We start from the raw sequence: 173,589 nt of genomic DNA on the forward strand, positions 1-173,589 counted from the left end.
ATACGTCCACACAAGGCCGGCATGACGGAGGTGGGCGTGCAACGGCACAGGAAACCGTTGCGTCGTGTACTGTGGAACCCTTCGTCACGGGAAATGCTCTAGGCCGAGGCCGCCGGTCGGTCCTGCATGGCCGTTTCCGCCGCCTCGTCCGGCGCTTTCGGTAACAGGCGGGCAAAACGCCTGACGACGCTGTCTATATAGGACAGGATGGTCGGCACCACGATCAGGGTCAGCAGCGTGGAACTGATGAGACCGCCAACCACCGCATGGGCCATCGGCGCACGCTGCGCGCCGCCTCCGCCGACGGCCAGACCGAGCGGGATCATGCCGAAGATCATCGCAAGCGTCGTCATGATGATCGGGCGGAAGCGGATGACGCCGGCATTTTCCAGCGCCTCGTTCAGCGAAAGCCCACGCCGCCGTTCGCGATTGGCGAAATCGACCAGCAGGATGCCGTTTTTGGTCACGAGGCCCATCAGCATGATGAAGCCGATCAGCGAGAACATGTTGATCGTGCTGCCGGCCACCATCAGCCCGATGAGGACGCCGACAAGCGAAAGCGGCAGGGACGCCATGATGGCGAGCGGTTGCATGAAACTGCCGAATTGCGAGGCGAGCACGATGTAGATGAAGATGACGGCCATGGTAAGCGCCGTGACCATGTGGCCGATGGTCTCCTGCATGGTTTCGGCGTCACCGCCGAAGCGGATGCGATAGCCGTTCGGCAGGTCATGGCCGGCGGTCAGGCCCTGCAACATCTCCGTCACCTCGCCAAGCGTGCGGCCGGCGATATTGGCCGAAACCAGTATCTCGCGGCGATTGTCGATACGGCGGATTTCGGCGGGGGCCGGCATGATGCCGATATCGGCGACCTGAGCGAGACGCACCATCAACGGCGCGCCGTTCGCGGCCGTGCGGCCGGTCGCGATCATCAATTCACCGAGGCTTGCGGCGTCGGACCGCCGCTCGACGGGCAGGCGGATGACGATATCGTAGCTGTTGCCGTCCGCATCCGTCCATTTCGACACATCCTCGCCGCCGATGAGGGGGGAAAGCGCTGCGGCAAGATCGGAGCGGGCAATGCCGAGATCGCTCGCCGCCGCAGGCTTCAGGCGGACCGAAAGAATGGAGGTCACATCTTTGGCGCTGGAGGTCACATCCACGAGGCCGGGGATTTTTCTCATGTCTTCGACCAGACCGGTGGCGATTTTTTCGAGGACCGCCCGGTCGTCGCCGAGAATGCTGAGCTGCACCGGGCTTTCGCCGCCGCCAAGGCCATTCTGCAGGATCGTGACCTCTATGCCGGGTATGGCTGACAGGCGTTTGCGAACCGGTTCGGCAAGGGAGAGCGGGGTTCGGCTCCGCATATCGAGCGGCACCAGCCCCACCAATATGGCGGCGCGATGCTTGCCGGCGGCGCCGCCGGTATTGACGGTGGAATAAAGCGTCTCGACTTCCGGAAATTCCTTCAGCGCCTTCTCGACCTGCCGCACTTTCGTTGTCGTATAGTCCAGCGAGGAGCCGACCGGCGCGGTAATATTGACCTGGAAGCGGCCCTCATCGGCATTCGGAACGAATTCCGTGCCGACCAGCGGCACCATGAACAGGCTGCCGATAAAGATGCCCGACGTGACAAGCAGGGTGACGAGCCGGTGCCGCAGGGTCCAGCCGATGGCACGGCGATATTGCCCGGCCATGCATTCGAAGCCGCGGTCGAAACGGGCGATCAGGTGGCCTACCGGCCCGCGCTTCGCATCGGGCTGGGCGTCCGGATCGTACCAGACGCTCGACAGCATCGGGTCGAGCGTGAAGGCGACGAAGAGCGAGATCAGGACGGCGGCCGAAACGGTGACGCCGAATTCATAGAAAAACCGGCCGACAATGCCGTCCATGAAGGCGACCGGCAGGAAGACTGCCACGATTGTCGCCGTTGTTGCGATTACCGCAAGCCCGATTTCATTGGTGCCGTCGAGTGCCGCGCGCAGATGCGATTTACCCATGTGAAGATGGCGGGTGATGTTTTCGCGCACCACGATGGCGTCATCCACCAGAATGCCGATGGAAAGCGTCAGCGCCAGCAGGCTGAGCGTATTCAGCGTGAAGCCGAGGAAATGGATCACCGCGAGCGTGCCGATGATTGCTATCGGCAATGTCAGCCCGGTAATCACCGTGCTGCGCCAGGAATTTAGAAACAGGAAGACGATGGCGACGGCGAGTGCCGCACCTTCGATCAGTGTCGTCTGTACCTGGTTGACGGATTCGCGGATCGGTATCGACGAATCCGTAACGATGCGCAATTGCACGTTCTGCGGGGCAAGCTCGGCATTGAGCGCATCGAGGCGCTTCCTCACATCCGTCGCGACCTGAACCGTATTGGCGTCCTGAACCTTGACGATGTCGATCGCCAGCGCCGTCTGGCCATTATAAAGGGCGCGGTTTTCGGCATCGGCCGCTCCTTCGGAAAGCGTGGCGACATCGCGAAGCGCAATGGCCGCGCCGCCGCGCCTTGCCACGACCATATCCAGCAGCGCCTGCGGTTCCTCGATACGCCCCTGCACCTGGATCGTGCGTTCGGAGACGGGATCGACGACGCTTCCGGCCGGGCTGTTGCTGTTGCCGGTGCGCAGCGCATTCACCACATCGTTGATGCCGATCCCGAGGGCGCGCATGCGCGTCTCGTCGATTGTCACATCGATCTGCCGTTTGCGCGCGCCGACCAGCGTTGCCTGGCCGACGCCGGCAACGGTCGTCAACTGCCGCACCACCTTCTGGTCGGCAAGGCTGGTGAGGGCGGGCACATCGAGCGATGGCGAACTGATCGCCACCGACAGGACCGGCTCGGCGGCGGGGTCGAACCTCGATATGACGGGCTTTTTGGCGTCTTCCGGAAAATTCGCCTCGATGGCGGCGATCTTGTCGCGCACCTCCTGCGCGGCGGCTGAACTGTGCACCTCGAGCTTGAATTTCGCGACGACGACGGAGCGCCCCTCATAGGAGGTGGAGGTGACCTCATCGAGACCCCCAATGGCGTTCAGCGCATCCTCGACCGGGCGTGTCACCTCGGTTTCCACCGTCTCCGGCGTCGCACCGGGATAAGAGGTGACGACCACCACCACGGGAACGTCGACATTGGGATATTGGTCCAGGCCAAGCCGTTGCAGGGAGAAGGCACCCATGACCAGAAGCGCGACCATCATCATGGTGGCGAAAACGGGATGGGTAACGGATATGCGGGTCAAAAACATTTCAGCCTGCCTTGTCGACGGTGACGGCCATATCGGGCCGCAATTGCGGAAGCGGCGCGGTCAGGATGGTCTCGCCATCCTTCAGCCCGGCGGCAATCTCGATCAGGTTGCCGCCGTTCCAGCGCGCTCCCACCGTGACCGTCTGGCGGCGAAGATGGCCGTCCTGCACCTTGAGCACATGGTAACCGGTCTCATCCTTGCGCAGCGCGATGGCGGGAACGACGAGCGCATCGTTTTTCTCGCGCAGCAGGATCGATCCGCTGGCGAACATTCCGCCCCACAGCTGACCGTCACGATTGGCAAGGCGCAGATAGACGGCGACGAAGCGGGTGCCGTCTTCGGCAACCGGGCTGATGCGGTCGACCGTGCCTTTGACGATCTGGCCGCCAAGGCCGTCAATCTCCAGTTCCGCCGTCTGGCCGAGGGCGACGCGCGGAACATCGCGCGTGGCGACAAGAACCTTCGCCTCCAGCACGCTGGTATCGACCAGCGTGAGAAGCTCGCCATCCGCGCCGACACGCGATCCCGCTTCGGCCAGCCGCCGGGTGACGGTGCCGCCGAAGGGCGCGCGGATTTCGGCATTGCGAAGGGCGAGACGGGCAATATCCGTCTGCGCCGAAAGGCTCTGGAGCCTAGCCGTCTTCACCGCGACATCGCTTTTCGCCTTGTCGAGCTGTTCAGCCGAAGCGATGTTTTTCAGGGCAAGCTGTTCGGTTCTCGTCAGGGCCTGCATTGCCAGCATCAGCTCGGCCTCGGCCGCGTCCCGGTCGCTCTGCCGCAGCAAAAGCGTCGATTGCAGCTCATCGGTTTCGAAACGCACGAGCGGCTTGCCCGCCTGCACCGTGTCTCCGTCGCGGACATTCATCTCGACGATCTTGCCGGCTTCACGGGCGCGGATCACCACGCGGGTGATCGGCTGAAGCTCGCCGCTGATGCCAAGCCGCTCCACCATCGGGCGCGTGCCGATCTTTGCCGTTTCGGTGGCCGTCAGTTCGAACGGAGTGCCTGCCGGGCTCATCGCGGCAGTCTCGACGAGCCCGTTCACGATGCCTTTGACACGCTCATTCGCATCGACGCTGCCGCGCGCCGGATCGAGAGCGGTGACAACGAGAACGCAACCTGCAAGCGCTATCCCCGCCTTGATGGTTCTCTTCACCCACATGCTGAAATCCTTTCCATACCGGGACCGCAGCTCGGGCGGTCGCATTGCCTCTCTTGAGGCGTATGGCATCTGGATAGGCGTCCATAATTGCAGCAGCATTACCCTTGCGAACGCAGCTGCTTAAACAGCAGGGGCTTATGCTCCATAGCCCTGATTTCATGCCTTTTTCGGAGGGGAAACCGTTATGCGGCGGGTTGGAAATGCTCCGGCGTCTTCTTTGCCGCAATACTGCCGCAACCTTTCTGGCAGACAAGGGAATGCGAAGGGACGGTGACGCATGAGACTTCTGTTGATCGAAGATGAAAAGGCAATGGCGGATGCGCTGACGGCGACGCTCGGCAGGCAGGGTATCGTCATCGACCATACGATGTGGCTCGGCGATGCGATGGAGTTGACGCGCCAGCACGTCTATGACGCCATCCTGCTTGATCGCCGCCTGCCGGACGGGGAGGGACTTGCCTTCATTCCGCAGCTGCGTCACGCTGGCATCGACACGCCGATCATTCTGTTGACGGCATTGAACGAACCGGAAGATCGCATCGCCGGATTGGATGGCGGCGCCGACGACTATCTCGGCAAGCCGTTTCTCGTCGGTGAGCTGCTGGCGCGGGTGCGTGCGGTTCTGAGAAGGCCGGCAAACCTTGCACCCGCCGAGATCACAGCCGGCCGCATCGTCATCGATCCGCTTCATCTCAGCGTCACGATCAATTCCGTTCCCTTCGATCTGCCAAGGCGCGAGCTTGCGGTTCTCGTTGCGCTGGCGAAACGCAAGGGCAAATCCGTGCTGCGTTCCACGCTTGAGGCGGCCGTCTACAATTATGAGGAAGAGATCCAGTCCAATGCGCTCGACGCGCATATATCGCGGCTGCGAAAACGCCTGCTCGATGCCTCCGCAGGCGTTGGCGTCCACAATATTCGCGGCATCGGTTATCTGTTGAAGGAAGAGGCATGAAAGCGCAGGGCACCTCCAACTCGTCCTTGTGGTGGAAACTGAGCTGGCAGCTCAGCGTCGTCGTCTCCGCCATGATTGCCGTGGTCATCATCGGCCTCTGCTTTTACGGCATGACGATGCTTTCGCCCAATATTGCGCTCTGGGACGACCTGTCGGCGACACTCGATGAGTCGCTTTCGCTCGATCCGCAAAAAGGATTGGTCGTTACCGATGGCCCGGCATTGCAGGCCCTGAAGGCGGAGAACTCAACGCTCTGGTTCGTGGCTTCCACGCTGGAGGGGCGGGTGGCGAGCTATGGCGCCGTGCCCGCCGTTTATGAGGAATTGTCGCCGTATCTGCATTTGCTGACGGATGCCGATATTCGCGGAGGAAAGGGCATCTCCGAGGTCGCCCTGGTTGAAAGCATGGAGACGAAGTGGGGTTCCGTCAGGGTCATGTTCGGCGGAACCACGCATATGAGGGGGCAGTTTTTGACGCTCCTTGCCGGAACCTACAAGATTTACGTTCCACTCTTGGCTGTCATCTTGCCCGCCGTGTTCTTCTCGGTTCCCCGCATCGTGCGCGAGGCGCTTGCCGGCCTCAGTTCCGTCGTCAAAAAGGCTCCCGAGATCGACCCGCGCCGGCCGGGCTCGAAGCTTCCGGTCGAGGATGTGCCGCGGGAGGTGGTGCCCCTGATCCTTGCCTTCAACGGCATCCTCGAACGGCTCGAAGAGCAGTTTCGGGCGCGGCAGCGTTTTCTCATCGATGCGGCGCATGAGCTGAGAACGCCGATTGCTATCATGCAGACCCGGATAGAGGGCTTGCCGGGGCCGGAGCAGCAGCGCCTGATGGAGGATGTCGCGCGGCTTGGGGAGACCACCGAACAGCTTCTCGCCTTCGAAAGAAACGATCAGGTGAACGACCGGCGCGAAACGCTGGACCTCGTCGAGACGGCGCGCACTGTCGTTGCCGATCTCGCCCCGCTCGCGCTTGCGGCGGGCTACGATATCTCCTTCGAAACGCAGGTCGCACGATATGAAATACTGGGCAACCCGTTCACCCTGCCGCGCGCCATCAGCAACATCGTGCGCAACGCCATCGACCATGGCGGAAACAGGGGGATGATCCACGTCTCGATTCTCGCCAGTGGCGAGATCGCGGTTTCCGATGAGGGACAGGGGATAGCCGAAGATCAGCGGGAACGGATTTTCGAGCCCTTTTATCGCGTTACGCCGCGCAGCACCGGGGCAGGCCTTGGCCTCAGCCTCGTCAAGCAGATCGTCGCCAACCATAACGGGCGAATCTTTCTGGACAGCAGCGCCTTTGGAAGCACCTTCCGGTTACGTTTCTGATCCCGCGTTGCGCGCGCTTTCAGGGGCGGGCAATTGTAATGTTGCCGCAATTTTCACTGTCGTACCGTGTGGGGCACAGGATCAACCATGCCAACTGGAGTACGTGCAGTGAAACAACAGTGCAGTCTGTTTGCCCGGGCTTCCGGCGACAGGGCTTCCCGCCGTCGCGGCGTCGCCTTCGCCACCTTGCCCTTTGCCATCATCATGTCCGGCTGCACGTCCGTGCCGCTCAAGGAAGGCGGTACGCTGACCTCCTATGCGCAACTCAGCCCGGTCAAGGGCAAGTTCACCAAATCGCGCACCTTCGTGGACGCCAACGGACTGGCCGGGGTCAAGACCGTCGCCATCGTGCCGACCACCTTTTCCTTCGCGGCCTCGTCGCGGGTCACATCGGAAAAGGACCGTGTCCTTGTCTCGAATGCACTGGATCGGGCCATCTGCGTGGCGCTCAGCGATAAATACCGGATTGCCGCGCTGGGCCAGCCGGCGGACATGACGGTGCGCACGGTCATCACCGATCTGGTGCCGACCGACAAGACCATGGCCGGGGTATCGACGGCCGTGACGCTCGGCAGCAACTTCGTCCTGCCGGTCAGCGTGCCGCGTCTTCCATTCGGGCTTGGCGGCCTCGCCGTCGAGGCGGAGGCGGTGGACAGCACCGGCGTGCAGCGCGCCGCAGCCGTCTGGTCCAAGGGAGCGAATTCCATCACGGGCAACGCCCGCGTCTCGGAAATCGGGGATGCCTACGAGCTTGCCGCCGATTTCTCCAACTACTTCTCGCGCATTCTGGTGACAGGCAAGGTCTCCGACGGGCTGAACCTCTCTATCCCCTCCGGCCATCGAATCCTGTCCGCCCTGGGTGGAAAACCGAAATATGTCGAATGCGATGCCTATGGCCGGTCGCGCGGCCTGCGGGGCATGGTGGCCGACAAGTTCGGTGCGCCACCCGAATGGACCGACAGACACGCCAAGGCCGCGGCGCGATAGGGGCAGCCGCGAGATTTGTGGATCGCGCGCGTTGCGGCGCGCGCGATCATCCGACCTAAGTCCCTATGACGCGATGCCAAGTTTCTGGAGACCGCATTCGCGGACGATTTCGGCGATATGGCTGAATTGCGCGGAGAGCGGATTGCTCTTGCGCCACACCATGCCGATTGTGCGCGACGGGCGTGGTTCCGCCAGCCGGAACACCGAGACCGTGGATTGCCGTGTCTCCATATCGACGGCCATCTGCGGAATGAGCGTGACGCCGATGCCGGCACCGACCATCTGCACGAGGGTGGAGAGCGAGGAGCCTTCCATCAGCACGCGCGGCGGCGCATTGGTCGTGCTGCAGAAGGAAAGCGCCTGGTTGCGGAAACAATGGCCTTCTTCAAGCAGCAGCAGGCGCATTTCGCCCAGCTTGTCGGCGCTCGGCACCGGCATGCCCGCATCCTCCATCGGCCGCACCAGAATGAATTCTTCCGAAAACAGCGGAACCTCCTCCAGCGCCGGCTCCGAGACGGGCAGGGCGACGATCGCCATGTCCAGCCGGGCTTCCAGAAGGTCCTCGATGAGTTTCTGCGTCACCGCTTCGCGCGGGCGGGCCTCCAGTCCGGGATAATGCCGCGTGAGTGTCTTGATAATCTGTGGTAAAAGATAGGGTGCGACGGTGGGAATGACGCCGATGCGCAGGCGGCCGCTGAGCGGCCCATGCCGCGCCCGCGCCAGATCCTGCAATTCATCCACCGAACGCAATATCGAGCGGGTGCGTTCGGCGAATTCCTCGCCAAGCGCGGTCAGCCGGATCTGGCGGCTGCTGCGTTCGACGAGCGGCGCGCCGATCAGTTCCTCCAGCTCCCGGATCTGCAGCGACAGCGCCGGCTGGGAAATGGCGCATGCCTCCGCCGCCCGACCGAAATGGCCGATCTTGGCCAGAGCGTCGAAATAACGGAGATGTTTCATGGAGAGCGCAATCATAAGCTCAGCATATCGCAGCCTTTAGAATATACAATTGGAAATTATGGAACCCGGCTGTTAGTCATCTTCATGACAGAAAGAAGCTGTAGCTGTGAGAGGTTACCAGCGTCGCTGCACGGTTTTCCCATGACCTGCCGCTGGCTCTGGTTCTCACGCTGCACATGTCGAATTGATTATTTCGTTTAATTGCTAAACCCATCGGAGGGCGAAATGGACGCAACTTCAAAACCGGCTGGCAAGTGTCCTGTCATGCATGGAGGCAACACGGCCTCGGGTAAATCGGTGACCGAATGGTGGCCGAATGCGCTGAACCTCGACATCCTGCACCAGCACGACACCAAGACCAATCCGCTCGGCACCTCCTTCAACTATCGCGAAGCCCTGAAGACGCTCGATGTCGAGGCGTTGAAGGCCGATCTGCGCGCCCTGATGACCGACAGCCAGGAATGGTGGCCGGCCGATTGGGGCAGCTATGTGGGCATGATGGCGCGCGTTACCTGGCATGCGGCGGGTTCTTACCGTGTGACTGACGGTCGCGGCGGCGCCAACACCGGCAACCAGCGTTTTGCGCCGCTCAATTCCTGGCCGGACAACGTGAACACCGACAAGGGCCGCCGCCTGCTGTGGCCGATCAAGAAGAAATACGGCAACAAGATTTCCTGGGCAGACCTTATCGCGCTCGCCGGCACCATCGCCTATGACGTCGCCGGTCTGAAGACCTTCGGCTTCGCTTTCGGCCGCGAAGACATCTGGGCTCCGGAAAAGGACACCTATTGGGGTGACGAAAAGGAATGGCTGGCGCCGAGCGACGGCCGTTACGGCGACGTGACCAAGCCCGCGACGCTGGAAAACCCGCTTGCCGCCGTGCAGATGGGCCTCATCTACGTCAACCCGGAAGGCGTGAACGGCAAGTCCGATCCGCTGGCGACGGCGGCGCAGATGCGCGAAACCTTTGCCCGCATGGGCATGGATGACGAGGAGACTGTGGCGCTGACCGCCGGCGGCCACACTATCGGCAAGTCGCACGGCAATGGCAGCGCCGCCAATCTCAGCCCCGATCCGGAAGCCGCAGGCCCGGAATATCAGGGTCTTGGCTGGATCAACACCAAGGGCCGCGGCATCGGTCGCGACACGGTAGTATCCGGCATCGAAGGCGCATGGACGAGCGAGCCGACCAAGTGGGACAACGGCTTCTTCAAAATGCTGTTCAAGCATGAGTGGACTTTGACGCATAGCCCCGCGGGTGCATCGCAATGGGCGCCGATCACCATCGCCGAGGAAGACAAGCCTGTCGACGTCGAGGATGCCTCGATCCGCACCATCCCGATGATGACCGATGCCGACATGGCCCTGAAGGTCGACCCGATCTACCGCGAGATTTCGCTGAAGTTCAAGGACGATCAGGACCATTTCTCCGAGGTCTTCGCCCGCGCATGGTTCAAGTTGACGCACCGCGACATGGGTCCGAAGTCCCGTTACATCGGCCCAGACGTTCCGGCTGAAGACCTGATCTGGCAGGATCCCATCCCCGCAGGCTCCACCAGCTACGATGTCGCTGCCGTCAAGGCGAAGATCGCGGCTTCTGGCCTTTCCGTTGCCGATCTGGTCTCGACTGCCTGGGACAGCGCCCGCACCTTCCGCGGTTCGGACAAGCGCGGCGGCGCCAATGGCGCGCGCATCCGCCTCGCACCGCAGAAGGACTGGGAAGGCAACGAGCCCGCCCGTCTTTCCCGCGTGCTCTCGGTTCTGGAACCGATTGCCCGTGAAACCGGCGCGAGCATTGCGGATGTGATCGTTCTGGCCGGCAATTACGGTGTGGAACAGGCGGCGAAAGCGGCCGGCTTCGACATTGCCGTGCCTTTCGCGGCAGGCCGTGGCGATGCTTCCGCCGAACAGACGGATGCCGACAGCTTTGCGCCGCTGGAACCGCTGGCGGATGGTTTCCGCAACTGGGTCAAGAAGGACTATGTCGTCAGCCCCGAAGAACTGCTTCTGGACCGCGCCCAGCTCCTCGGCCTGACCGCGCCGGAACTGACAGTGCTCATCGGCGGCCTGCGCGTCATCGGCGGCAATTATGCCGGTACGGCCCATGGCGTGTTTACCGACAAGCCCGGCGCGCTGACGACGGACTTCTTCACGACGCTGACGGACATGGCCTATTCCTGGGTTCCGACCGGCAACAATCTCTATGAGATTCGTGACCGCAAGACCGGGGCCGCCAAGTACACGGCGACCCGCGTGGACCTCGTCATCGGTTCGAACTCCATCCTGCGCGCCTATGCGGAAGTTTATGCGCAGGACGACAGCAGGGAGAAATTCGTGCGTGATTTCGTCGCCGCCTGGACGAAGGTGATGAACGCCGACCGTTTTGACCTTCTGTAAGAAAAGGCCGACTGTTTAATGATAATGCACCTCCCTGAGCGATCGGGGAGGTGTTTTTTCTATCTGTGGGTTGGCGAGGACGCATCAGCGACCGCTCGATCCGGGATGTTATCGCCGGTCAGAAGCCGCAACCGGTTTGCCCGATGAAGATTTTTCCGCCTTTGCCGAGGGAGCTTTGCCGCTCTTTTCGTTTTCGTGCGCATCCGGCCCGGCCACGATGACGCCACGGCCCTTCTCTTCGCGTTTCTTGTCCGCGAAGTTGCCCGGTTCCTTTTTGCTGTCCATTGATAATCTCCCGTGTTGCGTTTCTGTCAGGAGTTCAACGGGCGTTTCGCTCAGAGGTTCCAGAGCCGTCGCGTCAGCGAATGTTTCTCTTTATAACGATCTTTGCTATTAACATGAATTGATAAGTCATGTTATTGGGGCTGAGGCGCGATGACTGGCGCGGTGCGCGCGTCTTTCCATACGCTCACCCCAGACCCGACAACCGGACGGTACCCGCATTGAGTTTCTGGCATTCCATGACCTGGCACACGGAAGGGATCAGCGTCACTGCGCCGGTGAAGTGGCGCCAGTTCGACGGGCTGGTCAGTGCTTTCTGGGAAGCGGAAAGTCAGATGGGAGCCAAGGGTTATTATCTGGCCGCCGATCCGCGCATCATGATCTTTTTCAACGATGTCTCCTCGCGCATCAGCATGTCCAACCGCAATGGCGAGTTCACCAACCATTCGCGGCCGATGACACGGGCGGTTTATGTGCCGGCCGGCGTGCCGATGTGGACGAGCAGCAGCGCCACGCACCGGTTCTCGCATCTCAACCTGCATATTCACAAGGATCGCCTGTTGCGTTTCCTGTCGCCCTCAGTCGGCAGTTCGGCGGCGATGACGGCGCTGCGCCGTCCGGTCGAGATACAGGATATCGGTTCGGTGGAAACCCTTGCCGGCCTGCTTGTCGATGAGCTGGCTGAACCCTCGAAACATGCCGTCTATGCGGAAAGCCTCGTCGGCAGCATCGTTGCCGGCCTGCTGGATATTCCCGGCCCTTCGCCGGAGCAGGCCAATGGCAGGCTGACGCAGGCGCAGTTGAACAAGCTTCTTGCCCAGGTCGAAAAGCGTGGCGACGACCGTATGACGGTTGCCGAGATGGCCGATATTGTCGGGCTTTCGGAAAGCTGGTTCGCCACCGTATTTCGCCAGACCACCGGCAAGACGCCGCTGCAATGGCAATTGGAGCGGCGCATCAATGCTGCCCAGAAACTTCTGCTGGAAGGCGATCTGACGGTGGCCGATATCGCCGCCCAGCTCGGCTTTTCCGATCAGGCCCATCTGACCAAGGCTTTCCGCCAGTCCGTGGGCAACACGCCCGCCGCCTGGCGACGGCTGCACCGGCTGCTTTGATAGCGGGTCGACCCTGCGCCGCCCATGATCAGCGGTTTGGCGCATTCCTCGAGCCTCTCTCCACGTCATCCTCGGGCTCGTCCCGAGGATCTGCCAACTTCAGACTAGATGAAACGTGGTTAGATCCTCGGGACAAGCCCGAGGATGACGTTGTGTGTTAGGAAAAATATGCAATATATTGAAAAATATTGCTAATATTGATTTTCACCATGTCTTTCGCAAAGTCACGGAAAACGCCCGGCCGGGATTGTAAAAGTCAGCGCCGAACCCGCCATAAGAGACGCGTTTTTCGTTGAAGACGTTGGAAACATTGACGTCCAGCGAGGCGGTTTCCTGAATCTTGTAGCTGAACGCCGCATCCACGGTCACGCTGCTTCCGGTTTCGACCTTGTTGGCGTTGTCGAAATAATAAGCGCCGGTATAGCGGCCGCCGAGACCGAAGGTCATGTCGCCGAAATGGTCGTTGCCCGCAAGCGTGTAGTTGACCCACAATGAAGCCTGATGCTCGGGCACGAATTGCGGCCGGTTGCCAACATTGCCGCCGGTGCCGTTTTCAGTGATTTCCGCGTCGAGATAAGAATAGGCCGCCGTCAGGCTGAGATTGTCGGTCACTTCCGCCTTGGCTTCGAGATCGAGACCGCGCACGCGCACCTCGCCGATGGTCGTGGGCAGGCTGGTGATCGGGCTGGTGACGGTGATGTTGTTCTTCTTCAGATCGTAGATCGACGCGGTGAACAGGGCCGGGAAAGCGTCAGGCCGGTATTTCACGCCGAGTTCGATCTGCTCGCCGCGTTCGGGCTCCACCGTCAGACCGGATGCCGGCACCACCGATTCGGCATAGCTGATATAAGGCGCGATCTCGTTGGTGACCTTGTAGGACACGCCGATGCGCTTGGTTAGTTCGCTGATGTCGCCGCTGGCCGAGGTGCCGCGCAGGCGGTTGGTCTGGTCGGTGTCGATCCAGTCGTTGCGCAGGCCGGCGCTGACGATCAGCCTGTCGAAGAAGGTGAAGTCCTGCTGGAGATAGATCGCCCTGGTCTTCTGGTCCGTCAGGGAGTCGGCATAGAGCGGCACTGAAGCGGGTGCGCCGGTATAGACCGGGTTCATCCAGTTGATGCTCGGCGCGGCGCCGAAGTAGCTTTTGCTGCCAGAGGTGTAGTCGTTATAAAAGACGCCGACGAGGCTGCGGCTTTCGACATTGTCAAACCGCGTATCGTATTGCAGGCGCGTGTCGATCAGGAAGTTCTCAGTCTCGGTGTCGTTGCCGAAATAGGACCGGTCGGCGATTGTCGAACCGTTGGTCGGCGTGGACGAGATATAGGCGTAACCGAAATCGGTATTCGCCTTGCTGTAGCGGGCGTTGGAACTCAGCGTCAGGCCGGAGCCGAAATCGTGGTCGAACATCACGCTCAGCGAATTGCGGTTTGTGCCGCGATAATTGTAGTCCGGTTCGCCGAAGAAACGGCTCCGGTCGAAATGCGAGCCGACGGGATGACCGCCGCCGCCCGGAACGCCATCCTTGTTGAGATGATCGTAAACCACGGTAAGGCTGGTGACGTCCGTGGGGCGCCATGTCAGGCCGCCCATGAAGAATTTCTCGTCGTCACGGGAATAATCATATTCCGCATCGGCATTTCTGAGCTTGCCGGTCAGGCGATAGGACAGCGTATCGTCGCTGGTGATGTTGTCCCCGAAATCGAAGCCGGTTTCGGCGCGGCCATAGGAGCCGCCGGTGACATAGGCTTCACCGAAACGGGTGCGTTTCGGCACCTTTGTGGAATAATTCACCGAGCCGCCGGGATCTGAGACGCCAAAGGTGGTGGAATTGCCGCCCTTCAGCACTTCCACACGCTCATAGGCATAGGTTTCCTCGCGCAGTGCGCCGAAGGGACGGCCAAGCGTCAACCCGTCGCGATAGGTATAGGCGTCGAAACCGCGAATCTTGAAATAGTCGAATCGGTCGTCGGAGCCGTAAAAATCCGTGGTCACACCGGCGGTATATTGCAGCGCTTCTTCCACGCTCTGCACGCCGCGCTGTTGCATTTCCTTGGCGGTGATGACGGAAACGGAGGCCGGTGTGTCGAGAATATCGGTCGCCATCTTGCTGCCGCTCGTCGTGCGGGTGGCGACGATGGATTTCTGGTCATTGTCACCGCTTTCGATGGTGATCCGTTCCAGAATCGTGCTGCTGTTCGTGTTGGCAGCCTCCTGCGCCAGCAAGGCGCCGGGCAGGGTGGCGACAAGCGCCGTGCAGGCAAGCAGCACCGCATCCTGATAACGACGTCGCGCGGTTTTGCGGTGTCTGCCTTCGGTTTCGATATTCATTGGTATGTTCCAGAAGTTGATGCCCCGATCGCCGCTTTCACGGCCCACTCTCGAAGCGCCCAATAACTTGAGAAAGTTTGTCCGGTATTGTAACTTTTTGCGGTTTTGTACAAAACCCCGGAAATTTCACCGCTGTTGCGACGGCATTTCTTGCCTGGGCTTGACGGAGGCAATTGAAGCTGAGAGTTCAAGTCCACTTTTGAATTTCTGAGAGCTCGCCAATGCTTCGCCCGTTCCGCTGCCTCATGCCGGTATTTGTGCTTTTCCTGTCGCTGATCGCGCCGAATATGGCCTCGGCGGAGGAGACGACCGGCTATCCCGTCGTCATCAAACATGCTTTCGGCACGACCACGATTGCGAAGAAACCGCAACGGGTCGCGACTGTCGCCTGGGCGAACCATGAGGTGCCGCTGGCGCTCGGCATCGTGCCTGTCGGTTTTGCGGCGGCCAATTTCGGCGATGATGACGGCGATGGCCTGTTGCCATGGGTGGCGAAGCGGCTTACCGAACTCAATGCGGCAAAGCCGGTGCTGTTCGACGAGGGCGACGGCATCGATTTCGAGGCCGTGGCGGCGACGCAGCCGGATGTCATCCTTGCCGCCTATTCAGGCCTCAGCCAGTCCGACTACGATACGCTGAGCCAGATCGCCCCTGTCGTCGCCTATCCCGTTTCTCCCTGGGCGACGGACTGGCGCGAGATGATCCGGCTGAACAGCGCCGGCCTTGGCATGGTTGCGGAAGGTGAGGCGCTCATCAAACGCATCGAGGGCGAGATCGCGCAGGTCGTTGCCGGCCATCCGCAGCTGAAGGGTAAGTCGGCCATGTTCGTCACCCATCTCGATGCCACCAATCTCAGCGTCGTCAATTTCTATACGGCCAATGACACCAGGGTGAAGTTCTTCGCCGATCTTGGACTTGCCTCGCCGAAAAGCGTCGTGGAAGCCACGAAGCCGGGGCAATTCGCCGCCGGCGTCAGCGCCGAGCGTGTGGATGCCTTCGACGATGTCGATATCGTCGTGACCTATGGCAGTGAGCCGCTGCTGAACGCCATGCGCGCCGATCCGCTTCTCGCCCGCATGCCGGCCGTTGCCAACGATGCCATCGTCATGCTGGGCCGCGACCCGCTCGGCACCGCCTCCAATCCCACGCCGCTGTCGATTTCGTGGGTGTTGAAGGACTATGCCGATCTTCTGGCAAAGGCTGCGGATAAATCCTCCGGGAAATCGCAGTGACGATGTCTGGACCCGGCAAAGCGACGGCCGTGCTGCTCGCCGGCCGCTCCAACCGCGTGCGAACGGCTTGGCTCGGCGCGGTGCTGGCGCTTCTCGCGCTGCTTTGTGCGCTGTCCGTCGCCATCGGCACGCGTGACGTCTCTTTTGCGGATATTGTTGGCGGGCTCAGCGGCCGCGTCGAGACGGTTGCGGAGGCGGCGGTTGCCGTACGCTTGCCGCGCACGCTGCTTGCCCTGCTTTCCGGGGCCGCACTCGGGCTGGCCGGGGCCATCATGCAGGGTGTCACCCGCAATCCGCTTGCCGATCCCGGCATTCTCGGTGTGAACATGGGGGCGTCGCTCGCCGTCGTCATCGGCATCGTCTGGTTCGGCATCGCCTCGGCTCAGGCCTTCATCATGGTCGCAATTGCCGGGGCGGGGGTATCGGCGGTTTTCGTTTATGTTGTCGGCTCGCTAGGCCGAGGCGGGGCGACCCCGCTGAAACTCGCACTTGCGGGTGCTGCCACCTCTGTCGCCTTTTCCTCGCTCGTCATCGCCGTCGTTCTGCCGCGCAGCGATATTGCCGGCGGCATCCGCTCCTGGCAGATCGGCGGCGTCGGCGGGGCGACTTTCGAGCGTATCGAGACCGTGCTGCCCTTTCTGGCCGCCGGCTTCATCATCAGCCTGCTTTCGGCGCGCAAGCTGAATTCTCTGGCGCTCGGAGACGAACTCGCCGCCGGGCTTGGCGAGAATGTTGCGGTGGCCCGAGCCGTGGCCTCCTTCGGTGCCATTCTGCTCTGCGGTGCGGCTACCGCCATTTGCGGGCCGATCGGTTTTGTCGGGCTGGTGGTGCCGCATCTCTGCCGCCTGCTCATCGGGGTGGACAATCGCTGGCTGCTGCCGTTTTCGGCGCTTGGCGGTGCCTGCCTGCTGCTTGCCGCCGATATTGTCGGGCGCATCGTGGCGCGGCCGTCGGAACTCGATGTCGGCATCGTCACCGCCCTTGTCGGCGCGCCTTTCTTCATCTGGATTGTCAGACGCCAGAGGGTGCGTGAATTGTGACCATATACGCTCCCGTCATCGAAAATCTCGTCTTCAATCGCCATGCCCGCCAGCGCCGGCGTCGCCTTGTCATCGCTGCCCTGTCGGTGCTTCTGATTGCCGCTTTCGCAACGACGCTGATGCTCGGGCAATCTTTCACGCCGCCCGGCGATGTCGTTCGCGTTCTGCTGGGGGAGGACATTGCCGGTGTCACCTTCACCGTCGGGCAGTTGCGCCTGCCGCGCGCGCTGCTTTCGATTCTGGCAGGCCTGAGCTTCGGGCTTGGCGGCGTCGCCTTCCAGATCATGCTGCGCAACCCGCTCGCCAGCCCCGATATTATCGGCATCAGTTCCGGGGCGAGCGCTGCGGCCGTTTTCGCCATCGTCGTCCTGCAGATGAGCGGGCCGCTGGTCTCGGTCTTCGCCGTCGCGGCCGGTCTTGGCGTCGCGCTTCTCGTCTATCTCCTGTCCTTCCGCAACGGCGTGGCCGGAACCCGGCTGATTCTCGTCGGCATCGGCGTTTCAGCCATGCTGGAAAGCTTCATCGCCTATATCCTCTCCGTTGCGCCGGCATGGACGTTGCAGGAGGCGATGCGCTGGCTGACCGGCAGCGTCAATGGCGCGAAAATCGCGCAACTGCTGCCGCTCCTCATCGCGCTCATCCTTTTCGGCGGCCTGCTTCTCAGCCGTGCGCGCGATCTGGAAGCGTTGAGACTGGGTGACGACGCCGCAGCAGCGCTTGGTGTGAGGGTGGGGCGAACGCGCATCATCGTCATCATCGCCGCCGTGGGCATGATCGCCTTTGCAACGGCGGTCTCGGGTCCCATCGCTTTTGTCGCTTTCCTCTCCGGGCCGATTGCGGCGCGCATCGTCGGCAGCAACGGCTCGCTGCTCCTTCCTGCGGCGCTGGTTGGGGCGGCGCTGGTGCTGGTTGGGGATTATTGCGGTCAGTTCCTGTTGCGGGGCCGTTACCCGGTCGGCGTCGTTACCGGCGCGCTCGGTGCGCCCTATCTGATTTACCTTATCGTGCGGGTCAACCGCAGCGGAGGCTCGTTATGACCGGCCACTCCCTTTCCGTGAACGGCCTGTCGGCCGGCTACGGCGAAAACCTCATCATCGACGGGCTGGATCTCACCGTTCCGCGCGGGAAGATCACCGTCATCGTCGGCGCCAATGCCTGCGGCAAGTCCACCCTGCTGCGCAGCATGTCGCGGCTCATTGCGCCGCGCGCCGGTCAGGTTCTGCTCGATGGAAAATCGATCCATCGTCTTGCCTCGCGCGACCTCGCACGGCGCATGGGCCTTTTGCCGCAATCGCCGATAGCGCCGGAGGGTATTGTGGTTGCCGATCTCGTCAGCCGTGGCCGGCACCCGCATCATGGCCTGTTCGCCCGCTGGTCGCGACAGGACGATGAAGCCGTTGCCGCAGCCCTTGTCGCCACCGATACGGTGGAACTGGCCGAGCGGCCGGTGGACGAGCTTTCCGGCGGCCAGCGGCAACGCGTCTGGATCGCCATGGCGCTCGCCCAGCAGACAGACATATTGCTGCTGGATGAACCGACCACCTTCCTCGATATCAGCCACCAAGTCGAGGTGCTGGACCTTCTGACCGACCTCAATCACGCCCGGGAGACCACCATCGTCATGGTGCTGCACGACCTCAATCTCGCAGCCCGTTATGCCGATCATCTCGTCGCCATGAGGGACGGGAAGCTGCATGTCTTCGGCACGCCGGAGGAAGTATTGACGGAGGAGAATGTCCGCCACGTTTTCGGCATCGAAAGCCGTGTCATCGAAGATCCGACCTCTGGCAAGCCGATGATGCTGCCGATCGGGCGGCACCGGACGGTGGCGGGGTGGCAATAGGCGTATCTCTTTAAGATACGGTTCTGTTGACTTCCGTGCGTATCTGTTTATGATACCAGCATCACGAGGCCAGCAATGATCCGTTCTTTCAAAAACAAGCTGACCGCATCGATTGACGACGGATCTGTGAAGAAGGGCTTTCCCGCCGATCTGGTACGCCGCGCCCAGCAGCTGCTCACGATCCTGGATGCGGCGACCACGGTAGAAGACCTTCGGTCACCGCCCGGTAACCGTTTGGAAAAGCTGTCCGGCGACCGTGAGGGCCAATATTCGATCCGGATCAACAAGCAGTGGCGCATCTGCTTCGTCTGGACGGAAGCAGGGCCGGAAAGCGTGGAAATAACCGACTATCACTAGTCTGGCATTCTCGTGGAGAGGCTCATGAAAAATAGGCCAAGGAGGGCCAGCGAGCATGACAATCAGTAAATCGCCTCCGATCCATCCGGGCGAAATCCTGCGGGAACTCTATCTTGAGCCGCTGGGGATGTCGGCTTACGCTCTTGCAAGGCACCTCAATATTCCGCGCACCCGCATAGAACGGATTGCGGGAGAGAAACTTGGTATCACCGCCGACACCGCCTTGCGCCTGGCTAAATTTTTCAAGACCACACCGGAATATTGGCTGAACTTGCAGAACGCCTTTGACATTAAGGCGGCGGCTGCGAGGCTGGAAGCGGACCTTGCCAATATCAAGGAACTGGACGCGGCCTAATTCTCAGCCGCCCGTCAGGTCACGGCCAAGCCGCATAAGATGGCGGCGGAACGTTCTGCATTCGCGTTGCCGTTCTCCTGAAACGGCCGGGAGACGCGCCCTCGTTGCGGGTGAAGAAGCGATTGAAATAGCCGGGGTCCTGAAATCCCAATCGGAATGCGATTTCAGCGACTTGCAGCGATGAGTTCAGAAGAAGATCGCGCGCTTCGGACAGCAGTTCGCGATGAATATAGGCCTGCGGCGAAAGCCCTGTCGCTTTGCGTACCGCAAATCCAAGACGTTCGCGGTTGACGTCGAGTTGCCTCGCATAGTCTTCCACGCCCCATTGATCGCGTTTGTGCTGGCTGACGAGCAGCACGAAACGCTCGGTGAGGCTGCCGGGGGTCGAGAGGGCTGCGGCAATATCGGCGATGGCGTGCTGGCAGATGCGGATGAGGGTGACGGAGAGCAGGCTGGCGATGATCGTGTCCGAACCGGTTGTCGCGCGGACATTTTCGCTGGCGATGGTCTCCAGATAACCCGTCAGCTCCTGCCGGTCCTTCTCTGCCGGCGCCTGCGTCAGAACTCGCTGCAATATATTGCGCACGGCGCTTGCGCTCGTGCCGGTGGGCATCGCATGGGCAAGCCCGATTTCCGTCGTCCTCAGCAGCGATCCACGGCTTCCGGCAGTCAGCCGCAGGCGGCCAGAGGGGCCGATGGGCAGCCAGACGAGCCCCGGTGCCGGGACAGGCAGCGTCTTTTCACCCTGTATGATTTCCGCTTCCCCGGCGGAAAGGAGAAGCAGATGGGCACTATCCGATTCCAGCCGGAATTCGGATATGCGCAGCGTCGAGGCGAGGGTGCGCGCCGTGATCTCCACGCGATTGCCGGCAATCTGGCTGTGCAGCGGCATTCGACCTCCAAAAGTACAATAATGCGCTACATTAGTGCATTTTATATGCGGCTGTCATTGCTAAACTTTGATCAGCGCAGGGGAAAGCCTTGAGGAGAACGGCAACCCCGATAAGGCGCTTTGGGAGGAACATCATGAATAATCTGAAGCGCAGAACGCTGTTCTGCCTGCTCTCCGGTGCTGCCCTGTCGGCGGTATCTTTCGGTCACGCCATTGCGCAGGACCGCACCTCGGTGAAGATCGGTTATGCCGTTTCCAAAAGCGGCGCCAATGCCACGGGTGCTGGCATCACCACCATTCCGAACTACAAATTATGGGTCAAGGAGGTCAACGATGCCGGTGGCCTCACCCTGCCGGATGGCAAGCGCCTGCCGGTGGAAGTGGTGGAATATGATGACCGCTCCTCGGCCGAGGATGCGGTGCGGTTCACCGAGCGTCTGGCCAGCCAGGACAAGGTCGATTTCATTCTGCCGCCCTGGGGCACGGGCTTCAATCTGGCCGTTGCGCCGCTTTACGACCGTTTCGGTTATCCGCAGCTTGCGGTTACCGGCGTGACCGACAAGGCGCCGGATTTCGCGGCGCGCTGGAAAAAGAGCTTCTGGATGCTGGGAGGTGGCCATGACTATGCCAATGCACTGGCTGATGTCCTGAAAGCCGCGCGCGGTGCCGGCCAGATAAACGACAAGGTCGCGGTGATTTCCGTGGCTGACGGTTTCGGCATCGACCTCATCAAGGCCGCGCGGCCGGCGCTGAAGGAAGCGGGTTTCACACTTGCCTATGACAAGACCTATCCGGTTGGCACCTCCGATTTCGCCGCGTTGGTCAACGAGGCGGCGGCGAGCGGTGCGGACAGCTTCATCGCCTTTTCCTATCCGCCCGACAGTTTCGCGGTGACGAAACAGGCGCAGACGGCGAAGTTCAACCCGAAGGTGCTTTATGTCGGCGTCGGCGGTGCTTTCCCGATCTTCCCGAAGGTCTCCGATGGCAAGCAGGAGGGCGTGATCAGCATCGGCGGCGTCGATGGCAGCAGCGACAAGATCGAGGATTATTTCAAGCGCCACGAAGCCTTCATCGGCACCAAGCCGGACAGCTGGGCAAGCGCCATCACCTATGCGAGCCTCGAAATGCTGGCCCAGTCCATCCAGCGTGTCGGCCTCGACAAGGCGGCGGTGGCAAATGAACTTTCGACGGGAAGCTTCGAGACCGTCATCGGCCCGGTCAAGCTTGAAGACAACCAGCTTCGCCAGCTCTGGTGGGCGGGGCAATGGCAGGGTGACCGTTTTGTGGCGATTGCGCCCGCGGACCGTGCAGGTGCGGCCAAGCCGGTCGTTCCGAAGCCGCAATGGTGAACCTTTGCCGGCCGGGGCCGTAAACCCCGGCCGGAAGGCTTCGGCCATGTTCCATACTGGAGACATTCCCTTGTTTTTATCCACCCTCATCTTCGGCTTGATGCTGGGAGGGACCTATGCGCTGATCGCGCTTGGACTTTCGCTGCAATATGGCATTGCCCGCATCATGAACCTTGCCTATGGCGAAGTGCTGATTGCGGCTGCCTTCATCACTTTCGTGCTGTTTTCCGCCTATGGCCTGTCGCCGCTCCTGTCGCTGTTCATCATCGTGCCGCTCGGTTACGCCCTGTCTTTCGTGATCTACCGGGTCATGATGCGACCGCTGGTGCGCCGTTCGGGCGGCTCCGGCCGTCTGGAAGTCAATTCCATTCTGGCGACCTTCGGGCTGCTCTTCGTTATCCAGGGCGTCATGCTCGTGGCGTTTGGCGGCAACTACCATTCCTATTCCTATCTCTCCGATGGCGTCGACATCTTCGGCACGACGGTGGCGCTGAACCGGCTCCTGTCCTTCGGCCTGTCGGTCGCAATCGGCGGCGGGCTTTATCTGGCGCTCACCCACAGCCGCTGGGGCCTCAACCTGCGGGCGGTGGCGCTTGCGCCCAAATCCGCGCCGCTGGTTGGCATTGATGTGAACCGCGTGGCCTCGATCGGCTTTGCCCTTGGCGGCGCACTCGCCGTGGCCGGCGGGGTGATGATCTCGATGTACCAGACCTTTTCCGCCTCCTATGGCGTGGTCTTCACCATGAAGGCGCTTGTCGTCGTCATCATGGGCGGTGTGGGCAATCTCCTCGGTGCGCTGGTTGCCGGGCTGCTGCTCGGCCTCGTGGAAACCTTCGTACTCGTTTATGTCGATCCCGGCCTCACGCTTGCCGCCACCTATCTGCTCTTCCTCGTGGTGCTGCTTTGGCGTCCGGAAGGCATTTTCGCAAGGAGGGGCAAATGATCCCGCTTCTCATCGGCCTTGCCGCAGCTGCACTGCTGGCGCTTTCCCCTTTCTTTTTCGATGCCTATGGCGTCGGCGTTATCATCGGCCTTCTCGGTTATGCGACACTCGCCTCTGCCTGGGCGATGTTTTCCGGCCCGACGCGTTATATTTCGCTCGCCACCGTCGCTTTCTTTGGTGTCGGGGCCTATACGGTCGCGGTGCTGAGCGAGGTTCTGCCCTGGCCGCTGGTACTCCTGTGCGCGGCCCTTGTCGGCGCGGCGCTGGCGCTTGTCGTCGGGCTTTCCACGCTGCGCGTCGCGGGCATTTATTTCGTGATCTTCTCCTTTGGCCTTGCCGAACTCATTCGCCAGCTCATCACCTGGTATGAGGTGAATGTGACCGGCACGCTCGGGCGCTACATCTTCCTGCCGCTGGAGCCGCAGCATGTGCTCTGGCAATTGCTGGCGCTGGCTGTCATCACCCTCCTGCTGGCTATCCTGATCGACCGCAGCAAGCTCGGACTGGCGCTGAAGGCAATCGGCGACGACGAGGTTGTGGCCGCCCATGCGGGCATTAATCTCGCCCGCACCAAGCTGATGCTCTTCGTGCTTTCCGCCACGATCATCACGCTTGTCGGCGCCATTCAGGCCCCGCGCTGGGTCTATATCGAGCCGGCCATCGTCTTTAATCCGCAGGTATCGTTCCTCACCGTCATCATGGCACTGCTTGGCGGAGCCACACGCCGCTGGGGACCCATTCTCGGTGCGGTGCCGCTGTTCCTGCTGTTCGAGTGGCTGGGCGCCAACTTCCCCAACCATTTTTCCATCATTCTCGGCGCTCTCTTCATCCTCATCGTCTTTGTGTTGCCGGATGGCGTGCTGGCGGCGCTGGAGAAATTGCGCAAAAAGGAGAAAGCGGCATGAGCGCCGTTCTCGAAATCACCGATATCCGCAAGACCTTCGGCGGGCTGAAGGCGGTGGATGGCCTTGGCCTCACAATCCAGGCCGGCGAGGTCGTCGGGCTGCTCGGGCCGAACGGTTCCGGCAAGACGACGCTGATGAACCTGATCTCCGGGGCGCTGAAGCCCACTGAAGGGTCTATCCGGCTCAAAGGGCAGGAGATTGCGGGCAGGCGGCCGGATGTGATTGCACGCGCCGGCGTGGCGCGCACCTTCCAGCTGGTACGGCTTTTGCCGTCGCTTTCCCTGCTTGAAAACGTTGCCGTATCGGCCATGTTCGGGCCGCAACGCCTGTCCCGTCTCGAGGCGGAGAAGGTCGCGCGGGCCTGCCTCGAAAGAATAGGTCTTGCCGGGCGGGAGACCCTGCCGGCCGGCGATCTCACCTATATCGATCAGAAACGGCTTGAACTGGCGCGTGCGCTGGCGGGCGAACCGAAGCTTCTGCTTCTTGACGAGTGGCTCGCTGGCCTCAACCCCACGGAACTGCAGGAAGGAATAGCGCTGATCCGGCGGCTGGCATCGGAGGGTACGACGATCCTGCTGGTGGAACATATCATGGCTGCCGTGCGCGCACTCTGCCCGCGCTCCGTTGTCATGGCGGCCGGTTGCAAGATCGCCGATGGGCCGACGGCATCGGTGCTTGACGATCCGCAGGTCATTTCCGCCTATCTGGGAGCGGCACATGCTTGAAATAGATGCACTGACAATCCGTTACGGCAAACATCTCGCGGTTGACGGCATATCGCTCAATGTCGCCAAGGGCGAAACGGTGGCGCTGCTCGGCGCCAATGGTGCGGGCAAGTCGTCACTGCTGAAAGCGGTCGGCGGCATGGTGGCTCTGGCCTCTGGAGACGTGCGCGTCAACGGCGTGTCGCTTGCCGCTGTCCCCGCCCATCAGATCGTGGAACGGGGCGTGGCGCTGGTGCCGGAGGGACGCGGAATTTTCGCGGCGCTAACGGTGGAGGACAATCTCCGTCTCGGGGCCAATCCTCGCCATGCCCGTTCAGCGGAAAAGGCGACAAGAGAGCATATTTTCGCACTGTTTCCGCGCCTTGCCGAGCGGCGGCAGCAGCTTGCCGGCACCATGTCCGGCGGCGAACAGCAGATGGTCGCCATCGGGCGGGCGCTGATGTCCGCACCCGATTATCTGCTGCTGGACGAGCCGAGCCTTGGCCTTGCGCCCATCGTTACGCAGGAACTGTTTGCCGCTTTGGCGGAGATCAAGAAGAGCGGCCTTTCCATTCTGCTCGTGGAGCAGAATGTGCGCGAAAGCCTCGCGCTTGCCGATCGCGGATATTTGCTGGAAGCAGGACGGATTGTCGGGGCAGGCACGGCTGAGGCCCTGTCCGCCGATCCCGCCGTGCAACGGGCGTTTCTTGGCGGCACCACCGCCGCCATTGTCTGAATTCAGGAGGGAGACCATGCAGACTGTCAATCTTTTCATCGGCGGCGACCATTGCCCGGCCACAAGCGGCAAGCGTTTCGAACGCAGCAACCCCATCACCGGCGACGTGGCGACGAGTGCTGCGGCTGCAACGGTGGAGGACGCCACCCGTGCGGCCGATGCCGCGGCGGCCGCTTTCCCGGTCTGGTCGGCAACGCCGCCCGGTGAACGCCGCCGCCTGCTTCTGGCTGCCGCGCAGGCGCTTCTCGCCGCCGGGCCTGATATTACCCAGGCGATGAAGGAAGAAATCGGCGCGACAGATGCCTGGGCCGGTTTCAACGTCAAACTGGCAAGCGACATGCTGGTGGAGGCGGCAAGCCTGACCACGCAGATCAAGGGCGAGATCATTCCCTCCAACCGTCCCGGAACCATGGCGATGGCGCTGCGCCAGCCGGCGGGCGTCGTGCTGTCCATCGCACCGTGGAATGCGCCGGTCATTCTCGGCGTGCGCTCCATCGCCACGCCGCTCGCCTGCGGCAATACGGTTGTCATGAAGACTTCGGAACTTTGCCCGCGCACCCATGCGCTGATCATCGAAGCCGTTGCCTCCGCCGGTCTGCCGAAGGGCGTGCTCAACGCCGTCTCCAATGCGCCGGAAGATGCGGCAAAGATCGTCGATACGCTGATCGCACACCCGGCCGTAAGGCGCGTGAATTTCACCGGCTCGACCCGCGTTGGCCGCGTGATTGCCGAAACGGCCGGCCGTTACCTGAAACCCGCTCTGCTGGAGCTTGGCGGCAAGGCGCCGTTCATCGTGCTTGACGATGCCGATATCGATGCGGCTGTCGCGGCTGCCGCTTTCGGCGCATACATGAACCAGGGCCAGATTTGCATGTCGACGGAGCGCATCATCGTGCTCGACAGTGTCGCCGATACATTTGTGGAGGCCTTCGCCAAAAAAGCGTCGAGCCTCACGGCCGGCGATCCGCGCGAGGGCAAAACTCCGCTCGGCTCGCTGGTCAGCGCCGAAGCGACCTCGCGCATCCGGGCGCTGGTGGATGACGCCGTTTCCAAGGGGGCGCGGCTGGTCGCGGGCGGCGGCGGCAACGGCACGATGGTGGATGCGATCGCCGTCGATGGCGTCACGCCCGCCATGCGGCTTTATGCGGAGGAAAGTTTCGGTCCGGTCGTCTCCATCATCAGGGCCGGCAGCATCGATGAGGCAGTGAGCATCGCCAACGAAACCGAGTTCGGTCTTTCCGCCGCGATTTTCGGCAGGGATCAGGCACGGGCGCTTTCGATTGCGGCGCGCATTGAAAGCGGCATATGCCACATCAACGGCCCGACCGTTCACGATGAAGCGCAAATGCCCTTCGGCGGGGTCAAGGCCTCCGGTTACGGCCGCTTCGGCGGCACGGCGGGCATTGCGGAATTCACCGAGCTACGCTGGGTCACGCTGCAGGACGGGCCGCTGCATTATCCCATCTGAACCGGAAACGGTACGGGCTGGCGGGCGGCGTTATCGCCGCTCGTCGATCAGCCAGCCGGTGAGTTTTCTCACCGCGCTGTCGCTGCTTTTCGGCCGCATCAGCCAGTAGCCGCGCCCCGGTGCGTCGAGGCTCGGGCCTGCGGTCACCAGCACGCCGGCCTCGAGCAGCGGATCGACCAGCCCGGCCCAGCCGAGCGCGAAACCCTGTTCGCCAATGGTTGCCTGCACCACCATGGTGTAATTGTTGAAGCTGATGTCGCCGCCATCATGGTCGGCCGTTCTCTGCACGCCGAAATGCTTGAAATAGGAAGGCCAGTCGAACCAGTGCGCCTGCGAGGTATTTTCGAGGTGGATGAGCTTTCGCCGCGAAAAATCCGCAACGGCCGCGGGTGCCGGTGTCCCGGCCAGCAGGGCAGGCGAGCAGACCGGTGTGACCTTTTCCGAGAGCAGCAGCACCGCCCCGTCGCCCGCTTCCTGCCGTGTGCCGAAAATGATCATCACGTCGCTATCGTGTTTGCCCTGGCCGAGCGGATCCTGCGTGGCGACGATCTGGATATTGATATCCGGATTGAGCGCGCGAAAACCATGCATGCGCGGGATGAGCCACAGGGACGAGAAGGCATAGTCCGTGTGCAGACGGATGGTCTGCCGCTCCTCCGTCCGGCGAAGCTGCTGCGCCAGAAGATCGATGGCGTCCACATTGCGCGAGACGATCTCGAACAGCCTCTGACCCTCCGTCGTCAGTTCGATGCCGCGATGTCTGCGCTGCACGAGCGCCACGCCCAGTTCCTCCTCCAGCCGGCGAATCTGATAGCTTACGGCCGGCTGCGTCAGCCGCAGGGATGCAGCCGCCGCCGTCAGGCTGCCGCGGCGGGCAACCTCGGTGAAAATGCGCATCCATCCCAGGTCAAGTGGCCGGTCTGACATTAAAATTCCTTATATCAACTATCGAAAAATACCCGCTTCACAGGCAAAAGCAACGTGGTGTTCAATAAACTGGATTGATAAAAGGGGAGCCGCAATGAAAACCATTTCTCATCTGCATCGCATCGCCGCCGGTCTCATTCTGTCCGTGGCGGCCTTCTCCACCCCGCTTCAGGCGGCCGATGACGCGGCCTGCAAGACGATCCGTCTCAGCGATCCCGGCTGGACCGACATCACCGCCACCAATGGCGTTGCCTCCGTGCTGCTCGATGCCTTGGGCTATGAAGCCGACGTCAAGACGCTGTCGGTGCCGATCGGTTATCAGGCCATGAAAAACGGCGAAATCGACGTTTTCCTCGGCAACTGGATGCCGGCGCAGAAATCCTTCGTGGACGATCTGAATGCCGCCAAGGCGGCCGAGGTGATGACGAAGAACCTCGAAGGCGCAAAGTTCACATTGGCAGTACCGGCCTATATGGCGGAAAAGGGCGTCAAGGATTTTGCCGATCTCGCCAAACATGCCGACGAATTCGAAAGCAAGATTTACGGTATCGAGCCGGGCGCACCTGCCAACCAGAATATCCAGAAGATCATCGACGCCAATGATTTCGGCCTGAAAGGCTGGCAACTCGTCGAATCCGGTGAGCAGGCCATGCTGGCGCAGGTGGAGCGGGCGGGCAGGGACAAGAAGGCGGTGATCTTCCTCGCCTGGGCGCCGCATCCGATGAATGAGAAGATCGATATCGCCTATCTCTCCGGCGGGGACGCCTATTTCGGCCCGAATTTCGGCGGCGCGGAAGTTTATACGCTCGCCCGCACCGGCTGGCCGCAGCAATGCCCGAATGCGGCGACGCTGTTCAAGAACCTGAAATTCGATATCGGCATGGAAAATACCCTGATGGGCTCCATTCTCGGTGGTGAGGATTCGAAGGCGGCGGCAGCGGCCTGGCTGAAGGCCAATCCGCAGGCGCTGGATGGCTGGCTGCAGGGCGTTACCACGCTGGATGGCAAGCCGGGGGCGGACGCCGTCAAGGGCAAGCTTGGCCTCTAAAATCGGAAAGTGGAAATGCCGCGTCCCAATATCCTGATCCTGATGGCCGACCAGTTCAACGGGACGTTTTTTCCCGATGGCCCGGCCGATTTTCTCTACGCACCCCATCTCAAAACACTGGCGAAGCGGTCCGTCCGCTTCGCCAACACCTATACGGCAAGCCCGCTCTGCGCACCGGCCCGCGCCTCCTTCATGTCCGGGCAATTGCCGAGCCGGACACGGGTTTATGACAATGCCGCCGAATTTGCCTCCGATATCCCGACCTATGCCCATCATCTGCGGGCGGCGGGTTATTACACCGGCCTTTCGGGCAAGATGCACTTCGTCGGGCCCGACCAGCTGCATGGCTTCGAGGAGCGCCTGACGACGGATATCTATCCGGCGGATTTCGGCTGGACGCCTGATTACACCAAGCCCGGCGAGCGCATCGACTGGTGGTATCACAATCTCGGTTCGGTCACCGGCGCAGGCGTCGCCGAAATCACCAACCAGATGGAATATGATGATGAGGTGGCCTACCACGCCACCCGCAAGCTTTACGACCTGTCGCGCCGTCTCGACGACCGGCCATGGTGCCTGACGGTCAGCTTCACCCACCCGCATGACCCCTATGTGGCGCGGCGGAAATTCTGGGATATTTACGAGGACTGCCCGGCGCTTGATCCGCAGACACCGCCGATTGCCTTCGACGAGCAGGATCCGCATTCGAAACGGTTGCTGGAAGCTTGCGATCATAAGGCTTTCGATATTTCGGTAGAACAGATACGCCGCGCACGGCGCGGTTATTTCGCCAATATCTCCTATATTGACGAGAAGATCGGCGAAATTCTCGAGGTTCTGAAGGCGACGCGGATGGAGGAGGACACGATCATTCTCTTCCTGTCCGACCATGGCGATATGCTGGGCGAGCGCGGGCTGTGGTTCAAGATGTGCTTCTTTGAGGGTTCCGCCCGCGTGCCGCTGATGATCACCGCGCCGGGCTGGCAGCCGGCTTTGATCGACACGCCAGTCTCCACACTCGATGTCACGCCGACGCTCTGCGGACTGGCGGGGCTCGATATCACCTCGCTCAAACGCTGGACGGATGGCGAAGATCTGGCGGCGCTGGCAGCGGGAACTGGCGAGCGCGGCCCGGTGCCGATGGAATATGCCGCCGAAGGCTCGATAGCACCGCTCGTCACCCTTCGCGACGGCCGCTACAAGCTGTCGGTCTGCGAGGCCGATCCGCCGTTGCTCTATGATGTCGAGGCGGACCCCGAGGAACGCACGAACCTTGCCGGTGATCCTGCTTTCAGCGCCGTCCTCTCATCGCTTTCCGCTGAAATCGGCCGGCGCTGGCAGCTCCCGGTTTTCGACGCGGCGGTGCGGGAAAGTCAGGCGCGGCGTTGGGTGGTCTACAAGGCGCTGCGCAACGGCGCTTATTACCCGTGGGATTACCAGCCTTTGCAGAAAGCCTCCGAGCGCTATATGCGCAACCACATGGACCTCAACGTGCTGGAGGAAAACCAGCGTTATCCGCGCGGGGAATGAGGCGCGTAGGGCGGATCAGGGCGTGCGCACCTTGGGAGCGCCGCCTGCCGCCTGCACGGCAAGGCTTCCGGCTGCAACACCGGCTTCAAGGCACAGCTTTTCTTCCTCTCGCCGCAGCCATGCATCGATGAAGCCGGCATTGAAGGCATCGCCCGCGCCTGTCGTATCGACCACCGGGACTTTTTTCGCCGACGCGTGATGGAAACCCGCTCGCGAGGAGACCCAGGCGCCCTGCGCGCCGCCCTTCAAGGCCACGACGGGAAACGCCCCGGACAAAGCGGTGAGAGCGGCTTCTGGGTCCGCATGGCCCGTGATTGCTTCGGCTTCTTCAAGGTTGGGCAAAAACACGTCGACGCCGGCACAGGCCCTGAGCAGGCCCTTGTCATAGATCAGCGAGGCATCCCAGCTCGGATCGAGCGAGACGGACAGTCCATTATCCTTGGCGCGGGAGATGAGATCGGGGATTTCGTGAAGTGTGGCGAATTCGGCGATATGCAGATGGCCGGCCTTTTCCCAGGCGAAAGCGGCATCGAGGGTGGATGGCCGGGCGGCGCCGGCGCGGCGCGTCAGGAATGCGCGGTCATGACCAACCACCGTCGCAACGGTGACCTGCGGCCCCGCATCCGCTGAATGTTCCAGAAATTGCAGGTCCACACCGCTCTGCTGCATTTTTTCGCCGATGGCGCGTGAGAAGGTGTCGGTGCCGAGCCTTGCCAGCAGCGCGGCCGGGCGGCCGATATGGGCGAAATGGGCGGCGGCGATGAAAGCTCCGCCACCGGCGGCGATTTCCATGTCGCTGGCAAACAGCTCCCGGCCAAGCACCGGCAATTCATCAAGCCCGGTGAAAATGAGGTCGCAATAGATCCGGCCGATGCTGATGACGGCTGATTTTTCTGTTGTCATCATGCGCGGCCCAGAAGCTTTTCCGTTTTGGCGTCGAAAAGGTAAAGCGCGCCCGTTTCCGCCCGGCATTGCAGCCGGCTGCCGACGGCCGGAATGGATTTGCCTCTGGCTGTTGCTATCACGGAGGTCGTGTCCGTATCCAGATGAACCAGCGTTTCCGGACCGAGCGGCTCGACGGCCGTGACCGTTCCCTCGAGAGAAAAGGCGTCCTGGGTCGCCTCGCTTTCCCCAACGAGCAGATCGTGCGGTCGGACGCCGATTAAAAGATCGCCCGTTGCCGAAGGCGCGATGCGGTTCGTCGCTCTGGCGCCGCGCAGCAGGTTCATGGAGGGACTGCCGATGAAGCGCGCGGTGAAAATATCCACCGGCGTCTCGTAAAGTTCAGTCGGCGTGCCGACCTGCAATATATGGCCATCCTTCATCACCACGATCCGGTCCGCCATGGTCATGGCCTCCACCTGATCATGGGTGACGTAGACGGTGGTCGTCTTAAGACGTTGGTGCAAGCGCTTGATTTCAATGCGCATCTGCGATCTCAACTGCGCGTCGAGATTGGAGAGCGGCTCGTCGAAAAGAAAGGCTGCGGGATCGCGCACCATGGCGCGGCCGATGGCGACACGCTGCCGCTGACCACCGGATAAAGCCGCAGGCCGACGGTCCAGCAATGCCTCGAGCCCCAGCACCCGGCCGGCCTCTTCGATACGCCGGTTCTTTTCCGCGCGATCGAGCTTTGATGTATAGAGTCCGAAGCCGATATTCTGGCGAACCGTCATATGCGGGTAGATCGCATAGTTCTGGAAGACCATGGCGATGTTGCGCTGTTTCGGCTCTTTCTCGTTGACGACATTTCCGGCGATTTTCAGTGTGCCGTCGGAAATCTCCTCCAGCCCGGCGATCATGCGCAGCGTGGTGGATTTGCCGCAGCCGGAAGGGCCGACGAAAACGACGAACTCGCCGTCTTTAATGGCAAGATCTATGCCTTTGACCGCCTCGACCTTGCCGTAGCGCTTCACGAGTTGATTGAGTTCGATTGTCGCCATTATCGCGCTCCCGTCAGGGCGGTAAATTTCTCTGTCAGTTCGGTGGCCTTCGCCGCTTCGTGCTCGGCGGATCGCTGCGCTTCCGCTGCCAACTCACCCAGCTTGTCTTGATAGGCCGCAATGGCCTCCCGCATCGGCTCTGGGGCAGGGCCGCCGAAGCTGCTGCGAACCGCGACGAAATGTTCCGGCGAGACGATCTGCCTGAATTTTTCCTCGTCGATGCCGGTGTCGCGCCCTGTCAGCTCATGGAAGGCCTTGAGGAACGGCTGGTAACCGTCATTCGGCAGATCGCCCTTCAGTGCGACGACGCTTCTGGCGACGGTTGCGGCAATTTCATGGGCCTGACGGAAAGACAGGTCCTCAATGCGGACGAGCGAATCCGCCAGTTCCGTGATGGTGATGCAGGAGCGGCGGATATTCTGGTCAACCCGTTTAGGATCGATGCTGATCTGGCCAACGAGGCTGGCGAGGAGATCGAGCACGCGGCCGGCGGATGTGAAGGCCTCGTAACCCATGCCCTGGGTTTCACCCTCGCTGTCATTCATGTCGGTGAAGGGCGTATTGTGCATCACATCGAGCACGGTCCGCGCCCGGCCGAATGTCTGGCTGGCGAGGTGGCGCAGATGTTCGATGGGGACCGGATTTCGCTTCTGCGGCATGATGGAGGAAATCTGCACCAGCGAATTCGGCACATAGATCTGGCCGACCTCAAAACTCGTCCAGAACTGGAAATCTGAATGAGCCTGCCGAGATGCAGGAACATCAGTTCGATCGCGCCATAGGTTGCCGTCGTATAATCGACGGCGGCGATGCAGGAATAGGAATTGCGTAAGGGTGCGGCAAAGCCCAGCAATTCGGCAACACGTGCCCGGTCGATGGGAAAGCCCGAGGTGGTGATGGCGGCAGCGCCCATCGGCGAAAGATCGACGATGCGGCGGGCCTCCGCGAAGCGATCAATATCCCGGATCAACACTTCGATGGCGGCAGAGAGGTAATGGCCGAAGGTGGTGGGCTGGGCCGGCTGCCCATGCGTGTAGGCCACGATCAGCGTGGATTGATTGCGCGCGGCGGCATCGATCAGGGCTTTCAGCAGAATGCGGGCCTTGGCGGTGAGCGTATCGATCTTGTCCTTGAGGCCGATCTTGAACAGCGTGTGGTCGATATCGTTACGCGAACGGGCTGTGTGCAGGCGGCCGGCGACATCGACGCCGATGCGGGCTTTCAGTTCCTTTTCGATCAGGAAGAAGAAATCCTCGACTTCGCCGGTATAGACCAGCTCCGATGGCTCGATGGTCCTGTCGATGTCTTCGAGCGCGCCGGCGATCTTCGCCGCCGTGTCCGCATCGAGAATGCCGGTTTCCCGAAGCATGACCAGATGGGCGCGGTCGATGCGGCGGAAACCGTCCACATGGTGGTTCTTGGCGCCGTCGAAAAGCGGGCGCAGCACGGTTTCCTTGTAGACGGGGTCGGGAAACTTGCTGGTATCCGACTGGCGCGGGTTCATATCGGCCATGATATTATCCTTTCAGACCCGCCAGCATCACACCGCGAACGATGTAACGTTGCAGGACTATGAAGACGATAAGGGTGGGAATGGTCGCAATGGCAGCGCCGGTCATGATCATTTCCCACTGGATCTGCTGCTCCACGGCAAAGCTCGAGAGGCCGACCGGCAGTGTGTAGAGTTCCTTGCTTGTCGTGACGATCAGCGGCCAGAAGAATGCCGTCCAGTTGCCGAGGAAGGTGAAGATCGCCAGTGCGGAAAGCGCCGGCGTCACCAGCGGCAGGGCGACTTTCCACCAGATCTGGAACTCGTTCAGACCGTCGACGCGTGCGGCCTCGATGAAGTCGTTCGGAACCGTCTCGAAGAACTGCTTCATCAGAAAGGTGCCGAAAGCCGTCATCATGCCCGGAAACATGATGCCCCAGTAGCTGTCGAGCCAGCCCAGCTGGCTGGACATCAGATACCAGGGAATGACTAGCATTTCGGTCGGTATCATCAGCGTCGAGAGGATTGCGAGGAAGATGAAGTATCGGCCACGGAACTCGAATTTTGCCAGCGTGTACCCGACCAGACTGTCGAAGAAGCAGTTGGAAACGGTGACGATGACCGCAACCAGCATCGAGTTGAAGAACCAGCGCAGGAAACGGCCGTCTGCCATGACGGTGATGTAGTTCGCGAGCGTCGGTGCAGCGGGAATGAGCCTGAGGTCATAGACCTGGTCCGCCGTCTTGAACGAGGTCGAGAACATGAAGAGCAGCGGCGAGACCATGATCAGGCCGCCGATGAACAATATGGTCCAGGCGATGATACGGCCGGGGCGGATGCGGGCGTGGGAGAGTGGCGGCGCTTCGCTCATTTCTTTTCCCTCAGGACCCAGAGCTGGATCAGCGATACGACGAGAAGAATGGTGAAAAGAACGACCGTCTGCGCGGCGGCATAACCCATCGCATAGGAGTTGAACGCGGTCTGGTAGATCATCAGCACCAGCGGCTTGGTGGAGCCGAGCGGTCCGCCCGGATCATTGGTGGTCATGTTGTAGACCTGGTCGAAAATGCGCAGGAAGCCGATGGAGGAAAAGACGACGAGGAAAACGGTGGTTGGTTTCAAAAGCGGCAGCGTGATCTTGCGCAGGATCGCCCACTCGCCGAGGCCGTCTATGCGCGCTGCCTCATAAAACGTGGTCGGAATGGCGCGCAGGCCGGCCATGAAGATGATGATCTGGAAACCGAGGCCCGCCCAGATGGCGGTTATCATGATTGAATAAAGCGCCTGATCGGTGGAGCGGATGAAAGGCTGCTGCGGAATGCCGAGAAGCCCAAGCACGTCGTTGATGATGCCGATGGGCGGCGGCTGATAAAACCAGCGCCAGACCCAGGCCATGGCCGCTGCCGTGGTCAGATAGGGCAGGAAATAGAGCGCGCGGATGAAGCCGTGCAGGATGCGTACCCGGTCGAGATAAAAGGCGATGACGAAAGCCAGAACGAGGCTGATCGGCGTGCCGATGATGAGATAGGTGAAGGTGTTCCTGAAGACCTTCCAGAATTGCGGGTCCTTGAACAGCTTCACATAATTGGCGATGCCGATGAACTTCGCCGGTCGCAGCAAATCCCAGTTGGTGAAGGACAGCCAGAAGGCCTGCAGCGTCGGGTAAAAACGAATGACGCTGTAAAACAGGATCGGGATCGCCAGAAAGCTCCAGATCCACAAAAGCCGTTTCGTGCGCATGGAAAGGCGATCTCCGAAGGAGCCGCCGGGGCGGCCGGATGCCGCCCCCTGTTGATCGATCGCTGTCATGTCGGACCTGCGGGTTTTAAGGTTTCGCCGCGTCGATGATTTCCTGCTCGGCCTCGGCGGCCTGCTTGACGGAATCCTCGACGGACTGGCCCTCGAGCAAGATCCGGTTCGTCATGTCGATGGCATTCTGCCGCTGGGCGGCTTCGTCCTTGAACAGGGTCGTATGGGCGTATTCGAGGCCCTTCAGGAACGGCGCGTAGACCGGGTCCTTCAGGTTCTCTTCGGTCAGTGCCGCGGCGCGCCGCGCCGGCAGCTCGCCGACAGTCTTCAGCCAGATCGCCATGGCTTCCGGTGAGGAGATGTAAGCAAGGAATTTCTTGGAGGCTTCCAGTTCCTCGCCGCTCGTCTTGGCGCTGATGCCGTTTGCGAAATAGCTGGCATAGTTGGAGCGGATGTTCTTGTCATTGGTGGGAAGCTCGGTCACGCCCCACTCGAAATCCTTGATGGTCCTGAAGGATCCCAGACGGAACGTGCCATCGATGGTCATGCCCGCCTTGCCGGCGCGGAAGGCGGCCTGGCCTTCATCCATGAAGCCCACCTGACCGATCTTCTTCTCAAGCTGCAGGCTCGTATAGAACTTCAGGGCCTGAACGCCCGCTTCGCTGTTATAGGCGACCTTCTGGTCGTTGTCGGTGTAGGGTTCGCCACCGAACTGGCGGATGAGAACCTCACGCCACCATTGATGGTCCTGTCCGCCCATGTCGAGCGTGGAGCCGGCAACGGTGAGGTTTCCGGCGGCATCGTGCTTGGCGATCTTTTCCGCTGCGGCAACAAATTCATCCAGCGTTTTCGGCGGATTGGCGGGATCGAGTCCCGCTTCGGTGAAGAGCTTCTTGTTGTAGAAGAGCGCCAGCGAGCGCACCGCCGTCGGCAGGCCGTAATAATCGTCGCCGCGCTTCATGGCGCTGACGATGGGGAAAAATTCGCTTTCGATCTTGTCATGCGGGAAAGCATCGGCCGGCAACGGCTGCAAGATGCCGCCGGCTGCGAATTTATCCAGCCAGCCGTAGAAGAGCTGCATCACGTCCGGGCCTTTGCCGGAAAGATTGGCGGCGATGACGCGCGTCTGGTAATCGGCGTAAGGGAAGGTCACCTGCTTGACGGTGATATCAGGATTGGCCTTCTGGAATTCCGCGATCAGCTCGTCCATGGCCTTCACGCGTGTATCGAAGACATATTGCCAATATTCGATTTCAACCGCCTGCGCGGCGTTGAATGCGAATGTGCTGAAACCGGCGACCAAGCCGGCGAACAGAGTTGCCCTGCGCATGTAAGCCTCCATTTCCTCCGTCCGGTCTTCCGGATGCGGAGCGATCGTTCCCTTTATCCGCGCTTTCGCGCGCGCTCATCGATTTGCCGGCAGCGGAGTTTCCTCTTCCGCCCCATGCAAGCCTGACCCCCGGTCGCTCTCTACGGTTCTCTGAAGGCGCGCATTTGTCAATAAGATAATTTACTTGAATTATTATATTGCGCTTATCGTCAATTCGACGCTATGAATTTTCCAAGAGACGGGAAGTTGAAGAGATGACGGTGCACACGGTGGACGCTTATCCCGTAGCAATCGGAAAAAATCCTGAGCGGAGCCGCGAACACAACAGGCGAGTCGTGCTCGACATCGTCCGGCGACACGGGTCGCTCGGCCGCGCCCAGATCGCCAAGATCACACATCTGACACCGCAGGCGGTCGCCAATATCGTCGACGAGCTGATGGGTGAGGAATTGCTGAAGGAACTCGGCCGCCGCCGCACCGGCAGGGGCCAGCCGCCGATCCAGTTCGCCGTCAACCCGGATGGCGGGGCGACCATCGGTGTGGAAATCGCCGCCGACCATATGGTCACCGTCGGCCTCGATCTTGCCGGCGTGTTGCGTACCCATCGTGTTACTCCCCTCAAGGACACGACGCCGGACGCCATATTCAAGACCTTTGCCGCTGAACATGCTGCCGTTGCGAAAAATCTCGGCTGCAGGCTGCTCGGCACCGGGGTTGTCATGCCCGGTCCCTTCGAGATCGATGGCATGACTTCCGTCGGACCGACGACGCTTTCCGGCTGGGGCGGCATCGATGCCCGGCAGATGCTGGGGGAAGCCTGCGGCCAGCAGGTCGTGGTGGAAAACGATGCGACGGCCGCAGCAGTCGGGGAACGGCTGTTCGGTGCGGGGCTGGCCATCCCGAATTTCTGCATGATTTACTTCGGCGTCGGTATCGGCCTCGGCATCATGCAGGACGGATCGCCCTATCGCGGCGCGTTCGGAAATGCCGGCGAAATCGGCCACGTGACCGTCTCGCCAAAGGGAAGGCCTTGCCCCTCCTGCGGGCAGAGAGGGTGCCTCGAAGCCTATGCCTCGGTTTATGTGCTGAAGGAAAAACTTGTCTGCGCCGGTGTCGTGGATACGGAGCTTGACGATCTGGAAGCCCTGTTCAAAGCGGGCAATCCGGTGGTGATGGAATGGATCGAGGATGCCGCCGCCCATCTGGCGCCCATGGTTGCCATGCTCGAGAATATTCTCGATCCCCAGACGGTCATTCTCGGCGGTGCGCTGCCTGAAATCGTCATCAGCGAAATCATTGCGCGGATGGGGCCTTTGCCGACCTCGGTCGCAAGCCGGCGGCAGCGGGAACTGCCGCGTGTCATCCACGGCAAGTCCGGCCAATTGACCGCCGCACTCGGCGCCGCCGCCTTGCCGCTGTTCGACATCGTCACGCCAAAACTCGAGACATCCATGGGAGCCGCAGCGCAGGCACCCGGCTGAATATTGGAGGAGACCGCCCATGCTTAACCCCCGGGAGCGCATCGAACGGCAGATGGCCGATCCGTGGCTTGTGCGCCTGCACCGCAAGCTGAGCGCGCTGAAATCCACCGTCACGGTCATGCATACCGGCGCGCACCCGGACGACGAGCAGAACGGACTTCTGGCCTATTTTCGCATGGAACTTGGTATGCGGATCATCATCGCCTGCTCGACGCGTGGCGAGGGCGGGCAGAATGCGCTGGGGCCGGAGCGGCTCGGCGCGCTTGGCGTCATCCGGTCGCGCGAGCTGGAGGAGGCCGCTCGCGTCATCGATGCTGATATCAGCTGGCTCGGCCATGGCCCGGCGGATATCATCCACGACTTCGGTTTTTCCAAGGATGGCGACCAGACCTTTAACCGCTGGGGGCAGCAACGCATCGTCGAGCGGCTGGTGCGCGCCTACCGCAAGGAACGTCCAGATATCGTCATTCCGACCTTTCTCGATGTGCCGGGACAGCACGGACACCACCGCGCCATGACGCGGGCGGCAAAGAGCGCCATCGCGCTCGCGGCCGATCCTGTCGCCTATCCCGAGCATTTCGCCGAGGGGCTGAAACCGTGGAAGGTGGCGAAGTTCTATCTTCCCGCCTGGTCGGGCGGTGGGGACACCTATGATGACGAAGTGCCGCCGCCGGAAACGACGCTGACGATCAATGTTCCGGGCAGGGAGCAGGCCACCGGTGCGCAATATGACCGCATCGGCGAATGGTCGCGTTATTATCACGCCTCGCAGGGAATGGGGCATTGGCCGCAGCGGGCGCAGGAGGTCTGGCCGCTGCATCTCGAGCTCTCGGATGCCGTCGGTGGCGAGGAAAGCTCGATCCTCGAAAGGTTGCCGTCTTCACTCACCGACCTTGCGACTTTTCCGGGGCTGGATGCCGGACTGGCAAAGGCGCTGGTCAAGGCCGAACAGGCAATAACCGAAGCAATCGCGGCATTTCCCGACAGGCAGCGGATCACGGCGTCACTTCTTGCGGCGGCGGCTCTTTTGCAGACGGTCGATGAAGCCGCAGCCACGGATTTCAGGGAGCTGCACGGGCATCGGATCGCACGCAAGCGGGCGCAGGTCGACGCCGCTATCCTGACGGCGCTCGATGTTTTCGAGCGGGCCTATGCCGAGCCGGCGGAGATCGTTCCGGGCGGGACATCGTTTCTTTCCGTGGAGCTTTCAGACAAGGTGGCTGAATTTGATGTCGAGGTCACGCCGGTCCTTCCATCGGGTGTCTCGTCGTCCGTTCAGTCGCGTGGTGAGACGCTGGTTTTTTCGCTCGCCGCCGATCAGGATGCTGCTGTTTCGGGGCTTTACCAGCCCGACTGGAAAGCCTTAGGCGGCAATGGCCATGCCTCTGTGCTACTTTCCGCAACGGTTGGAGGCAGAAAGGTCTCGGCCGCCTTCGATCTGGAAGAGCCGTTTTTCGTGACGCCCGCGCAGTCGCTGATGATAGCGCCCGATGCCCTTCTGGTGCCGCTTGGACAGGAGCAGGACGCCCATGTCTTTCAGGCGCATATAAAGGGTGCCGATGTGCCACTGTCGTTCAGGAATACGGGCGGCTGGAACCTGCGCAAGCGCGGCGGCGACTGGATTGCCGAACGCACTGGGGATGCGAAGGCGGGCCTTGCCCAGATCGAAGCGCTTGTCGGCTCGCAACCCGCTTTCCAGATCACGCCCATCGCTTATCCGCATATCGGCAGGGCAAGGTTTCTGGCGCCTTCCGTTTTGAAAATCCTGTCGCTGGACCTCAAACTGCCCGAGGGCGCGCGCGTCGGTTATGTCGGCGGTGGCGCCGACAGGGTGGGTCTCTGGCTTTCGCGCATGGGCCTCGATGTCACCGAACTCGATGCTCAGGCGCTTGGCGGCGACCTGTCGTCCTTCAGGACGATTCTTATCGGCATCTTTGCTTTCGGCATCCGCAGGGATCTGGCTGCGGCAACGGAAAAGCTTCATCGTTTCGTTGAAGATGGCGGCCATCTCGTCACGCTCTATCATCGGCCGACCGATGGATGGAACCCGGAGACGACGCCTGTGAGGCGGCTTGAGATCGGCAAGCCCTCCTTGCGCTGGCGGGTGACCGACCCGCAGGCGGAGGTGACGGTGCTGACGCCCGAACATCCATTGCTCGTCGGCCCCAACAGAATCGATGCCGCCGACTGGGCGGGTTGGGACAAGGAACGCGGGCTTTATTTCGCCTCGCGCTGGGACGATGTCTACGAGCCGTTGCTTGCGATGCATGATGTCGATGAGCAGCCGCTCAAGGGCGCGCTGGTCTCCGGTATCATAGGCAAGGGCCGTCACACCCATACCAGCCTCGTGCTGCATCACCAGATGGACAAGCTTGTGCCGGGGGCCTTCCGCCTCATGGCCAATCTTGTGCAGCCGGCGTGAATGGCGACGGAAAGAGTGAAAGTCTGGAAAATCCGCGCGACGCCAATGCCCGCGCGGGCATTGGCTGGCTGCTTATGGATATGGCCCTCGTTTCGGGTGGAATGACCGCGCTCGTCAAGGCGCAGGGCGTTACCTATCCAGCTTTCCAGCTCGTCTTCATAAGGGCGATGATCGGTCTGCTCTTCATTCTGCCGCTCATCTGGCGGCACCGAATGGAAATGGTGCGCGTCCGATATCCCTGGCGCAATATTTTCCGGATTTGCTGCAACGCCATTGCGCTTACCAGCAATTTTATCGCCATCACCCTTCTGCCGCTTGCCACCGTCAACGCTGTCGGGTTTTCGCGGCCGTTGGTGACGATGGCGATGGCCGTTGCCATTTTAGGGGAAAGAGTGAGTCGATATCGCTGGGCGGGGGCGTGCCTGGCCTTTGTCGGCGTTTTGATCGTCATCGGGCCGGGCGGCGCGGCATTCAATGCGGGGGTGCTGGTTGTCCTCATCTCGGTGGTGTTCGGCGCTCTTGCAGTCATTCAGACCCGGGCGCTGCGGCAGGAAAACACCACGGTGATGATGGTGTTCTATACGGTCGGCCTTGCCGTCATCACCGCCGTTCCGGCAATCTGGACATGGAAGCCGGTCGCGCCGCTCGACTGGGGGCCGTTGCTCGCCATCGGACTGCTGGCGCAACTGGGGCAATATTGCTTCCTGCGGGCCTATCGCATTGCCGATGCCGGTGTCCTTGCACCCGTTGGCTATCTATCGATCCTGTTCGTGACTGCTGTCGGATATTTCCTGTTTGACGAGGTGCCGGAGGCCCGTGTGGTGGTCGGTATCGTCATTATTCTCATTGCCTTGCAGTCAACTGCCCTTGCGGAATATCTCCTGAAGAGGTTGCGCCGCAAACGGTGACGGGGCGCTCTGCCTCTATTGCGCGAGAAGCCGGAGCCTGACCCAGTTCAGCGCTGCAAGTTTGAAGCGATCGTAAAACGACCGCGCGAAACGCACATAGCGCATGATCCATGCAAGCCAGGGATAGGTGAGGAGCTTTTCCCGGCCGGCGTGATAAATACGCTCGACGATCAGGAATGTCGCGAGATGAGCGAGGACCGTCAGAACCAGCCCCACCTTGACGGCGCCATGGGCAATGAGGACGAGACCGATGATCTTCATCGGTTCGGCGATGGCGAAGGGCACGGCGAGGCAAAGGAGAATGGCAAGACGCGGCAATCGCGCGATCCGGCTTTCCAGTCGCTTGATGAATGTCAGCCCGGATATGGCCCTGATGACGGGCCGGTAGAGCGGGCGGAAAATGCCGTCCAGGATCAGGGCGAAAACGATGATCGCCCGAAGCGGGAAAACGAGGATCGTCCGGATTATGCTCTTCACCTCGGCGGGTCTCCAAAAAGGGCGTAACGCCCATCCTTAATCGCCTGAAACATGTCAAAACGAAGTCGTGTTGTCGTTCAGCCCTGCCGCACGCTCGCATACATGCCGGTGGTGCGGAATTCGCTCGGATTGGTGCCGTAGAGCCTGCGAAAGACCTTGGAGAAATAGTTCGGATCCTCGAAACCGCACAGCACCGACACCTCCTTGATGGGAAGGTTGGCCGCCGAGGTGAGAAGCTTGGCCGCCCGGCGCAGGCGTCGCTGCAGCACGAATTCCGCCGGCGACAGGCCCTCGCTCGCTGCGAAGATGCGGGAAAAATGCGCGCGGCTGAGGCCTGCCACCGCCGCAAGGTCGCTGACCGAAAGCCGTTCGCCGAGATGGCTGTCGATGTAGCTCAGCACCTGCTGCATGGTGCGATATTCGCCGCCGAAAGAAGGATGAGAACCGAAGACATCGTCATAAAGCGTCATCGCCGCTTCATAAGCGACGGCGGAGGCGGCGCCTGGCGTTTCCGCGCCATTGACAAGGCGCGAGCAGCATTCGGCAAGATGATCCACGGTTTCGGACTGAAGCTTGAGGATCGGGCCGGTGACGGAGAGGATATTGCGGTGAATGCGCAGGGCTTCCTCGCCATTCATGGAAATCCAGAAGAACTCCCATTCTTTGCCTTCTTCCAGCCAGTAGCGGTGATTGTGCGGTATGAGCAGCAGCAGGGTTTCGCCCGGTCTCACCACATAATGGCGGTTCTCGTAACGCAGGTTGCCCTGTCCGGCGATGCAATATTGCAGCACGGTAAAAGGCGTCTGGCCGCGTTTGCGCCCGTCCCAGTCGTAATTGCCGCCGCTGCGGATTTCATAACCGCTGCTGGTCGGCATGGTGTGCAGCGTCTGGCGGCCGCGCGGCAGCGAGACTGTTCTCATGCCGGGTCCCTGAGCGATCAAATCTCGCAGCACAAAATTACCCATGAAAGCATAATCCTTCTCTGGTCCTCACCGTTATTATACGCATAATCCCGATCCGAGGAGACAGCCAGCGGGATATTGTTGCTGAAAAATTGGGAGTAAGGCCGGTTTTCCGGGATTCTTACGGGTATTTTTCTGTGGTGCCATATTTACGATCCTTTGGCCCGTTTCACCCGTTCGATTTGCAACAGAGGTGGCGTTATGAGTTTCAAAATCGCTATTATTGGCGCAGGCAGCGTCGGTTTCACGAAAAAACTGTTCACCGATCTCCTGTGTGTGCCGGAGTTTTGCGATATTGAAGTCGCGCTGACTGATATCAGCCAGCACAATCTGGATATGATCAGGGCGATCCTCGAAAAGATCGTCGAGGCCAATGGTTTCCCCGTCAAGGTGACGGCCGATACCGACCGCAGGCGGGCGCTGGAGGGCGCGAAATATATCATCAGCTGCGTGCGGGTCGGCGGGCTGGAAGCCTATGCGGACGATATCCGCATTCCGCTGAAATACGGCATCGACCAGTGCGTGGGCGATACGATCTGCGCCGGCGGCATTCTCTACGGTCAGCGCAACATTCCGGTCATTCTGGATTTCTGCAAGGATATCCGCGAAGTCGCCGCACCGGGTGCGAAATTCCTGAACTATGCCAATCCCATGGCCATGAACACCTGGGCCGCCATCGAATATGGCAAGGTGGATACGGTCGGTCTCTGCCACGGCGTGCAGCACGGCGCGGAACAGATCGCCGAAATCCTCGGTGCGAAAAGCGTGTCCGAGCTGGATTACATCTGCTCCGGTATCAACCACCAGACATGGTTCATCGATCTGAGGCTCAACGGTCGCAAGATCGGCAAGGACGAGCTGGTCGCCGCCTTCGAGGCGCATCCGGTCTTCTCGCAGCAGGAGAAACTGCGCATCGACGTGCTGAAGCGGTTCGGCGTCTATTCGACAGAAAGCAACGGGCACCTCTCCGAATATCTGCCGTGGTATCGCAAGCGGCCGGAAGAGATTGCCCGCTGGATCGACATGTCCGACTGGATCCACGGTGAAACCGGCGGTTATCTCCGCCACTCCACCGAAACGCGCAACTGGTTTGAAACCGAGTTTCCGCAGTTCCTTGCCTCGGCCGCAAAGCCCATCGATCCGGCCAAGCGCTCCAACGAACATGCAAGCCATATTCTGGAGGCACTTGAGACGGGGCGTGTCTATCGCGGTCATTTCAACGTCAAGAACAATGGCGTCATCAGCAATCTGCCTGCCGATGCGATCATCGAATCGCCCGGTTTCGTCGACCGTTTCGGTATCAACATGGTCTCGGGCGTGACGCTGCCGGAAGCCTGCGCCGCCACCTGCATGGCCTCCATCAACGTGCAGCGCATGTCTGTCCATGCGGCGGTCAGCGGCGATATCGATCTTCTGAAACTTGCCGTGCTGCATGATCCGCTGGTCGGCGCCGTCGCCACGCCGGAGGAGGTCTGGCAGATGGTGGATGAGATGGTCGTCGCGCAGGCCCGCTGGCTGCCGCAATATGCCCATGCCGTGCCAACGGCGAAGGAGCGGCTTGCGAAATCCAGCGTCAAGACCCGCGACTGGGCCGGTGCCGCCCGCCGCAATGTGCGCTCCATCGAAGAACTGCGGGCCGAAAAATCGGCGCTGAAAAAGGCTGTTTGAAGGAAAAGACATGGGAACAGGCCGGCGGCGAAAGGGAGTTCGCCGCCCGGTCGCAACGATCACAGAGGGTGGGCGGTCGAAGAGCTGCCATTTGGGAGGAATGACGATGTTACTTCAACGCAGGATCGGTATCATCTCGGCACTGGGTCTCGGTGTTTCGATGATCGCACTCAATGCGAATGCCTTCGAGACCGCCACGCCGCCGGAGCCGCCGCAATTTCCGGCCGAAGGCAAGATCAATTACGTGGCGCGCGACTCGATCCTCGAATTCAAGGCGCTGCCGAGCTACAGCGAGCCTGACTGGGTCAACGAGAAATTCGAAAAGACCGGCAAGCTGCCGCCCTTGAAAGAGCGCCTGCCGGAAGAACCGCTGGTCTACAAAACCGGCAATATGCCCGACGGTATGGGCGTTTACGGCGATACGATGCGCCATGTCGTGGGCGGCAGGCCCGAGGGCTGGAACTATATTGCCGGCCAGAGCCAGGGCTGGGGCGGCATCGATATCGCCCTTTCCGAATGCCTGACGCGCACCGCACCTCTCTTCCAGGTGGATGCCAAGGATACTGAGCCTCTGCCCAATCTCGCCAAAAGCTGGGAATGGTCCGAGGATGGCCACAAGCTGACGATGCATCTCGTCAAGGGCGCCAAGTGGTCGGACGGCGAGCCCTTCAATGCCGATGACGTGATGTTCTATTGGGAAGACGCGGTCGTCGACCCCAATGTTTCACCGCTTGGCGGCGGCGCATCGCCCGAAGCTTTCGGTGAGGGAACGACGCTGAAGAAGATCGATGATTACACCGTCGAATGGACCTTCAAGGCAGCTTTTCCCAAGCAATATCTCTACACCATGGCCTATCCGAGCTTCTGCCCCGGACCGTCGCATATCCTGAAACCGCAGCATCCGAAATATTCCAAGAACACCTATAACCAGTTCAAGAACGCTTTCCCGCCCGAGTATATGAACATGCCTGTCATGGGGGCATGGGTGCCGGTTACGTACCGTCCCGATGACATCATCGTGCTCAGGCGCAATCCCTATTATTGGAAGGTCGATGAGAAGGGCCAGCAGCTGCCTTATCTCAACGAGGTCCATTACAAGCTTTCCACCTGGGCCGACCGCGATGTGCAGGCCGTGGCGGGATCGGGCGATTTCTCCAACCTCGAACAGCCGGAAAATTTCGTCGCCTCGCTGAAACGCGCCGCCGATCCCAATGCGCCGGCCCGCCTTGCCTTCGGGCCGCGCCTCATCGGCTATAATCTGCAGATGAACTTTTCCGCCAATGGCTGGGGCAATCCGGACGAGCGCGGGCAGGCCATTCGCGAGTTGAACCGCAACGAGGTGTTCCGTCAGGCGGTCACATCGGCCATCGACCGCAAGGCAGTCGGCGACTCGCTGGTGAAAGGGCCGTTCACGGCGATCTATCCGGGCGGCATTTCGTCTGGCACCAGCTTTTATGATCGCGCCTCCACGGTCTATTACCCCTTCAATCTCGAGGCCGCCAAGGCCGCACTCGCCTCGATCGGCCTGAAGGATACGGATGGCGATGGTTTCCTGAATTTCCCGAAGGAAACACTTGGCGGTCGCAATGTCGAAATTACCCTTCTCGTCAATAACGGTTACGCAACGGACAAGAGCCTTGCGGAAGGTCTTGTTGGCCAGATGGCGAAACTCGGCCTGCGCGTCGTCATCAACAGTCTCGATTCCAACCAGCGTGATGCCGCCCATTATGGCGGGCAGTTCGACTGGCTGGTGCGGCGCAATTCCACCGAGCTTTCGTCCGTGGTGCAGAACACCGAGCAGCTTGCCCCTGTCGGCCCGCGCACCAGCTGGAACCACCGCTCGCCCGAAGGCAAGGAACTCGATCTGATGCCGTTCGAGAAGGAGATGGCCGACATCGTTCGCCAATTCATCTCCTCGCAGGACAATGCCGAGCGGGCAGAACTGATGAAGCAATATCAGAAGGTCTATACGCAGAACCTCTATACGATCGGTCTCACGGAATATCCCGGCGCGCTGATCGTCAACAAGCGGTTCTCCAACGTGCCGCAGGGCACGCCGATCTTCATGTTCAACTGGGCCGAAGATTCCATCATCCGCGAACGCCTTTGGGTCGCGGCCGACAAGCAGGGCAAATACGAACTCTTCCCGCAGCAGCTTCCCGGCAAGCCGGGTGAGGGCGGGCCGATCAACTAAAGTATTTCCGGTAAAACTGGACCCCGGTTTCCCGTCCGGAAATGCGAATATCTTGAAGTACTCCTCCCGGAGAACACCCGGTACCGGTCGCGCGTGAAGCGCGGCCGGAGGCACCCGGCGGACCGTATCCATCACGGCCCGCCCAAACGGAGGAAAACCGTTCGATGCTGAGATTCCTGACGATACGCATAGGCTCCGCCATTCCGGTGCTGTTGATCCTGAGCGTGGTAACCTTCGCCATCATTCAGGCACCGCCCGGCGATTATGCCGATTACATCCGCTCGCAGCTGATGAACCAGGGCGGCGCGTCCTTCGAACAGGCGGAAGCGCAGGCGCAGGCCTACCGCATCGAACACGGCCTCGATAAGCCGCTCGTCATCCAATATTTCAACTGGATCGGCGGCATCGTCACCCGTGGCGATTTCGGCTACAGCTTCTACTACAACAAGCCGGTCGCCGATGTGGTTGGCGAACGCCTGCCGCGCACCATTGCGCTGGCGCTGGTCTGCCACATCTTTGCGTCCGTTCTCGGCATCGCCTTCGGCATCTGGGCGGCCACACGGCAATATTCCTGGGTCGACAATCTTCTGTCGACCGTTGCCTTCCTTGGCATGACGATCCCGCGTTTCCTGATGGCGTTGATCCTCGTCTATCTCATGGTGTTTCATTTCGATGTGTCGGAGATCGGCAGCTTCTTCTCGCCGCAATATGGCGGTGCGCCGTGGTCGTGGGGCAAATTCGTCGATCTTGTCAGCCATGTCTGGCCGGTGGTTGCCATCGCCGTCTTCGGTGGGCTGGCCTATAATATGCGGGTGATGCGCGGCAATCTGCTCGATACGCTGAACGCGCAATATGTCGAGACGGCGCGCGCCAAGGGTCTTTCGGAAGGCGCCGTCATCATGCGCCATGCGGTTCCGAACGCCGTGCATCCGCTCGTCATGTATCAGGGCGTGGTGTTGCCCTACATGCTGAGCGGCGAGATCGAGACCGCGATCATCTTCGCGCTGCCGACTGTCGGTCCCGCCATCGTCGGCTCCATGGCGGTGGGCGATGTCTATGTCACCGCGACCTTCATGATGGTGCTGGCTGCAACGCTGATTGTCGGCAACATCATCGCCGACATGCTGCTTGCCATGCTCGACCCGCGCGTCCGTGAATTCGGGAGGGCCTGAGATGATGGCGTTTGACGAGATGAAGACCGAAACCGCCGCAGCAAAGCCCGACCGTTCCGCCCATGGCAATGAGAGCTATCTCGCGCTGGTCTGGCGGCGTCTCAGACGCTCCTTCACCGGCATGATCGGGCTGGTGCTGGTGGCGCTGCTGATCCTGATCGCCATCTTTGCGGATTTCTTCGCGCCGATGAACCCGCTCGAAACCCATGGCAGCTTCTCGCCGCCGCAGGTGGTGCGCTTCACCGACAAGGATGGCAATGTCAGTCTTGCGCCGCGCGTCTATGCCATCGCCGAAACGGAAGAGCTTGATCCTGTCACCTTCCAGCCCATCGTCGGGCCGGATTACGACAATCCCGTCTATCTCGGCTTCTTCGTCAAAGGTGCGGAATACAGGCTGCTGGGCCTTATCCCGATGAGCCGTCACTTCTTCGGCTCGACCGATGGTCAGCCGGTGCACTTTCTCGGCACTGACAAGTTCGGACGCGACGTGCTGTCGCGCGCCATCTATGGCTCGCGCATCTCGCTTGCCATTGCCTTGAGCGTCGTCGCCATCGTCACCGTCATCGGCACCAGTGTCGGTCTGATTTCCGGCTATTTCGGCGGGCCGCTTGATGCATGGGTGCAGCGTTTCGTGGAAGTGGTTCTGGCTTTCCCGCAATTGCCGCTTTACCTCGCGCTGACCTCGCTCATTCCGGTAACCGCACCCACTACCGTCTTCCTTGTCTTCGTTGTCGGTGTCATGTCGGCGCTCGGCTGGGCGCAGATGTCACGCGAGGTGCGCGGCAAGACACTGGCGCTGGCGCGCATCGATTATGTGCGGGCGGCGATTGCCGTCGGGGCGACCGACCGGCGCATCATTTTCCAGCATATCCTGCCGAATGTGATGAGCCATGTGATCGTCGCCGTGACACTGCATATTCCGAGCGTCGTGCTGCTCGAATCCTTTCTCGGTTTCCTCGGTTTTGCGGTCAAGCCGCCGCTCATCTCCTGGGGGCTGATGCTGCAGGATACGGCGACCTATTCCGTCATCGGTTCCTATCCCTGGATTCTCGCGCCGGTCGGTTTCGTGCTGGTCACGGTCTTCGCCTTCAACGCGCTGGGCGATGGCCTGCGCGATGCCGTCGATCCCTATTGAGAGGAGCGTAATATGGTTGCTGCTGCACAGAACAACACGTACGCGCCCGCCATCCGCTTCGATGCCGATGACCGAAACGACGCCGCCATCATCGATGCGCGCAACATTGCCGTGACCTTCAGGGTGGAACACGGAACGGTGGAGGCGGTGAAGGATATTTCCTTCCAGCTTTATCGCGGCGAGACGATTGCCATCGTTGGCGAATCCGGTTCGGGAAAATCCGTCACGGCCCGCACCATCATGGGGCTTTTGACGAAGCGGGCTTCCGTTTCGAAATCCGCGATCGTGCGTTTCAACGGCGACGACATTCTGAAGTTTTCGAGCCGCCAGCGGCGGGCGCTGCGCGGCAACCGCATCTCGATGATCTTTCAGGAACCGATGAGTTCGCTGAACCCGATCTATACGATCGGCAGCCAGATCGTCGAGGCAATCCGTGTTCATTCGAAGCTCAGCCGGAAAGAGGCCGAGGCGAGGGCGCTCGATCTTTTGCGACAGGTGCAGATACCCGAACCGGAAGCGCGACTGAAGCAATATCCGCATCAGCTTTCTGGCGGCCAGCGGCAGCGTGTGATGATCGCCATGGCGCTCTCCAACGATCCGGATGTGCTGATTGCCGATGAGCCAACCACCGCGCTCGATGTGACGGTGCAGGCGCAAATCCTCAACCTCATCCGCGATCTTCAGAAGAAGCGCGGTATGGCCGTGGTCCTCATCACCCATGATCTGACCATCGTGAAGCAGTTTTCCGACTACGTCTATGTCATGCAGCATGGCGAGATGCGCGAGCACAACACCACGGAAAAGCTCTTCGAAGCGCCGCAGCACCCCTATACGAAAAAGCTGCTTGCTTCCGAACCGCATGGCACGGCAAAGCCGCTGCCGGAAAATTCCGGCGTGCTGCTGACGGCGAATGGCGTGCGGGTCTCTTTCATGATGCGTTACGGCGGCCTGTTTAAACCGGAGCTGAAGGAGTTGATCGCCGTCGACAGTCTGGGGCTTACCCTCAATCGGCACGAGACGCTGGGTCTTGTCGGTGAATCCGGTTCCGGCAAGACGACCTTCGGCCAATCCCTGCTGCGGCTGAACGAGCCGGTGGCCGGGGAGGTGGTCTTTGACGGGGAGAGGGTCGATGGCCGCTCCCGCGCGCAAATGCGGCCTTTGCGTTCGCGCATGCAGATCGTCTTTCAGGATCCTTTCGCCTCGCTCAATCCGCGTATGACCATCGGCCAGATCATCGAGGAAGGTCTTGTCGTCAACGGGCTGGGCAGAACCAAGGCCGAGAGGCTGGATCGGGTGCGCGACGCGCTGGAGGCGGCGGGCATGCCCGGCAATATCCTCTCGCGTTTTCCGCACGAATTCTCCGGCGGCCAGCGCCAGCGTATCGCCATTGCCCGTGCGGTAGCGCTGGAACCGGAATTCATCCTGCTCGATGAGCCAACCTCGGCGCTCGATCTTTCCGTGCAGGCGCAGATCATCGATCTCCTGCGCAAGCTGCAGGATGAGCGGGGCCTGAGCTACCTGTTCATCTCGCACGACCTGAAAGTGGTGCGTGCGCTCTGCCACCGCGTCATCGTCATGCAGCGCGGGCAGATCGTCGAGCAAGGGCCTGTCGAGGATGTGCTGACCAATCCGAAAACCGAATATACTCAGCGGCTTGTACGGGCCGCCTTCGAAATCGCTTGAATTCCCAATGCTGGAGGTAGATATGGCAAGAGATCCCAAGATCACATTCATCGGCGCAGGCTCCACGGTGTTCATGAAGAACATCATCGGCGACGTACTGCAGCGTCCGGCCCTTTCGGGCGCCACCATCGCACTGATGGACATCAACCGTGAAAGGCTGGAAGAAAGCGCCATCGTCGTCAATAAGCTGATTTCGACGCTTGGCGCAAAGGCGAAGGCCGAGACCTATACGGACCAGAAAAAGGCGCTCGCCGGTGCGGATTTCGTTGTCGTGGCCTTCCAGATCGGCGGCTATGAGCCCTGCACGGTCACCGATTTCGAGGTGCCGCGTAAATACGGCCTGCGCCAGACCATCGCCGATACGCTCGGCGTCGGCGGCATCATGCGCGGCCTTCGCACCGTGCCGCATCTGTGGAAGATCTGCGAGGACATGCTGGCCGTCTGCCCCAACGCCATCATGCTGCAATATGTGAACCCCATGGCGATCAACACCTGGGCGATTGCGGAGAAATATCCGACGATCCGACAGGTCGGCCTTTGCCATTCCGTGCAGGGTACAGCCATGGAACTCGCCCACGATCTCGATATTCCCTATGAGGAAATCCGCTATCGTTCTGCGGGCATCAACCACATGGCGTTTTTCCTGGAGTTCGAGCACCGCCAGCCCGACGGCAGTTACAAGAACCTTTATCCCGACCTCGTGCGCGGTTACCGCGAAGGCCGTGCGCCAAAACCCGGCTGGAACCCGCGCTGCCCCAACAAGGTGCGTTACGAGATGCTGACGCGGCTCGGTTATTTCGTCACCGAAAGCTCCGAACATTTTGCCGAATATACGCCCTATTTCATCAAGGAAGGGCGCGAGGACCTGATCGAGAAATTCGGCATCCCGCTCGATGAATATCCGAAGCGCTGCATCGAGCAGATCGAACGCTGGAAGGGGCAGGCGGCCGCCTATCGTTCGGCCGAGAAGATCGAGGTCAAGCAATCCAAGGAATATGCCTCTTCCATTATCAACTCGGTCTGGACCGGCGAACCTTCGGTTATTTACGGCAACCAGCGCAACAATGGCTGCATCACCTCGCTGCCATCGGATTGCGCGGCGGAGGTGCCCTGCCTTGTCGACCATAACGGCGTGCAGCCCACTTTCATCGGCGAATTGCCGCCGCAGCTCACCGCCCTGATGCGCACCAACATCAATGTGCAGGAACTGACGGTGCGGGCGCTGATGAGCGAAAACCGCGAGCACATCTTCCACGCGGCGATGATGGACCCGCACACGGCGGCGGAACTGGATCTCGACCAGATATGGTCGCTGGTGGACGATCTGCTGCTGGCCCATCGCGACTGGCTGCCGGAATGGACGCAGATGGAGGTGAAGCGGGCGCGAGCGGTGTGAGGCGCGGTTGCTACGACAAAATACGAAGGTGCAGGCCCTCTCCTCCGTCATGCCGGACTAGATCCGGCATCCAGCCACGGCGCGTCTGTGTCGTGAGAAGACTCTTCCGCGACCAAGGACTTGATCGCGCTGGACCCCGGATCAGGTCCGGGGTGACGGGGGGCGGATGATGCGGCTTTGCCAAACGAGGCCGTTTCATAGGGCTTTGCAACCCCTGAGGCCTGCCATCATCAGCCGGTTTAGGCGTCTGTCCGAAACCCTCAAAGCATTTGACTTGTGTCAAGGCTACAAAACACCTTGACGTCTAGACATCACCTGAACCCGATCTATCCCCTCTTAACTAGGAGAAATGTCGGGTGCGAATACTAAACGCAATGGTGGCTGGCTTCTTCGGTTTCATCGTATTAGGGTTGAAATTTGAAGGGTTCATGGGGAAGACGGATGTCTAAAAAAGGCTTGCTCGTTGGTCTGGTGATTCTGGTTATTGCCGGTGTCGCGTATTTCTCCTGGTCAAAGCTGAAGGGTGAGGGACTTCCCGCCGGTTTCGTGGCCAGCAACGGCCGGATCGAGGCCGTCGAGATCGACATTTCCACGAAAACCGCCGGCCGCCTTCAGGACATTATGGTGCGTGAAGGCGATTTCGTGAAGGCCGGGCAGGTGCTTGCCCAGATGGACACGGCGCAACTGGAGGCGAGGAAGCGTCAGGCGGAAGCACAGTTTCGCCGTGCGAAAATAGCGATCGATACGGCCCACAGCCTTGTCGCCCAACGGGAGGCCGAAAAGACCTCGGCGCAGGCGGTGGTGGAACAGCGCAAGGCCCAGCTCGATTCCGCCTCCAAGACCTATGCGCGCTCGAAACAGCTGCTGACCGGCAACGCCGTCTCGCAGCAGATCGTCGATGACAGTGAAGCCGCCGAGCAGTCCGCCCGCGCCACGCTCGCCTCCGCTGAGGCCTCGCTTGCCGCCTCCGATGCCGCAATCAACGCCGCCAAGGCGCAGATCGTCGATGCCGAGGCGGCGGTGGATGCCGCGCAGGCCGATATTGAAAGCATCGAGACTGATATCGCCGATACGACGCTGAAATCGCCCCGCGACGGCCGCGTGCAATATCGGATCGCCCAGCCCGGTGAAGTGCTGTCCGCCGGTGGACGGGTTCTGAACCTCGTCGATCTCGGCGATGTCTATATGACGTTCTTCCTGCCGACGGCCGAGGCCGGTCGCACGTCCATGGGCTCGGACGTTCGCCTGATACTGGACGCGGCGCCGCAATATACCATCCCCGCCAAGGTTTCCTTCGTTGCCGATGTCGCGCAGTTCACGCCGAAAACGGTCGAGACTGAAGAAGAACGCCAGAAGCTGACATTCCGGGTGAGGGCGCAAATCCCGCAGGAGCTGCTGCAGAAATATATCCAATATGTCAAAACCGGGCTGCCTGGCATGGCCTATGTCCGGCTTGATCCGCAGGCCGCCTGGCCGGAAAACCTCGAACGCAATCTCGTCAAGTGACGGTGGCCACCATGGTCGCGTCTCCCGCAACGAATGACAGGCATGCACCGGTCGCGCGATTGGCCGATGTGCGGTTGACCTTTGGAAGCACCATTGCGCTGGCCGACATATCGGTCGAGATTCCCGCCGGGCGGATGATCGGGCTTATCGGGCCGGACGGTGTCGGCAAATCGAGCCTGTTGTCGCTCGTCTCCGGCGTGCGCGCCATCCAGAAAGGCAAGGTGGAGGTTCTGGGCGGCGACATGTCCGATCCGCGCCACCGTGAGGATACCTGCCCGCGTATCGCCTATATGCCGCAGGGTCTTGGCAAAAACCTTTATCCCACCCTGTCCGTCTTCGAAAATATCGATTTTTTCGGGCGGCTGTTCGGGCAGGGCGGCAGGGAGCGGCAGGCGCGCATTGCCGAGCTGCTGAAAAATACCGGCCTCGAGCCCTTCGCCGACCGCCCCGCGATGAAACTTTCCGGCGGCATGAAGCAGAAGCTGGGGCTCTGCTGCGCGCTGATCCACGATCCCGACCTGCTCATTCTCGATGAGCCGACCACGGGCGTCGACCCGCTGTCGCGGCGGCAATTCTGGGAACTGATCGATTCCATCCGCGCCGGGCGTCCGGGCATGAGCGTTATCGTCGCCACGGCCTATATGGAAGAGGCGGCCGGTTTCGATTGGCTGGTCGCCATGGATGGCGGCAAAATACTCGCCACCGGCTCGCCTGCCGAACTTCTCGAGCGCACCTCTGCACCCAATCTCGATGCCGCCTTCATCGCGCTCCTGCCCGAAGAAAAGCGCAAGGGCTACCACGAGGTCCATATCGCGCCGCGCAGGGTGGCGGGTGAGGGCGATTATGCCATCGAGGCGTCGCATCTCAGCATGCGCTTCGGCGATTTTACCGCCGTCGACAATGTCAGCTTCAAGATTCCGCGCGGCGAAATTTTCGGCTTTCTCGGCTCGAACGGCTGCGGAAAATCCACCACCATGAAGATGCTGACGGGGCTTCTGGCCGCCAGCGAAGGCGAGGCCAAGCTTTTCGGGCACAAGGTGGATGCCAGCGACATGGCGATCCGCCACCGTGTCGGCTATATGAGCCAGGCCTTCTCGCTTTATTCCGAACTGACGGTGCGGCAGAACCTCGATCTTCACGCCCGCCTGTTCAAGCTGCCGGAAGAGACCATTCAGCCGCGCATCGCCGAAATGGCCGAGCGTTTCGATCTCGGCGCGGTCATGGAGACGCTGCCGGACGACCTGCCGCTCGGCATCCGGCAGAGGCTGTCGCTGGCGGTGGCGATGATCCATTCGCCTGATATTCTTATCCTCGATGAACCGACTTCCGGCGTCGACCCGGTGGCGCGCGACGGGTTCTGGCAAATCCTTGCCGATCTCTCCCGCAACGACAATGTCACCATCTTCATCTCCACCCATTTCATGAACGAGGCGGAGCGCTGCGACCGGATTTCGCTGATGCATGCCGGCAAGGTGCTGATCAGCGATACGCCTGACGCGATTACCAAAAGCCGCAATGCCGCAACGCTGGAAGAGGCTTTCGTCGCCTATCTCGAGGATGCTTCGGGCGTGAAAAAGGTGGAACCTGCGGCCGCTCCTGTTGCGGCAGCGCAGGTGCCGGTGACGCAACATGCTGCACCCAATCGTAAGAGGTTTTTCGATTTCAGGCGCATGTTCAGCTATACCCGCCGCGAGGCGCTGGAACTGCAGCGGGATCCCATTCGCGGCACGCTGGCGGTGCTCGGCAGCGTCATCCTGATGTTCGTCATCGGTTACGGTATCAATCTCGATGTCGAGGACCTGACCTTCGCGGTGCTGGACCGTGACGATTCCACCATCAGCCGCGATTACGTGCTCGATATTGCCGGCTCCCGTTATTTCATCGAGAAGGAACCGATCCGCGATTATGCCGATATGGACCGGCGGATGCGCGATGGGGAACTCAGCCTCGCCATCGAAATCCCCCCCGGTTTCGGCCGGGATGTCTTGCGCGGCAATACGGTGGAGGTGGGCGCCTGGATCGACGGCGCCATGCCGCAGCGGGCCGAGACCGTTCGCGGATACGTGCAGGGCATGCACCAGACATGGCTGGCGCGCAAGGCGGCCGAGATATATGGCAGCGCCGCCACGCAAAGCAGCTTCAGCATCGAAACGCGCTATCGATACAATCCGGACGTCAAGAGCCTTGTCGCCATGGTGCCGGCGGTCATTCCGCTGCTGCTCATGCTCATTCCGGCCATGCTGGCGGCGCTCAGCGTCGTCAGGGAAAAGGAGCTCGGCTCCATCGTCAATCTTTACGTGACGCCGACCACGCGGCTGGAATTTCTGATCGGCAAGCAGCTTCCTTATGTCGCCCTCGGCATGCTCAATTTCCTGCTTCTGACGGCCTTCGCCATCTTCATCTTCCAGGTGCCCTTCACCGGAAGTTATCTCGCCTATGCGACGGGAGCGCTGCTCTATGTCATCATCGCCACCTCCATCGGCCTTCTCATGTCGTCCTTCATGAAGAGCCAGATCGCGGCGATCTTCGGCACGGCCCTGCTGACGCTCATTCCGGCAACGCAATATTCGGGTATGATCGATCCCGTTTCGTCGCTGCAGGGGGCGGGCGCCTTTATCGGCAACATCTATCCCGCCACCTATTTCATGACCATTTCGCGCGGCACTTTCTCCAAGGGGCTGGATTTCGCCGGGCTCTTCGGCTCGTTCCTGCCGCTTCTCATCGCCATTCCGCTGCTTCTCATTGCCGGCGCCGCACTTTTGAGGAAACAGGCGTCATGAAGCTGTTTTCGTCCAACATCTTCCAGCTCGGCATCAAGGAACTGCGCGGCCTTGCGCGTGACGGCATGTTGCTGCTGCTCATCGTCTACGCCTTCACGCTGCAGATCTACACCGGCTCCAGCGCGTTGCCGGAGACGCTGAACAATGCCGCCATCGCCATTGTCGACGAGGATCAGTCGCCGCTTTCCGGGCGCATCAGCACGGCTTTTTATCCGCCCTATTTCTCTCCGCCGAAGCAGATTTCCATTGCGGAAATGGACAAGCGCATGGATGCCGGCCTCGATACCTTCGCGCTTAACATCCCACCGGATTTCCAGCGCCGGCTGATGGCCGGGCAACAGCCGGCCATCCAGCTCAATATCGACGCCACCCGCATGAGCCAGGCTTTCAGTGGCGGCGGTTATGTGCAGAGCATCGTAACGAGCGAAGTTCAGGAATATATCAACCGTTATCGCGGTGCGACTTCGGTGCCGGTAGACCTGACGCTACGCTCCCGTTTCAACCCGGAACTGGACAAGTCGTGGTTCGGGTCGATCAACAACATCATCACCGCCATCACCATGCTGTCGATCGTGCTGACGGGGGCGGCGCTCATTCGCGAGCGCGAGCATGGCACGGTCGAGCATCTGCTGGTCATGCCGGTCACGCCGCTGGAAATCATGCTCAGCAAGGTTTGGTCCATGGGCCTTGTCGTGCTGGTGGCCTCGGCATTTTCCTTGTTCGTCGTCGTCAGGGGCCTGCTCGCCATTCCAATCGAAGGCTCGCTCTTGCTCTTCCTGCTCGGAACGGCGTTGCAGCTCTTCGCCATGACATCGATGGGCATCTTCCTTGCGACGGTGGCCGGTTCCATGCCGCAATTCGGCATGCTGCTGATCCTGTTCCTGCTGCCGTTGCAGGTTCTCTCCGGCGCCATGACGCCGCGTGAAAGCATGCCTGATATCATCCAGTACATCATGCTTCTCGCACCCAACACCCATTTCGTCATACTGGCGCAATCGGTGCTTTTCAGGGGGGCGGGGCTGGATGTGGTCTGGCCGCAATTGTTGGCGCTGCTGGCCATCGGCTCCGCGCTTTTCGTTTTCGCGCTTCGCCGTTTCAGGCGGTTCCTGCGCTGATTCCGCCTGTTTCCGCGCAAGTTGAATTAATTGTGTTCGGTAACGGTATGTTCGCCTTCCGGGAATATGCCTATGAGGACGGCTGGGTAAGCGGGCTTTGTTCAGGAGTAGCAAAATGAATATTGCAGCACGTCTGTCACTGGCAGCCATGATCGCACTGGCGGCAACGCCATCTCTCGCGTCAGAAGATATGACGTCGGAGACGAGCGAAGCGATATTCGGTTTCGGCGGCGCCCTGACGAAAGAGGACATGCTGAAAAGTGCGGCCCTCTTTCCGGTGGAATATGAGCGCAATGCCATTCTGGGCGGCGGCTATCAGTTCTATCCCTACCATATCGGCAATCTGAAACTCGGTGGCGAAATCGGTGTCGCCGCCAGGTTCGGCAAGGGCTTCACGGGTGAAGTATGGGCGGGTCCGGTTGCGCGTTACGAGCAGATCAGGCTCGGAGAGCGGCTGTTCATCACGCCGAGCTTCACGGCGGGCCTCAGCCTTGTGACGGATGCGCAGCCCGGCCGCGAGCGGGAACAGGAAATCAAGGACAACGGCAATGCAAACGTCCTGTTTTATCTCGGGCCTGAGATCAATGTGTCCTTCAGCGAGGATTCCTCGAGGGAATTCTTCTGGCGGCTTCACCACCGCTCCGGCGGCGGCAAGACGCTGGGCAACATGAAGGGCGCGACGAACGCCAATGTCTTCGGCGTCCGCTACAAGTTCTAGGCCGCTGGAAGGGGGCTGGTTCAGTAGGCTGCCAAAATTTCAGCTGCCTTTCTCATTTTCGCAGGTCGCAGATTGGAACCCGTGCACACAGCGCATGGGTGGATTGCCTTATTCTGCCTGTTAATTCGTCATCGAAAAGCGCATATAGGGGGCATCAAAGGACGCCGGAACGAAAACGTTACTGACGTCACCTAAACCTCAGAAAGGGTAATGTCATGAACGTAGCACGCAGCTTCAATAACTGGCGCAAATATCGTCAGACCATCAACGAACTCGGCCGTATGAGCACCCGTGAACTGCACGATCTCGGTATCGATCGTAGCCAGATCAACAGCGTCGCCCGCGCCGCCGTTGGCAGGTAATCAAGGCGATAACGCCTCTTTTGAATGCCCAAACGCCCGCTCAGCGGGCGTTTTTGTTTTGGGGATATGGGACGCTTCTACCGCGAATATCCGCCAGATAATCCGGCGGCGTGGAAGTCCGAGCCGAAGGGTGGGGTTTTCTCGACGTCAGGCGATAAATATCGCCATGCATTAAATGCATATCTGTGCTGCAAGCTTATGCCTGTCAAATGCGCAGAAAAATGCTATCTTCCAATCATCGAAAGGGATGTACCTCCTCCCACATCCTTTTGGTAAAGCGGGTGATCTTACTCCTCCTCCCAAAGGATTGCCCCGGGGACAGCGGTTTTCCTCCTCCCATATCGCTGTTCATCTTTTCAAAAAGCCTGCCGCACCTCCTCCCGCGGCAGGCTTTTTTGTTTTCAGCGTCTTCCTTTTGTCTTCAGGAAATATCTCAGTCGAAAGCCATCATGCCGATGGGCGTCACGGCGTGGGTGCCTGCACGTTTGGCAAGGGCGTAGGCGAGGCACTGCTCAACGGCGTCCTGCGGCACGGGCTTGGCGATCACGCCGGCGCCGATGCCGAGATTGACGACGACTTCGGGGTTTGCCGTCATGAAGATCACCACCACGCCATGATCTTCGGAAAGCCGCCGACCGATCTCCGGGCCGGTCTGTCCATCGGCAAGGTTGACGTCGACAAAGGCGATATCGGCACGGCTGCCAAGCGCCACGGCGTCTTCCAGCCGGTTGGCGATGCCGATGACATCTGCCTCTTCTTCCGCCTGCAAAATGGAATCCTCTATATCCATGGCGATGAGGAATTCGTCTTCCACGATCAGCACACGCGGCTGTTCCGTGCGGAAACCCGGTTCGTTTTGCAAGACGTCTGCCAACATATGCCTGCCTCCATTCTGTGTTTCAGAGCATCGGATTGAAAACTGTAGTTCGGCTGCGGATCATCCGAGGCTTCAACTAAACCCGCAGCGGCGGGACCGGTTCCGTTTTATTTCCCGCCGCTCCAGCGCGGTCGGCAAGCAAACACTTCTCGGCGCAACTCGTTCCAAAGTGAGATAAACATAGTGAATGGAGTGTAAACGGCGTGCCTTTTCGGCTATCACCTTTCAAGAGCGAAGCAGTTGATTCGGTTCGGTTTTCATCCGGGGAAGGGGTCGGAGAACGTCGCCGTGGAGCATCTTTCGCCCCCTGGAACACCGTTCTTTCGCCATTATGGGGTGAAAGGCCGGCATGAAAATTCAAAGCGTTACAGCCTCTTTCTCCCATCGGGGAGGAAGCGCTGGAACCTTGCCGATCATTCGCGTGTCGCGGCCAAAAAACGGCGCGGGACCCGATGAGTTTAGAAAGAGAATAAGACGATGACCCAGTCTCCGCGCGCCACCATTGCCCGCAACACGCCCAATATCGCCGTCGTTGGCGTCGGTGGCGGTGGCGGCAACGCGATCAACAACATGATTGCCGAGGGCATCGGCGGCGTCGATTTCATTGCCGCCAATACGGATGCGCAGGCGCTTAAGAAGACCAATGCGCCGCGGCTCGTGCAACTCAGCTCCGAGCTGACCGGCGGGCTTGGCGCGGGCGCCGATCCCGAGGTCGGCCGGCAGGCGGCGATCGATTCCCTCGACGAGATCATGGATCACCTGAGCGGTTATGACATGTGTTTCATCACCGCCGGCATGGGCGGCGGCACCGGCACGGGTGCTGCCCCCGTCATTGCCGAAGCCTGCCGGGCGAAGAACATCCTGACCGTCGGTGTCGTGACACTTCCCTTCAGCTTCGAGGGTGCGCGCCGCATGCGGGCTGCCGAATATGGCTTCGCCAACCTGCTCAACACGGCCGATACCGTCATTGTCATCCCCAACCAGAACCTGCTGCGCATTGCCGATGCCGGCACGACCTTCGAAAATGCGCTGAAGACGGCCGACAAGGTTCTGTCGCTTGGCGTACGCTGCATCACCGATCTCATCCTGCGCGAAGGCCTGGTCAATCTCGATTTCGCCGATGTCCGCTACGTCATGAAGAATGGCGGCCGGGCACTGATGGGCACGGCGCAGGCCAAGGGCGAAAAACGCGCCTCGGAAGCGGCGGCCGCAGCCATTGCCAACCCGCTGCTCGGCGAACCGTCGCTGAAGGAAGCGCGCGGCGCATTGGTTTCCATTTCCGGCGGCAACGATCTGACGCTCTACGAGATCGATGAGGCAATGACGCTGGTGCGCGAAGCGGTCAGCGAAGAAACCGATGTGGTGATGGGCGCTTCCTTCGATCCGACGCTGGACGGCGCTTTCAAGATTTCCGTCGTGGCCACCGGCCTGCGCAACTGATGCTGGCTTGAGGCGCGGCGTGCTCCTCAATCCCTGGTTAAATCGCCTTCTTTAGTCGGCGATGCCCTATAAACAGCGTCCACGCCACAAACTGAACGATCAAAAGCCGTCGCGGGTAATTTTCGCGACGGCTTTTTGTTGTTTTTGAACAATTATTCCGCCATTCGAAGAGGCTGCGGCGCTGCGCGGCGTTGATCGGGAAAAAATATAATAGTACTCTTTATGTCGACAAGAGGGATTTGATGATGACGGATATAATTGCTTCTGCCGAGCGCAAGCGCGGCTCCGGCGTGAAGATGGTCTATGATCTGCTGCGCGACGAGATTCTCGATCTGGTTCTGCCGCCGGGCAGCCCCATCGATGAGGTGCAGCTTGCCGAAAGGTTCAAGATGTCGCGCACGCCGATCCGCGAGGCGCTGGTGCGGCTTTCGGGCGAGGGGCTGATCGATACGCTGCCGAACCGTTCGACCATGGTGTCGAACATCGATTTCCTCAACATGCACACCTATTTCGATGCGCTGGTGTTGATGTATCGGGTAACGACCCAGCTTGCCGCGCAATATCACCGCCCGGAGGATCTGGCCGGAATCCGCGCCCACAATGCTGAATTTGCCATTGCGGTGGAGGAGCAGGATGCGCTGGCGATGATCTCCACCAATGCCGCCCTTCACCTTTCCATCGCCGAAGCCGGTCGAAACCCCTATTTCACAAGCCTGTTCAAGCGGCTGCTGGATGAGGGACGGCGCATTCTCAGGCTTTATTATCAGTCCTATGACGATCGTTTGCCGAAGCGCTTCGTCGACGATCATGATGAGATCATCGCTGCGATTGCCGCGCGCGATACCGTTCTTTCCGAGAAACTGGCCCGCGAGCATGCCGAACAGATCGTGCGGCAGGTGCAGAAACTGCTGGTGCGAAACGAGCGTCTGGAAATAAATCTGTAGCTTGTCGATTTCTTGTCGACAAATAAAATACAAGATTGTAATGTCCTTGTCGAAAGGGTGGCGCGGAGGTGCGTCCATTCCCGAAAAACATGTCCCTTAGGAGCTTGAAATGACGGCCAGCATTTTTTCCGGCGTGATTCCCGCCTTGATGACCCCCTGCAAGGATGATCGCACCCCTGATTTCGATGCGCTTGTTCGCAAGGGCAAGGAACTGATCGCCGATGGCATGTCGGCCGTGGTTTATTGCGGCTCCATGGGCGACTGGCCGCTCCTGACGGACGAGCAGCGTATGGAAGGCGTGGAGCGCCTGGTGAAGGCCGGCATTCCGGTCATCGTCGGCACCGGCGCGGTCAACACGGCATCTGCCGTTGCCCATGCCGCCCACGCCCAGAAGGTTGGCGCCAAGGGCCTGATGGTCATTCCGCGCGTCCTGTCGCGCGGTTCGGTCATCGCCGCCCAGAAGGCCCACTTCAAGGCCATCCTCTCGGCTGCTCCCGAAATCCCCGCCGTCATCTACAACAGCCCCTATTATGGCTTCGCCACTCGCGCCGATCTCTTCTTCGCGCTGCGCACTGAGCACAAGAACCTCGTCGGTTTCAAGGAATTCGGCGGCCCGGCCGATATGCGTTATGCGGCCGAGAACATCACCAGCCGCGATGACGACGTCACCCTGATGATCGGCGTCGATACCGCCGTCTTCCATGGCTTCGTCAATTGCGGCGCCACCGGCGCCATCACCGGCATCGGCAATGTCCTGCCCAAGGAAGTCATTCACCTCTGCAAGCTGTCACAGGCCGCCGCCAAGGGTGATGCGGACGCCCGCGCCCGCGCGCTGGAGCTGGAACAGGCGCTGGCCGTTCTCTCTTCCTTCGATGAAGGCCCGGATCTGGTGCTCTATTTCAAGCATATGATGGTGCTGAAGGGCGACAAGGAATACACGCTGCATTTCAACGAAACCGACGCCCTGACCGACAGCCAGCGCGGTTATGTCGAGGCGCAGTTCAAGCTGTTCAACAGCTGGTATGCCGACTGGAGCAAGCTTCCGGGCGCCGTGCAGGCCTGCAAGGCGGCCTGAGATATTGCTGCTGTAAAAAAGGCCCGCAACTGCGGGCCTTTTTTGCATGTGATGAGGTTTGATGTCTCTCCTCCGTCATACCGGACTTGATCCGGCATCCAGCCACGGCGCGTCTGCGCCGTGAGAGGAGTCTTTCGCGATCAAGGACTTGATCGCGCTGGACCCCGGATCTAGTCCGGGGTGATGGAGCGGGGATGCTATGCAGTCGTAAAAAGACGCTGAGTGACGTTGTCGCTATGAGAAGGCCGCAATCGCGGGCCTTTTTTATTTCCACATGCAAACGCGGTCAGGAAAGCGCATCCAGCCCCTTTTCCAGCAGCCGGTCGAGCCCGGCCATTTCGGCGGCGGTAAGTGTGATGCCTTCGCTTTCGGATTTGGCACGGGCAGTGAAGCGGCGACCCGAGGGCAGGCGGGCGCCCTGGCCGATGATGGCGTCGAACAGCACTTCCGCGCGCTGGAAGGGATCGCCGGGGCGGCCCTTGGCGAAGGCCTCAGGCGAAAAAGCGATAATCAGCTCGCCATGGGTGGGGGCAAGCGTGGTGGTGCCGAGAAATTCGAGCGCTTCGGGGCTGGTGAGATCGCCGATCATGATGCCGGCGAGAAGCTCGATCATGGTGCCGATGGCCGATCCCTTGTGGCCGCCAAAGGGCAGCATGGAGCCGGCAAGAGCGGCTTCTGGGTCGGTCGTCGGCTTGCCGTCGGCATCCAGAGCCCAGCCTTCCGGCAGGGGCTTTCCGGCCCGCCGGTGCAGTTCGATTTCACCGCGGGCCGCAACCGACGTCGCGAAATCGAAGACATAAGGTGAGGTGTCCTTGCGCGGCCAGCCGAAGGCGAAGGGGTTGGTGCCGAGCAGCGGCTTGCTGCCGCCAGTGGGCGCAACGGTGGAATAGCTCGGGCACATGACCAGCCCGGCAAGACCGTTTTCGGTCAGCCCTTCGACTTCCGGCCAGAGCGCCGAGAAATGTGTGCAGTCATTGATGACGAGCGCTGCGATGCCCGCGCGTTTCGCCCGCTCCACCAGAACCGGCAGACCAAGTTCGAAGGCGGGGTTGGCGAAGCCGCCTTTGGCATTGACCTTCACGATGGCCGTGCCGTCGTTTTCTGCCACTTCAGGTATCGCATCGGGCTTCACCTTGCCGGCCTTGACGGTGCGGAGCGCGCCTTCGATACGGTAGATGCCGTGGGACTTGCAGGCGTCCCGCTCGCCCGCCGTGATGACGCGCGCCAATGCACCCGACTGTACATCATTCAGCCCGGCCCTCAAAAAAATCGACTCGACCCGCTGGAAAAGTGCCTCAATGGTCAAGGTGGTCGTGTCGCTCATCATAGTCCTCCGATAGGGCTCGCACATTTTGAATACATAAAGTATACAAAGGCGTGAGTATTGCAACGTGTCTTTTCGATGAAGCTCAGTCAGAGCAGAAGGCCACCCTGCCAGACACGAAGATACCTTAAGCCCTCATTCCTGTGCTTGTCACAGGAATCCAGTCGGCGCGCGTCCGCGCGTCGGAAAGCCTCTTTCAGCCCAAAGACTTGGGCTGGCTAGATTCCTGTGACAAGCACAGGAATGAGGGATGCTGGATGTTTCGCCCACCTTGTCCGCTCCCCCCGCGCCGGCTTGCGCAATCATCCGCGACACCTCATCAGTTCGCACATGCAAAAATTCTTTTTGTATACTCGTTGTATTTTTATGTTGATTTATCGCCGCCATGGGGAAATAGTGACCGCGCCTTCAAGGGCAGACCAATTGTGGGAGCAAATAAAGAATGAAAAAATCGGTCATCGTCGCCGGCCTCTTGGCCGCCACTTTCGCTATTACGCCGGCCAAGGCCGACAAACTTGACGACATCATTTCGTCCGGCACGCTGCGTTGCGCCGTCGTGCTCGATTTCCCGCCCATGGGCGCGCGTGATGACGCCAACAACCCGATCGGCTTCGATGTCGATTATTGCAACGATCTCGCCAAGGCGCTCGGCGTCACGGCTGAAATCGTCGAAACGCCGTTCCCTGAGCGCATTCCCGCGCTGATGTCCGGCCGCGTCGATGTCGGTGTTGCTTCCACTTCGGATACGCTGGAGCGCGCCAAGACGGTCGGCATGACCGTGCCTTACTTCGCCTTCGAAATGGCCGTTACCGCCAACGACAAGTCCGGCATCAAGTCCTTCGAGGACATGAAGGGCAAGACGGTCGGCGCAACCGCCGGTACGTTCGAAGCCATAGCGCTCGAAAAGACGGTCAAGGAATGGGGCGTCGGTGAATTCCGTCCGTATCAAACGCAGGCAGACGTGTTCCTCGCGCTCAGCCAGGGCCAGATCGACGCCACCATTTCCACCTCGACGGTTGCGCAGTCCAACGTCAAGGGCGGCAAGTTCGCGGGCATCTCCGTGGTCGGCAAGGCGCCCTATGACATTGACTATGTCGCGCTCTTCACCAACCGTGACGAATACGGCTTCATCAACTACCTGAACCTCTTCATCAACCAGCAGGTTCGCACCGGCCGTTACGCCGAACTCTATGAAAAATGGGTTGGCGGTGAAGTTCCCTCGCTCACCGTCAACGGCGTTTATCGCTGATCAGGACTTTTCGTAAACGGCGCGGTCAAGATGATCGGCCGTTGATCGTTTCTGAAAAGGCGGGACGCTTAATGTTCAACTATACATTCCACTGGAATCAGGCGCTGAAGGCTCTGCCGCAGCTTCTGGACGGTGCGGTGGTGACGCTGCAGATCGCCATTCTGTCGATGGTGATCGGTCTTTCCTTCGCCATCGTGCTGACGCTGTTCCGGCTCTCCGGCAACCGCATTCTGGGCGGGTTCGCCGCCGTCTGGGTGGAGATCGCCCGCAACACGCCGGCGCTGTTCCAGATCTACATGGCCCATTTCGGCCTTGGTAATTTCGGCATTCATTTGAGCCCCTATACCGCGCTTCTGGTCGGTATCGCTTTCAACAATGCCGGTTATCTCGCGGAAAATTTCCGCGGCGCGCTAAAGGCCATTCCCGATACGCAGACGCGCTCCGGCCGTTCGCTTGGCATGACCTCGATGCAGACCTTCCGGCTCATCATCCTGCCGCAGATGTTGCGCGTTGCGTTCCTGCCTGCCACCAACCAGATGGTCTGGGCGATCCTCATGACCTCGCTCGGTGTTACCGTCGGCATGAATACGGATCTCGCCGGCGTCACGCAGGCGCTCAATGCGCGCTCGTTCCGCACCTTCGAATTCTTCGCGCTCGCCGCGGTCATCTATTACGTGATCGCCAAGATCGTCACGCTCGCCGCCAGATTGCTGGCCGCGCGTCTGTTCCGTTATTGAGAGAGGTGAGCCATGTTTGAAACCGCTCTCACCTGGAGTGATCTCGCCTTCCTGGCCAAGGGTGCCGGCATGACGCTTGCCGTCACCGCCGTCGCCGTCACGGCGGGCACGATCATGGGGATCATCTTCGGTATCATCCGTTTCCAGTTCGGCCCCTATTGGTCGCTGCCGCTGACCTTCGTGCTGGATATTTTCCGTTCCGTGCCGCTGCTCATCCAGCTCGTGCTCGGCAACGCCTTCCAGTCGATAGCCAAGCTTGGCTGGCCGCCTTTCACCACCTCCTGCGTGGTGCTGTCGCTTTATACGGCGGCCTATTGCACCGAGATCGTGCGCGGCGGCATCGATGCGGTGCCATCGAATACGCGCCGCGCCTGCCGGTCGCTCGGCATGACCTGGTCGCAGGACATGCGCTACATCGTACTGCCGCTCGCCACCCGCGTGTCGCTGCCCTCGTGGATAGGGCTCACGCTCGGTGTCATGAAGGATTCGGCGCTGGTGCTGTGGCTCGGTCTCATCGAGCTTCTGCGCGCTTCGCAAATCCTCGTCACCCGCCTGCAGGAACCGCTGACGATCCTGATGATCTGCGGCGCCATCTACTTCCTTATCAGTTTCCCCATCGCCCGTTTCGGCGGGTATCTCGAAAAACGGTGGTCCCCCAATGATTGAGATCGAAAACGTCCGCAAATCCTTCGGCCCGCTGGAGGTTCTGAAAGGGATCAACCTCACCGTCAACAAGGGCGAGGTCGTCACCATCATCGGCGGCTCCGGTTCCGGCAAGTCGACCCTGCTGACCTGCATCAACGGCCTTGAGCCGATCGACAGCGGCAAGATCGTCATCGACGGCACGGAAGTACATGCGAAGTCCACCGACCTTAACAAGCTGCGCCGCAAGGTCGGCATCGTCTTCCAGCAATGGAACGCCTTTCCGCATCTGACGGTGCTCGAAAACGTCATGCTCGCGCCCCGCAAGGTGCTCGGTATCTCGAAGGAGCAGGCCGAGGAAATCGCGGTGAAGCAACTGACCCATGTGGGTCTTGCCGAAAAGCTGAAGGTCTATCCGAACCGCATGTCCGGCGGCCAGCAGCAGCGTATGGCGATTGCCCGCGCGCTTGCCATGTCGCCGGAATATATGCTGTTCGACGAAGTCACCTCGGCGCTCGACCCGATGCTGGTGGGCGAAGTGCTCGATACGCTGAAGATGCTGGCGGATGAGGGCATGACGATGATCTGCGTCACCCATGAAATGGCTTTCGCGCGTGATGTCTCGAACCGCGTCGCCTTCTTCCATCAGGGTGTGATGGCGGAAATCGGTACGCCGGACCAGCTGTTCGGCGCGCCGCAGCACGCTGAAACCCAGAAGTTCCTGGCGAGCGTGCGGTAATGCCAGCCAATGATGTCATCGTCATCGGGGCCGGTGTCGTCGGCCTCTCGGCGGCAATCGCGGCGCAGGGCCGTGGCCTCTCGGTCACGGTCATCGACCGCGAGGGACCGGCGGCGGGCGCTTCGGCCGGCAATGCCGGCGCCTTCGCCTTCACCGATATCCTGCCGCTGGCATCGCCCGGCATTCTCTGGAAAGCGCCGAAGTGGCTTCTCGATCCGCTCGGTCCGCTCAGCGTGCCGCCGGCCTATGCGCTGAAGATCGCGCCGTGGATGTTCCGGTTCTGGCGAGCCTGTGCGGCTTCGAAAGTGGAGCATTCCACCGCCGCCCAGACGGCGCTGATGGATCTCGCCAAGGCCGAGCTGGAGCCGTTCCTGAAAAAGACCGACACCATCGCCATGCTGCGTAAGGAGGGCAACCTCCAGGTCTATGAAAGCGAGGCGGAATTCGAAGCCTCGCTTCCCGGCTGGAAGGCGCGCGAGCGGCACGGTATCGAGTTCCGGCATCTCAATGCCGAACAGATGGCTGAGATACAGCCCGGCATCGCGCCGCGTTTCACCTGCTGCACGTTCACGCCCGGCTGGTATTCCATCGCCGATCCCAAGCTTTATACGCTGGCGCTGGCCGAGCATTTCCGCACCATTGGCGGCCGTATCGAATGCCTCGATATCGCTTCGCTCAGGCCGCTGGAAGACGGCGTGGAGGTGGTGAGCCATGATGGGCGCACCCGCAAGGCCGCCAGGGTGGTGCTGGCGGCCGGCGCCTTTTCGCATCGCATCGCCCGTTCGCTCGGGGAAAAAATTCCGCTGGAAACCGAACGGGGGTATAATACAACCCTGCCGTCTGGCGCCTTCGATCTGCGCACGCAGGTGACTTTCGGCGGCCATGGTTTCGTCGTCACGCGGCTTTCCTCCGGCATCCGCATCGGTGGCGCGGTGGAACTGGGCGGGCTGGAGCTTCCGGCCAATTTCGCCCGTTCCGAAGCGTTGCTGACCAAGGCGAAAGCCTTCCTGCCGGGCCTGAAAACGGAAGGCGGCAAGCAGTGGATGGGCTTTCGCCCCTCGCTGCCGGACAGCCTGCCGGCCATCGGCGAAGCACGGCACACGGCGCGGGTAGTTTATGCTTTCGGCCACGGGCATCTGGGGTTGACGCAATCGGCGGGCACGGCCCGCATCGTCGCCGATCTTCTGACGGGGCAAAAACCCGCCATCGATACAAGGGCATTTTCGCCGCAACGTTTCTGACGGGGATTTCCGATGTCTTCTTCCCTCTCGACAACAGCCGTTCCTGAAGCCCGCAGCATTTTGGCCGGTTCGGCCGAAGGTCCCGTGATTGCGACGACCGAAGCGCTGAGTTTCTGGGGCGGGGTCGATCCCGCCACCGGCAGGGTGATCGACGTGCACCACCCGCTGCATGGCACCTGTCTCACCGGCGGCGTGCTGTTCATGCCCACCAGTCGCGGTTCGTGCACCGGTTCGGGTGTGCTGCTCGATCTTATCCTGACGGGCCGTGCGCCCTCGGCGCTGGTCTTCTGCGAGGCCGAGGACGTGCTGACACTGGGCGCGCTGATCGCCGCCGAAATGTTCGGCAAGCCTTTGCCGGTGCTGCGCCTCGACGCGGAAAATTTCGCCCGGTTTTCCAAAGCCGTTCATGTCCGTATCGATGAGACGGTCATCGAAGCCGATGGCGCTTCCCTTGCCATCACGCCGCCGGCGACGGCGCATCTCGATCTTAGGGATGACGACCGGGCCATGCTCGAAGGACGCGATGGCGTCGCCGTGCAGCAGGCCATGCGCATCACCGTCGCCATGGCCGCCCAGCAGGGGGCGTCGGCGCTTGTCGATGTCACGCAGGGCCATATTGACGGTTGCATCTATGCCAGCCCCGCCAATCTCACCTTTGCGGAAAAAATGGCGGAGATGGGCGCGAAGGTAAGGGTGCCGACGACTATGAACGCCATTTCGGTGGACAAGGCGCATTGGCGTTCGCAAGGCATGCCGGAGGATTTCGGCGACCCGGCCGCAAGGCTGGCGGATGCCTATGTGCGCATGGGCTGTCGCCCGACTTTCACCTGTTCGCCTTACCTGCTCGACAGCGCGCCGCAGGCCGGCGACATGATCGCCTGGGCGGAATCGAACGCGGTGATCTTCGCCAATACGGTTCTTGGCGCGCGCACGGCGAAACATCCGGATTTTCTCGATCTCTGCATCGCGCTGACGGGCAGGGCGCCGCTTGCCGGCGTCTATCTGGAGCAAAATCGCCGGCCGCAGCGCATTGTCGATGTGACTTTACCGCAGGGCGTGGACGACGCGTTCTGGCCGCTCATCGGCTATCTTGCCGGCAAGGCCGCACCGGATTGCATTCCGCTGCTGCGTGGCCTTGGCCCTGCAAAGCCGTCGCGGGATGATCTCAAGGCGCTTTGCGCCGCCTTCGGCACCACCTCCGCCGCGCCCATGTTGCATATCGAGGGTGTGACCCCGGAAGCCGGGCTTGCGCCTTTGGAAACAGCCGAGACCGTCACCATTTCGCTTGCCGATATGGCCGCTGGCTGGTCGCTGCTGAATGAGGGGCCGGAGGACGTGCAGCTCGTTGCCATCGGCAGCCCGCATGCCTCGCTGGAGGAGTGCCGCGCGCTCGCCGCTGTGCTCGCCGGCCGCAAGCGGCATAATGATGTCGCCGTCATCGTGACAGCCGGGCAGCAGGTCATCGATGCGGCCGGCCAGGACGGCACCTTGAAAAGCCTGCATGACAGCGGGGTGCAGGTGCTGCCTGATCTTTGCTGGTGCTCCATTTCCGAGCCGGTTTTCCCGACGAAAACCCGCGCTTTGATGACCAATTCCGGTAAATACGCCCATTACGGCCCCGGTCTCAGCGGCCGCGCAGTGCGCTTCGGCAGCCTTGCCGATTGCGTTGAAAGCGCGCTGACCGGCCGTGCCCCATCCCTTCTTCCTTCATGGCTTTCCTAAGGAGTTTTGAATGCGCAGTATCAAGACCGTTCATGTCATTTCCGCCCATGCGGAAGGTGAAGTCGGGGATGTGATCGTCGGCGGTGTCAGGCCGCCGCCGGGCGAAACGATCTGGGAGCAGAGCCGCTTCATCGCCCGCGATGAGACCCTGCGCAATTTCGTGCTCAACGAACCGCGCGGCGGCGTTTTCCGGCACGTCAACCTGCTGGTGCCGCCGAAACATCCCGACGCGGATGCCGCCTTCATCATCATGGAGCCGGAAGATACGCCGCCCATGTCCGGCTCCAATTCCATCTGCGTTTCCACCGTGCTTCTGGATGGCGGCATCGTGCCGATGCAGGAGCCGGAAACCCATATGCTGCTGGAAGCTCCCGGCGGACTGGTGAAGGTGCGCGCCGAATGCCGCAACGGCAAGGCCGAGCGCATTTTCGTGCAGAACCTGCCGAGCTTCGCCGCAAAACTCGATGTCGAACTCGATGTCGAAGGTCTCGGTACGCTGAAAGTGGACACAGCCTATGGCGGTGACAGCTTCGTCATCATCGATGCCGAGGCGATGGGCTTTAGCCTGAAGCCGGAAGAGGCGCATGAGATTGCCCGCCTCGGCGTGCGCATCACCAATGCTGCCAACAAGGCTTTGGGCTTCGACCATCCGGAAAACCCGGACTGGCGGCATTTCTCCTTCTGCCTGTTTGCCGGCAAGGTGGAACGCACGGCCGAAGGCCTGCGGGCAGGGGCGGCCGTCGCCATCCAGCCGGGAAAGGTGGACCGCTCGCCGACAGGTACGGCACTTTCAGCGCGCATGGCGGTGCTGCATGCGCGCGGCGAAATGAAGGAAGGCGAAACGCTGACGGCGGTGTCGCTGATCGGCTCTACCTTTACCGGCCGCATCCTTGGAACCACCACGGTCGGCGACCGTCCGGCCATCCTGCCGGAAATTTCCGGCCGGGGCTGGATCACCGGTATCCACCAGCACATGCTCGATCCGTCCGATCCGTGGCCGGAAGGGTATCGTCTGACGGATACGTGGGGTGCAAGGTAAGGAGGGCCTTTAAAGGTCTATAGCCCAGATCGGCGGCGTGTTACGGGCCGCATCGGTTCGGCGTATTTCTTCTCCCCGTCGGGGAGAAGATGGCCCGAAGGGTCAGATGAGGGGGCAACGTTGCCGGATTTCGGAGAGCTTGCCCCCTCATCCCGCTGCCGCGGACTTCTCCCCCTTGGGGAGAAGAAACAAGTGGCCGCCGCTCGTTCCCCCTGGCTAGAGCCTCACCCACCCAGCCGCTTCGTCGTCTCCCGCACGATCAGCTCGAAGCCGACATCCACCCTTGCACCCTCGGGAACAATGGCATCCTTTTCCGCCTCCAGTATCGACAACAGCAACTCGCCCGCCCTGCGGCCGATCATCTGGGCGTCGACGCGGATCGTTGAAATTGCAGGGTAACATTGCCGGCCGATATCGAAGTCGCCGAAGCCGAGGATGGAAATGCGGTCAGGGACACTGATTCCCCTTCTATGACATTCCATCAGCGCGCCGACGGCGGAAATATCCGATACGGCGAAGATGGCCTCGACATCGGGCGCCTTGGCCAGCAGCGAGCCGAGGGTTTTTGCCCCGTGGTCATAGGAGACCGGCGCACTGCCTTCGCGGATGATGAGATCGTCGGCAATGCCGGCTTCACGCAGGGCCGCGCCGAAACCAAGCAGGCGGCTTTCGCCGCGCCAGTCCTTCACATCGCCATCGGCCCTTGAGCCGAGCGCGCCGATTCGCTTGAAGCCAAGCGATATCAGATGTTTGGCGGCGGTTCTTCCCACTTCGTAGTTGGAAAAACCGACCGCATGGTCAATGGGGTGTTCGGGAACATCCCAGATTTCCACGATGGGAATACCGGCGCGCATCAAAACTTCGCTCGCCATCTTGGTATGCACCGTGCCGGCGACGACGATGGCATCGGGGCGGCGCTCCATCATGGTGCGGATGACGCGTTCCTCCTCCTGCAGATCGTACATCGTATAGCCGATCAGCAACTGGTAGTCGGCGGCGCGCAGCGCATTGGCAAGCCCCTGTGCGCTATCGGCGAAGTTGGAGTTGGTGAGCGTCGGCAGGATGGCGGTGATGAAATTGGTGCGGCGGGAGGATAGCGAACCGGCGATGCGGTCGGGCACATAACCCAGCTTCTCGATGGCCTTCATCACCTTCTGGCGAGTGTCCTCGGACACCAGCGCGGGATCGGCCAGCACCCGCGAAACGGTCATCTTGGAGACGCCCGCGAGTTTCGAGACATCGCTCATGGTAGCTTTTTTTGACGTGACTAACGCTGCGGCCAAGGGCGTGCGCTCCACCAAAGCATGTCTCCCTAAATTCGAACCGGTTCAGGACAAGACATACACGAAGACAATAAGGGAAAGCACGCCGTATGATTGCAGATCGATGCGGCGTGCACCGGATTTATGCGACGCGGCTATAGACCAGATGATAAAAACGCCCGTCGCACATGCTCATCATCTCATCCGTCAGCACCCGGCCTTCCAGCCGGACGGGGGAGACCAGCGCTTCCTCCACCGCCTCCATCGACGGATAGTCGATTTCCTGCACCATGATGATCGAAGCGGCGTCCGGGTCCGTGCGCTCGGTGCGCATCACCCGCACGGCCTGCGCATTCGGCATGCGTTTCCAGACCGGCAGCAATTTCTCCTCGACGATGCGGAAAAACTCCTCCTCCCGGCCAGGGTGAATCCTGCCTTCGAAAATTGCCGAGCGTGTATACATGTTTCCTCCCGAATGATTGCCGACCGAAACAGTTCTGTAGATCGGACTTGCAATGATACCGATAACATGCATTATTGATCCTGCCAAGAACGTGAAACGGTGTCGAACAGAGGAAAATCGATAACCAGCCGAAAACATTGAATTTCATAGGAGATTCATCTGGTTTTGTGCTTTCGCGGTTTCTTGGGAGGAGTTTTTAGTCAATCGCGTTAAAATGTTATCGAGAACATTTTTCGGTTTGCGCAAGGCCGCTGTTCCATTCTGGGCAGCCACTTATAAGGTTGGAGGAGAAACCATGAGCATATCCAGATTTCTGAAGAGCATGACCGTTGCCGTCGGTGTTGCAGCAGCAACGCTTGCCGCCACCACGTCCGCCCATGCCGTCTCGATCAGCGAGATCACGGCGCGCGGCAAGGTCAAGATCGGTGTTCTGACCGGTGCGCCGCCGATGGGCATGGTGGATGAGAAGGGCAATCCTTCCGGTTACGACGTCGATGTCGCCAATCTCATCGGCTCCTACCTGTCGCTGCCGGTGGAACTGGTACCGCTGACACCGCCTGCGCGTATTCCCGCCCTTCAGACCGGCAAGGTCGATTTCCTTGTTGCGACGCTCGCGCCGACCGGCGAGCGCGCCAAGACCGTGATGTTCACGCAGCCTTACAGCGCCTTCAACATGGACATCATTTCCGGCAAGGACCAGAAGTTCGAAAATCTCGACAGCCTCAAGGGCAAGCGCGTTTCGGTCAATCGCGGTTCCTCGCAGGAAACCGCGCTGCGCAAGGCCAATGTCGAAGGTCTCGAAATCGTCGTTTACGAAGACGATTCCACCAGCGCGCAGGCATTGCTCGCCGGCCAGGTGGATGCCGTGGCATTGCCGTCCACGGTTGGCGAAGCGATCATCAAGCAGCGTCCGGAAGCCGGTCTGCAGGTTGGTTTCACCTTCTTCCAGCAGGGCAATTCCATGGCGACCAAACTTGAGGATTTCGAGCTGCGCCAGTGGCTGAACACCTCCATCTACCTCATGAAGATGTCCGGCGATCTCGATCGCATCTCGGTCAAGTGGACCGGCCGTCCGCTGCCGCAATTGCCAAGCTTCTGATTGAGCCTTTCAACGCGCCCGCCGGGAGGATTTTCGGCGGGCCCGGGAAATGTCAACGGAGTGACGCATGTCCTATACATTCCAATTCGGCGCGCTCGCCCAGTATCAGAACGAGATTCTGAACGGCATATGGCTGACGATCAAGCTGTCTGTCCTGTCCATCGTGCTCGGCTGCGCTTTCGGCATTCTTTTGGCTTCGCTGCGGTCCATCAATGGCGGCATCGTCCGCATCATCGTGGACGGTTATGTGGAAGTCATCCGCAATACGCCGTTTCTCGTGCAGCTTTTCATCGTCTATTTCGGCCTGCCGGGCCTCGGCTTCAGGGTAGGGGCGGATACGGCGGCGCTGATCGGTATGACGATCAATCTTGCTGCCTATTCAACGGAGATCATCCGCGCCGGCATCGAGGCGGTGCACAAGTCGCAGATCGAGGCGGGTGAGGCGCTGGGTTTCACCAAGTACCAGATTTATCGCCACGTCATCATCGTGCCGGCCATCGCCAAGGTCTATCCCTCGCTGTGCAGCCAGTTCGTGCTGATGATGCTGGCATCGAGCATATGTTCGGCCATTTCCACCCATGAGCTTGCGGCTGCCGCAGCCTTCGTGGAATCGCAGACCTATCGCTCCTTCGAGGTCTATATCGTCGTCACGCTCATCTATCTTGCGCTGGCGCTCAGCCTGCGGCTCATCCTTGCCCTTGTCGGCATGTGGCTGTTCGGCCGCCGTGTTGCCCGCAAGACGATGACCGCCATGCCGGAGGTGCAGTCATGACTCTTCGAACTTTCGGCTGGAACGAATTCGGCTTCCTGCTGACCGCCCTGCAATGGACCGTGCTTCTGACGATCATTGCCCTTATCGGCGGCGGCATTGTCGGCTTCTTCGTGGCGCTTGCCCGCACCTCGAATTTCAAGGCGCTGCGCATTGCCGCCGGCACCTATATCCAGGTGATCCAGGGTATTCCGGTGCTGATGATCCTGTTCCTGTCCTATTACGGCCTCAGCCTTGCCGGGCTGGAACTGCCACCGCTCTTTGCCGCCGGCGCCTCGATGACGATCTATACATCGGGTTACCTCGCGGAAATCTGGCGCGGCTGCATCCAGGCGGTGCCGAAGCAGCAATGGGAAGCGTCGGAATCGCTGGCGCTGACCCGCGCCCAGCAATATCGCTACGTCATTCTGCCGCAGGCGATCCGCATTTCGCTACCGCCGACCGTCGGTTTCGCCGTTCAGGTCGTCAAGAATACGTCCATCGCATCGATCATCGGTTTCGTCGAACTGGCGAGAGCGGGGCAGCTCATCAACAATGCCACGTTCCAGCCGTTCCGCGTCTTCGTCGCGGTGGCCGTGCTTTATTTCATCGTCTGCTACCCGTTGTCCCAGCTGTCGCGTTGGCTGGAAAGGAGGCTTCATGCCGGAAGTAATCGTTGAAAACGTTCACAAGAGCTTTGGCGCTCTGGAAGTCCTCAAAGGCGTGTCGCTGACGGTCGGCCGCGGTGAAGTTTTCGCCCTCATCGGCCGCTCGGGTTCGGGCAAGAGCACGCTGCTGCGCTGCATGAACGGGCTGGAGAAGATCAATTCCGGCCGCATCGAAATCGCCGGTCATGCGATTGGCGAAGATGCCAAGGCGCTGCGCAAGCTGCGCACCGATGTCGGCATCGTGTTCCAGAGCTACAATCTCTTCCCGCATCTGACGGTCGGCGAAAACATCATGCTCGCGCCGCGCATCGTCAAGGACGTGGCGAAATCGGAAACCAAGGATATTGCCCGCGAAGTTCTGCAACTCGTCGGCCTGTCGGAGAAATTCGATTCCTATCCGGACCAGCTTTCCGGCGGCCAGCAGCAGCGCGTGGCGATTGCCCGTTCGCTCGCCATGCGGCCGAAGGTGATGCTGTTCGACGAGGTGACCTCGGCGCTCGATCCTGAATTGACCGAGGAAGTGCTGACCGTCATGGAAAATCTCGCCAAAGACGGCATGACCATGATCCTCGTGACCCACGAAATGGCCTTTGCGCGCCGCGTGGCGACCGAAACCATCTTCATGCACAAGGGCAAGATCTGGGAGCAGGGCCGTTCTTCCGAACTCTTCGCCAACCCGCAAACGCCGGAACTCCGGCAATTCGTCAAGGCCGATGTGAAGTAGTTCACCGGCGCAAAGGAAACTTCATGACCACTGAAATCGTGCAATTGTGCCCGCTCATCCCGGCACTGGAAGGCGAACTCGCCGAGCGCTTCACCGTGCATCGCCTGTTCGAGGCTGCTGACAAGGCGGCGTTCCTTGCTGAAAAGGGTGCTTCAATCCGCGGCGTTGTCACCGGCGGCCATATCGGCCTGCCGGCGGATATCGGCGCTGCACTTCCCAATCTTGAAATCGTCGCCATCAACGGCGTCGGTTTCGACAAGGTCGATCTGACTGATGCCAAGCGACGCGGTTTCCGCGTCTCCAATACGCCTGACGTGCTGACGGCCGATGTCGCTGACCTCGCGCTCGGCCTCGTTCTGGCGCAGGCGCGGAAGCTGCCGCAGGCGGATCAGCATGTGCGCACCGGCCAATGGCTGAAGGGCGATATGGGGCTTTCCACCCGCGTGGCCGGCCGCCGTTACGGCATATTCGGCCTCGGCCGCATCGGCCAGGCAATCGCAAAGCGGCTCGAGGGTTTTGATGCGCGCATTTCTTACACCGCCAGAAACCGCCGCGATGTTGCCTATGAATATCATGACAGCATCGAGGCGCTGGCCGCCAATTGCGACGTGCTGATCATCGCCGCCGCCGCGACCGCCGAAACACGCCATATCGTCAATGCGGATGTGCTGAAGGCGCTCGGTCCCCAGGGTGTGCTCGTCAATGTGGCGCGCGGCTCGCTGGTGGATGAGAAGGCGCTTGTCGAGGCTCTTGCCAGCGGCACGATCGGTGGCGCTGCGCTGGATGTCTTCGAGGATGAGCCGCGCGTGCCGGAAGCGCTTTTCGCCTTCGACAACGTCACGCTCGCTCCGCATGTCGGCAGCGGCACGCACCAGACGCGCCGCGCCATGGCTGATCTCGTTCTCGCCAATCTCGATGCCCATTTCGCCGGCAAAGAATTGCCGACGCCGGTGGTGTGACGGTCAACGAATTGCCGCCTGTGGTCTTGACGGCGCAGCTTCGGTTGCGCCGTTTTGATTCGGGGAGGCTGCTGCAAAAGGCTGGTTTCCCGGCAATCTACTGTCGTTGTTCATATTTATATAATACGTATAATCCTACTATTCTGCTTCCTTATAAAATGATGAGGCGGAGAGGTGCGTTCCAAAGGCCCGAAGACACCCGAAGAGAACCGGATGTCGCGAAAAAAGCGCGATGTCACGCCATCCGCCACTCCTGACATGAGCGAAAACACCAATCCTTCCGACCGGTACGCGCTTCTGGAAGCGATGATCGACCACGTGCCGGATTTTATCTATGCCAAGGATCTGGAAGGGCGCTTTCTTTTCGCCAATCGCGCCATCGTCACCGAAAACGGCTTTGACACGGTCGAGCAACTGATCGGGCTCACCGACTACGATATTAACGGTGAAGCGGCGCAGCGCGCCGGCATTCCCGATACCGAGGCGCGGGTGATGCGCACCGGCGAACCGGATCTCGGTTACGAGGAACGCGCCATGCGCGGCGATATCGATCGCTGGCTCATGATGTCGCGCGTGCCGCTGAAGGACAAGGCCGGCAACATCATCGGCGTGGTCGGCGCCTCGCGGGATATAACCCAGAAAAAGGCCTCGGAAAGACTGCTTCAGGCGCAGGCGCATATTCTGGAAATGATCGTCGCGGCGGCGCGCATCGAGGATTTTCTCGAGGAGTTCGTCAAGGCAATCGAAAATCTCGCGACCGGACTGGCCTGCGCGGTGCGGGTGTTCGATGCGGCGGAAGGGGAACCTTCCGTTTACGCCTCGCCGGCGCTGGCGCAGCAGGAGGGGCTGGTCGCACTTGTTTCCAGCGTCAGCGATCCTGAGAGCCTTGTCCATCCGGCAGAACACATGGCCTTCAGTTTCGATATTCCCGCCAGCGAAGGCAAGGCGCATGGTTTCGTCTGGTGCATGCTGGCCGGCCGCCAGCCGGATGCGGCGCTGGTGGAATTCATAGGCGCTGCGGCGCGCATGGCGGGGCTGGCAATCGACCGCAAAAGGGCGGCGGAACATATCGCCTTCCTGGCGGATCACGACATGTTGACCCGGCTGCCGAACCGCCGTTTCCTCGATACGAGACTGCCGGAAATACTGGCGGCGGCGGCAAAGGCGAACCGGAGGGTCGGTATCGGTTTTCTCGATCTCGACAATTTCAAGCAGATCAACGATACGCTCGGCCACAGCATCGGCGACGCGCTGCTGTCGAAAACCGCCGAGCGCATTGCGAAAAGCCTCCGGAAGAACGATCTCGTTCTCAGGGTGGGCGGCGACGAGTTCGTCATCATTCTCGAAGAGCGCAGGGACGATGTCGAAAACCGCCTGCAGCGCATCCGCGCCGCTGTCTCGCAGCCATTGCGTATCGGCAATTACGATATCAAGGTCACATGCAGCATCGGCATGGCCTTTTTCCCGGAACATGGGGAAACCACGGCGGAAATCGTCGCGGCGGCCGATCTCGCCATGTATGAAGCCAAACATACCGGGCGCGACAGCATTGCCACCTTCACCCCGAATATGGCGGATGATCTGAGGAAGAAGTTCACCCGCATCGAGGAATTGCGAAAGGCGGTAAAGAGGGACGAGTTTGTGCTGCACTTCCAGCCGCAGGTCGATCTTGTCAGCGGCCGGATCAGCGGCGTGGAGGCGCTGGTGCGGTGGCAGCACCCCACGGAAGGTCTGCTCGGTCCTGCGGAATTTATCGGACTTGCGGAAGAAACCGGCCTGATCGTCGAACTCGGAGAGAGCATTCTCGAAAAGGCCTGTCGTCAGGCGCAGGCATGGGCCGCCGCCGGCCTGTCGCCCGTCAAAATGGCGGTCAATATCTCTCCACGGCAGTTTCAGGGCGGGTTGGTGCAGCAGATCAGGTCGGTGCTGAAGGAAACCGGCCTTGCGCCATCCCTGCTGGAAATCGAAATCACCGAGACGCTCATCATTCAGGATGTTGAAACATCGGTGCGGATCATGCGGGCCATCAAACAGATGGGCGTCAGCCTGGCGCTGGATGATTTCGGTATCGGTTATTCCTGCCTCGGCATGCTCAAGACATTCCCGCTGTCCTGCATGAAGATAGACCGCTCGTTCCTCACCCATCTGCCGGAAAAGACCAAGGACAGCGCCATCGTCTCGATCATGATCCAGCTTGCCGGGTCTCTTGGCATCGATGTCATTGCCGAAGGCGTGGAAGCCGGCGAGCAGGCGACATTTCTGCGGGATGCCGGCTGCCCCTACGGTCAGGGTTATTACTTCAGCCGCCCGGTGCCGGCAGAGGCGATCGAAGACATGCTGGCGAAGACGACGATATTCGCGACCGGCTTACCCGAAAACAGCCCATAGGCTGCCCGGACGACCGGTTGTTTCAGATCGACCAGATATGGCTTTCCCGGAGAGGCTGGGCAGATATCTTGCCGCCTTCGTCGTCTCCTGCCCCCTCAACGAAAACCACTTCGCTTCCTCATGCCCGCGCGTGCTGACACCTCCCGATCGCGGGCGGAACGGGACGTTCATTGATTTACTGGTTTGTATTTTAGAAATTTATGACGATATTTATAAGTAATGAATTTGATTATCGCAAAATAATGTTCAGATATACTGTAATATAAATTGTTAATTTGTTGTAATTTTACTACGAAATTTAATTGAGTACTTTATCCGTATTTGTATTCCGTCGATTTAAATTGCGAGTCTACAGCAACTTCTGTCATTTTCTGAATCAGCGCAGGGAAGCGGGCGGCAGGGAAAAGACCAGCCCTCAAATTTGCGCATTCGTTGAAAAATTTTTGACTGGAGATTACAAATGAACATCAAGAGCCTTCTCATCGGCTCCGCTGCGGCTCTCGCAGCAGTATCCGGCGCACAGGCCGCTGACGCTATCGTCGCTGCCGAGCCCGAGCCCATGGAATATGTTCGCGTCTGCGACGCTTTCGGCACCGGCTTCTTCTACATCCCCGGCACCGAAACCTGCCTGAAGTTCGACGGTTACGTTCGTTTCCAGACCGACTTCGGTCGTCGTAAGTCGGGCGATTCGGATTGGGATAGCTTCAGCCGCGCCCAGTTCAACATCGACACCCGCACCGACACCGAGCTCGGCGCTCTGCGCGGCTACATCGGCTTCCGTGGCGATGCTGACCAGGACAGCAGCCGTGGCGTTGTTGTTGACCAGGCCTTCATCGAACTGAGCGGCCTGAAGGTCGGTTTTTACTACAACTGGTGGGATGACGGTCTCGCCGGCGAGTACGACCAGCTCAGCTCCAACAAGACCCGTCTGAACGCCATTCGTTACACCTACGACGCTGGTTCCTTCTACGTCGGCGTAGCAGTTGAAGAACTGGAAGGCATCATCGCCGGTAACGACGTCGATGACAAAAATGCCAACTACACCGCCATCAACAAGACGAACAATCTCGGCGTTGCTCAGCGCAACTGGTCGTCCCTTAATGGCAAGGGTGACAATAACGTTGGCATCAGCGGTATTGTTGGCGCGAAGTTCGGCGGCGTTAAGGCCAACATCCTCGGCGGTTACGACACCAATGCTGAGAATGGCGCAATCCGCGCAATCTTGACGGCAGACCTCGGTCCGGGCACGTTCGGCCTTGCTGGTGCATGGGCATCGGGTGCCAACGCATATTACGAAGAATCGGAATGGACCGTGGCCGCCGAATATTCGATCAAGGCAACCGACAAGCTGACCATCACCCCCGGTTTCCAGTACTTCGGTACGCTGGATATCGGTACGGACGGCAAGTTCACGGGTGATCGCGATGCATGGCGCGCTGGCGTCGCTGCTGGCTACAAGATCACGTCTGGTCTCTCCACCAAGGTTGCGGTTACCTATCAGGACGTAGACGGCCGCGAAGGTCGCGACAGTGGTGCTGGCGACAGCTGGACCGGTTTCGTTCGTCTCGAGCGCGCGTTCTAATAGTCTACAAAAAGCATAGTAGGGTTAGACAACTCAGATCCACCCCGTTTCCGAACGGGTGAGTAACTAGCTCCAGTCAAAGTTTCTGACATGATGTCAGGTTTACTCCCCGGACCCCTCCAGGCCGGGGAGTTTTTGCGCTTATAGTCGATGCATGGATGGCGGTTCCGTCCATTTGGTTGGAGAATGCGTGCGGGCTTGCTACTTCTCCTTTGCTCCCCAAATGTGATGCAGCAAAATCGGCTATCCCGTGATCAGGGTGATTGAGTAATTGTCTGCAATATGAAATATTATTGTATACAATAAATCAGGTGCTCCCATGGAATTCGATTTTACCGCGCTTGAGCCGCAGAGCCGTTATCGCTTGCTGACCAATTTTATCGGTCCACGGCCGATAGCGCTTGTCACCACGCGCTCGGCCGCTGGCCACAACAATGCCGCGCCGATGAGCTTTTTCAACGTTTTCTCCCATGATCCGCCGATCGTTGTTCTCGGCATCCAGCCGCGTGTGACGGGGGAGGAGAAGGATACGATGGCCAATATTCGTCGCACCGGCGAATTCGTCATCAACATGGTCGATATGGCTCTATCCGAACAAATGCTCGTCTGCGGCCTCGGTTTCGACAGCGAAGTGGATGAACTTTCGATTGCCGGATTGACGGCCACGCCCTGCAGCAAGATCGATGCGAGCTTTGCGGCGGAATCGCCCTGCGCCTTCGAATGCCGTGTGGAGCGCCTGATCGACTATCCGCGCCGTACCCTTGTCCTGGGGGAAGTGGTGCACATGCATGTCCACAAGGATTGCCTCGATGCGGAGGGGCGTTATGTCGATCCGGACCGATATCAGCCGATTGCGCGCCTACATGCCGATAATTACATCAGCTCGGATCGTCAGTTCGTCCTCAAGGCGCCCGCGATGACCGACTTCATCAAGCCGGATGGCGAGTGAAGGTTCTTGCGACTGAAGCGCCGAATACCTTTTGCCTGCTGCCGCAAACTCGGGAGAATGAGAGGGCAGGGCATCGAGGCGGCGATAACGATTGGTTTCGCTTCCCGGTGCTGCGCGGCAGGTCAGGCGAAACGACGGATGGGTCAATGCCGCCATAAGGCTGCGTTCAGTGCGGTTGGAGCGGTTGACCGAACGTCGACGCCCATGACTGCCCGTGCCTGACGGAATCCAGTCTTGCCACCCCGCACGGTTTCAGGAAAACAACGGCATCCATTTGCGGGCTTCTCCGCCTCGTTCTAGTGTTATCCCGCTCGCACCATCCGCAGGGTCGCGAGCGACGCGGGAGGACGCATGATCGACAAGCTGGAATTTTTCATCGCATTGGCGCGCGCAGGGCATTTTGGCCGCGCGGCGGAGGAGTGCGGCGTTTCCCAACCCAGTCTCTCGGCCGCGATCCGGCAGCTGGAGGACCAGCTTGGTGTCGTTCTTGTGGTGCGTGCGGCGCGTTATCAGGGGCTGACACCGGAGGGCCAGCGTGTTCTCGAATGGGCGCGTCGCATCGTCGCCGATACGCGCACCATGCGTGAGGAAATGCGGGCGGCGCGCAAGGGTCTGGCGGGCCACATCCGCCTTGCGGTCATTCCGACGGCGCTTGCGATGGTGCCGCGATTGACGGAATCCTTTCAGGCGCGGCATCCCGACGTGACCTTTTCCGTGACGTCACGCACCTCGCTTCAGGTCCTGAGCCAGATCGAAAACCTCGAGATCGATGCGGGAATCAGCTATCTCGACAATGAACCTCTTGGTCGAGTGACCACGGTGCCGCTTTATTCGGAGCGATATCACCTGATTGCAGCAGCCGGAACGCCGCTCGCCGATCAGGAAAGCGTTACCTGGAAGCAGGTTTCAGGTCTTAGGTTATGCCTATTGACTTCGGATATGCAGAACCGCCGCATCATCAACAAGCATATGGCTGAAGCGGGCGTAGAGGTGAAGCCGACATTGGAGTCCAACTCCATGATTGTGCTGTTTTCGCATATCCGAACCGGACAATGGGCTTCAATAATGCCGCGTAACATAGCGGAATCATTCGGTTTTCCAAAACAGATCAGAATGATACCGATCACCGAGCCGGACGCGGAACATCTGGTGGGGTTGATCGCAACCTATCGCGAACCACACACGCCACTCGTTTCCGCGCTTCTTCATGAGGCGCGTCAGCGCGCAGCGGCGATGGCTTTTGATAGGAATTTCCTATCGGTTGACGAAAACACATTATTGACCTGATCCGGCCGACCTCGCCATTCTCCCGAACCATGCAGGGGCTGCGCTGGCACTGAAACATGCGCCGCTCGCCATACCTGCCCCTGTCGGTTTGGGAGGACTGGCTTATGAATATCCGTGCGGTTGCCGCAGATGAGGCGGCCCGTGTTTCCGCTATCATTGACGAACTTCTCCACCTGGAGGGGCCATTGCTGCCCATTCTGCACGCGGTGCAGGAAGAATTCGGCTACATACCGGAAAGCGCCAAGCAGATCGTCGCATCCGCGCTGAATATATCGCGCGCCGAGGTTCATGGCGTCGTGACCTTCTATCCTGATTTTCGCGATCATCCGTCCGGCCGACATGTGCTGAAACTCTGTCGCGCCGAGGCTTGCCAGTCGATGGGTGGCGAGCCTCTTGCGGAAACCATCAAGTCCCGGCTCGGCCTTGAGTGGCACGAAACGGCAACCGACGGTTCCGTCACGCTGGAGCCGGTCTTCTGTCTCGGGCTTTGCGCACAGGCGCCTGCGCTGATGCTGGATGGCGAACTTCACGCACGACTGGACGAGCACTGTCTTGGCGACATTCTGGCGGAGGCGCGCCGATGAGTGTCACCGTTTTTGTTCCGGGCGATTCCGCCGCGCTTGCCGTTGGCGCAGACCGTGTCGCCGAAGCGATCGGCCACGAGGCGGCCAGCCGCAATCTCGATGTGCATATTGTCCGCAACGGTTCACGCGGCATGCTCTGGCTTGAAGTGCTGGTGGAAGTGCGCACCGAACATGGCCGTATTGCCTACGGGCCGGTCAAGGCCAGCGACGTTGCTTCGCTTTTCGATGCGGGTTTTCTCACCGGCGGCGAGCATCGCCTCTGTCTCGGGCCGACGAAGGACATCCCGTTCCTGAAAAGCCAGACGCGACTGACATTTGCCCGCTGCGGCGTTACCGATCCATTGTCGCTTGCGGACTACCGCGCCTATCAGGGCTTGAAAGGCCTCGAAAAAGCCGTCGCCATGGCGCCGCTGGACATCGTTGCGCAAGTGACCGAAAGCGGCCTGCGTGGACGCGGCGGCGCGGGTTTCCCGACCGGTATCAAATGGAAAACCGTCGCCGATGCGGTGGCCGATCAGAAATACATCGTCTGCAATGCCGATGAGGGCGACAGCGGCACCTTCGCCGACCGCATGATCATGGAAGGCGATCCCTTTGTGCTGATCGAAGGCATGGCGATTGCCGGCCTCGCCGCCGGCGCGACGAAAGGCTTCATCTATACGCGCTCGGAATATCCTTACGCCATCAAGGTCATGGAGCAGGCAATCGAGATCGCCCGCCGCGAAGGCATCATCGGCCCATCCGTGCTCGGTTCCGGGCGGGCCTTCGATCTCGAAGTGCGCATGGGTGCCGGCGCCTATGTCTGCGGCGAGGAAACCTCGCTTCTGAACAGTCTGGAAGGCAAGCGCGGCACCGTGCGCGCCAAGCCGCCGCTTCCTGCTTTACAGGGCCTGTTCGGCAGGCCCACCGTCGTCAACAATGTGATTTCGCTCGCCTCCATTCCGGTCATCATGGATCGCGGCGCGGCGTTTTATCGCGATTTCGGCGTCGGCCGCTCGCATGGCACCATCCCCATCCAGCTTGCCGGAAACATCAGGCATGGCGGGCTTTACGAGACCGCCTTCGGTCTGCCGCTCGGGCAGCTGGTCAATGATATCGGTGGCGGCACGATCACCGGCCGTCCCGTCAAGGCGGTGCAGGTGGGCGGTCCGCTTGGGGCCTATTTCCCGGTTTCGCTGTTCGACACGATCTTCGACTATGAAGCCTTCACCGCCGCCGGTGGCCTGATCGGCCATGCCGGCATCGTGGTTTTCGATGACACGGCCGATATGCTGCATCAGGCCCGGTTCGCGCTGGAATTCTGCGCCGTCGAAAGCTGCGGCAAGTGCACGCCCTGTCGCATCGGCTCCACACGCGGCGTCGAGACGGTGGACAGGATCGCGCTCGGCATCGAGCGGGAGAAAAATACGGCACTCCTCGCAGACCTCTGCGAAACCATGAAATTCGGTTCGCTCTGTGCGCTCGGCGGTTTCACGCCCTATCCCGTCATGAGTGCGCTCCGGCATTTTCCTGATGATTTTGCCCCCATCCCACGTGTTGAAGCGGCGGAGTAAGACCATGGCCCTTGTAACAGAATTCGACTATGGAACCCCCAAATCCCACGCAACGGACATGGTGACGCTCACCATCGACGGCAGGCAGGTGACTGTGCCTGCGGGAACCTCGATCATGCGCGCCTCGCGCGAAGCGGGGATCGATGTTCCAAAACTCTGCGCCACCGACATGGTGGATGCCTTCGGTTCCTGCCGCCTCTGTCTGATCGAGGTGGAGGGCCGCAACGGTACCCCTGCCTCCTGCACCACGCCTGTCGCCCCCGGTCTCGTCGTGCACACGCAGACGGAGCGGCTGAAGCAGATCCGCAAGGGCGTGATGGAGCTTTATATCTCCGATCACCCGCTCGACTGTCTGACCTGCGCCGCCAATGGTGATTGCGAACTGCAGGATATGGCCGGCGCCGTTGGCCTGCGCGATGTGCGTTACGGTTACGAAGGCGACAACCACGTCAAGGCCCGCACCGGCGATGGCGATCTCAATGCCCGCTGGATGCCGAAGGATGAAAGCAATCCCTATTTCACCTACGATCCTTCCAAATGCATCGTCTGCTCGCGTTGCGTGCGGGCCTGCGAGGAAGTGCAGGGCACCTTCGCGCTGACGATCGAAGGGCGCGGTTTTGAAAGCCGTGTGTCGCCCGGCGCGCATGAGGCGTTCCTCGACTCCGACTGCGTTTCCTGCGGCGCCTGCGTGCAGGCCTGTCCGACGGCGACGCTGACGGAGAAATCGGTGATCGAAATCGGCCAGCCGGAGCATTCGCTGGTCACGACCTGCGCCTATTGCGGTGTCGGCTGCTCCTTCAAGGCGGAAATGCGCGGTGAAGAGCTGGTACGCATGGTGCCGTGGAAGGACGGGCAGGCCAATCGCGGCCATTCCTGCGTCAAGGGCCGCTTCGCTTATGGTTATGCCACCCACAGGGACCGCATTCTCAACCCGATGATCCGCGAAAAGATCAGCGATCCATGGCGGGAAGTCACGTGGGAGGAGGCCTTCTCCCATGTCGCGTCGGAGTTCCGGCGTATCCAGGGTCAATATGGCCGGGAATCCATCGGCGGCATCACCTCGTCCCGCTGCACGAACGAAGAAACCTTCCTCGTCCAGAAACTCATCCGCGCCGGCTTCGGCAATAACAACGTCGATACCTGCGCCCGCGTCTGCCATTCGCCGACGGGCTACGGTCTCGGCCAGGCTTTCGGCACCTCCGCCGGCACGCAGAATTTCGATAGCGTCGAGCAGTCCGATGTGGTGCTGGTGATCGGCGCCAATCCGACGGATGGGCATCCTGTTTTCGGCTCGCGGCTGAAGAAGCGGCTGCGACAGGGCGCGAAGCTGATCGTCATCGATCCGCGCCGTATCGATCTCGTTCGCACACCGCATGTGGAGGCGTCCTTCCACCTGCCGCTGAAGCCCGGAACGAATGTCGCGGTGCTGACGGCGCTTGCGCATGTCATCGTCACGGAAGGCCTGTTCAACGAAGCCTTCATCCGCGAGCGCTGCGACTGGTCGGAATTCGAGGATTGGGCCGCTTTCGTTGCCGAGCCTCAGCATAGCCCGGAAGAAACCGAAAGCTTCACCGGTGTGCCGGCGGAAGAGGTGCGCGGCGCCGCACGTCTTTATGCCAGGGGTGGCAATGGCGCCATCTATTACGGGCTCGGTGTCACCGAACACAGCCAGGGGTCTACCACGGTGATGGCAATCGCCAATCTCGCCATGGCGACCGGCAATATCGGCCGCCCCGGTGTAGGCGTTAATCCGCTGCGCGGGCAGAACAACGTTCAGGGCTCGTGCGACATGGGATCTTTCCCGCACGAGCTTCCGGGTTATCGGCATATTTCCGACGATGCCACGCGCGACATCTTCGAGAAACTCTGGGGTGTGAAGCTCAACAACGAGCCGGGGCTGCGTATTCCCAACATGCTCGATGCGGCCGTGGATGGCAGCTTCAAGGGCATCTATATTCAGGGCGAGGATATTCTCCAGTCCGATCCGGATACGAAGCACGTCTCGGCCGGTCTCGCCGCGATGGAATGTGTCGTGGTGCACGATCTCTTCCTGAACGAGACGGCGAATTACGCCCATGTCTTCCTGCCGGGGTCCACCTTCCTCGAAAAGGACGGCACCTTCACCAATGCCGAGCGCCGCATCAACCGCGTCCGCAAGGTCATGTCTCCGAAGAACGGTTATGCCGACTGGGAAGTGACGCAGAAGCTGGCGCAGGCCATGGGTCTTGCGTGGAATTACGCGCATCCGTCCGAGATAATGGACGAGATCGCCGCGACGACACCGAGCTTTGCCGGCGTTTCCTACGACTATCTGGAAGAAAAGGGCTCGGTGCAGTGGCCCTGCAACGAGAAATTCCCGGATGGTTCGCCGATCATGCATGTGGACGGTTTCGTGCGCGGCAAGGGCAAGTTCATCCGCACCGAATATGTGGCGACGGACGAACGCACCGGTCCGCGGTTCCCGCTGCTGCTCACCACCGGCCGTATCCTGTCGCAATACAATGTCGGCGCGCAGACACGGCGCACGGAAAACGTCGTCTGGCATGAGGAGGATCGTCTCGAAATCCACCCGCACGATGCCGAACAGCGCGGCGTGAAGGATGGCGACTGGATCAAGCTCGCCAGCCGGTCGGGCGACACGACGCTGCGGGCGTTGATTACCGACCGTGTGGCGCCGGGCGTGGTCTATACGACCTTCCACCATCCCGGCACGCAGGCAAACGTCATCACTACCGACTTCTCCGACTGGGCGACCAACTGTCCCGAATATAAGGTGACCGCCGTGCAGGTATCGCCTTCCAACGGGCCGACGGAATGGCAGGAGGAATATGATGCGCTTGGCCGCCGTTCGCGGCGGATCAGCGGCAAGCTCGAAGCGGCGGAATAAGGAGCGCCGGGTGCGCCCGGCCTTGTCACACACAGAGGCGTCGGCCGGCAGCCGGCGCGGGGGAAGAGGTCATGTTGCTCAACCACACCGATGAAAAGCTGGTGAGAATGGCAAACCAGATCGCGACATTCTTTCTGTCGCAGCCGGAAGATATTCGCATCGAAGGTGTCGCAACCCACATCAACAGGTTCTGGGAACCGCGCATGCGACGCCGGTTCTTCGAAATGGTGGATGCCGGGGCCGGTGATTTTCTGCCGCTTGTGCTTGCCGCGTCGAAGAAGATCAAGCGGCCCGACGATCCGGCGACCGATGCCGTGGGCCTCGGCGACGATGCCAAGGGCGCACCGGGCGGCAAAGGACCAATTGCGGGTGAGTCCCTTTCGGAACCGAGCGTACCGGAAAGCACAGAGGCTTGAGCGGCGCGACCGCAAAATCACATTTTCGGCCGGACGGGGGACGTTCGGCGATATCGGTGTTCGCCCGGCGGGGCGAACGTGACATGTCCAGACATCCACGAGGGAGGTAATGTCAATGGCAGTAGCAGGTGCGACAGCGGGAGAGGCGGCGCAAGCCGGGTTTTTGGACCGCGAACGAATAATCGCAAGACCGGGTTTCAATCGCTGGCTGGTGCCGCCGGCGGCCCTTGCCATTCATCTATGCATCGGCATGGCCTATGGCTTCAGCGTGTTCTGGCTGCCGCTGTCGAAGGCGCTGCCGGCCACGGACCCCAGTTGCTCCAGCCTTACCCTTCTGGGTGCGCTGTTCACCACTGAGTGTAACTGGCGCGTGGCCGATCTCGGCTGGATCTATACGCTTTTCTTCGTTCTTCTCGGCTGCTCGGCGGCCATCTGGGGCGGCTGGCTGGAAAGAGTGGGGCCGCGCAAGGCCGGCTTCGTTTCCGCGTGCTGCTGGTGCGGCGGCATTCTGGTGGCGGCAATCGGCGTCATCACGCATCAACTGTGGCTGATGTGGCTGGGGGCCGGCGTCATTGGCGGTATCGGTCTCGGCCTTGGCTATATTTCGCCCGTATCGACCCTGATCAAATGGTTCCCGGACCGTCGCGGCATGGCGACGGGCATGGCCATCATGGGATTTGGCGGTGGTGCGATGATCGGTGCGCCGCTCGCCAATCTGCTGATGAACAACTTCAAGACGGATGTTTCGGTCGGCGTCTGGCAGACTTTCGTGGTCATGGCCATGATCTATTTCGTCTTCATGATGGCGGGCGCTTTCGGTTACCGCATTCCGCCGTCGGGCTGGCGTCCGGAAGGCTGGACCGCGCCCTCCGCCAAAAGCGCCATGATAACCCATCGCCACGTGCATCTGCGCGATGCGCACAAGACGCCGCAGTTCTGGCTCATCTGGGCGGTGCTGTGCCTGAACGTTTCGGCAGGTATCGGCGTCATCGGCATGGCCTCGCCCATGCTGCAGGAAATCTTCGCAGGATCGCTGATCGGCCTGCCGGGCGTGGGTTTTGCGGATCTCGATGCCGGGCAGAAGGCGCAGATCGCGGCGATCGCTGCCGGTTTCACCGGGCTGCTTTCCCTGTTCAATATCGGCGGCCGCTTCTTCTGGGCGTCGATGTCCGACAAGATCGGCCGCAAGAACACTTATTTCTGCTTCTTCATTCTCGGCATCATTCTTTATGCGCTGGCGCCGACGCTTGCGACGATGGGCAACAAGGCGCTCTTCGTTCTCGCCTTCGGTATCATCCTGTCGATGTATGGCGGTGGTTTTGCGACCATTCCCGCTTATCTCGCCGATATTTTCGGCACGCAGTTCGTCGGCGCAATCCACGGCCGCCTGCTGACGGCGTGGGCGACTGCGGGCATCGCCGGCCCGGTCGTCGTCAACTACATCCGCGAAGCGCAGATCGCGGCGGGCGTGGCGCCAGGACCCGCGCTCTACACCAGCACCATGTATATTCTGGCGGGCATGCTGGCGATCGGCCTCGTGGCCAATGCCTTCGTGCGGCCGCTTTCGGACAAGTGGTTCATGTCGGATGCGGAGGTCGCGACGCTGCAGGCAAAGACGGCGGCCGCCAATGCCGGCCCGACAGGCTCCTTCGGCATCGGGCGTGGCGGGCTGGACACCAAGGCTGCACTTGCCTGGGTTGCTGTCGGTATTCCGCTTCTGTGGGGCGTATGGGTTACCGTGAAAAGCAGCCTTGCACTGTTCGGCTGAGCATCCATCGGCCCGGAAAGCATATGCCGGCTCATGGCCGGCATATGATCTGATCAAAGCGAAAGTGTGGAGCTTGCCGGTATGGCGTCCATCAGCGCCAGCTGGCAAGCAGTCCTTCGAGCGTTGCGCGATCTTCTTTGTCCAGACGGGCAAGTCCCGGGGCGCGAACGGGGCCAACCTTCATCCCCAGAATTTCCATGGCTTCCTTCACCACGGTCACATTGGCGCCGTTGCGATATCGTGTCCGCAGCCGTTCGAACAATTCGATCCCTTCGATGATCTTCCGTGCGGCCGGGAAATCGCCGGCCGTCAGGGCGTCATGAACCTGCAGGGAAAATTGCGGCGCGACATTGACGAGACCGGATGTGAAGCCACGCGCGCCAACCGCCGCGAAGGCCGGCGCCCAGCTTTCAGCCAGTCCGCAGACATATAGAGCGCCGTTCGGGTCCGAAGCGGCAATAGCGCGCGACAGAAGCATGACATCGGTCGTTGCGAACTTGATGCCGGCGACATTCGGGTGGCTGGCAAGCCTTACCATGTCATCGACCGAAAAGCCGTCCGCCCGGACATAGGCGACCAGCGGCAATTCGCTGCCCTCCGCAAGACCGATGAAATAGTCGATCTGCGATTGCGGGGCTGCAAAAGGATCGACCGGTTGATGCGACATGACGGCGGATGCGCCCATTTCTTTTGCCTGACGCGCCATGGAGAGCGCTTCGCGCTGCGAGCGTCCAATCGCCGCCGTAACCGGGGCTTTGCCGTTGACACCTTTTATCGCAGCCTCATAAACCTTCAGAATTTCCGCGGGCGTCAAGGCGTAGAATTCGCCCGTATTGCCTGCCGCGACGATATTATGGATGCCCGCCTTTGCGACGCGGGCGTAAACCTCGGCGGTAACACCGGTCTCCACTTCGCCGCTTGCATCGTAAGCCGTTACCGGAACGCCGGAGATGCCCTGCAGGGCCTGGCGAAAATCGAATGTCGTCATCAACTGGGTTCCTTAAGATCAAAAGTCATCTTCAGATGGAGAATTTGTGAACGGGCGCGCCGGCGACCGGGGCATCGAATGCGACAACCGTGCCTGCGGTGGTTATTCCGTCCGTCTCGGTGACGAGACTTGTAAGGTAGATCGTCTTGAGGTCGGGACCGCCGAAACACGGCATGGTCGGCCCCTTGAACGGCAGCCTGTAGACCTCGAACAATTCGCCGTCCGGTGAAAAGCGGTTGAGACGTCCCGCCTGAACGCCGGCGCTCCAGTAACAGCCTTCGCTATCGGTCGCCGCACCGTCCGGCCTGCCTTCATCCGGCGCGAAATCGTGCAGGCGTTCGGCCGGGCCGATCCTGCCGGTCGCGGGGTCAAAATCGAATACCTGATACATGAGGCCGCTGCTGTCGGAATGGTACATGCGTCTGCCGTCCGGGCTCCAGGCAAGCCCGTTCGATGTGAACATGTCGCCATCGATGATGCATTCGATGCCGCCATCCGGGGCGACGCGATAGAGACGTGCATTGCCTGTCTGTATCGCGGCCTCGTCGCGGGTCCCCACCCAGAAATGGCCGTCCGGACCGACCTTTCCATCGTTGAGGCGGCTGTTGGGCCGCCCGTCGTCCGGGTCGCAGAGAAGGTCGAGCTTGCCGCTCGCGGGATCGAGAAGATGCACGCCGGTCTTGAGGCCCGCCACGATCAAGCCATTGTCGCAAAGGCCGAGACAGCCCACCTGGGCCGGCATGTCGTATCTGTCGAGTTTTCCGCCGGGATGCAGGCGGAAAATGGCGGGCGCGAGAATATCGACGAACCACAGATCGCCGGTTCGCTCGTCCCAGGCAGGCGATTCGCCGACCTTCAGCGGGGTATCGATCAGGGAACGGAGCTTCGGTTCTATGATGTGCGGCTGGCTCACTGGTTCCTCTCCCTCATCCGCCCTTTATGATTCTGTTTTCGACATTGCAGGGTGCGGCCTAACTGCCGACGCCCTGAAACATGCGGGCGCGCGCCTTCAATATGTGGTCTTTCATCGCGTCATGCGCGGCCTGCTCGCGCCGCGCAAAAATCGCTTCCACGATGGCCGTGTGCTCGTTCTGCACCTCGCGCACATGCTGCGGCGTCCGCTTGAGGCTGAGGCTGCGTGTTACCGACTGGCCGATGGCGAAATGGGGCTTGAACCAGATCCGCACCGTGATGTGGAACTGGTTATGGCTCGCCTTCGCGATGGCTTCGTGCAGGGCGAAGTCTTCCTCAGCACCGAGGTCGTTGCGCTCGAGACACTGTTCCAGCGCGGCAATCGCCTGCTCGATACGCACCCTGTCCGCGGCCTGCCAGTTGCGCGCCGCAAGCTCAGCCGCGGAAGCCTCCAATCCGGCCCTGAATTCAAAAAACCGCTGCACGTCGGCCAGCGAGCCGACCGGCACCTGTTGCAACACGGAAGAATCCGGCTGCTGGCGCACATAGGAGCCGGATCCCTTTTGCGAAACGATAAGCTCGTCGTTCCGAAGCCGCTCCAGCGCTTCCCGCACAACCGGCCGCGATGCGCCGAACAGCGACGCCAGATTCTGTTCCGATGGCAGCCGCTCGTTCACGGGAAACCGCCCGTCCGAAATCATGCCGACGATTTTTTCGTAGATGATGTCGCTCAGCCGAGTTTCGCCTCGAGCGGCGGCAGATGCAGTGTGATTGTCCATCAGCAGCCCTTCCGTTGCAAATCGCTGAAGTTAATGGGTTTCCTGCATTTCAATCGCAACAGAAATACCGGGGTTTTTGTGCTCGAGGGGGCTGTCGTACCGATTTTTTCTTCAAGCCTGATCCTGAAAACCGGCCTACAAATAAAAAAGATGTAAAAATCTGTCAATACTTGTAATCATCTGAAAACGCCCATATGGTCTGCCCCTGCCGATGGAGGATCGGCGTGCTGGCTGGCCGGGAGGGCCGTCGCGGTTCGGTGAAAGCCGTCTCGCTGCCGGTGATTTTTTGGGAGGATTGTCGATGCGCGATGGCGAAGCATTTTCACTGGGCGTAACGCGCCGAACCTTTATGGCGGGTGTTGGCGGCGTGGCCGCCCTTTCCGTCATCGGGACCTCGGCGCGGGCTGCTGCCGGCAAGCAGGCGCCGGAACTGGAGGCGCTGGTAAAGGACGGCAAATTGCCGCCTTTGGCCGAACGTCTGCCGAAAAATCCGATGGTGGTGACGCCGCACGAGAAAATCGGCACCTATGGCGGCACATTGCGCCGTGGCCTGCGCGGTTCGTCGGACCATAACGGCATCCTGCGCATGGTCGGCAATCAGGGCCTTGTCCGCTGGAACATGGATTTCACCGAGGTTCTGCCGAACCTTGCGGTGAAATGGGAAGTCAACGACGATGCCTCGCAATTCACCTTCCATTTGCTGGAGGGCGCAAAATGGTCGGACGGCCACCCCTTCACCGCCGATGACGTGGTGTTCGCCATCGAGGACTGCATCAAGAACAAGGAGCTTTACAGCGCCACGCCGGCGCAGCTTTCCGTGGCCGGCAAGGCGGTCGATGTCGAAAAAGTCGACGATTTCACGGTGAAGTTCAAATTCGCCGCGCCGAATGCGCTTTATCTCGAAAACCTCGCCACGCCGCTCGGCCAGCATCCGACGCTGTTTCCGAAGCATTATTGCAGCAAGTTCCTGCCGAAATACAACACGTCGCTCGATGCCGATGTGAAGGCTGCGGGCGTCTCGAGCTGGACAGAGCTGTTCCGCGCCAAATGCGGCGATATCGAAATTCCGTCCCGCTGGTCGAATGTCGACAAGCCGACGCTTGATCCATGGGTGGTGAAGGAACCCTATTCCGGCGGCGCGACACGCGTGGTCATGACCCGCAACCCTTACTTCTGGCAGGTCGATACCGAAGGCAACCAGTTGCCCTATATCGGCGAAATCAATTTCGGCATTTCGCAGGATGTCGAATCGCTGATGCTGAACGTCATTTCCGGCAAGATCGACATTCAGGAGCGCCATATCAGCGTTCTCGCCAACAAGCCGACCCTGTCTCAGAACATGAAAAAGGGTGACTATCGCCTGCTGACTTTGGTGCCGTCTGCTGCGCAGCAATGCCAGATTTACCTGAACATCACCCACAAAGACCCGGCAATGCGCAAGATGTTCGCCGACAAGTCGTTCCGTCAGGCGTTGTCCATCGCGCTCAACCGGCAGGAAATTATCGACATCGTCTATTTCGGTCAGAGCGAGGGTTATCAGGCCGGGCCGCGCCCGACACATCCCTGGTACAATGAAAAGCTGGCGCGGCAATTCACCGAATACGATGCGGACAAAGCGAACGAGCTTCTCGACAAGGCCGGTTACGACAAGAAGAACGGCAACGGCATGCGGTTGCGGCCTGACGGCCAGCCTGTCTTCTTCTCGATTGACGTCATCCCGACGCTCTATCCCGATCTCGTCGATGCGCTGGAGCTGGTGAAGGCGCAATGGGCGCAGATCGGCGTCGACATCAAGGTCAACACCATCGAACGTGCGCTCTATTATACACGCGGCGATGACAACGCCCATGATGCCGCCGTCTGGCCCGGTCCCGGCGGTCTCGATCCGATGCTCGATCCGCGCGATTTCTTCGCCTTCCACCCGCAGGGGTCGCGTTACGCCATTCCGTGGGCGCTCTGGTACACCTCGAATGGCCAGAAGGGCGAAGAGCCGCCGGAAAGCCAGAAGCAGCGCTTCAAGCTGTTCGATGAGGCGCGCTCGACGGCCGACCTTGCCAAGCGCGGCGAGAAGATGAAGCAGATCTTCGACATTGCGGCGGAAGAGTTCGAAACGATCGGCCTCTGCCTTGCGGTGGGCGGTTTCGGCATCATCCGCAACAATCTGCGCAATGTGCCGGAAACGGAACCCGACAGCTGGACCTGGCCCAATCCCGGCCCGGCGCTGCCGCAACAGTTCACCTTCACAAGCTGATATCGCCACATGGGTGTCGCTGCCGTAACGCGGCGACGCCTCTCAGGTTGTTTCGACCACCCACAGCCGTCTCCTCAGTGGAGGGCGGCGCGTGCGGCACAATGTGATTGCGAGAACGACATGCTGCTTTTTATCGTAAAACGCCTGCTGTGGATGATACCGTCCCTGTTTGCCGTCAGTTTCCTTGCCTTTGTCCTGATCCAGCTGCCGCCCGGCGATTATGTGACGACCTATATCGCCACATTGGCCGCCTCCAACGAGGTCATCGACCACAATACGGCGGCGCAGCTGCGCGAACGTTTCGGTCTCGATGACCCGATGATCGTGCAATATCTGAAATGGATATGGGGCATCGTCAGCCGCGGCGATTTCGGCATTTCGTTCGAGTGGCAGCAGCCGGTTTCAGGCCTCATCTGGGAGCGCATGGCGCTGACGCTGGTTCTGGCCATCGCAAGCCTTCTCGCAACCTGGGCCATCGCCCTTCCTATCGGCGTCTTCTCCGCCGTGCGCAAATATTCGATCGGCGATTATCTCTTCACCGCCTTTTCCTTCTTCGGCCTTTCCATACCCTCGTTCCTGCTGGCGCTGGTGCTGATGTATGTCGCGGCGGTGGAGTTCGGGGCCGATGTCGGCGGGCTGTTTTCCGCAGAATACGAGACCGCCTCGTGGAGCATCGCCAAGATGATGGACCTCATGGCCCATATCTGGCTGCCGGTCGCCATCCTTGCCGTCTCCTCCACCGCAAGCCTCATCCGCGTCATGCGCGCCAATATGCTGGATGAGTTGCCCAAGCCCTATGTTACCACCGCGCGGGCGAAGGGACTGTCGGAGTTCAAGCTGCTGACGAAATATCCGCTCAGAATTGCGCTCAATCCGTTCATCTCCACCATCGCATGGCTGTTGCCCAATCTCATTTCGGGCTCCGTGGTCGTCGCCATCGTGCTCAATCTGCCGACGGCCGCGCCGCTGCTTCTGCAGTCGCTGATGGCGCAGGACATGTATCTCGCTGGCGCTTTCGTGCTGCTGATCTGCGCGCTGACGCTGATCGGATCGCTGATCAGCGACATCCTACTTGCGCTGGTCGATCCGCGCATCCGTCTCGAATAGGAGGGCGCCATGAGCGATATCACCATGACCACCAATGCCCGGCAGGACCGCGCCGCTGTCGCCTCGCAGTGGCAGCTCATCTGGTGGGCCTTCAAGCGCCACAAGCTGGCCATGGCTGCCCTGTTTATCACCATCGCCATGTATATCGTCGCGCTGGTGCCCGGCTTCTTCGCCATCAACGATCCGGTGTTGCAGAATGCCCGGGCGACCTTCCATCCGCCGCAGCGTGTTCATTTCATCGATACGACCGAGGGTTTCTCGCTCGGGCTGCATTATTATCCGCTGAAGCTGACCCGCAATCCTGAAACACTGGCGGCGGTCTTCGTTGAAGATACGGCGAAGAAAATCCCTGTCCAGCTTTTCGGTCGCGGTTACGAATATTCCGTATTCGGCCTGTTTACCACGGATATCCACCTGCTGGCCTCCACCGATAAAACGCGCCCGCTCTTCCTTTTCGGCGCGGATCGTCTCGGGCGCGATGTTTTCAGCCGCGTGGTGCAGGGGGCGCAGGTCTCCCTGTCCATCGGTCTTGTCGGCGTGTTCTTCTCGCTGCTGCTCGGCGTCGTTCTGGGAGGCATTTCAGGATATTACGGCGGCCGCATCGATTTCGTCATGCAGCGCGTGATCGACTTCGTGCTGTCGTTGCCTACCATTCCAATCTGGCTGGCGCTGGCCGCCGCTCTGCCGCAGGGCTGGCCTGCCACGCTGCAATATATGATGATCACCATCATCCTGTCGCTGACCGGTTGGGCGCAGCTTGCCCGCGTCGTGCGCGGCCGGTTCCTGTCGCTCAGAACCGAAGAGTTCGTGGCTGCGGCCCGGCTGGACGGCGTGCCGGAAGGGCGCATCATCTTCCGCCACATGCTGCCGAGTTTTTCGAGCCATATCATCGCCTCGGTCACGCTTGCGGTTCCGGCGATGATCCTTGCGGAAACATCGCTGTCCTTCCTCGGTCTCGGCCTTCAGCCGCCGACGATTTCCTGGGGCGTGCTGCTTCGTGAGGCGCAGAACATCCGCTCGATTGCGACTGCACCCTGGCTGTTCCTGCCCGGTGTGGCGGTCGTTATTGCCGTCATGGCGCTCAATCTGCTCGGTGACGGTCTGCGCGACGCAGCCGACCCCTATAATAAGTGAGGCCCCGGATGAGCGACATTCTCTCCATGAAGCCAGCCAAGCCGCTGCTTGAAGTCCGCAATCTGGTCACCGAATTTCCGGTCAGAAACGGCGTTTTCCGGGCGGTCAACGACCTGTCTTTCTCCATCGATCCCGGCAAGACGCTCTGCGTCGTCGGCGAAAGCGGCTCGGCAAATCCGTCACGGCCCGCTCGATCCTGCAGATCATCGACAGCCCCGGCCGCATTGCGTCCGGGTCGATCATCCTCAACCGCGCCGATGGCACGTCTCTCGATCTGGCAAAGCTCGATCCGCGCAGCCGGGCCATCCGCTCGGTGCGCGGCGCCGATATCGCGATGATCTTTCAGGAGCCGATGTCGTCGCTTTCTCCCGTGCACACGGTCGGTGACCAGATCACCGAAGTCCTGCGCCTGCATCTGAAGATGAGCAAGGCGCAGGCGCGGGCCGAGGCCATTGAGTTGCTGCGGCAGGTGGAAATCCCCAATCCCGAAAAGGCGCTGGATCGTTACGCTTTCCAATATTCGGGCGGCATGCGCCAGCGTGCGATGATCGCCATGGCGCTGGCCTGCAAGCCGCAGCTTCTGATCGCCGACGAACCGACGACGGCGCTCGATGTGACGACGCAGGCCGAAATCCTCGACCTGATATCGCGGCTGCAAAAGGCGCACGGCATGGCGGTGCTGTTCATCACCCATGACATGGGCGTGGTGGCGCAGATTGCCGATGACGTGCTGGTCATGCATCACGGCGTCGCCAAGGAATATGGCACCGTCGATGAGATATTCCACAGCCCGCAGGACGCCTATACCCGCATGTTGATCGGCTCCGTGCTGAAGCTGGAGCAGAAGGCGGAAATCCGGCTTGCGCGGCCTCCGCTCGATCTCACGGCTGCGCCGGTGCTCGAAGTGAATGACCTTTCCATGCATTTCGGCGAGATGAAGGCGCTGGATGGCGTGTCGATCAAGCTCTTGCCCGGTGAGACGCTCGGCATCGTTGGCGAAAGCGGCTCCGGCAAGACCACGATGGGCCGCTCCATCATGCGTCTTTACGATCCGACCGGTGGCGCGATGCTCTATCGCCGGGCGGATGGCAGCGTGGTCGATCTGGCCAGGATCGAAGGTGCGGAGCTGAAAGCCGCGCGGCGTGAACTGCGCATGGTTTTCCAGGACCCGTTCGGCTCGCTCAATCCCCGCATGACGGTGGCGCAGGTCATCGGCGAGCCGTTGCTGGTCAACGGCATTGCCAAGGGGAGGGAACTGGATGAACGCGTCTGCGCCCTGATGGAGCAGGTGGGTCTCGATCCGGCCGGGCGTGAACGTTACCCGCACGCCTTTTCCGGCGGCCAGCGCCAGCGTATCGGCATCGCCCGCGCCATAACCCTGAAGCCGCGCATCATCGTGGCGGATGAGGCGACCTCGGCGCTCGATGTTTCGGTGCGGTTCCAGGTGCTGGATCTTTTAATGCGGCTGCAGGATGAGCTGGGGCTCGCTTATATCTTCATCAGCCACGACATCGGCGTCATCCGCTACATGTGCGACCGCGTCGGCGTGATGTATCGCGGCAAGCTGGTGGAAGTGGGAGACGCCGAAAAGGTCTGCAACGCGCCGGATCATCCCTATACGCAGGCGCTTCTTTCCGCCATTCCGCGCCCGGACCCGCGCGACCGGGATCGCACCCGCAGATTCCGCTACGTCGAACCATCCGAAGTCAAGAACGGGGCCGTTGCGCGATAGTGCCGGACCTGTTGCACGCTGCAATTCATGAGGAAGACTGAAGCATGAAAATCGATCGCATGCGGGTATTCGTCACCCGCGACAAGGACCGCCCCCGCGTCATCGTCGCTCTCGATACCGATGACGGTTTGACCGGCTGGGGTGAATGTTACAATCACGGCCCCGATCTCGCCTTGCCGCCGGTGCTGGACTACCTCTACGGATTCCTTGCCGGGCAGGACCCGACACGGGTGGAGTATCTCTACAACCTCCTGCTCCAGCAGAACCGCTTTCCGCCCGGCGCGCTCGGTCTGTCCGCCATCTCGGCATTAGACCATTGCCTCTGGGACCTCGCAGCCAAGGCGGCGGGCGTGCCCGTCTACAAGCTGCTGGGCGGCGAAGTACGCGACCGTATCAAGGTCTATGCCGGTGTCTACACCGCTCCGGATGCGCCGGCGGCGAAGGAGGAATTCGACCGTCTCAACGAGGACTGGGGCTTCACGGCCTTCAAGCTCAGCCCATGGCGCGTCGATATTCACGCCCATCGCTGGGGGGAGGTGGTGCGCAGTTCCGCCGAATATTTCCGCTCCCTTCGCGAAACCGTGCGGCCCGACTACGACATCGCCTTCGACGCCCATGCCAAGATTTTCGAGCCAGCGGCCGCCCGCCAGCTTGGCAACGCGCTTGCCCCTTACGATCCGCTGTTCTTCGAAGAGCCTTTGCGTCCCGAAAACATCGAGATGTGGGGAGACCTGAAACAGGGGCTGAACTGCACGTTGGCAACGGGTGAAAGTCTCTATAATCGCAATGAGTTCCTGCGCCTTCTTCAAGTGAAGGGTGCGGATATCATTCAGCCCGACATCTGCGTCGTCGGCGGCATTTCGGAGATGCGCCGCATCGCCACGCTTGCGGAAGCCCATTTCGTCAGCATCGCGCCGCATAACCCGATGGGCCCGCTCGCCACCGCCGTCAATGTGCATTTTTCCGCTGCCCAGCAGAATTTCCGCATTCTCGAATACCGGCTGCCGAAAGGGCAATGCTACGTTTATGGCGGCACCGATCTCGAAAAACGCGAGGACGAAACCCGTTATGTCGTCGACCCCTACCTGCCGAAGGACGGATACCTGGAACTGAGGCCGGACCGCCCCGGCTGGGGTGTCGAGATGGATGAAAAAGCCATGCAGGAGGATGGCTATGTTCATTGGCAAAGACGGGTGCCGAAACGGCCCGACGGCTCCTATGCCTTCGCCTGAAACGGTTGCGATTGCCTGCGGGCGGCTCTCCGCCCGCCTGCGCCCCGCCTGGGGTGGCAGAATGACTCATCTGCAGCACTCCGACTACGGCGATATTCTGGTGCCGACAATGAAGCAGGAGTTCGAGCCGTTCAACTGGCCGAGGGCCGGCGCATATCCGTTGTTTCCCTATCACAACCGGCTCTATGGCGGGTCCTTCGTCCACGCGGGTATCCGCCATGACCTGCTGCCGCATCCGGCGCTTGCGCCCGACGCCATGCATGGCCCGGCTCACCGCCGGCCGTGGGAGATTTCAGATCTGTCTTCGGATCGGGTCTCACTGGTACTTGACTACGAGGCTGACGGGGAGTGGTCTTTTTCCTTCCGCGCCGAGCAGTCTTTTCTGCTGGAAGACGACAGCCTCACCGTGGAACTGTCGATAACCAATCTGGCGGACACACCAGCGCCGATGTCGCTGGGCTGGCATCCCTATCTAGCGGCCGGGCTCGGTTGCGATGCGCGGACGGACGCCAAACTGCAATATCCGCTGGACGCGCAGAACGTGCCAACCGGCCAGCCGCCGGCACCTCGCCCGAAACCCGCCATTCCCGCCGCAACGGGATACACATTGCATTTCACCGATTGGTCACGCGCGCAGGTCGACTTCGACAGGTTTTCACTACGGCTCAAAGCCGATCCCGTTTTCGGCCATCTCGCCGTGCACCGCATGGAGCGCTATCTCTGTCTTGAGCCCGTTTCCATGGCCGCCGGAGCGCTTGGTTTGCCGCAGGCGCAGCGGGAAGGGCAGGGTCTCTGGACGATTGCCCCCGGCGAGCGCCTGTCGGGGCGCATCACGCTCTCCATCGATCTTTAGGAGGGGCGGGTGCGTCTATGACGCCTAACCGCCCATCGCCCACCGTCACCTTCAAAAAACGCCACATGCCCATATTTTGAGCGCCAGTTATTGCCGCTCAAAAATGAGCTTGACGGCGGCAAAAATTTCTCACCAAATGAACCAATATAAGATTGGTTCGGTAAATGGTGCGACTTGACGGTGAACCCCAACGATAACTCCAACTACGCGCTGGCGAAGTTGCGGGAGTACATTCAGACACAGGATCTTGCGAAAGACCGTCGCCTGCCCACGGAGCGGGCCTTCGCGGAAACCTTCAATGTCGGCCGTCGTGCGGTCCGTCGTGCTCTTGAGGTTCTGGAAGCCGAAGGTCTGATCTGGCGACGGCAGGGGGCGGGAACCTTTGTGGGCGAAAAGCCGGACGATTGGTCCGCTCAGGTCACAGAACTGGTCGCCGGCACGGATATCATGGAAATCATGGAGGTGCGTCTGCGCATCGAGCCGCAACTGGCGCAGCTTGCGGCCATGCGCGCCAAACCCACCGAGGTGGAGCGCATGCGCGCCCTCGTCCAGAAGACCGGCCAGAGCACGGATGCCGACGCCAAAGAGTTGTGGGATGGTTCGCTTCACCGCCAGATCGCCCAGAGCGCCGGCAACAAATTGTTCCTGTCCATCTTCGATGTCGTCAACCGCATTCGCCAGGACGATGCATGGCAGTCGATACGGGAACTGGCACGCCGCAGCGGCACGAACGGCAAGGCTTCCTTCGAGCAGCACATAGCGATCGTCGATGCCATCGCCGACCGCGACCCCGCAAGAGCCGGCGAAGCGATGCGCCAGCACCTTCTTATGCATCAGGAAAGGCTGATCCGCGCCACCTCGCTCGGCTTTCTGGAGGAGAAAACCGCAGAAGACATTGCCGCCCGCAGCACGGGCGATGCCGATAATCCGCTCACGCCGGCCTCATAGGCAGCAGGGCAGACCTGCCGGCTTTCAGAGCCGGCCAATGAAAAACAAAGATAACCAGACCAGAGGATAGAAAATGAAGAAAATCAAGACATTGACTGCGGCCTTATTGGCCGGCGCATTCCTGTCCACGCCGGCCATCTCGTCCGAATTGCGCATCGGCCTTAACGATGACGCCGACGTTCTCGACCCTGCGCAATCGCGCACCTTCGTCGGACGTATCGTTTATACCGCCATGTGCGATAAGCTCGTCGACATCTCGCAGGACATGAAGATCGTTCCCCAGCTTGCCACTGAATGGGCCTGGTCCGAGGGCGGCAAGGTGCTGACGATGAAAATCCGCGACGGCGTGAAATTCCACGACGGCGAGACACTGGATGCGGCGGCTGTGGTCGCCACCATCGAGCGCAACATGACCCTGCCGGAATCCCGCCGCAAGAGCGAGCTTTCCTCGGTCGAAAAGGTCGAAGCCACCGGGCCGCTGGACGTCAAATTCACCCTGAAGACGCCGGATGTTACGCTGCTTGCGCAGCTTTCCGACCGCGCCGGCATGATCGTCGCGCCGAAGGCGGCCAAGGAACTGGGCGCGAATTTCGGTTCGAAGCCGGTTTGCGCCGGGCCGTTCAAATTCGTCGAGCGCATCCAGCAGGACCGTATCGTGCTCGAGAAATTCGCCGATTATTGGGACAAGGACAGGATTCTGGTCGACAGGGTCGTTTATCTGCCGATCCCGGATACGACCGTGAAGCTTGCCAATCTTCGCTCGGGAGACCTCGATATCGCCGAGCGCATCTCGGCCTCCGATGCCGAGTCCGTCAAGAACGACGCCAATCTGACCTATGCGGATGTCATCGGGCCGGGCTACATGGCCATGTATGTCAATATCAACAATGGTTCGCGTGCGGATAATCCGCTCGGCAAGGACAAGCGCCTGCGTCAGGCCTTTTCTTATGCGATAGACCGGGAAGCGATCGGCCAGATCGTCTTCGAGGGCACGTCCAAGGCAGGCAATCAGGCCTTCCCGCCCACAAGCCCGTGGTTCAACCAGAATCTTCCGGTGCCGGCGCGCGATATCGACAAGGCCAAAGAGCTGATGAAGGAGGCGGGTTACGAAAAGCTCGACATCGAGCTTCAGCACGCCAACAACACGACGCAGACGCAGATGATGCAGGTCATCCAGTCGATGGTGGCCGAGGCCGGCTTCAACGTCACCCTGAAGGCCACGGAATTTGCGACGCTTCTGTCCGAGCAGACGGCCGGCAACTACCAGCTCAGCCGTTCCGACTGGTCGGGACGTATCGATCCGGATGGCAATCTGCATCAGTTCGTCACCTGCAAGGGCGGTATCAACGATGTGAAATATTGCAATCCCGAGGTCGACAAGCTGCTGAACGAGGCCCGCGCTTCGACGGAGGATGCGGTGCGCAAGGAAAAATACGATGCCGCAAGCGTCATCCTCAACGATGACATGCCGATCATCTATCTCGGTCACCAGCCCTATGCCTATGCCATTTCCAACAAGGTCAAGGGCTGGGCGCCGTCGCCGGATGGCATGATCCGCCTTCTCGGCGTCTCCAAGGACTGAACGCTTCGCATGCGCCGCACGGCCTTGCCGTGCGGCCCTCACGAATTGGCACGAACGAGGGCCACGCCATGCCTGTTTATATCGGCAAGCGACTGCTGGTCGCGATCCCGACGCTTCTGATCATCTCCATCTTCGTCTTCTCGCTGCAGAAACTGCTGCCGGGCGATCCGGTGCTCGCCATGGCTGGCGAGGAGCGCGATCCGGCGACGATTGAATTCCTGCGGGAGAAATATCGCCTGAACGACCCCGTGCCGCTGCAATATATCAACTGGCTGGGCGGCGTCGTGACGGGCGATTTCGGTATTTCGCTGCGCACCAACCAGCCGGTGCTGGAGCTTATCGGCCAGAAGCTGCCGGTCACCATTCAGCTTGCGGTGATGGCGATGTTCTTTGCCATGGTCATCGGTATTCCCATCGGCATTCTGGCCGCCGTCAAGAAGAATACGTGGATCGACTACACGGCCAATATCGTGGCGCTTTCCGGCCTCTCCATCCCGAATTTCTGGCTCGGCATCATGCTGATCCTGCTGGTGTCGGTGAAACTCGGCTGGTTGCCGGCATCCGGTTATGAATCGATATTTGTCGATCCCGTCCGCTCCATCGAAACCATGATCATGCCGGCCTTCGTGCTGGGCAACGCGCTTGCGGCGACGCTGATGCGCCATACACGTTCGGCGATGGTGGCGGTGCTCAGTTCCGACTATATCCGCACCGCCCGCGCCAAGGGTCTTTCTCCGCGCGAGATCATCCTGTCGCATAGTTTCCGTAACGCGCTTCTGCCCATCATCACATTGCTGGCGCTGCTCTTCGGCGAATTGCTGGCCGGGGCGGTGCTGACGGAGCAGATTTTCACCATTCCCGGCTTCGGCAAGATGACGGTCGATGCGGTGTTCACCCGCGATTACGCCGTCGTGCAGGGCATCGTTCTTTGCACCGCCGTCGGCTTCATCCTCATGAACCTTCTGGCCGACATTGCCTATGTCCTGCTCAACCCCCGCCTCAGGGCGACGATCTGAGGCCCCGATATCATGACCGTTTTCGATCAAAACCTCTCCGTAGCGGTGACGCGGCAGGAAAGCCGCGCCTGGAAGAAGATGAAGCGCAATAAATCGGCGCTTGTCGGCATGGTTATCGTGCTGTTTTTCGCCGTTCTTGCCATCGCCGCGCCGATCCTGCCGATTGCCGATCCGGTGGCGACCAGCTGGTCGGCCATCCGCAAGGCGCCCTCAGCCGCCCATTGGCTCGGCACCGACGATCTCGGCCGAGACATCCTTTCCCGCATGATCTATGGCGCGCGCGCCTCGCTGATGGCGGGCGTGGTCTCGGTGATGATCGCCGTGGTCATCGGCGTGCCCTTCGGCTTGATTTCAGGTTATTTCGGCGGCTGGGTGGATATGGTCATATCCCGCATCACCGAAGCGTTGCTGGCCATGCCGTTCCTCATCATGGCGATTGCACTGGCCGCCTTCCTCGGCCCGAGCCTCACCAATGCGATGATCGCCATCGGCCTTTCCGCCATGCCGATTTTCGTGCGGCTGACGCGCGGGCAGGTGCTGGCGGTCAAGACCGAAGATTATGTCGAAGGCGCAAGGTCCATCGGCCTCAACCACATCGACATCATGACGCGTTACATCCTGCCGAATGTCTTCGCCCCCATCATCGTGCAGGCGACCCTGACGGTGGCGACCGCCATCATTGCGGAGGCAAGCCTTTCTTTCCTCGGCCTCGGCCAGCAGGCGCCTGCGCCCTCCTGGGGTTCGATGCTGAATACCGCGAAGAATTTCCTCAGCCAGGCGCCGTGGATGACGATGTGGCCCGGCATCGCCATCTTCCTCGTCGTTATCGGCTTCAATCTTCTGGGCGACGGCCTGCGCGACGCGCTCGATCCGCGCGAAGCATGATCTTTTACAAGGAATATCCGAATGAATGAATTCACCACACGCCCTGAAATCCTTGGCACCTTCGGCGTCGTCACCTCAACGCACTGGATCGCATCGGCCGTCGGCATGGCGATCCTCGAAAAAGGCGGCAATGCTTTCGACGCGGCCGTAGCCACCGGTTTCGTCCTCCAGATTGTCGAGCCGCATCTGTGCGGTCCGGGCGGAGATATGCCCGCCGTGTTTTATTCGAAGCAGAAGGACAAGGTGGAAGTCATCTGCGCACAGGGCCCGGCCCCGAGCGGCGCGACGATTGAACATTACACGTCGGAAGGGCTGAAGCTGATCCCCGGCGGCGGGCTGCTCGCCACCGTCATTCCCGGCGCTTTCGACGGCTGGATGCTGATGCTGCGCGACTATGGCACGATGAGCGTGCGCGAAGTGCTGGAACCCGCCATCTATTATGCCGAGCACGGGCATCCGACATTGCCGCGCGTCTCCGCCACCATCAAGGGTCTGGCCGATTTCTTCGAGAAGGAATGGCCGACATCCCACGAGACGTGGCTGCCGGGTGGCGCGGCACCCGAGCCTCACGCCAATTTCCGAAATCCGGTTCTGGCCGCGACCTATCAGCGGATCGTCACCGAAGCCGAAGCGCGCTCCGGCCGCGAAAACCAGATCGAGGCGGCACGCGATGCCTTTTATCGGGGTTTCGTCGCGGAAGCTATCGACGGTTACGTAAGGACAGCGGAAGTCATGGATGCCAGCGGCGTACGGCACAAGGGCGTGTTGACGGCGCAGGATATGGCGGACTGGAGCGCGACCGTCGAAGCGCCGCAGACGTTCGACTATCACGACTGGACGATTGCCAAGACGCCCGCCTGGGGGCAGGGTCCGGTTCTGCTGCAATCGCTTGCGCTTCTGAAAGGCTTCGACATTGCGGCCATGGACCCCTCCGGTCCCGATTTCATCCACACCATCGTCGAAGCCATGAAGCTCGCTTATGCCGACCGCGAGGTCTATTACGGCGATCCGGAATTCGGGCAGATCCCGACGGAATATCTCCTGTCGGAAGGCTACAATGCCGGCCGCCGCGCGCTGATAAGCGGCGAGGCCTCGCTGGAGCTGCGCCCCGGCACCGTGCCGGGTTACGAAAAGCAGGTGGACGCCACCATGGCCATGCTGGCCGAGATGAGCGGCACCGGCACGGTCTACGAGCCGACAATGTCGCATCTGACGGAGAAGCGTGGCGATACGGTGCATATCGATGTCATCGACCGCTGGGGCAACATGGTCTCCACCACGCCTTCGGGCGGCTGGCTGCAATCCTCGCCCATCGTACCGGGTCTCGGTTTTGCGCTCAATTCCCGCGCCCAGATGTTCTGGCTGAAGGAAGGCCTGCCGACCTCGCTTGCACCGGGCAAACGCCCGCGCACCACGCTGACGCCTTCGCTTGCGCTTCATCAGGGGCGTCCCTCCATGGTGTTCGGCACGCCGGGCGGCGATCAGCAGGACCAGTGGCAACTGCCCTTCTTCCTGCGTTATGCCCATCACGGCAAGAACCTGCAGGCCGCCATCGACATGCCGCTGTTCCACACCGCGCATTTTCCGGGTTCGTTTTATCCGCGCACCAGTTCGCCGGGTGAAATCACCGTGGAAAGCACCGTGGGCGAAGCGACCCTGCAGGAGCTTCGCCGCCGCGGGCACCGCGTCACGGTTGCCGATGCATGGTCGGTCGGGCGGCTCACCGCCGCGCGTCGCGATGCGGATGGCCTGCTGCGCGCCGCCGCAACACCGCGGCTGATGCAGGCCTATGCGGTAGGGCGGTGACACCATGGAGACAAAACCCGTCCTTTCCGTCCGTAACCTCACCACCTCCTTCCTCGTCGATGGCGCCTGGAAGAGCGTCGTGCGCAACGTGTCCTTCGATGTCGCGCCCGGCGAAACCGTCGCGATTGTCGGCGAATCCGGCTCCGGTAAATCGGTGACGTCGCTGTCTCTCATGCGCCTGCTTGCCCCGGCCTCCAGCCGGATCGAGGGGGAAGTGCTGCTCAACGGGCGCGATCTTCTTGCGCTTTCCGAAAGAGAAATGCGCGGCGTGCGCGGCAACGATATCTCGATGATCTTTCAGGAGCCGATGACCTCGCTCAATCCGATCTTCACCATCGGCCGCCAGATTTCCGAAGTGCTCATCCGGCACAAGGGGCTTTCGAAGCAGGAGGCGCGGGCGGAGACGGTGCGGCTGCTGGAAAAGGTTCGCATTCCCAACGCCTCCGGCCGTTTCGACGAATATCCGCACCAGTTTTCCGGCGGCATGCGCCAGCGGGTGATGATCGCCATGGCGCTCGCCTCACGGCCGAAACTGCTGATCGCCGACGAGCCGACGACGGCGCTCGACGTCACCATTCAGGGCCAGATACTTGATCTGATCAAGCTGCTGCAGGAAGAGGAGGGCATGTCCGTTCTCTTCATCACCCATGACATGGGCGTCGTGGCCGAAATCGCCGACCGGACGATCGTGATGTATCGCGGCGATGAAGTCGAGACCGGACCGACCGAGGACATTTTCCGGTGCGGCAAGCACCCCTATACGCGGGCGCTGCTTTCGGCGGTGCCGAAGCTCGGCTCGATGCGCGACCGGCAATGGCCGACACGGTTTCCGGTGCTCGACATGAAAACCGGCCGCTCGAGCGAGCCGCAGGAGGTGGCGGGGACGGTTGCGAGCGGGCAGACGCCGGTCCTGTCGGTCCGAAACCTTGTGACGCGTTTTGCCATCCGTTCCGGCCTGCTGGCGCGCCAGACGGGCGCAGTCCATGCGGTGGAAAACGTCTCCTTCGATCTGTTTCAGGGCGAAACGCTGTCGCTGGTGGGTGAATCCGGCTGCGGAAAATCCACCACCGGCCGCTCGATCATGCGGCTTGTGGAGCCGACGGCCGGCGACGTGTCGCTCGACGGTTACGACGTGATGCGGCTCGATACGGTCGGCCTGCGCAATATGCGCAAATCCGTGCAGATGATCTTTCAGGACCCGTTCTCGTCGCTCAATCCGCGCATGACGGTGGGCACGGCGATTTCCGAGCCCTTCATCAAGCACAAACTGGGCAGCACCAAACAGGCGAAGGAAAAGACTGCCGATCTTCTCGAAAAGGTGGGCCTGTCCGCCGATATGGCCAGCCGCTACCCCCATGAATTTTCGGGCGGCCAGCGCCAGCGCATCGCCATTGCTCGTGCGCTGGCGCTCGATCCGAAGGTTATCGTTGCCGATGAAAGCGTCTCGGCGCTCGATGTTTCCATCAAGGCGCAGGTCTGCAATCTGCTGCTCGACCTGCAACAGAGCCTCAACCTCGCTTTCCTGTTCATCAGCCATGACATGGCGGTGGTGGAGCGCGTCAGCCATCGTGTGGCGGTGATGTATCTCGGCGAGATCGTCGAAATCGGCCCGCGTGCGGCGGTTTTCGACAATCCGCAGCATCCCTATACTAAAAAGCTGATGGCCGCCGTGCCAGTGCCGGACCCGGCAAGGCGCGGGATAAGGCGCGGTATATCCAATGACGAGCTGAAAAGCCCGATACGGGCCATGGGATATGAAACGCCGGTGCGAAACTACAGGACGGTGTCGCCCGGCCACCTGGTGCAGGTGGCCTGAGACGATTGCTGCGGCATGGATGCTCCGAAGACGAAGCCGTTATGCGGGGTTCTTGGGTGGAATGCCGCGCAGGTGCTCCATGAGATAGGCATGGGTCGCGGCATTGGCGACGATCAGCGTACCGGTCTTCTCATAGAACTCCGGTCCGCGGCCCCACCAGTCGGTCACGATGCCGCCGGCCTCCTGCACCAGCAGAATGCCGGCTGCCGTGTCCACGAAGCCCGTTTCCTCGTAATAGCCGGTCAGCCTGCCGCAGGCGACGTAAGCGCAGGAATTGGCAGCGCTGCCGACCACGCGGATCGCGCCGATGGGCGCACGAATGGCGTCGAGGCGCTGATAGGCGCCGGGATAAAGCTGGAGATTGGGCGTGGGCAGGCCGGTGCCGACGCACATCAGGGCGACATCGGTGCTGGCATTGATCCGCAGGCGCTCGCCGTTGAGATAAGCGCCGTCTCCCTTGATCGCGGTGAACATCTCGTCGGAAACGGGATTGTAGACCAGCCCGCAGATCGTTTCATTGCCACGGCGAAGCGCGATGGTGATGGTATAGTGCTGGCCGAAGAGAAAATTGGTGGTGCCGTCGATGGGGTCGACCAGCCAGCGGTGATCCCGATCCGCCCCTTCGACGGGCGCGAATTCCTCGCCGGTCAGGCCCCAGGGATATTGCCCGAGCAGGCGCTCGCGGATCAGCGTTTCGGAATCCCTGTCCGCATCGGAAACGAAGTCCCCCGGTCCCTTGACGCCGATTTCGATCTCGCGGAAGCGCCTGAAATGGTCGAGCGTCAATGCGCCGGCTTCGCGGGCGGTGGCGACCATATGGTCGAGGATGGTGCTGTAATTGACTGTCATCGGCTGAAAACCTCGGTGAGCCCTTCCGGATCGTCGGTGGTGATCTGGTCCACCTTAAGCCGCAGGAGGCGTTTCACCTGTTCTATGGATTGCGGTGTGACGCTGTTGATCGTCCAGGCGTCGACCCGGCGGCCGGCGGCATGGATGGGGGCGATGATATCGACGCCCGCATCCTCGGCGGCAAGAATGATCTGGTAATCGACATAGATCATTCCGGCGGCGGGTGCCGTAGCCAGGGCCTGTTCGATGAAGCCCAGATAGTTTCCGCTTGCCTTCAGTGCGGCTAGCGTGCCGCGATGGCAGGGATCATATCCGGTGCGAAGGCCGGGGGCTGAGCCGGCCAGCGTGGCGATGGCGTCGAAATCGCCGCCCGACAGGATCACCGACTTTGCTATTGGCGAAACGCTTGCCCCGAAACCGGCGACCACCTGCGGGGTAAGCGCTTGCCGGTCTTCCTTGAAATCGAGCTGGAGCAGGGCGTCGGGATGAACGGCGCCCTCGGCAAGCAGGGCGCAAAGGTCTTCGAGCAGCATTACCTTCGCATCGATGGGGTGGCCGTCATTGTCGCGCAAATGGAGCTGGCGCAGGGCGGCGGCGGATGTATCGCGCACCCGGCCGGTGCCGGTGGTTTCCCGCTCCAGCGTCCGGTCATGCAGGACGGCGCAGCCATGATCGGCATGGATGACGAGATCGACCTCGATGCTTGCACCGAGCCGCATCGCCTCAATGATACGCTCGCCGGTAAAGACCGGATCTTCGGCGCGGCGGCGGGCGCGATGCCATTTTAGCCATGTTCTGTGGCCGTCGCGGTCGATAAGGATCGGCTGGTTCATGTCAGCTCCGGTAGATTGGGCGGTTGTCGCGATAGGCGGTGACGGCACGGGGCGAAATCTGTACGCCCTGTCCCGTCTGGAACATATCCGGGTGGGCGACCATGGATTTGATCCTTGTACCATCGGCAAGATCAAGGTCGACAAGGCCGTGGGTGCCATAGTCCGTCACCCGGTGCACATTTGCTTCCGGCGTTTCGGAAATCGTCAGATCGATGGCTTCCGGGCGAACGGCGAGAATGGCCGGTCCGTCGGAGACCGGAAGCGGCAGGTTGAAATCAGCCCGCATGAAGATTCCGTCTGAAACCGCGCCCTCTATCAGGTTCATGGTGCCGATGAAGCCGGCGACGAACGGGGTCTGCGGTTCGCGGTAGATGACGTTCGGCCGGTCGATCTGTTCGGTCTTGCCATTCGCCATCACGACGATGCGGTCGGCCATGGAAAGGGCCTCATCCTGACCGTGGGTGACGAACAGGGTGGTGATGCCGAGACGCTGCTGAATATCGCGCACCTCTTCACGCAGCCGCTCGCGCAGATGCTGGTCGAGACTGGCGAAGGGCTCGTCAAGCAGGAGTATTTTCGGTTCGAGAACCAGCGAGCGGGCGAGCGCTACGCGCTGCTGCTGGCCGCCGGAAAGCTGGCTGGTGGCGCGCTCGCCATAACCGGAAAGCCCGACGAGCTCGAGCACGGCCTCCACTTTTTCTCTGATCACGGCAGCCGGCATGCGGCGCAGCTTGAGGCCGAAAGCGAGGTTTTTGAAGACGTTCATATGGCTCCAGAGCGCGTGGCTCTGAAACACCATGCCTGTCGGCCGCCGCTCCGGCGGCAGGTGGGTGACATCTTCGCCATCGATGGTGATCTGCCCGCCCGTCGGTTGCTCGAAGCCGCCGACCATGCGCAGCAGCGTCGACTTGCCCGAACCGGAGGGGCCGAGAAGGCAGACGAGTTCGCCATCGGCGACATCGAGCGAGAAGCTGTCGACTACCTTGGTCCCGCCGGAATAGGTTTTCGTGACCTGGCGGATGTGAAGTACGGACATGATGATTTCCTAACCGCCGAAACCGCGGGCGAATGCGCCGCCACCGATGACGCGGCGGGCGAACATGAGGGCAATGAAGGACGGCACCCAGAGCAGGACGGACAGGACCGCGCCATACTGGATGACCATCTGGTTGTTGATGTAGCTGATCATCAGCACGGGCATCGTGCGGATGCCGGGCGCGCCGATCAGCCATGCGCCTTCCGTCTCGTAAAAAGTGCCGACGAAGCTCAGCAGCACGGCGGCGGCGATGGTCGGTCCCGCCTGCGGCAGCGTAATCGACCAGAAGACCCTGAGTGGACTGGCGCCGACATCGCGGGCCGCCTCTTCCATGCGCCGGTCGACGGCCTGAAATGCCGCCACGGGAATCCAGATCATGAACATCAGCGTGCCGACGAGCTGGATGAGAACGACGCCCCAGAAGGTGCCGATGAGGTTGAGCTGCAGGAAAATGGCGGCGATTGCCACCAGAAGCCCGAATTTCGGGAAGGCGTGGCCGGCAAGGAAGGAGAAGAACAGCAGGTTGCGGCCGGGAAAGCTCATGCGCGCAAAGGCATAGGCGGCGGGAAGGCAGATCACCGCTGAAAGCAGCGTTACCACCGTTGTCAGCCGCAGGCTCAGCATCAGTGCGTTCCACACATCGGCGCGTCCCAGCGTCTGCCCCCAGAAGCGGAAACCGAACTGCTGGGGAATGACGTTGGGAAAACGCCAGACCTCGGTGAATGCCCAGGTGCCCACCACAAGCAGCGGCCCGACGATGGCGACGGTGAGAAGGGTGGCGAAAAATATGCCGGGCCAGTCCATGCGCTCTCGCGCCGGCGTGAGGGTCGTCATGTCATTTCCCCTGGTTGCGTGCGACCGAACGCACGTAGAACAGGCCGAATGCGATGCAGAAACCGAAAGCGATGACGGCCTGGGTCATGGCGCCGATGGGATCCTGCACTTCGCGCAGCGTGCGCTGCATGAAGGGGCCGAGCATTTCGGGAGAGGCAGGTCCGAGAAGATAGGGCAGGGTGAAGGAGGAAAAAATGCCGAGCACCGAAAAGGAAAGCGCCACGAGGATGGAATTGGAAATGCGCGGCAGGATGATGTGCCAGAAGACCTGAAGCGCGTTTGCGCCCACATCCCGTGCCGCCTCCACCGACTGGTTGGCGACGCTGCCGAGGCCCGCGAGCAGGATGAGAACGGTCAGCGGAATATTGTCCCAGACAAGACCGATGACCGGTCCCCACGGGGTGAGATAGGGGGTGCGGATTTTCGGCAGATCGACCGCATTGAGCAATATGTCCACCATGCCGTTGGGCCCGAGAACGCGGATGAAGGCGAAGGCGAGGATGATGGAGGGCACGAACATCGGGAAGATGGCGAGCGCCTGCACATAAGCCGAAAGGCGGCCTTGCGAAAAGCGCAGGTAGAGCGCGATCGGCAGGCAGATCGCCAGCAGGAGTATCGCGCAGACCATTGTTGTCCACAACGTCACGGCAAGATTGTCGAGGCTGTAGCGGTCCGAGAAGAAGAAGCCGTAGCTCGAAAGATCGAAACCCGTCTCGCCGTTCGCTCCGGTGCGCCAGACGGTGCGGCCGATGGCGTTGATGGCAGGCCAGATGATGAGCCAGATCATCAGGAAGACGGGGATGGCGACGAGCAGGAGGCCGACTGGCCTCCTGCCTGCCGTATTGTCGATGAGCGGGCGAACCGCTCCTTCCGCAACCTCGGTCACGACTTGCGATCGACGTTGGGAGCGACGTTGCGATACCAGCCATCATTGATGGCGGTTTCCCATTTGCCGGCCGGGAAGGTCGGAATGGTCTGCGGGATGATGTCGGCGAAACGCTTGCGCAGTTCTGCCGGCACATAGTCCCAGGAAACGCCGGGGAAACCGCCGAGTTCGGTGAGGATCGCGCCCTGAATTTCTTCCGACAGCACGAAGTTGGCGAGCTTCAGGGCGGCGTCGCGATTGACGCCGTTAGCAAGCACCACGGCGCGCGAGAAATCACCGCAAAGCGCCAGATCCTGAAGCTGGACGAGGCCGGTTTCTTGCGGCAGAACGCCCTGATCGATGGCCTTCAGCACCTGATCGGACCAGACAGGGGTCATGGTGACGACGCCCTGCGAAAGCAGTTGCAGCGACTGCGTGTTGCCGGAGGAATATGCGCCCTTGTCATAGAGCGACGGGGCGATGTCCTTGAGCAGCGCCCATGCCTTGCCGAGAGCCTTATCGCCGGCTTCCTGGGTGTAATTGTCGACCGTGAAGGCCTTGGGGTCGAGGCCGTTGGCCTGATGGATGGCGCGGCGGACGAAGTTACCGCCGGAGCCGCCCTTGTCGGGACGGTTATAGACGAACTGGCCCGGATTGGCCTTGATCCACTTGACGAGCTCATCCCAGGTCTTCGGTGCATCCGCCGGCTTGAGCTTGCTTGTGTCATAGGCGAGCAGAACCTGGCTGCCGCGATAGGGCAGGCTGTATTCGCTGCGGATGGCAAGCGGGTTGACGCGCGAATAGTTGGAGAGGCCGGCTTTCGCCATGTTCACATAGATGCCGGCATCGATACCGCCGGTGGGCAGCAGCGGATCGGCCGTTTCGAAATAATCGGCCTGCGGATCGGTGCCGGTCTGCTTTGCGGCGATGGCGCGCTCGCCGATGGCGGTGATGCCGGCGCTGTCGCCGGCATCGACGAGGTTGAGCTTCAGGCCGGGATTGGCGGCTTCAAAGGCGGGCTTGATCGTATTGGACCAGAAATCGAGGATATTCGTATCCGAACTGGTGTACCAGTCGATCGTGCCCGGAGCGGCGAAGCTCATGCGCGGTGCAAGGGCGAGACCGGCGGCGGCGCCTGCGGCGGACATCATAAAGGTGCGGCGTTTCATCTATGTCTCCGATGTTTTCGGCGCGAGTGGAACTGCTGAGCGCTGCCCCCGGAAAGATGGGGAAGGCTCTGGCCGGTCGTTGCACAGCCGTGCATTTTTTGAACGGACCGGCGGCGGTTCTAATGTCTTTCCATAACGCTTTCGTGACGGTTGCTGCCGACAGGCATTGCCGGCACGCCCTGTCCGGGTGGCCGTTCGAAAGCAGGCCCTACTAAAGGCGTTGCCGGGCAGGTAGAGTGATCGCACTAGCATTGGAGGGAGGGGAGCGATGATCGCAGCCTATATCGACGAATTCATCATGTTTTGTGCCGGCCTGTGGATGACATGTGTCGGCTTCGGTTATCTGCCGCTGTCAAAAAATACGGTCAATCAGCCGCCGGTTGTTCGTCACTTCAGGTGGATGGGGCCTTTGCTGATCGTCATCGCATTTGTTCTGGCCCTGGCCAGCTGACCGGAAAATCCTCCGCAAAACTTCGGTAAAGAAAGAGCTGGCCGGAAATCGCGTGCGGGCGTCCGTGCCACGAAAAGATCACGATTCATTCAGCCGCAGTTCACCCGGCGGGGCGCTAAATCCCCTCATCCCACAAGGAGGGAGATAAGATGCGCAAGATGATTCTAACCGCCGGACTAATTCTCGGCGCCCTGTTCGGCACCGGCGCCAACGCCATGCCTGTCGGTCAACCGTCCGCACCTTCGGCATCCCACATTCAAAAGGTGGATTATGCCTGCGGACGCGGCTTCCATTTGACCCCGCGCGGCTATTGCCGTCCGAACGGACCGCGTTATGAGCGCGGCTGGGACCGGCGCGACCGCTGGGAAGCTCGCCGTGAATGGCGCGAGCGTCAGGCCAGACGGGAATGGCGTGAGTGGCGCGACCGCAGAGATTATCGCGACTACCGCGACCGTCGCGATTATTATCGATACTGATCGGGCAAGGCCCTCTCCGCGTCGGGAGGGCCTTTCTCATATGGGCCGGTGAGGTCCATCCGCCCTTGGGGAGGGTGTGAGAGCATGCCTATTACGTCGATTATGAAAATCGCAAGGCCGAACATATTCGCGCCGTGCTCGACAGGCTGGTCAATTGGCGGGTCGTCGAAGAGCGCCTGAAATCATAACGATCCTCTTTCTCCCGAAACCTGCCGGGAGCGGCCGGCCGCCTGCGGGTTGCCCTGAGGTGCATTTTAGCTACTATGCGCCCATGGCGAGGAGGCCATGTTACAGGAGGGTTCATGATTTACCGGTCTTCAAAACGGCGCATGGTGCTGAAACTTGCCGCTGCGGCGGTTTCTTTCGGCATGCTGGGAACGGCTGCGGTCGCGCAGGGCTTCCCCGATCGAACGATCACTCTGGTCGTTCCTTTCGCGGCGGGCGGCTCCACCGATGTGGTCGCGCGCGTTATCGCACAGAAGATGGGTGATGAGCTCGGCCAGCAGATCGTCGTTGAAAATGTCGCCGGGGCCGGTGGCAATCTCGGCGCTGACCGAGTGGCCCGCGCCGATCCCGATGGCTACACGATCCTGATGGGCACGGTTGCCACCCACGCCCTCAACCCGCTCATTCTCAAGACCAAGCCTTACGATCCGGAAAAGGATTTCACGCCGGTTTCGCTGCTCGTGGTGGTCCCGAATGTGCTGGTCGTCAATCCGAAGCTCAACGTCAACAGCGTGGCGGAACTGATCGCTCTCTTGAAGGCCGAGCCGGACAAACATGCCTATGCCTCTTCCGGCAATGGCACGCCGCTGCATCTTTCCGGCGAGCTGTTCAAGAGCATGGCCGGCGTCAGCATGCAGCATGTTCCCTACAAGGGCGCAGGCCCGGCGCTCAACGATCTGCTCGGCAATCAGATTTCCATCATGTTCGACAATCTGCCGTCTTCGTCCGGACATATCAAATCCGGCACGTTGCGGGCGCTCGGCGTCACGACCAAGGAGCGCGCCTCGTCCTTCCCGGATCTGCCGACAATCGCCGAGACGGTGCCGGGTTATGAGACCTATACCTGGAATGCGCTCTTCGCTCCGGCCGGCACGCCGGCCGAGGTGGTCGACAAGCTGAATGCCGCGGCCAAGAAGGCGCTTGCCGATCCGGGAGTTGCCGCACGCATGGCGGAATTCAGCGCCAAGATCGTCGCCTCTTCGCCGGACGAGCTGAAAACCCACGTTGCGGCGGAAATCGCCAAGTGGGGACCGGTGGTCAAGGACGCGAATGTGCAGATGGACTGACCGGTAACGGCAGATACCATCCCCATTTTCCGCCGCACATCCTGCCGGTTGCGGACGGAAATAAAGGCCTGACAAAGCCGTGGCCGATGCCATTGTCGCATCGGCCACGATTTATAGTGACGCACCCAGCCGGTGTGGCCTTTCCGCATCACTCACCAGACGGTTGCAAAAACCCGCTTGGCAAGCTTTAACCGCTGAGTTACAAATCTCGCTACCGCGTCAGATCGAACAAAGGGAGGCGTTGCATGACACCAGCATTCTTCGAAACCCTCCCGCAGGGAATGACCCGACACTAGGTCATATCCATTCGCGGCCCGCCTTGAGCGCGCCCGACATGCGGTTTTACTTTCCCCATAGCCCGATTGATCTGACGGGATCACTTCGTCTCCCGCCCGGGCTGTGCCATCCAACTTCCGTTTTGAGGACCGGTCGCCGATTACAGGGCGCTGGGCTGGTAAAAATGACTCGCAAGAAGCTCGATTTCCGCGCCGATGCCTATCGACATGTGCTCGGCTTTGTTTTCAACCATTGGCGTCATCGGCCGGCGCTGGTGGGTTTCATCATCGTTCTGGTGATCGCCAGCACGCTGGCCGAAGTGATGGTGCCGGTCTTTTCCGGCCAGATCGTCGATGCCATTGCCAGTGGCGATGGGGTTGGCAACGGGGCGGATAAGGCGCTGCGCGCCTTCGTCATCGTGGTGGCGCTGGGGCTGGTGAGCGTGGTGTTGCGCTGGTTCATCTTCAACGGCATCATCCGGCTGACGCTGAAAATCATGGCGGATGTCGCCAATAACGGCTTCCATAAGGTGCAGCGCTTCTCCACCGACTGGCATGCCAACAGCTTCGCCGGCTCCACGGTCCGCAAGATCACGCGCGGCATGTGGGCGCTGGATTCGCTCAATGACCTGCTGCTCGTCGCGCTTTTGCCGTCCATCGTCATGCTGGTGGGCGCCACCATCGTGCTCGGCAGCTATTGGCCGGTCATGGGCCTGATCGTCGGTCTCGGATCGCTGATCTATATCGGCGTCACGGTCGGCCTTTCCATGGGGTATGTGTCGCCGGCGGCAAGGCTTGCCAATGCCTGGGATACCAGACTTGGCGGCGCGCTGGCGGATGCCATCAGCTGCAATTCGGTGGTCAAGGCCTTCGGTGCCGAGACCCGCGAAGAAACGCGGCTGGGCCATGTGCTGGTGAAGTGGGATAACCGCACGCGCAGGACATGGAAGCGTGGCACGCTGAACGGCACGATCCAGAGCTTCATGATGGTCTCCATGCAGGCCGGCATTCTGGGCACGGGCCTCATCATGTGGCAAAAGGGGTTGGCAACGCCTGGCGACATTACCTTCGTGCTGGCGATGTTCTTCGTGCTGCAGGGTTATCTGCGCGATGTGGGGCAGGATATCCGCAACCTGCAACGCGCCGTCAACGACATGGAAGAGCTGGTGCTGCTGGACAAGATGCCGCTCGGCATCGAGGACAGGCCGGATGCAGGGCCGATCAGAATTGGAAAGGGCGAGATCGTCTTCGATCACGTCACCTTTCAGTATGGCGCGCATCCCACGCCGCTTTACGATGACTTTTCGGTCACCATCAAGGCGGGTGAACGGGTGGGTCTGGTCGGCCATTCCGGTTCGGGAAAGACAACCTTCGTCAAGCTCATCCAGCGGCTTTACGACATCAAGTCGGGTGCAATCCGCATCGACGGCCAGAATATCGCCGGGGTGACGCAATCGAGCCTGCGCGGCCAGATCGCCATCGTGCAGCAGGAGCCCATCCTGTTCCACCGCACGCTGGCGGAAAACATCGCCTATGGCCGGCCGGACGCCACGCGGCGTGAGATCGAGCAGGCGGCGAAACAGGCCAGCGCCCACGATTTCATCATGTCCCTTCCGAAAGGTTATGAGACGATGGTGGGTGAACGCGGTGTCAAGCTGTCCGGCGGTGAGCGTCAGCGTGTCGCCATCGCCCGTGCTTTCCTCGCGGATGCGCCGGTGCTGATACTGGACGAGGCCACTTCCAGCCTTGACAGCGAAAGCGAAGTGCAGATCCAGCAGGCGATGGAGCGGCTGATGGTCGGTCGCACCACGCTCGTCATCGCGCATCGGCTCTCCACGGTCCGGGCGCTGGACCGGCTGCTGGTCTTCGACAGGGGCAGGATTGTCGAAGAGGGTGACCATCAGGCGCTGATCCGCCTCAATGACGGCATCTACCGCCGGCTGTTCGAACGGCAGGCGCTGGAGCTGACCAAGGGCCTGGTGGCCTGAAAAAACGAAACGCCGGGGGTATCCTCCCGGCGTTCCCTTCCCGAACATTGACCCCGCGCCACGAACACGCCGCTTTTTTCGCGTAAGGGGGTGTTCTGCGCAACACCAACAGGACGGTGAACCATGGATTTCCACCCGATCACAAAGCCGCAACGCCTTGTCATCAGGGGAACCCATATCCATGCCGCATTCCATTACTCTCTCGGACCTCTCGTGGTCGATACCTGACGGTCATCCGCTCTTTTCCGACATCAATCTTCGCTTCGGATCCGAACGCACCGGCCTTGTTGGGCGCAACGGCGTCGGCAAGACGACGCTTCTGAAACTGATCGCCGGCGAGTTGTCGCCGTCCGCGGGCACGGTGTCCGTCTCGGGCAGCGTCAATCTTCTGCGCCAGAGCGTGCAAGTCGTGTCCGACGAGACCGTCGCCGATCTGTTCGAAGCACGCGGCGCGCTGGAGGTGCTTGCCCGTGCGCAGGCGGGAACGGCCACTCTGGAAGAGCTTGAAGACATCGACTGGATGCTGGAGGAGAAAATTGCCGGGGCGCTCGCGCAGGTCGGGCTGGACGCCTTGCCCTCCACACCGCTTTCGGCGCTATCCGGCGGACAGCGTACGCGGGCCGCACTTGCGGCTCAAATCCATGCCGCGCCGGATTTCCTGATCCTCGACGAACCGACCAACAATCTCGACCGGGACGGACGCATTTTCGTTGCCGATTTTCTGGCGGGCTGGCGCGGCGGAGCGATCGTCGTCAGCCATGATCGGGAGCTTCTCGAAACCCTCCATGCGATTGTGGAAATGACCACGCTCGGTGCCACCCGTTACGGCGGCAACTGGAGCCACTACCGCGCACAAAAAGCGCTGGAACTGGCCGCCGCCGAACAGGACTTCGCGAATGCGGAAAAACGTCTGTCGGATGTCAAGCGCCGGTCGCAGGAGGCTCTTGAGCGCAAGGCCCGCCGCGATAGCAGGGGTGCTGCAAAAGCGGCGAGGGGAGACATGCCCCGTATCCTTGTCGGTGCGATGAAGAGGCGTGCCAAAAAGACGAGCGGCGACAACGCCAATCTGGCCAGCCGCCTGACAGCCGAGGCGACCGAAGACCTGAAGACGGCGCGTGAGCGGATCGAAATCCTGCAGGGCGTCAGTGTCACATTGCCGCCCAGCGGGCTGCACGCGACAAAAACCGTGCTCAGCCTGCAAAATCTGACTGCGGGGTATCGGGCCGAACACCCCGTGCTTCGCGATCTGTCCTTCGAGATCACCGGGCCGCAACGCGTTGCCGTCACCGGTCCGAACGGATCGGGAAAAACGACGCTGCTTTCGGTGATCACGGGGGAATTGCCGCCATTCGAAGGGGCGGTGCATGTCGGGGTGAAGTCCGTGTTTCTCGATCAGCAGGTCAGCCTGCTCGATGCGAGCCTGTCCATCCGCGACAACTTCCTTAGGCTCAACCCTAAGGCCGGGGAGAATGCCTGCCGCTCCGCGCTTGCGCGCTTCATGTTTCGTGCCGATGCCGCCTTGCAGATCGTTGCAACGCTCTCGGGCGGGCAGATGCTCAGGGCCGGTCTCGCCTGTGTTCTGGGAGGCCCGCAGCCTCCGCAATTGCTGATCCTCGACGAGCCGACCAACCATCTGGATATCGATTCCATCGCGGCCGTGGAGGCTGGCCTTCAGGCCTATGACGGCGCCTTGCTGATCGTCAGCCACGATGAGGCGTTCCTCGCCGCCATTGGCATCGGAAGGCGGCTGGAACTTGGGAAGTCAGAGATGCGTTCGGGCGCTCAGTAGTTCACCGTCACGACGACCGTATCGGAGTAGTTTCCCGGCGCTGGCGTGTTCTGCGCCGGGACGCGGCCATAGACGGTCAATGTCTGCAGGCTGCCAGTTCCGGTGCCGGTGGCTATCTCGCCCGCCGCACTTCCCCAGACATTCGTGCGGTTCACGTCGCGGTAGAGACCATAGGTTATCGATGCGCCCGCCTGCACCATCTGGCGCGCGGCGGGCGGGCTGTTGCTCAGTCCGCCATTGAGCGCCACACTGTAGTTCAGATTGGTGGTGCAGGTCAGATTGATCGCTCCGGTCGCATTAACTGCCGTGTTCAACACGCCGTGACTGCCGAAATCGATGTTCTGGGCCGAGATGATGCATGTGGGCGCCACTGCGGCCGATACGTTGAACGGCACCTGCGTGGGGTTCTGGGTCACGGAAGAGCAGCTCGGTGCGAGTAGGGTAAAGCTCGTATAGGTGAAGCTCGTTTCCGCGCCGGCGAAGCTGGAGAGGTAAAGGCCGCGCGCTGCCGAGGCCTGACCGGCGTTGATCCGGCCATAGACCGTGCGGCTCGTGGTGTTGATCAGGAGCGGCAGCGCCATGTCGATTGGCGGAGGCGAGCCGAGTGCGGGCTGCGTGACCGATCCCCATGAGGTTGTCCGCGCCGAGTTCTGGTAGAGCTGGTAATTGAGGATGTTGCTGCCCTGAAGCATGCGACGGATGCCGCCCGACTGCCCGCCGCTTCCGGCATTGATATTGGGGCAGATGCGGATGGAAAGCGCCAGCGACAAGGGGTTGGAGCAGGTGACTGACAATGTCGCCGTCGTGTCCACGGCGCTGCCGCTTGCCAGATTGACGAAACCGAAATTCATGTCCGACATGCTGAAGGTGCAGCTTTGCGCCAGTGCCGGTGAAGCCGGGAGGAAAGCGGCGATGGCTAGGGCGGTGCGGATCAGGACCTTCATTGGATGCTCCTGCATGTGGTTTCGAAAGTTGCGCGTGAATTGCCGGCAGAGGGTAGGGTGATCTGTGCTTCGCATTCGCCCTTCGTCGGCTGCATGATGCGGAGGCGATGGGTTTCGCTGATATTGTCGAGATAGGCCTGTCCGTCATAACCGACGATGAAATCGCGCTTGCCGTCGATTTTGCCGGTCGATCCGGTTTCGATGAATTGGCCGCTCTCGTCTTTCAGCGTCACCAGCGCAACCTGACCCTCGGTTTCAACCTTGAAATTGACCACCGCGCCGGCCTGTTGCGTCGGCCTGACGGTCTGTTTCGTCCGGTCGATGCGGGCGTCGACCGGAAGATTGCTCGGGTCGAGCGTGATGTTGTTGACGTCATAGGAACGAAGGTTCGGAAGCAATATCTTGCCGCGGCGGTTGGTCTGGCCGATGGGGCGGTTTTCCAAAAGGATATCGACGCCGGGCGCGCCCGCATCCACCACGGCGAAAGCGTCATCGATCCGGTTGCCGACAAAGACATCGCCGCCGGCGAGCGCGATCGATCCCTCGATCTGCGCATAGGCGTGTGTCGTGCGGTTGAATTGGTCGACGCCGGCCGAAACGCGCGCGGCGCTGCCGCGGTAACTGCCGGAAACGGAGGCGATATCATTGCCGCCGGTCGAGCCGCGCAGGCGCCAGCCATAACTTCCCTCGGCCTGCTCTTCGGATTTTCCGACCTCGGCCGTCAGCGAATATCCATCCGCATCCGACGACATGCCGGCCGAGCCGGAGACGCCGCCGCCGAACGACCAGGAGAGGCCCGCGAAGATGCCGTAGGATTTGTTGTCCTCAAGGTCCTTATAGGCGGTGATGAAGATATTGCCGTTCTCGCCGAACGGCCGCGTGGCGGAAAGGCCGAGCAGCCGGGATCGTCTTTCATCGAAGGTTTCGAGTTCGGTATAGGAGAAATTGAGGCTGGTCTCATCGAAACCGAGCTGGGTGGAAACGGAAATCTGGTCGAGGGCACGCGGCGGCCGCGCGCTCAGCAATCCGGATACCGTGCGGATATCGGACAGGTCGGCGGAGACGGAGGCCATATCGTGATAATCGCCGAATGTCCTCTGCGACCGTGCGTGAAATTTTACCCCCAGCAATTCCGCTTCGACGCTTGCGGAGAGCTGATAACCGCTTTCCGCGCCAAAGCGGCTCGATGCGCCGGAAACCGCCGCCAATCCCTCCGCTCCAAGGGTGAAGACGCCGCCAAAGCCGATATTGTAGAAATTCTCGCCGCCTTCCGCATGGCCTTCCAGCGTCAGGCTGTCCGACACACCATAACGCAGCGTCGCAGACCCCAGCGGTTTGTCATCGTAATCGAAAGACGAGGTTCCGTAGTTGCGCCGGGCAAAGCCGAGCTCGGCCGAAAAATCGATGAGGCCCTGCGCCAGCAGATCCGGTGAAGCATAAAAGGGCGTTTCGGACACGGTTTCGCGCCCCAGCGCATCCCGCACCACCAGCCGCGCATTGCCCGCGCCGCTGATGACAGGGAGATTGGTGATCGAGAACGGCCCTTCGGGAACATCCTGCGACAGGCGGCGGACATTGTTGACATAGACGTCGACGGTGGAGGGCACGGCTGCGGAACCGGCAAATTCCGGCATCGGCATGGTGACGATATCCGGCCGCAGGTCGAAATTGCGGCGGATCTGCAGGCCGCCCAGCCGTGTCGGGCGTGTCCAGCTCAGCCCGCTGGTGATGAGATCGCCGGCCCGATAGCTCGTCAGTGTGTCCTCGTCCGAATAGCTCCAGGTGGTATCGAGGCGCTGGGTATCGAACTCCGACAGGCGCGATGTGCTCAGAACCTGCGATGAGGAGAGCACGCCGAGCGGACCGAAGGCCCTGCTTTCCAAAAGGGCCGAAACACCGTTGAAATCGGCGATATCCGACCATTTGTTGCCGCCGGAGGAACCATAGATCGTGTAATTCACCAGACCTCCAAAATCGCTCGTGGCCTTTTCCCGGGTCTCTTCGTCTTGCTTCTGCGCAATCTTGCCGGAGGCGTCGATCACCCTGTTTGCCCGCGCCGCCATCGGCAGGGTGAAATGCATGGACTGGGTGCCTTCATCGTAACGCGCCACCACATCCGGCAGCCGGGAAATATCGATCCAGCCATCATCGCCGGCAGCGCTCTCAACCGGGGAAATCCCGATATTGGTGAGCTGTTCCGGCTCGATGAGAAACGATCCGGCGTCGTTTTGACGAAATGTGGCGATCAGTTCTGTCGAAACATCGTTGATGTAGACTTCGAGCTGCAATTGTCCCGCTTCTTTTGCGGCAAAAGAGGCCGGTTGCGCCGCAGGGGGAATATCCTGCGCCACGGAGAAATTGCCCGATGAAATGACCGTCAGAGCGGCAATCGTCAAAACGGCGAGATCAGCCGCCCGAGACGCGCGCCGTCGCATTGACGGGGCCGCCTTCGCTGTCTGCCGAAATCTTCAGCGTGCCGCCGCCTTTTTTGCCGCCCGTTGCCGGAACCACAAAGCTTGCGGCGGAACCGCCAAGTACATATCCCACCAGCCCCTGCTGCCGGGCAAGCGCCTGTCCGTTGCTACCGGAAAGCATCAGGTTGGCGATCCTTATCCGTTTTGCGCCCGTATTGGACACCGAGACCCGGTAGCCATTGCCCTGCGGCGTTACCTTCCAGGCCGGTTCCGCATCGCCTGTGGAGGCGGGTGAGAAGAAAACGGGTATGGAGTGGCGCACCACCAGATTGACCGTGCCGGATTGCGGTCTTCCCGCCGGCGGCAACTCATCGACAATGACGCGGTAACTCTCCTCAGCCCGCAGCGGCGCCTTGGAAAGCCGGACGATGCGGATAAGGTTTTCCGCGCCTCCCTTCAGCTGCGTCATCGGCGGGCTGGCGACGACGTCCTGCGCCGCCGTATAGACGTCCTGACCATTCTGCTGGGTCCAGCGGAATATCCTGACCTGAACGTTGATCGGGGTTTTCGCATCGTTCCAGATGCGGAGGCTGGAGGCCGCCGTGGGCGCTTTAAGATCCAGAAGCACGGGTGCGACCCGTAGCGATGCAGACTGTGAAGGTGAAACACTCAAACCGGCAAAAAACGCAGCCGCTAAGGTAAAAACACGCATGCGCGATCCTCCCTGTGGCGATCAGTAGTTGAGCGTGGCCGTCACCGTATCGGTATAGACGCCGACCGCGGGTGTCGTCTGGGCAGCTACGCGCCCATAGACAGTGAATGTCTGCGGCGCGCCGGTTCCGGTTCCCGTTTGCCGGTCCGTTCCCACGGTGTTCCCCCACACCGTGCTATGTGCCGCAGTCGTATAAAGCGAGTAGGAAATGGTCGCGCCCGCAGGCGACGTCATCAGACGGTTGGCGACCGTTGCTCCAGAGCCAGCGCCGGCGCTGAGACCCAGGCTGAAGGGAGTGCTTGCCGTGCATTGCACGACAATATCGCTGGTCGCATCGATATTGCTGCCGATCACACCGTTGGTGCCGAAATTGAGGTTGCCGGCGGAATTGATCTGGCAAGCCGCCTGAATGGTGATCTGGACGTTGAAATTCGTCGTGGCGACCTGCGCGACGCCCGATGCCGGTGTGAGAACCAGCGCCGCAAATGATAACAAATAGCCTGATGCTGCAAACTTCATGCTGCCTCCCCAAGCTGCTGCGCTGCTGTTTTTTCGGTGCGCAACATGGAATTACGCCAATAACGGGTAATTAGAATAATCTAATACTCGTACCGATTTGGTTAATAAATCCTTAATGGGGGATGCCTGAAAAACCACTGGCTGAAATGCAGTGGGCGTCACAATCAAAAGTGTTACGGCGTGGTTGCAAAGCACAGGATCGACGCTAAATCCCGTCTACGAGTTTTTTACTGAAATGCGACATCTTGTCAGCCGGCCCCGGTTGGCGTACTCGAAATCGATAGAAACCCGGGCCGATCAACAGTACCGTTCGGTGACGCTGTGTTCGGCCCCATAGACATCATGACGTTGGGATTGCGATGAACCTTTACTTGGATTACCTGGCTGAAATCAAAAGCAGAGAACCACAGGGTCTCGCGCCCAAGCCGATCGATGACGGTGCACTGACGGCCGAGATTATCGAACTCATCAAGGATGCGGGCAGCGAGCACCGCGCTGATGCCCTGAAATTCTTCATCTACAACACCCTGCCGGGCACCACGAGCGCCGCCGGCGTCAAGGCGACCTTCCTGAAGCAGATCATCCTCGGCGAAGTCGTCGTGCCGGAGATCACGCCTTCCTTCGCGCTGGAGCTGCTGTCGCACATGAAGGGCGGCCCGTCGATCAAGGTGCTGCTCGATATCGCGCTCGGCAACGACGCTGCGATTGCCACTGAGGCCGGCGAAGTGCTGAAGACGCAGGTGTTCCTTTACGATGCCGACATGTTCCGCCTGCGCGACGCCTACAAGGCCGGCAACGCCATCGCCAAGTCCGTGCTGGAAAGCTACGCCAAGGCCGAATTCTTCACCAAGCTTCCCGATGTCGAAGACGAGATCAAGATCGTCACCTTCATCGCCGCCGAAGGCGATATTTCCACTGACCTCCTGTCTCCCGGCAATCAGGCGCATTCGCGATCGGACCGCCAGCTGCACGGCCAGTGTATGATCTCCCCGGAAGCGCAGGCGGAAATCGTCGCGCTGCAGAAGCAGCATCCGGACAAGCGGGTGATGATGATCGCCGAAAAGGGCACGATGGGCGTCGGCTCGTCGCGCATGTCGGGCGTCAACAACGTAGCACTGTGGACCGGCAGGCAGGCCAGCCCCTATGTGCCCTTCGTCAATTACGCGCCCATCGTCGCCGGCACCAACGGCATCTCGCCGATTTTCGCCACCACCGTCGATGTGACGGGCGGCATCGGCATCAACCTGAAGAACTGGGTGAAGAAGCTCGGCGAAGACGGCAAGCCGATCCTCAACAACGATGGCAACCCGATCCTCGAGCAGAAATATTCGGTCGAGACCGGCACTGTCCTCAAAATTGACGCCAGGAACCGCAAGCTCCGCGACGAGGCCGGCACGGAACTGGTGGATATCGCCTCTTCCTTCACGCCCCAGAAGATGGAGTTCATGAAGGCCGGCAGCTCTTACGCTATCGTCTTCGGCAAGAAGCTCCAGACATTCGCGGCTGAAACGCTCGGTGTCGAGACCACTCCGGTCTTCGCGCCCAACAAGGAAATCTCCATCGAAGGCCAGGGTCTCACCGCCGTCGAGAAGATTTTTAACCGCAACGCCGTCGGCGTCACCCCCGGCAAGGTGCTGCATGCCGGCTCGGACGTTCGCGTCAAGGTCAACATCGTCGGCTCGCAGGATACGACCGGCCTGATGACCGCGCAGGAACTGGAAGCGATGGCGGCCACCGTCATTTCGCCGCTGGTGGATGGCGCCTACCAGTCGGGCTGCCACACGGCCTCCGTCTGGGACAAGAAGGCGCAGGCGAATATTCCGAAGCTCATGTCCTTCATGAACAATTTCGGCGTCATCACCGCGCGCGATCCGAAGGGCGCCTATCACTCGATGACGGACGTGATCCACAAGGTGCTGAACGACATCACCGTGGATGACTGGGCGATCATCATCGGCGGCGACAGCCACACCCGCATGTCCAAGGGCGTTGCCTTCGGTGCTGACTCCGGTACCGTCGCACTGGCGCTGGCAACGGGCGAGGCGACCATGCCGATCCCGCAGTCGGTCAAGGTCACCTTCAAGGGCACGATGCAGCCCTATATGGACTTCCGCGACGTGGTACACGCCACGCAGGCGCAGATGCTGAAGCAGCACGGCGACAACGTCTTCCAGGGCCGCATCATCGAAGTGCATATCGGCACGCTGCTCGCCGATCAGGCCTTCACCTTCACCGACTGGACGGCCGAAATGAAGGCCAAGGCGTCGATCTGCATCTCGCAGGACGAAACGCTGATCGAGTCGCTGGAAATCGCCAAGTCGCGCATCCAGATCATGATCGACAAGGGCATGGATAACCCCGCCCAGACGCTCAAGGGACTGATTGCCAAGGCGGATCAGCGCATTGCCGAAATCCGCTCGGGCGAAAAGCCGGCGCTGAAGCCCGATGACAATGCGAAATATTTCGCCGAAGTCGTCGTGGATCTGGACGTGATCGACGAGCCGATGATCGCCGACCCTGACGTCAACAACAACGACGTGTCCCGACGCTACACCCACGATACGATCCGCCCGGTCTCCTATTACGGCGGCACCAAGAAGGTCGATCTCGGTTTCGTCGGTTCGTGCATGGTGCACAAGGGCGATATGAAGATCGTCGCCCAGATGCTGAAGAACATCGAAAAGTCCGAAGGCAAGGTCGAGTTCAAGGCGCCGCTCGTCGTCGCCGCGCCGACCTACAACATCATCGATGAACTGAAGGCGGAAGGCGACTGGGAAATCCTGCAGAAATATTCGGGCTTCGAGTTCGATGATCTGAAGCCGAAAACCACCAACCGGACGGAATACGAGAACATTCTCTATCTCGAACGTCCGGGCTGCAACCTGTGCATGGGCAACCAGGAAAAGGCCGAAAAGGGCAACACGGTTCTGGCAACCTCCACCCGCCTGTTCCAGGGCCGCGTGGTGGAAGATACGGCTGAAAAGAAGGGTGAATCGCTTCTGGCCTCCACCCCGGTCGTGGTGCTCTCGGCCATCCTCGGCCGCACGCCGAGCATCGAGGAATATCGCTCTGCCGTCGAAGGGATCGACCTGACGAAGTTCGCCCCGCCGAAGGTAACGCCGATCGATTCTCAGTCGGTCCATTACTGAGGTCGTGATTATCGCAGTGCGTGGGCCACAGGCTTCGCGCTGGCGATGCACTGAAAATGCCGAATGAACGCGGACAGCGGGGAGAAATCCCCGCTGTTTTTTATGGGCCGGCGGTGCTCCGACCAGACCATTGGAGACTGGCGGTATGTCTCGGCTTGGCCTTCGCCCCTTTTTGCGGTAACCAGACTGAATGATAAAAGCATCGAGTATCACCTGCATCTAGCTCCCGCCGCCGCGCGAGGAGCATCGAGCGAAAAGCCGACAGGCTTGGCGCTCGGCGTCGGCTTGTCTGAAGGCAAGCGAATGCGAACATATGCAGTGAGATTACTCCAATGGAAAATTACTTCGAAAGCCCGTTCCGGGGCATCACGCTTGACAAGCAGGTCAGGAGCCCGAACCTCGTGGTCGGGAAATACAGCTATTATTCCGGCTATTATCACGGCCACAGTTTTGAGGATTGCGCCCGTTATCTGCTGCCGGATGAAGGCGCGGACAGGCTGGTGATCGGAAGCTTCTGCTCGATCGGTTCGGGCGCCGCCTTCATCATGGCCGGCAATCAGGGCCATCGCAACGAGTGGATCAGCACCTTCCCGTTCTTCTTCATGCCGGAGGTGCCGGAATTCGAGAATGCCGGCAACGGTTATCTGCCGGCGGGCGATACCGTCATCGGCAACGATGTCTGGATAGGCTCGGAAGCGATCATCATGCCCGGCATCACGGTCGGCGATGGGGCGGTGATCGGAACGCGGGCGCTGGTGACGAAGAATGTGGAGCCCTATGCCATCGTCGGCGGCAATCCCGCAAAAACGATCCGCAAGCGGTTCGATGACGACAGCATCGCCATGCTGCTCGAGATGAAATGGTGGGATTGGCCGGCAGCGCGGTTGAAGGCGGCAATGCGGCTCATGACCAGCGGCAATGTCGCCGAGCTTTATCGGTTCTGGCTATCCGATAAGCCGCAGTCGTAAAAACGCCCGGCCCGTCTCACGGAGGCGGGCCGGAACTCCCTCCGGGTCAGGACAGAGAGGGACTCCGATTTGACAATATGGGTGGAGGCTCTCGTCAACTGACGCCCTTCAGGGCGCGTGACCGCAAACGTCGCAGCCGGACCTCCATCTGCCTCTTTGCCTGAATGTCGCCACGTCTGACGGCCACCGCGATGCCTTCCACCCATGCGGCAATGGCGCCGTCGTCATCTCCCAGCCGTGCACGACATTCGCCGAGTTCGGCCCAGACCGCCGAATAGTCGGGATCCTGCCGGATGGCCTCCTGGAGATGAAGCGCGGCATCTTCGAACTGCCCAGCCGCCTTGAGCGTCTTTGCGATTGAAAAGCGCAGGAGCGGACTGTCCCGTCCGTCTTCCAGCATCCTCATGAGTTTTTCGATCATCGTTGTCCCGTTGCAATGGTGAAGCACCATGCAATCGGTACGACCTCAAGCGCAGCTGAGGTCAAGCGGGATTCGCGCGGTCACTTCGCCATGCGACGCAATGCAACCGGGTCCCATATGTCGTCGAGCGGGCCTTCGAGAGCGGTTCGCGGGGGAATGAGCTTCGGTTCGATGATGGTGACTTCCGGCTCGGTCCGGTTCTCTTCCAGCAGTTCGAAACCCTTTTCGAGCATCTGCGCGATATCGGGTTTGATCATATAGACCGGGAAGGGAAGGAAGGATGCGAACGGGTCGTAGTCGAAGCAGCCGACGACGATGTCGCCGAAGGCCTCGCCATCATGACGCCCCATGAAACGCAGCAGGCCTTCGAAATTTATCGATGAATTGACGAAGAAACAGCGGGGCAGGCGGCCCCTGCGCTCGAAGAAACGTTCGAATGCCAGCTCCGTCATATGCGGTGAATAGCCGGTGATCTCGATATCGTCTCCGCCATCCGCCCCGAAATAAGCGGCCTTGGCGGCATGGAAGCCGTCGATACGCTCGCGGCTGGCGTGGTCGTCATGACCGCCGAACAGGATGACGTCATCGGGACCGAGAGGCCCGCCTTTTTCCGCATGGGCAAGGATCGCCGATGTCAGTATTTCCGCGCCGTGCCTGTTGTCGGAAATGACGGATGGTACAAATTTGCCGGGAAGGTCGATATTGACATGCGGCAGTGCTGCGCGGGCGCAGACCTGGTGCACGCCGTCGGGATCGGTCGCGCCCGCAATGAAGAGGGCATCGATCGAATAGGCGATCAGGGTCTCCACGGTGCGGCGTTCTTCCTCGGGATCGCGCCGCCCGGAGACCACCATGGGCGACAGGCCGCGTTTGCGTGCCTGCCCTTCGAATGTCTGCGCCATCGATGAAAAGAACCGGTTGTCATAAATGGGCACCAGAAGCCCGACGAGACCGGATTTCGAACTCCGCAAACCGCGGGCCTGCAGGTTGGTGGTGTAGCGATGCGCCTTGGCGAGCGAGAGAATCTTGTCGGCAGTCTCCTCCGAAATCCGCCGTTTGCGCCACGATCCGTTCAACACGGCGCTCACTGTCGAGGCTGATGCACCCGACAATATCGACAAGTCATAGATGGTGGCTTTCTTGGAACTTATACCCGTCACTGCGATCTCCCCAACTGATTCCAATTATTAGAGCACACATCCCCTTGACGGAAGGGCGCTTCATGTTATGGTTATTGCACCATCGATTGTGCAACTTGGCAATATCGATTGTGCAAGATGGTTGCTGTGGGAGTGGCAAGGGAGAGTCTCGAATAAGCGAGATGAGAAATTTTGAACGCGCCAGATGAAAAATGGCTGCGGCGGGTTTCGTTTGCCTGTTTTTTGAGGAGGAACATCATGAAGAAAATTATTGCTGCAGCGGTCGGTCTGTCGCTCGCGCTGCTTTCGTCCGCCGCCTTCGCCGAAGGGCCGAAGGTGGGCGTCGTCGTCAAGATCGGCGGCATTCCGTGGTTCAACGCCATGGAGGCCGGTATCAAGGAGCAGAGCAAGAAGCTCGGCGTCGACGGTTTCATGGTCGGCCCGACCAGCGCCGACCCCGCCCTTCAGGTCCGCGCCATCGAGGACCTGATCGCCCAGAAGGTCGATTTCATTGGCGTTGTGCCCAATGATGCAAAGGTGCTGGAGCCGGTGCTGAAAAAGGCCCAGGCCGCCGGTATCAAGGTCATCACCCATGAATCGCCCAAGCAGCTCGGCGCTGACTGGGATTTCGAACTGGCATCCGCCAAGGGTTTCGGCGAAGCGCATGGCAAGCTGCTGGCTGAAAAGATGGGCGGCAAGGGTTCCTATGCTGTCTTCGTCGGTTCGCTTACGGTTCCGCTTCATAACGCCTGGGCCGATGCCGCCATCGCCTACATCAAGGCGAATTACCCCGACATGAAGCTCGTCGGCGATCGCTACGGCGTGGCGGAGGACCTCGACAAGAGCCGTTCGACGGCGCTTGACCTGATGTCCGCCAATGCTGACCTGAGTGGTTTCCTCGCCTTCGGTTCGCAGGGACCGATCGGCGCCGGGCGCGCCGTCGAAGAGCGGCGCAAGGATGGCAAGGTCTTCGTCATCGGCCCGTTCTCGCCGGGGCAGGGCGCCAAGCTGATCAAATCAGGGGCGCTGACGGGCGGCTTCATGTGGAACCCGAAACAGGCCGGTGAGGTCTTCATCACGCTCGCCGACCGTATCGCCAAGGGTGAGACACCCAAGGCCGGCGACAATATCGAAGGTCTCGGCACCATCAATCCCGAGGGTAACACCATCGTCGTCGACCAGCTTCTGAAGATCGACAAGGAAAGCATCGACAAGCTCGTTTCCATGGGCCTCTGATCCTCCCCAAGGCCAAGGGCGTCGCGCGAGGTGTAATACTCGCGCGACGTCCCATCTGGAAAACATGCCGAGCGCCACGTCTGCAATGCTGCCGCGGCGAAGGAGATTTACATTATCATGAGCGCAGAACCGCTCCTGTCCCTCAAAAATGTCAAAGTCACCTTCGGCGGCGTCCGCGCGCTGAAGGGTGTTTCTTTCGAGGTCAATCCGGGTGAAGTGCATTGCCTTGCCGGCGAAAACGGCTGTGGCAAGAGCACGCTGATCAAGGTCATAACGGGCGTTTACACGCCCCAAAGCGATGCCGAACTCTATTTCGACGGCAAGCCGATAGCCACGATGACCCCAACGCTTGCGCAATCGCTTGGCATTCAGGTGATCTGGCAGGATCTGGCGCTGTTCGATGAAATGACGGTGGCTGAGAATATCGGCTTCCAGTACGCGGTGAATGGAAAATACGGGCTGGTCGACAAGCGCGCCATCGAACAGGCTGCCGAAAAGGCGCTGGCCCGGCTCGGCGTCGAGATCGATCTTGATAAGCCGCTCAAGGAACTGCCTATCGCCCAGCGTCAGATCGTGGCGATTGCCCGCGCGCTGGTCGGGGAAGCGCGGCTGGTTTTCATGGACGAACCGACCGCGTCGCTCACGCAGTCGGAAACCGATTACCTGATCGACATCGTCCGCAACCTGTCGGCCTCCGGTGTCGCGGTTGTCTTCGTCTCGCATCGCCTTGCGGAAGTGCTTGAGATTTCAGACCGCATAACCGTGCTGCGGGATGGGTCGCTTGTCGGCGTTTTCCCCGTTGAGGGCATGACCCAGTCACGGGTGACCGAACTGATGACTGGCCGCAATTTCGACAGCGCCGTCATTGCCGCCGATCACGATGACAAGCCCGTCGTTCTCTCGGTGCGCGGGCTGAGCCGGGCCGGCGAGTTCGAGGATGTTTCGTTCGATCTGCGGCGGGGCGAAACGCTCGGCATAACCGGCCTGCTTGGAGCCGGCCGCACGGAACTGGCTCTGACGCTGTTCGGCATGCATCGGCCGCAATCGGGTGAAATCCTCATCGATGGAAAGAAGGTGGATTTTCATTCCAACCGCGATGCGATCCGGGCGGGTGTCGCCTATCTTTCCGAAGACCGGCTATCGCTTGGTCTCAACCAGCCGCAATCCATTGCCGACAATCTCGTCATGGCCTCGCTGGACCGGCTGCTGAGCGGCGGCCTGATCTCACCGTCTAAAAAGGCGGATGTCGTTTCCCGCTGGATTTCGGCGCTCGGCGTCAAGATCGGCCTGCCGGAAGATCCGATCCGCACGCTTTCGGGCGGCAACCAGCAGCGTGTGGCGATTGCCAAGTGGCTGGCTATCGGACCGAAAATCCTCATCCTCGATGCGCCGACCGTGGGGGTCGATGTCGGCGCCCGCGCCGGCATCTTCGAAATCGTCCGCAAGCTCGCCGCAGAAGGTCTCTCGATTATCGTGATCTCCGACGAAGCCCCGGAAGTTTATTTCAATACAGACAGGGTCATCCACATGGTCGAAGGCCGGTTCCACGCCACCTATGATCCGCGACGCCTGTCGCTGACCGAACTGGAGTCCGCCATCTATGCGTAGGCTCATCCTCGGACATACGACCGAATTCACGCTGCTTGTCGTCATGGTGCTGCTCTGCACGGGGCTGTCCTTCGCCACCGACCGGTTCCTCACCATCTCCAACGCCTTCGATGTGCTGAATGTCTCGGCGGTCAACATCATCTTTGCGGTCGGCCTGCTCGTGGTGCTGATCTCGGGCGGCATCGACATCTCCTTCGCGGTCGCGGCCTCCGTCGTTCAGTATGTGACGGTGCTGGCGCTCAATGCGCTCGGCGGCGGCAACTGGGCGGAAGGTTTCATCATCGCCGGCGCGGTTGGCCTTAGTCTCGGTTTCGTCAACGCCTTCCTCGTCTGGCGGCTCAACATCATTTCCATCGTTGCGACCATTTCCACCTTCAACATCTTCTTCGGGCTGTTGATGTTCTTCACCAAGGGCGTGTCGATCTACGATCTGCCGGAATGGCTGTCGACGCGTGTGGTGTTTTACGAGCGTGAGATGTCCGATGGTTCGTGGGTCGAGCTGACGCTGCCGGTCGTGGTCATGATCCTCTGCTGCTTTGCCACCTGGTTCATGATTTCTCGCACCACCGTCGGCCGCAAACTTTATGCATTCGGTGACAATCCCGAAGGCGCACGCCGCTTCGGCATCAATATCGGCGCCATGCACTATATTTCCTTCGGCTGGCTCGGCCTGATGGCGGGCATTGCCGGGCTCATGCAGGCGCATTACGCGCAGGAGGTGGTGCCGAACGCGCTTTATGGCCGCGAGCTGGATGTTCTTGCAGCCACCGTCCTTGGCGGTACGCGGCTTGGCGGCGGCAAGGGCTCCGTCATCGGCTGTGTGCTCGGGGTGCTGATGGTGTCGATCACCCAGAACGGCCTCAACCTCATGGGCGTTTCTCCCTTTGCCTTCAAGATGATCGTCGGGGCCATCATCCTCATCGCCATCACGCTCTCTTCCACCCGCTTCGACAAGCTTCTGCCGAGCGCCTTACGGACATCCGCAAAGAAGGGGAGCGCCCAGCGATGAGCAGCCTTGTCAGGAAATTCAACGCGATTTTCGGTGCCGATATGGCTGGGCCGGTGATTGCCTTCATCGCGGTCATGCTCATCTTCGGAACCTTTGCCGATAACTTTCTTTCGCTCGCGACATTCGGTTCGGTCGCCTTCCAGCTGCCGGAACTCAGCCTGCTGACACTGGCGATGCTGCTGCCGCTGCTGACGGGCGGTATCAATCTGTCCGTCACCTTTGCCGCCAATCTGTCGGGTCTTGCCGCGGCCTGGGTGTTGCAGGCCCATGGCGGGGTGGATGCACCCCCGAGTGCATTCCTGTTCGCCTGCCTTGCCGCACTTGTCACCGGCGGTGCTGCCGGCGCGATGACGGGGGCGGCGATTGCCTACACCCGCGCGCACCCCATTCTGGTAACGCTGTCGATGATGATCTTCCTGCGTGGCCTTGGCGAGTTTCTCACCCGTGGCGGAGACGTTTCCGGTTTCCCCGCCTATATGGCGCCGCTCGGTCACGGTACGCTTCTCGGCCTGCCGATCCCGCTTCTGATCTTCATCGTCTGCGTCGGCCTCTGGCATGTGCTGCTGACGCGAACCAAGCTCGGCTTCGGCCTGTTGATGATCGGCTCGAATATCGAGTCCGCGCGTTATTCCGGCCTCAATACGCGCAAGATCCAGGTTCTCGTCTACACGCTCTCGGGCCTGATGTGTGCGGTTGCCGGCATCATCATGCTTGCGCGTTTCAACTCCGTCCGTGTCGGCCACGGGGAATCCTATCTGCTGATCACGGTGCTCGCGGCCTTTCTTGGCGGCATCAATCCGTTCGGCGGTTTCGGTCGTGTCCTGCCGGTCTTCGTCGCGCTTATCGTTCTGCAACTGCTGTCATCCGGCCTCAATCTTCTTGGCGCCAACCAGCATCTGGCAACGGCGCTTTGGGGCGTGCTGATGATTGTCGTCATGGCGGCGCGCGGCCTGTTTTCAAGCTACTTCGCATCTCTCAGAAAGAAGGTATGACGTGAAAGGCTTCGGTGTTCACGCAATGATGTGGTCCCTGAGCTGGGACCACGAAAACGCCAGACGGTCCATCGCCGCTGCCGCGGATTACGGTCAGGATTTCATCGAGATTCCGCTTATCGATATCCCCTCCGTCGATGCCAAACACACGTGCGCCCTGCTGGAGAAATACGGTTTGCGCGCCGTCTGCTCGCTGGTGCTGCCGGAGCCCGCCTGGGCGTCCGTACGTCCCGATGCGGCAATCGACCATCTGAATGCCGCGCTCGACAAGGCCGCCGATATGGGCGCGGAAGCGCTGACGGGTGTTACCTATGGCGGCACCAATGAGCGAACCGGATTTCCGCCGACACAGGGCGAATATGACAATCTGACAAGGGCGCTCTTCAGGGCTGCCGGCCACGCAAAAACACTCGGCCTGCAATTCGGCATCGAGACCGTCAACCGTTACGAAAACCATCTGCTCAATTCCGCCGAACAGGCGGTGGCGCTGGTGGAGCGCATCGGTGCCGACAACGTCTTCATCCATCTCGATACCTTCCATATGAATATGGAGGAAAAGGGCATCGCCAATGGCATCATCGCTGCCCGCAACCATCTGAAATACATGCATATGTCGGAAAGCGACCGTGGCACGCCGGGCTGCGGCAATGTTGCCTGGGACGAGGTGTTTTCGGCGCTCGCGGCCATTGGCTTCAAGGGTGTGCTGACGCTCGAAAGCTTTGCTGCGATGCCCAGGGAGATGGCAGGCGCGATTTCGACCTGGCGGCCGGTTGCGCCCAGCGCCGATGAGGTTCTCGAGAGGGGACTGACATTCCTGCGCGACAAGGCAAACCAGTACCGCATTTTCTAAAAGCACTCATTATCGGGGCGAGAACCTTGACTAAAATTGACGATAATGCCCGCGAGATTGCGGGCCTTGCCCTCCAGCGACTGGAAGGGTCGAAGGGCCGGCGTGTGATGATTGCGATTGCCGGTGCCCCCGGATCGGGAAAATCAACCATCGCCGAATGCGTGGTCGATGCGTTGAACGCGGGCGAAGGCGTGTCCGCCGCACTGTTCCCGATGGATGGTTTTCATTATGACGATGCCGTTCTGGAAGAGATGAAACGCCGTCCCTTCAAGGGCGCCATCGATACCTTCGATGCTCATGGCCTGCGCCACATGCTTGAGCGCCTGAAGGCCAATGAAGACGATGTCGTTGCTGTCCCCGTCTTCGACCGCGCCATCGAGATCGCCCGCGCCGGTGGCCGCCTGATCCCGCAATCCGTCGATATCATCGTCTGCGAGGGTAACTATCTCCTCGCCGGCCAGTCGCCATGGGATCGTCTCAAGCCGATCTTCGATCTCACGATTTTTGTTGATGTCGACGAGGACGATCTGCGTGCGCGGCTGCGGGACCGCTGGCGGAGCTTCGGTCTTGGTGAGGACGAGATCAACCGGAAGGTGGAGGAAAACGATCTCCCCAATGGCCGCTTCATTACATCCACAAGCACGGAGCCGGATCTTCGCATCGGAAATCCGGGCAGCAGTTCCGCGTCCTGAACCTGCCTGAAGGGCTGCGCCTCCCTATCCAAAGTCAAGCGAAACAGAAAAGCGAAAGAGACCCCCATGAAACACGGCATCTATTATTCCTACTGGGAACATGAGTGGAGCGCCAAGTTCGGCCCCTATATCGAGAAGGTCGCCAAGCTCGGGTTCGATATCATCGAAGTCGCCGCCCACCACATCAATGAATACAGCGACGCCGAACTCGCCGTCATCAGGCAGAGCGCGAAGGATAACGGCATCATCCTCACCGCCGGCATCGGCCCTTCGAAAACGAAGAACCTGTCGTCGGAGGATGCCGCGGTTCGCGCAGCCGGCAAGGCGTTCTTTGAACGTACCCTGTCCAATGTCGCCAAGCTCGACATCCACACCATCGGCGGCGCGCTGCATTCCTATTGGCCGATCGACTATTCGCAGCCGGTCGACAAGGCGGGCGATTATGCGCGCGGCGTCGAAGGCATTCACGGCATTGCCGATTTCGCCAATGATCTCGGCATCAACCTGTGCATCGAAGTCCTCAACCGCTTTGAAAACCATGTTCTCAACACGGCGGCCGAAGGCGTTGCCTTCGTGAAGGATGTCGGCAAGAACAACGTGAAAGTCATGCTGGATACTTTCCACATGAATATCGAGGAAGACAGTTTTGGCGAGGCCATTCGTACGGCGGGCCCGTTGCTGGGGCATTTCCATACCGGCGAGAGCAATCGCCGTGTACCGGGCAAGGGCAGGATGCCCTGGCACGAAATCGGCCTCGCCCTTCGCGATATCAATTACACCGGCGCGGTCGTCATGGAGCCGTTCGTCAAGACCGGCGGCACGATCGGCTCCGACATCAAGGTGTGGCGCGATCTCAGCGGCGGCGCCGACCTCGCGAAAATGGACGAGGATGCCCGCAATGCCCTGGCATTCTCCCGTTTCGTCCTTGGCGCCTGAATAAGCGCATTGACCGGGCGGCGGCCATCTGTCGCCCGGTTAACACCGAAAAATGTCCCAGCAGATCGCTGGCTTGTCCCGCTCGCTATCCCCATAGTTGAAAAGACAACCGCTTGTGGGCTAAAGCTCTGATGTCTCTTCAGGATCAAAAACGATCCGCCCAAGACCATTGGTTTGCATGATCCCTGTCGCACTCCCCTCCGTCGAAGCGCTGCTTCTCCTTGCTTTCTTGCTCATCACGACCCTCATATGGATCGTCTGGACGCTCTCGCTGTTCGTTCGATATGTGGCAGGCCGCTGGAAGCGCCCGATGCTCCTGCCCTATGGGCTGGTAACCGCCGTCGCGCTTTTCACCCTCTTTCGGTTCGGTGATTTTTATCTGCAGATGCGCGCTTATGACAAAGAGAGGGCGGCAAGCCATCGGCCGGAACTGCTCGAGCCGGCGCGCCTTGGCCAGATCGATATGCCCAAGGGCACGAAACTTGAACTGGCCATTGCCAATAACAGGGAAGCCTTCGACCGCGCCGCGTTTCCGCATCCGGTGCGGGTGGCGGATATCGATGCCGTCGAGATCGCCCGTTATATCTCGATAAAAACCAACGAGAATTACGAAACGGTGGGCTTTACCCCGCAGACCATGCGGATTACCGGCAACGGCGTGACCACCCAGAGCGGCTGGCGCTGCGATGCGACGCAACCGGTGGAGTTCGATCTTTCGCCCGATGGCGGCATCTCCGCTTTCAGCAACTGCACTCTTTCCGATGGCAATGTTGTTGACGGTATCACCCTGCCAAAAGGCACGTCCCTGCGTGCCTCCACGGGAAATGTCTATATCGATGGCTTTGTCGATTCCGATCGATGGGTTCTCGATACGGCTAAGGACCAGACCGTTCACATCGACAGTTTCGATCTTTCCGAGGCAACGCTTGCCCTTGATGGCGAGCGAAAACTCCACGAGATCAAAAGAGGTGTCCTGTCGAAAGACGCAACGCTCGGGACGCTTCACCATGCCGCCGGAACCAATATTCGTTATAATCCCCGGCATCTTCGCAACGACTATTCCGGCGCGTGGTTGATAATCGCGCCCCTGCCGGCTGCCGATGCTCCACCGGTTCCGTCGCATGATATCGCGCAGGGCAGGGACGGAAAGGTTCTGTCCGTTCTCCAGAATTGATCCCTAGCGGCGGCGAGGTGCCGTGGGCATGGCATTCGGTCATTGCCTCACCAGCCATAGCTGAAAGTCAGGCCGCTGCCATTGTCCCCATCCTGCACCACATTGGTTTCCGTGTTGCGGCCATACTGGAAAATGCCATAGGCATTGTTGTTGCCATTCTGCTGCAATGTTGCGGCATGACCGTTGCCCCGTTGCCGGATGAAACCGAGATTGCCGCCGCCGTTCTGGGCGATGCCGGCGGCGTTGCCACGGCCGAGCTGCCGGATATCGGCATCCTTCAGGCCACGGTACAGCGAATAGGCGCGAAGCCCGGTGGAAAGAAGATCTCCATCCGTTGTATTGCCCGGCGCGAGGTCGAATGAAATCCGGCCGCCGGCCTGAGCGGGTGCGGAAAACCCGATTGGCGCGAGGCTGCCGACAAGCGCAGTAATGGTAAGAAGTTTCAATAGGTTGCTGGTCATTCTTATCTCCATCTGTCAGCCTCTTGCCGATGATCCACTGTCGCATTTCGCAACTGAACCTGACCGGAATTGCCCATTCACATGTCGTTCAGCGGTTCGGCACGATCAAAAGAAAAGGGCGCCGAAACCGGCACCCTTTCTGGTGAAACATACGACATGGCGGCAGCCTAATCGCCGCCAATCTGCTTCGTACAACTGAAGCTCCTGCCATCGATCACGAGATCGAGCACCGCCTTGTAGCGGGCTCCCTTCGCATCGAGCGTCACAGAACTCAGCAGTTGCGAACGTCCGGCCGCGGCGCCGAAGTCGCCGCCCTGATTGATGACCGAACTCCCGCCGCCGCCCGATTTTTCGACGTGAAAGGAGTAGGTCCCGCCGCCACCGGCGTCACCCTTCGTGACGGCCTCCAGCCTTACCATGCCGGCCTGCGGTGTTGCCGTGATCTCGCAACGCTGTCCTTCGGCCGGTTCCTTTGCAGTCGATATGGCCGCAACGGCGCCGAAAGGAAGCAGGGCCATTGCAAGGATCGCCGCCAGACGGCGCGGATGTCTGAGGGTATGGGGCATGGCTCGTCTCCCTGACGATCTGATATTTCGATCTCGACGCGTTTCACCTCATCGCGGGCTGCTTAAGGGCAGGCCTGCACGAAGGCCGCGACATTGTCGTTGCCGCCCTGGCTCACATTGGCGCTGCAGCCACGGCCCACCTGAACACCGGCCGCGATGTTGCCGTTGCCATCCTGGGTGAGGATGGTGGTGTGGTTGGAGCCGAATTGCCCGATACCGGCCACGTTGCGGCTGCCGTTCTGATAGGTGGAGCCGTAACTGTCATGTCCCTCCTGACCGACGGCCGAAAGGTTTTGGCGACCATACTGATGGCCGACAATCCGGTTGTAACCGCCGTTCTGGTAGGTGCGGATCCGGTTGCCATAACCTTCCTGCGCGCCACCGGCAGAGTTGGACCAGCCATATTGTTCGATGCGCACATCATTCGCCATGGCGGGTGCCGTGGCGGCGATGCCAACGAGAGCAACGAGTGCACTTGCAATAAAAGACTTCCGGATCATGACTGTGTCTCCTCAGGCGGATAGGACCGCGGTTGAACGTCTTTGTTTTAGACGGTCCCGTTGGAACGGAAGCTGAAGAGATTATTCAGTCGTAGTTCATTCGGCGGCCTTGTTGTTCTGGCACCCTGTGCCGGTGTCAGACCAGGGCTAGAATACGGGCTGGGCCGCCCGTTCCGCGGCGGTGTGCCGGCGCGCCGACGATTATGGTCGCTCCCTTGACCGGCAGAGCCTCGAGGTTGTTCAGACCTTCGATGCCGTAGCGCCCCGCCGGGAGCCAGGAATTGTGAACCGCGAAATCTGCGGAGTTGCCCGGATCCAGCGAAAGCGTGTCGACGCCAATGGCGACGGTGTCGAGCTTGAGCAGAAGGTCGGTCGCCGATTTGCCGAAACCGGGGAAGGCGAATTTTCCGGCGTCGTCATTGCGGAATGAGGGGCTCTTTACTTTGGTTGCCCAGCCGGAGCGCAGAGCCACGATTGCACCTGCCGGGATGTCGCCATTCGCAGATATCCAGCGTTCGATATCCTCGGCTTCAATGGTGGAATTGGCATCGTCTTTGGCGCGGTCGGTGATGTCGACGATGACAAGCGGCGCCACAAGTTTCTGCGGCTCCAGTTGGTCGACGCTCGCGCCATCCGCGCTGAAGTGGAAAGGCGCATCGATATGGGTGCCGGTATGTTCGTAGATGGTGAGTTTGTGGAGCTGATAGCCATCCTTGGCGATCTCCGCTGCCCACTCATATTCTATGCCCGGTTTGCCATCGAATGTGGGAAATGTGGAATCATAGGTATGGGTGAGATCAACGACCTGCCGCGGCGATTGCGCCAGCACCGGGGCCGCCAGGCTGCCCGCCGTCATGGCCGTTAAACCGGCCACGGCGCCCTTGAACAGCAGGCGCCGTGACAGCATGTTCCGTTTTACGTTCTCGATCACGCAATTGTTGCACATGCCTCAGTCCCTCCATTGAGAAATCCCTGTTCTCAAGCGTAGCGCAAAGGTGGAGTGACGCAAGGCAGGACATCCCCTGATTTTTGACCCGTGTTCGGATGGCGGTTTCGGCAAGTCGCCGCGCATCCGAGTGCCGCAGGCAATTGCCTCGCCTGCGGCCTCGGAAAAGGCAGGGATCAATCAGGACGCTGCAGCAAGGCGAGAGCGACCGTGGACGCAGCCAGTATTGCGGTCAGGGCCAACGGAGCGGTCGCACCGTAGGAGTCGACGATGTAGCCGCCGAAAACCGCACCGATGCTGATAGCCACCTGAAAGGAAACGACCATCAGGCTGCCTGCCGCCTCCAGAGCATCGGGTGCGCCGCGGGAAAGATTGGTCGGCAGCACCACCGGCGCCATGCCGAAGGCAAGGCCCCAAAGGGCGACGAGAGCAAAGGCGGCGCCGGTATGAACGCCCCAGACAACGAGGGCGATTGTCGCAAATGCCATCAAGGCGGCGGTGACGACGAGTGCGAGGCGGATACTGGTATCGGCCATTCGGCCGCCCGCGACATTGCCGATCACGGAGGCGACGCCAAACCCGAGCAGGGCGAGTGCAATCGGCTTGGTGCCAAGCTGCGTCACCTGTTCGAGGAAAGGACGGACATAGACCGAGCCGGCGAAATGGCCCGTCATGAGCAGCAGGATTGCAAGCATTCCCAGTTGAATGCTACGCCGCCGCGTCAGCCGCAGAACATCGGAAAGACTGTTGCTTGTACTTGCCGGCAGCGACGGCAGGCTGAGTATCTGTAACAGCATGGCAACTATCGCAAGTCCCGCCGTCATCGACATGGCGATGCGCCATCCCAGCCAGTCGCTGATCAGGGCGCCCATCGAAGGAGCAGCGATGGTGGCAAGCGAAACGCCGAGGGTGACGATAGCCATGCCGCGCCCTGTTGAATTTGCGCCAACAAGCCGCGCCACAACGGCAACCGACAGCGCCCAGAAACCGCTGAGCGCAATACCCAGCCCCGCCCGGCCCAACAGCAATAGCCAGAAATCGGCGGCAACCGATGCCAGAACGTTGGAGGCGATCGCCAGCGCGCTAAGACCGACAAGTACGGTCTTGCGGTTCAGTCTGCCGATCAGAACATTGCTCAACAGGGCCGTCACAGCGCCTACGGAGGCGGTGGCGGTGACGACCTGCCCGGCTGTCCCTTCGGTGATGCCAAGATCGCGCGCCATGGGCGTCAACAGGCCCGCCGGCAGGAACTCGGCCGATACCAGCGCAAAGCTGGTGGCCGCCATGGAAAGAACAGCGAACCAGGTCGCGGCCGTCCATGCGGGCTCTTCTGTGGTCTCCAGGGGGATAGCTACCCCATCAAACTGCGATGTCGTGTCCGTCATGACGTCTCTCTCCTTGAGTCGAGAGAGTTTTAGACGGTTTTTCCCGGATGATATGTATCTAAAAATCCGAATTTCATGCCTATTCCTCCGAAATTTGTGCGTCGCACAACGTTCGCCGCGCCATTCGCGTGAAGAGGATGCCTTTGCAGTGACCGGGCCGGTTCCGCCAACCGGAAACTGTTTCGGGCCGGCAACTTTTCAAACCGTCATCCGTTTATGCATCCATGACCGATGCTGACGCAAAACCGAACCCCATCGATGGCACCGGCCGAAAGGGTGCAGAGAATGTTCATGCCAACGACGCGCCCGATGATCCCCTTCCGCCGGAGGAGTTAGAGCCCGCTTCGGGTTTGACGCCGCAGCAGGCCGAAGAGGCTCGCAAGCGATATCTTCTGAAGCGATTCCTGATCAGCGCGCGGGGTTTCTGGAGCCGCCGTGGGGATGGGCTTGCCTGGCCGTTCTCTATCGGGCTTCTCGCTATGATCGGCGTCAATGTCGGTTTCCAATATGGCATCAACGTCTGGAATCGCGGGATTTTCGATGCAATTGAGAAACGGGATGCGTCGACGGTCTACTTTCTCGCTTCCATATTTCCGCCGCTGGTTCTCGGAAGCGTTTTCATTGTGACCTCGCAGGTTTACGTCAGAATGCGCATTCAGCGGCGCTGGCGGTCGTGGCTGACCAAGGTGCTGGTCTCACGATGGATTGCAAATGGCCGCTATTATCAGCTCAACCTGATCGACGGCGACCATCAGAATCCGGAGGCGAGGCTGTCGGAAGATATGCGGATCGCCACCGAAGCGCCCGTGGATTTCGTGGCGGGCGTCATTGCCGCCTTCGTATCGGCGTCCACCTTTATCGTCGTCCTGTGGACGATTGGCGGCGCGCTGACGCTGCCGATCGGAGGGTTATCGGTCACGATACCCGGCTTTCTCGTGATTGCGGCGGTGATCTATGCGCTCATTACATCGAGTTCCATCGCGTTGATCGGCCGGAACTTCGTCAGGGTCTCCGAGGTCAAGAACCAGCTGGAGGCGGAATTCCGTTACACGCTCACCCGTGTCCGGGAAAACGGGGAGAGCATCGCCCTGCTTGGCGGCGAAGAGGAGGAGCGAAGCGACCTCGACAGGAGGTTCCGCAATGTCCGGCAGCAGTGGAAGCAGATGGCGCAGCAATATATGCGCACCACGGTCGTGTCGCATGGATCGATGTTGATCGCGCCCGTTGTTCCGCTTCTTCTCTGCGCGCCCAAATTTCTCGATGGAAGCATGTCCCTCGGTCAGGTCATGCAGGCGGCATCCGCTTTCACCATCGTTCAATCCGCCTTCGGCTGGCTGGTCGACAACTATCCCCGGCTGGCGGACTGGAATGCCTGCGCACGCCGCGTTGCCTCCCTGATGATGTCGCTCGATGGGCTCGAGCGGGCCGAACAGAGTGACAAGCTCGGCCGGATCGTGCGCGGTGAAACGGAAGGCGAAACGATGCTCAGCCTCAAGGATGTTTCGGTGTCGCTCGGGGACGGCACGGCCGTCGTCAAGGAGACCGATGTCGAGATCGGGCGGGGAGAAAGAGTGCTCGTCGCAGGCGAATCCGGATCCGGCAAAAGCACGCTCGTTAGGGCAATTGCGGGCCTGTGGCCGTGGGGCGGGGGCAGCGTCAGTTTTCGAGCCGGCAGCCGGCTTTTCATGTTGCCGCAGCGGCCATATGTGCCCTCCGGCACCCTTCGCCGGGCGGTCTGCTATCCGCAGGCGGCCGAGAGCTGGACTTTTGAAGAGATAGGGGAGGCCCTCGACAAGGTTGGTCTCGGCCATCTCAAAGACAAGGTGGAGGAGGAGGCGCCGTGGGACCAGACGCTGTCGGGCGGTGAAAAACAGCGGCTGACCTTTGCCCGCCTGCTGCTGAACGACCCGGATATCATCGTCATGGACGAAGCGACCGCGGCTCTCGACGAAAAAAGCCAGGACAGGATGATGCAGACGGTGATCGATGAATTGCCCGACGCCACGATCATCAGCGTGGCGCATCGTGCCGAGCTGGAGGCCTTCCATAGCCGGAAGATAACCTTGGAGCGACGGGAGGGCGGCGCAAAGCTGGTCAGCGATATCCACCTCATTCCCCGCAAGGCCCGCTCCCGCTCCCTGCTTCGGCGCATGGTCAAACGCAGGTAAGTCGCTGCGGCTGTCGGGAATGCTTGCAGGCATGTCGCCTGCGAAATTCTAACGCGAACGAATATCGCCCTTTCCGGTGTTCCCGCCTTGTGCGGCGTCACCCGTAAGAACGATAGACGGCAATTCGGCGAAGTCATAAAATGGCTGGCAGAGGAGGCAACGATATACTCTTGGGAGGAAACCAATGCCTATCTTCATGGACCGGCACGAGCTTGCCGGCGTTTCCGCTGCCGATATCGCCGCGGCACATCTTAAAGATATCAACATTCAGGATCGGTACGGCGTCAGGTTTTTGACCTACTGGTTCGATGAAAGGCGCGGCACGGCCTTTTGCCTTATGGACGCTCCGGACGCTGAAACCGCGCAGTGCGTGCATCGCGAAGCGCACGGCTTCGTCGCCAGCGAGGTGGTGGAAGTCGCGCTGTCGGCGGTGGAAGCGTTTCTCGGGCGAATACAGGACCCGGTGGCGCCCGGGGCCGCCTCGAAAAATATGGACCCCGGCCACCGCGCGATCCTTTTCACGGACATTGTCGGCTCAACCGAAATGACGGCTCGCCTCGGCGATCGTATGGCGGCGGAACTTATCCGGGCGCATGATGCCCTTGTGCGCGGTTGTCTGGGGCGGCGCTCGGGGCGGGAGGTCAAGCACACCGGCGATGGCATAATGGCCGTGTTCTCCTCCACGCCATTTGCGGTGGATTGCGCCATCGATATCCAGCGCGAGTTCCATCGTTACAACAGCGACAGGGGCGAGCCCATTCACATCCGTATCGGTCTGGATTGCGGGGAGCCTATCGAGGACAGCAATGATTTCTTCGGCACGACCGTGCAATTGGCGGCAAGGCTTTGCGCCGCCGCCGAGAGCGACCAGATCCTGATTTCGGACAAGACCTTCCAGGAATATGGCGGCGCCGATGTCCTCGTGCACGGCGATCGTTACAGGCTGAAAGGCTTTGCCGAGCCGGTGCTGGCCTATAGTTGCGAGTGGCTGCACTAGCTAAGGCTTGTGCAGCCACTGCAGGCGCGCTTTCTGATTTATTCGGCCGTCGCCTGAATATCGACCTTATCGAGAAGCCCCATCGGATTGTCGGAGGCGGCAACCAGATCGAAAATGCCGAGGCCGTTTGCACCGGTGGATTTGACGGTTACCGTCAGGGTCCCGGGTTTGCTGATGAACTGGACGAGCGCTTCCACGGCGTTTTGCAGCTTGGGCTGTTCAGCCGCCACCTGCGGCAGCATCATGCTCGCCACCAATGTCAGAGTGGCGCGTACCTGATCTTCCGTCATGTCGTTCTGCAGGGCATAAAGCTTGATCGCCTTGGCCATCAAACCTTCGTCCTTGATCGTGAGCTTCACTTCGCGGCCGGCGAGCCCGAAGAGCGCCGCCTGCGCGCGATTGACGTCGAAGGAGAAGAACTCTTCCGTAAAGCCGCTTACCAGACCGGCAAAATTGACGCTGCCGAAATCCTTGCTGCTAAGCGAGATATCGCGGATCACCAGATTGCTGTTCGGTTCGTCCCAGCCGGCGGCGAGGCCATAAGAGAAGGCCAGCGTTTCGAGACCCAGTTTGCGGGCTTCAACGAAAACCTCCTCCGTCGAGTTCGCCGGGATCGGAAGCGTGAGCTCGTCCTGCCTGATCTCGATATCGGTCGGAATGCCGTTGAAGGGCTTGGTCAGCCCCATCTCGAAATTCTTGAGCGAGAATTTGATACGTTCCGGCGTTCCGGCCGTTTCTTCCTCCGTCTCCTCCTCCGTCTTTTCCGGCGCGGCGATATCGACGTTGATGCCGCCGAGGCGCACCCGGCCAAGTTCCGGTATCAGGCGATTGAACTGGAAGGTCTCCATCTGCGTTTCGTCGAGCGCGATGATCTCGGAAATTCCCTTGATCGTCGAACTCCAGTCGAAGCCCTTGAGGCTTGCTTCCGCGACTTCGATCCTGCCGTCGCCGTCTCCTATAGACATGCCATTCACGCCGAAGTCGAGCTTGCGGCTGTCCATCTGCATGTCGATGCGGTCGATGGTGGCCTTGACCCTTTTGCCGGCAGCCCCTTCCTTTTCATCCGGCGCATCGACCTTGAAGCCGATGAGCTGCATGTTGCTCTTGCCGAACATGTCGAGAATGGACACGACCTTTGCGAAAAGCGCCTGGCGCTCCTCCGGTGGAAGCTGGTCGGGATCTTTGGTCGCCGTCAGCGCTTTCAGGGTATCCAGCAGCGGCTCGGACGGCATGCGGGCGGTAAAGCCATCGCTGCGGATTTCATCGTAGCTAAAATGACCGTCTCCTTCAGAGAAAGAAACTGCCTTGATGGAGACCGGCCCGTAGAGCGGCTTCGCTTCCTTGTCGTCCGGGCCGGCCTTTTCCGTATAGAGCCGGGCGAGATAAGCGACGTCGATGTCCTCGCCGGCGATCGCGCCGGTCGACACGACCATATGCTTGTCCTTCATCGCACCTTCGCTGTCGGGAAGCTGCATCTTGATGTCGTAGCTGCCATTGTCGATAGAGTATCGGGCAATGCGGCCGCCGGCGATCTCAGAGAAAGCGAGGTTCCTGTAAACGGTCTTCTGCTCGGTGGTCGCGACGGACTGGGTAAACGTCACCTCCGGCGTGGAGATGCTTGTCGCCGCGAAGCGCTCGATGCGCCGGGGCAGTGAGCCGCCATTTCCTTCCGCCTGTGCCGGCTTTTCGAATGCGGCATTCTCGACGCGGGCCTGCGCCATCGAAATCTTTCCGGTCGGCACATCGATATCGATGGTGTTCATGTCCAACGCGCCGTCCAGAAACAGAAGTTTCGGACGTCCGTCGATAGCCGCGATCTTGATATTCCTGCCGTCTTCAAGCGGCAGCGTCAGATCGCGAACATGAATTTTCCCGAGAAAATCGACCTCGATGGAAGTGGCCGTCGCACCGCTGCGGGCAACCAGCTCCTTCACCTTTGCTTCGTAGAAGGTCTTGCCGCCGATGACGCCTGCGGCAGCAACGGCAATAATCGCAACTGCCGCCCAAAGCGCCCTGCGCCGACCCTTGCCGGTCTGGATGTTTTCCTGTTCCACGAAGTGAGTCCTCTCTAACGAACTGATATTGGCCGCCTTTTAAGCACGCAAAAGTTGCTTAGCAAGTGGTCATTGCCAGGCGGTTCCTCGCGTGGGAAATCCTGACGGAGAGGAGGTGTCAGGTAATCCGAAGTGCTGGCTGGCCTCTACCTGGGCTGCGCGCTATGGCGCAACATCACCATTTCGACATTCTGTGCCTTCATCTGTTCTTCAACCACAAGAATGGCGGCGCCCATGATGCCTGCATCCGGGTCCGGGGGCGAGATCACCAGTTCCAGCTCCCTCGTCGCCAGGGGAAGCGAGCGCTTGTAGACTAGCTCGCGTATGCCGGCCAGAAGGTGGTCGTTGGCGATGGCCAGTGTCCCGCCGATCACGATCATCTGCGGGTTCAGGATGCTGACGAGGCTTGTCATGACCTCGCCGAGAATGCGGCCGGATTCCCGGACGAGGTGAATGGCAAGCGGCTGGCCAAGTTCGACCAGCCGGGTCACGTCGCGGGCGGTGTGCGCCTCGATGCCCTCTTTGCGCAATTCGCGTGCGATTGCCCAGCCGGCGGCGCGCGCTTCGACGCAGCCGATCTTGCCGCAGCGGCAGAGCGGCGCGGGTTCACGCGCGAACTGGATATGGCCGATATCACCCGCCGCACCTTGCGCACCGCGATAAAGGCGGCCTTCGGTAATGATGCCGCTGCCGATGCCCGTTCCGACCTTGACGAACACCATCTCGCTGACATTCGTCCGTCGCTGCCGATGGTCGCTCAAGGCCAGAAGGTTCACGTCGTTTTCGGCGTAGACGGGAACACCGAATCTTTCTTCAAGGTGTTGCCTGATTTCGAAATTGTCCCACCCGACCATCACGGAAGGACCGACGACCCGGCCGTTGGCGTAGTCGACAGGCGCAGGCAGGCCTATGCCGATGCCCAGCACATCGGCGGTTGTTTTGCCAATCTTCGATAAAAGCGCCTCGAACTGCTCTTCGATCCAGTTGAGAACCACAGCGGGGCCGCGCAGAATATCGAACGTTTCCGAGATTTCCGTCAGGATTCGCGGCTGCAGGTCGGTGACGGCGACGCGGATATGCTGCTCACCGATATCGGCGGAGAGGACGACAGCAAAGTCGCGGTTGAGATCAAGCGCGCGTGTCGGGCGTCCGCCGCTCGGAAGCGTTTCCTCTGTCTCGCGGATCAACCCCGCATCGATCAGGCCTGCGAGTTTCTGGTGTACAGTCGCCCGCGAGAGACCGGAAAGTTCGGTCAGGGCGCTGCGCGAACGGGCGCGACCCGATCCGACAAGCGACAAGAGCGCCGCGCTTGCCTTGATCGCGTTGAGATCGCCCTGCCATTCGCGAGGGGTAGATCCTTGTCCGGAGGTTGTGCTTGCCATTGCCGGTTTCCGTTCCTCACAGCGTCTTTTAGTGTCTGGCATGCGGCCGCGTGCCTGACGAGACTGCTTACCAACATTTGGTAGAAAATCCCCTTATAATCCTAAATTTCCGATATTGCTCCTGATATATGTATAAAAAAATACAAAATGGTAATTAGATAATGTTGACAGTATGCATAATTGCGGTCAGTAATAATCGCGCCAAGACGGATTACGTCCTCCGGATGGGAGGGAGCGCTTGGTAATCTGGGAGGATTTCAAATGAAGTTTTTTGAGAAACCCGCTTCTGCGGGCAGTTTTGCCATGTCCGGACGTCTCGGCGCCGCAGCGCTCGCTCTGGGGGTAAGTCTTGCTTTCATTCCCTTGAATGCGCAGGCTGAAGACATCCTTATCGGCGTCATCACCAAAACCGAAGCCAATCCGTTCTTTGCCAAGATCCGCGAAGGCGCGACCTTGAAGGCCAAGGAACTGGGTGGCGTGAAAATCCAGAGTTTCGCCGGCAAGTTCGACGGTGACAATGAAAGTCAGGTGGCTGCCGTCGAAAACCTGATCTCTGCCGGTGCAAAGGGTATTCTGATGGTGGCGAGCGACACCAAGGCGGTGGTGCCGGTGGTGGAGCAGGCCCGCAAGGCGGGTATCCTCGTCATCGCGCTCGATACGCCGCTCGAACCTGCCGATGCCGCCGATGCGACCTTTGCGACCGACAATTTCAAGGCGGGTGAACTGATCGGTTCCTGGGCCGCCAAAACGGTGGGCGATGCTTCCAAGGCCAAGGTCGCCTTTATCGATGCGCTTGAAAACCAGCCGACGGTGGATGTCGCTCGCGATCAGGGCTTCATGAAAGGTTTCGGTATCGATCCCAAGGACGTGACGCGTTATCTTGATGAGGACGATGCGCGCATCGTCGGCCACCAATGGGGGCAGGGATCGGAAGAGGGCGGCCGCACGGGCATGGAAACGCTTCTCCAGAAAGACAGCGATCTGAATGTGGTCTACACCATCAACGAACCGACCGCCGCCGGCGCTTATGAAGCGTTGAAGGCGACCGGCAAGCAGGACTCCGTCATAATCACCTCTGTGGACGGTGGTTGCCCCGGCGTTAAAAACGTGAAGGCGGGCGTCATCGGCGCAACGTCGATGCAATATCCGCTCAAGATGGCGTCGCTTGGGGTCGAGGCGATCGTCGAATATGTGAAGTCCGGCAAGAAGCCTGAGGCCAGCCCCGGCCTGCCGTTCTTCAACACCGGCGTCACGCTCGTCACCGACAAGCCGGTTGCCGGCGTTGACTCGATCACTTCCGATGAAGCGCTGAAGGCCTGCTGGGGCTGACTGGCCTTTGACGCCCCGTCCTCTCTAAGTGCGGGGTGTCACTCCTGGCCAGGTCAGTTTCCGAATAAACACCGTCTGGCCACGCTTTTGAAAATTTGCCGTAACAGAACGCCGCACTTCCCTGCTGATGTGAAAAGGCGCTCCAACGTGTTTAATCCGTGCATCGCATTTTCCGGCTGCCGATCCCGTATCCGGGTTGAAGCCGCAGACCTGCGAAGGGTATATCTCGATGACTGAACCCAGCAAACATGCTTCGACTGGTCCGGCAGGCTTTGAGGCCGGTTCGATAGCAAAAGAAACATCTCATGCCGTGTTCGAAGATCAGGACACGAGCCCGCTTCGCAGGCTGCAACGTTTCCTGCACGGCAATCCAACCGTGGTGCCGTTCATTGTTCTTGCAGCTAGCGTCGGGGTGTTTTCCATCATCGTCGGCTCACGGTTCTTTCAGCCTTTCAATCTTTCGCTCATCCTTCAGCAGGTCACCATCATCGGCATTATCGGCATCGCCCAGACGCTGGTGATCCTGACGGCGGGCATCGACCTGTCCGTCGGCGCCATCATGGTATTGACCTCGACGCTTATGGGCCGCCTTGCCATTACAGCCGGGTTGCCACCGGAACTCGCCTTCCTTATCGGGCTCGGCGGCGGGCTGGGTTGCGGCCTCATCAACGGGTTTCTCATAACCTATATGCGTCTTCCGCCTTTCATCGTCACCCTCGGGAGCTGGAGCGTCTTCGGGGCGCTGAACCTCTGGTATTCCGGCAGCCAGACCATCCGTAGCCAGGAAGTCGCGGAGGTCGCGCCGATCCTGCAATGGATGGGGGCGGCAATCCAGTTCGGCGGCGCGCGCATTACGCTCGGAACCGTGCTGATGCTCGCTCTCGCAGCTCTTGCCTGGTATGTGCTCAACCGCACCGCCTTCGGCCGCCATGTCTATGCGACCGGGGACGACCCGGATGCGGCGACGCTTGCGGGCATCGATACGCGTCGCGTGCTGCTGGCGGTCTATGCCTGCGCGGGTCTCATCTCCGCCATCGGCGCCTGGGCGTTGATCGGCCGGGTCGGCGCAATCAGCCCGACCTCCGGATCGACTGCCAATCTGGATTCGATTACCGCGACGGTGATCGGCGGAACATCGCTGTTCGGCGGGCGCGGCACCATCATTGGCACCCTGATCGGCGCGCTGATCGTGGGGGTCTTTAGAAACGGCCTTGCGCTCGCGGGCCTCGATGCGCTGTGGCAGGAATTCGCGGTCGGCATTCTGATCGTGGCGGCCGTCGGCGTCGACCAGTGGCTCCGGAGGGTTTCGGCATGACAGGCGAACTTGCGCTCGAAGGTCGCGGCCTGACCAAACGATACGGCAATGTCGTTGCCCTCAACGGTGCGGATTTCGAATTGCGCCGCGGCGAAATTCTCGCCGTGATCGGTGACAACGGCGCCGGAAAATCCACCCTCATCAAGGCGCTTGCCGGTGCAGTGATACCCGACAGCGGCGAAATCCGGCTGGAAGGCAAACGTGTCGATTTCAGAACGCCGATGGATGCGCGCTCCGCCGGCATCGAAACCGTATTTCAGAACCTTGCCCTTTCGCCGGCGCTGTCCATCGCCGACAATCTCTTCCTCGGGCGTGAAATGCGTGTGTCCGGCATCGGCGGATCGGTCTTTCGCCTGCTGGACCGCCCTCGCATGGCGACCGAAGCGCGGCGGCACCTGTCGAGCCTCGGTCTGATGACGGTGCAGGACATTCACCAGAGCGTCGAAACGCTGTCCGGCGGGCAGCGGCAGGGCATTGCCGTCGCCCGTGCCTGCGCGTTCGGTGGGCGCGTCGTCATTCTCGATGAGCCGACCGCAGCTCTCGGGGTCAAGGAATCCCGCAAGGTTCTCGACATGATCCTTAGCATTCGCGACAAGGGCCTGTCGATCGTGCTTATCAGCCACAATATGCCGCATGTGTTTGAAATCGCCGACCGTATCCACATCCACAGGCTCGGCAGGCGGGCGGCCGTCGTCAATCCGGGAGACGTCACCATGTCGGATGCCGTTGCGATCATGACCGGCGCGATGGCTGCTGCCAGCCCGATAATGTGAAGATTGGCAACGTGAAGAACGGCAGTGTTTCAGTCCCACCCAATTGCGAGATCCCATGCCCCTGAATGATGCCCACACCATATTTGTCAGCAGTTTTCGGGGGGCGTGAGATCATGACCGATACCTATATGATCGGTATGGATTTCGGCTCGGAATCGGCGCGCGGCATTCTCGTCAATGCCCGCACCGGCGCGCAGGAAGGCCACCATGTCCATCCGTATCGCAACGGCATTCTGACGCATTCGCTGCGCGGTCGAAGCCTGCCCGCCAATTTCGTCCTTCAGGTCGCAGACGACTACACGGAAGCCGCCGAGATCATTCTGTCGGCGCTCGGCAAGGGCCGCAACGTTGCGGGAATAGGTATCGATTTCACCGCGTCTTCCCCCATGCCCGCACGCGCCGACGGCACGGCGCTTTCGGTGCTTTATCCGGATGAGCCGCATGCCTATGTGAAGCTCTGGAAACATTCGGCACAGGCTCATGCGGATGCGATCAATGCTTTGGGCGGCGATTACCTTGGAAACTTCGGCGGGAAGCTCTCCGGCGAATGGATGCTTGCCAAGGCGGCGCAAATGCGCGCTGAAGCACCCGCTTTGTGGGCCGAAACCGGGCGCTTCATCGAGGCGGGAGACTGGCTGGTCTGGCAGTTGACCGGCAAGGAGGCGCGAAGCCTCGACTTCGCCTCCTACAAGGCGCAGTTCTCCCGGGAAACCGGCTATCCGCAAGACGTGGTGCCGGGGCTTGCGGACCGTCTTTCGAAACCGCTTCAGGTCGGTAGTCCGGCCGGTTCCCTGACGCCGGAGTGGCGTCGCCGCACCGGAATTACAGGTGATGCCGTCGTTGCGGTTTCGGTTATCGACAGCCATGTCGTGCTGCCTGCGGTCGGCGCTGTCGGGCCCGGTGTTTTTGTCGGCGCGCTCGGGACCTCTGCCGGTTTTCTCATTCTGGACGGCGAGGGACGCGGCCTGCCGCCGGGGCTAGAAGGGGCGGCCTTCGGTGCCGCCCTGCCGGATTTGTGGTGTTACGAGGCGGGGCAGGCGGCGTTCGGCGACATGCTGGCCTGGTATGTGAAGACTTTCCCGCGCGATGACGACCTTTCGCGCAACTTCGCCCTACACAATGAGGCGGCGCAGGCGGTCAGTCCGGGCGCGGGCGGTGTTCTGGCGCTCGACTGGTTTGCGGGAAACCGCATTCCGCTGGCCGACTCCATGCTGTCGGGATTGCTGGTGGGCCTCAGCCTGAAATCGACCTCGGCCGGAATCTACCGGGCGCTGATCGAGGCGCTCTGTTTCGGCACGCGATCCATTCTGGACATGGCGATAGCGGGCGGCGTGCCGATCAGCCGTATTGTGATGACGAGCGGTCTGGCCCGCAGCAATCCGTTTCTGGTGCAGACGATGGCGGATGTGTTCGGACGCATGATCGAGGTTCCGGACGTGGAGAACCCGACGGCGCTCGGCGCGGCAATCCATGCGGCGGTGGCGTCCGGGATCGTTGGCTCTTTCGCCGAGGGTGCGGAAAGGCTCGGTGCGCGCAGCCTTCGCGAATTTGCGCCGAACCTGCACCATTTCGAAAAATACGAGACGCTTTATGCCGAATATCGCCGACTTGCGGCGGACGAGGAGCTTCGGCGGGCCATGCGCTCGCTTCATCTGTTTGCCGCACGTCAAAATGCACATTCGCAACCGCAATCGCCGAACGCCGAGGCGGCACAGTGAATTTGGCGATGGAAATCGCGGTTCGTCAGGTCAATGGCGCGGGGGCTGCGGGCGAAACCAGCGTCACCTTGCACTCCGTCGCTTTGAGCGAGGTCATCGCATCCTGCGAAATGCCGTTATCGGTGATGACCTCGTCTATCTGCGAAATATCCGAAAGCGTGCAGAAACCGGGCGCGGCGAATTTCGAGCTGTCGACCAGAAGCACGGTCCTGCGGGCCGCGGCGATCATGGCGCGCTTGAGCGAAGCCACTTCCAGCGAGGTTTCCGTCAGCAGCGTGCCGGTAACGGCCGAAGCCCCCGTCATGCAGATATCGGCGTGCAGCGTTTTGATGAAGCTTTCTCCCGGCTCGCCAGCAAGATGGCGATGCCCCGGCCGCACCGTGCCGCCCGGCAGGATGGTGCGCCAGGATTTGATGTCGGCGGCGAAATCGGCGATCTGCAGGCTGTTGGTCACCACCGTCAACGGAAGGTCGCGTTCGGCAGCGGCCCGCACCGCCTCCATCACTGTCGAGGAGCTGTCGAAGATGACGCTGTCGCCGGCACTCAGCCGCTCTGCTGCCTCGCGGCCGATAGCAACCTTTTCCGCGTGCTGAAGCGCGGCATTGACCGTCATCTCCCGTTCGAAGGTCGCACGCATCGGCTGCAGCAAATGCGCGCCGCCGTGGGTGCGCTCGAGATAGCCTTTTTCCACCAGATGCTCGAGATCACGCCGCACGGTCGATTGCGATCCGCCGATCGTATCCGCGAGCTCCTGAATGCCCGCCGCGCCATTGATGCGCAGGTGCTCCAGAATGAGCGCCCGTCTCTTGGCGGGAACCATATCAACACGCTTGCTCGAAGACTCCATGCAATCACCCGGTTTTCGGCCCGCAAAAACGCGCCGATTCTCTCCAATGTCCGTCAAGCTCTACCAAATCGTGTATCCGCAATCCACTGCAACGATTGTGCCCGTCATGGCGCTGGCGGCGTCCGAAGCCAGAAACAGAATGGGCGCGGCGATCTCATCGGGCCTTGCAACGCGCTTCATCGGCGTCATCTCCATCCACACCGGCATCAGGGTTTCATCTGAAAAGCCGCCGCGCGACATGACGGTGTCGACATAGGTGGGCGCAACGCAATTGACCCGAACGCCGCGCTCAGCCCATTCGCCCGCGAGGCACCGCGTCATGTGGTGAACGGCGGCCTTGGCTGTGTTGTAATGCACCTGCCGCTGCGGCTTGTTGGAAATCAGTCCGGACATCGAACCGAGGGTGACGATGGAGCCGTGTCCGCGCGCCAGCATCGGCCGGGCGAATTCACGGCATGACCAGTAAGCGCCGTTGAGATCGACATCCACCACCTTCAGCCAGACCTCGTCGCTCATATCTTCGCCCGGCGTGTCCGGCCAGGCGATGCCGGCATTGGCAATCAGGATATCGACGGCGCCGAAGCGGCCGTTGGCGGCCCGCGCGGCCTCGGCGACGGCTTTCGCATCCGTTACATCCAGCTGCATGGCATCCGCCGCATGGCCTTGTGCCTTCAGTTCCGAGAGGCCCGCCTCCAGCACTTCGGCATTCATGTCGGAAATGATGACATGCGCGCCTGCTTCCGCCAGCGCTTGCGCCGTCGCGAGGCCGATGCCGCGCCCGCCGCCGGTGATGAAGGCGGTTTTTCCATCCAGACGAAATCGTTCGAGAAACATCGTATCTTCCTTCAGGCCTGTTTGAGGGCGGCGGGGGCGGTCGCGACGCCGGGATTTCCGAGAACGAGAAGGCACCCGGCCGTGAAACTGTCGCCGAGGCCAAGCGTGGTGGCGGGCTTTTCAACATAGGGCGAAGCGCAGGCAACAAAGGTCCAGCGGCCTTTCCGCACGCGATTGTCGAAGGGTAACGCGTGGAACTGCGCCAGCGCATCTGTACGGATCGCGTTTGCCGGTTCCCCATTGGCGGCCCGGGCGCTGGCAATGGCGCATCCGGCCATCAGCGCCAGTTCCTCCTCGTCGGGGTCGTTGCGTGTCACAGCGGCTGCCCATGTGTCGGCATGCACGCAGACGCGGTCGATATCCAGCCGGTCTCCGAGAGCGATCAGCGCCTCCATCGGATGTTGGGCTGTGCCATCCATCGCCAGGAGTTCCGAATGGCTCATGCCGAGTGAACTGATTGCACCTGTCGCGTGATCGAGGAGCTCGCTTACGGCGTCCTGCGAAGCATAACCGGCAAGCTCGAAATGCACCGTCTTCAAGCCCGCATCCATCCAGTCGCGGCTGAGCGTAAAGACATGGCGGGCGGCGGCGCCGACATTTTCCGCGGCCTCGTCGTTGAGGCCGGACAGAAGGCCGGCAGCGGCGGTGGAGGCGCGCTTTCGTGATACCGCCTCAAATGCCGCATCATGCTGGATACCGCGATCACAGAAACGCACGATGATGCGTGTCGAACGATTGGGCGTGAGCGCACCGATAGGTTTGCCCGCGGTGAATTCGAAGATGAATATTTCAGGGATATGCCGTTCTGTCGGCGTCACTTCCGCCGCTGTTTTCAGCGCATTGCCCTCGGCCAATAAAACGCCCGGTGGGATCTGGCGAAGCTGTTGCTCATGGCGATCCTCCAGCGCCACAAGAGAGGCGACGCCGAGCCGCGAAAGCACCCAGGCGGCCTGCGGACCGGTGCCGCCCAGCGCGTAGCGAACATCCAGATGATCGCGCAGCCATTGCGGGCCGTCCAGCCAGTCGGCGCGTACTTCACCGCCGATACCCTTTGCGGCGCGCGCCAGCAACATGGCCGCGAATTGACCGGCCGGCGTTTCGGCTGGGGCATCGAGAAGCGGCTGCATATTGTGCATGTCGACCCGTGCATCGACACAGGTGGACATGCCGCACAAGAACAGCCCCGCCCGCGAAAGCGCCGATGTTCCAATCGGGCCGGAGCGCGGATCGGCGAGCGCGACATAACGCTCCCCCCAGTCGCCTGTAAAAACGTCACCCATAGCCGAGTATCTCCTCCTCACGCGGCAATGATGTCAATTGCTACCATTATCTCTCAAATCGTCAACGTGATTTTGTGCTGAAAATGCTATTTTGCCAGAATTTGCGCAATGCAGCGCATTTTTAAAGCGGCGCAGCACATGTTTTGCGCATGCGAACGTCTTTGGTGGCATATTGACCGCTGGTTTGCCAAAAATAAAGACATTTCAAGCGTGTGGGCTGACGCCCATTGTGGCGCTGATGTTTTGTTGATGTGGCACGAAAAGACGCTGGAAGACGTTTGGACGAGCAATTTAAAATGTTGATTTATTTTTATAAAAATCGAATTCCGGAAAATTTTAATCCCATCCTTCGGTCAAGAATATGGGGTAAGCCGCCTTCCCTTAGAGAGAAAAAGATAGCTATTGACAGATTATGAGAAGTGGCCGTTTATGAATGCAAGTCTGCGGTCGCAATCGAAGCACTGGCAGCCGAACTCCAACATTCATTGAGGGCTACGATGGTCACGAGACTCGACAGAAAACTGGCGAATATTCGCGCAGGGCGTTACAAACCGACTGATTTTATCATTGCCGATGCGAAGGACAGCGATGTCGGCGCGGGTGTCTCCGCCACCGGTTTCGATTATTCCGTCAAGCCGCCCCGCCGTCGCACCCGGCAGGAATTCATCGCCCAGATCGAGGAGATCATCGACCAGGACGTGGTCGACATCATGCTGGTGTCGCAGTCCAATCTCGATCTGCTGGACGAGCGCGGCGCGTTTTCCGGCAGTGAGGTGAAGCCGGCCATTCGCGGCAATCTCGAAAGCATGTGCTGGGGTGGCGTGCGGCATGGCACCTATACACAGTCGCCATCCGTGCCTTTCCGCGATACGGGCCTTGCCCGCGCCATCGCCAACTACCCGACCTCGGGCACCGATCTCTGCCTTTATTCGGTGTGCTTCACCAACGATCTCGAACGCGACATATGCACGCTGAAAGCTTTCGCCGAGTTCCGCGCCGAAGCGTCGAAGCACAATTTCAAATATTTCTATGAGGTCTTCAACCCGAATGTCGATATCGGCCTGACGCGCGAACAGACCGGCGAGTTTGTCAATGACCACATCATCAAGTCACTGGCGAGCGTGCCGCGTGCCGAGCGACCGCTGTTTCTCAAGATGCCCTATAACGGGCCGAAGGCGCTGGAGGAACTCGCCTCGTTCGATTCCGAGCTGATCGTCGGCGTTCTTGGCGGCGGAGCGGGCACCACCCGCGATACGTTCGAGCTGGTGGCGCAGTCGGAGCGTTACGGTGCGCGGCTCGCTCTGTTCGGGCGCAAGATCAATCTGGCTGAAGCTCCGCTCAATCTGATCGTGCTGATGCGTGCGGTTGCCGACGGCGCCCTGAAGCCGGAAGAGGCGGTTCGCGCCTATCACGGCGAGTTGCAGACACTGGGGCTTTCCCCGGTACGCCCGCTCGCGGACGACCGCGTCATTACCGAGGATGTGCTGAAAGCGGCGGCGGCCAAGGCGGCCTGATAGCTGCCGGGATTTCGAGTGAACGCGGCTCTGGGGAGGGCCGCGGCAAAATCGGGCGGCAGGTCCGCCGGCGTCTTTAAAACAATGCGTCTTTAAACAATAAAGGGAGGAATATGATGAGGAAGACGTTGTTTCTTGCAACGACAGTTCTGACTGCCGTTCTGTCCGCTGCTGTCGCGAGTGCTGCGCAGAAAGAAGTGACCGTATGGTCATGGTTCGTGCAAAGCACCATGAAGAAGTCGATCGCGGCCTTCGAGAAGGCCCATCCAGACGTGAAGGTGAACTATACCTATTACAATTATTCGCCGGAATATATCACGGCGCTGAAGGCGGCGGCGGCATCCGGGAGTTTGCCTGACATCATCGGCCTGCAGCCGGGGTCCCTCACACAGCAATATCGCGATAATCTCGAGCCCGTAAACGACCGCGCCGCCAAACAATGGGGTGCAACATGGGAGGAGAAGATTTTCCCCGTCAACCGCAAACAGATGTTGATGGGCAATCCCGCCGGCGACAAGAATTTCTACATCATTCCCCAGGAATCGCAGGTTCTGTGCATCTGGTATAACCGCAAGCTCTTCGAAAAACACAATATCGCTGTGCCGAAAACCTATGCGGAACTGAAGGCTGCCGCCAAGACGCTGAGCGATAACGGCCTCATCCCGATGTTTCAGGGTGCTGCGGACGGCTGGCAGAACGAAAACGTCTTCCTGATGCTCGCCAACCAGTTTTCCCCCGGCATCGTCGACAAGGCGCAGGCGGGTGAAACGCCGTGGACCGCGCCGGAGCTGGTGGCCGCCATGAAGGCGTGGAAGGGCCTCTTCGATGACGGCATCTTCCAGCAGGGTGCGCTTGGCGCGCATGCCTATCCGACCGGCGCGCAGCTCTTCGCACAGGGCAAGGTGGGCATGATGGCGCTTGGCTCCTGGTGGATGCAGGAAAGCAAGTTCCCGCCGCCGCTCTCCGAATATGTACAGAACATGGACGGGTTCGACTTCTTCTACATGCCGCCCGTCAAGGAGGGTAACAAGGCAAGCCCGCCGGTCGGCGGCATCGATATCGGTTACGGCCTGACGAAAAATGGTGGCAAAAATGACGCCGCATGGACTTTCCTTGCCGAACTGACCAACGGTGTCGGTTTGCAGGAGGCGCTGAACGACCTGAACGATCTGCCGGCCTTCGAAGGCCATACGCCGAAGGGCGATATTACCGACCACGTCAAGCAATTGTCGGCGCGGTTCATGGCAGATCTGCCCAAGGCTGAAAACCAGCGCTTTTCTTCGCCGGCCGTGGCCGAGGCGCTGGACAACGCTCTGGCGGGCGTAGCCGCCGGCAGCATCGAAGCCGAGGCTGCGCTGGCCAAGGTGGACGAGGCGACCAAAAAAGCGCTCGCGTCCAAGTGACAGGCGGCCTCAAGATGCCGGGCGCTGCCAAATGCGCCCGGCGGGTTGAAGCGCATCGACCACGACAAGACCTCCCTGGTGCGCTTCAACACCTTTCGACGCCGTTTCGTTTGATGGCGGTGTGATTATCAATCGGTGAGAACCCATGCGTGCAGAAGTTTTAAGGGCCGGTACTACGCCTGTTATCATTGAACGCAGCAGAGTTTCGAGGACGTCCATGCTTTATGTCTTCGCCCTTCCTGCCGTTCTGCTGTTTGTCGTTTTCATTGCCTATCCAATCCTTTGGGTGACGGGACAGAGCTTCTATGCGGCTTCCGGCGAGGCACCCAGCTTTGCGGGGTTTTCGAACTACGCCACGGTTCTTGGTGACCCCACCTTCTGGATTGTCGTGCGCAACATGGCGCTCTGGGGTGTCATCACCATTCCGGTTCAGATGCTGGTGGGCGGGGTGCTCGCCTGGTTCATTGAACGGCACACGGACCGGCTGCGCGGTTTCTTTCGCACCATGTTCTTCCTGCCCGTCGTCACCTCCGTTTCGGTGGTCAGCCTTGTCTGGGTGCAGATTTACGCGCCCTATTACGGCATAGCGCAGGAATATCTGAAATATGCCGGTATCGTCATGTCGACCTCGCCGATCGGCGATCCCAAAACGGCGATCTATGCCCTCATTGTCGTCAACATCTGGCAATGGACCGGGTTTTCCATGCTGATGTATATCGCCGGCATCGCCAACATGCCGTCTGAAGTGCTGGATGCGGCGCGCATCGATGGCGCGAAGGGTTTGAAACTCGCCGCCCATGTCGTGGTTCCCATGCTGGCGCCCGCCACGAAATCGTTGCTGCTTCTCGGTGTCATCGGCACGCTTCAGACCTTTCCCATCGTGCATCTGATGACCGGCGGCGGCCCGAACCGGGCAAGCGAGGTTTTCGGCACCTTCATCTTCAAGCAGAGCTTTGTGCTGGGCGATACCGGCAGCGGTGCGGCGCTTTCCGTGATCGTTCTTGTTGTGGCGCTTGGCCTCTCGCTGCTGCAGATCGCAGCACTCGGCGCACGGCTGACGCCCGCCGGAAAGGATCGGTCATGACGGCTTTTGTCCGCAACCGCGCACGCGGCATTCTCATTCATGCGGTGCTGTTCATCGTGCTCGGCATCTGGATGGTCCCGCAGGTCTATATGCTGTCCGTGGGTCTGAGAACGCCGGCCCAGGCTTTCGACGCGGCGCTCTTCACATGGCCGGTGACCTTCGACAATTTCATCACCGTCATCCGCGACAATCCGCTCGGTGGCATCTTTCTGAACAGCCTGATCGTCACTGTCGCGACGGTGGTGATCGTGGTCGCCGTATCCTCGCTTTTTGCCTTCTCCATCGCCATCCTTCGGCTCAAAGGCACGCTGTTTCTCTACACCACGCTTCTGACCACGCTGATGGTGCCGCTCGCCTCGATGGTGTTGCCGCTTGCCATTCTCCTGAAGAATTTTGGCTGGGTGAACACCTATATCGGCCTCATACTGCCCTATGCCGCCCTCGGCGTGCCCTTCGCCATGGTCATTCTGAAATCCTTCATGGAAGACGCGCCGCGTGAACTGTTCGAGGCGGCCAAGGTGGATGGTTGCAACGCCTGGCAGACCTACTGGCATGTGGCGCTGCCGCTGGTGCGCCCGGCGCTGGTTTTCGTCACTATCTGGCAGTTCATCGTCACCTGGAACGAGTTTTTCCTGGCGCTATCGTGCTGACGAAAAGCGAGATGAAGACGCTCACCATCGTGCCGATGCAATATTCCGGCCTCTATATGGCCAATCCCGGCGCGCTGTTTGCGGTGCTGACGCTGATCGCGCTTCCTCTCATTCTTCTTTATGTGCTGGTGCAGCGCGCCTTCGTGCGTGGCCTGACTGCCGGCGCGGTGAAAGGCTAGACCCATGGCGACGCTTTCGATCGATAAAATCACCAAGGCCTTCGGCAGCCTGACGGTCATTCCCGAATTGTCGCTGACCATAGAGGATGGCGAATTCTGCGTGCTGGTCGGTCCTTCCGGTTGCGGAAAATCGACGCTGCTGCGCATCATCGCCGGGCTGGAGCCGATCAGTTCGGGCCGCGTGCTGGTGGATGGCGCCGATATGAGCGATGCCGAGCCGCCGGAACGCGGCGTGGCCATGGTTTTCCAGTCCTATGCGCTTTATCCGCATATGAATGTTGCCCGCAATATCGGCTTCGGGCTGGAAATCGCCCGGACGCCCACATCCGAAATCGGCGAGCGGGTGGACCGCGCGGCCGGCAAACTCAAGCTTTCGAACTATCTGAAACGCAAGCCGCGCGAACTGTCCGGCGGTCAGCGCCAGCGTGTCGCCATCGGCCGGGCGATGACGCGCAAGCCGAAGCTTTTCCTGCTCGATGAACCGCTTTCCAATCTCGATGCGGCACTGCGTGTCGGCATGCGGGTGGAGATCGCACGGCTGAAGGCGGAACTCGGCTGCACGATGATCTATGTCACGCACGACCAGGTGGAAGCGATGACGCTGGCCGACAAGATCGTCGTCATGAATGGCGGCCGCATCGAGCAGATCGGCTCGCCGCTTGCGCTCTACAAGCGTCCCGCCAATCTTTTCGTCGCGGGTTTCATCGGCTCGCCCGCCATGAACCTTCTGAAAGCACGCGTCATCGCCCTCGCAGAAGGCATCGCCACCGTGTCTCTCGCCGCCGGCCCCTCCCTCGATATTGCTGTTTCGAGGCCGCTTGAGCCCGGTGACACCGTAACCCTCGGCATCCGCCCCGAACATATTGCAATCGGCGAAGGGCAGGGCGGACAGTCCTATTCGATGAAAGCGGCGATGGTCGAACTGCTCGGCAGCGATACCTTCATCCATGTCCGCGAGGGCGAGGAAACCATCACCATAAGAGACAGTCTTGGCCGCATGGCGCGCGCGGGCGACCGGATTGCCGTGTCGTTCCCCGCCGTCGCCTGCCATCTGTTCGATGCGAACGGGCAGAGAGTGTCGCGGGATATGAACACCCCGCAGGAAACTGAAGCGGTGCGTATCAATTGAAACGTTGTGAAGGGTGCGGAATGTTCGGCGCCATGAGGGAGGAAGACGGGAAATGACGGATTTTCAGGGCAGAACGATCCTTGTAACGGGCGGCAGCGGCGGTATTGGCGGCGAAACGGTGCGCCATCTCGTGCGCGCCAATGCCGATGTCATCGCGGCAGGGCGTTCGCAGGAGGCGCTCGAGGCCATCGCGAAGGAAACCGGTTGCCGCACAGTGGCGTTCGATCTCGCCCGCGACGAGGAAATCCGCGCGGCGCTGGAGGGGCTCGATCTGTGGGGCGTCGTCAATTGCGGCGGTTTCGGCGGCGAGATCGCCACGCCGATGGACACGGATATCGCCATTTTCGACAAGGTCATCACCATCAATGCGCGCGGTGCGCTGCTGGTGACGAAATATGCCAGCCAGTCCATGGTGAGGCTCGGCAAGGGCGGCGCCATCGTCAACGTGTCCAGCCAGGCCGCCCTTGTGGCGCTGCCGGGCCATATCTCCTACGGCTCTTCCAAGGCCGCTCTCGACAATATCACCCGCTGCTCGGCACTGGAGCTCGGCCGCTACAATATCCGCGTCAACAGCGTCAATCCAACTGTCGTCATGACGCCGATTTCGTCCGGCCACTGGAGCCAGCCGCATGTGGCCGAGCCATTCCTGAAGCAGATGCCGCTCGGCCGATGGGCCAGCGAAGCGGAAATCGCCGCACCCATCGTCTTTCTGCTCAGTGACGCGGCCTCAATGATTACCGGCGTTTCGCTGCCCATCGACGGCGGTTTCACCTGCTGCTGATCGAGTAACGATGTATGGCGTCGCGACCCAGTCAGGGAAGCGTCGCCGCCACATCACGGCTCTTCGAGCCAACATGAGGCTGCGCCGATGAGTTCAGCCTCACCGAAAACACCTTCGCCAACCCAGGCCACGATCCCCTCCGGCCGCACGAAAAGCGTAAAGTCCGGCGCGCTGCGCCCCACAAGCGCATGATGCGCACCGAGATCGTAACGCAGACCGATACCCCAGACGCGCTCGACTTACACGCCCTTTATGATATTGCAGATGCCCTCGCGAATGACGTTCTTGTCGGCGATCTGTCCTGCCTGGATATTGAAAACAGCATCGATCCGCACAGCATTGCCTTTCTGCCGCGCCACCACCCGCAGCGTCTGGATTCTGCCGCTGCCGCTGGTTTCCTGATGGGCATCGATGGACGAGAGCGCCTTGTTGATCTGGATACCTGAAAAACCTTCAGCAGCGACGGCCTGTGCAAGCTTTTGAAGCACCGCGGGCGCCTTGGCTTTCGGCAGTTCCTGCCATGATTTGTAAGAAACGGCGGTCACCATCGGCACGCCGGAAACGGTGAAGTTCTTCTCGCAGGAAGCTGCGAAGGCAGGGCTTGAGACGACGATGAGGCCAAGGGCTGCGATGAGGGATTTCATTGGTATGATCCGATCGTTGTGAAGGTTTTCAACTGTTGCCCATGTCAGAACGACGACCGTTTTCCCCGGTAGGTCGAAGGTGGCGGCAGGGCTTCATGGGCTTGCGCCAGCGTTTCCAGCCATGTTGCGAGGCCATCGGGAACGGCTTCATTGCCGGCTTCCAGCGCTTCGATCCATGAGAGCTCGCATTGCAGGGCAGAGGCAATATTGATTGGCGTCCAGCGGATAACCCGCAGGCATTCGTTGAAGCGGTCTGGCGACATGATGATTTGTTATGTTCCCCGTCATTTTCCTGGCGAAGCTCACTCACATGGATGCGAGAGTCAATCATTTTCTGCAACTTTTGATGGATCGTTTCCCGCTGCATCCCTTGCCCGATAAAACTTAGTCGATCTGCTAAGTTTATGCTTGCCCCATCGCGATGAAACATGATAGTTAGCAACATGACTAAGCATCATCGGGACCTTTCACTGATCTTCCAGGCTCTGGCCGATCCGACGCGACGGGCGATTCTGGCGCGCCTCGGCGGCGGTCCGGCGCCGGTCATGGAACTGTCCGCTCCCACGGGGCTGCGTCTGCCCACGGTCATGCGGCATCTTTCCGTGCTGGAGGAGGCGGGGCTGATCGTCACGTCCAAGGATGGGCGGGTGCGCACCTGCGCCATCGTGCCGGAAGCGCTGGAGCCGGTAAGCACATGGCTCGATGAGCAACGGGCCGTGTGGGAGAGCCGGCTTGACCGGCTGGAGGCATTTGCAATGCAGGCTATGAAGGAGGATTCAGAATGACAACGAAACCGGATCAAAAAAGCGCACACGCTGAACCGCATCAGCCGCAAGACCGTTTTGCAACGCTCAGCTTCGAACGGGAGATTGCCGTTCCGCTATCGGCTCTCTGGCAGGTCTGGCTGTCACCCGCCGCCCGGGCGGTGTGGGCCTCTCCCTCGCCCTCGGTCACCGTGGAATTCCTGGAGGCGGACAGCAGGCTGGGCGGTCGCGAAGTGTCGCTCTGCAAGGTCGCGGGCCAGCCGGATATTCGCTGTGAATGCGGCTGGCTGGAGCTACAGCCAACCCGCCGCAGCGTGAATTACGAGGTGGTCTCATCGGGCGGCGTAACCCAGTCGGCAGCGCTGGTGACTGCCGATTTTCAGGCGACGGAAGAGCGTAGCCGCTTGACCGTAACGGTGCAGCTTTCCTCACTGGCCGAGGATATGCGCGATGGCTATCAACAAGGTTTCAGCGCCGGTCTCAACAATCTGGCCAGCGTGGCCGCGCGAACCATGGTGCTGGAGCGAACGATAAAGGTGCCGCGAAATATTGTCTGGAAAGCCTGGATGAATGAAAATTCGCTGCCGCAATGGTGGGGCCCTGAAGGGTTCTCCTGCCGCACGAAGAGGATTGATCTGCGCACCGGCGGGGAATGGGTCTTTGACATGATCGGCCCTGACGGCACAGTCTTCCCGAACCATCATCGTTATGTCGAGGTCCGGCCAGAAGAGAGGATCGCCTATACGCTGCTGTGGGGCGAAAACGGGCCGAAACATGCCGACGCCTGGGCCTCTTTCGAAGATCAGGATGGCGCGACGAAAGTTGTGCTGGGCATGGTGTTCAGCACGGAAGCTGAGTTCCAGCAAGCGAAGGGTTTCGGCGCCGTGGAGCTGGGGCAGCAAACGCTGGGCAAACTGGAACGCTTCGCCAAGGCGCTATAGATGCGCCGTGCCGTCAGCTCCATGTGCAGAGGTCTTGATACTGGTCTCTTGTCCAGAACGGCAATTACTTTTCAAAGCCGCTCTGCGCGTGCGAGATCGTCTTGCAGGTCCCGCCATCCTTCTGGCCAACCATGCGCTTATCACGAATGACTGAACCCTTGGCGATGTCGATCTCCCATGCCACCGAGCCTTCATTCAGGCTCGCTTTACCACCGGCAAAGGTGCCTTTCTCCATTCTCTGACTTCCGGAAGCCGGGACATAGACTCCAAATGTCCCGGCGGCTTCGTCAAGAGCGAAATTGAACACCTGAGGAGTTCCCTTCGAACTTGCGAATTCACAGCTGAGATATGTCGGCGCGGCAAGGGCCGTAGAGCCCGAAAAAAGCAGGGCAGCAGCGGCAAATCCGCTTCCTGTGATGACTTTCAAGTCTTGATCCTCATTCGTGTTTTCTCGTTATACTAGAAATATTCGCCCCGTTGGCAAAGTAAACGATATAGCGATTTAATTCCCGTGGCGCTCATGATTGGCTAGGGAGCAGGAGCAGCCGTGACATTGTGATGAATATTGACAATATATGCTACGCTTTTCATAATCGAGGAGACCGAAAGGAAAACGCCATGGCGTCAGGAAGCATTCACGTCAAAGTCAGCGGAGCATTGCAGGACCATATCCAGCAGCAGATTGGTGATGACGGTCTTTATGAGAATGCGAGCGAATATATTCGAGCGCTTATTCGGCGTGACCTGCAAACCCGCGACGAGGCATGGGATGCCTTGCAAAAGGAACTTTCTCCTGCAATGCGCGCGGATGACAGCGAGTTTGTAGCTGTCTCTGCTGATGATGTAATCGGCCGAAACAAACGTCGTTAGTTATGGCAGCTTATCGCTTTTATGCGCCTGCCGATGCTGCACAGGATAAAATCTGGCGCGACACCGTGGATACTTGGGGTGAAGCGCAGGCTGAGACCTATATACGTGGCCTGCATGCGCATTTGCAGCGCCTCTGCGACAACCATCTGCTTTGGCGGCGTCTGCCCCAAAGACTTGCCGTTCCCGGTGACGTCAAGCGTGAGGCTTATTTTAGCCGGTATGAGCACCATTACCTGTTTTTCCGAAAGCTTGATAACGGCGACCTGGGTGTGATGAGTATCCTGCATGAGCGGATGGATATGGCCGTTCGCTTGAGAGAAGATCTTACGGCGCTCGACGCCAGAGGCACTATCCAAACTCGATAAAGCGCGTGGCGTGGCCAAACGGTGTGAGCTGGCGCGTTTCCGCGATCTGCGTTGAGGCTCAATAGCGAACGTCGCGATTTAAAACCGGTGCGACGAGTTCCAGTGTACTATTTTCGCCGTACCCGTCCCAGATAGTCCAGTTTCTTCACACGGCGGGCAGGCAATCCTTGATATTCGTCTATAGAGGAGCGCCCGTGATGATCTTCTGTAGTGACTATGCAAGTCGGCTCAAGGTTTTTTGTCAAAAAGCGGACACTAAGCGTACGAAATTCGGCAACCTCGACCCCGTTCCGTTCGCAGAAGCGGGGTAACTCCTCGCTGTAGAGCTTCAGAGCCTTCATGAGCGAAGCTGAGACGCTTCCGCCCAATGTACTACCGGTGAGAAAGTCTACCTCAATGTAGCCTTCTTCGGTAGAAGCGGCCTCACCGTAGATATCCATCGAGTAGACGCCAACCATTAGCCCTACGCCGGAACCGACCGAGTCGGCTATATTGTGCCCTATTGCTGTTAGAAGTCCAAGTTTCGACACGAGAGTTAACCTTTATTCGCGCGGCGCGCTTCGCCTGCGCCTATACTTTCCACTTATCATCCCATGTGTCGAAAATCATCGGCATCGAAATTGCTTTTTCGCTTCCATTCTTCCTGAGGCTTTCCTCTCGATGAACAGCTAAGCAAAGGTAGATTATCGCGGCGCGTGCGAGTCCCATTAGCCTCAGCGCCTTTGCCTCGAAATCGTGCCTTCCGATGTGAAGTCCGACCTGTTCGGTTTCTGCATCGTCTAAATCAAGAACGGTCGCGCCCCATTGCTCATGAATCTGGCAGTATTTGTGTTCGAGATAATTGCGCAGATGCGCCAAGGCTTCCGCGTCCGGTTCCGTGGCTTCCTGAAACTCACGATCATAAAGGTCTTTGGACAGCCAGAATAAGCCCCGAAGCGGCCAATTCTCCCGATCCAGGAAAAACGGACGGAGCGGTTTTGGATTTCCTTTCTCCTCATACCAGATCGAGCGGAAGAAGACCTTATTCTCGGAAATGCCAAGTTCGAGGTAGTGGTTTAAGAAGAAAGCAATCTTATCGAACAAGGCATACGTCATTCGAAAGGCCTGTCGCGCCTTCTCGACGTTTACCCCATAGCTCGGATAGTCGAGCGTGTTTGCTAGCTTCACGCCCTTGTCGGCGAAGTGCGCTGTATTGGCTGTCATAGCCTCAAAAAGGAATAACCTTGCCGTAGTGAATTCCTGCTTAAGCTGATTGAAAAGCCCGAAGACAGCCGGTGGCAGCGCTCCCCCCTTGGCGATGGGAAAGCTGATCGATGGTAGAACCAAGCTGTCTGTTGCGGCAATCGAATATGTGCCAAGGTCATTCATGGGATTGAGAAACAGCCGCTTCTCCAAGCACCAACGACGGTAGATCATCTCTGCCCTTGAGCGGCCTAGACTGTGTTCCTCCGTCAAATTCTCATTGGCGGATGCCACATTAAGCCACTCTAAAATATATTTCGCTCGCTCAGCAAAACGAGGAACAAGCTCCGCGTTCTCCGAACTTTCGTGCACAGCATCAGGAGCTGTTCCTGCCACAAAGTTATCGTGAGCTTGCGCTGCGATGAGTTGGGAGTGTCCCGGATCGCTGACTGAGTCTGCATAGCTCTGGAGTCCCAAACCTTTGTTGAAGAGCGCCATGGAAAAGCGTCGCTCAATCGCGAGCGCTTTGTCCCAATAGTGCAGGGCTTCAACAGGGCGACCGACGGAATTGAGCTTGCTACCGAGATTAGTCAAAATTTGGCAGCGCCGGATCTGGCCGAGTTTTTTAAACCCCTTATGCCTAGCAGCCTTGCGCAATTCGAGCAGTCCGCTCTGGAGGTGCTCATTTTCCCATTGCCACGAACGCTCCAGTCCGGCTTCGTGCTGCCGATTGTTGAATGCGTTGGCTCGAAAGTAATGCAAGAGGACCGCGTCTTCATCGCGGATAATCTTGCGTGCGGCGAGCTTGTCGAGAGCCGCGAACGCCCGGTCAGTGAGTTGCGGATCGCTCCGGTCAAATCCGTCGTCGATGTACTGACCCGCCTTATCGAGTAATTTCTGGAATGTGGATTTGGCCAATAGGTCTCGCTTTTTGGAGTGAGTTTGCGTTGACCAATTTTAAGGCCAACGCTATGCGAGCTGCAATAACTTCACTCCGAATTTCAGCGCGAAGTTGCACAGACTCCATCGAAGCATGCGCTTAGTATCGGCGAGAAAAAGCTAAGTCAGCACTGTGTACACTATCGAGTACCAGCGAAAAACTCTCGGACGGCCGAGATGTAGGCGCGAGGGCGACTTGACGCAGTCGCCGGAGCGATGTCTGCTTTCGGAAAATGCGATCGCAGGCTCTGCGACCAACATGGGACCACGTTTTGCCGCTGATAGTTTTTCTTATAGATCACGTATGGTCGCGGAAATTCAGTATCGATGCGCGGACGTATTGCGGAATATTTAGGTACGCAGACCAAGCTGATTTTCCCAGATGACCTCGCAGCTTGACTTCACTGCTCAATGGATTTTCGGCGGGGTTGCCGCAATCTGGGACAATGTGGACGGCGTGGATGATTTTGTTGCAGGCTTGCTCGAAGGTAAGCGGCACCGCCCGGTTGCTGCTCAAGATGTCCGGTTGGAGAGACCCACAGCGCAAAGTAATTGGCTGGTGCCTCAGCTCTGCTGGATCAGCGCGTAAATGGCTCATGTGTTCTGCATGAATGCGATTAGCGACCGCGGTGCCAACCAGCAAATGGATAATCTCGTCTGCGAAGTGATCGTTGCGCATCAACCTAAGAGGATCGTCCGGTGCAGGTGCAAGGTCAAAAAGCTGCCCATCGCCGCTAAATACTAGAAACAAACGATATATGTCACGGATTGCAATCGCAGAATTCAGTTCGAAGTTGTTGCGCCCATAAGCAGCCAAGATTTATTACCTTTACCGTTGCGTAAGCCGCGACCGGCCCACCTGTTTGGTTTCTACGTCCGGTTTTAGCCTCTTCTAGCAGATGGGGGAACGTCTAAGATGAAGGCACAAAACCGCCGTTGGACGAGAGCATCCCTAATGACCGGTTTGGGCCGAAAGGGGACATAGTCATGCTAGCTTGTCGGTGAATCCAAAGTAAAAAAGTTACTTTGACTGGCTGCCGTGGTTGCCGCCTGCATGTTTCGACTTGAAAAGATATATTTTTTCAATGATTTAACACTTTTCTCCTTAGCTTCTTTAGCTTTGGGGAAGGATTTTTGCTTCCCCGTTCATCCCCGCCCTGTTTGCCTGATTTATATTGCTCTTGTTCCGTTATGAACCGGGAGACATTCCGGTTTTGCGCTGAGCCAGCGCCGATTGTGAGAGAAAGACGTCGCTCTCATATTTCGGGGTCTGACAGGTAATGTCCTCTGGCCGTGACCGGAGGAGAGATGGAATCTGGTTTGTGGTGGGCCTTTCTATTTCTCCGAAACGCTTGGCTGAAGGATACACTCTGACAGGCATAATCCGCTGATGCGGGGCACTGATAAGTGTCTTTATTTCTACAGGTGGCAATTTTCAGTGCCCCGTTGCAATGCCCATTGAGCTGAAAGGCTGATGGGAAAAGAGATGAAGCTCAAGACACGGTCGCAACTGCGTCGCGTGATAGGAAAGGTGTGTTCAAATGGGTCTCTATGAAATGTACGTTCTTGCAGCTCGTGCAGATACAGCCCTGATGAGGCGAAGGGTGGCGAAGATTATGAATCGTCGGCGCAAGAAGCAATATTTATACAACCAGAAGAAGAATTCGGATTTGGAAGCCGAGATAGAGAGGGGAGAGCCCCTTCGACCTGGGAGGATTCCGTAAACATATATTTATATAGATATATACGCAGAAACATATAAAATATATGCTGCGTTGAAGTGTATAGGTATATTGAGGGCGGATGAAAATCCGTGGCCAGAATCTTGCTTTTACGGCCTGCAATTTGCGGATTGCGGGACGATGACGTGTAAATATATGATTTTGTGTTGAAATTACTGATATAGCTGGAGAATGATTATGCGCGAGAACTATATGAGTGAGATGGAATTGATTGGAGCGGAGATCAGATTTGAGCGACGATCGATCAT

150 protein-coding genes and 4 pseudogenes are annotated in these 173,589 nt (G+C 60.3%); 103 read left to right on the forward strand and 51 right to left on the reverse strand.

Annotated elements, in window-relative coordinates; genetic code table 11:
* Window positions 1–98: 98 nt before the first annotated feature.
* A complete protein-coding gene (locus L901_RS10205; RefSeq protein ID WP_059756210.1) occupies window positions 99–3,245 on the reverse strand; it encodes an efflux RND transporter permease subunit in 3,147 nt (1,048 codons plus the stop codon).
* Window position 3,246: 1 nt separating this feature from the next.
* Entirely contained in the window at window positions 3,247–4,407 is a 1,161-nt protein-coding gene (locus tag L901_RS10210) for an efflux RND transporter periplasmic adaptor subunit (protein ID WP_059756213.1), read from the reverse strand.
* A gap of 277 nt (window positions 4,408–4,684) precedes the next feature.
* Here L901_RS10210 and L901_RS10215 point away from each other — a divergent pair, with 277 nt between their 5' ends.
* The 3 genes from L901_RS10215 (at window position 4,685) to L901_RS10225 (ending at window position 7,677) form a co-directional block, all read left to right on the forward strand.
* On the forward strand, window positions 4,685–5,359 hold the full coding sequence (locus L901_RS10215; RefSeq protein ID WP_059756216.1) for a response regulator transcription factor: 675 nt from the start codon (window positions 4,685–4,687) through the stop codon (window positions 5,357–5,359).
* Window positions 5,356–6,690 carry a HAMP domain-containing sensor histidine kinase gene (locus L901_RS10220; RefSeq protein WP_059756218.1) on the forward strand — a complete coding sequence of 445 codons (1,335 nt, stop codon included), beginning with the start codon at window positions 5,356–5,358 and terminating at the stop codon, window positions 6,688–6,690. Before L901_RS10215 ends, L901_RS10220 begins: the two co-directional genes overlap by 4 nt.
* 108 nt (window positions 6,691–6,798) lie before the next feature.
* Window positions 6,799–7,677: a DUF3313 domain-containing protein gene (locus tag L901_RS10225; RefSeq protein ID WP_059756221.1), complete on the forward strand. Its 879-nt coding sequence runs from the start codon at window positions 6,799–6,801 to the stop codon at window positions 7,675–7,677.
* A gap of 63 nt (window positions 7,678–7,740) precedes the next feature.
* Here the strand turns inward: L901_RS10225 and L901_RS10230 are convergent, their stop codons facing one another.
* Window positions 7,741–8,649 carry a hydrogen peroxide-inducible genes activator gene (locus L901_RS10230; protein WP_059756224.1) on the reverse strand — a complete coding sequence of 303 codons (909 nt, stop codon included), beginning with the start codon at window positions 8,647–8,649 and terminating at the stop codon, window positions 7,741–7,743.
* Between the two features lie 210 nt (window positions 8,650–8,859).
* Here L901_RS10230 and katG point away from each other — a divergent pair, with 210 nt between their 5' ends.
* Window positions 8,860–11,031, forward strand: coding sequence for a catalase/peroxidase HPI (katG, locus tag L901_RS10235; protein WP_059756226.1), 2,172 nt, complete (start codon window positions 8,860–8,862; stop codon window positions 11,029–11,031).
* A gap of 108 nt (window positions 11,032–11,139) precedes the next feature.
* Here the strand turns inward: katG and L901_RS27385 are convergent, their stop codons facing one another.
* Window positions 11,140–11,316 carry a hypothetical protein gene (locus L901_RS27385; protein WP_003521762.1) on the reverse strand — a complete coding sequence of 59 codons (177 nt, stop codon included), beginning with the start codon at window positions 11,314–11,316 and terminating at the stop codon, window positions 11,140–11,142.
* A gap of 218 nt (window positions 11,317–11,534) precedes the next feature.
* Between L901_RS27385 and L901_RS10240 the strand changes: the two genes are divergently transcribed.
* The gene (locus L901_RS10240) at window positions 11,535–12,428 is read left to right on the forward strand and encodes an AraC family transcriptional regulator (protein ID WP_003521761.1); all 894 of its coding nucleotides are present in this window, start codon (window positions 11,535–11,537) and stop codon (window positions 12,426–12,428) included.
* A 204-nt stretch (window positions 12,429–12,632) separates the two neighbouring features.
* On the opposite strand, the gene L901_RS10245 is transcribed toward L901_RS10240, so the two are convergent.
* Window positions 12,633–14,753 carry a TonB-dependent siderophore receptor gene (locus L901_RS10245; protein ID WP_059756229.1) on the reverse strand — a complete coding sequence of 707 codons (2,121 nt, stop codon included), beginning with the start codon at window positions 14,751–14,753 and terminating at the stop codon, window positions 12,633–12,635.
* A 221-nt stretch (window positions 14,754–14,974) separates the two neighbouring features.
* On the opposite strand from L901_RS10245, the gene L901_RS10250 reads away from it, so the two are divergent.
* The 6 genes from L901_RS10250 to L901_RS10275 all read left to right on the forward strand — a co-directional run bounded on the left by L901_RS10250 (window position 14,975) and on the right by L901_RS10275 (window position 19,580).
* Entirely contained in the window at window positions 14,975–15,985 is a 1,011-nt protein-coding gene (locus L901_RS10250) for an iron-siderophore ABC transporter substrate-binding protein (protein ID WP_059756231.1), read from the forward strand.
* Between the two features lie 2 nt (window positions 15,986–15,987).
* On the forward strand, window positions 15,988–17,025 hold the full coding sequence (locus tag L901_RS10255) for a FecCD family ABC transporter permease (protein WP_371259714.1): 1,038 nt from the start codon (window positions 15,988–15,990) through the stop codon (window positions 17,023–17,025).
* Complete coding sequence (locus L901_RS10260; RefSeq protein WP_059756235.1) at window positions 17,022–18,062, forward strand: iron chelate uptake ABC transporter family permease subunit; 1,041 nt, start codon at window positions 17,022–17,024, stop codon at window positions 18,060–18,062. The genes L901_RS10255 and L901_RS10260 overlap by 4 nt, the downstream gene beginning before the upstream one ends.
* Complete coding sequence (locus L901_RS10265) at window positions 18,059–18,868, forward strand: ABC transporter ATP-binding protein (protein ID WP_059756238.1); 810 nt, start codon at window positions 18,059–18,061, stop codon at window positions 18,866–18,868. Before L901_RS10260 ends, L901_RS10265 begins: the two co-directional genes overlap by 4 nt.
* Before the next feature lie 75 nt (window positions 18,869–18,943).
* Complete coding sequence (locus tag L901_RS10270) at window positions 18,944–19,225, forward strand: type II toxin-antitoxin system RelE/ParE family toxin (protein ID WP_020009805.1); 282 nt, start codon at window positions 18,944–18,946, stop codon at window positions 19,223–19,225.
* A 55-nt stretch (window positions 19,226–19,280) separates the two neighbouring features.
* On the forward strand, window positions 19,281–19,580 hold the full coding sequence (locus L901_RS10275; protein WP_059756240.1) for a HigA family addiction module antitoxin: 300 nt from the start codon (window positions 19,281–19,283) through the stop codon (window positions 19,578–19,580).
* 19 nt (window positions 19,581–19,599) lie between these two features.
* Here the strand turns inward: L901_RS10275 and L901_RS10280 are convergent, their stop codons facing one another.
* Window positions 19,600–20,472, reverse strand: a complete 873-nt coding sequence (locus L901_RS10280; RefSeq protein ID WP_059756243.1) for a helix-turn-helix transcriptional regulator — start codon at window positions 20,470–20,472, stop codon at window positions 19,600–19,602.
* Window positions 20,473–20,606: 134 nt separating this feature from the next.
* Here L901_RS10280 and L901_RS10285 point away from each other — a divergent pair, with 134 nt between their 5' ends.
* The 6 genes from L901_RS10285 (at window position 20,607) to L901_RS10310 (ending at window position 26,577) form a co-directional block, all read left to right on the forward strand.
* On the forward strand, window positions 20,607–21,821 hold the full coding sequence (locus L901_RS10285) for an amino acid ABC transporter substrate-binding protein (RefSeq protein ID WP_059756245.1): 1,215 nt from the start codon (window positions 20,607–20,609) through the stop codon (window positions 21,819–21,821).
* Between the two features lie 70 nt (window positions 21,822–21,891).
* Window positions 21,892–22,764, forward strand: coding sequence for a branched-chain amino acid ABC transporter permease (locus tag L901_RS10290; RefSeq protein ID WP_059756248.1), 873 nt, complete (start codon window positions 21,892–21,894; stop codon window positions 22,762–22,764).
* Window positions 22,761–23,669, forward strand: a complete 909-nt coding sequence (locus tag L901_RS10295) for a branched-chain amino acid ABC transporter permease (RefSeq protein WP_059756251.1) — start codon at window positions 22,761–22,763, stop codon at window positions 23,667–23,669. The genes L901_RS10290 and L901_RS10295 overlap by 4 nt, the downstream gene beginning before the upstream one ends.
* Window positions 23,666–24,394 carry an ABC transporter ATP-binding protein gene (locus tag L901_RS10300; protein ID WP_059756254.1) on the forward strand — a complete coding sequence of 243 codons (729 nt, stop codon included), beginning with the start codon at window positions 23,666–23,668 and terminating at the stop codon, window positions 24,392–24,394. Before L901_RS10295 ends, L901_RS10300 begins: the two co-directional genes overlap by 4 nt.
* On the forward strand, window positions 24,387–25,109 hold the full coding sequence (locus tag L901_RS10305) for an ABC transporter ATP-binding protein (RefSeq protein WP_059756255.1): 723 nt from the start codon (window positions 24,387–24,389) through the stop codon (window positions 25,107–25,109). Before L901_RS10300 ends, L901_RS10305 begins: the two co-directional genes overlap by 8 nt.
* Before the next feature lie 16 nt (window positions 25,110–25,125).
* A complete protein-coding gene (locus tag L901_RS10310) occupies window positions 25,126–26,577 on the forward strand; it encodes an aldehyde dehydrogenase (RefSeq protein WP_059756257.1) in 1,452 nt (483 codons plus the stop codon).
* A gap of 30 nt (window positions 26,578–26,607) precedes the next feature.
* Here the strand turns inward: L901_RS10310 and L901_RS10315 are convergent, their stop codons facing one another.
* Window positions 26,608–27,504: a LysR family transcriptional regulator gene (locus L901_RS10315; protein ID WP_059756259.1), complete on the reverse strand. Its 897-nt coding sequence runs from the start codon at window positions 27,502–27,504 to the stop codon at window positions 26,608–26,610.
* Between the two features lie 94 nt (window positions 27,505–27,598).
* On the opposite strand from L901_RS10315, the gene choX reads away from it, so the two are divergent.
* Together choX and betC are read left to right on the forward strand one after the other, a co-directional pair.
* Window positions 27,599–28,552: a choline ABC transporter substrate-binding protein gene (choX, locus tag L901_RS10320; protein ID WP_059756262.1), complete on the forward strand. Its 954-nt coding sequence runs from the start codon at window positions 27,599–27,601 to the stop codon at window positions 28,550–28,552.
* 15 nt (window positions 28,553–28,567) lie between these two features.
* Complete coding sequence (gene betC, locus L901_RS10325) at window positions 28,568–30,082, forward strand: choline-sulfatase (RefSeq protein ID WP_059756265.1); 1,515 nt, start codon at window positions 28,568–28,570, stop codon at window positions 30,080–30,082.
* A 15-nt stretch (window positions 30,083–30,097) separates the two neighbouring features.
* On the opposite strand, the gene L901_RS10330 is transcribed toward betC, so the two are convergent.
* The 6 genes and pseudogenes from L901_RS10330 to L901_RS10355 all read right to left on the reverse strand — a co-directional run bounded on the left by L901_RS10330 (window position 30,098) and on the right by L901_RS10355 (window position 36,605).
* Window positions 30,098–30,988, reverse strand: a complete 891-nt coding sequence (locus L901_RS10330; RefSeq protein WP_059756266.1) for a carbohydrate kinase family protein — start codon at window positions 30,986–30,988, stop codon at window positions 30,098–30,100.
* The gene (locus L901_RS10335) at window positions 30,985–32,025 is read right to left on the reverse strand and encodes an ABC transporter ATP-binding protein (protein ID WP_059756269.1); all 1,041 of its coding nucleotides are present in this window, start codon (window positions 32,023–32,025) and stop codon (window positions 30,985–30,987) included. Before L901_RS10335 ends, L901_RS10330 begins: the two co-directional genes overlap by 4 nt.
* Window positions 32,025–33,538 (reverse strand): annotated as a pseudogene (argH, locus tag L901_RS10340) (argininosuccinate lyase). Before argH ends, L901_RS10335 begins: the two are co-directional and overlap by 1 nt.
* Window positions 33,539–33,542: 4 nt before the next feature.
* Entirely contained in the window at window positions 33,543–34,385 is an 843-nt protein-coding gene (locus L901_RS10345; protein ID WP_059756272.1) for a carbohydrate ABC transporter permease, read from the reverse strand.
* Complete coding sequence (locus tag L901_RS10350) at window positions 34,382–35,323, reverse strand: carbohydrate ABC transporter permease (protein ID WP_003521738.1); 942 nt, start codon at window positions 35,321–35,323, stop codon at window positions 34,382–34,384. The genes L901_RS10345 and L901_RS10350 overlap by 4 nt, the downstream gene beginning before the upstream one ends.
* Window positions 35,324–35,339: 16 nt before the next feature.
* Window positions 35,340–36,605: an extracellular solute-binding protein gene (locus L901_RS10355; RefSeq protein ID WP_059756274.1), complete on the reverse strand. Its 1,266-nt coding sequence runs from the start codon at window positions 36,603–36,605 to the stop codon at window positions 35,340–35,342.
* Between the two features lie 242 nt (window positions 36,606–36,847).
* On the opposite strand from L901_RS10355, the gene L901_RS10360 reads away from it, so the two are divergent.
* From L901_RS10360 to L901_RS10370, 3 genes are read left to right on the forward strand one after another with little or no spacing between them, the layout of a single operon-like run.
* Window positions 36,848–38,074 (forward strand): ROK family transcriptional regulator, encoded by a 1,227-nt coding sequence (locus L901_RS10360; protein ID WP_059756277.1) that lies wholly within the window; start codon window positions 36,848–36,850, stop codon window positions 38,072–38,074.
* 19 nt (window positions 38,075–38,093) lie between these two features.
* Window positions 38,094–40,496, forward strand: a complete 2,403-nt coding sequence (locus L901_RS10365) for a PIG-L family deacetylase (RefSeq protein ID WP_059756280.1) — start codon at window positions 38,094–38,096, stop codon at window positions 40,494–40,496.
* Window positions 40,493–41,404: a DMT family transporter gene (locus tag L901_RS10370; RefSeq protein ID WP_059756282.1), complete on the forward strand. Its 912-nt coding sequence runs from the start codon at window positions 40,493–40,495 to the stop codon at window positions 41,402–41,404. Before L901_RS10365 ends, L901_RS10370 begins: the two co-directional genes overlap by 4 nt.
* A gap of 15 nt (window positions 41,405–41,419) precedes the next feature.
* On the opposite strand, the gene L901_RS10375 is transcribed toward L901_RS10370, so the two are convergent.
* Both L901_RS10375 and L901_RS10380 read right to left on the reverse strand, forming a co-directional pair.
* Window positions 41,420–41,881, reverse strand: a complete 462-nt coding sequence (locus L901_RS10375; RefSeq protein ID WP_059756285.1) for a hypothetical protein — start codon at window positions 41,879–41,881, stop codon at window positions 41,420–41,422.
* A gap of 77 nt (window positions 41,882–41,958) precedes the next feature.
* Window positions 41,959–42,846 (reverse strand): AraC family transcriptional regulator, encoded by an 888-nt coding sequence (locus L901_RS10380; protein WP_059756288.1) that lies wholly within the window; start codon window positions 42,844–42,846, stop codon window positions 41,959–41,961.
* Window positions 42,847–43,044: 198 nt separating this feature from the next.
* On the opposite strand from L901_RS10380, the gene L901_RS10385 reads away from it, so the two are divergent.
* The 11 genes from L901_RS10385 (at window position 43,045) to L901_RS26220 (ending at window position 58,572) form a co-directional block, all read left to right on the forward strand.
* Window positions 43,045–44,511, forward strand: a complete 1,467-nt coding sequence (locus tag L901_RS10385) for an alpha-glucosidase/alpha-galactosidase (RefSeq protein WP_059756291.1) — start codon at window positions 43,045–43,047, stop codon at window positions 44,509–44,511.
* Between the two features lie 106 nt (window positions 44,512–44,617).
* Window positions 44,618–46,705 (forward strand): ABC transporter substrate-binding protein, encoded by a 2,088-nt coding sequence (locus tag L901_RS10390; protein ID WP_059756294.1) that lies wholly within the window; start codon window positions 44,618–44,620, stop codon window positions 46,703–46,705.
* Between the two features lie 164 nt (window positions 46,706–46,869).
* Window positions 46,870–47,877: an ABC transporter permease gene (locus tag L901_RS10395; protein WP_059756297.1), complete on the forward strand. Its 1,008-nt coding sequence runs from the start codon at window positions 46,870–46,872 to the stop codon at window positions 47,875–47,877.
* Window position 47,878: 1 nt separating this feature from the next.
* A complete protein-coding gene (locus L901_RS10400; RefSeq protein WP_059756299.1) occupies window positions 47,879–49,012 on the forward strand; it encodes an ABC transporter permease in 1,134 nt (377 codons plus the stop codon).
* A gap of 12 nt (window positions 49,013–49,024) precedes the next feature.
* A complete protein-coding gene (locus tag L901_RS10405) occupies window positions 49,025–50,695 on the forward strand; it encodes an ABC transporter ATP-binding protein (protein WP_059756302.1) in 1,671 nt (556 codons plus the stop codon).
* Window positions 50,696–50,717: 22 nt separating this feature from the next.
* On the forward strand, window positions 50,718–52,091 hold the full coding sequence (locus L901_RS10410; protein ID WP_059756305.1) for an alpha-glucosidase/alpha-galactosidase: 1,374 nt from the start codon (window positions 50,718–50,720) through the stop codon (window positions 52,089–52,091).
* Window positions 52,092–52,532: 441 nt separating this feature from the next.
* The gene (locus L901_RS10415; protein ID WP_059756307.1) at window positions 52,533–53,597 is read left to right on the forward strand and encodes an HlyD family secretion protein; all 1,065 of its coding nucleotides are present in this window, start codon (window positions 52,533–52,535) and stop codon (window positions 53,595–53,597) included.
* Between the two features lie 11 nt (window positions 53,598–53,608).
* Entirely contained in the window at window positions 53,609–56,377 is a 2,769-nt protein-coding gene (rbbA, locus tag L901_RS10420) for a ribosome-associated ATPase/putative transporter RbbA (protein ID WP_120356898.1), read from the forward strand.
* A complete protein-coding gene (locus L901_RS10425; RefSeq protein ID WP_059756311.1) occupies window positions 56,374–57,492 on the forward strand; it encodes an ABC transporter permease in 1,119 nt (372 codons plus the stop codon). Before rbbA ends, L901_RS10425 begins: the two co-directional genes overlap by 4 nt.
* A gap of 115 nt (window positions 57,493–57,607) precedes the next feature.
* A complete protein-coding gene (locus L901_RS10430; RefSeq protein ID WP_059756314.1) occupies window positions 57,608–58,210 on the forward strand; it encodes a hypothetical protein in 603 nt (200 codons plus the stop codon).
* 215 nt (window positions 58,211–58,425) lie between these two features.
* Complete coding sequence (locus L901_RS26220; RefSeq protein ID WP_082710582.1) at window positions 58,426–58,572, forward strand: DUF1127 domain-containing protein; 147 nt, start codon at window positions 58,426–58,428, stop codon at window positions 58,570–58,572.
* A 433-nt stretch (window positions 58,573–59,005) separates the two neighbouring features.
* Here L901_RS26220 and L901_RS10435 read toward each other — a convergent pair whose 3' ends face one another.
* Window positions 59,006–59,449 carry a response regulator gene (locus tag L901_RS10435; RefSeq protein WP_059756315.1) on the reverse strand — a complete coding sequence of 148 codons (444 nt, stop codon included), beginning with the start codon at window positions 59,447–59,449 and terminating at the stop codon, window positions 59,006–59,008.
* A 477-nt stretch (window positions 59,450–59,926) separates the two neighbouring features.
* On the opposite strand from L901_RS10435, the gene ftsZ reads away from it, so the two are divergent.
* From ftsZ to L901_RS10450, 3 genes are all read left to right on the forward strand, one after another.
* Window positions 59,927–60,889: a cell division protein FtsZ gene (ftsZ, locus tag L901_RS10440; RefSeq protein ID WP_003521714.1), complete on the forward strand. Its 963-nt coding sequence runs from the start codon at window positions 59,927–59,929 to the stop codon at window positions 60,887–60,889.
* A gap of 245 nt (window positions 60,890–61,134) precedes the next feature.
* Entirely contained in the window at window positions 61,135–61,833 is a 699-nt protein-coding gene (locus tag L901_RS10445; protein ID WP_031234148.1) for a GntR family transcriptional regulator, read from the forward strand.
* A gap of 109 nt (window positions 61,834–61,942) precedes the next feature.
* Complete coding sequence (locus tag L901_RS10450) at window positions 61,943–62,908, forward strand: dihydrodipicolinate synthase family protein (protein ID WP_059756318.1); 966 nt, start codon at window positions 61,943–61,945, stop codon at window positions 62,906–62,908.
* Between the two features lie 286 nt (window positions 62,909–63,194).
* Here L901_RS10450 and L901_RS10455 read toward each other — a convergent pair whose 3' ends face one another.
* Window positions 63,195–64,232: an Ldh family oxidoreductase gene (locus L901_RS10455; protein WP_059756320.1), complete on the reverse strand. Its 1,038-nt coding sequence runs from the start codon at window positions 64,230–64,232 to the stop codon at window positions 63,195–63,197.
* Window positions 64,233–64,674: 442 nt separating this feature from the next.
* Between L901_RS10455 and L901_RS10460 the strand changes: the two genes are divergently transcribed.
* From L901_RS10460 to L901_RS10490, 7 genes are all read left to right on the forward strand, one after another.
* The gene (locus L901_RS10460; protein WP_059756322.1) at window positions 64,675–65,481 is read left to right on the forward strand and encodes a transporter substrate-binding domain-containing protein; all 807 of its coding nucleotides are present in this window, start codon (window positions 64,675–64,677) and stop codon (window positions 65,479–65,481) included.
* A 71-nt stretch (window positions 65,482–65,552) separates the two neighbouring features.
* Window positions 65,553–66,218, forward strand: a complete 666-nt coding sequence (locus tag L901_RS10465; RefSeq protein ID WP_059756325.1) for an amino acid ABC transporter permease — start codon at window positions 65,553–65,555, stop codon at window positions 66,216–66,218.
* Window positions 66,219–66,230: 12 nt separating this feature from the next.
* Window positions 66,231–66,884, forward strand: a complete 654-nt coding sequence (locus L901_RS10470) for an amino acid ABC transporter permease (protein ID WP_059756328.1) — start codon at window positions 66,231–66,233, stop codon at window positions 66,882–66,884.
* Window positions 66,877–67,599, forward strand: a complete 723-nt coding sequence (locus L901_RS10475; RefSeq protein WP_020811659.1) for an amino acid ABC transporter ATP-binding protein — start codon at window positions 66,877–66,879, stop codon at window positions 67,597–67,599. The genes L901_RS10470 and L901_RS10475 overlap by 8 nt, the downstream gene beginning before the upstream one ends.
* Window positions 67,599–68,840 carry an FAD-binding oxidoreductase gene (locus L901_RS10480; RefSeq protein ID WP_059756331.1) on the forward strand — a complete coding sequence of 414 codons (1,242 nt, stop codon included), beginning with the start codon at window positions 67,599–67,601 and terminating at the stop codon, window positions 68,838–68,840. Before L901_RS10475 ends, L901_RS10480 begins: the two co-directional genes overlap by 1 nt.
* Window positions 68,841–68,852: 12 nt before the next feature.
* Window positions 68,853–70,562, forward strand: a complete 1,710-nt coding sequence (locus L901_RS10485; protein ID WP_059756333.1) for an aconitase X — start codon at window positions 68,853–68,855, stop codon at window positions 70,560–70,562.
* Between the two features lie 10 nt (window positions 70,563–70,572).
* Complete coding sequence (locus L901_RS10490; RefSeq protein ID WP_059756336.1) at window positions 70,573–71,601, forward strand: proline racemase family protein; 1,029 nt, start codon at window positions 70,573–70,575, stop codon at window positions 71,599–71,601.
* Window positions 71,602–71,825: 224 nt separating this feature from the next.
* Here the strand turns inward: L901_RS10490 and L901_RS10495 are convergent, their stop codons facing one another.
* Both L901_RS10495 and L901_RS10500 read right to left on the reverse strand, forming a co-directional pair.
* On the reverse strand, window positions 71,826–72,848 hold the full coding sequence (locus L901_RS10495) for a LacI family DNA-binding transcriptional regulator (RefSeq protein WP_003521702.1): 1,023 nt from the start codon (window positions 72,846–72,848) through the stop codon (window positions 71,826–71,828).
* 157 nt (window positions 72,849–73,005) lie between these two features.
* Complete coding sequence (locus L901_RS10500) at window positions 73,006–73,326, reverse strand: hypothetical protein (protein ID WP_003505663.1); 321 nt, start codon at window positions 73,324–73,326, stop codon at window positions 73,006–73,008.
* Between the two features lie 295 nt (window positions 73,327–73,621).
* On the opposite strand from L901_RS10500, the gene L901_RS10505 reads away from it, so the two are divergent.
* From L901_RS10505 to L901_RS10570, 14 genes are all read left to right on the forward strand, one after another.
* Window positions 73,622–74,425: a transporter substrate-binding domain-containing protein gene (locus tag L901_RS10505; RefSeq protein ID WP_059756339.1), complete on the forward strand. Its 804-nt coding sequence runs from the start codon at window positions 73,622–73,624 to the stop codon at window positions 74,423–74,425.
* A gap of 67 nt (window positions 74,426–74,492) precedes the next feature.
* Window positions 74,493–75,197, forward strand: a complete 705-nt coding sequence (locus L901_RS10510; protein ID WP_003505665.1) for an amino acid ABC transporter permease — start codon at window positions 74,493–74,495, stop codon at window positions 75,195–75,197.
* A complete protein-coding gene (locus tag L901_RS10515; RefSeq protein ID WP_003521700.1) occupies window positions 75,194–75,853 on the forward strand; it encodes an amino acid ABC transporter permease in 660 nt (219 codons plus the stop codon). Before L901_RS10510 ends, L901_RS10515 begins: the two co-directional genes overlap by 4 nt.
* Window positions 75,834–76,565: an amino acid ABC transporter ATP-binding protein gene (locus L901_RS10520; protein WP_003521699.1), complete on the forward strand. Its 732-nt coding sequence runs from the start codon at window positions 75,834–75,836 to the stop codon at window positions 76,563–76,565. The genes L901_RS10515 and L901_RS10520 overlap by 20 nt, the downstream gene beginning before the upstream one ends.
* A 23-nt stretch (window positions 76,566–76,588) precedes the next feature.
* On the forward strand, window positions 76,589–77,524 hold the full coding sequence (locus L901_RS10525; RefSeq protein ID WP_059756342.1) for a 2-hydroxyacid dehydrogenase: 936 nt from the start codon (window positions 76,589–76,591) through the stop codon (window positions 77,522–77,524).
* 213 nt (window positions 77,525–77,737) lie between these two features.
* A complete protein-coding gene (locus L901_RS10530; protein ID WP_059756344.1) occupies window positions 77,738–79,912 on the forward strand; it encodes a bifunctional diguanylate cyclase/phosphodiesterase in 2,175 nt (724 codons plus the stop codon).
* A 460-nt stretch (window positions 79,913–80,372) separates the two neighbouring features.
* A complete protein-coding gene (locus L901_RS10535) occupies window positions 80,373–81,494 on the forward strand; it encodes a porin (RefSeq protein WP_059756347.1) in 1,122 nt (373 codons plus the stop codon).
* A 319-nt stretch (window positions 81,495–81,813) separates the two neighbouring features.
* Entirely contained in the window at window positions 81,814–82,443 is a 630-nt protein-coding gene (locus L901_RS10540; protein WP_020810590.1) for a flavin reductase family protein, read from the forward strand.
* A 351-nt stretch (window positions 82,444–82,794) separates the two neighbouring features.
* Window positions 82,795–83,730 carry a LysR family transcriptional regulator gene (locus tag L901_RS10545; RefSeq protein ID WP_003521693.1) on the forward strand — a complete coding sequence of 312 codons (936 nt, stop codon included), beginning with the start codon at window positions 82,795–82,797 and terminating at the stop codon, window positions 83,728–83,730.
* A gap of 104 nt (window positions 83,731–83,834) precedes the next feature.
* Window positions 83,835–84,314 (forward strand): formate dehydrogenase subunit gamma, encoded by a 480-nt coding sequence (locus tag L901_RS10550; protein WP_059756350.1) that lies wholly within the window; start codon window positions 83,835–83,837, stop codon window positions 84,312–84,314.
* Window positions 84,311–85,867, forward strand: a complete 1,557-nt coding sequence (locus L901_RS10555; protein WP_059756353.1) for an NADH-quinone oxidoreductase subunit NuoF — start codon at window positions 84,311–84,313, stop codon at window positions 85,865–85,867. The genes L901_RS10550 and L901_RS10555 overlap by 4 nt, the downstream gene beginning before the upstream one ends.
* A 4-nt stretch (window positions 85,868–85,871) precedes the next feature.
* Window positions 85,872–88,754 (forward strand): formate dehydrogenase subunit alpha, encoded by a 2,883-nt coding sequence (gene fdhF, locus L901_RS10560; RefSeq protein WP_059756356.1) that lies wholly within the window; start codon window positions 85,872–85,874, stop codon window positions 88,752–88,754.
* Between the two features lie 71 nt (window positions 88,755–88,825).
* Window positions 88,826–89,170, forward strand: coding sequence for a formate dehydrogenase subunit delta (locus L901_RS10565; protein WP_059756358.1), 345 nt, complete (start codon window positions 88,826–88,828; stop codon window positions 89,168–89,170).
* Window positions 89,171–89,285: 115 nt separating this feature from the next.
* Window positions 89,286–90,938 (forward strand): OFA family MFS transporter, encoded by a 1,653-nt coding sequence (locus L901_RS10570; RefSeq protein ID WP_059756361.1) that lies wholly within the window; start codon window positions 89,286–89,288, stop codon window positions 90,936–90,938.
* Between the two features lie 91 nt (window positions 90,939–91,029).
* Here the strand turns inward: L901_RS10570 and L901_RS10575 are convergent, their stop codons facing one another.
* The 3 genes from L901_RS10575 to L901_RS10585 are packed head-to-tail and all read right to left on the reverse strand — an operon-like array spanning window position 91,030 to window position 93,617.
* Window positions 91,030–91,926 carry a dihydrodipicolinate synthase family protein gene (locus L901_RS10575; protein ID WP_059756363.1) on the reverse strand — a complete coding sequence of 299 codons (897 nt, stop codon included), beginning with the start codon at window positions 91,924–91,926 and terminating at the stop codon, window positions 91,030–91,032.
* 31 nt (window positions 91,927–91,957) lie between these two features.
* Window positions 91,958–92,839, reverse strand: a complete 882-nt coding sequence (locus L901_RS10580; protein ID WP_059756366.1) for an SMP-30/gluconolactonase/LRE family protein — start codon at window positions 92,837–92,839, stop codon at window positions 91,958–91,960.
* Between the two features lie 58 nt (window positions 92,840–92,897).
* Window positions 92,898–93,617 (reverse strand): FadR/GntR family transcriptional regulator, encoded by a 720-nt coding sequence (locus L901_RS10585; protein ID WP_003521683.1) that lies wholly within the window; start codon window positions 93,615–93,617, stop codon window positions 92,898–92,900.
* Window positions 93,618–93,918: 301 nt separating this feature from the next.
* Here L901_RS10585 and L901_RS10590 point away from each other — a divergent pair, with 301 nt between their 5' ends.
* The 12 genes and pseudogenes from L901_RS10590 (at window position 93,919) to L901_RS10645 (ending at window position 109,979) form a co-directional block, all read left to right on the forward strand.
* Window positions 93,919–95,868 carry an ABC transporter substrate-binding protein gene (locus L901_RS10590; RefSeq protein ID WP_059756368.1) on the forward strand — a complete coding sequence of 650 codons (1,950 nt, stop codon included), beginning with the start codon at window positions 93,919–93,921 and terminating at the stop codon, window positions 95,866–95,868.
* 120 nt (window positions 95,869–95,988) lie between these two features.
* Complete coding sequence (locus L901_RS10595) at window positions 95,989–96,975, forward strand: ABC transporter permease (protein WP_003521681.1); 987 nt, start codon at window positions 95,989–95,991, stop codon at window positions 96,973–96,975.
* Between the two features lie 9 nt (window positions 96,976–96,984).
* Window positions 96,985–98,109, forward strand: a complete 1,125-nt coding sequence (locus L901_RS10600; RefSeq protein ID WP_020810601.1) for an ABC transporter permease — start codon at window positions 96,985–96,987, stop codon at window positions 98,107–98,109.
* 8 nt (window positions 98,110–98,117) lie between these two features.
* Window positions 98,118–99,841: pseudogene (locus tag L901_RS10605) on the forward strand (ABC transporter ATP-binding protein).
* 44 nt (window positions 99,842–99,885) lie between these two features.
* The gene (locus tag L901_RS10610) at window positions 99,886–101,073 is read left to right on the forward strand and encodes a galactarate dehydratase (protein WP_059756370.1); all 1,188 of its coding nucleotides are present in this window, start codon (window positions 99,886–99,888) and stop codon (window positions 101,071–101,073) included.
* Window positions 101,060–101,926, forward strand: a complete 867-nt coding sequence (locus tag L901_RS10615; RefSeq protein WP_059756373.1) for an aldose 1-epimerase — start codon at window positions 101,060–101,062, stop codon at window positions 101,924–101,926. The genes L901_RS10610 and L901_RS10615 overlap by 14 nt, the downstream gene beginning before the upstream one ends.
* A 174-nt stretch (window positions 101,927–102,100) precedes the next feature.
* A complete protein-coding gene (locus L901_RS10620; protein WP_059756375.1) occupies window positions 102,101–102,874 on the forward strand; it encodes a FadR/GntR family transcriptional regulator in 774 nt (257 codons plus the stop codon).
* Window positions 102,875–102,947: 73 nt separating this feature from the next.
* Window positions 102,948–104,456, forward strand: coding sequence for an ABC transporter substrate-binding protein (locus L901_RS10625; protein WP_059756377.1), 1,509 nt, complete (start codon window positions 102,948–102,950; stop codon window positions 104,454–104,456).
* Window positions 104,457–104,524: 68 nt separating this feature from the next.
* A complete protein-coding gene (locus L901_RS10630) occupies window positions 104,525–105,472 on the forward strand; it encodes an ABC transporter permease (RefSeq protein ID WP_059756380.1) in 948 nt (315 codons plus the stop codon).
* A 12-nt stretch (window positions 105,473–105,484) separates the two neighbouring features.
* Complete coding sequence (locus L901_RS10635; protein ID WP_059756383.1) at window positions 105,485–106,357, forward strand: ABC transporter permease; 873 nt, start codon at window positions 105,485–105,487, stop codon at window positions 106,355–106,357.
* A 21-nt stretch (window positions 106,358–106,378) separates the two neighbouring features.
* Window positions 106,379–108,163: a gamma-glutamyltransferase family protein gene (locus L901_RS10640; RefSeq protein ID WP_059756386.1), complete on the forward strand. Its 1,785-nt coding sequence runs from the start codon at window positions 106,379–106,381 to the stop codon at window positions 108,161–108,163.
* Window positions 108,164–108,167: 4 nt separating this feature from the next.
* On the forward strand, window positions 108,168–109,979 hold the full coding sequence (locus L901_RS10645; RefSeq protein ID WP_059756391.1) for an ABC transporter ATP-binding protein: 1,812 nt from the start codon (window positions 108,168–108,170) through the stop codon (window positions 109,977–109,979).
* Between the two features lie 39 nt (window positions 109,980–110,018).
* Here the strand turns inward: L901_RS10645 and L901_RS10650 are convergent, their stop codons facing one another.
* From L901_RS10650 to L901_RS10675, 6 genes are read right to left on the reverse strand one after another with little or no spacing between them, the layout of a single operon-like run.
* Window positions 110,019–110,828 carry an inositol monophosphatase gene (locus tag L901_RS10650; RefSeq protein ID WP_059756392.1) on the reverse strand — a complete coding sequence of 270 codons (810 nt, stop codon included), beginning with the start codon at window positions 110,826–110,828 and terminating at the stop codon, window positions 110,019–110,021.
* Window positions 110,825–111,661 carry a glycerophosphodiester phosphodiesterase gene (locus L901_RS10655; RefSeq protein ID WP_059756394.1) on the reverse strand — a complete coding sequence of 279 codons (837 nt, stop codon included), beginning with the start codon at window positions 111,659–111,661 and terminating at the stop codon, window positions 110,825–110,827. Before L901_RS10655 ends, L901_RS10650 begins: the two co-directional genes overlap by 4 nt.
* A gap of 1 nt (window position 111,662) precedes the next feature.
* Entirely contained in the window at window positions 111,663–112,697 is a 1,035-nt protein-coding gene (locus L901_RS10660; protein WP_059756397.1) for an ABC transporter ATP-binding protein, read from the reverse strand.
* Between the two features lie 9 nt (window positions 112,698–112,706).
* The gene (locus L901_RS10665; RefSeq protein ID WP_020810612.1) at window positions 112,707–113,531 is read right to left on the reverse strand and encodes an ABC transporter permease; all 825 of its coding nucleotides are present in this window, start codon (window positions 113,529–113,531) and stop codon (window positions 112,707–112,709) included.
* Window position 113,532: 1 nt separating this feature from the next.
* Window positions 113,533–114,417 (reverse strand): ABC transporter permease, encoded by an 885-nt coding sequence (locus tag L901_RS10670; RefSeq protein ID WP_082710584.1) that lies wholly within the window; start codon window positions 114,415–114,417, stop codon window positions 113,533–113,535.
* On the reverse strand, window positions 114,414–115,565 hold the full coding sequence (locus tag L901_RS10675) for an extracellular solute-binding protein (RefSeq protein ID WP_020810614.1): 1,152 nt from the start codon (window positions 115,563–115,565) through the stop codon (window positions 114,414–114,416). The genes L901_RS10670 and L901_RS10675 overlap by 4 nt, the downstream gene beginning before the upstream one ends.
* 268 nt (window positions 115,566–115,833) lie before the next feature.
* Between L901_RS10675 and L901_RS10680 the strand changes: the two genes are divergently transcribed.
* The 6 genes and pseudogenes from L901_RS10680 to L901_RS10700 all read left to right on the forward strand — a co-directional run bounded on the left by L901_RS10680 (window position 115,834) and on the right by L901_RS10700 (window position 121,836).
* Complete coding sequence (locus L901_RS10680; protein WP_020810615.1) at window positions 115,834–116,016, forward strand: hypothetical protein; 183 nt, start codon at window positions 115,834–115,836, stop codon at window positions 116,014–116,016.
* Window positions 116,017–116,165: 149 nt separating this feature from the next.
* Window positions 116,166–116,492 (forward strand): GCG_CRPN prefix-to-repeats domain-containing protein, encoded by a 327-nt coding sequence (locus L901_RS10685; protein WP_020810616.1) that lies wholly within the window; start codon window positions 116,166–116,168, stop codon window positions 116,490–116,492.
* A gap of 80 nt (window positions 116,493–116,572) precedes the next feature.
* A pseudogene (locus L901_RS27685) lies at window positions 116,573–116,680 on the forward strand (Fe-Mn family superoxide dismutase); the annotation flags it as partial.
* Between the two features lie 114 nt (window positions 116,681–116,794).
* Complete coding sequence (locus L901_RS10690; protein WP_059756400.1) at window positions 116,795–117,784, forward strand: tripartite tricarboxylate transporter substrate binding protein; 990 nt, start codon at window positions 116,795–116,797, stop codon at window positions 117,782–117,784.
* A 460-nt stretch (window positions 117,785–118,244) separates the two neighbouring features.
* Complete coding sequence (locus tag L901_RS10695; protein WP_059756403.1) at window positions 118,245–120,047, forward strand: ABC transporter ATP-binding protein; 1,803 nt, start codon at window positions 118,245–118,247, stop codon at window positions 120,045–120,047.
* Between the two features lie 181 nt (window positions 120,048–120,228).
* The gene (locus L901_RS10700) at window positions 120,229–121,836 is read left to right on the forward strand and encodes an ABC-F family ATP-binding cassette domain-containing protein (RefSeq protein ID WP_059756406.1); all 1,608 of its coding nucleotides are present in this window, start codon (window positions 120,229–120,231) and stop codon (window positions 121,834–121,836) included.
* Here the strand turns inward: L901_RS10700 and L901_RS10705 are convergent.
* The 4 genes from L901_RS10705 to L901_RS10720 all read right to left on the reverse strand — a co-directional run bounded on the left by L901_RS10705 (window position 121,830) and on the right by L901_RS10720 (window position 126,425).
* Window positions 121,830–122,780 carry a spore coat U domain-containing protein gene (locus L901_RS10705; RefSeq protein WP_059756410.1) on the reverse strand — a complete coding sequence of 317 codons (951 nt, stop codon included), beginning with the start codon at window positions 122,778–122,780 and terminating at the stop codon, window positions 121,830–121,832. The genes L901_RS10700 and L901_RS10705 overlap by 7 nt on opposite strands.
* Complete coding sequence (locus L901_RS10710) at window positions 122,777–125,215, reverse strand: fimbria/pilus outer membrane usher protein (protein WP_059756412.1); 2,439 nt, start codon at window positions 125,213–125,215, stop codon at window positions 122,777–122,779. The genes L901_RS10705 and L901_RS10710 overlap by 4 nt, the downstream gene beginning before the upstream one ends.
* Entirely contained in the window at window positions 125,187–125,822 is a 636-nt protein-coding gene (locus L901_RS10715; protein ID WP_020009888.1) for a molecular chaperone, read from the reverse strand. The genes L901_RS10710 and L901_RS10715 overlap by 29 nt, the downstream gene beginning before the upstream one ends.
* A gap of 105 nt (window positions 125,823–125,927) precedes the next feature.
* Window positions 125,928–126,425, reverse strand: a complete 498-nt coding sequence (locus L901_RS10720) for a spore coat U domain-containing protein (RefSeq protein ID WP_059756415.1) — start codon at window positions 126,423–126,425, stop codon at window positions 125,928–125,930.
* Window positions 126,426–126,784: 359 nt separating this feature from the next.
* Here L901_RS10720 and L901_RS10725 point away from each other — a divergent pair, with 359 nt between their 5' ends.
* On the forward strand, window positions 126,785–129,574 hold the full coding sequence (locus L901_RS10725; protein ID WP_059756418.1) for a bifunctional aconitate hydratase 2/2-methylisocitrate dehydratase: 2,790 nt from the start codon (window positions 126,785–126,787) through the stop codon (window positions 129,572–129,574).
* 332 nt (window positions 129,575–129,906) lie between these two features.
* Complete coding sequence (catB, locus tag L901_RS10730) at window positions 129,907–130,542, forward strand: type B chloramphenicol O-acetyltransferase (RefSeq protein WP_059756421.1); 636 nt, start codon at window positions 129,907–129,909, stop codon at window positions 130,540–130,542.
* 94 nt (window positions 130,543–130,636) lie between these two features.
* On the opposite strand, the gene L901_RS10735 is transcribed toward catB, so the two are convergent.
* On the reverse strand, window positions 130,637–130,963 hold the full coding sequence (locus L901_RS10735; RefSeq protein WP_059756423.1) for a tetratricopeptide repeat protein: 327 nt from the start codon (window positions 130,961–130,963) through the stop codon (window positions 130,637–130,639).
* 80 nt (window positions 130,964–131,043) lie between these two features.
* A complete protein-coding gene (locus L901_RS10740) occupies window positions 131,044–132,123 on the reverse strand; it encodes a LacI family DNA-binding transcriptional regulator (protein ID WP_059756427.1) in 1,080 nt (359 codons plus the stop codon).
* A gap of 237 nt (window positions 132,124–132,360) precedes the next feature.
* On the opposite strand from L901_RS10740, the gene L901_RS10745 reads away from it, so the two are divergent.
* The 8 genes from L901_RS10745 (at window position 132,361) to L901_RS10780 (ending at window position 140,599) form a co-directional block, all read left to right on the forward strand.
* Window positions 132,361–133,338, forward strand: a complete 978-nt coding sequence (locus L901_RS10745; protein WP_003521644.1) for a substrate-binding domain-containing protein — start codon at window positions 132,361–132,363, stop codon at window positions 133,336–133,338.
* Window positions 133,339–133,455: 117 nt separating this feature from the next.
* A complete protein-coding gene (locus tag L901_RS10750) occupies window positions 133,456–134,946 on the forward strand; it encodes a sugar ABC transporter ATP-binding protein (RefSeq protein ID WP_059756430.1) in 1,491 nt (496 codons plus the stop codon).
* Window positions 134,939–135,955 (forward strand): ABC transporter permease, encoded by a 1,017-nt coding sequence (locus L901_RS10755; protein WP_059756434.1) that lies wholly within the window; start codon window positions 134,939–134,941, stop codon window positions 135,953–135,955. Before L901_RS10750 ends, L901_RS10755 begins: the two co-directional genes overlap by 8 nt.
* Window positions 135,952–136,947 (forward strand): ABC transporter permease, encoded by a 996-nt coding sequence (locus tag L901_RS10760; RefSeq protein WP_059756437.1) that lies wholly within the window; start codon window positions 135,952–135,954, stop codon window positions 136,945–136,947. The genes L901_RS10755 and L901_RS10760 overlap by 4 nt, the downstream gene beginning before the upstream one ends.
* 1 nt (window position 136,948) lies before the next feature.
* The gene (locus tag L901_RS10765) at window positions 136,949–137,797 is read left to right on the forward strand and encodes a sugar phosphate isomerase/epimerase (RefSeq protein ID WP_059756440.1); all 849 of its coding nucleotides are present in this window, start codon (window positions 136,949–136,951) and stop codon (window positions 137,795–137,797) included.
* 26 nt (window positions 137,798–137,823) lie between these two features.
* The gene (locus L901_RS10770; protein ID WP_059756443.1) at window positions 137,824–138,489 is read left to right on the forward strand and encodes a nucleoside triphosphate hydrolase; all 666 of its coding nucleotides are present in this window, start codon (window positions 137,824–137,826) and stop codon (window positions 138,487–138,489) included.
* 66 nt (window positions 138,490–138,555) lie between these two features.
* A complete protein-coding gene (locus L901_RS10775; protein WP_059756446.1) occupies window positions 138,556–139,425 on the forward strand; it encodes a sugar phosphate isomerase/epimerase family protein in 870 nt (289 codons plus the stop codon).
* A 178-nt stretch (window positions 139,426–139,603) separates the two neighbouring features.
* Window positions 139,604–140,599, forward strand: a complete 996-nt coding sequence (locus L901_RS10780) for a hypothetical protein (RefSeq protein WP_059756449.1) — start codon at window positions 139,604–139,606, stop codon at window positions 140,597–140,599.
* Between the two features lie 47 nt (window positions 140,600–140,646).
* Here L901_RS10780 and L901_RS10785 read toward each other — a convergent pair whose 3' ends face one another.
* The 5 genes from L901_RS10785 to L901_RS10805 form a co-directional block, all read right to left on the reverse strand.
* Entirely contained in the window at window positions 140,647–141,060 is a 414-nt protein-coding gene (locus L901_RS10785; protein ID WP_059756451.1) for a curlin, read from the reverse strand.
* A gap of 167 nt (window positions 141,061–141,227) precedes the next feature.
* Entirely contained in the window at window positions 141,228–141,626 is a 399-nt protein-coding gene (gene csgH / locus L901_RS10790) for a curli-like amyloid fiber formation chaperone CsgH (protein WP_059756454.1), read from the reverse strand.
* Window positions 141,627–141,688: 62 nt separating this feature from the next.
* Window positions 141,689–142,126: a curlin gene (locus L901_RS10795; RefSeq protein WP_059756457.1), complete on the reverse strand. Its 438-nt coding sequence runs from the start codon at window positions 142,124–142,126 to the stop codon at window positions 141,689–141,691.
* Between the two features lie 136 nt (window positions 142,127–142,262).
* Window positions 142,263–143,072 (reverse strand): cyclase family protein, encoded by an 810-nt coding sequence (locus L901_RS10800; protein ID WP_059756460.1) that lies wholly within the window; start codon window positions 143,070–143,072, stop codon window positions 142,263–142,265.
* 176 nt (window positions 143,073–143,248) lie between these two features.
* Window positions 143,249–144,457 (reverse strand): MFS transporter, encoded by a 1,209-nt coding sequence (locus tag L901_RS10805; protein WP_059756463.1) that lies wholly within the window; start codon window positions 144,455–144,457, stop codon window positions 143,249–143,251.
* A gap of 224 nt (window positions 144,458–144,681) precedes the next feature.
* On the opposite strand from L901_RS10805, the gene L901_RS10810 reads away from it, so the two are divergent.
* Together L901_RS10810 and L901_RS10815 are read left to right on the forward strand one after the other, a co-directional pair.
* The gene (locus L901_RS10810) at window positions 144,682–146,625 is read left to right on the forward strand and encodes an ABC transporter ATP-binding protein/permease (RefSeq protein ID WP_059756465.1); all 1,944 of its coding nucleotides are present in this window, start codon (window positions 144,682–144,684) and stop codon (window positions 146,623–146,625) included.
* A 184-nt stretch (window positions 146,626–146,809) separates the two neighbouring features.
* Complete coding sequence (locus L901_RS10815; RefSeq protein WP_059756467.1) at window positions 146,810–147,622, forward strand: nickel-binding protein; 813 nt, start codon at window positions 146,810–146,812, stop codon at window positions 147,620–147,622.
* A gap of 38 nt (window positions 147,623–147,660) precedes the next feature.
* Here L901_RS10815 and L901_RS10820 read toward each other — a convergent pair whose 3' ends face one another.
* On the reverse strand, window positions 147,661–149,676 hold the full coding sequence (locus L901_RS10820) for a hypothetical protein (RefSeq protein ID WP_059756469.1): 2,016 nt from the start codon (window positions 149,674–149,676) through the stop codon (window positions 147,661–147,663).
* 146 nt (window positions 149,677–149,822) lie between these two features.
* Window positions 149,823–151,058 (reverse strand): ROK family transcriptional regulator, encoded by a 1,236-nt coding sequence (locus L901_RS10825; RefSeq protein ID WP_059756472.1) that lies wholly within the window; start codon window positions 151,056–151,058, stop codon window positions 149,823–149,825.
* Between the two features lie 303 nt (window positions 151,059–151,361).
* Between L901_RS10825 and L901_RS10830 the strand changes: the two genes are divergently transcribed.
* The 4 genes from L901_RS10830 to L901_RS10845 all read left to right on the forward strand — a co-directional run bounded on the left by L901_RS10830 (window position 151,362) and on the right by L901_RS10845 (window position 156,193).
* Window positions 151,362–152,387, forward strand: a complete 1,026-nt coding sequence (locus tag L901_RS10830; protein WP_035238465.1) for a substrate-binding domain-containing protein — start codon at window positions 151,362–151,364, stop codon at window positions 152,385–152,387.
* Window positions 152,388–152,616: 229 nt separating this feature from the next.
* A complete protein-coding gene (locus tag L901_RS10835; protein WP_059756474.1) occupies window positions 152,617–153,702 on the forward strand; it encodes an ABC transporter permease in 1,086 nt (361 codons plus the stop codon).
* Window positions 153,699–154,475, forward strand: coding sequence for an ATP-binding cassette domain-containing protein (locus L901_RS10840; RefSeq protein ID WP_059756476.1), 777 nt, complete (start codon window positions 153,699–153,701; stop codon window positions 154,473–154,475). Before L901_RS10835 ends, L901_RS10840 begins: the two co-directional genes overlap by 4 nt.
* A gap of 113 nt (window positions 154,476–154,588) precedes the next feature.
* A complete protein-coding gene (locus L901_RS10845; RefSeq protein ID WP_059756479.1) occupies window positions 154,589–156,193 on the forward strand; it encodes an FGGY-family carbohydrate kinase in 1,605 nt (534 codons plus the stop codon).
* A 25-nt stretch (window positions 156,194–156,218) separates the two neighbouring features.
* Here the strand turns inward: L901_RS10845 and L901_RS10850 are convergent, their stop codons facing one another.
* Genes L901_RS10850 through L901_RS10860 form a run of 3 tightly spaced genes read right to left on the reverse strand, consistent with a single transcriptional unit; the run spans window position 156,219 to window position 159,154 of the window.
* On the reverse strand, window positions 156,219–157,040 hold the full coding sequence (locus L901_RS10850) for a DeoR/GlpR family DNA-binding transcription regulator (RefSeq protein ID WP_003504407.1): 822 nt from the start codon (window positions 157,038–157,040) through the stop codon (window positions 156,219–156,221).
* 60 nt (window positions 157,041–157,100) lie between these two features.
* Entirely contained in the window at window positions 157,101–157,874 is a 774-nt protein-coding gene (locus L901_RS10855; protein WP_059756481.1) for an SDR family NAD(P)-dependent oxidoreductase, read from the reverse strand.
* 11 nt (window positions 157,875–157,885) lie between these two features.
* Window positions 157,886–159,154 carry an ADP-dependent glucokinase/phosphofructokinase gene (locus L901_RS10860; RefSeq protein ID WP_059756484.1) on the reverse strand — a complete coding sequence of 423 codons (1,269 nt, stop codon included), beginning with the start codon at window positions 159,152–159,154 and terminating at the stop codon, window positions 157,886–157,888.
* Between the two features lie 108 nt (window positions 159,155–159,262).
* Between L901_RS10860 and L901_RS10865 the strand changes: the two genes are divergently transcribed.
* From L901_RS10865 to L901_RS10895, 8 genes are all read left to right on the forward strand, one after another.
* A complete protein-coding gene (locus L901_RS10865) occupies window positions 159,263–159,457 on the forward strand; it encodes a hypothetical protein (protein WP_059756486.1) in 195 nt (64 codons plus the stop codon).
* A gap of 194 nt (window positions 159,458–159,651) precedes the next feature.
* On the forward strand, window positions 159,652–160,668 hold the full coding sequence (locus L901_RS10870; RefSeq protein ID WP_059756488.1) for a hypothetical protein: 1,017 nt from the start codon (window positions 159,652–159,654) through the stop codon (window positions 160,666–160,668).
* Between the two features lie 116 nt (window positions 160,669–160,784).
* Complete coding sequence (locus tag L901_RS10875) at window positions 160,785–162,071, forward strand: ABC transporter substrate-binding protein (RefSeq protein WP_059756491.1); 1,287 nt, start codon at window positions 160,785–160,787, stop codon at window positions 162,069–162,071.
* Between the two features lie 217 nt (window positions 162,072–162,288).
* Window positions 162,289–163,155 carry a carbohydrate ABC transporter permease gene (locus tag L901_RS10880; protein WP_059756494.1) on the forward strand — a complete coding sequence of 289 codons (867 nt, stop codon included), beginning with the start codon at window positions 162,289–162,291 and terminating at the stop codon, window positions 163,153–163,155.
* A complete protein-coding gene (locus tag L901_RS10885; RefSeq protein ID WP_245289640.1) occupies window positions 163,152–163,805 on the forward strand; it encodes a carbohydrate ABC transporter permease in 654 nt (217 codons plus the stop codon). The genes L901_RS10880 and L901_RS10885 overlap by 4 nt, the downstream gene beginning before the upstream one ends.
* 11 nt (window positions 163,806–163,816) lie before the next feature.
* A complete protein-coding gene (locus L901_RS27690; protein WP_245289641.1) occupies window positions 163,817–163,984 on the forward strand; it encodes a hypothetical protein in 168 nt (55 codons plus the stop codon).
* Between the two features lie 4 nt (window positions 163,985–163,988).
* Window positions 163,989–165,113, forward strand: coding sequence for an ABC transporter ATP-binding protein (locus L901_RS10890; RefSeq protein ID WP_059756497.1), 1,125 nt, complete (start codon window positions 163,989–163,991; stop codon window positions 165,111–165,113).
* Window positions 165,114–165,165: 52 nt separating this feature from the next.
* Window positions 165,166–165,894, forward strand: coding sequence for an SDR family oxidoreductase (locus tag L901_RS10895; RefSeq protein ID WP_059756500.1), 729 nt, complete (start codon window positions 165,166–165,168; stop codon window positions 165,892–165,894).
* Window positions 165,895–165,947: 53 nt separating this feature from the next.
* Here L901_RS10895 and L901_RS27695 read toward each other — a convergent pair.
* The 3 genes and pseudogenes from L901_RS27695 to L901_RS10905 all read right to left on the reverse strand — a co-directional run.
* Window positions 165,948–166,130 (reverse strand): annotated as a pseudogene (locus L901_RS27695) (hypothetical protein); the annotation flags it as partial.
* Between the two features lie 3 nt (window positions 166,131–166,133).
* Window positions 166,134–166,538 carry a hypothetical protein gene (locus L901_RS10900; protein WP_059756503.1) on the reverse strand — a complete coding sequence of 135 codons (405 nt, stop codon included), beginning with the start codon at window positions 166,536–166,538 and terminating at the stop codon, window positions 166,134–166,136.
* A 44-nt stretch (window positions 166,539–166,582) separates the two neighbouring features.
* Window positions 166,583–166,801, reverse strand: a complete 219-nt coding sequence (locus L901_RS10905) for a hypothetical protein (protein WP_003521599.1) — start codon at window positions 166,799–166,801, stop codon at window positions 166,583–166,585.
* 180 nt (window positions 166,802–166,981) lie between these two features.
* On the opposite strand from L901_RS10905, the gene L901_RS10910 reads away from it, so the two are divergent.
* A complete protein-coding gene (locus L901_RS10910; protein WP_059756505.1) occupies window positions 166,982–167,323 on the forward strand; it encodes a helix-turn-helix transcriptional regulator in 342 nt (113 codons plus the stop codon).
* Window positions 167,320–168,243 (forward strand): SRPBCC family protein, encoded by a 924-nt coding sequence (locus tag L901_RS10915; RefSeq protein ID WP_059756508.1) that lies wholly within the window; start codon window positions 167,320–167,322, stop codon window positions 168,241–168,243. The genes L901_RS10910 and L901_RS10915 overlap by 4 nt, the downstream gene beginning before the upstream one ends.
* Before the next feature lie 64 nt (window positions 168,244–168,307).
* Here L901_RS10915 and L901_RS27020 read toward each other — a convergent pair whose 3' ends face one another.
* Entirely contained in the window at window positions 168,308–168,670 is a 363-nt protein-coding gene (locus L901_RS27020; protein WP_147401496.1) for a hypothetical protein, read from the reverse strand.
* Window positions 168,671–168,861: 191 nt separating this feature from the next.
* Between L901_RS27020 and L901_RS10920 the strand changes: the two genes are divergently transcribed.
* Together L901_RS10920 and L901_RS26240 are read left to right on the forward strand one after the other, a co-directional pair.
* Window positions 168,862–169,113 (forward strand): hypothetical protein, encoded by a 252-nt coding sequence (locus L901_RS10920; RefSeq protein WP_059756511.1) that lies wholly within the window; start codon window positions 168,862–168,864, stop codon window positions 169,111–169,113.
* A 2-nt stretch (window positions 169,114–169,115) separates the two neighbouring features.
* Complete coding sequence (locus tag L901_RS26240; RefSeq protein ID WP_082710587.1) at window positions 169,116–169,478, forward strand: type II toxin-antitoxin system RelE/ParE family toxin; 363 nt, start codon at window positions 169,116–169,118, stop codon at window positions 169,476–169,478.
* Window positions 169,479–169,585: 107 nt separating this feature from the next.
* Here L901_RS26240 and L901_RS10930 read toward each other — a convergent pair whose 3' ends face one another.
* From L901_RS10930 to L901_RS27025, 3 genes are all read right to left on the reverse strand, one after another.
* Window positions 169,586–169,918, reverse strand: coding sequence for a hypothetical protein (locus L901_RS10930; protein ID WP_147401498.1), 333 nt, complete (start codon window positions 169,916–169,918; stop codon window positions 169,586–169,588).
* Between the two features lie 130 nt (window positions 169,919–170,048).
* Window positions 170,049–171,578, reverse strand: coding sequence for an LA2681 family HEPN domain-containing protein (locus L901_RS10935; protein ID WP_059756520.1), 1,530 nt, complete (start codon window positions 171,576–171,578; stop codon window positions 170,049–170,051).
* A 319-nt stretch (window positions 171,579–171,897) separates the two neighbouring features.
* The gene (locus tag L901_RS27025) at window positions 171,898–172,416 is read right to left on the reverse strand and encodes a hypothetical protein (RefSeq protein WP_147401500.1); all 519 of its coding nucleotides are present in this window, start codon (window positions 172,414–172,416) and stop codon (window positions 171,898–171,900) included.
* Window positions 172,417–173,589 lie beyond the last annotated feature (1,173 nt).

The sequence above is a fragment of the Agrobacterium sp. D14 genome (assembly GCF_001526505.1).
Taxonomy (GTDB): domain Bacteria; phylum Pseudomonadota; class Alphaproteobacteria; order Rhizobiales; family Rhizobiaceae; genus Agrobacterium; species Agrobacterium leguminum.

Excerpts from the sequence above, each read along its gene's own strand:
- L901_RS10205 (WP_059756210.1), bottom strand. The coding sequence starts at position 3,245 with ATGTTTTTGACCCGCATATCCGTTACCCATCCCGTTTTCGCCACCATG.
- L901_RS10210 (WP_059756213.1), bottom strand. The coding sequence starts at position 4,407 with ATGTGGGTGAAGAGAACCATCAAGGCGGGGATAGCGCTTGCAGGTTGC.
- L901_RS10215 (WP_059756216.1), top strand. The coding sequence starts at position 4,685 with ATGAGACTTCTGTTGATCGAAGATGAAAAGGCAATGGCGGATGCGCTG.
- L901_RS10220 (WP_059756218.1), top strand. The coding sequence starts at position 5,356 with ATGAAAGCGCAGGGCACCTCCAACTCGTCCTTGTGGTGGAAACTGAGC.
- L901_RS10230 (WP_059756224.1), bottom strand. The coding sequence starts at position 8,649 with ATGATTGCGCTCTCCATGAAACATCTCCGTTATTTCGACGCTCTGGCC.
- katG (WP_059756226.1), top strand. The coding sequence starts at position 8,860 with ATGGACGCAACTTCAAAACCGGCTGGCAAGTGTCCTGTCATGCATGGA.
- L901_RS27385 (WP_003521762.1), bottom strand. The coding sequence starts at position 11,316 with ATGGACAGCAAAAAGGAACCGGGCAACTTCGCGGACAAGAAACGCGAA.
- L901_RS10245 (WP_059756229.1), bottom strand. The coding sequence starts at position 14,753 with ATGAATATCGAAACCGAAGGCAGACACCGCAAAACCGCGCGACGTCGT.
- L901_RS10250 (WP_059756231.1), top strand. The coding sequence starts at position 14,975 with ATGCTTCGCCCGTTCCGCTGCCTCATGCCGGTATTTGTGCTTTTCCTG.
- L901_RS10255 (WP_371259714.1), top strand. The coding sequence starts at position 15,988 with ATGTCTGGACCCGGCAAAGCGACGGCCGTGCTGCTCGCCGGCCGCTCC.
- L901_RS10265 (WP_059756238.1), top strand. The coding sequence starts at position 18,059 with ATGACCGGCCACTCCCTTTCCGTGAACGGCCTGTCGGCCGGCTACGGC.
- L901_RS10270 (WP_020009805.1), top strand. The coding sequence starts at position 18,944 with ATGATCCGTTCTTTCAAAAACAAGCTGACCGCATCGATTGACGACGGA.
- L901_RS10275 (WP_059756240.1), top strand. The coding sequence starts at position 19,281 with ATGACAATCAGTAAATCGCCTCCGATCCATCCGGGCGAAATCCTGCGG.
- L901_RS10280 (WP_059756243.1), bottom strand. The coding sequence starts at position 20,472 with ATGCCGCTGCACAGCCAGATTGCCGGCAATCGCGTGGAGATCACGGCG.
- L901_RS10285 (WP_059756245.1), top strand. The coding sequence starts at position 20,607 with ATGAATAATCTGAAGCGCAGAACGCTGTTCTGCCTGCTCTCCGGTGCT.
- L901_RS10295 (WP_059756251.1), top strand. The coding sequence starts at position 22,761 with ATGATCCCGCTTCTCATCGGCCTTGCCGCAGCTGCACTGCTGGCGCTT.
- L901_RS10300 (WP_059756254.1), top strand. The coding sequence starts at position 23,666 with ATGAGCGCCGTTCTCGAAATCACCGATATCCGCAAGACCTTCGGCGGG.
- L901_RS10305 (WP_059756255.1), top strand. The coding sequence starts at position 24,387 with ATGCTTGAAATAGATGCACTGACAATCCGTTACGGCAAACATCTCGCG.
- L901_RS10310 (WP_059756257.1), top strand. The coding sequence starts at position 25,126 with ATGCAGACTGTCAATCTTTTCATCGGCGGCGACCATTGCCCGGCCACA.
- L901_RS10315 (WP_059756259.1), bottom strand. The coding sequence starts at position 27,504 with ATGTCAGACCGGCCACTTGACCTGGGATGGATGCGCATTTTCACCGAG.
- choX (WP_059756262.1), top strand. The coding sequence starts at position 27,599 with ATGAAAACCATTTCTCATCTGCATCGCATCGCCGCCGGTCTCATTCTG.
- betC (WP_059756265.1), top strand. The coding sequence starts at position 28,568 with ATGCCGCGTCCCAATATCCTGATCCTGATGGCCGACCAGTTCAACGGG.
- L901_RS10330 (WP_059756266.1), bottom strand. The coding sequence starts at position 30,988 with ATGATGACAACAGAAAAATCAGCCGTCATCAGCATCGGCCGGATCTAT.
- L901_RS10335 (WP_059756269.1), bottom strand. The coding sequence starts at position 32,025 with ATGGCGACAATCGAACTCAATCAACTCGTGAAGCGCTACGGCAAGGTC.
- L901_RS10345 (WP_059756272.1), bottom strand. The coding sequence starts at position 34,385 with ATGAGCGAAGCGCCGCCACTCTCCCACGCCCGCATCCGCCCCGGCCGT.
- L901_RS10350 (WP_003521738.1), bottom strand. The coding sequence starts at position 35,323 with ATGACAGCGATCGATCAACAGGGGGCGGCATCCGGCCGCCCCGGCGGC.
- L901_RS10355 (WP_059756274.1), bottom strand. The coding sequence starts at position 36,605 with ATGGAGGCTTACATGCGCAGGGCAACTCTGTTCGCCGGCTTGGTCGCC.
- L901_RS10360 (WP_059756277.1), top strand. The coding sequence starts at position 36,848 with ATGACGGTGCACACGGTGGACGCTTATCCCGTAGCAATCGGAAAAAAT.
- L901_RS10365 (WP_059756280.1), top strand. The coding sequence starts at position 38,094 with ATGCTTAACCCCCGGGAGCGCATCGAACGGCAGATGGCCGATCCGTGG.
- L901_RS10380 (WP_059756288.1), bottom strand. The coding sequence starts at position 42,846 with ATGGGTAATTTTGTGCTGCGAGATTTGATCGCTCAGGGACCCGGCATG.
- L901_RS10385 (WP_059756291.1), top strand. The coding sequence starts at position 43,045 with ATGAGTTTCAAAATCGCTATTATTGGCGCAGGCAGCGTCGGTTTCACG.
- L901_RS10390 (WP_059756294.1), top strand. The coding sequence starts at position 44,618 with ATGTTACTTCAACGCAGGATCGGTATCATCTCGGCACTGGGTCTCGGT.
- L901_RS10395 (WP_059756297.1), top strand. The coding sequence starts at position 46,870 with ATGCTGAGATTCCTGACGATACGCATAGGCTCCGCCATTCCGGTGCTG.
- L901_RS10400 (WP_059756299.1), top strand. The coding sequence starts at position 47,879 with ATGATGGCGTTTGACGAGATGAAGACCGAAACCGCCGCAGCAAAGCCC.
- L901_RS10405 (WP_059756302.1), top strand. The coding sequence starts at position 49,025 with ATGGTTGCTGCTGCACAGAACAACACGTACGCGCCCGCCATCCGCTTC.
- L901_RS10410 (WP_059756305.1), top strand. The coding sequence starts at position 50,718 with ATGGCAAGAGATCCCAAGATCACATTCATCGGCGCAGGCTCCACGGTG.
- L901_RS10415 (WP_059756307.1), top strand. The coding sequence starts at position 52,533 with ATGTCTAAAAAAGGCTTGCTCGTTGGTCTGGTGATTCTGGTTATTGCC.
- rbbA (WP_120356898.1), top strand. The coding sequence starts at position 53,609 with ATGGTCGCGTCTCCCGCAACGAATGACAGGCATGCACCGGTCGCGCGA.
- L901_RS10425 (WP_059756311.1), top strand. The coding sequence starts at position 56,374 with ATGAAGCTGTTTTCGTCCAACATCTTCCAGCTCGGCATCAAGGAACTG.
- L901_RS10430 (WP_059756314.1), top strand. The coding sequence starts at position 57,608 with ATGAATATTGCAGCACGTCTGTCACTGGCAGCCATGATCGCACTGGCG.
- L901_RS26220 (WP_082710582.1), top strand. The coding sequence starts at position 58,426 with ATGAACGTAGCACGCAGCTTCAATAACTGGCGCAAATATCGTCAGACC.
- L901_RS10435 (WP_059756315.1), bottom strand. The coding sequence starts at position 59,449 with ATGTTGGCAGACGTCTTGCAAAACGAACCGGGTTTCCGCACGGAACAG.
- ftsZ (WP_003521714.1), top strand. The coding sequence starts at position 59,927 with ATGACCCAGTCTCCGCGCGCCACCATTGCCCGCAACACGCCCAATATC.
- L901_RS10445 (WP_031234148.1), top strand. The coding sequence starts at position 61,135 with ATGACGGATATAATTGCTTCTGCCGAGCGCAAGCGCGGCTCCGGCGTG.
- L901_RS10450 (WP_059756318.1), top strand. The coding sequence starts at position 61,943 with ATGACGGCCAGCATTTTTTCCGGCGTGATTCCCGCCTTGATGACCCCC.
- L901_RS10455 (WP_059756320.1), bottom strand. The coding sequence starts at position 64,232 with ATGAGCGACACGACCACCTTGACCATTGAGGCACTTTTCCAGCGGGTC.
- L901_RS10460 (WP_059756322.1), top strand. The coding sequence starts at position 64,675 with ATGAAAAAATCGGTCATCGTCGCCGGCCTCTTGGCCGCCACTTTCGCT.
- L901_RS10465 (WP_059756325.1), top strand. The coding sequence starts at position 65,553 with ATGTTCAACTATACATTCCACTGGAATCAGGCGCTGAAGGCTCTGCCG.
- L901_RS10470 (WP_059756328.1), top strand. The coding sequence starts at position 66,231 with ATGTTTGAAACCGCTCTCACCTGGAGTGATCTCGCCTTCCTGGCCAAG.
- L901_RS10475 (WP_020811659.1), top strand. The coding sequence starts at position 66,877 with ATGATTGAGATCGAAAACGTCCGCAAATCCTTCGGCCCGCTGGAGGTT.
- L901_RS10480 (WP_059756331.1), top strand. The coding sequence starts at position 67,599 with ATGCCAGCCAATGATGTCATCGTCATCGGGGCCGGTGTCGTCGGCCTC.
- L901_RS10485 (WP_059756333.1), top strand. The coding sequence starts at position 68,853 with ATGTCTTCTTCCCTCTCGACAACAGCCGTTCCTGAAGCCCGCAGCATT.
- L901_RS10490 (WP_059756336.1), top strand. The coding sequence starts at position 70,573 with ATGCGCAGTATCAAGACCGTTCATGTCATTTCCGCCCATGCGGAAGGT.
- L901_RS10495 (WP_003521702.1), bottom strand. The coding sequence starts at position 72,848 with ATGAGCGATGTCTCGAAACTCGCGGGCGTCTCCAAGATGACCGTTTCG.
- L901_RS10500 (WP_003505663.1), bottom strand. The coding sequence starts at position 73,326 with ATGTATACACGCTCGGCAATTTTCGAAGGCAGGATTCACCCTGGCCGG.
- L901_RS10505 (WP_059756339.1), top strand. The coding sequence starts at position 73,622 with ATGAGCATATCCAGATTTCTGAAGAGCATGACCGTTGCCGTCGGTGTT.
- L901_RS10510 (WP_003505665.1), top strand. The coding sequence starts at position 74,493 with ATGTCCTATACATTCCAATTCGGCGCGCTCGCCCAGTATCAGAACGAG.
- L901_RS10515 (WP_003521700.1), top strand. The coding sequence starts at position 75,194 with ATGACTCTTCGAACTTTCGGCTGGAACGAATTCGGCTTCCTGCTGACC.
- L901_RS10520 (WP_003521699.1), top strand. The coding sequence starts at position 75,834 with ATGCCGGAAGTAATCGTTGAAAACGTTCACAAGAGCTTTGGCGCTCTG.
- L901_RS10525 (WP_059756342.1), top strand. The coding sequence starts at position 76,589 with ATGACCACTGAAATCGTGCAATTGTGCCCGCTCATCCCGGCACTGGAA.
- L901_RS10530 (WP_059756344.1), top strand. The coding sequence starts at position 77,738 with ATGTCGCGAAAAAAGCGCGATGTCACGCCATCCGCCACTCCTGACATG.
- L901_RS10535 (WP_059756347.1), top strand. The coding sequence starts at position 80,373 with ATGAACATCAAGAGCCTTCTCATCGGCTCCGCTGCGGCTCTCGCAGCA.
- L901_RS10540 (WP_020810590.1), top strand. The coding sequence starts at position 81,814 with ATGGAATTCGATTTTACCGCGCTTGAGCCGCAGAGCCGTTATCGCTTG.
- L901_RS10545 (WP_003521693.1), top strand. The coding sequence starts at position 82,795 with ATGATCGACAAGCTGGAATTTTTCATCGCATTGGCGCGCGCAGGGCAT.
- L901_RS10550 (WP_059756350.1), top strand. The coding sequence starts at position 83,835 with ATGAATATCCGTGCGGTTGCCGCAGATGAGGCGGCCCGTGTTTCCGCT.
- L901_RS10555 (WP_059756353.1), top strand. The coding sequence starts at position 84,311 with ATGAGTGTCACCGTTTTTGTTCCGGGCGATTCCGCCGCGCTTGCCGTT.
- fdhF (WP_059756356.1), top strand. The coding sequence starts at position 85,872 with ATGGCCCTTGTAACAGAATTCGACTATGGAACCCCCAAATCCCACGCA.
- L901_RS10565 (WP_059756358.1), top strand. The coding sequence starts at position 88,826 with ATGTTGCTCAACCACACCGATGAAAAGCTGGTGAGAATGGCAAACCAG.
- L901_RS10570 (WP_059756361.1), top strand. The coding sequence starts at position 89,286 with ATGGCAGTAGCAGGTGCGACAGCGGGAGAGGCGGCGCAAGCCGGGTTT.
- L901_RS10575 (WP_059756363.1), bottom strand. The coding sequence starts at position 91,926 with ATGACGACATTCGATTTTCGCCAGGCCCTGCAGGGCATCTCCGGCGTT.
- L901_RS10585 (WP_003521683.1), bottom strand. The coding sequence starts at position 93,617 with ATGGACAATCACACTGCATCTGCCGCCGCTCGAGGCGAAACTCGGCTG.
- L901_RS10590 (WP_059756368.1), top strand. The coding sequence starts at position 93,919 with ATGCGCGATGGCGAAGCATTTTCACTGGGCGTAACGCGCCGAACCTTT.
- L901_RS10595 (WP_003521681.1), top strand. The coding sequence starts at position 95,989 with ATGCTGCTTTTTATCGTAAAACGCCTGCTGTGGATGATACCGTCCCTG.
- L901_RS10600 (WP_020810601.1), top strand. The coding sequence starts at position 96,985 with ATGAGCGATATCACCATGACCACCAATGCCCGGCAGGACCGCGCCGCT.
- L901_RS10610 (WP_059756370.1), top strand. The coding sequence starts at position 99,886 with ATGAAAATCGATCGCATGCGGGTATTCGTCACCCGCGACAAGGACCGC.
- L901_RS10615 (WP_059756373.1), top strand. The coding sequence starts at position 101,060 with ATGCCTTCGCCTGAAACGGTTGCGATTGCCTGCGGGCGGCTCTCCGCC.
- L901_RS10625 (WP_059756377.1), top strand. The coding sequence starts at position 102,948 with ATGAAGAAAATCAAGACATTGACTGCGGCCTTATTGGCCGGCGCATTC.
- L901_RS10630 (WP_059756380.1), top strand. The coding sequence starts at position 104,525 with ATGCCTGTTTATATCGGCAAGCGACTGCTGGTCGCGATCCCGACGCTT.
- L901_RS10635 (WP_059756383.1), top strand. The coding sequence starts at position 105,485 with ATGACCGTTTTCGATCAAAACCTCTCCGTAGCGGTGACGCGGCAGGAA.
- L901_RS10640 (WP_059756386.1), top strand. The coding sequence starts at position 106,379 with ATGAATGAATTCACCACACGCCCTGAAATCCTTGGCACCTTCGGCGTC.
- L901_RS10645 (WP_059756391.1), top strand. The coding sequence starts at position 108,168 with ATGGAGACAAAACCCGTCCTTTCCGTCCGTAACCTCACCACCTCCTTC.
- L901_RS10650 (WP_059756392.1), bottom strand. The coding sequence starts at position 110,828 with ATGACAGTCAATTACAGCACCATCCTCGACCATATGGTCGCCACCGCC.
- L901_RS10655 (WP_059756394.1), bottom strand. The coding sequence starts at position 111,661 with ATGAACCAGCCGATCCTTATCGACCGCGACGGCCACAGAACATGGCTA.
- L901_RS10660 (WP_059756397.1), bottom strand. The coding sequence starts at position 112,697 with ATGTCCGTACTTCACATCCGCCAGGTCACGAAAACCTATTCCGGCGGG.
- L901_RS10665 (WP_020810612.1), bottom strand. The coding sequence starts at position 113,531 with ATGACGACCCTCACGCCGGCGCGAGAGCGCATGGACTGGCCCGGCATA.
- L901_RS10675 (WP_020810614.1), bottom strand. The coding sequence starts at position 115,565 with ATGAAACGCCGCACCTTTATGATGTCCGCCGCAGGCGCCGCCGCCGGT.
- L901_RS10680 (WP_020810615.1), top strand. The coding sequence starts at position 115,834 with ATGATCGCAGCCTATATCGACGAATTCATCATGTTTTGTGCCGGCCTG.
- L901_RS10685 (WP_020810616.1), top strand. The coding sequence starts at position 116,166 with ATGCGCAAGATGATTCTAACCGCCGGACTAATTCTCGGCGCCCTGTTC.
- L901_RS10690 (WP_059756400.1), top strand. The coding sequence starts at position 116,795 with ATGATTTACCGGTCTTCAAAACGGCGCATGGTGCTGAAACTTGCCGCT.
- L901_RS10695 (WP_059756403.1), top strand. The coding sequence starts at position 118,245 with ATGACTCGCAAGAAGCTCGATTTCCGCGCCGATGCCTATCGACATGTG.
- L901_RS10700 (WP_059756406.1), top strand. The coding sequence starts at position 120,229 with ATGCCGCATTCCATTACTCTCTCGGACCTCTCGTGGTCGATACCTGAC.
- L901_RS10705 (WP_059756410.1), bottom strand. The coding sequence starts at position 122,780 with ATGAAGGTCCTGATCCGCACCGCCCTAGCCATCGCCGCTTTCCTCCCG.
- L901_RS10710 (WP_059756412.1), bottom strand. The coding sequence starts at position 125,215 with ATGCGACGGCGCGCGTCTCGGGCGGCTGATCTCGCCGTTTTGACGATT.
- L901_RS10720 (WP_059756415.1), bottom strand. The coding sequence starts at position 126,425 with ATGAAGTTTGCAGCATCAGGCTATTTGTTATCATTTGCGGCGCTGGTT.
- L901_RS10725 (WP_059756418.1), top strand. The coding sequence starts at position 126,785 with ATGAACCTTTACTTGGATTACCTGGCTGAAATCAAAAGCAGAGAACCA.
- catB (WP_059756421.1), top strand. The coding sequence starts at position 129,907 with ATGGAAAATTACTTCGAAAGCCCGTTCCGGGGCATCACGCTTGACAAG.
- L901_RS10735 (WP_059756423.1), bottom strand. The coding sequence starts at position 130,963 with ATGATCGAAAAACTCATGAGGATGCTGGAAGACGGACGGGACAGTCCG.
- L901_RS10745 (WP_003521644.1), top strand. The coding sequence starts at position 132,361 with ATGAAGAAAATTATTGCTGCAGCGGTCGGTCTGTCGCTCGCGCTGCTT.
- L901_RS10750 (WP_059756430.1), top strand. The coding sequence starts at position 133,456 with ATGAGCGCAGAACCGCTCCTGTCCCTCAAAAATGTCAAAGTCACCTTC.
- L901_RS10755 (WP_059756434.1), top strand. The coding sequence starts at position 134,939 with ATGCGTAGGCTCATCCTCGGACATACGACCGAATTCACGCTGCTTGTC.
- L901_RS10760 (WP_059756437.1), top strand. The coding sequence starts at position 135,952 with ATGAGCAGCCTTGTCAGGAAATTCAACGCGATTTTCGGTGCCGATATG.
- L901_RS10775 (WP_059756446.1), top strand. The coding sequence starts at position 138,556 with ATGAAACACGGCATCTATTATTCCTACTGGGAACATGAGTGGAGCGCC.
- L901_RS10780 (WP_059756449.1), top strand. The coding sequence starts at position 139,604 with ATGATCCCTGTCGCACTCCCCTCCGTCGAAGCGCTGCTTCTCCTTGCT.
- L901_RS10785 (WP_059756451.1), bottom strand. The coding sequence starts at position 141,060 with ATGACCAGCAACCTATTGAAACTTCTTACCATTACTGCGCTTGTCGGC.
- csgH (WP_059756454.1), bottom strand. The coding sequence starts at position 141,626 with ATGCCCCATACCCTCAGACATCCGCGCCGTCTGGCGGCGATCCTTGCA.
- L901_RS10795 (WP_059756457.1), bottom strand. The coding sequence starts at position 142,126 with ATGATCCGGAAGTCTTTTATTGCAAGTGCACTCGTTGCTCTCGTTGGC.
- L901_RS10800 (WP_059756460.1), bottom strand. The coding sequence starts at position 143,072 with ATGTGCAACAATTGCGTGATCGAGAACGTAAAACGGAACATGCTGTCA.
- L901_RS10805 (WP_059756463.1), bottom strand. The coding sequence starts at position 144,457 with ATGACGGACACGACATCGCAGTTTGATGGGGTAGCTATCCCCCTGGAG.
- L901_RS10810 (WP_059756465.1), top strand. The coding sequence starts at position 144,682 with ATGACCGATGCTGACGCAAAACCGAACCCCATCGATGGCACCGGCCGA.
- L901_RS10815 (WP_059756467.1), top strand. The coding sequence starts at position 146,810 with ATGCCTATCTTCATGGACCGGCACGAGCTTGCCGGCGTTTCCGCTGCC.
- L901_RS10825 (WP_059756472.1), bottom strand. The coding sequence starts at position 151,058 with ATGGCAAGCACAACCTCCGGACAAGGATCTACCCCTCGCGAATGGCAG.
- L901_RS10830 (WP_035238465.1), top strand. The coding sequence starts at position 151,362 with ATGTCCGGACGTCTCGGCGCCGCAGCGCTCGCTCTGGGGGTAAGTCTT.
- L901_RS10835 (WP_059756474.1), top strand. The coding sequence starts at position 152,617 with ATGACTGAACCCAGCAAACATGCTTCGACTGGTCCGGCAGGCTTTGAG.
- L901_RS10840 (WP_059756476.1), top strand. The coding sequence starts at position 153,699 with ATGACAGGCGAACTTGCGCTCGAAGGTCGCGGCCTGACCAAACGATAC.
- L901_RS10845 (WP_059756479.1), top strand. The coding sequence starts at position 154,589 with ATGACCGATACCTATATGATCGGTATGGATTTCGGCTCGGAATCGGCG.
- L901_RS10850 (WP_003504407.1), bottom strand. The coding sequence starts at position 157,040 with ATGGAGTCTTCGAGCAAGCGTGTTGATATGGTTCCCGCCAAGAGACGG.
- L901_RS10855 (WP_059756481.1), bottom strand. The coding sequence starts at position 157,874 with ATGTTTCTCGAACGATTTCGTCTGGATGGAAAAACCGCCTTCATCACC.
- L901_RS10860 (WP_059756484.1), bottom strand. The coding sequence starts at position 159,154 with ATGGGTGACGTTTTTACAGGCGACTGGGGGGAGCGTTATGTCGCGCTC.
- L901_RS10865 (WP_059756486.1), top strand. The coding sequence starts at position 159,263 with ATGCAGCGCATTTTTAAAGCGGCGCAGCACATGTTTTGCGCATGCGAA.
- L901_RS10870 (WP_059756488.1), top strand. The coding sequence starts at position 159,652 with ATGGTCACGAGACTCGACAGAAAACTGGCGAATATTCGCGCAGGGCGT.
- L901_RS10875 (WP_059756491.1), top strand. The coding sequence starts at position 160,785 with ATGAGGAAGACGTTGTTTCTTGCAACGACAGTTCTGACTGCCGTTCTG.
- L901_RS10880 (WP_059756494.1), top strand. The coding sequence starts at position 162,289 with ATGCTTTATGTCTTCGCCCTTCCTGCCGTTCTGCTGTTTGTCGTTTTC.
- L901_RS10885 (WP_245289640.1), top strand. The coding sequence starts at position 163,152 with ATGACGGCTTTTGTCCGCAACCGCGCACGCGGCATTCTCATTCATGCG.
- L901_RS27690 (WP_245289641.1), top strand. The coding sequence starts at position 163,817 with ATGAAGACGCTCACCATCGTGCCGATGCAATATTCCGGCCTCTATATG.
- L901_RS10890 (WP_059756497.1), top strand. The coding sequence starts at position 163,989 with ATGGCGACGCTTTCGATCGATAAAATCACCAAGGCCTTCGGCAGCCTG.
- L901_RS10895 (WP_059756500.1), top strand. The coding sequence starts at position 165,166 with ATGACGGATTTTCAGGGCAGAACGATCCTTGTAACGGGCGGCAGCGGC.
- L901_RS10900 (WP_059756503.1), bottom strand. The coding sequence starts at position 166,538 with ATGAAATCCCTCATCGCAGCCCTTGGCCTCATCGTCGTCTCAAGCCCT.
- L901_RS10905 (WP_003521599.1), bottom strand. The coding sequence starts at position 166,801 with ATGTCGCCAGACCGCTTCAACGAATGCCTGCGGGTTATCCGCTGGACG.
- L901_RS10910 (WP_059756505.1), top strand. The coding sequence starts at position 166,982 with ATGACTAAGCATCATCGGGACCTTTCACTGATCTTCCAGGCTCTGGCC.
- L901_RS10915 (WP_059756508.1), top strand. The coding sequence starts at position 167,320 with ATGACAACGAAACCGGATCAAAAAAGCGCACACGCTGAACCGCATCAG.
- L901_RS10920 (WP_059756511.1), top strand. The coding sequence starts at position 168,862 with ATGGCGTCAGGAAGCATTCACGTCAAAGTCAGCGGAGCATTGCAGGAC.
- L901_RS26240 (WP_082710587.1), top strand. The coding sequence starts at position 169,116 with ATGGCAGCTTATCGCTTTTATGCGCCTGCCGATGCTGCACAGGATAAA.
- L901_RS10930 (WP_147401498.1), bottom strand. The coding sequence starts at position 169,918 with ATGGATATCTACGGTGAGGCCGCTTCTACCGAAGAAGGCTACATTGAG.